Annotated in this window: 202 protein-coding genes, 3 tRNA genes and 4 pseudogenes (1 of these 209 cut by a window edge); 91 read left to right on the top strand and 118 right to left on the bottom strand. The window is 71.2% G+C overall.

The window, feature by feature from the left end; genetic code table 11:
* Together ABTY62_RS20060 and ABTY62_RS20055 are read right to left on the bottom strand one after the other, a co-directional pair.
* The coding region (locus ABTY62_RS20060) for a putative T7SS-secreted protein (protein ID WP_352130746.1) at positions 1-869 on the bottom strand (869 nt) is incomplete at its 3' end.
* A 110-nt stretch (positions 870-979) separates the two neighbouring features.
* Positions 980-2,314, bottom strand: a complete 1,335-nt coding sequence (locus ABTY62_RS20055) for an APC family permease (RefSeq protein WP_352130745.1) — start codon at positions 2,312-2,314, stop codon at positions 980-982.
* A 72-nt stretch (positions 2,315-2,386) separates the two neighbouring features.
* Between ABTY62_RS20055 and ABTY62_RS20050 the strand changes: the two genes are divergently transcribed.
* The 4 genes from ABTY62_RS20050 (at position 2,387) to ABTY62_RS20035 (ending at position 8,251) form a co-directional block, all read left to right on the top strand.
* On the top strand, positions 2,387-3,490 hold the full coding sequence (locus ABTY62_RS20050) for a GlxA family transcriptional regulator (protein WP_352130744.1): 1,104 nt from the start codon (positions 2,387-2,389) through the stop codon (positions 3,488-3,490).
* Between the two features lie 18 nt (positions 3,491-3,508).
* Complete coding sequence (locus tag ABTY62_RS20045; RefSeq protein WP_352130743.1) at positions 3,509-3,910, top strand: DnaJ family domain-containing protein; 402 nt, start codon at positions 3,509-3,511, stop codon at positions 3,908-3,910.
* Between the two features lie 223 nt (positions 3,911-4,133).
* Complete coding sequence (gene asnB, locus ABTY62_RS20040; protein WP_352130742.1) at positions 4,134-5,990, top strand: asparagine synthase (glutamine-hydrolyzing); 1,857 nt, start codon at positions 4,134-4,136, stop codon at positions 5,988-5,990.
* Between the two features lie 314 nt (positions 5,991-6,304).
* Positions 6,305-8,251, top strand: a complete 1,947-nt coding sequence (locus ABTY62_RS20035; RefSeq protein WP_352130741.1) for a cellulose binding domain-containing protein — start codon at positions 6,305-6,307, stop codon at positions 8,249-8,251.
* Positions 8,252-8,486: 235 nt separating this feature from the next.
* Here ABTY62_RS20035 and ABTY62_RS20030 read toward each other — a convergent pair whose 3' ends face one another.
* The gene (locus ABTY62_RS20030) at positions 8,487-10,913 is read right to left on the bottom strand and encodes a DUF8508 domain-containing protein (RefSeq protein ID WP_352130740.1); all 2,427 of its coding nucleotides are present in this window, start codon (positions 10,911-10,913) and stop codon (positions 8,487-8,489) included.
* Between the two features lie 227 nt (positions 10,914-11,140).
* On the bottom strand, positions 11,141-11,941 hold the full coding sequence (locus ABTY62_RS20025; RefSeq protein WP_311728570.1) for an MBL fold metallo-hydrolase: 801 nt from the start codon (positions 11,939-11,941) through the stop codon (positions 11,141-11,143).
* 290 nt (positions 11,942-12,231) lie between these two features.
* Between ABTY62_RS20025 and ABTY62_RS20020 the strand changes: the two genes are divergently transcribed.
* On the top strand, positions 12,232-13,308 hold the full coding sequence (locus ABTY62_RS20020; protein ID WP_352130739.1) for a Ppx/GppA phosphatase family protein: 1,077 nt from the start codon (positions 12,232-12,234) through the stop codon (positions 13,306-13,308).
* Positions 13,309-13,331: 23 nt separating this feature from the next.
* Here the strand turns inward: ABTY62_RS20020 and ABTY62_RS20015 are convergent, their stop codons facing one another.
* On the bottom strand, positions 13,332-13,964 hold the full coding sequence (locus ABTY62_RS20015; protein ID WP_352130762.1) for a LuxR C-terminal-related transcriptional regulator: 633 nt from the start codon (positions 13,962-13,964) through the stop codon (positions 13,332-13,334).
* Between the two features lie 5 nt (positions 13,965-13,969).
* On the bottom strand, positions 13,970-15,148 hold the full coding sequence (locus ABTY62_RS20010) for a sensor histidine kinase (RefSeq protein WP_352130738.1): 1,179 nt from the start codon (positions 15,146-15,148) through the stop codon (positions 13,970-13,972).
* Positions 15,149-15,258: 110 nt separating this feature from the next.
* Here ABTY62_RS20010 and ABTY62_RS20005 point away from each other — a divergent pair, with 110 nt between their 5' ends.
* Together ABTY62_RS20005 and ABTY62_RS20000 are read left to right on the top strand one after the other, a co-directional pair.
* Positions 15,259-16,026: an ABC transporter ATP-binding protein gene (locus ABTY62_RS20005; RefSeq protein ID WP_352130737.1), complete on the top strand. Its 768-nt coding sequence runs from the start codon at positions 15,259-15,261 to the stop codon at positions 16,024-16,026.
* Between the two features lie 8 nt (positions 16,027-16,034).
* The gene (locus tag ABTY62_RS20000; protein ID WP_352130736.1) at positions 16,035-18,518 is read left to right on the top strand and encodes an FtsX-like permease family protein; all 2,484 of its coding nucleotides are present in this window, start codon (positions 16,035-16,037) and stop codon (positions 18,516-18,518) included.
* Positions 18,519-18,549: 31 nt separating this feature from the next.
* Here the strand turns inward: ABTY62_RS20000 and ABTY62_RS19995 are convergent, their stop codons facing one another.
* Positions 18,550-19,119 (bottom strand): TetR/AcrR family transcriptional regulator, encoded by a 570-nt coding sequence (locus ABTY62_RS19995; protein WP_352130735.1) that lies wholly within the window; start codon positions 19,117-19,119, stop codon positions 18,550-18,552.
* A 71-nt stretch (positions 19,120-19,190) separates the two neighbouring features.
* Here ABTY62_RS19995 and ABTY62_RS19990 point away from each other — a divergent pair, with 71 nt between their 5' ends.
* From ABTY62_RS19990 to ABTY62_RS19975, 4 genes are all read left to right on the top strand, one after another.
* Entirely contained in the window at positions 19,191-19,682 is a 492-nt protein-coding gene (locus ABTY62_RS19990; protein WP_352130734.1) for an FBP domain-containing protein, read from the top strand.
* A gap of 199 nt (positions 19,683-19,881) precedes the next feature.
* Complete coding sequence (locus ABTY62_RS19985) at positions 19,882-20,544, top strand: DUF4097 family beta strand repeat-containing protein (protein WP_352130733.1); 663 nt, start codon at positions 19,882-19,884, stop codon at positions 20,542-20,544.
* 29 nt (positions 20,545-20,573) lie between these two features.
* Positions 20,574-21,521 (top strand): ATP-binding cassette domain-containing protein, encoded by a 948-nt coding sequence (locus ABTY62_RS19980; RefSeq protein ID WP_352130732.1) that lies wholly within the window; start codon positions 20,574-20,576, stop codon positions 21,519-21,521.
* Entirely contained in the window at positions 21,518-22,309 is a 792-nt protein-coding gene (locus ABTY62_RS19975) for an ABC transporter permease (RefSeq protein ID WP_352130731.1), read from the top strand. The genes ABTY62_RS19980 and ABTY62_RS19975 overlap by 4 nt, the downstream gene beginning before the upstream one ends.
* Positions 22,310-22,570: 261 nt before the next feature.
* On the opposite strand, the gene ABTY62_RS19970 is transcribed toward ABTY62_RS19975, so the two are convergent.
* A complete protein-coding gene (locus tag ABTY62_RS19970; protein ID WP_352130730.1) occupies positions 22,571-23,416 on the bottom strand; it encodes an aldo/keto reductase in 846 nt (281 codons plus the stop codon).
* Between the two features lie 80 nt (positions 23,417-23,496).
* On the opposite strand from ABTY62_RS19970, the gene ABTY62_RS19965 reads away from it, so the two are divergent.
* The 7 genes from ABTY62_RS19965 (at position 23,497) to ABTY62_RS19935 (ending at position 28,424) form a co-directional block, all read left to right on the top strand.
* Positions 23,497-24,150, top strand: coding sequence for a M15 family metallopeptidase (locus tag ABTY62_RS19965; protein ID WP_352130729.1), 654 nt, complete (start codon positions 23,497-23,499; stop codon positions 24,148-24,150).
* 170 nt (positions 24,151-24,320) lie between these two features.
* On the top strand, positions 24,321-24,785 hold the full coding sequence (locus ABTY62_RS19960) for a DUF6153 family protein (protein ID WP_352130728.1): 465 nt from the start codon (positions 24,321-24,323) through the stop codon (positions 24,783-24,785).
* Between the two features lie 101 nt (positions 24,786-24,886).
* Positions 24,887-25,525: a DUF305 domain-containing protein gene (locus ABTY62_RS19955; RefSeq protein ID WP_352130727.1), complete on the top strand. Its 639-nt coding sequence runs from the start codon at positions 24,887-24,889 to the stop codon at positions 25,523-25,525.
* Positions 25,526-25,631: 106 nt separating this feature from the next.
* On the top strand, positions 25,632-26,165 hold the full coding sequence (locus ABTY62_RS19950) for a hypothetical protein (RefSeq protein WP_352130726.1): 534 nt from the start codon (positions 25,632-25,634) through the stop codon (positions 26,163-26,165).
* 60 nt (positions 26,166-26,225) lie between these two features.
* The gene (locus tag ABTY62_RS19945) at positions 26,226-26,894 is read left to right on the top strand and encodes a thioredoxin-like domain-containing protein (protein ID WP_352130725.1); all 669 of its coding nucleotides are present in this window, start codon (positions 26,226-26,228) and stop codon (positions 26,892-26,894) included.
* Positions 26,891-27,631 (top strand): DUF305 domain-containing protein, encoded by a 741-nt coding sequence (locus tag ABTY62_RS19940; RefSeq protein ID WP_352130724.1) that lies wholly within the window; start codon positions 26,891-26,893, stop codon positions 27,629-27,631. Before ABTY62_RS19945 ends, ABTY62_RS19940 begins: the two co-directional genes overlap by 4 nt.
* Before the next feature lie 139 nt (positions 27,632-27,770).
* Complete coding sequence (locus ABTY62_RS19935) at positions 27,771-28,424, top strand: glyoxalase (RefSeq protein WP_352130761.1); 654 nt, start codon at positions 27,771-27,773, stop codon at positions 28,422-28,424.
* Between the two features lie 258 nt (positions 28,425-28,682).
* On the opposite strand, the gene ABTY62_RS19930 is transcribed toward ABTY62_RS19935, so the two are convergent.
* Genes ABTY62_RS19930 through ABTY62_RS19910 form a run of 5 tightly spaced genes read right to left on the bottom strand, consistent with a single transcriptional unit; the run spans position 28,683 to position 32,874 of the window.
* Positions 28,683-29,954 (bottom strand): cytochrome P450 family protein, encoded by a 1,272-nt coding sequence (locus ABTY62_RS19930; protein ID WP_352130723.1) that lies wholly within the window; start codon positions 29,952-29,954, stop codon positions 28,683-28,685.
* A complete protein-coding gene (locus tag ABTY62_RS19925; RefSeq protein ID WP_352130722.1) occupies positions 29,951-30,586 on the bottom strand; it encodes a GTP-binding protein in 636 nt (211 codons plus the stop codon). The genes ABTY62_RS19930 and ABTY62_RS19925 overlap by 4 nt, the downstream gene beginning before the upstream one ends.
* On the bottom strand, positions 30,567-30,926 hold the full coding sequence (locus tag ABTY62_RS19920; RefSeq protein ID WP_311728592.1) for a DUF742 domain-containing protein: 360 nt from the start codon (positions 30,924-30,926) through the stop codon (positions 30,567-30,569). Before ABTY62_RS19920 ends, ABTY62_RS19925 begins: the two co-directional genes overlap by 20 nt.
* The gene (locus ABTY62_RS19915; RefSeq protein ID WP_311728594.1) at positions 30,923-31,348 is read right to left on the bottom strand and encodes a roadblock/LC7 domain-containing protein; all 426 of its coding nucleotides are present in this window, start codon (positions 31,346-31,348) and stop codon (positions 30,923-30,925) included. The genes ABTY62_RS19920 and ABTY62_RS19915 overlap by 4 nt, the downstream gene beginning before the upstream one ends.
* A 14-nt stretch (positions 31,349-31,362) precedes the next feature.
* Positions 31,363-32,874 carry a sensor histidine kinase gene (locus ABTY62_RS19910; protein WP_352130721.1) on the bottom strand — a complete coding sequence of 504 codons (1,512 nt, stop codon included), beginning with the start codon at positions 32,872-32,874 and terminating at the stop codon, positions 31,363-31,365.
* A gap of 322 nt (positions 32,875-33,196) precedes the next feature.
* On the opposite strand from ABTY62_RS19910, the gene ABTY62_RS19905 reads away from it, so the two are divergent.
* Positions 33,197-33,769, top strand: a complete 573-nt coding sequence (locus tag ABTY62_RS19905) for a TetR/AcrR family transcriptional regulator (protein ID WP_352130720.1) — start codon at positions 33,197-33,199, stop codon at positions 33,767-33,769.
* A gap of 37 nt (positions 33,770-33,806) precedes the next feature.
* On the opposite strand, the gene ABTY62_RS19900 is transcribed toward ABTY62_RS19905, so the two are convergent.
* Entirely contained in the window at positions 33,807-36,557 is a 2,751-nt protein-coding gene (locus ABTY62_RS19900) for a SpoIIE family protein phosphatase (RefSeq protein WP_352130719.1), read from the bottom strand.
* Between the two features lie 162 nt (positions 36,558-36,719).
* On the opposite strand from ABTY62_RS19900, the gene ABTY62_RS19895 reads away from it, so the two are divergent.
* Positions 36,720-37,313, top strand: coding sequence for a DUF7144 family membrane protein (locus ABTY62_RS19895; protein ID WP_352130718.1), 594 nt, complete (start codon positions 36,720-36,722; stop codon positions 37,311-37,313).
* A gap of 20 nt (positions 37,314-37,333) precedes the next feature.
* On the opposite strand, the gene ABTY62_RS19890 is transcribed toward ABTY62_RS19895, so the two are convergent.
* A complete protein-coding gene (locus ABTY62_RS19890; RefSeq protein WP_352130717.1) occupies positions 37,334-38,521 on the bottom strand; it encodes a SpoIIE family protein phosphatase in 1,188 nt (395 codons plus the stop codon).
* A gap of 207 nt (positions 38,522-38,728) precedes the next feature.
* Between ABTY62_RS19890 and ABTY62_RS19885 the strand changes: the two genes are divergently transcribed.
* A complete protein-coding gene (locus ABTY62_RS19885) occupies positions 38,729-40,267 on the top strand; it encodes an ATP-dependent DNA ligase (RefSeq protein WP_352130716.1) in 1,539 nt (512 codons plus the stop codon).
* 254 nt (positions 40,268-40,521) lie between these two features.
* On the opposite strand, the gene ABTY62_RS19880 is transcribed toward ABTY62_RS19885, so the two are convergent.
* Complete coding sequence (locus ABTY62_RS19880; protein WP_352130715.1) at positions 40,522-41,181, bottom strand: 3,4-dihydroxy-2-butanone-4-phosphate synthase; 660 nt, start codon at positions 41,179-41,181, stop codon at positions 40,522-40,524.
* A 155-nt stretch (positions 41,182-41,336) separates the two neighbouring features.
* Here ABTY62_RS19880 and ABTY62_RS19875 point away from each other — a divergent pair, with 155 nt between their 5' ends.
* Positions 41,337-42,392 (top strand): endonuclease/exonuclease/phosphatase family protein, encoded by a 1,056-nt coding sequence (locus tag ABTY62_RS19875; protein ID WP_352130714.1) that lies wholly within the window; start codon positions 41,337-41,339, stop codon positions 42,390-42,392.
* 18 nt (positions 42,393-42,410) lie between these two features.
* On the opposite strand, the gene ABTY62_RS19870 is transcribed toward ABTY62_RS19875, so the two are convergent.
* Both ABTY62_RS19870 and ABTY62_RS19865 read right to left on the bottom strand, forming a co-directional pair.
* Positions 42,411-43,469 (bottom strand): LysR family transcriptional regulator, encoded by a 1,059-nt coding sequence (locus ABTY62_RS19870; protein ID WP_352130713.1) that lies wholly within the window; start codon positions 43,467-43,469, stop codon positions 42,411-42,413.
* A gap of 401 nt (positions 43,470-43,870) precedes the next feature.
* Positions 43,871-45,946: a PhoX family protein gene (locus ABTY62_RS19865; RefSeq protein WP_352130712.1), complete on the bottom strand. Its 2,076-nt coding sequence runs from the start codon at positions 45,944-45,946 to the stop codon at positions 43,871-43,873.
* Between the two features lie 330 nt (positions 45,947-46,276).
* Here ABTY62_RS19865 and ABTY62_RS19860 point away from each other — a divergent pair, with 330 nt between their 5' ends.
* From ABTY62_RS19860 to ABTY62_RS19850, 3 genes are all read left to right on the top strand, one after another.
* Positions 46,277-48,418: a vWA domain-containing protein gene (locus ABTY62_RS19860; RefSeq protein WP_352130711.1), complete on the top strand. Its 2,142-nt coding sequence runs from the start codon at positions 46,277-46,279 to the stop codon at positions 48,416-48,418.
* Positions 48,419-48,602: 184 nt separating this feature from the next.
* Complete coding sequence (metG, locus tag ABTY62_RS19855; protein WP_352130710.1) at positions 48,603-50,357, top strand: methionine--tRNA ligase; 1,755 nt, start codon at positions 48,603-48,605, stop codon at positions 50,355-50,357.
* Between the two features lie 164 nt (positions 50,358-50,521).
* Positions 50,522-50,938, top strand: coding sequence for a DNA-binding response regulator (locus tag ABTY62_RS19850; RefSeq protein ID WP_352130709.1), 417 nt, complete (start codon positions 50,522-50,524; stop codon positions 50,936-50,938).
* An 18-nt stretch (positions 50,939-50,956) separates the two neighbouring features.
* Here ABTY62_RS19850 and ABTY62_RS19845 read toward each other — a convergent pair whose 3' ends face one another.
* From ABTY62_RS19845 to ABTY62_RS19835, 3 genes are all read right to left on the bottom strand, one after another.
* On the bottom strand, positions 50,957-51,868 hold the full coding sequence (locus ABTY62_RS19845; RefSeq protein ID WP_352130760.1) for an intradiol ring-cleavage dioxygenase: 912 nt from the start codon (positions 51,866-51,868) through the stop codon (positions 50,957-50,959).
* Positions 51,869-51,963: 95 nt separating this feature from the next.
* Complete coding sequence (locus tag ABTY62_RS19840; protein WP_352130708.1) at positions 51,964-52,836, bottom strand: CPBP family intramembrane glutamic endopeptidase; 873 nt, start codon at positions 52,834-52,836, stop codon at positions 51,964-51,966.
* A gap of 81 nt (positions 52,837-52,917) precedes the next feature.
* A complete protein-coding gene (locus tag ABTY62_RS19835; RefSeq protein ID WP_502997485.1) occupies positions 52,918-53,850 on the bottom strand; it encodes an alpha/beta hydrolase family protein in 933 nt (310 codons plus the stop codon).
* Positions 53,851-53,924: 74 nt separating this feature from the next.
* Here ABTY62_RS19835 and ABTY62_RS19830 point away from each other — a divergent pair, with 74 nt between their 5' ends.
* Positions 53,925-54,500, top strand: coding sequence for a helix-turn-helix domain-containing protein (locus tag ABTY62_RS19830; protein WP_352130706.1), 576 nt, complete (start codon positions 53,925-53,927; stop codon positions 54,498-54,500).
* A gap of 25 nt (positions 54,501-54,525) precedes the next feature.
* Here ABTY62_RS19830 and ABTY62_RS19825 read toward each other — a convergent pair whose 3' ends face one another.
* On the bottom strand, positions 54,526-55,347 hold the full coding sequence (locus ABTY62_RS19825) for a L,D-transpeptidase family protein (protein ID WP_352130705.1): 822 nt from the start codon (positions 55,345-55,347) through the stop codon (positions 54,526-54,528).
* A gap of 116 nt (positions 55,348-55,463) precedes the next feature.
* Positions 55,464-57,302, bottom strand: coding sequence for an aspartate--tRNA ligase (aspS, locus tag ABTY62_RS19820; RefSeq protein ID WP_352130704.1), 1,839 nt, complete (start codon positions 57,300-57,302; stop codon positions 55,464-55,466).
* Between the two features lie 131 nt (positions 57,303-57,433).
* Here aspS and ABTY62_RS19815 point away from each other — a divergent pair, with 131 nt between their 5' ends.
* Positions 57,434-59,584: an ATP-binding SpoIIE family protein phosphatase gene (locus ABTY62_RS19815; protein WP_352130703.1), complete on the top strand. Its 2,151-nt coding sequence runs from the start codon at positions 57,434-57,436 to the stop codon at positions 59,582-59,584.
* 40 nt (positions 59,585-59,624) lie between these two features.
* On the opposite strand, the gene ABTY62_RS19810 is transcribed toward ABTY62_RS19815, so the two are convergent.
* The gene (locus tag ABTY62_RS19810; RefSeq protein WP_352130702.1) at positions 59,625-60,791 is read right to left on the bottom strand and encodes a Dyp-type peroxidase; all 1,167 of its coding nucleotides are present in this window, start codon (positions 60,789-60,791) and stop codon (positions 59,625-59,627) included.
* 67 nt (positions 60,792-60,858) lie between these two features.
* Between ABTY62_RS19810 and ABTY62_RS19805 the strand changes: the two genes are divergently transcribed.
* On the top strand, positions 60,859-62,202 hold the full coding sequence (locus tag ABTY62_RS19805; RefSeq protein WP_352130701.1) for a right-handed parallel beta-helix repeat-containing protein: 1,344 nt from the start codon (positions 60,859-60,861) through the stop codon (positions 62,200-62,202).
* 7 nt (positions 62,203-62,209) lie between these two features.
* Here ABTY62_RS19805 and ABTY62_RS19800 read toward each other — a convergent pair whose 3' ends face one another.
* Positions 62,210-62,896: a hypothetical protein gene (locus tag ABTY62_RS19800; RefSeq protein ID WP_502997487.1), complete on the bottom strand. Its 687-nt coding sequence runs from the start codon at positions 62,894-62,896 to the stop codon at positions 62,210-62,212.
* Between the two features lie 542 nt (positions 62,897-63,438).
* On the opposite strand from ABTY62_RS19800, the gene ABTY62_RS19795 reads away from it, so the two are divergent.
* On the top strand, positions 63,439-65,853 hold the full coding sequence (locus ABTY62_RS19795) for an SdrD B-like domain-containing protein (protein ID WP_352130699.1): 2,415 nt from the start codon (positions 63,439-63,441) through the stop codon (positions 65,851-65,853).
* Positions 65,854-66,406: 553 nt separating this feature from the next.
* Positions 66,407-68,872 (top strand): SdrD B-like domain-containing protein, encoded by a 2,466-nt coding sequence (locus ABTY62_RS19790; RefSeq protein ID WP_352130759.1) that lies wholly within the window; start codon positions 66,407-66,409, stop codon positions 68,870-68,872.
* 91 nt (positions 68,873-68,963) lie between these two features.
* On the opposite strand, the gene ABTY62_RS19785 is transcribed toward ABTY62_RS19790, so the two are convergent.
* Both ABTY62_RS19785 and ABTY62_RS19780 read right to left on the bottom strand, forming a co-directional pair.
* Positions 68,964-69,935 carry a pirin family protein gene (locus ABTY62_RS19785; protein WP_352130698.1) on the bottom strand — a complete coding sequence of 324 codons (972 nt, stop codon included), beginning with the start codon at positions 69,933-69,935 and terminating at the stop codon, positions 68,964-68,966.
* A gap of 140 nt (positions 69,936-70,075) precedes the next feature.
* Positions 70,076-70,573 (bottom strand): SseB family protein, encoded by a 498-nt coding sequence (locus ABTY62_RS19780; protein ID WP_311728617.1) that lies wholly within the window; start codon positions 70,571-70,573, stop codon positions 70,076-70,078.
* Between the two features lie 157 nt (positions 70,574-70,730).
* On the opposite strand from ABTY62_RS19780, the gene ABTY62_RS19775 reads away from it, so the two are divergent.
* Positions 70,731-72,557: an acyl-CoA dehydrogenase gene (locus tag ABTY62_RS19775; RefSeq protein ID WP_352130758.1), complete on the top strand. Its 1,827-nt coding sequence runs from the start codon at positions 70,731-70,733 to the stop codon at positions 72,555-72,557.
* Positions 72,558-72,615: 58 nt separating this feature from the next.
* Here the strand turns inward: ABTY62_RS19775 and ABTY62_RS19770 are convergent, their stop codons facing one another.
* Entirely contained in the window at positions 72,616-73,029 is a 414-nt protein-coding gene (locus ABTY62_RS19770) for a hypothetical protein (RefSeq protein ID WP_352130697.1), read from the bottom strand.
* A 6-nt stretch (positions 73,030-73,035) separates the two neighbouring features.
* Positions 73,036-73,725 (bottom strand): TNT domain-containing protein, encoded by a 690-nt coding sequence (locus tag ABTY62_RS19765; protein WP_352130696.1) that lies wholly within the window; start codon positions 73,723-73,725, stop codon positions 73,036-73,038.
* Positions 73,726-73,953: 228 nt separating this feature from the next.
* On the opposite strand from ABTY62_RS19765, the gene ABTY62_RS19760 reads away from it, so the two are divergent.
* From ABTY62_RS19760 to ABTY62_RS19750, 3 genes are all read left to right on the top strand, one after another.
* Positions 73,954-75,246: a M18 family aminopeptidase gene (locus tag ABTY62_RS19760; RefSeq protein WP_352130695.1), complete on the top strand. Its 1,293-nt coding sequence runs from the start codon at positions 73,954-73,956 to the stop codon at positions 75,244-75,246.
* A gap of 1 nt (position 75,247) precedes the next feature.
* Positions 75,248-77,167: an AfsR/SARP family transcriptional regulator gene (locus ABTY62_RS19755; protein WP_352130694.1), complete on the top strand. Its 1,920-nt coding sequence runs from the start codon at positions 75,248-75,250 to the stop codon at positions 77,165-77,167.
* A 143-nt stretch (positions 77,168-77,310) separates the two neighbouring features.
* Positions 77,311-77,991, top strand: coding sequence for a DUF4232 domain-containing protein (locus ABTY62_RS19750; RefSeq protein WP_352130693.1), 681 nt, complete (start codon positions 77,311-77,313; stop codon positions 77,989-77,991).
* A gap of 113 nt (positions 77,992-78,104) precedes the next feature.
* Here ABTY62_RS19750 and ABTY62_RS19745 read toward each other — a convergent pair whose 3' ends face one another.
* The 6 genes from ABTY62_RS19745 to ABTY62_RS19720 form a co-directional block, all read right to left on the bottom strand.
* Positions 78,105-78,602 carry a hypothetical protein gene (locus ABTY62_RS19745; RefSeq protein WP_352130692.1) on the bottom strand — a complete coding sequence of 166 codons (498 nt, stop codon included), beginning with the start codon at positions 78,600-78,602 and terminating at the stop codon, positions 78,105-78,107.
* A 56-nt stretch (positions 78,603-78,658) separates the two neighbouring features.
* Complete coding sequence (locus tag ABTY62_RS19740; RefSeq protein WP_352130691.1) at positions 78,659-78,784, bottom strand: hypothetical protein; 126 nt, start codon at positions 78,782-78,784, stop codon at positions 78,659-78,661.
* Positions 78,785-78,913: 129 nt separating this feature from the next.
* A complete protein-coding gene (locus ABTY62_RS19735; protein WP_352130690.1) occupies positions 78,914-79,117 on the bottom strand; it encodes a hypothetical protein in 204 nt (67 codons plus the stop codon).
* A complete protein-coding gene (locus ABTY62_RS19730) occupies positions 79,114-79,302 on the bottom strand; it encodes a hypothetical protein (protein WP_352130689.1) in 189 nt (62 codons plus the stop codon). The genes ABTY62_RS19735 and ABTY62_RS19730 overlap by 4 nt, the downstream gene beginning before the upstream one ends.
* Positions 79,299-79,640 (bottom strand): hypothetical protein, encoded by a 342-nt coding sequence (locus ABTY62_RS19725; RefSeq protein ID WP_352130688.1) that lies wholly within the window; start codon positions 79,638-79,640, stop codon positions 79,299-79,301. The genes ABTY62_RS19730 and ABTY62_RS19725 overlap by 4 nt, the downstream gene beginning before the upstream one ends.
* A 195-nt stretch (positions 79,641-79,835) precedes the next feature.
* Entirely contained in the window at positions 79,836-81,035 is a 1,200-nt protein-coding gene (locus ABTY62_RS19720) for a helix-turn-helix domain-containing protein (RefSeq protein ID WP_352130687.1), read from the bottom strand.
* An 84-nt stretch (positions 81,036-81,119) separates the two neighbouring features.
* Here ABTY62_RS19720 and ABTY62_RS19715 point away from each other — a divergent pair, with 84 nt between their 5' ends.
* Entirely contained in the window at positions 81,120-81,797 is a 678-nt protein-coding gene (locus tag ABTY62_RS19715) for an HAD family hydrolase (RefSeq protein ID WP_352130686.1), read from the top strand.
* A 94-nt stretch (positions 81,798-81,891) separates the two neighbouring features.
* A complete protein-coding gene (locus ABTY62_RS19710) occupies positions 81,892-82,434 on the top strand; it encodes a zinc-binding dehydrogenase (RefSeq protein WP_352130685.1) in 543 nt (180 codons plus the stop codon).
* Positions 82,435-82,440: 6 nt separating this feature from the next.
* Here ABTY62_RS19710 and ABTY62_RS19705 read toward each other — a convergent pair whose 3' ends face one another.
* Complete coding sequence (locus ABTY62_RS19705; RefSeq protein WP_352130684.1) at positions 82,441-84,270, bottom strand: NHL domain-containing thioredoxin family protein; 1,830 nt, start codon at positions 84,268-84,270, stop codon at positions 82,441-82,443.
* Between the two features lie 79 nt (positions 84,271-84,349).
* Positions 84,350-85,144 carry a DUF1963 domain-containing protein gene (locus tag ABTY62_RS19700; protein ID WP_352130683.1) on the bottom strand — a complete coding sequence of 265 codons (795 nt, stop codon included), beginning with the start codon at positions 85,142-85,144 and terminating at the stop codon, positions 84,350-84,352.
* A 176-nt stretch (positions 85,145-85,320) separates the two neighbouring features.
* Between ABTY62_RS19700 and ABTY62_RS19695 the strand changes: the two genes are divergently transcribed.
* Both ABTY62_RS19695 and ABTY62_RS19690 read left to right on the top strand, forming a co-directional pair.
* A complete protein-coding gene (locus ABTY62_RS19695; RefSeq protein ID WP_352130682.1) occupies positions 85,321-86,241 on the top strand; it encodes a C40 family peptidase in 921 nt (306 codons plus the stop codon).
* Between the two features lie 208 nt (positions 86,242-86,449).
* The gene (locus ABTY62_RS19690) at positions 86,450-87,274 is read left to right on the top strand and encodes a maleylpyruvate isomerase family mycothiol-dependent enzyme (protein WP_352130681.1); all 825 of its coding nucleotides are present in this window, start codon (positions 86,450-86,452) and stop codon (positions 87,272-87,274) included.
* 83 nt (positions 87,275-87,357) lie between these two features.
* Here ABTY62_RS19690 and ABTY62_RS19685 read toward each other — a convergent pair whose 3' ends face one another.
* The 5 genes from ABTY62_RS19685 to pdhA (ABTY62_RS19665) form a co-directional block, all read right to left on the bottom strand.
* Entirely contained in the window at positions 87,358-88,653 is a 1,296-nt protein-coding gene (locus ABTY62_RS19685; protein ID WP_352130680.1) for an MFS transporter, read from the bottom strand.
* Positions 88,650-89,321: a GntR family transcriptional regulator gene (locus ABTY62_RS19680; protein ID WP_352130679.1), complete on the bottom strand. Its 672-nt coding sequence runs from the start codon at positions 89,319-89,321 to the stop codon at positions 88,650-88,652. The genes ABTY62_RS19685 and ABTY62_RS19680 overlap by 4 nt, the downstream gene beginning before the upstream one ends.
* A 157-nt stretch (positions 89,322-89,478) precedes the next feature.
* Positions 89,479-90,978 carry a dihydrolipoamide acetyltransferase family protein gene (locus tag ABTY62_RS19675; RefSeq protein ID WP_352130678.1) on the bottom strand — a complete coding sequence of 500 codons (1,500 nt, stop codon included), beginning with the start codon at positions 90,976-90,978 and terminating at the stop codon, positions 89,479-89,481.
* 23 nt (positions 90,979-91,001) lie between these two features.
* Positions 91,002-91,982, bottom strand: coding sequence for an alpha-ketoacid dehydrogenase subunit beta (locus ABTY62_RS19670; RefSeq protein WP_352130677.1), 981 nt, complete (start codon positions 91,980-91,982; stop codon positions 91,002-91,004).
* Position 91,983: 1 nt separating this feature from the next.
* Positions 91,984-93,138, bottom strand: coding sequence for a pyruvate dehydrogenase (acetyl-transferring) E1 component subunit alpha (gene pdhA, locus ABTY62_RS19665; RefSeq protein WP_352130676.1), 1,155 nt, complete (start codon positions 93,136-93,138; stop codon positions 91,984-91,986).
* 343 nt (positions 93,139-93,481) lie between these two features.
* Between pdhA (ABTY62_RS19665) and ABTY62_RS19660 the strand changes: the two genes are divergently transcribed.
* A complete protein-coding gene (locus ABTY62_RS19660; protein WP_352130675.1) occupies positions 93,482-94,264 on the top strand; it encodes a response regulator in 783 nt (260 codons plus the stop codon).
* 60 nt (positions 94,265-94,324) lie between these two features.
* On the top strand, positions 94,325-95,362 hold the full coding sequence (locus ABTY62_RS19655) for a phosphotransferase (protein WP_352130674.1): 1,038 nt from the start codon (positions 94,325-94,327) through the stop codon (positions 95,360-95,362).
* Between the two features lie 86 nt (positions 95,363-95,448).
* Here the strand turns inward: ABTY62_RS19655 and ABTY62_RS19650 are convergent, their stop codons facing one another.
* Positions 95,449-97,035 carry a protein kinase domain-containing protein gene (locus ABTY62_RS19650; protein ID WP_352130673.1) on the bottom strand — a complete coding sequence of 529 codons (1,587 nt, stop codon included), beginning with the start codon at positions 97,033-97,035 and terminating at the stop codon, positions 95,449-95,451.
* Positions 97,036-97,350: 315 nt separating this feature from the next.
* Between ABTY62_RS19650 and ABTY62_RS19645 the strand changes: the two genes are divergently transcribed.
* The gene (locus ABTY62_RS19645; RefSeq protein ID WP_352130672.1) at positions 97,351-99,039 is read left to right on the top strand and encodes a protein kinase domain-containing protein; all 1,689 of its coding nucleotides are present in this window, start codon (positions 97,351-97,353) and stop codon (positions 99,037-99,039) included.
* Between the two features lie 75 nt (positions 99,040-99,114).
* On the opposite strand, the gene ABTY62_RS19640 is transcribed toward ABTY62_RS19645, so the two are convergent.
* The 9 genes from ABTY62_RS19640 to pdhA (ABTY62_RS19600) form a co-directional block, all read right to left on the bottom strand.
* Positions 99,115-99,996 (bottom strand): NAD-dependent epimerase/dehydratase family protein, encoded by an 882-nt coding sequence (locus ABTY62_RS19640; RefSeq protein WP_352130671.1) that lies wholly within the window; start codon positions 99,994-99,996, stop codon positions 99,115-99,117.
* A 199-nt stretch (positions 99,997-100,195) separates the two neighbouring features.
* Positions 100,196-100,753 carry a bacterial proteasome activator family protein gene (locus ABTY62_RS19635; protein WP_352130670.1) on the bottom strand — a complete coding sequence of 186 codons (558 nt, stop codon included), beginning with the start codon at positions 100,751-100,753 and terminating at the stop codon, positions 100,196-100,198.
* Positions 100,754-100,899: 146 nt separating this feature from the next.
* Positions 100,900-101,316: a hypothetical protein gene (locus ABTY62_RS19630; RefSeq protein ID WP_352130669.1), complete on the bottom strand. Its 417-nt coding sequence runs from the start codon at positions 101,314-101,316 to the stop codon at positions 100,900-100,902.
* A 251-nt stretch (positions 101,317-101,567) separates the two neighbouring features.
* A complete protein-coding gene (locus ABTY62_RS19625) occupies positions 101,568-102,545 on the bottom strand; it encodes an NAD(P)H-quinone oxidoreductase (RefSeq protein WP_352130668.1) in 978 nt (325 codons plus the stop codon).
* A 372-nt stretch (positions 102,546-102,917) separates the two neighbouring features.
* Positions 102,918-104,477, bottom strand: coding sequence for a molybdopterin molybdotransferase MoeA (locus ABTY62_RS19620; RefSeq protein WP_352130667.1), 1,560 nt, complete (start codon positions 104,475-104,477; stop codon positions 102,918-102,920).
* Positions 104,474-105,328 carry an NTP transferase domain-containing protein gene (locus ABTY62_RS19615; RefSeq protein WP_502997486.1) on the bottom strand — a complete coding sequence of 285 codons (855 nt, stop codon included), beginning with the start codon at positions 105,326-105,328 and terminating at the stop codon, positions 104,474-104,476. The genes ABTY62_RS19620 and ABTY62_RS19615 overlap by 4 nt, the downstream gene beginning before the upstream one ends.
* 39 nt (positions 105,329-105,367) lie before the next feature.
* Positions 105,368-106,786: a dihydrolipoamide acetyltransferase family protein gene (locus tag ABTY62_RS19610; RefSeq protein WP_352130757.1), complete on the bottom strand. Its 1,419-nt coding sequence runs from the start codon at positions 106,784-106,786 to the stop codon at positions 105,368-105,370.
* Complete coding sequence (locus ABTY62_RS19605; protein WP_352130665.1) at positions 106,786-107,817, bottom strand: alpha-ketoacid dehydrogenase subunit beta; 1,032 nt, start codon at positions 107,815-107,817, stop codon at positions 106,786-106,788. The genes ABTY62_RS19610 and ABTY62_RS19605 overlap by 1 nt, the downstream gene beginning before the upstream one ends.
* Positions 107,814-108,944 carry a pyruvate dehydrogenase (acetyl-transferring) E1 component subunit alpha gene (gene pdhA, locus ABTY62_RS19600; protein WP_352130664.1) on the bottom strand — a complete coding sequence of 377 codons (1,131 nt, stop codon included), beginning with the start codon at positions 108,942-108,944 and terminating at the stop codon, positions 107,814-107,816. The genes ABTY62_RS19605 and pdhA (ABTY62_RS19600) overlap by 4 nt, the downstream gene beginning before the upstream one ends.
* Positions 108,945-109,110: 166 nt before the next feature.
* On the opposite strand from pdhA (ABTY62_RS19600), the gene ABTY62_RS19595 reads away from it, so the two are divergent.
* The gene (locus ABTY62_RS19595) at positions 109,111-109,599 is read left to right on the top strand and encodes an Lrp/AsnC family transcriptional regulator (protein WP_311725948.1); all 489 of its coding nucleotides are present in this window, start codon (positions 109,111-109,113) and stop codon (positions 109,597-109,599) included.
* A gap of 11 nt (positions 109,600-109,610) precedes the next feature.
* Here ABTY62_RS19595 and ABTY62_RS19590 read toward each other — a convergent pair whose 3' ends face one another.
* Together ABTY62_RS19590 and ABTY62_RS19585 are read right to left on the bottom strand one after the other, a co-directional pair.
* On the bottom strand, positions 109,611-110,207 hold the full coding sequence (locus ABTY62_RS19590; RefSeq protein ID WP_352130663.1) for a TetR/AcrR family transcriptional regulator: 597 nt from the start codon (positions 110,205-110,207) through the stop codon (positions 109,611-109,613).
* Positions 110,204-111,745 (bottom strand): 3-hydroxyacyl-CoA dehydrogenase, encoded by a 1,542-nt coding sequence (locus ABTY62_RS19585; RefSeq protein WP_352130662.1) that lies wholly within the window; start codon positions 111,743-111,745, stop codon positions 110,204-110,206. The genes ABTY62_RS19590 and ABTY62_RS19585 overlap by 4 nt, the downstream gene beginning before the upstream one ends.
* Before the next feature lie 134 nt (positions 111,746-111,879).
* Here ABTY62_RS19585 and paaN point away from each other — a divergent pair, with 134 nt between their 5' ends.
* Positions 111,880-113,601, top strand: a complete 1,722-nt coding sequence (gene paaN / locus ABTY62_RS19580; RefSeq protein WP_352130661.1) for a phenylacetic acid degradation protein PaaN — start codon at positions 111,880-111,882, stop codon at positions 113,599-113,601.
* Positions 113,602-113,633: 32 nt separating this feature from the next.
* On the opposite strand, the gene ABTY62_RS19575 is transcribed toward paaN, so the two are convergent.
* From ABTY62_RS19575 to ABTY62_RS19565, 3 genes are all read right to left on the bottom strand, one after another.
* Positions 113,634-114,404 carry a TrmH family RNA methyltransferase gene (locus ABTY62_RS19575; protein ID WP_352130660.1) on the bottom strand — a complete coding sequence of 257 codons (771 nt, stop codon included), beginning with the start codon at positions 114,402-114,404 and terminating at the stop codon, positions 113,634-113,636.
* 63 nt (positions 114,405-114,467) lie between these two features.
* Complete coding sequence (locus tag ABTY62_RS19570) at positions 114,468-115,793, bottom strand: HTTM domain-containing protein (protein ID WP_352130659.1); 1,326 nt, start codon at positions 115,791-115,793, stop codon at positions 114,468-114,470.
* Positions 115,790-116,473, bottom strand: coding sequence for a DUF5819 family protein (locus ABTY62_RS19565; protein ID WP_352130658.1), 684 nt, complete (start codon positions 116,471-116,473; stop codon positions 115,790-115,792). Before ABTY62_RS19565 ends, ABTY62_RS19570 begins: the two co-directional genes overlap by 4 nt.
* A 203-nt stretch (positions 116,474-116,676) precedes the next feature.
* Here ABTY62_RS19565 and paaA point away from each other — a divergent pair, with 203 nt between their 5' ends.
* The 6 genes from paaA to ABTY62_RS19535 all read left to right on the top strand — a co-directional run bounded on the left by paaA (position 116,677) and on the right by ABTY62_RS19535 (position 121,508).
* On the top strand, positions 116,677-117,627 hold the full coding sequence (gene paaA / locus ABTY62_RS19560; RefSeq protein ID WP_352130657.1) for a 1,2-phenylacetyl-CoA epoxidase subunit PaaA: 951 nt from the start codon (positions 116,677-116,679) through the stop codon (positions 117,625-117,627).
* The gene (gene paaB, locus ABTY62_RS19555; RefSeq protein ID WP_311725956.1) at positions 117,624-117,920 is read left to right on the top strand and encodes a 1,2-phenylacetyl-CoA epoxidase subunit PaaB; all 297 of its coding nucleotides are present in this window, start codon (positions 117,624-117,626) and stop codon (positions 117,918-117,920) included. Before paaA ends, paaB begins: the two co-directional genes overlap by 4 nt.
* Positions 117,917-118,618 (top strand): 1,2-phenylacetyl-CoA epoxidase subunit PaaC, encoded by a 702-nt coding sequence (paaC, locus tag ABTY62_RS19550; protein ID WP_352130656.1) that lies wholly within the window; start codon positions 117,917-117,919, stop codon positions 118,616-118,618. The genes paaB and paaC overlap by 4 nt, the downstream gene beginning before the upstream one ends.
* Positions 118,612-119,115, top strand: coding sequence for a 1,2-phenylacetyl-CoA epoxidase subunit PaaD (gene paaD, locus ABTY62_RS19545; protein ID WP_352130655.1), 504 nt, complete (start codon positions 118,612-118,614; stop codon positions 119,113-119,115). The genes paaC and paaD overlap by 7 nt, the downstream gene beginning before the upstream one ends.
* Positions 119,115-120,224 (top strand): 2Fe-2S iron-sulfur cluster-binding protein, encoded by a 1,110-nt coding sequence (locus ABTY62_RS19540; protein WP_352130654.1) that lies wholly within the window; start codon positions 119,115-119,117, stop codon positions 120,222-120,224. Before paaD ends, ABTY62_RS19540 begins: the two co-directional genes overlap by 1 nt.
* A gap of 117 nt (positions 120,225-120,341) precedes the next feature.
* A complete protein-coding gene (locus tag ABTY62_RS19535; protein WP_352130653.1) occupies positions 120,342-121,508 on the top strand; it encodes an acyl-CoA dehydrogenase family protein in 1,167 nt (388 codons plus the stop codon).
* 7 nt (positions 121,509-121,515) lie between these two features.
* Here ABTY62_RS19535 and ABTY62_RS19530 read toward each other — a convergent pair whose 3' ends face one another.
* From ABTY62_RS19530 to ABTY62_RS19515, 4 genes are all read right to left on the bottom strand, one after another.
* Complete coding sequence (locus ABTY62_RS19530; protein ID WP_352130652.1) at positions 121,516-121,872, bottom strand: rhodanese-like domain-containing protein; 357 nt, start codon at positions 121,870-121,872, stop codon at positions 121,516-121,518.
* A gap of 42 nt (positions 121,873-121,914) precedes the next feature.
* Entirely contained in the window at positions 121,915-122,874 is a 960-nt protein-coding gene (locus ABTY62_RS19525) for a hypothetical protein (RefSeq protein ID WP_502997484.1), read from the bottom strand.
* Positions 122,875-122,915: 41 nt separating this feature from the next.
* Positions 122,916-124,355 carry a DUF2252 domain-containing protein gene (locus ABTY62_RS19520; RefSeq protein ID WP_352130651.1) on the bottom strand — a complete coding sequence of 480 codons (1,440 nt, stop codon included), beginning with the start codon at positions 124,353-124,355 and terminating at the stop codon, positions 122,916-122,918.
* Positions 124,356-124,563: 208 nt separating this feature from the next.
* Positions 124,564-124,950 (bottom strand): winged helix-turn-helix transcriptional regulator, encoded by a 387-nt coding sequence (locus ABTY62_RS19515; RefSeq protein ID WP_311725963.1) that lies wholly within the window; start codon positions 124,948-124,950, stop codon positions 124,564-124,566.
* A gap of 146 nt (positions 124,951-125,096) precedes the next feature.
* Here ABTY62_RS19515 and ABTY62_RS19510 point away from each other — a divergent pair, with 146 nt between their 5' ends.
* On the top strand, positions 125,097-125,750 hold the full coding sequence (locus ABTY62_RS19510) for an FMN-dependent NADH-azoreductase (protein ID WP_352130650.1): 654 nt from the start codon (positions 125,097-125,099) through the stop codon (positions 125,748-125,750).
* A gap of 175 nt (positions 125,751-125,925) precedes the next feature.
* On the opposite strand, the gene ABTY62_RS19505 is transcribed toward ABTY62_RS19510, so the two are convergent.
* Positions 125,926-126,012, bottom strand: a tRNA-Leu gene (locus ABTY62_RS19505).
* A gap of 325 nt (positions 126,013-126,337) precedes the next feature.
* Here ABTY62_RS19505 and ABTY62_RS19500 point away from each other — a divergent pair.
* The 6 genes from ABTY62_RS19500 to pknB all read left to right on the top strand — a co-directional run bounded on the left by ABTY62_RS19500 (position 126,338) and on the right by pknB (position 134,507).
* Positions 126,338-127,171: an FHA domain-containing protein gene (locus ABTY62_RS19500; RefSeq protein WP_352130649.1), complete on the top strand. Its 834-nt coding sequence runs from the start codon at positions 126,338-126,340 to the stop codon at positions 127,169-127,171.
* Between the two features lie 10 nt (positions 127,172-127,181).
* On the top strand, positions 127,182-127,706 hold the full coding sequence (locus ABTY62_RS19495; protein ID WP_352130648.1) for an FHA domain-containing protein FhaB/FipA: 525 nt from the start codon (positions 127,182-127,184) through the stop codon (positions 127,704-127,706).
* Positions 127,707-127,781: 75 nt separating this feature from the next.
* Entirely contained in the window at positions 127,782-129,404 is a 1,623-nt protein-coding gene (locus tag ABTY62_RS19490; RefSeq protein ID WP_352130647.1) for a PP2C family protein-serine/threonine phosphatase, read from the top strand.
* Positions 129,405-129,426: 22 nt separating this feature from the next.
* Positions 129,427-130,851 (top strand): FtsW/RodA/SpoVE family cell cycle protein, encoded by a 1,425-nt coding sequence (locus tag ABTY62_RS19485; protein WP_352130646.1) that lies wholly within the window; start codon positions 129,427-129,429, stop codon positions 130,849-130,851.
* Positions 130,848-132,317 (top strand): peptidoglycan D,D-transpeptidase FtsI family protein, encoded by a 1,470-nt coding sequence (locus ABTY62_RS19480; RefSeq protein WP_352130645.1) that lies wholly within the window; start codon positions 130,848-130,850, stop codon positions 132,315-132,317. The genes ABTY62_RS19485 and ABTY62_RS19480 overlap by 4 nt, the downstream gene beginning before the upstream one ends.
* 168 nt (positions 132,318-132,485) lie before the next feature.
* Complete coding sequence (gene pknB, locus ABTY62_RS19475) at positions 132,486-134,507, top strand: Stk1 family PASTA domain-containing Ser/Thr kinase (protein WP_352130644.1); 2,022 nt, start codon at positions 132,486-132,488, stop codon at positions 134,505-134,507.
* A 136-nt stretch (positions 134,508-134,643) separates the two neighbouring features.
* Here the strand turns inward: pknB and ABTY62_RS19470 are convergent, their stop codons facing one another.
* The 6 genes from ABTY62_RS19470 to ABTY62_RS19445 form a co-directional block, all read right to left on the bottom strand.
* Positions 134,644-135,387, bottom strand: a complete 744-nt coding sequence (locus ABTY62_RS19470) for a class E sortase (RefSeq protein WP_352130643.1) — start codon at positions 135,385-135,387, stop codon at positions 134,644-134,646.
* A 75-nt stretch (positions 135,388-135,462) separates the two neighbouring features.
* The gene (locus tag ABTY62_RS19465) at positions 135,463-137,175 is read right to left on the bottom strand and encodes a class E sortase (RefSeq protein ID WP_502997483.1); all 1,713 of its coding nucleotides are present in this window, start codon (positions 137,173-137,175) and stop codon (positions 135,463-135,465) included.
* On the bottom strand, positions 137,172-137,822 hold the full coding sequence (locus ABTY62_RS19460; protein ID WP_311725973.1) for an aminodeoxychorismate/anthranilate synthase component II: 651 nt from the start codon (positions 137,820-137,822) through the stop codon (positions 137,172-137,174). The genes ABTY62_RS19465 and ABTY62_RS19460 overlap by 4 nt, the downstream gene beginning before the upstream one ends.
* Complete coding sequence (locus tag ABTY62_RS19455) at positions 137,819-138,010, bottom strand: hypothetical protein (protein ID WP_352130763.1); 192 nt, start codon at positions 138,008-138,010, stop codon at positions 137,819-137,821. Before ABTY62_RS19455 ends, ABTY62_RS19460 begins: the two co-directional genes overlap by 4 nt.
* A gap of 52 nt (positions 138,011-138,062) precedes the next feature.
* On the bottom strand, positions 138,063-138,749 hold the full coding sequence (locus tag ABTY62_RS19450; RefSeq protein WP_352130642.1) for a class E sortase: 687 nt from the start codon (positions 138,747-138,749) through the stop codon (positions 138,063-138,065).
* A gap of 71 nt (positions 138,750-138,820) precedes the next feature.
* Positions 138,821-139,588 (bottom strand): DUF881 domain-containing protein, encoded by a 768-nt coding sequence (locus tag ABTY62_RS19445; protein ID WP_311725975.1) that lies wholly within the window; start codon positions 139,586-139,588, stop codon positions 138,821-138,823.
* Between the two features lie 145 nt (positions 139,589-139,733).
* Here ABTY62_RS19445 and crgA point away from each other — a divergent pair, with 145 nt between their 5' ends.
* On the top strand, positions 139,734-139,991 hold the full coding sequence (gene crgA, locus ABTY62_RS19440) for a cell division protein CrgA (RefSeq protein WP_311725976.1): 258 nt from the start codon (positions 139,734-139,736) through the stop codon (positions 139,989-139,991).
* Between the two features lie 307 nt (positions 139,992-140,298).
* Here crgA and ABTY62_RS19435 read toward each other — a convergent pair whose 3' ends face one another.
* Together ABTY62_RS19435 and ABTY62_RS19430 are read right to left on the bottom strand one after the other, a co-directional pair.
* Positions 140,299-141,186, bottom strand: a complete 888-nt coding sequence (locus ABTY62_RS19435) for a rhomboid family intramembrane serine protease (protein ID WP_502997482.1) — start codon at positions 141,184-141,186, stop codon at positions 140,299-140,301.
* 132 nt (positions 141,187-141,318) lie between these two features.
* Positions 141,319-141,852 carry a peptidylprolyl isomerase gene (locus ABTY62_RS19430; protein ID WP_352130640.1) on the bottom strand — a complete coding sequence of 178 codons (534 nt, stop codon included), beginning with the start codon at positions 141,850-141,852 and terminating at the stop codon, positions 141,319-141,321.
* A gap of 301 nt (positions 141,853-142,153) precedes the next feature.
* On the opposite strand from ABTY62_RS19430, the gene ABTY62_RS19425 reads away from it, so the two are divergent.
* The gene (locus ABTY62_RS19425) at positions 142,154-142,864 is read left to right on the top strand and encodes a DUF5324 family protein (RefSeq protein ID WP_352130639.1); all 711 of its coding nucleotides are present in this window, start codon (positions 142,154-142,156) and stop codon (positions 142,862-142,864) included.
* A 10-nt stretch (positions 142,865-142,874) separates the two neighbouring features.
* Here the strand turns inward: ABTY62_RS19425 and ABTY62_RS19420 are convergent, their stop codons facing one another.
* Together ABTY62_RS19420 and ABTY62_RS19415 are read right to left on the bottom strand one after the other, a co-directional pair.
* The gene (locus ABTY62_RS19420) at positions 142,875-144,020 is read right to left on the bottom strand and encodes a response regulator (RefSeq protein WP_352130638.1); all 1,146 of its coding nucleotides are present in this window, start codon (positions 144,018-144,020) and stop codon (positions 142,875-142,877) included.
* Positions 144,021-144,248: 228 nt separating this feature from the next.
* On the bottom strand, positions 144,249-144,824 hold the full coding sequence (locus ABTY62_RS19415) for a TerD family protein (RefSeq protein WP_352130637.1): 576 nt from the start codon (positions 144,822-144,824) through the stop codon (positions 144,249-144,251).
* A 298-nt stretch (positions 144,825-145,122) separates the two neighbouring features.
* Here ABTY62_RS19415 and ABTY62_RS19410 point away from each other — a divergent pair, with 298 nt between their 5' ends.
* On the top strand, positions 145,123-145,353 hold the full coding sequence (locus ABTY62_RS19410) for a hypothetical protein (protein ID WP_352130636.1): 231 nt from the start codon (positions 145,123-145,125) through the stop codon (positions 145,351-145,353).
* Between the two features lie 17 nt (positions 145,354-145,370).
* On the opposite strand, the gene tatA is transcribed toward ABTY62_RS19410, so the two are convergent.
* On the bottom strand, positions 145,371-145,649 hold the full coding sequence (gene tatA / locus ABTY62_RS19405; protein ID WP_352130754.1) for a Sec-independent protein translocase subunit TatA: 279 nt from the start codon (positions 145,647-145,649) through the stop codon (positions 145,371-145,373).
* 118 nt (positions 145,650-145,767) lie between these two features.
* Here tatA and ABTY62_RS19400 point away from each other — a divergent pair, with 118 nt between their 5' ends.
* Positions 145,768-147,309: an LCP family protein gene (locus tag ABTY62_RS19400; protein ID WP_352130635.1), complete on the top strand. Its 1,542-nt coding sequence runs from the start codon at positions 145,768-145,770 to the stop codon at positions 147,307-147,309.
* A 48-nt stretch (positions 147,310-147,357) separates the two neighbouring features.
* Here ABTY62_RS19400 and ABTY62_RS19395 read toward each other — a convergent pair whose 3' ends face one another.
* The 6 genes and pseudogenes from ABTY62_RS19395 to ABTY62_RS19370 form a co-directional block, all read right to left on the bottom strand.
* Positions 147,358-148,014 (bottom strand): lytic transglycosylase domain-containing protein, encoded by a 657-nt coding sequence (locus tag ABTY62_RS19395; protein ID WP_352130634.1) that lies wholly within the window; start codon positions 148,012-148,014, stop codon positions 147,358-147,360.
* Between the two features lie 42 nt (positions 148,015-148,056).
* Positions 148,057-150,726, bottom strand: coding sequence for a magnesium-translocating P-type ATPase (gene mgtA / locus ABTY62_RS19390; RefSeq protein WP_502997481.1), 2,670 nt, complete (start codon positions 150,724-150,726; stop codon positions 148,057-148,059).
* Complete coding sequence (locus ABTY62_RS19385) at positions 150,719-151,081, bottom strand: ArsR/SmtB family transcription factor (protein ID WP_352130633.1); 363 nt, start codon at positions 151,079-151,081, stop codon at positions 150,719-150,721. Before ABTY62_RS19385 ends, mgtA begins: the two co-directional genes overlap by 8 nt.
* Positions 151,082-151,353: 272 nt before the next feature.
* Positions 151,354-151,530, bottom strand: coding sequence for a hypothetical protein (locus tag ABTY62_RS19380; protein WP_352130632.1), 177 nt, complete (start codon positions 151,528-151,530; stop codon positions 151,354-151,356).
* A 72-nt stretch (positions 151,531-151,602) separates the two neighbouring features.
* Positions 151,603-152,155: pseudogene (locus ABTY62_RS19375) on the bottom strand (TerD family protein).
* 28 nt (positions 152,156-152,183) lie between these two features.
* Positions 152,184-152,768, bottom strand: coding sequence for a TerD family protein (locus ABTY62_RS19370; protein ID WP_352130631.1), 585 nt, complete (start codon positions 152,766-152,768; stop codon positions 152,184-152,186).
* 453 nt (positions 152,769-153,221) lie between these two features.
* On the opposite strand from ABTY62_RS19370, the gene ABTY62_RS19365 reads away from it, so the two are divergent.
* A complete protein-coding gene (locus tag ABTY62_RS19365; protein WP_352130630.1) occupies positions 153,222-153,611 on the top strand; it encodes a BlaI/MecI/CopY family transcriptional regulator in 390 nt (129 codons plus the stop codon).
* 6 nt (positions 153,612-153,617) lie between these two features.
* Positions 153,618-154,550: a M56 family metallopeptidase gene (locus ABTY62_RS19360; protein WP_352130629.1), complete on the top strand. Its 933-nt coding sequence runs from the start codon at positions 153,618-153,620 to the stop codon at positions 154,548-154,550.
* 330 nt (positions 154,551-154,880) lie between these two features.
* Here the strand turns inward: ABTY62_RS19360 and ABTY62_RS19355 are convergent.
* A tRNA-Ala gene (locus tag ABTY62_RS19355) sits at positions 154,881-154,953 on the bottom strand.
* Between the two features lie 117 nt (positions 154,954-155,070).
* On the opposite strand from ABTY62_RS19355, the gene ABTY62_RS19350 reads away from it, so the two are divergent.
* Positions 155,071-155,616 (top strand): helix-turn-helix domain-containing protein, encoded by a 546-nt coding sequence (locus ABTY62_RS19350; RefSeq protein WP_014177978.1) that lies wholly within the window; start codon positions 155,071-155,073, stop codon positions 155,614-155,616.
* A gap of 48 nt (positions 155,617-155,664) precedes the next feature.
* The gene (locus tag ABTY62_RS19345) at positions 155,665-157,251 is read left to right on the top strand and encodes a serine/threonine-protein kinase (RefSeq protein ID WP_352130627.1); all 1,587 of its coding nucleotides are present in this window, start codon (positions 155,665-155,667) and stop codon (positions 157,249-157,251) included.
* A gap of 40 nt (positions 157,252-157,291) precedes the next feature.
* Here the strand turns inward: ABTY62_RS19345 and ABTY62_RS19340 are convergent, their stop codons facing one another.
* From ABTY62_RS19340 to ABTY62_RS47520, 12 genes and pseudogenes are all read right to left on the bottom strand, one after another.
* Positions 157,292-158,680 carry a hypothetical protein gene (locus ABTY62_RS19340; RefSeq protein ID WP_352130626.1) on the bottom strand — a complete coding sequence of 463 codons (1,389 nt, stop codon included), beginning with the start codon at positions 158,678-158,680 and terminating at the stop codon, positions 157,292-157,294.
* A 179-nt stretch (positions 158,681-158,859) separates the two neighbouring features.
* Positions 158,860-158,994, bottom strand: a complete 135-nt coding sequence (locus ABTY62_RS19335) for a DLW-39 family protein (RefSeq protein WP_003958712.1) — start codon at positions 158,992-158,994, stop codon at positions 158,860-158,862.
* A 186-nt stretch (positions 158,995-159,180) separates the two neighbouring features.
* Positions 159,181-159,254 (bottom strand) — tRNA-Ile (locus ABTY62_RS19330).
* Between the two features lie 61 nt (positions 159,255-159,315).
* The gene (locus tag ABTY62_RS19325) at positions 159,316-159,906 is read right to left on the bottom strand and encodes a DUF3566 domain-containing protein (protein WP_352130625.1); all 591 of its coding nucleotides are present in this window, start codon (positions 159,904-159,906) and stop codon (positions 159,316-159,318) included.
* A 144-nt stretch (positions 159,907-160,050) separates the two neighbouring features.
* A complete protein-coding gene (gene gyrA, locus ABTY62_RS19320) occupies positions 160,051-162,678 on the bottom strand; it encodes a DNA gyrase subunit A (protein ID WP_352130624.1) in 2,628 nt (875 codons plus the stop codon).
* Between the two features lie 44 nt (positions 162,679-162,722).
* A complete protein-coding gene (gene gyrB / locus ABTY62_RS19315; RefSeq protein ID WP_352130623.1) occupies positions 162,723-164,765 on the bottom strand; it encodes a DNA topoisomerase (ATP-hydrolyzing) subunit B in 2,043 nt (680 codons plus the stop codon).
* Between the two features lie 333 nt (positions 164,766-165,098).
* Positions 165,099-165,632 carry a DciA family protein gene (locus tag ABTY62_RS19310; protein ID WP_352130622.1) on the bottom strand — a complete coding sequence of 178 codons (534 nt, stop codon included), beginning with the start codon at positions 165,630-165,632 and terminating at the stop codon, positions 165,099-165,101.
* Positions 165,629-166,831, bottom strand: a complete 1,203-nt coding sequence (gene recF, locus ABTY62_RS19305; protein WP_352130621.1) for a DNA replication/repair protein RecF — start codon at positions 166,829-166,831, stop codon at positions 165,629-165,631. Before recF ends, ABTY62_RS19310 begins: the two co-directional genes overlap by 4 nt.
* Before the next feature lie 46 nt (positions 166,832-166,877).
* Positions 166,878-167,756 (bottom strand): phosphogluconate dehydrogenase (NAD(+)-dependent, decarboxylating), encoded by an 879-nt coding sequence (gnd, locus tag ABTY62_RS19300; RefSeq protein WP_352130620.1) that lies wholly within the window; start codon positions 167,754-167,756, stop codon positions 166,878-166,880.
* 90 nt (positions 167,757-167,846) lie between these two features.
* Positions 167,847-168,977, bottom strand: coding sequence for a DNA polymerase III subunit beta (gene dnaN, locus ABTY62_RS19295; RefSeq protein WP_352130619.1), 1,131 nt, complete (start codon positions 168,975-168,977; stop codon positions 167,847-167,849).
* Positions 168,978-169,872: 895 nt separating this feature from the next.
* Positions 169,873-171,354 (bottom strand): annotated as a pseudogene (dnaA, locus tag ABTY62_RS19290) (chromosomal replication initiator protein DnaA); the annotation flags it as partial.
* Positions 171,355-171,488: 134 nt separating this feature from the next.
* A pseudogene (locus ABTY62_RS47520) lies at positions 171,489-171,783 on the bottom strand (chromosomal replication initiator protein DnaA); the annotation flags it as partial.
* Between the two features lie 458 nt (positions 171,784-172,241).
* Between ABTY62_RS47520 and rpmH the strand changes: the two are divergent.
* The 9 genes from rpmH to ABTY62_RS19245 all read left to right on the top strand — a co-directional run bounded on the left by rpmH (position 172,242) and on the right by ABTY62_RS19245 (position 179,066).
* On the top strand, positions 172,242-172,379 hold the full coding sequence (gene rpmH, locus ABTY62_RS19285) for a 50S ribosomal protein L34 (RefSeq protein WP_003975051.1): 138 nt from the start codon (positions 172,242-172,244) through the stop codon (positions 172,377-172,379).
* A 24-nt stretch (positions 172,380-172,403) separates the two neighbouring features.
* A complete protein-coding gene (gene rnpA, locus ABTY62_RS19280; protein ID WP_352130617.1) occupies positions 172,404-172,787 on the top strand; it encodes a ribonuclease P protein component in 384 nt (127 codons plus the stop codon).
* Complete coding sequence (yidD, locus tag ABTY62_RS19275; protein ID WP_065962016.1) at positions 172,784-173,101, top strand: membrane protein insertion efficiency factor YidD; 318 nt, start codon at positions 172,784-172,786, stop codon at positions 173,099-173,101. The genes rnpA and yidD overlap by 4 nt, the downstream gene beginning before the upstream one ends.
* 3 nt (positions 173,102-173,104) lie before the next feature.
* A complete protein-coding gene (gene yidC, locus ABTY62_RS19270; protein ID WP_352130616.1) occupies positions 173,105-174,259 on the top strand; it encodes a membrane protein insertase YidC in 1,155 nt (384 codons plus the stop codon).
* Between the two features lie 14 nt (positions 174,260-174,273).
* The gene (locus tag ABTY62_RS19265; RefSeq protein WP_311725992.1) at positions 174,274-174,783 is read left to right on the top strand and encodes a Jag family protein; all 510 of its coding nucleotides are present in this window, start codon (positions 174,274-174,276) and stop codon (positions 174,781-174,783) included.
* 145 nt (positions 174,784-174,928) lie between these two features.
* Positions 174,929-175,642, top strand: a complete 714-nt coding sequence (gene rsmG, locus ABTY62_RS19260; RefSeq protein ID WP_014177963.1) for a 16S rRNA (guanine(527)-N(7))-methyltransferase RsmG — start codon at positions 174,929-174,931, stop codon at positions 175,640-175,642.
* Between the two features lie 280 nt (positions 175,643-175,922).
* Positions 175,923-177,017, top strand: coding sequence for a ParA family protein (locus ABTY62_RS19255; protein ID WP_352130615.1), 1,095 nt, complete (start codon positions 175,923-175,925; stop codon positions 177,015-177,017).
* Positions 177,014-178,141 (top strand): ParB/RepB/Spo0J family partition protein, encoded by a 1,128-nt coding sequence (locus ABTY62_RS19250; protein WP_352130614.1) that lies wholly within the window; start codon positions 177,014-177,016, stop codon positions 178,139-178,141. The genes ABTY62_RS19255 and ABTY62_RS19250 overlap by 4 nt, the downstream gene beginning before the upstream one ends.
* A 307-nt stretch (positions 178,142-178,448) precedes the next feature.
* Complete coding sequence (locus tag ABTY62_RS19245; RefSeq protein WP_055545947.1) at positions 178,449-179,066, top strand: GNAT family N-acetyltransferase; 618 nt, start codon at positions 178,449-178,451, stop codon at positions 179,064-179,066.
* A 91-nt stretch (positions 179,067-179,157) separates the two neighbouring features.
* Here ABTY62_RS19245 and trxA (ABTY62_RS19240) read toward each other — a convergent pair whose 3' ends face one another.
* From trxA (ABTY62_RS19240) to ABTY62_RS19210, 7 genes are all read right to left on the bottom strand, one after another.
* Positions 179,158-179,487 (bottom strand): thioredoxin, encoded by a 330-nt coding sequence (gene trxA, locus ABTY62_RS19240; protein ID WP_352130613.1) that lies wholly within the window; start codon positions 179,485-179,487, stop codon positions 179,158-179,160.
* A 37-nt stretch (positions 179,488-179,524) separates the two neighbouring features.
* Positions 179,525-180,478, bottom strand: coding sequence for a thioredoxin-disulfide reductase (trxB, locus tag ABTY62_RS19235; RefSeq protein WP_352130612.1), 954 nt, complete (start codon positions 180,476-180,478; stop codon positions 179,525-179,527).
* A 174-nt stretch (positions 180,479-180,652) separates the two neighbouring features.
* Positions 180,653-181,657, bottom strand: a complete 1,005-nt coding sequence (locus ABTY62_RS19230; RefSeq protein ID WP_352130611.1) for an anti-sigma factor family protein — start codon at positions 181,655-181,657, stop codon at positions 180,653-180,655.
* Positions 181,654-182,343, bottom strand: coding sequence for an RNA polymerase sigma factor SigM (gene sigM / locus ABTY62_RS19225; protein ID WP_352130610.1), 690 nt, complete (start codon positions 182,341-182,343; stop codon positions 181,654-181,656). The genes ABTY62_RS19230 and sigM overlap by 4 nt, the downstream gene beginning before the upstream one ends.
* 27 nt (positions 182,344-182,370) lie before the next feature.
* Positions 182,371-184,107, bottom strand: a complete 1,737-nt coding sequence (locus ABTY62_RS19220; protein WP_352130609.1) for a protein kinase family protein — start codon at positions 184,105-184,107, stop codon at positions 182,371-182,373.
* Between the two features lie 110 nt (positions 184,108-184,217).
* The gene (gene murJ / locus ABTY62_RS19215; RefSeq protein WP_352130608.1) at positions 184,218-186,581 is read right to left on the bottom strand and encodes a murein biosynthesis integral membrane protein MurJ; all 2,364 of its coding nucleotides are present in this window, start codon (positions 186,579-186,581) and stop codon (positions 184,218-184,220) included.
* A gap of 48 nt (positions 186,582-186,629) precedes the next feature.
* A complete protein-coding gene (locus ABTY62_RS19210; RefSeq protein ID WP_352130607.1) occupies positions 186,630-188,990 on the bottom strand; it encodes a DUF6049 family protein in 2,361 nt (786 codons plus the stop codon).
* A gap of 179 nt (positions 188,991-189,169) precedes the next feature.
* Between ABTY62_RS19210 and ABTY62_RS19205 the strand changes: the two genes are divergently transcribed.
* Entirely contained in the window at positions 189,170-190,660 is a 1,491-nt protein-coding gene (locus ABTY62_RS19205; RefSeq protein WP_352130606.1) for a CCA tRNA nucleotidyltransferase, read from the top strand.
* Positions 190,661-190,664: 4 nt separating this feature from the next.
* On the opposite strand, the gene ABTY62_RS19200 is transcribed toward ABTY62_RS19205, so the two are convergent.
* The 3 genes from ABTY62_RS19200 to ABTY62_RS19190 all read right to left on the bottom strand — a co-directional run bounded on the left by ABTY62_RS19200 (position 190,665) and on the right by ABTY62_RS19190 (position 193,964).
* A complete protein-coding gene (locus ABTY62_RS19200; RefSeq protein ID WP_352130605.1) occupies positions 190,665-191,996 on the bottom strand; it encodes an MFS transporter in 1,332 nt (443 codons plus the stop codon).
* 106 nt (positions 191,997-192,102) lie between these two features.
* Positions 192,103-193,185, bottom strand: coding sequence for an inositol-3-phosphate synthase (locus tag ABTY62_RS19195; protein ID WP_352130604.1), 1,083 nt, complete (start codon positions 193,183-193,185; stop codon positions 192,103-192,105).
* A gap of 50 nt (positions 193,186-193,235) precedes the next feature.
* Positions 193,236-193,964 (bottom strand): PadR family transcriptional regulator, encoded by a 729-nt coding sequence (locus ABTY62_RS19190; RefSeq protein ID WP_352130603.1) that lies wholly within the window; start codon positions 193,962-193,964, stop codon positions 193,236-193,238.
* 356 nt (positions 193,965-194,320) lie between these two features.
* Here ABTY62_RS19190 and ABTY62_RS19185 point away from each other — a divergent pair, with 356 nt between their 5' ends.
* Together ABTY62_RS19185 and ABTY62_RS19180 are read left to right on the top strand one after the other, a co-directional pair.
* Entirely contained in the window at positions 194,321-196,972 is a 2,652-nt protein-coding gene (locus ABTY62_RS19185) for a transglycosylase domain-containing protein (protein WP_352130602.1), read from the top strand.
* 207 nt (positions 196,973-197,179) lie between these two features.
* Complete coding sequence (locus ABTY62_RS19180; RefSeq protein ID WP_352130601.1) at positions 197,180-198,664, top strand: glycosyltransferase family 87 protein; 1,485 nt, start codon at positions 197,180-197,182, stop codon at positions 198,662-198,664.
* 126 nt (positions 198,665-198,790) lie between these two features.
* On the opposite strand, the gene ABTY62_RS19175 is transcribed toward ABTY62_RS19180, so the two are convergent.
* The 3 genes from ABTY62_RS19175 to ABTY62_RS19165 all read right to left on the bottom strand — a co-directional run bounded on the left by ABTY62_RS19175 (position 198,791) and on the right by ABTY62_RS19165 (position 201,457).
* Positions 198,791-199,822 carry an alanine racemase gene (locus ABTY62_RS19175; protein ID WP_352130600.1) on the bottom strand — a complete coding sequence of 344 codons (1,032 nt, stop codon included), beginning with the start codon at positions 199,820-199,822 and terminating at the stop codon, positions 198,791-198,793.
* A gap of 81 nt (positions 199,823-199,903) precedes the next feature.
* Entirely contained in the window at positions 199,904-201,022 is a 1,119-nt protein-coding gene (locus ABTY62_RS19170) for a lipid II:glycine glycyltransferase FemX (protein WP_311726010.1), read from the bottom strand.
* 117 nt (positions 201,023-201,139) lie between these two features.
* Positions 201,140-201,457 carry a hypothetical protein gene (locus ABTY62_RS19165; RefSeq protein ID WP_352130599.1) on the bottom strand — a complete coding sequence of 106 codons (318 nt, stop codon included), beginning with the start codon at positions 201,455-201,457 and terminating at the stop codon, positions 201,140-201,142.
* A 229-nt stretch (positions 201,458-201,686) separates the two neighbouring features.
* Between ABTY62_RS19165 and rpsF the strand changes: the two genes are divergently transcribed.
* From rpsF to rplI, 4 genes are all read left to right on the top strand, one after another.
* Positions 201,687-201,977 (top strand): 30S ribosomal protein S6, encoded by a 291-nt coding sequence (gene rpsF / locus ABTY62_RS19160; RefSeq protein ID WP_014177942.1) that lies wholly within the window; start codon positions 201,687-201,689, stop codon positions 201,975-201,977.
* A gap of 83 nt (positions 201,978-202,060) precedes the next feature.
* Entirely contained in the window at positions 202,061-202,654 is a 594-nt protein-coding gene (locus ABTY62_RS19155) for a single-stranded DNA-binding protein (protein ID WP_352130598.1), read from the top strand.
* A 102-nt stretch (positions 202,655-202,756) separates the two neighbouring features.
* Complete coding sequence (rpsR, locus tag ABTY62_RS19150; RefSeq protein WP_003978893.1) at positions 202,757-202,993, top strand: 30S ribosomal protein S18; 237 nt, start codon at positions 202,757-202,759, stop codon at positions 202,991-202,993.
* An 18-nt stretch (positions 202,994-203,011) separates the two neighbouring features.
* Positions 203,012-203,458, top strand: coding sequence for a 50S ribosomal protein L9 (gene rplI / locus ABTY62_RS19145; RefSeq protein ID WP_311726013.1), 447 nt, complete (start codon positions 203,012-203,014; stop codon positions 203,456-203,458).
* A 149-nt stretch (positions 203,459-203,607) separates the two neighbouring features.
* Here the strand turns inward: rplI and ABTY62_RS19140 are convergent, their stop codons facing one another.
* A complete protein-coding gene (locus ABTY62_RS19140) occupies positions 203,608-204,948 on the bottom strand; it encodes an MATE family efflux transporter (RefSeq protein WP_352130597.1) in 1,341 nt (446 codons plus the stop codon).
* A 476-nt stretch (positions 204,949-205,424) separates the two neighbouring features.
* On the opposite strand from ABTY62_RS19140, the gene dnaB reads away from it, so the two are divergent.
* The gene (gene dnaB, locus ABTY62_RS19135; protein WP_311726194.1) at positions 205,425-206,882 is read left to right on the top strand and encodes a replicative DNA helicase; all 1,458 of its coding nucleotides are present in this window, start codon (positions 205,425-205,427) and stop codon (positions 206,880-206,882) included.
* Between the two features lie 18 nt (positions 206,883-206,900).
* Here the strand turns inward: dnaB and ABTY62_RS19130 are convergent, their stop codons facing one another.
* The 3 genes and pseudogenes from ABTY62_RS19130 to ABTY62_RS19120 form a co-directional block, all read right to left on the bottom strand.
* Positions 206,901-208,256, bottom strand: coding sequence for a phosphatase PAP2 family protein (locus ABTY62_RS19130; protein WP_502997480.1), 1,356 nt, complete (start codon positions 208,254-208,256; stop codon positions 206,901-206,903).
* Between the two features lie 134 nt (positions 208,257-208,390).
* On the bottom strand, positions 208,391-208,735 hold the full coding sequence (trxA, locus tag ABTY62_RS19125) for a thioredoxin (RefSeq protein ID WP_311726015.1): 345 nt from the start codon (positions 208,733-208,735) through the stop codon (positions 208,391-208,393).
* 76 nt (positions 208,736-208,811) lie between these two features.
* A pseudogene (locus tag ABTY62_RS19120) lies at positions 208,812-209,222 on the bottom strand (MerR family transcriptional regulator); the annotation flags it as partial.
* Positions 209,223-209,315: 93 nt separating this feature from the next.
* On the opposite strand from ABTY62_RS19120, the gene ABTY62_RS19115 reads away from it, so the two are divergent.
* Together ABTY62_RS19115 and ABTY62_RS19110 are read left to right on the top strand one after the other, a co-directional pair.
* Positions 209,316-210,722 carry a serine hydrolase domain-containing protein gene (locus ABTY62_RS19115; RefSeq protein ID WP_352130596.1) on the top strand — a complete coding sequence of 469 codons (1,407 nt, stop codon included), beginning with the start codon at positions 209,316-209,318 and terminating at the stop codon, positions 210,720-210,722.
* 150 nt (positions 210,723-210,872) lie between these two features.
* Positions 210,873-212,135, top strand: coding sequence for an SGNH/GDSL hydrolase family protein (locus ABTY62_RS19110; protein ID WP_352130595.1), 1,263 nt, complete (start codon positions 210,873-210,875; stop codon positions 212,133-212,135).
* Here ABTY62_RS19110 and ABTY62_RS19105 read toward each other — a convergent pair.
* Complete coding sequence (locus ABTY62_RS19105; protein ID WP_311726018.1) at positions 212,132-212,584, bottom strand: GNAT family N-acetyltransferase; 453 nt, start codon at positions 212,582-212,584, stop codon at positions 212,132-212,134. The genes ABTY62_RS19110 and ABTY62_RS19105 overlap by 4 nt on opposite strands.
* Before the next feature lie 10 nt (positions 212,585-212,594).
* Positions 212,595-213,113: a MarR family winged helix-turn-helix transcriptional regulator gene (locus ABTY62_RS19100; protein ID WP_352130594.1), complete on the bottom strand. Its 519-nt coding sequence runs from the start codon at positions 213,111-213,113 to the stop codon at positions 212,595-212,597.
* A gap of 134 nt (positions 213,114-213,247) precedes the next feature.
* On the opposite strand from ABTY62_RS19100, the gene ABTY62_RS19095 reads away from it, so the two are divergent.
* On the top strand, positions 213,248-214,471 hold the full coding sequence (locus ABTY62_RS19095; RefSeq protein WP_352130593.1) for an MFS transporter: 1,224 nt from the start codon (positions 213,248-213,250) through the stop codon (positions 214,469-214,471).
* A 46-nt stretch (positions 214,472-214,517) separates the two neighbouring features.
* Here ABTY62_RS19095 and ABTY62_RS19090 read toward each other — a convergent pair whose 3' ends face one another.
* Complete coding sequence (locus ABTY62_RS19090; protein WP_352130592.1) at positions 214,518-215,078, bottom strand: DUF2269 domain-containing protein; 561 nt, start codon at positions 215,076-215,078, stop codon at positions 214,518-214,520.
* 134 nt (positions 215,079-215,212) lie between these two features.
* Here ABTY62_RS19090 and ABTY62_RS19085 point away from each other — a divergent pair, with 134 nt between their 5' ends.
* The 3 genes from ABTY62_RS19085 (at position 215,213) to ABTY62_RS19075 (ending at position 218,881) form a co-directional block, all read left to right on the top strand.
* The gene (locus tag ABTY62_RS19085; protein ID WP_352130591.1) at positions 215,213-215,845 is read left to right on the top strand and encodes an HAD family hydrolase; all 633 of its coding nucleotides are present in this window, start codon (positions 215,213-215,215) and stop codon (positions 215,843-215,845) included.
* 331 nt (positions 215,846-216,176) lie between these two features.
* Positions 216,177-217,739, top strand: coding sequence for a globin domain-containing protein (locus ABTY62_RS19080; RefSeq protein WP_352130590.1), 1,563 nt, complete (start codon positions 216,177-216,179; stop codon positions 217,737-217,739).
* A gap of 257 nt (positions 217,740-217,996) precedes the next feature.
* Positions 217,997-218,881, top strand: coding sequence for a pyridoxamine 5'-phosphate oxidase family protein (locus tag ABTY62_RS19075; protein ID WP_352130751.1), 885 nt, complete (start codon positions 217,997-217,999; stop codon positions 218,879-218,881).
* A gap of 30 nt (positions 218,882-218,911) precedes the next feature.
* Here the strand turns inward: ABTY62_RS19075 and ABTY62_RS19070 are convergent, their stop codons facing one another.
* The 5 genes from ABTY62_RS19070 to ABTY62_RS19050 all read right to left on the bottom strand — a co-directional run bounded on the left by ABTY62_RS19070 (position 218,912) and on the right by ABTY62_RS19050 (position 222,785).
* Positions 218,912-219,397, bottom strand: coding sequence for an NUDIX domain-containing protein (locus tag ABTY62_RS19070; protein WP_352130589.1), 486 nt, complete (start codon positions 219,395-219,397; stop codon positions 218,912-218,914).
* Between the two features lie 77 nt (positions 219,398-219,474).
* Positions 219,475-220,371 carry a LysR family transcriptional regulator gene (locus ABTY62_RS19065; protein WP_352130588.1) on the bottom strand — a complete coding sequence of 299 codons (897 nt, stop codon included), beginning with the start codon at positions 220,369-220,371 and terminating at the stop codon, positions 219,475-219,477.
* A gap of 222 nt (positions 220,372-220,593) precedes the next feature.
* Positions 220,594-221,775, bottom strand: a complete 1,182-nt coding sequence (locus ABTY62_RS19060) for a cystathionine gamma-lyase (protein ID WP_352130587.1) — start codon at positions 221,773-221,775, stop codon at positions 220,594-220,596.
* Positions 221,772-222,380: a low molecular weight protein-tyrosine-phosphatase gene (locus tag ABTY62_RS19055; RefSeq protein WP_352130586.1), complete on the bottom strand. Its 609-nt coding sequence runs from the start codon at positions 222,378-222,380 to the stop codon at positions 221,772-221,774. Before ABTY62_RS19055 ends, ABTY62_RS19060 begins: the two co-directional genes overlap by 4 nt.
* Before the next feature lie 24 nt (positions 222,381-222,404).
* Positions 222,405-222,785: a phage holin family protein gene (locus ABTY62_RS19050; RefSeq protein WP_352130585.1), complete on the bottom strand. Its 381-nt coding sequence runs from the start codon at positions 222,783-222,785 to the stop codon at positions 222,405-222,407.
* A 66-nt stretch (positions 222,786-222,851) separates the two neighbouring features.
* Here ABTY62_RS19050 and ABTY62_RS19045 point away from each other — a divergent pair, with 66 nt between their 5' ends.
* The 3 genes from ABTY62_RS19045 (at position 222,852) to ABTY62_RS19035 (ending at position 224,627) form a co-directional block, all read left to right on the top strand.
* Entirely contained in the window at positions 222,852-223,169 is a 318-nt protein-coding gene (locus ABTY62_RS19045) for a cupin domain-containing protein (RefSeq protein ID WP_311726029.1), read from the top strand.
* A 164-nt stretch (positions 223,170-223,333) separates the two neighbouring features.
* Positions 223,334-223,552: a DUF5326 family protein gene (locus ABTY62_RS19040; protein WP_352130750.1), complete on the top strand. Its 219-nt coding sequence runs from the start codon at positions 223,334-223,336 to the stop codon at positions 223,550-223,552.
* A 637-nt stretch (positions 223,553-224,189) separates the two neighbouring features.
* Positions 224,190-224,627 (top strand): SsgA family sporulation/cell division regulator, encoded by a 438-nt coding sequence (locus ABTY62_RS19035; protein WP_311726030.1) that lies wholly within the window; start codon positions 224,190-224,192, stop codon positions 224,625-224,627.
* A gap of 19 nt (positions 224,628-224,646) precedes the next feature.
* Here the strand turns inward: ABTY62_RS19035 and ABTY62_RS19030 are convergent, their stop codons facing one another.
* Positions 224,647-226,092: a YibE/F family protein gene (locus ABTY62_RS19030; RefSeq protein WP_352130584.1), complete on the bottom strand. Its 1,446-nt coding sequence runs from the start codon at positions 226,090-226,092 to the stop codon at positions 224,647-224,649.
* A gap of 180 nt (positions 226,093-226,272) precedes the next feature.
* Here ABTY62_RS19030 and thiC point away from each other — a divergent pair, with 180 nt between their 5' ends.
* A protein-coding gene (gene thiC, locus ABTY62_RS19025) for a phosphomethylpyrimidine synthase ThiC (protein WP_352130583.1) crosses the window boundary here: on the top strand, positions 226,273-227,807 show its 5' portion. It continues 226 nt past the right edge of the window; only the first 1,535 of its 1,761 coding nucleotides appear in the window; it begins with the start codon at positions 226,273-226,275; the stop codon falls past the right edge of the window.

Genomic DNA, 227,807 nt, shown 5'->3' with positions numbered 1-227,807 from the left:
GCTGTCCCCTTGACCACGCCACCCAGGAAATGGCTCGCGTCCAGGTTCAGCCCTTCCAGCCCGTCGCCCAGCTGCTTGGCGTAGGACGGCTTCTTCGGCGCGGCGTCCCGCGCCCCCTCCACCGCCGCCTTCGCCACCCCATGCGCCTCATCCCGCTGCCGCCGCGCCTCCGCCAACAACTCCTGCGCGGCCTTCACCTCAGCCGCACCCGGGTCGTGGAACGCACCTGGCTTGTCCGGCAGGCTCGACGGATCCCGCTTGTCCGCAGGCAGACCGTTGTACGCGTCCACCGCCTTGTTGTACGCGGACACCTTGTCGTTGTGCGCCGAGCGGGCGTCGTCGGAGGCTTGCTTGCCCTTCTTGTACCGGCGGATCGCCTCCTCGGCCTGGCCCTGCGCCCACTCCACCGTCCCCGCGAACCGCTCCAGCGCCCCCGACGCCTTCTCACACGCATCCGCCGCCGCGAACCACTTCTTCGGCTCGACCGACACACTCTCCCGGAACGCGTCCGCCGCCTTCCCCCTCAAGGACTGTGAGCTCAGCCCCCGCAGCCCCTTGCCCACGTTGTTGAACGCGGTCTTGAAGTCGGTGAGATGACTCGCGGTCGACCGCAGCTTCGACGGGCTGCCGTGGATCAGCTTCTTGGCATCCTCACTCTCGCCCAGTTGCATCTCATCGACGGCCGCGCCCAGCGCGTTCGCCGCCGAATCCGACTTGTCCCGGACCCAGTCCGCACCGCTCTGCCAGCCGACGTCATCCAGCCGGTCCGCCGTCCAGTCCCCCGCGCCATCGACCAGCCCACCGACGTCCTCGACCCGGTCATCGACCCAGTCCTCGACGCCGTCCGGTATGAAGTCACCAATCCCCACGCGCAGTTACCCCCGTGCAACAGTCGCAGCGGCCTGTCTCCCGGCCGTTGATCGGCACCGTACCCGCCAAGCGGAACGCGGGGCACCGGGGGCCCGGCGGCTGGGTGCGTTCAGCCTGTTTCCGCCGCTTCGACCGGGCTGTTCGAATCCTCCGGGGCCTGTTGGGGCCTCCTCCGCCCCTTCAGCCCCTGGTAGAGCAGCGCCGCACCCGCCACGCCGAGCGACCACAGCAGATACCGGCCCGACATCACCAGCAGCGCCACAACCGCCACCAGCGCCACCAGGGCCGCCGCGCGGATCGCCCCGCGCCGGGGCAGCAGGCGCAGCGCGGCGGCCACGCCGATCGCGTACACCGTCACGAAGGAGCCCGTGGTGAGGAGCACCAGGGGCCGGGCGTCCGCGTGGGTGGCGGTCACCACGAGCAGGCTGAGGAAGCCGAGCGCCGAGACGACCGCGAGGCTGCGGCGCGGTATCTCGCCCGCGCTGCCGCCGCGCCCCAGCCACCCCGGCAGCGCGCCGTCCCGGCCGAGGGCCGCGCCGAGCTTGGCCGCGCCCGCGTAGTACGCGTTCATCGTGCCGAGGGTCAGCAGGAGGGCGGCCGCGGCGGCGAGCAGCCGGGCGTTGCCGCCCATGCCGCGGGCCATCAGCTCGCCCAGCGGGGCGTCGGCCTCGGCAGCGCCCGAGCCGAGCACCGCGACGACGGCGAACGCCACGGACAGATACAGCAGCCCGACGATCACGACGGCGGCCGCGGTGGCCCGGGGCAGGTCGCGGGCCGGGTCGCGGAACTCCGCCGCCAGGTGGGTGATCGCCTCCCAGCCGGCGAAGCTCCACACCAGCAGCGCGGCCGCCGGGCCGATCGCGGCCCAGCCGTGCGGGGCGAACGGCTCCAGGTGGTCCGTACGCGCCTGGGGCAGGGACAGCGCGACGGCGGCCAGCAGCAGGGCGATCAGCAGCCCCGAGAGCGCGAGCTGGAGCCGCCCGGTCACCCGCAACCCGGCGGTGTTGGCGACCGTGACGACGGCCATCAGCACCACCGCCGTGACCGTGCGGGTCGCGGTCCCGCCGCCCACGGCGGCCTCGGTGTACGAGCCGGCGAACAGCGCGGCCGCGGACGCACCCGGGGGCACCGCGAGGTAGAAGCACCAGCCGACCACCGCCGCGGTCCGCTCGCCGAAGGCCAGCCGGGCGTACGTGGACACGCCCCCGGCGTCGGGGTAGCGGGCGCCGAGCGCGGCGAAGGTGGCGGCCAGCGGCGCGGACACCAGGACGAGGGCCAGCCAGGCCAGCAGCGAGGCGGGGCCCGCGGTCTCGGCCGCGAGCGCGGGCAGCGCGATGACGCCCGTGCCCAGCACCGCCCCCACGTACAGCGCGGTGCCCTGGAGCGCGGTGAGCCGCCCGGCGGGGGCGGGGCGACGGGGTGACGGTGGTGGTGCTTCGCTCATGCCGGGCAGCCTCGCCGAGCCGATCACCGGCCGACCAGCGGCGGAAATGTCATGCTGCGATAAATTCCCGCCATGGCCGCCGCACCCGCCTCGCCCGCCTTGCCCGCCCTGCCCACCTCGCCCGCCGCGCCCGAACCCGTCGCCCCGCCCGAACCCGCCGCCGCGCCCCCGCACACCGTGGCCGTCGCGGTGACCGACGGCGCCGCCACCTTCGAGCTCGCCGTGCCGTGCGAGGTCTTCGGCCTGGACCGCTCCGACATCGCCGACCCGTGGTACGAGCTGCGGCTGTGCGCCGCCGAGCCCGGCCCGCTGCGCACCGCGGCCGGCCTGGGCATCCCCACCCCGTACGGCCTCGACGACCTCGTCGAGGCGGACACCGTGTTGGTGGCCGCCTGCTCCCGCGCCGTCCAACTGGCCCCGCCGCCCGGCCTGGTCGCCGCCGTGCGCAAGGCCCATGAGCTGGGCCGGCGGATCGTCTCCATCTGTAGCGGCGCGTACGTCCTGGCCGCCGCCGGGCTGCTGTCGGGCCGCCGGGCGACCACGCACTGGATGAACGCCGCCGACTTCGCCCACCGCTTCCCGGACGTCGACCTCGACCCCACGGCCCTCTACGTCGAGGACGGCACCATCCTCACCTCGGCCGGCACCGCGTCCGCGATCGACCTGTGTCTGCATCTGGTGCGCCAGGACCACGGCGCGGCGGTGGCCAACGAGGTGGCGCGCCGCATGGTCGTACCGCCGCACCGGGAGGGCGGGCAGACGCAGTACGCCAGGCTCCCGGCCCGGCCACGCGCTGGCGGGGACGAGGGCCTGGCGCCGGTGCTCCAGTGGGCGCGCGAGCGGTTGCACGAGCCGCTGACGGTGGCCGGGCTGGCCGCCACCGCGCACATGAGCGAACGCACTTTCGCCCGCCGCTTCCGCGACACCCTGGGGACCACACCGCTTCAGTGGATTCTCCAGGAGCGGGTGCGGCTCGCGCAGGAGCTGCTGGAGACCACCGACGACCCGATCGAGAGCGTGGCGCGCCGCACCGGCTTCGGCACCGCGCCCAATCTGCGCCATCACTTCCGCCGGCTGACCAGCGTCTCGCCGCAGACCTACCGCCAGGTGTTCCGCTCCCGGGCGATACCGCCGGGGCACGGCAGTCGGCACCATGGGAGTCACCGGATCGCTTGACCGAAGGAGGAGCACACCGTGACCGAGCGCAAGCCGCCCGGCGTCAGCTTCGAGACGTGGGCCGACCGGCAGATCCGCGAGGCGGAGGCGCGGGGCGACTTCGACGATCTGCCCGGCAGGGGCAAGCCGCTCCGGGGCCTGGACGGGCCGTACGACGCGATGTGGTGGGTCAAGGACAAAATGGCCCGCGAGGGCCTGTCCTTTCTGCCCCCGGCGCTCGTGCTCCGCAAGGAGGCGGAGGACGCGCTGGCGGCGGCGCGGGGGGCCGGGTCCGAGGGCGAGGTGCGGCGGATCCTGTCGGACATAAACGACAAGATCCGCGAGGCGCTGCGCCGGCCGCCGGAGGGCCCGCCGCTGGATCTGGTGCCGTACGACGTGGACGGCGTCGTACGGGAGTGGCGCGAGAGCCGGGCGGGCTGAGGCGGGCCGCCGGCCCCGCACTGGCCGGAAATTATCGTTGCCTGGGGCTACCGGTGGTGCGTGCAATCACTTCGGCGTACCGTGATCAGAGCTGATCAGAGACTCACCAAGGGACCTCCAAGGGACCTCGGCGGGACCGATCAGCAGCACATGACGCACCCAACACAGGGCAGAGCCGCGCCCCGGCCGCCGGGGCGACCCGACCGGAGGGAGCGACACCGCGATGTGCGGCATCACCGGATGGATCTCGTACGACAACGACCTCACCGGCGCCACCGAGCGCGACACGCTCGACGCCATGACCGCGACCATGGCCTGCCGCGGCCCCGACGCGGCAGGCCGGTGGACGGACACCCACGCCGCCCTCGGCCACCGCCGACTGGCCGTGATCGACATCGAGGGCGGCAAACAGCCCATGTCCGTCGAGCGCGACGGCCACACCGTGCTGGTGACCACCTACAGCGGCGAGATCTACAACTACCGCGAGCTGCGCGCCGAGCTGATCGACCGCGGCCACGCCTTCCGCACCAGCAGCGACACCGAGGTCGCCCTGCACGCCTACCTGGAGTGGGGCGAGGGGTTCACCCACCACCTCAACGGCATGTACGCGTTCGCCCTGTGGGACCCCCGCGAACAGCAGCTCCTGCTGGTCCGCGACCGCATGGGCATCAAGCCGCTGTACTACTACCCCACCCCCGACGGCGTGCTCTTCGGCTCCGAGCCGAAGGCCATCCTCGCCCACCCCGCCGTACGCCCCGCCGTCGACACCGACGGCCTGGCCGAGCTGCTGGCCTTCACCAAGACCCCCGGCCACGCCGTCTACAAGGGGATGTACGAGCTGCGCCCCGGCCACGTCCTCCGCGTCCGCCGCCAGGGCCTGACCGAACACCGCTACTGGGCCCTGGAAGCCCGCGACCACACCGACGGACCCGCCACCACCGTCCACCGGGTGCGGGAGCTGCTGGACGACATCGTGGCCCGCCAGCTGATCGCCGACGTGCCCCTGTGCACGCTGCTGTCCGGCGGGCTCGACTCCTCCGCGATCACCGCGCTGGCCGCCCGCGGGCTGAAGGACGCCGGGCGGGGCCCGGTGCGCTCCTTCGCCGTGGACTTCGTCGGCCAGACCGAGAACTTCAAGGCCGACGCGCTGCGCGCCACCCCCGACAGCCCGTACGCCCACGCGCTCGCCGAGCACGTGGGCGCCGACCACCAGGACATCGTCCTGGACACCGCCGCCCTCATCAACCCGGCCCACCGCCGCGCCACGCTGACCGCCCGCGATCTGCCGTTCGGCTCCGGCGAGAGCGACACCTCGCTGTATCTGCTCTTCAAGGCGATCCGCGACCGCTCCACGGTGGCCCTGTCCGGGGAGTCGGCCGACGAGGTCTTCGGCGGCTACTCCTGGTTCCACGATCCGCGGGCGGTCGCCGCCGACACCTTCCCCTGGCTCTCGGTGTTCCGCGACTTCGGCTTCACCGGCAGCCCCACCGGCGGCCGCGAGGCGCTGCTGCACCCGGGGCTGCTCGCCAAGCTGGACCTCGACGGCTACCAGGCCGCCCGCTACCGCGAGGCGCTGTCCGAGGTCCCGTACCGCGAGGGCGACCCGGCGGCGGAGCGGCGGATGCGGGAGATCTGCTATCTGCACCTCACCCGCTTCGTGCAGTTCCTGCTGGACCGCAAGGACCGCGCGAGCATGGCGGTGGGCCTGGAGGTGCGGGTGCCCTTCTGCGACCACCGGCTGGTCGAGTACGTCTTCAACACGCCCTGGTCGCTGAAGACCTTCGACGGCCGCGAGAAGTCCCTGCTGCGCGCGGCCACCCGCGACGTCCTCCCCGAGTCCGTCGCCCAGCGCGTCAAGAGCCCGTACCCCAGCACCCAGGACCCCCGGTACTCCGACGCCGTGCGCGCGGAGCTGCGCGAGCTGCTGGACGACCCGGACGCCCCGGTCCGCCCGCTGCTCGACACGGATGCCGCCCGGCGCGCGGCGGAGGAGGGGAGTCAGGACGCGCGGCAGCCGATCGAGGTGGTCCTCGGGCTGGACGCCTGGCTGCGTCAGTACGACGTCGATCTGACGCTCTGACGCACCCTCCGGCGATGACCTCAAGGTCCGCCTGACGCCACATCAGGTACAGACCAACCCCCGGCCTGGCCGGGGGTTTCGTCGTCTCCGGGGCATTCGCCGCATGCCGCCGCCAAAGGATGTAGAGAGATGCTCAACTCAGCTGACTGGCTGTCTTGCCACTTGTGTCGAAAGCGTGAAAGGCTCGGGCGGCACCGCAAAGGCACATCCCCCAACTCCGAAAAGACGCTGGCTATTTGGCCAGCCGCTGCCCGGCCTGATAAGAGTGTTGCCCGGCGGGGGCGCCGTTGTTCGTGAGTGAGGAAACCACCTCCATGCCCCACCAGTCATCTCATGACGCCATATCCGAGACCGCTCTCCTCTCCGAATACTGGGACGCGGTACTCGACTACGCGAATCTGTGCACCATCAGCCCGCAGGACGGAATGCGGCTGGCCACCGAGGCGTTCCGGCGCGGCATCCGGGAGACCCGCAACTCGCGGACGCGGGCATGGGGGCCGCGCCTGCCCTGGCTCCCGCTGCTCCTGAGCTCCGTACGGAAGACAGCGGCCGACTGGCAGGCGAGACAGGCCGGCGAGCGGCTCGACCCGGCGCTGCGCATCTGGCTGACCTCCGACCGGGCCAGACGCTACGCCAACCCTCGCCGGGAACAGCCGCTCGCGCTGCGCGGCTTATGGGATCTCCCCGAGGGAGACGCGGAGCTGCTGTGGTCCGTCGAAGTGGAGTCGCACTCCCTGACCACGGTCGCCCGCCGGCTGGGCTGGGACAACGCGTACACCGACGAGGAGATCCGCCGGGTCCGCGCCCGCTTCCGCGAGCTGTGCCAGCGCAACCACGTCGACACGCTCACCGATGAGGAGTGCCGCAGCTACTCCGGGCTGCTGGACGCGGCGACCCGCTCGCCGGACGCCGCCGCGCCCGAGGACCTGTGGGAGCACCTGGCCCGCTGCATGCACTGCAAGGAGGCGGCCGCCTGTCTGTATCTGCACGGCAGCGGGCTGCCCGGGGCGCTGGCCGGGGGTGTCCTCGGCTGGGGCGGGCTGCCCTACCTGGAGCGGCGGCGCAGGGTCGCGGCCGAGCACACCGGCGGCAGCCGCCTGGGCACGCTCGCGCGCAGCGTGGGGCCGCCGCTGTGGGAGCGCGTCAAGGGGATGCGGGGCGGGCGTGGCCGGTTCCGCATGGGGCGCGCGGGCAGTGCGGGCGGCGCGGCGGCTGCCACGGCGGCGACCGCGGGGACACCTGCGGGCACGCCCACGGGAACGCCCGCCGGAGCGCCCACCAGCACGCCCGCCGGCACGCCCGCGCCCGCTGCTCGTACGGCCGCCGAGGCGCGCCATACGTTCGACGCGTTCGGCAGGGTGGCCGCGCCGAGGAACACGGGGTACGCGACTGACGGGTTCGACGGGTACGACCCCTTCGACGCGTTCGATCCCTTCGGCGCGACCAGCGCCACCGACCCGTTCGACACCACCGGCACGCTCGACACGGCGGATCTGACGGGTGCTACGGGCACCACGAGTGCCTACGCCACCACCGGAGTGATCCGCCCCCGCGGCGAGGCCGGGCGGCGGCGCGCGGGCGGCGGAGGCCGCCGGCGCAGGCCCCGGAAGGGCCGGAAGACGAGGGCGGCGGGGATCCTGGCGGCGGCCGCCGCGGTCTCCGTGATCGCCATCATCGCCTACACCAACACCGACGCGGACCAGGACGACGGGCTTCCGCCCGATGGGAACTACGGGCCCGGCGCGCTGCCGACGGTCGGCCCCACGGACCTTCCGTCGCCGGGCGACCCCAGCGACTCGCACGCCCCGCCCTCGTCCGGCACGAGCGAGATCGGGCACCGGTCCAACCCGTCGAAGCCGACGACCGGGAAGCCCTCGCCGGACGATGACGCGTCCCCGGACAAGCCGTCCAAGAAGCATCCGTCCAAGGACCCCGAGACCGCCGGGACGACCTGCACGGCCCGCTACACCCTGGACAACGAGTGGCCCGACGGCTTCCAGGCGAAGGTCACGCTCACGCCCCGCAAGACGGTCCACAACTGGCGGCTGAGCTGGGAGTTCGATAGCGGGCAGCGGGTCACGCAGATGTGGAACGGTGAATTCGAGCAGCGTGGGAGCAAGGTGACCGTCACCCCGGCCGAGTACAACGAGACCGCCCGGGCCGGGGAGGCCCTCGAAGTGGGCTTTCTCGGCAGCTGGGACTCCGGAAACGCCACGCCCACCGACCTCGCGCTCAACGGCCACCGCTGCGACACGCGGTAGGCAGGCGGTAGGCAGGCGGCGTTGCGTTTCCCCTACCCGCCCCTTCCCGGCTCCAGCCGATGTGCGGCTCCGCCGCGTGGTGGGCTGCGCCCCTGGACCCCGGGGTCTGGGGTCTGGGGCGCAGCCCCGGTTGAGGGAAGGGGCGGGTAGGGGAAAACACCGCCCCACACACAACGCACGTGTGGCGTGCACATGATGTGCACGCCACACGAAACGTCGACCCGGTCAGGGCCGGTTACTTGAAGCGGACCACCTGCGGGTCGTGGTCGCTGCTCTGGTCGGAGAACTCGGCGTTGATGTGGACGACGTCGTACTCGGGCTTCTTGATGGCGGGCGACACCAGGATGTGGTCCAGCGTCTGCGCGTTGCCGTCGTACACGTAGCTGTACCGCTCGCCGACCGGAAGGGTGTTGATCAGGTCGGTGAGGACCCCGCCCTCGGTCAGCGTGGCCAGCGGCTTGGAGAACTGGAAGTCGTTCATGTCACCGAGGACCACGACCCGGGCCTGCCGGTCCTTGGCGAGCAGGCTGGAGACGAAGGTGTTGACCTCCTTGGCCTGGGCCGTGCGCTGGGTCTCGGAGCCGAGCGTCGGGGGCTGGAAGGCGCCGTGCACCGGCTGGTCGCCGCCCTTGGAGTTGAAGTGGTTGCCGACCACGAAGAGCTTCTCGCCGCGGAAGGTGAACTCGCCGACGAGCGGCTTGCGGCTGCTCTTCCAGGCGTCGGAGGTCGGGTTGATCCGGCCCGGCGAGACCGACAGCCTGGCGCCCTTGTTGCCGTCCTTGACCGCCTCGACGGCCGTGGTGGAGTCGCCGCCCGGACGGTCCACGAAGCTCACGCGCTGCGGGTTGAAGAGGAAGACGTTGCGGATGTTGCCACCCGGCTCGCCGCCGTCCTGGTCGTTGACCGGGTCGACGGAGCGCCAGTCGTAGGTGGGGCCTCCGGCCGCCTTGATGGCGTCGATGAACTGGGCGATGGTCTTGTCGGCCGCGACCGTGCCGTCGTCCTTGGCGCCGTTGTTGTCCTGGATCTCCTCCAGGCTCACGATGTCCGGGGTGGCCAGGTTCTTGACGACGCCCTCGGCGAGCCGGTCGAACTTGCTCTGCGGGTCCGTCGGGTCGAGGTTCTCGACGTTGTACGTGGCGACGGAGACCTCGTTGGCCTTGCCCTTCTTCGCCACCTCCGGGGTGAGCCCGCCGGAGGTGACCTTTCCGAGGGTCGTCGCCTGGACGTTGTAGCCGCCGTAGTTGGCGTAGTCCACGGGGCCCTCGGTGGTGCCGGTGAGGGTGTCGCCGACGTTGGCCTTGAGCTGGTCGCCGGTGAGCGAGGCGATCAGGAGGCGCCCGGAGTTGGGGTTGTCGTAGCCGGTGAGGACGGTGCCGCCGCGCGGGGTCGGGTTCTGCTGCGGCTTGGTGGTGATCCACGTCTCGCCGTAGGCGTTGGTGGCGCCCACCACGCGCGAGTCGCCGATCCGCACCCGCATGCCCTCGTGCGCCTCGAGCCAGTCCAGCGCGTTGGCGTCGGGCTTCAGCTCCAGGGACTCGATGTTGCCGTCCTGGGCCTGCGGCGCGTAGGCCTCGGGCAGCGTGGCCGCGTCGATGACCTCCGCGTCCGGCAGCTTGTTGCCGGAGGAGAGCACGACGGCCGTGGGCGCGGTCAGTTCGGTGACGGACTGCGTGCCGCTGTTCTTGCCGCCGGGGTAGTACTCGGTCACCTTGGCCGAGACCAGCACCGAGTCGCCCACCTTGACCTGCGGGGTGGCGGAGCCGGTGAAGACGAACACGCCCTCGCTGGTGGCCGCGTTGCCGTCGCCCTCGGGGTCCTGGATCCAGTAGCCCTTGGAGCCGGTGGAGCGGACGCCGGTCACCACACCGGGCACATTGGTGACGGTCTTGCCGTTCTGCGGGGAGATCCGGGTGGTGCCCTGGATGTCGTGGACGCGGAGCGGGCCGGGGTTGGTGTCGGTGGGCTCCGGGGTGGGCTCGGGCGTCGGGGTGCCGCCGGTGCCCGTGGTGTTGCGGGGGCTCGGGGCGGAGCCGGTGAAGTCGGCCGCGTTGTTGTCGGTGTCGTGGAACCCGGCGTCGCGCGCGACGGAGGTGGTGTTGCCCGCGCCGGTGGCGGGGGCGGACTCGCGGACCACGGCCGTGCCGAAGCCGGCCAGGTCCTTGATGGTGCCGTCCGCCGCGCAGTCCTCGGCGGTCAGGCAGGTGAGCGCGGTGGTCGAGTGGACCAGCGCCACGGTGCCGCTGGTCGCCGACATGGCGATGGTGCCGGTGGCGTCGGGCGTCGGCAGGGCGGTGTCGCCGCCGGTGCCCTTGGCCTCCTGGACCAGGTAGGTGCCGCCCGCGGGGATGCCGCCGGTGAGCGGGGTCACCTGCCACTTGGTGGAGGAACTGGGCGAACCGCTGAGGTACTGGACGGACCAGCCGCTGAGGTCGAACGACCCGGTGCCGGAGTTGCCCAGCTCGATGAAGTCATGGGTGAGGGACGCGCCCGAGTTGCCGCCGCCTCCGTAGACCTCGGAGATGACGGCGTCCGGGGACGGCGTGGCCTGGGCGGTGAGGGGGAGGGCGATGAGCGATCCGACGAGACCGACGGGAAGCGCTACGAGGACGGCCGCCTTGGCACCACGGCCACGCAGGGCCGGGGGTATGTGTTCGGGCACGATGGGGCTCTTTCTGGCGCGAGGGGAGGCTGCGAATGCTGCCGATACTGGGGGTGCGAGGAAGAAGCGGGGGAAATGCGGGGAATATGCAACGACTTGGAATCCGGGCCAAAAATACGCGCGTAGATATGGACCGACAAGGGCCCCGAGCCTGCCGATCGGCAAACGTTGCGTGAAGACACCGATTTCCTGGAGGCGCCGAGCGCGCTCAGGATGCCCGGAAAGGCTCAGGAAAGGTCCTGGAGCTCGATCCGCTCGCCCGGCTTCAGCAGGTGCAGCCGCCCCGTCAGACCCGCGGCCTCGAAGGCGTCGACCAGCGTGTCGGCGCCCTGCGTGAAGTGCGCCCAGTGCTCGAAGTGCAGCGGGACGACCTGGCGCGCGCCCAGGATCTCCACCGCCTGGGCCGCCTGCTCGCTGGCCAGGGTCAGAAAGCCGCCGGGGACCAGCGGGGTCGAGGCGGCGCCCGCGAACAGCAGGGCCACGTCCACCGGCCCGAGCCGCGCGGCGATCGCGCGCACCACGTCGAGCGAGGCGTTGTCGCCGCTGATGTAGACCGTCGGCAGCCCGCCCCCCGACACCACGAACCCGGTCACCTCGCCGACCAGGTGCTCGGTGCCGTCCGGGCCGTGCTGGGCCGGGACGCCCGTGATCCGCAGCGTGCCGCCGCCCGGGCGCGACAGTTCGAAGGACTGCCAGTTCGGCAGCGCCGTCACGGTCGCGCCCAGCCGCTCCCGCGCGGACGCCGTGGACAGCACCAGGTCCGCGTGGTCCAGGTAGGCGCGGCCCGCGCGGTCGAGGTTGTCCGGATGCTGGTCGTGCGAGAGCAGCACCGCGTCGACGGGGCCGAGGCCGGAGGTCGCGACGGCCGGGCCCGCGGTCTTCACCAGCTTGCGCTCGCCGATGGGGTAGTCCCCGGGCGGGTCGAAGGTGGGATCGGTGAGCAGTCGTACGCCACCGATGTCGAGGGTGGCCGTGGGCCCTCCCAGGTAGCGCACGGCCAGGGCACCCGGGGAAATCGAATCGCTCATGGCTGTGTCTCGCTGCCTCTCGCCGTGACGGTCGCGGGACGGCGTGATTCCGGCCCGATCCCCCCATTGGTTCCGGGCCGGAATCCGTTGTCAACCGGCACACCGGCCTCTCCACGTTCTGTCCGACGGGCCGTCATCGGCCCCTGAACAGGGTCGCCGTGCACCACCCGCCCTGCTGATCCCTCCCTGCCGACCCGCACCACAACCGGCATGATGGGCCGCTTGGCCGGTAACTTTCCGACGGGAAGGCGACGATGAGTGAAATTCCAGGAAACGGACAGTCAGCTTCCATGCGTCTCGGAGTGCTCGATATCGGTTCACAGTCGGCCCATCTGTACATCGCCGACCTCACACCGGGCGGTGCCCCCGCCCCGGTGACCTCGCTCAAACGGGCGGTGCGGCTGGCGGAGGCCACCGACCGGCAGGGCGTGATCGAGCAGGAGGCGATCAAACGGGTGGTCGCCGCGGCGACCGAGGCCGCGGCGGCCGCCGAGGCCCACGGCGTCGACACCCTGGTCCCGTTCGCCACCTCGGCGATCCGGGACGCCGCCAACCGGCCGGTCGTGGTCGCCGAGGTCGAGGACGCGACCGGCATCCGGCTGACGTTCATGACCGGCGAGGAGGAGGCGCGGCTCACCTTCCTCGCGGCGCGCGGCTGGTTCGGGTGGTCGGCCGGGGAGATGCTGCTGCTCGACATCGGCGGCGGCTCCCTGGAGATCGCCTGCGGCGGCCGCGCCGAGCCCGCCGTCGCCCTGTCCGTCCCGCTGGGCGCGGGCCGGCTCACCCGCCACCATCTGCCCGAGACCGCGCCGGTGCGGAAGCGGGACGTCAAGGCGCTGCGCCAGTTCGTACGGTCCGTCATCGGCGAGACGGCCGAGGGGCTGCGCGACCGCCCCGCGCCGCGCACCCACGTCGGCGCCTCCAGGACCTTCGCCCAGCTGGCCCGGCTGACCGGCGCGCCGAAGGCCAAGGCGGGCCCGTACGCGGAGCGGGTCCTGGACCGGGACCGGCTGGCGGCCTGGGTGCCCCGGCTGGCCGCCCGGAGCGCGGCCGAGCGCTCCCGGCTGCAAGGTATCTCCGCCGCCCGCGCCCACCAGTCCCTGGCCGGTGCCGTCGTCGCGGAGGCCGCGATGGACGTCCTGGGCATCGAGCGGCTGCGGGTCTGCCCCTGGGCGCTGCGCGAGGGGGTCATGCTGGACCGGCTCCGGGCGCTGGAGACGCACCCGGCCCCGGACACCGCTGACACCGCGCGCGAGGTCCCGGCCGCCGTCCCCGCGAGCGCGCCCGTCATGACGCTCCCGGCGGGGCGCGGCCGGCACGGGGCGGGGCGGCTCCACACCGTTCCCACCGTCCCCTGGACCAGCTGAACCAGCTGAACCAGCTGAACAGCTCAGCCTCGTAGGTACGCCAGGACGGCCAGCACCCGGCGGTGGTCGTCGGGGGCGGGCGGCAGATCCAGCTTGAGCAGGATGTTCGCGATGTGCTTGGCCACCGCCGCCTCGGTGACCACCAGGGCCCGGGCCACCGCCGAGTTGGAGCGGCCCTCGGCCATCAGCGCCAGGACCTCGCGCTCCCGCGGCGTGAGCCGGCGCAGCGGGTCCTGCCCGCGGGCCAGCAGCTGCCGCACCACCTCGGGGTCGATCACCGTGCCGCCGTCGGCCACCCGCGCCAGCGAGTCGGTGAACTCGGCGACGTCACCGACCCGGTCCTTGAGCAGATAGCCGGTGCCCGCGCCGCGGCGGGCCGCCAGCAGCTCCTCGGCGAAGGTCTGCTCGACGTACTGGCTGAGCACCAGGACCGCCAGGGACGGCCGCAGCGCCTGGAGTTCGCGCACCGCGCGCAGCCCCTCGTCGGAGAAGCCGGGCGGCATCCGCACATCGGCGATGACGACGTCCGGCTCGTGCTCCAGGGCGGCCGCGACCAGCGAGGGCCCGTCCCCGACAGCCGCCGGGACGCGGTGTCCGAACCGCTCGAGCAGGCTCACCAGGCCCGCGCGCAGCAGCACGGCGTCCTCCCCGATCACCACGCTCAGTCGCCGCACGGAATCTCCACTCGCAGCCGGGTCGGCCCGCCGACCGGGCTGGACAGCAGCATTCTGCCGTCCACCGCCGCCACCCGGTCGGCGAGCCCGGTCAGCCCCGTCCCGGCGGCCGGGTCCGCGCCCCCGCGCCCGTCGTCGGCCACCTCGAGCACCAGCACCCCGCCGCGCAGCCGCCCGCCGACCCGCAGCCGGGCCGCACCGCTGTGCCGGGCCGCGTTGGCCAGCGCCTCGCACACCGCGAAGTAGCCCGCGGCCTCCACGGCGGGCGGCAGCCGCCGCTCCAGGTCGACATCGAACTCCACCGGTATCGGCGAACGCGTCGTCACGTCCCGCACCGCCGCGGGCAGCCCCCGCTCGGTCAGCACCTGCGGATGCACCCCGCGGATCAGCTCGCGCAGCTCGGCGAGCGCGTCCTTGGCCATCCGGTGCGCCTCCGCCACCTCGCGCGCGGCCCGCGACCCGGCGGGCAGGTCGAGCCCCGCCAGGCCCAGCTTCATGGTCAGCGCGACCAGGCGCTGCTGGGCCCCGTCGTGCAGATCCCGCTCGATGCGGCGCCGCTCCGCCTCGTACGCGTCCACCAGACGCGCCCGGGACCGCCGTACCTCCGTCAGCTCCGCGTCGCCCAGGGCCAGTACGGCCAGCGACACCGCCGCCCGCGCCCCCGCCCAGGCGGCGATCGGATACGCGGCCACCGGCAGCAGCAGCGCGCCCGCGAGGGGGCCGCCGAGCCGGGCCCAGGGCGGGGCCTCGGGCTGAAGCGGCGCGGCCAGCAGCGCGCCCGGGATCCCCAACGACACCAGCACCACCGCCAGATCGACCCAGCCGAGCACGAGCACGGACAGCGCGCCGTGGCCGATCTCGCGCGCGTACGGCTTGGCGTACGTCTTGCTGTGCGGCTTGGTGTGGGGGGCGACGAGGCGCAGCCGCCGCCGTTCCCACGGGCGCACCGCTACGGTCGCGCAGCCCAGCACCAGCAGCGCGCACACCACGGCCGCCGCCGCGCCGATCCGCCCCCAGGACGCGGCCACACCCGCCACCGCGGCCCCGCACGCGACGCCCGGCACCCCGCCCGCGAGCAGATAGCCGGCGGACCGCCAGGGCCAGGAGGAGCGGAGGAAACCGGCGGGCCCGCGGGTCAGCGCTTCCAGGGGGTCTCGGGGGATCACCGCTCGACCGTAGCCGCGCCGCGGGCCGCGGACAGTAGTGCCAGGTGGAGTATCGGGACTAGCCCGGCCACCCGTGTGCCGCCCCGCCCCGCGCCGGTTCACTCGGCTCCATGCCCACCACCACCACGTCCTTGGCCCACCCCGTCCCCCACCCCGTCGAACTGCGAGCCGTCTCCCGGCGGTACGGGACGGGGGAGCGGGCCGTCACCGCCCTCGACGGGGTCACGCTCGGCTTCGCCGAGGGCACCATGACCGCCGTGATGGGCCCCTCCGGCTCCGGCAAGTCCACGCTGCTGCACTGCGCGGCGGGGCTCGACCGGCCGACCTCGGGGCGCGTCGTCATCGGAGGCACGGAGACCGGGGAGCTGGACGAGACCGCCCTGACCCTGCTGCGCCGGGACCGGATCGGCTTCGTCTTCCAGTCCTTCAACCTCGTCTCCGCCCTGACCGCCGAGCAGAACGTGGCCCTCCCGCTGCGCCTGGCGGGCCGCCGTCCCGACCCCGCCCGGGTGGCCGCCGCGCTCGCCGAGGTCGGCCTGGCCGACCGCGCCGGACACCGCCCGGACCGGCTCTCCGGCGGCCAGCAGCAGCGCGTGGCCATCGCCCGGGCGCTGATCGCCCGGCCCGCGGTGCTCTTCGCCGACGAGCCGACCGGCGCGCTGGACATCACCACCTCGCGCGCCGTGCTGGGCCTGCTGCGCGGCCTGGTCGACCGCCACCGGCAGACGCTGGTCATGGTCACCCACGACCCGGCCGCGGCGGCGTGGGCGGACCGGGTCGTCTTCCTGGCCGACGGGCGGATCGCCGACGAGATCGCGGACCGGCCCGGGGCCGAGGCGATCGCCTCGCGGATGTCGGTGCTGGAGGCGGCGGCATGACGGCGGGCATGAGCAAGAGCAGGGGCGGGGGCGGCATGCTCGGCCTGGCCCTCGCCACCGTACGGGCGCGCCGCACGGCCTTCGCGGGGTCGTTCGCCGCGCTGTGCCTGGGCGTCGCGGTCCTCACCATGAGCGCGCTGATCCTGCTGTCCGGGGACGGCGGGGTGCCCGCGCGGTACGCGGGCGCCCCCGTGCTCGTACGGAGCGCGCAGGGCGGCACCGGCCCCGACGGGGTGTTCCTGGAGCGGGCCCCCTGGTCCGCCCGGCAGACGGAGGAGCTGACGCGGGCGCTGGGCGCCCTGCCCGGGGTGCGGCGCGCCGTGCCCGACCGGTCCTTCTCCGCGCAGGCGGTCGTGGGCGGCGAGCCAGTGGGCCGGCAGCGGGCGGGGGAGCGGCTGGGCCACGGCTGGTCCGCCGCGGCTCTCACCCCGTACCGGCTCACCGCGGGCCGCGCCCCGCAGCGGGCCGACGAGGTGGCCCTCGACCGCGCCCTCGGGGCCCGGCCGGGCGAGCGGATCACGCTGCTGACCGCGGCCGGGCCCGGGCGGTTCACCGTCTCCGGCACGGTCGACGGGCCCGGCTACTACCTGACCGACGAGCGCGCGGCCGCCCTGTCCGGCGGGGTGCGGGTCATCGGGCTGCTGACCGAGCGGGGCGCGGACCCCGGCGCGGTCGCGGCGGCGGCCCGCTCGGCCGTGAACGGCGCGGGCCAGGTGCTCAGCGGCGGTGCGCGCGGCGGGCTCGCCCCCGTCCAGGACGCCAGGACACGCTGGATCGGCGGCCAGGTGCTGACCGCCATGGGCGCGCTCTCGGCCTTCGCCACGGTCCTGGTCGTCGCCTCGACGTTCGCCTTCAGCGTCGCCGGAGGCCGCCGCGAACTCGGCCTGCTGCGCGCGGTCGGCGCCACCGGGCGCCAGCTGCGCCGCCTGCTGTACGGGCAGGCGCTCGCCGTCGGCGCGGCAGGCGCGGCGGCCGGGGCCCTGCTCGGCGCGGCGCTGGCCCCCGCGCTGGGCGGGGTGCTCACCGACGCGGGCTTCCTGCCGCCGGGTTTCGCGGTCCACCGTCAGGCGTGGGTGCTCGCCGCGACGTTCGCCGCCGGACTGGCCGTCGCGCTGGCCGCCGTATGGTCCGCCTCCCGGCGGGCCGCGAGGACCGGGCCGCTGGAGGCGCTGCGCGAGGCCGCCGCGGACGACCGCCCGATGACCCGCGCCCGCGCGCTGACCGGCATCGCCTTCACCGCCCTGGGCTGCGCGGCCGCCGCCGGAACGGCCTTCGCCGACCCGGCCGACATGACCACCCTCGCCCTGTGCACGGCCGTCGGGCTGGTCACCGGAGTGACCCTGCTCGTCCCGGCCGTGGTCCCCCCGCTCGTACGCGCCGTCTCCCGGCCGCTGGGCCGCGGCGGCGGCGCGCTCGGCATGCTGGTGCGCGAGGGGACGCTGACGGCGGTGCGGCGTACGGCGTCGACGACCGCCCCGGTCCTGGCGACCGTCGGGTTCGTCGTCCTGATCACCGGCAACACCCAGACCTCCGTGCACTCCTACGCCACGCGTGACGCCGTGTCGGTACGGGCCGAGGCCGCGGTCGTCGCCCGCGACGGCACCCCGGGCCTGTCCGACGCCGCCGCCGGATCCGTCCCGGGGACGGGGCTGCTGGCCACCACCGTCTACGGGGGCGCGGCGCGGACCCCCGTGCGGGCCGCGGGCGTCGACCCCGCCGCCTTCGCCGACGTCCACCACCGGCTGCGGACCGTCTCCGGATCGCTCGCGCGGCTGCGCGGCCCCGGGACTGTGGCCGTGACCGAGTCGGCGCTGGCCACGCTGGGCGGACCCGGCACCACGAGGGTGACCTTCGAGGACGGCCGCACGGAGCGGCTGCGGATCGTGGCGGTCCTGTCCGACCGTACGGCCCCCGCCCCGTACGCCTTGCTGCTCCCCCGGGAGGTGGTCCGCGCCCACGACCCGAACGCGCTCACCGACGTCGTCTACCGCACCGGCGGTCCGGCCCCCTCACCCGCGGCGCTCCGGCGGCTCGGGGCGGAGGAGGTGAGCGTGGCCGCCTACGCGGGCCGCGCGGACGCCGAGGAGGACCGGCTGGTCGAGATCTTCACGCTGCTGCTGGTCGCCATGTCGGCGGGGTGCACGGGCGTCGCGGTCGCCAACACCCTCCTGATGTCCACCGCCGACCGGCTGCCCGACCTGCGCCTGCTGCGCCTGGTCGGCGCGACGCCCCGTCAGGTGCTGTGGACCGTCGCGGCCGAGACCGCCTTCGTGGTCGCCCTCGGCTCCGTCCTCGGCGCCCTGACCGCGCTCCCCTCCCTGCTCGGCCTCCGCGCCGGCCTCAGCGGCACCCTCGGCGTCCCGGTCCGGCTGGTGGTGCCCGTCACGCCCGTCGCGGCGGCGGTCGCGGGCTGCCTGGTGCTGGCGCTCGCGGCGAGCGTGCTGCCCGCGCGGGCGGCGCTCGCCAAGGCGGCGCGCGTCGGGGCCGGTTGAGCCGGGTCGGGCGGTGACGGGATCGGGGCCGTCAGGGCGTGGGCCAGTTCCGCAGCAGGGCATCGAGCGCGTCCAGGATCCGCGCCCAGGTCTCCTCCGTATCGGGCGCGCTGTGGCTGAACCCGCCCCCCAGCTCCAGGCTGACGTAGCCGTGGAAGACGCTGCCGAGCAGCCGGACCGCGTGTGTCTGGTCCGGCTCCGTCAGGTCGTAGCCGCGCAGGATCGCCCGCGTCATCTGCGCGTGCCCGACGCCCGCGCTGGCGGCCGCCGTCTCCGGGTCGAGCCTGAGCTGGGCCGCGGCGTAGCGGCCGGGGTGCTCCCGGGCGTAGCCGCGGTAGACGTTGGCGAAGGCGGCCAGGGCGTCCTTGCCGGCCCGCCCGGCCAGGGCGTCGGCGGCCCGGTCGGCGAGTTCCTCCAGGGCGAGCAGGGCGATCCTGGTCTTCAGGTCCTGGGAGTTCTTCAGGTGCGAGTAGAGACTCGCGACCTTGACGTCGAACCGCCTGGCCAGCTCCGAGACGGTCACCTGCTCGAAGCCGACCTCGTCGGCCAGCTCCGCACCCGCCCGGGTCAGGCGCTCCGTGGTCAGTCCTGCGTGTGGCATGCCCTTCCTCTCCCTCGACAGTACCGATTATGCATTTGCCTAAAAACTTTAGGCAAATTAGCCTCCGACTTATGAAGCCACTGACCGAGCAAGAGATCCGAACCGCCTTCGTGAACTGCACCAAGGGCGAGGCCAAGCGCCTCTCCGTCCCCCGCGACCTGGCCGAGCGACCCTGGGACGACCTGGACTTCCTCGGCTGGCGAGACCCCCAGGCCCCCGAGCGCGCCTACCTCGTCACCGCACTGGACGGCCGCCCGAAAGGCCTCCAACTGCGCTGCCCCAGCCCCGCCTCCTGGCAGATCCGGCGCGGCATGTGCTCGGTATGCCTGACCTCCCACACGGGCGGCGTCTCCCTGATGGTCGCGCCCAAGGCCCGGCAGGCCGGACAGCAGGGCAACTCGGTCGGCACCTACATCTGTAGCGACCTCGCCTGCTCGCTTTACGTACGGGGCAAGAAGAGCGCGGGCGCCGACGGCCGGATCCAGGAGTCGCTGACCCTGGAGGAGAAGATCGCGCGGACCGTGGCGAACGTCGCGGCGTTCTTCGACAAGGTGACCGCGTGAGCCCGCCCCGGCATAGCGTTCACCTTCATTCATTGCAACGAGCTTGATGGGGATTGTTGCGTTAGATTCTGAACCGTTGCAACGATTTCTCGGCTCTCACCTGCGTGAATGACGATTGCACGCAACGAGTTCGTTGCTGGATCCATGAATGCAACGTAGCGTTTCGGTCATCGGAAACAACGAGCCGAAGGAACGCACGATGCAGAAGTTCGATACCCCCGCCCCGGTCACCGTCGACCTGGACATCCCCGCCGGACGCGTCCAGTTCATCGCCGCCGACCGCGCCGACACCACAGTCGAGATCCGGCCCGCCAATCCCTCCAAGAGCCGCGACGTCCAGACCGCCGAGCAGACCACCGTCGCCTACGCCGACGGCATCCTGCGGGTCCGCACCTCCGAGCCCAAGAACCAGCTCCTCGGTTCCGGCTCCCTGGAGGTCACCGTCCAGCTGCCCGTCGGCTCCCGCGTCGAGGCCAAGGCGTCCGGCTCCGAGCTCCGCGGCGTGGGCCGCCTCGGCGACGTCGCCTTCGACGGCGCGTACCGCCGCATCAAGATCGACGAGGCCGCGAGCGTCCGCCTCACCGCGCTCGACGGCGACGTCGAGGTCGGCCGGCTGGGCGGCCCCGCGGAGATCAGCACCGCCAGGGGCGACATCCGGATCACCGAGGCCGTACGCGGCGCCCTCACACTCCGCACCCAGTCCGGTGACATCACCGTCGGCGCCGCCGCCGGCGTCTCGGCCGCCCTGGACGCCGGTACCGAGTACGGCCGCATCAGCAACGCCCTCAAGAACGACGGCACCCCCGAACTCGACATCCGCGCCACCACCTCCTACGGCGACATCACCGCCCGCAGCCTCTGACCCGCAGCCTGTAAAAGGGAGCACTCCTCATGACCGACCTGGCCATCGCGGCGAACGGGCTGCGCAAGTCCTACGGCGACAAGACCGTTCTCGACGGCGTCGACCTGGCCGTCCCGGAAGGAACGATCTTCTCCCTCCTCGGCCCGAACGGCGCCGGCAAGACCACCGCCGTGAAGATCCTGTCCACGCTCATCACCGCAGACGGCGGGCAGGCCCGCATCGGCGGCCACGACCTCGCCGCCGACCCGCAGGCCGTGCGTGCGGCGATCGGTGTCACCGGGCAGTTCTCCGCCGTCGACGGGCTGATCACCGGCGAGGAGAACATGCTCCTCATGGCCGACCTGCACCACCTGTCCAAGCGGGAGGGGCGGCGGGTCGCCGCCGAACTGCTGGAGCGCTTCGACCTGACCGAGGCCGGGAAGAAGCCCGCCTCCACCTACTCCGGCGGCATGAAACGCCGCCTCGACATCGCCATGACGCTGGTCGGCACCCCGCGCATCATCTTCCTCGACGAACCCACCACCGGCCTCGACCCACGCTCCCGCCACAACATGTGGCAGATCATCCGCGAACTCGTCACCGACGGCGTCACCGTCTTCCTCACCACCCAATACCTCGACGAAGCCGACGAACTCGCCGACCTCATCGCCGTCCTGAACGACGGCAAGATCGCCGCCGAAGGCACCGCGGAAGAGCTGAAGCGACTGATCCCCGGCGGACACATCCGGCTCCGCTTCACCGACCCCGGCGCGTATCAGTCCGCCGCCACCACGCTCCGCGAAGTCGCCCGGGACGACGAGGCGCTGTCGCTCCAGATCCCCAGCGACGGCAGCCAACGCGAACTGCGCTCCATCCTCGACTGGCTCGACACCGCCGGCATCGAAGCCGACGAACTCACCGTCCACACCCCCGACCTCGACGACGTCTTCTTCGCCCTCACCAGCGGTACCAACCAGCCCAAGGAGGCTGTCCGATGAGCTCCCTCTCCCTCGCCGCCCGCGACTCGGCGACCATGCTCCGCCGCAACCTCCTGCACGCCCGCCGCTACCCCTCCCTCACCCTGAACCTCCTGCTCACCCCGATCATGCTGCTCCTGCTGTTCGTCTACATCTTCGGCGACACCATGAGCGCGGGCATCGGGGGCGGCGGCGCCGACCGCTCCGCATACATCGCCTATCTCGTCCCCGGCCTCCTGCTGATGACCATCGGCAGCACCACCATCGGCACCGCCGTCTCCGTCTCCAACGACATGACCGAGGGCATCATCGCCCGCTTCCGCACCATGGCCATCCACCGCGGCTCCATACTCATCGGCCACGTCATCGGCAGCGTCCTCCAAGCCATCGCCAGCGTGGCCCTCGTCGGCGCCGTCGGCGTGGCCATCGGCTTCCGCTCCACCAACGCCACCGCCCTCGACTGGCTCGCAGCCTTCGGTCTCCTCGCACTGTTCGCCCTGGCACTCACCTGGATCGCCGTCGGCATGGGCATGGTCAGCCCCAGCGCCGAAGCCGCCAGCAACAACGCCATGCCACTGATCTTCCTCCCCCTCATCTCCAGCACCTTCGTCCCCATCGACGCGATGCCGGGGTGGTTCCAGCCGATCGCCGAGTACCAGCCCTTCACCCCCACGATCGAGACCGTCCGCGGACTGCTCCTCGGCACCGACATCGGCAACAACTGGTGGATCAGCATCACCTGGTGCCTGGCCCTGACAGCCCTCGGCTACCGCTGGTCCCAGGCCACCTTCAACCGCGACCCGAAATAACCACCATGAGACCGCGGGCCACCCCCCGCAGCGCGTCCCACCCCAGGGCGGCGTACACCGACACCACGTCGATGTACGCCGCCCCTCTCGTAGGCATCGCCAGGACGCCTGCGGCGGGCCGTCCCCCACCCCGCCCCTTCCCAAAACTGGGGGCTCCGCCCCAGACCCCGGGGTCCAGGGGCGAAGCCCCTGCCACGCGGCGGAGCCGCAAATAGACACTGCGGGAAGGGGCGGGGTGGGGAAGATCCGCCAGACGCCCCCCTAGACCCGCGGCCCCTCGGCCAGGCGGTCGAGGCGGGCGCGGTGAGCCGGGGGCAGGGCGAGACGGGCCGCGGCGAGGTTCTCCTCCAGATGGTCGATCCGGGCGGTGCCGGGGATCGGGAGGATGACGGGCGAGTGGCCGAGCAGCCACGCGAGCGAGACCTGCGTGGGGGTGGCGCCCAGCTCGGCCGCGACGGCGGCGATCTCCGCCCTCGCCCCCGACGCCCCCGCCGCGACGGGCCGCCAGGGCAGAAACGCGATCCCCGCCGCCTCACAGGCCTCGAGCACCGGCTCGTGTTCGCGGTCGAGCAGGTTGTAGCGGTTCTGCACGCTGACGACGTCGACCATCTCCCGGGCCCGGCCGAGTTCGGCGACGGTGACCTCGGACAGCCCGAGCCGGCCGACCTTGCCCTCGGACTGGAGCTCACGCAACGTGCCGAGCTGGTCGGCGAGCGGCGTCTCCGGGTCGATGCGGTGCAGCTGGAGCAGCTCGATCCGGTCGACCCTGAGCCGGCGGAGGGCATGGTCGACCTGGTCGCGCAGGATGGCCGGACGCCCGTCCAGCCGCCACTCGCCGCCGGGGCCCGTTCGCGCGACGCCGACCTTGGTGGTGACGAGCAGCCCGGCGGGGTACGGGTGCAGGGCCTCGGCGAGGAGTTCTTCGTTGGCGCCCCCGCCGTACAGATGGGCGGTGTCGATCAGTGTGACGCCCAGCTCGACGGCTCGTCGGGCGACCGCGAGGGCGGCTTCGCGGTCGGCAGCGGGCTCGGTCGGCAGGTGCATGGCCCCGAACCCGAGCCGCCGTACCTCCAGGTCCCCGCCGATATGGAACGTGTCCGATGCCATCTGCTGTCTCCGCCCCCATCGCTCGACGATTGCACGCTAACAGCTCCGTCACCGAGTGACGGGTCGGCGATGATCGGTGCATGTACGAGATCGTGTTGATGTCAGATCCCAAGGTCGCGGCGGTCCCGGTAGCCGACTGCGGCGAACCACTCGTCGACGTCCGGCTGGATGATTCCCTCGCCGTCGACTCCCGCAAGGTCGATGGCTCAGGGGCGTTCGCGCATCTGCGAGAAGGGGTCCTGACCCGCCTTCTCAAGGCACAGCAGTCGCTCCCGGACGGCATCCGCCTGCTGTTCATCGAGGGGTACCGGCCGCCCGCGCTACAGCGCCACTACTTCGAGAGCTACGCCGACGAACTGCGAGCCGACAACCCGGGCTGGTCGCCGACACAGGTGCACCAGGCGGCGAGCCGATACGTATCGCCCCCGGAGATCGCACCGCACAGCGCCGGCGCCGCGGTGGACCTGACTCTCGTCACCGCCGACGGACGCGAACTCGACATGGGAACCCGGGTGAACGCCAGCCCGGAAGAGAGCGACGGCGCCTGTTACACGCACGCCGACAACATCGGCCCTGAAGCGCGGGCCAACCGCCGGATACTCGGTGCCGCACTGACCGCCGCGGGTCTGGTCAACTACCCCACGGAGTGGTGGCACTGGTCCTTCGGCGATCGCTACTGGGCCGTTGCGACCGGAGCCGAAAGCGCACTGTACGGGCCGCGCGAGCTCGGTTGAGCCGCGGCCCTGCTCTCCCAGGGTGGCTGGGACCGGCCTGACGTGGCTCGACAAGGAGGTGCACTTCGGCGTCGAGCAGGGGGGGCCGTCTGGTGGCGCACGGGCCGGCCCCGGCAAGGGTGCGGCATCCCCCGCCACAACCGACCCGCCCGCCCCTTTAGCATGGGCTCGTGCCGAGCCCTGCCGAGTACCGTCCGTCGCCGCCCGCGGGGCGGTGGCGCGCGCTGCTCGTGCTGGGGGTGCTGGCCGGGCTGCTGGGCATGCACGCCCTCGGGCCGTCCGGCGGGCTGATGCCGCGTGCGCATGAGCGCCCCGCCGCCGCGATGACGGCCACCACGACGACCGCCACGACGGCCACCACGACGACGGCCATGACCGCCATGACGACCGTCGCGACCAGCGCCACGGTCCACAGCGGCTGCGACGGCGCGTGCGGCGGCCCGCACATCCACCACGCCGATCCGACCTGTGCCTCACCCGCGGTCGGCGGCGGACCCACGCTGTCCGCTCCCCCGGCGGCCCCTGTCGCCGTCTGCGGCCGCGACCTCACGGCGGCCCGGCTCGGCACGGCACCCTCCCCGGCCGACGGGCGCGCGCCGCCCAGCCTGGCCGAGCTCCAGCTCCTGCGGATATAGGACCCGCCCTCGCGGCGCCGCCCACCCCCACTCGGGGCGGGCCGGGCACCCCGCACCGGCATGTCCCGAAAACCACCGAAAAATTCCTCAGGAGTCCCCCCATGCGTTCCCTCACCCGCCGTACCGCCCTCGCCGCGGCCGCCGCCACGGCCGCGCTGTCCCTGACCCTGACCGCCTGCGGCAGCGACGGCGGCGGCAAGGACCACTCCGGCTCCGGCCACGACTCGACCAAGACCACCGCGAGCGCGAGCGCGTCCGCCCCGTCCGGCAAGCACAACGACGCCGATGTGAGCTTCGCGCAGGGGATGATCCCCCACCACCGCCAGGCCGTGGAAATGGCCGACCTGGCCGCCACCCGGGCCTCCTCCGGCGCGGTCAAGGAGCTCGCCGCCCAGGTCAAGAAGGCGCAGGACCCGGAGATCCGCACCATGTCCGGCTGGCTCGAGGCGTGGGGCGAGAAGGTCCCCGAGGCGATGCCCGGCATGGATCACTCCCAGCACGAGGGCATGCCCGGCATGATGAGCTCCAAGGACATGGAGGAGCTCAAGAAGGCCTCCGGCGCGGCCTTCGACACCGCGTTCCTGACCATGATGGTCGAGCACCACAAGGGCGCCGTGGACATGGCCCGCACCGAGAAGAAGCAGGGCTCGTACGGACCCGCCAAGACGATGGCCGACGCCATCATCAAGACCCAGAACGAGGAGATCACGCAGATGAACAAGCTCCTCGGCAAGGGCTGACCCGCGGGCCGGCCCACAGCTGACGGTCGATGGGCGAAGGCACCGGCACCCCGCCGGGCCTTTGCCCATTCAGCCGCGGCAGGCCCAGTGGTTACGATCTGGCGCGATGAGTAGACAGCGCGACGCGGCCCGAATACCGGGCGGCACGGTGCGAGCCACCGTGCCCTCGGTCCTTCGGCGTGCCGTCCTGCTGTGCACCATCGCGTTCTGGCTGGCACCCTCGTTCCTCCACCCGGCCGTGGAACACACGTCCGCCGTGCGGCACGCCTCCGTCTCGGCACGCCCCCCGTCCGGCCCCGAGTCCCGCCCCGTGACGGCCCCCGTGGCCGCGCCCATCCGTGCCGCCGCACCCATCCGTGCCGCCGCGCCCGGCCGCGCATGCCCGGACCCCGCCTCCGTCGGACCCCCGACCGGGACGACCCGGGCGACCGGGGCGCACAGCGCGGGCGGCGCCGGCGACAACTGCGTCGCCGGCCCCCGGGGGGTGAGCCAGGGCCTGGTGCCCGCGCCCGTCCCCCCGCCCGCGCTCGCCGACTTCCCGCCGCGCGACCGCCCGCACGACACGGATGCCACCCGGGCCCCGCCCGGCCGCGCCATCCGCGCCCCCGGCCTCCACCAGCTCCAAGTGCTTCGCACCTAGGCCGCCGGTATCCACATCCGCACATCACTTATTCCTCCAGTGCAAGGACAAGGACAAGCCATGGCTTCCAAGGGATCGAAGACGAAGAACGCGGCGGCCGCGCGCCGCGAGAAGATCGAGGAGTTGCGCCGCGCCGAGAAGGCGCGCGACCGCCGCTACCGCATCATCACGATCGTCTCGTGCACGGTGATCGTCGTCGGGCTGGTCGTCGGCGGCTACTTCATGATCGACGCCAGCAAGGAGAAGAAGGAGAAGGCCCAGGCGGTGACGATGTCGACCGTCAAGACCGGGACCTTCAAGGGCATGAAGACCTGGAAGAACCTCGGCCGTACGCACGTCGAGGGCTCCGTCAAGTACGCGATGTCGCCGCCGGCCGGCGGAAACCACAACCAGGTCTGGCAGAACTGCAACGGCGATGTCTACGAGAAGCCGATAGCCAACGAGAACGCGGTGCACGCCCTGGAGCACGGATCCGTGTGGGTCACCTACACCGACAAGGCGGACGCCAAGGACGTCACCGAGCTCGAGAAGCGCGTGAAGCAGACCCCGTACTCGCTGATGAGCCCCTACCAGGACCAGGACGCCCCGATCACCCTCACCGCCTGGGGCACCCAGCTCCAGGTCGACTCGGCGACCGACCCACGCGTGGAGAAGTTCTTCAAGGACTACGTGCAGGGCAAGCAGACCCCCGAGCCGGGCGCCGCCTGCACCGGAGGTAAGTCGGAATGACGGACACCGGCCAGGTGACGACCACCGGCCGCGCGGGACGGCAGCCGCTGATCGCGGGCGTCTCCGCCGCGCTGGCGCTGCTGGTGCTGGTGACGGTGGGCGTCCTGTGGCTCACCGCGGACAGCTCGGACGGCACGACCGGACCGTCGAAGCCGAGCGACACCTCCGCGGAGGCGGGGTTCGCCCGGGACATGTCCATCCACCACCAGCAGGCGGTGGAGATGTCGTTCATCGTGCGCGACAGCACCGACGACGAGGATGTGCGCCGCCTCGCGTACGACATCATCAACACCCAGGCCAACCAGCGCGGGATGATGCTGGGCTGGCTGGATCTGTGGGGGCTCTCCAAGACCTCCGAAGACCCCCCGATGACCTGGATGAAGGACCTCTCGTCGGACGAGTCCATGGACCATGACTCGATGGGCTCCATGGACCACGGCTCGATGGGCAAGGACGGCGCCTACAAGCCGCACGACGGGTCCCTCATGCCCGGCATGGCCACCAACACCCAGCTGGACGAGCTGAGGAAGGCCAAGGGGAAGACCGCCGAGGTGATGTATCTGCGGTTGATGATCGCCCACCACAAGGGCGGGATCGACATGGCCGAGGGAGCGGTCAAACTGGCGAAGGACCCGACGGTCAAGCGCCTGGCGCAGGGCATGGTCGACGGCCAGCAGTCGGAGATCCAGCTGATGAACGACATGCTGAAGAAGCGCGGCGCCAAACCCGTGTCGTAGCCCGCTTCTCGGGCGCCCCCGCGCGTCACCTCTTGAGGCGCTCCTCCCTCCGGGAGGGGCGCCTTGCGCTTGCCCGCGAGGGGGGGGCAAGACCGGTCAGGAATCGAGAAGCCCGGTCGCCGGGTGGCCCCGTAGCGTGATGGTCATGGCGAACACCACTTCCACCGCATCCAGCGCATCCGTCACATCCATCGCATCCGTCACCCTTGAGGTGGCCGACCCCGAGGCCGCCCGCCGCTTCTACACCGCCTTCGGAGTGGACACGCGCATACGTCTGCGGGCGTCCGAGGCCCACTCCACCGGATTCCGCGGCTTCACCCTGGCTCTCACGGTGTCCGGGCCGGCCACCGTCGACGGCTTCGTCGGCGCCGCCGTGGACGCCGGCGCCACCGTGCTGAAGCCCGCCGCGAAGTCGCTGTGGGGCTACGGCGGCGTCGTCCAGGCCCCGGACGGGACGATCTGGAAGATCGCGACCTCGGCGAAGAAGGACACCGGCCCGGCCACCCGCGAGATCGACGAGATGGTCCTCCTGCTCGGCGTCGAGGACGTGAAGGGCAGCAAGCAGTTCTACGTCGGCCGGGGCCTGACCGTGGCCAAGAGCTTCGGTGGCAAGTACGCCGAGTTCGCCTCCGACGAGTCCAGCCCCGTCAAGCTGGCGCTGTACAAGCGCCGCGGCCTGGCCAAGGACCTCGGCGTGCCCGCCGACGGCACCGGCTCGCACCGCGTCGTCCTCGGCTGCGCCGCCGGCCCCTTCACCGACCCGGACGGATTCGCCTGGGAGACCGCCTCCTGACTGCCGGCCCCGCACTCCCGCCCCGACCCGCCTCATCCCCGTACGAGAGGAAACCCGCCATGGAGCACACGACGTCGTCGGCCGAGCAGTACAACGGATTCACCGCCGAGGAGCGGGCCGCGATGAAGGAGCACGCGCAGGAGCAGAAGAAGGCGGTGGGCTGAGGCCGGCCATGGCCGAACCGCCCCGCCCGGCCCGCGGGCCAGGCGAGGGGCGGCGGTACGGAAGCGGGCCGCGCGGGCCCGACTCGTCGGCGGGTCAGTGGGAGGTGGCGCTGAACTCGACCGGCATGGCGGACACACCGCGCATCATCAGCCCCGAGCGCCACTCCAGTTCCTCGGGGGCGATGGCCAGGGACACATCCGGGAGCCGGTCGATCAGGACCTCGATCGCGGCCATGGCGATGGCCTCGGCCAGCTCACGGGCGACCGGGGGGCAGCCGTGGGTGCCGTGGCTGAAGGCCATGTGGGCCTGGTTGCCGGCCGCGCCCGCCCGGAAGTCGGGGCGTACGTCGGGGTCGGCGTTGGCCGCGGCGAGGCCCAGCATCAGGCAGTCGCCCTTCCTGATGCGGCGGTTGCCGAGCATGGTGTCCTCGGCGGCCCAGCGGCCGATCCAGTTGGGGACCGGGGTGGCCTCCCAGAGCACCTCGTTGAGCGCCTGGCCGACGCTGCGCCGCCCGCCGGACATGGTGACCGCGAACCGCTCGTCGGTGAGCATCAGCCGCAGCGCGTTGCCGATCAGGTCGGTGGTGGGCTGGTGGGCGGCGTAGACGTTGCCCAGCAGGTCGTTGATGATCTCGTCGTCGGTGAGCCCCGCCGGGTGGAACGCCAGGACGGTGGAGATGTTCTTGCGGTCCGGGTTGGCGCGGGCCTGCCCCAGCAGGCTCACCATCCGGTCGACCATCTTCTGGTGCGCGGCCGGTCCGCCGACCCCGCTGACCAGGTCGACCGTGATCTGCTGGAGTTCCTCGGAATCGGCCCCGTCCAGGCCGTACATGCGGCTCAGCACGCGCAGCGGGATCCGGCAGGCGTAGTCGGCGATCAGGTCGGCGCTGCCGCTGCCCGCGAAGTCGTCGATCAGACCGTCCGCGACGCGCTCGCACAGCGCGCGCAGCTCGAACGGGTCCACGACCTCCATGCTGTCGATGATCGCCTTGGCCCGCCGCTCGTGCTCGGCGCCCTCGGTGAACAGCATGGTGGGCCGGTAGCCGACGAACGTCATCAGCTCCCAGTCGTCCGGGACCTTGTCCCAGGAGTGCCAGCGGCGCGAGTCGCGGGCGAAGGTCTTGGGGTCGGTGGTGACCCGCACCATCTCCCGGTAGCCGAGCACCAGCCAGACGGGGATCTGCCGCTCGAGCAGGACGGGTACGACGGGGCCGTGGTCCCGGCGGAGCCGCCGGTAGAGGTCGTCCTGGCTGTGCCGGAAGGCGTCGGCGTCCAGCACCACGGCGTCCGGCTGCTCCGGCCAGCCCTGCTGCGACCCGGCGGCGAAGGGGTCCTCGGGTTCGGGCGTGGGGTCCGGGGTGGTCACGCGGTGCTCTCCCGGGGAACAGAGGTGGTGGACAGGGAGTAGAGATGGCGCACCAGGGCGATCAGCACGGCCTTGCTCGACTCGCGATCCCGGGCGTCGCAGTCGACCATCGGGATGTCGGGCGACAGGTCGAGGGCCGCCCGCACCTCTTCCAGGGTGTGCTTCGGCTCGCCGAAGTTGTTGCGCGCCACGATGAACGGCGTGCCGTGGTGTTCCAGCCGGTCGATGGCGTACCAGGAGTCGGACACCCGGTTGGTGTCCACCAGCACGACCGCGCCCAGGGTGCCCATGAACAGCCGGTCCCACAGGAACCAGAACCGCTCCTGGCCGGGGGCGCCGAACAGATAGAGCACCATCTGCTCGTCCAGGCTGATGCGGCCGAAGTCGAAGGCGACGGTCGTGGTGGTCTTCTCCCGCACCTGCGAGGCGTCGTCGATCCCCACGCCCGCCTGGGTCATGGTCTCTTCGGTGCTCAGCGGGCGGATCTCGCTGACCGACCGGACCATGGTCGTCTTGCCGACTCCGAAGCCCCCGACGACCACGATCTTGAGACCGTCGCTCGCGCTCTGGCTCAGCTGTGCGTCCTGGCCCGGCTGCGCGCCCTCGGGGCGGTCAGAGGTTCTGGAGTGCAACGAGCACCTTCTTCAGCATCTCGGGTTCGGGCAGCCGCGTATCGGCGCGGACCACCTGAGGATGGCGAGCGGTGATCTTTCCCATGTCGAGCAGATCGCAGAGCAGGATCTTCACGACGCTGACCGGCAACCCCAGATAGGAGGAGATCTCCACGACCGCCAGCGGACGGTGGCACATCCGGAGGATCCTGGCGTGCTCCGACTGCATGCCGGGGCTGGGCTCGCTCTCGCTGACGATGAGCGTGACCATGTCGAACACGCTCTCGTCCACGCGGCTGCGGCCGCCGGTGACGATGTACAGCCGGTCCGGATCCTCGCTGTCGACGGCCCCTCGGATCATGCGGTGGCCCCTCCGCTGCCGCTCGCGGCCACGCGGGGCGCGGCGCGCAGATGGTCGCCGATCTGCTCGACCAGCTCGTTCATGTTGTGGCCGATGACGCCGACGTCGGCCTCGTCCTCCGCGATGACCGCGAGGTGGGCGCCCTCGCCGGCCTCCACGATGAACAGGATTCCGCCGTGGAACTCCGTCATCGACTGCCGGACGCCGCCGCTGCCGTCACCGAACTCGATGGAGGCGCCGTGGGACAGGCTCTGGATACCCGAGGCGATGGCCGCCAGTTGGTCGGCCTGGTCGAGGGACAGGCCGGAGGTGAGACACAGCTTGAGACCGTCTCTGGAGAGCACCAGCGCGTGCCGGGCGCCGGGGGTCTTCTTCAGCAGGTTCTCCAGCAACCAGTCCAAGCTGCGATCTGTGGTGTTCATCGGGGTTCCTTCTGTCACGGCTGGTCGTTCTCGGGAGACGTTTCGGGGAGGGGGCAGGCGTCGGAGGCGGGGGTGGCGGCGGAGCCGCCGCGGGTGGCCTGGCGGAAGGCGCCGAAGCGGGTGGCGTCGGGGCGCGGCCGGTCGCAGGGCTCCTTGGCCTCGGTGGGGGCGGGCCGGGCGGCGGCGGCCAGCGTCTCGCCGCGGCGGCGCTTGGGCAGTATGCCGTTCATCTCACCGACCGTATCGCCGGTCGCCTCGCCGTTCATCTCGCCCGTCGCGCCGCGCGGGGCGGCGGCCGGAGCGGCGGCCGGGGCGGTGTTACGGGCCGGGGCGGCGGTCCGGGTGGAGCGGGCGGAGGCGATGGCGCCGGAGGGGCTCGCGGACCGGGTGGCGGTCTGGGCGGCGGCCGGGCGGGCTCCCGCGGTGCGGCCCGTCACGGAGTCCTGGCTCGCGTGGGTGATCAGCTGCTGCGGGATCAGGACGACCACGCCGGTACCGCCGCGCGAGGAGGGCCGGAAGGAGACCGTCAGGTTGTGCTTACGGGCCAACTGCCCGACGACCGCGAGCCCGAGCCGGGTGCCGGAGAGCGTGGTCAGGTCCAGGGTCTCGGAGGAGACGGCCTTCTCGGCGCGGGTCAGCGCGGCCGGTCCCATGACCAGACCGCCGTCCTCGATCGTCACCACGACGCCGGTGTGCGTCTCCTGGACGTACACATGCACCTCCTCGGTGGGAGGCGAGAACGTGGCGGCGTTGTCCATGAGTTCGGCGAGGGCGTGCATGACGCCCTCGGCCGCGTATCCGGCGACCGCGGCGGTGCTGGCCGAGTGGATCCGGACCCGCTGGTAGGCGCTGATCCGGCCGACCGCGCCGCGCAGCACGCTCTCCATGACGATCGGCTTGGTCCAGCGGCGCCCTGAGCGGGCGCCGGTGAGGACCGCGATGCTGTCCGCGATGCGCCCGGCCTGCGCGGTGGTGTGATCGAGCTTCAGCAGGTCGCCGAGGACGGCCTCGTCGTGCCGGTGCTCCATCTCGCGGAGGTCGGCGAGCATGCTGGTGGCCAGCGCCTGCACCCGGCCGGCGGCGTTGGCGCAGGCGGCCATGGCCGAGGCGCGCATGCGCTCTCCGGTGGCCACCTCCCGCACCAGCGTGTTCAGGACCCGGCCGTGCGCCTGGTTGGCGGGCGAGCCCAGCGAGGCGATCACGGTGTCCACCGTGTCCCCTTCGCGCAGCCGGTTCACCGCCTGGGGAATCGTTTCGTCGGCGAGCCTGGTGGTCTCGGCCTCCATCACCGCCGTACGCCGCGCGGCCTCGGCCTCCACGGCCGCCACGCGCTCCCGGAGCCGCCGTACGTCCTGGGCGCGGGCGGCGGCGAGCGCGCCGGCCACGCAGGACACGATGACGACCACCGCGGAGAACAGTCCGACGGACGCCCGGCTCTCGGTCGGCACTTCGGCCGTCACCCAAGCCCCGATGCCTCCGAGAACGACGGCCGCCAGCAGCGGTACGGTCAGGGCCTGCCGCGTCATGGGGAGCCCTTTGACGGGTTGGCTGGATATATGTGCTGACATCTCTCAGGTCCTCAGGGGCGTGATCGAGGGACGAGGTCGGTTTCAAGCCATGGGCGGCACATCGTAGTACCGCACACACGCTTTTGACCGGCCCGTTCGCCAATCGGGACCTTGACATCCCGTCAGCACCGAGAAGTAAACCCCGGTTGGCCCCCTCATGGCGACCACTGAACCCTCGCCGAACGCCGCAAACCAGAATGAGCCGTTCCGGGTCCGCACGTCCACCCCCGCGGCGTGTTCCTGCCGCCGCTAGTGCGCCTAGCATTGCCAGAATCAGGGGATGTCATCCACCGAGCGTCGCGAACGCGAACGAGCACTCCGCCATCAACTGATCATCACCTCCGCCCGCGAGCTGGCCGAGACCGAGGGCTGGGACGCGGTCACCACGCGCCGGCTGGCCGAGCGCGTCGAGTACAGCCAGCCCGTCCTCTACAGCCATTTCAAGGGCAAGGACGCCATCGTCCGCGCGGTGGCCCTCGAGGGCTTCGACGACCTCGCCGCCCAGCTGCGGCGGGCGCGGCTGGCCGAGATCTCCCCGAAGGAGGCGCTGCGCGCGGTGGGCCGGGCCTACCTCGACTTCGCCGCCGACCGGCCCGCGCTGTACGAGGCCATGTTCATCATGCCGACCGACCTGCCCTTCGCCAGCAGCGAGACGCCCTCCGCGCTGCGCGCCGCCTTCGCCGAGATCGTCGCCGTGGTCGGGCCGCGCGAGGGCGAGGGGCTGTACGCCGAGGTGTTCTGGGGCTCGCTGCACGGCATCGCCGTCCTGGTGCACGGGGCGCGGATGCCGGCCGAGTACCAGGGGGCACGACTTGACCTCCTGGTGGAGAAGTTCGCCCCGGAGACGGGCTGACCCGCGGTACTGACCAGCGGTCAGGACGAAGGGGCCGTCAGGGCAGCGCCAGTTCCGCCCAGATGACCTTGCCGTCGGCCGTGTAGCGGGTGCCCCAGCGCTCCGCGAACTGCGCGACCAGGAACAGCCCGCGGCCCCCCTCGTCCGTCGTCGCCGCGTACCGCAGATGCGGCGAGGTGCTGCTGGTGTCCGAGACCTCGCAGATGAGATTGCGATCGCGCAGCAGCTGCACCCGGATCGGGCCCGCGGCGTAGCGGATCGCATTTGTGATCAGTTCGCTGAGGACCAGCTCCGCCGTGAACGCCACGTCATCCAAGCCCCAGTCCGCCAGCCTGCGGATGACCTCGGCGCGCACCTCGGCCACCGCCGCCGGCTCGCAGGGGACGTCCCAGCTCGCCACCCGGTCGGCGGCCAGCACCCGGGTGCGGGCCACGATCAGCGCTATGTCGTCGGTGGGGCGCGGGGGCAGCACCGCGTCCAGTACGGCCGCGCAGGTCTCGTCGGGGGTGCGGCCGGAGTGGGCGAGGGCGTCACGGAGCAGTGCGAACCCGGCGTCGATCTCCCGGCTGCGGTCCTCGATGAGCCCGTCGGTGTAGAGCACCAGTTGGCTGCCCTCGGCCGGCTTCAGCTCGGCCGTCTCGAAGGGCAGGCCGCCCACGCCGAGCGGCGGCCCGGCGGGCACCTCGGGGAACTCCACCACGCCGTCCGGGGAGACCACCGCGGGCGGCGGATGTCCGGCGCGGGCCATGGTGAAGCGCCGGGTCACCGGGTCGTAGATCGCGTACAGGCAGGAGGCGCCGGTGATGCCCGCGCCGCCGCCCTCGGTCCCCTCCGGGGGCGGGTCGCCCTCGTCCTGGTCGATCCGGGCGACCAGGTCGTCGAGGTGGGAGAGGATCTCGTCGGGCGGCAGGTCGAGGGTGGAGAAGTTGTGCACCGCGGTACGCAGCCGCCCCATCGTGGCCGCCGCGTGCAGCCCGTGCCCCACCACATCGCCCACCACCAGCGCCACCCGCGCCCCCGGCAGCGGAATGACGTCGAACCAGTCACCCCCCACCCCCGACTCCGCGGGCAGATAGCGATACGCCACATCCAGCGCGCTCTGCTCGGGCAGGGCGCGGGGCAGCAGGCTGTGCTGGAGCGTCACCGCCATGGTGTGCTCGCGGGTGTAGCGGCGGGCGTTGTCGATGCAGACGGCGGCGTGGGCGGCCAGTTCCTCGGCGAGGGAGATCTCGTCCTCCTCGAAGGGGTCGCGCTTCTCCGTCCGCCAGAAGCTGACCATGCCCAGCATGACGCCCCGGGCCCGCAGCGGCACCGTCACCAGCGACCTCACGCCGTAGTCGACGACCAGGCCGGTCCGCCCGGGGTCCTGGGCCCGCCATCCGTCGGCCTCCCGCAGGTCCGGCTCGACCACCGCCTGCCCGCTGCCGAACCCCCAGGCCTGCGGGGTGGAGGCGACGAACGAGAAGCGGGTGTCCACCGGGTAGAAGGGGTGGTCGTCGCGGATGCCGTGGACCGCCGCGCGGCACATCTCGATGCCGCCCACCGCCAGCGGCTCCTCGCCGCGCAGCACGGGCCCGGCCAGGTCGACGGTGACGAAGTCGGCGAAGCGGTCCACCGCGACCTGGGCCAGCTCCTCGGCGGTCCGGCCCACGTCGAGCGTGGTGCCGATCTCCACGCTGGCGTCGTAGAGCAGCTTGAGGTGGATCTGGGCCTCCTCGGCCCGCCCCGACAGCGCGCGCAGCTCGGTGGAGTCCCGCAGGGTGGTCACGCTGCCGGGCGGGCCGCCGTCCCGGTCCGTGGGGCGGTTGTTGACCGCCAGCAGCCGGTCCCCGGCCACCAGCACCTCGTCGGAGACGATCTGTCCCGACGCCAGCACCTCGGCCATCTGCGGCTCCATCCCGAGTTCGGTGACGGGCCGGCCCTCCGGGTGTTCGGGCAGGGCCAGCAGCCGGCGGGCCTCGTCGTTGGCCAGCAGCAGCCGGCCGTCCCCGTCGACGATCAGCACACCCTCCCGCACGGAGTGCAGCACCGCGTCGTGGTGCTCGTACATGCGCGTCATCTCGGCCGGGTCCAGGCCGCGCGTCTGCCGCCGCAGCCGCCCGCTGACCAGTGCCGTGCCGCCGGTGGCCAGGGCGAGCGAGGCGCCGGCCGCGCCGACGAGGATCGGGATCTGCCGGTTGGCCAGGCCGCTCACCTTGCTGACCGTGATGCCCGAGGCCACCAGGCCGATGACCTTGCCGTGGCTGTCGGTGACGGGCACCACGGCCCGTACGGAGGGGCCGAGGGTGCCGGTGTACGTCTCCGTGATGGTGTGGCCCTGGACGGCGGCGCGGTAGTTCCCGAGGAAGTGCTGGCCGATCTTCGCGGTGTTGGGGTGGGTGTAGCGGATCCCCTTCGTGTTCAGGACCACGATGAAGTCGACGTCGGCGTCCTTGCGCGCCGCTTCGGCCCGCGGCTGGAGCACCGCGGTGGGGTTGGCGGAGCGCAGCGCGGGGGCGATGCCGGGTGAGTCGGCGAAAGTCTCGGCGACGGCGAGGGAGCGGTGGCGCGCCTCGTTGGTGGCGTCGTGCCGGACCTGGAGCACCAGCGCGATGGACGCGGCGGCGACCAGCAGCAGGACGACCACGAGTTGCAGCAGAAAGACCTGGCCGGCGACGCTCCGCGCGCTCAGCCAGGTTCCAGGGCGCCGCCCTGCCGCCTCTGGGCGCTCACGCCGCCGACTCCGTGGGCGCCGACCGGGGAACATGCGGGCAGACAGTGCCCACGATCGGCCCATAAACCGGGCCATACCCCTACATCTACACCGGGTCCCCCCGGAAGGCGAGCCACCTCGCGCCCTGAAAGTGCCGACCCGGGCTGGCTATGCAAACCTGAAAAGGTGTAATTAGCTACATATGCCGCAAATCATCGGCCATCCGGCCGACTGTCGGCAGGGACGAAGGAGCCCACCATGGCCAGTCACGTCGGTGGAGTTCAGCCGCAGGCCGCGCCGAGTGCGCACCACCGGGCGGAGGCGAGCGGATGGCTCGTCTTCGGGGGCATCATGTTGATCTTCGCGGGGCTGCTGGCCCTCGGCCAGGGGATCTCGGCCATCCGCAACGACCAGGTGTTCGTGGTCACGCATCACTACGCCTTCGCGTTCGACCTCACCGGGTGGGGCTGGGTCCACGCGATCGTCGGCGCCGTCGCCGTGATCGCCGGTGCGGCCGTGTTCACCGGTGCCATGTGGGCTCGGGTGACCGGCGTGGTGCTGGCGGGGCTCAGCCTGATCGCCAACTTCCTGTGGCTGCCCTACTACCCGGTCTGGGCCGTCACGCTGCTCATCCTGGACGCCCTCGTCATCTGGGCGCTGTGCGCGGGGCCTGCCTCGGCCGAGCGCGCGGCCCAGGCACAGATGTGGGAAGCACGGCAGGGACCGCGGGGCCCGCAGGGACAGGCACAGTCACAGTCGTCATGGGGGCAGCAGGGGCCGCAGGGGCCGCAGGGGCCGGGCCCGCAGGCACAGGGACCGCAGGGGCCGCAGGGGCCGCAGGGACAGCCGTAGGCAGCGGCCGGGCCCGCGGGTCACAGGGCGATGACGACCAGCGCCGTGTCGTCCGCCACGGTCCCGCCCGTGACGCCCAGGTCGATCAGCAGCGCGTCGGCCAGGGCCTCGGGGTCCAGCTCCCCGTTCCGGGACAGGCTCTCGGCGAGCCGGCCGATCCCGGCGTCGATGTCCTCGTCCCGGCGTTCGATCAGCCCGTCGGTGTACAGCACCAGAATGCCGCCCGGGGTGTACGGGAGGACGGCCTCGGGCCGCTCCACATGCTCCGGGCGGGCGCCCAGCGGAGGGTCGGTGGCCTGGTCGAGCTGTACGACGCGGCGGTCGGCCCGCAGCAGCAGCGGCGGCGGATGGCCGGCGCAGCTGTAGGCGATGGTCCGCTCGGACCGGTCGATGACGGCCTGCACGGCGGTCGCGGCCAGCGCCCCCTCCAGGGAGCGCGCGTACAGGCCGAGCGCCTCCAGCGCCCTGGCAGGCCCGCCGACGGCCCGGATCGCCGCGCTCAGCGCGCTCCGCAGCTGCCCCATCACACAGGCCGCCCCCAGCCCCTGTCCGACCACATCGCCCACCGCCGCCGCGATCCGGCCGTCCGGCAGCTCGGTCACCTCGTACCAGTCGCCGCACACGTTGAGCGACCCGATGGCGGGCCGGTAGCGCACCGCCACCCGCAGATGCAGCCCGGCGACCAGCGCGGGCAGCATGGCCTGCTGGAGGGCCAGCGCCGTCGCCCGCTCCCGGGCGTGCGCCGCCCGCAGCCGCTCGTTGAGCTCCTGGAGCTCCCGCGCCCGGGTGTGGAGGTCGGCGTCGATCTCCGCGGTGCGCTCGAACGGCGCCTGCGCCCGCCCCAGGACGAAGTCCGTCACGTCCTCCACCCGGTGGATGACCATCTGCACCGAGCCGTCCGGGCCCATGACCGGGGTGTTGATCGGGCTCCAGTACCGCTCCTCGAACGGCCCCTCGCCCCGCGTGCCCCCGCCCTCGTCGCCGGGTACGGGGATGTCGTACTTCTGGAGCGCCATGCTGTCGCGCTCCCCGGTCGCCAGGACCCGTTTCAGGGAGGCGCCCAGATTGCGGGTCCCGGTGGCCTGCGGGTCCGCCGGGTTGTCGGGGAAGGCGTCGAAGATATGGCGGCCGAGCAGGTCCCCGCGCCGGGTCCGGGTGGCCCTCAGATACGCCTCGTTGACCGCGACGATGACCAGATCGGGACCCACCACCAGATTCGGACTCGGAGTGGCCTCGAAAAGAGCCTCGTAGTCGATCTGCTGTCCCGTGGCCTGCTCCCTGCTCGTGCCCTGCCACGCCGCGCCGCGGTGGGAGCCGCGTGCTTATGCCCAATCTATGGCGGCTCCGCGCCGACCGCACGCGGCCGGGCACGCGGCCGGGGTGCGGTGGGAGGCGGGAAGAGCGAGGCTGAAGCCATGCTGCTGGCCGATGTCGCGCGTACCTCCCGCGAGGTCGCGGCCACCTCCGCCCGCTCGGAGAAGGTCGCCGCCCTGGCCCGGCTGCTCAGCCGCGTGGAGCCCGCCGAGGCGCCCGTGGTGATCACCTATCTCGCGGGCAGGCTGCCGCAGCGCCGCATCGGGGTGGGCTGGGCCGGGCTGCGGATGCGCCCGGAACCGGCCGCGGGGCCCCGGCTCGGCGTGCTCGACGTACACCAGGCCCTGGACCGGGTCGCGGCCGTCTCCGGCACCGGCGCCGCCGGCGAGCGCAAGCGGCTGGTGTCCCGGCTGATGTCCGACGCCACCGAGGAGGAGCAGCGCTTTCTGCTCGGCCTGATCGGCGGGGAGCCGCGCCAGGGCGCGCTGGACGCGCTCGCCGTCGAGGGGCTTTCGGCCGCGGTCGGCGCGCCCTCCGCCGAGGTGCGCCGCGCGGTGATGCTGGGCGGCTCGCTGGGCGCGGTCGCCCGGGCGCTGGTCGAACACGGGCCGCCGGCGCTGACCGGGTTCCGGCTGGAGGTGGGGCGCCCGGTGCTGCCGATGCTCGCCCACAGCGCCCGGGACCTGGACGAGGCCATGGACCGGCTCGGCCCCTGCGCGGTCGAGGAGAAGCTGGACGGCATCCGGGTGCAGGTGCACCGGGACGGGGAGACCGTACGCGTCTACACCCGCACCCTCGACGAGATCACCGACCGGCTGCCGGAGGTGGTCGCGGCCGCCCGCGAGCTGGCGGTGGAGCGGGCGGTCCTCGACGGCGAGGTGATCGCCCTGGACGCCGACGGCCGGCCCCGGCCGTTCCAGGAGATCTCCGGCCGGGTCGGGTCACGGCTGGACGTGGCCGGCGCGCGCGCCTCGCTGCCGCTGTACCCCGTCTTCTTCGACCTGCTCTCCGTCGACGACCGGGACCTGCTCGACCTGCCCGCCCGCGACCGCCACGCCGAGCTGGCCCGGGTGGCCCCCGGCCCCCGCCGGGTCCGCAGGCTGGTGGCCGAGGAGCCGCGGGACGAGGCGACCCGGCGGGCGGCGCGGGAGTTCGCCGCCGACGTCCTGGCCCGCGGGCACGAGGGCGTCATGGCCAAGTCCCTCGACGCCCCGTACAGCGCGGGCCGGCGCGGCGCGTCCTGGCTGAAGGTCAAGCCGGTGCACACGCTCGACCTGGTCGTGCTCGCCGCCGAGTGGGGCCACGGCCGCCGCACCGGCAAGCTGTCCAACCTCCACCTCGGCGCCCGGCGGCCGGACGGCACCTTCGCCATGCTCGGCAAGACCTTCAAGGGCCTGACCGACAAGCTGCTCGGCTGGCAGACGGAGGCGCTGCTGCGGCTGGCGGTCAGCGACGACGGCTGGGTGGTGCGGGTGCGGCCCGAGCTGGTCGTGGAGGTCGCCTTCGACTCGCTCCAGCGGTCCTCCCGCTATCCGGCGGGGGTGACGCTGCGCTTCGCGCGGGTGCTGCGCTACCGCGAGGACAAGCCGGCGGCGGAGGCGGACACGGTCGAGACGGTGCTGACGCTGCGCGGCGGGTGAGGGCCGTACGGGGCGTGTCCGGCGGCCACGCGGCGGAGCCGCACATCGGTGCTGTTCCCCACCCCGCCCCTTCCCGCAACCATGGGCTTCGCCACTGGACCCCGCGGGTCTGGGACAGAGTCCCCCACGCGGCGGCGCCGCACATCGGCAGGGGCCGGGAAGCGGCAGGGCGGGGGACGAGTCCGCCGCAGGCGTCAAGGTCCGCCGGACGGGGCCTGACCGGGGCCGGTCGCCGACTGCCGACCGCGGGCGCGCTACCGCCCCAGGGCCTTGCGGGCCAGCCGGTAGGCGACCAGGTCGGCCACCGAGATCAGCGGCAGCAGCCTGCTGGCCGCGAGCCGGCTGAGGTCCTCGTAGTCCGCCGGCTCCCAGTCCGGCGTGACGACCGCGCAGATCGCGGTCACCCCGGAGAGCCCCGCCAGCCGCGACAGGTCGACCGCCGCCTCGGCGTGGCCGTCCCGCTCCAGCACCCCGCCGGGCACCGCGCACACCGGGAACACATGCCCCGGGCGCCCCAGCTGCGCGGGGGCGGTCTGGGGGTCGGCCAGCGCCTGGACGGTCCGCGAGCGGTCCCGGGCGGACAGGCCCGTGGTCGTGGGCCCCAACAGGTCGACGGAGACGGTGAAGGCGGTGCTGAGCAGCCCGGTGTGCTCCTCGTCCACCACGATCCGCGGCAGCCGCAGATGCTCGGCGCGCCCATGGGGCAGCGCCACGCAGACCATGCCGGAGGTGTGGTCCAGGAGCTGCTTCAGCGCGCCCTCGTGGGCGTGCTCGGCGGCCAGCAGCAGAGCGCCCCGGCGATCCTCGGACGTGTCGTCGAAGACGATGACGAAGCCGCCCTCGGCGAACGCGTCGATCGCCTGCTCGACCGCCAGGAGGCGCTCGGGTGCGACCGTCTGCTCAACCACTGCCATGAGGAGGAATTTTGGCACATGCCAGTGGACCTGACGACGTGTCAATGCTCACAAAGTAAGGGCGGGCACACCATCAGTGACCTCCGGCCGGTTCCACCACCGCGCTCCCAAGGGCCCGCGCGAGAATGAGAGCTCGCCCGATCGAGAGGGTCAGTGTGGAGACGACAGTCGCGGAGGACCGAGCCGCCGAGCCCGTACATCCCGTACGCCGCTTGGTACGGCCCGTACGCCGCTTCGCACGCCCCCCGCGCGGGCGGGCCCGGCAGGTGGCGGCCTGGTGCGCGGCGCTGCCGCTGGCCGTGGTGAGCGTGGTGCTGGGCTGCCGGGCCGCGGACAGCGACGGGATCACGCCCGTGCCCCAGCTCCTGGCCTTCCTGCCCTGGCTGCTGGTCCCCGCGCTGCTCGGCCTGGTGCTCGCGGCGGCGGCGCGCTGGCCGCTGGGGTGCGCGTGGGCGCTGGCCGCGGCCGCGGTGACCGGGTGGTTCATCCAGCCATACGACCCCGCCGCCGGCCCGGCGCCCCGTCCGCGCGGCCCGGTGGTGGCTCAGGTGCGGGTGCTGACCGCCAATCTGGAGTTCGGCGGGGCCACGAAGGGGCTGGTCGGCGCGGTGCGGCGGGAGGACCCCGACCTCGTCTCAGTCCAGGAGTGCGACACCCGCTGCGCGGCCGCGCTCGACGCGCCCGCCATGCGCGAGACCTACCCGTACCGGAAGGTCATCGCCGTCCCCGGCGACGCCGCGCACGGCTCGGCGATCCTCAGCAAGTACCCGCTCACCCCCGAGGCCGGGGTGTCCGGCAAGCTGGCGATGCCGGGGGCCGTCGTACGGATCGCCGGGCGGCCGGTCCATGTGCAGGTGGCCCACCCGATGCCGCCGATGCCGGGCCGGCTGGACGTCTGGCGCACCGAGCTGGGGCGGCTGCGCGCGTACGCCGCCGACCGGGGCGACGAACCCACCCTCATCGCGGGGGACTTCAACGCCACCCAGGACCACGCCGCCTTCCGGTCCCTCCTGGACACCGGGATGCGGGACAGCGCACCGGCGGTGGGCAGGGCCCGGACGCCCAGCTGGCCGAGCGTGACGGCCCCGGCGCTCGGCGCCCAGATCGACCACGTCCTGGTCAGCGAGGCGCTGCGGCCCCGCGCCGCCCGCTTCCTCGATCTGCCGAACACCGACCACCGGGCGCTGCTGGTCGACCTCGACCTGCACTGACGCCCCCCCGCAGGCGACTCAGCTCTCGCTCGGGTTGTAGGAGTTGGCCACCTCGAAGGGGTCCGGCTCCAGGCCCTCCGTCGGCCAGCGCTGCTCCCGCCGCCACTGCTCGTTCTCCAGCGCCAGCGCGTCCCACAGCAGATTGAGCGGATGGCTCGGATCGTAGTGGGCGCGCTCCCCGCGCCGGGTGAAGGCGCCGAGCAGCACCTCCAGCCGCGGCCCGGTGTCATTGACCAGCTCGACGGCCCGCATCCCGCGCCCGTACGCGACCCGCGGGTCCCCGGCCGCGTCGGCGACGCCCTTGGTGACCAGCATGCAGCCGCGCAGCAGGCCCGAGCGCAGCAGCTCGAAGCCGTAGGTGACGGTGTCGATCTCGGCGGCTATGTGCAGCTTGTTGCGGTAGTCGGCGCCGAACCAGCTGTGCAGCACGCCCGCCATCAGCCCGCTGGCCGAGATGACGAGCGGCAGCGTGCGCAGCTCGCTGCTGGGGGCGGTCGGGCCGGGCAGCCGGGAATGCGGCAGATTCGTCAGCAGCGACACCCCGCTGCGGCGCCACTCCATCACATCGAACGCGTTGAGCTCGTTGTCGACGTCGTTCGCCTGGGGGGTGGTCACCACGGAGCCGCAGACCAGGTCCACGTCCTTGGCGCGCAGCTTGCCCAGCACGTCCCGGGTGCGGACATGCCCGACCTTCAGCTCGATGCCGCGCTGCTCGAACTCCTCGGCCACCCGCTCACCGGCGCCCGCGAGATAGCCGAGGGTGAAGCGCGTGGTGCCCACCATCAGGGTTTTGCCGAGCCGGCGGCGGGATTCATGGATGCCCTCCAGCCAGTCGCCGAGCGTGTCGCGCGCCAAATTGACCAGGGCCTCGCCGGTGCCGGTGAACAGCACGTCCTTGCCGCGGCCCTGCTTGAGGACGAGCGGCTCGCCGCACAGATCCCGGAAGTTGCGGTTCATCGTGTCCAGCTGCTTTTGCACGCTCGACTGTTCCCGGCCGAGCACCCTGGCGGCGCCCAACGCGGTACCTGTCTCATGCACCACGATCAACGTGCGGAGCTGGTCCATCGTGGTGTCCATGAGCGCGAGTGGGCTCTGCAGCAGCCTGCTTCGCCCGTTGGCCGTCGGTGGTCCGAGCGGCCCGGGAATGGCCATGAATCCGTCTCGCTTCCCAACTCTGCCCGATTTATGGACTGTCGAGTTTAGCCCCGGGATGCTTGATCACGTGGCTTTCGGAAGTCGGTTGCGGCTCATTGGCGACCCATTGGCCGCACATCGCGACCGATTGACGCCCCATTTCGGATAAGCGCGGACTTTACCGTCCCTATGCGCGTACGGCGGCCATACGCCGCGCGCCCCGCTACGCCGAGCGGCGGAATTATCCCGGACCACAACTGACCCGCATGTCAGTTGAATTGATCTCCGGGACAATTCCGCCGCAGTCGAGAACGCCGAGAATTACGAATAATTCTCCGGCCGGATCAGGCTCCGATGTCGCCGCCGTCGCGCCGCCACACGCTGATCACCGACGGACGGGTCAGCTTGCCCTGGCCGTCGGGCCAGGTGGACGCGGGCTTCTCCACGCTCGCCCCGTCGACCTCACCCGGGTGCTGCACCGCCACCATGACCCGCCGGTCCTGGACGATCGGACCGCAGGTCTCGGCCCCGGTCGGAACGGTCAGGAACTGCTTGACCTCACCGCTCCTGGGGCCGGACGTCGCCACCCCGAACAGCCCGTCGTGGCTGCCCAGCGCGTTGCCGTCGGTGGAGATCCACAGGTTGCCGTACGCGTCGAAGGTGATGTTGTCCGGGCAGGAGATCGGCGAGACCTGGTCCTTCGGGAAGCCGCCGAAGTACGTGCTCGGGTCCGCCGGGTCGCCGCAGACCAGGAACAGCCGCCAGCTGAAGCGGCGGGCCGCCGGGTCGCCCCAGCGCTCGGTCAGCTCCAGGATCTGGCCGTGCTTGTTGCTGTTGCGCGGGTTCGCCTCGTCGGCCGGGGCCTTGCCCGCCTTGCCGCGGTCGCTGTTGTTGGTGAGGGCGACGTACACCTTGCCGGTGCGCGGGCTGGGCTCCACGTCCTCCGGGCGGTCCATCTTCGTCGCGCCCACCTTGTCGGCGGCCAGCCGCGTGAAGACGTAGACCTCCTCGGCCGTCATCCCCTCGACATACGAGGTGGTGCCGCTCACCAGCGCGATCCACTCGCCGGAGCCGTCGAACTCGCCGTCCTTCGGAAGCTTCCCGGTGCCGTCGATCTCGGCGGCCGGGCTGTCCCCGGTGAACTTGGCGACGTACAGCGTGCCCTCGTCGAGCAGCGTGCGGTTGTGCTCACGCGCGGCCCGGCTGGTGCCCTTCATCATCCGCTTGGACGAGACGAACTTGTAGAAGTAGTCGAACCTTTCGTCGTCGCCCATGTAGAGGACCGGACGGCCGTCGTCGGTCAGCCGGGGCTCGGCGGCCTCGTGCTTGAACCGGCCCAGCGCGGTCAGCTTGCGCGGCGTCGACTCCGGGTCGTACGGGTCGATCTCGATGACCCAGCCGAAGCGGTTGGTCTCGTTCGGCTCCTGCGCCACGTCGAAGCGCTTGTCGAAACGCTCCCACTTGCGCTCGGTGGCCGCGCCCGCCAGGCCGTAGCGCTTGAGACGCGCGGCGGTGGTCGGGTCGGTCACCGAACCGGCGTTGGCGAAGTACTGGTTGAAGTTCTCCTCGCCCGACAGGACCGTGCCCCACGGGGTGATACCGCCGCCGCAGTTGTTCAGCGTGCCCAGGATCCGCTTGCCCGTCGGGTCCGCCGAGGTCCGCAGCAGCTCGCTGCCCGCGGCCGGGCCCGTCACCTCGAACGGCGTGGTCGCGGTGATCCGGCGGTTCAGGCGGTGGCGCGACACGGCGGTCAGCTTGCCGAGCTTGCGGTCCTCCTGCGTCGCCACCACCGACAGGCCGTGCGCGGCCCAGGCGATCTCGGCCTGCTCGCGGGTCGGGTTCGCCGCGTCGTACCCGGCGAACATCAGCACCTCGTCGGTGTACTCGTGGTTGACCACGAGCAGCTGGCGGTCGCGCTCGTGCGGGATGTCCAGCACGGCCATGTAGTCGTTGTTGTAGCCGAACTGGCCCGCCTGCGCCTTCGCGGACTGGTTGGCCGGGTCGAACGCCGGCGCGCCGCGCAGGATCGGGTCGCCCCAGCGGATCACCACGTTCTGGTCGTGCCCCTCGGCGACCACGACGGCGTCGGTGGTGTTGGGCGCCACGGGAGAGAAGCGGAGCCCGCGGGCGGCCTTGCCCGCGCCCTTGTCGGCGGCCTGGGCCACTGCTGCCCCGTCAGCCGCCGCGGCCTCCGGCGCCCGCCCCACCGCGGTCACCCCGGCCGCGGCCGCGACCGAGACCACGGCGCCGGCGCGCAGCACCGAACGGCGGGACAGCGCACCGGCTATGACGTCACCGATGTAGCCGTTGTCGCTCGTGTTCGGCACCTCGTGGAAACAGGCGTCACCACAGCGGTACCGGCATGTGAGCGCGGAACGACCGCCCGGGTGTGAGCTGATGAGCGGCAGAAGCTTGCGCACGTCTTACCCTCCGTACGGATTGCACGCGTCGATTGCGCGTGGACCGTCCGGCGCGCAACCCACGCCGCCACGGTGTCGGGACCCCATCCGGGGCGAAGCTATGGGCGTAGAGCCGCGGACCGGCGACCGTCGTCTGAATCACGAGTGAACGGCGGGTAACCGGAATCGGCAGCTGAGTACGGCTGAAGGGCCCGCTAGCCTTTCCGCACCACGGACATGTACCGCCATGCCCCGGACTCGACACGTGATGAGGTATCTCCCATGGCCATACGGGACCTACTGCGCAAAGTTTTCGGACGCTCCCGCACGCCGCGGGTCGACGCTTCGGCTGTGCCGGAGGCGGCAGTTGTCCCGGACGCCCAAGAACCGCCCGCCGCCGCCACCGCCCCCGCCAAGCCTGAGCCCGAGGCCGAGGCGAAGCCTGAGCCCGAGGCGAAGCCCGAGCCCAAGCCCGCGACTACTCCTGCGGCTCAGACGGGGGATGAGGAGACGGCAGCCCACCACCCGTCTCTGGCCGAACCGCTGAAGACTCTCGACGAGATCCTGGAGTCCTCCGCCCCGGAGGCGCCGGCGAAGGACCAGCCGAAGGCCGACCCCGAGCCCAAGCCCGAAGCCGCTGCCGAGCCGGCCGACGACAAGAAGGCGGAAGCGGCAACGGAGCCCGCCAAGCCGGCCGAGCCCGAGGCCGAGGCCGAGAGCACCCCCGCGCCGAGCGCCGACGCGGACACCCCGGCCGAGCCCGAGGCCAAGGCCAAGGCCAAGGCCAAGGCCGAGACCACCGCCGCAGCGGCCGAGCCGAAGCAGGAGGCCACGCCCGAGGCCGCCCCCGCGCCGAGCGCCGACGCGGACACCCCGGCCGAGCCCGAGGCCAAGGCCGAGAGCACCCCCGCAGCGGCCGACCCGGTCGCCCCGGTCGAGCCGAAGCAGGAGACCGCGCCCGAGCCCGCCGAAGCGGCAGAGCCCGAGCCCGAGACGGCCCCGAAGCCCGCCGCCGAGGCCGAGCCGGAGCAGGCGGCCGCCGAAGAGAAGCCCGCCGAGCCGGTCGCGGCTGCGGCAGACGCCGAGGAGCCCGCCGCCGAGCCGGTGGCAGCGGAGGCCGAGGCCGCCTCCACGCCGAGCGGCGAAGCCGACGCGGCGGACGCCCGGGCCAAGGCCACCCCGGCCAGCGCCGTCGCCGTCGCGGACGCAGAAGAGGCGGCCAAGCCCGCCGGGCCGGTCACCGCCGGGGACCCCGCCCCGGCCGCCGAGCCGAAGCCAGAGGCCGAAGCCCCCGCCGAGCCGGTGGCGGCGGAGACCGCCGACGCCGCCGACGATGACAAGCCCGCCGCCGAGGCGGAAGCCGCGGCTGAGCCCACCAAGCCGGCCGAGACCGAGCCCGAGGCCGAGACCACCCCCGCGCCGAGCGCTGACGCGGACACCCCGGCCGAGGCCACCCCCGCAGCGGTCGACCCGGTCGAGCCGAAGCAGGAGACCACGCCCGAGCCCGCCCCGAAGCCCGCCGCCGAGGCGGAGCCGGAGCAGGCGGCCGCCGAAGAGAAGCCCGCCGAGCCGGTGGTGGCGGAGGCCGAGACCACCTCCACGCCGAGCGGCGAAGCCGACGCGGCGGACGCCCCGGCCAAGGCCGAGGCCACCCCGGTCAGCGCCGTCGCCGTCGCCGTCGCCGTCGCCGTCGCCGACACGGAAACGGAAGACGCGGCCAAGCCCGCCGAGCCGGTCGCGGAAAAGGCCGAGACCAAGGCAGAGGCCAAGGCCGACGCCGCCATCGCGCTCGCCGACGTGGAGAACCGCGCGCCCGGGCTGGTCAGCCTGTACAAGACCGCCGCCGAGACCCTGGCGCAGAAGGGGCTGGCGGGCGACCGGGCCGCCGTCTATCTCGTGCTGGACCGGTCGGGGTCGATGCGGAACTACTACAAGGACGGCACCGTCCAGCACTTCGCGGAGCAGGCGCTGGCCCTCTCCGCGAACCTCGACGACGACGGCACCGTCCCGGTCGTGTTCTTCTCCACCGACATCGACGGCACGGCCGACATCGACCTGACCAACTACAGCGGCCGCGTCAACGAGCTGCACTCCTCGCTCGGCCACATGGGGCGTACGAATTACCACCACGCGATCAACGCGGTCATCGACCACTACAAGAAGTCCGGCTCCACCGCCCCCGCGTTCGTGATCTTCCAGACGGACGGCGCGCCCACCAGCAAGGTGGCCGCCGAGAAGGCGCTGTGCGAGGCCGCGCGGCTGCCGCTGTTCTGGCAGTTCGTCGGGTTCGGGGACCCGGAGGCGAAGGGGTTCGACTTCCTCCGCAAGCTGGATGAGCTGGCGGTGCCGGACAAGCGGGTCGTGGACAACGCCGGGTTCTTCCACGCGGGCCAGGACCCCCGCGCGCTGTCCGACGGGGAGCTGTACGGGCAGCTGATGGTGGAGTTCCCGGAGTGGCTGCGGGAGGCGCGCGAGGCGGGCGTGCTGAGCTGATCACGCCCCGTCCGGGGACGGGCTACGACGCGGGGGCCACCCGTACGGCGCGAAAAACGCCGCGCGGGTGGCCCCCGCCGCTCGGATACGATAATGACGGCTCATAGAGCAGCTCGACACATAGCTCACAGAGTGCTCACAGAGCGACATGTCACCCACTGCATCGACCCGGGAGCAGCCCGCGATGGCTCGACACCTCATCACCAGCGCCCTTCCCTACATCAACGGGATCAAGCACCTGGGCAACATGGTGGGGTCCATGCTCCCGGCCGACGTGTACTCCCGCTACATGCGCCAGCGGGGCCACGACGTGCTGTACATCTGCGCGACGGACGAGCACGGCACCCCCGCCGAGCTGGCCGCCAAGGAGGCGGGCCTGCCGGTGGACGAGTTCTGCGCGCAGCAGCATGACGCGCAGAAGGCGGTCTACGACGGCTTCGGCCTGGCCTTCGACTACTTCGGCCGCAGCTCCTCCGCGCAGAACGTGGAGATCACCCAGACCATCGCGCGCGAGCTGAAGGCCAATGGCTTCATCGAGGAGCGCTCGATCCGCCAGGTGTACTCCAACGCCGACGGCCGCTTCCTCCCCGACCGCTATATCGAGGGCACCTGCCCGCACTGCGGCTACGACAAGGCGCGCGGCGACCAGTGCGAGAACTGCACCCGCGTGCTGGACCCGACGGACCTGATCAACCCGCGCTCGGCGATCAGCGGCAGCAGCGACCTGGAGGTGCGGGAGACCAAGCACCTGTTCCTGCTCCAGTCGAAGCTGGCGGGAGAGGTCGCGGCGTGGGTGGACGAGCACGGCAAGGACTGGCCGACGCTCGCGTCCTCGATCGCCCGCAAGTGGCTGAACGAGGGGCTTCAGGACCGCGCGATCACCCGTGACCTGGACTGGGGCGTGCCGGTTCCGGCCGACACCTGGCCGGAGCTCGCGGCCGAGGGCAAGGTCTTCTACGTCTGGTTCGACGCCCCGATCGAGTACATCGGCGCGACGAAGGAGTGGTCGGACCTGGACCCGGCGAACCGCGACTGGAAGTCGTGGTGGTACGACGTGGACCAGACGGTCCGCTACACCGAGTTCATGGCCAAGGACAACGTCCCGTTCCACACCGTGATGTTCCCGGCGACGCTGCTGGGCACCCGGGACGCGTGGAAGAAGGTCGACTACGTCAAGGCGTTCAACTGGCTGACGTACTACGGCGGCAAGTTCTCGACCTCGCAGAAGCGCGGGGTGTTCACCGACGCCGCGCTGGAGCTGCTGCCCGCCGACTACTGGCGCTACTTCCTGATCGCGAACGCCCCGGAGTCGGACGACACGTCCTTCACCTGGGAGCACTTCGCGGCCACGGTCAACAAGGACCTGGCGGACACCCTGGGCAACTTCGTCAACCGGGTGCTGTCCTTCTCCCGCAAGCGGTTCGGCGACGAGGTCCCGGCCGGGAAGGCCGCCGGGGAGGCGGAGGCGCGTCTCGGCGAGGAGATCGCGCGGCTGCTCGCGGAGTACGAGGAGCACATGGACACGCTCCAGTTCCGCAAGGCCGCGGCCGCGCTGCGCGCGCTGTGGAGCGCGGGCAACTCCTACCTGGAGGAGAAGGCGCCCTGGCTGGAGATCAAGACCGACCAGGAGGGCGCGGCCCTCACCCTCCGTACGGCGATGAACCTCATCCACCTGTACGCGGTCGTCTCGGAGCCGTTCATCCCGGCCTCCGCGCGGGCCATGCGGTCGGCGTTCTCGCTGGTGGACGACACGGCGGTGTGGGTGAGCCAGGAGGAGGCCAAGGCGCTGGCCTCCGTCCCGGCCGGCACGGCCTTCACCGTGCCGCCGGTGCTCTTCGCGAAGATCACCGAGGAGGACTTGGAGTCCTACCGGCTGCGTTTCGGCGGCGCTGAGCAGGCCAACGGCGGGCTGGAGACCAACGGAAAGCCTGTCGAGTAAGCAGTCGAGTAACGACAGACCCGAGCGTGAAGGGGTGGCGGGCCCGGCCCGCCACCCCTTCACGTCGTTTTTCCTGTCGCTCGCATCGTTGATCGCTCGACAACCGTTCGTTTAGCGCGTTCGACCAGCCTGTGGAGTCCATCCATAGGAGGTCGAGGAGCGCAGTGCCCGACGCACCACGTGTCACGGTGACGGTCCACGGCCCGGACCCGCTGTCGCGGGCCGGGGTCGTCCGTCACCTGCGTCACCAGCCCACCGTCCAACTGATCGACCGCCCGAGACCGTTCAGCGACGAGCCGCGCGGCACCGTGGCCGTCATGTCCGTCGAGCGCCTGGACGCACGCGCGGGGGCCGAGCTGCGCCGCCTGGTGCGGGGCGGCGAGCAGCGGGTGGTGCTGATCACGGGCGAGCTGCGCGAGACGGAGCTGATGGCGGTCATGGAGTACGGCGTACGGGCCGTGCTGTGGCAGCACCGGGCCACGCCGAGGCGCCTGCTGCGCGCCGTCCACCGGGCCGCCCGCGCGGAGCGTACGGACCCGTGCGGCGTGGACCACCGGCTGACCGAGCACTTCGTGTACTAGCGGGGTCCGGCGGGTCGGTCAGAGGTCCGTGCCGTCGTGGGTCACGTCGGGGTCGACGCCCAGGGTGAGGCTGGCGACGACGCCCTTCCCGATCCGGCCCTTCTTGTACTTCAGGTTCAGCAGCCCGCCCTGGGTCCCGTTGCCGGGGTAGATGGTGTCCTCGTCGAGGGTCGTGCGCTCCGTGGTGCTGGTGCTGTACGGGGACACCTCGGCGGAGGCGAGCACCGCCTCCTCGGCGAAGAAGAGCTGGCCGGTGTGGCAGGTGTGGCCGCCCTCGTACCCGGAGTCGGTGAGGGTGCCGGCGACGTGGACCTTGGTGTGGACATGCACGCACCGGCCCCGGTACCAGCCGGGGAAGACGGTGGTGAACTCGACGTAGCCGTGCCGGTCGGTGAGCTGGGTGCCGCGCAGATAGCGCTTGTCGTCGGTCGGCTCCTGGTGGCCGCCCCCGCCGCCGCCCGGCGGGGTCCCGGTGGGTGCGTCGGTGGGCGCGTCGGTCGGGGTGCCCGTCGGGGCGTCGGTGGGCGGGGTGCCGGTGGGCGGGGTGCCGCCGCCACCGGTGCTGGAGCTCTCGTAGCCGGAGTAGAGCCCGAGGGCGTCGCAGTGCCAGATGTCGACCGCCGCCTTGGACAGCGGTTTGCAGGTCTCGGAGTCGATCACCTTGAGCCGGAGGGTCATCGGGATGCCCTCCTTGTCCTCGGTGATGTCCTTACGGATCTTGTCCGCGTCGATGTAGTACGGGCCCTCGGTGGTCTCCGAGGTGAGCCGGTAACAGACCTCCCCCGACGTGGCCGTCGAGCTCGCGGTGGCAGCGGCGGAGGCCGGGTTCGCGGAGGTCTCGCTCGCCGACGCACTGGCGGCGATCGCCGCCCCGATGCCGGTCGCGGCGACCGCCGCGCCACCCGCGACGATCATCCGTCGTCTGCTCATGTCGCGCTTGTGCGCGGGGCCCGTGCGCCGGGCGTCGTCGTTCTGGGCGTTGTCGTTCCGGGCTTCGCTGAAGTCCTCAGTCATGGCAGGGGACACTAGAACCGCAACCTGGCAGGGGCATCGCAAGAAGCTGTGAGAACGGTGTGCCCCGGAGCCGGGCGGCTGGTGGCCAGGAGGAGTACGACGACGGTCGCCTGAATGCCGATGATCATGGCCTGTGTCGCGGGGGTCTTGATGTCCAGCAGGACCATCGTCGTGTTGACCGCAAAGTGCACCGCGATCGACGCGACGACGCCGGCGCGTTCGTAGGCACAGGCAGTCAGCATGGCCATCGGGATGGCGCTGACGGCGAAGAGCACACCGCTCGCGGTGTTCAGGCCCAGGTCGTTCTGGACGGTCCCGTTGATGAAGAACAGCGGCAGATGCCACACGGCCCAGATGACGCCCAGGGCCAGGCCCACCTGGAAGCGGCCCATCGACGCACGCATCCTCGGATAGGCGGTGCCGCGCCAGCCCGGCTCCTCGGACAGCGGACCGGAGATCACCATGCTGACGAGAAACGCCGCGGGTCCGCCGGCATCCTTCATCACATCCTTCGCGTCCTCCCAGCTCAGCGCGGGGTCACCCGCCGCGTGCCCCAGCAGCGCGGCCGACAGCACGGTTGCCGAGGCCAGCACCAGCAACAGCGGCGCCTGGAGCAGGGCCTTGCGCTGGAACCGGACCGCGTGTTCGGGGACGGGCTCACCGCGGCGGACGCGGCGGACGCGGATCACCAGGGCGCCTACCAGCGGACCGAAGGCACCGAACAGATAGGGCAGGACCGTGGGGGCCTTCATCGCCGATCCGCCGAGCCCGATCGCCGTGAACCAGGACGCCCAACTCACGGTAAAGGCGATGGCCATGAACAGGATCAGGTCGTTTCGGCGGCTGTTCGGCGCGGCGGCAGGAGCGGACAGCGAAGTGGGCATGCCAAAGTTCCTTGTCAGGTGTCCGTTGGGTTGTCGTACGTGCGCAGGGGCGAGCGCCCTGGGATCAGGGCGAGCCGGGGATCAGGAAGAGACTGTTCGGCCTTCGACGGTCATCTCCCCGGGAACCGCGTCCAGTCGACGGGTGAGCCAGGTGGTGATGAGGGCGAGGAGGTCGGGGTCGATCGGATCGCGCAGAAGGCGGCGGTAGGAGCGCAGGGTGTGGTGCGCGGGGTCGCGGCGCAGGAGGTGGGTGAGGTCGGGGATGCGATGGACCTCGGCCCTGCCCGGCACCAGTCGTTGGATCTCATCCAGATCGGCGGGGTCGACCTGGATGTCCTTCCCGCCGGTGACGGCCAGGACGGGGGCGTGGATGGCGCTGAGGTCGTCACGGGTGTCGTGGACGAGGTTTTCGCGCATCCAGCGGGCGTTGACCGGGATTCCGGCGATGCGCGCCACGTCCGTACGGGACTTCTTGATCCGGGCCAGGGCCCAGTTGCCCAAGGCCCCCAGGGGCCGCCGCAGGAGCCGGACGGGGGCGGGCATGCCATGGACGATCGAACGGGCCTGCCAGCGCAGGGCCTCCTCCCCCGGACGGGCATAGCCGGCCAGCAGCACCACCGCCCGCACATCGTGGCGCGCGGCGAGGGTCATGGCGTGCAGGGCGCCTTCGCTGTGGCCGATGACGCCGATGGCGTCGGAGCGGACGGAGGGATGGTCGGCCAGGGCGCGCAGGGCGATGGCAGCGTCGTGGCAGATGTCGGTGAAGCCGGTGGCCCGCCAGATGCCGGGGGTGGCTCCGGCGCCGCGCCGGTCGTAGCGCAGTGTGGCGATGCCCTCCGCCGCGAGGGCGGCGGCCAGCGGTTGGCCGAGGTTCATCGGGAGCTTGCGGGTATTGCCATCGCGGTCCAGGGGTCCGGAGCCGTGCAGGAGCAGAACGGCAGGGTGCGGACCGGAAGCGGCAGGCAGGGTCAGGGCGCCGGCCAGGGGGGTCCCGTCGTCCGCGGTGACTGTCATGCCGATATCGGACAAGGCTCCGCCTCTCATTGCTATCAACGGCGAGAACGTTATCAGATGTGAGAGCATGAGCCATGGCAACCGCGAACCTCCTTCTCCACCCCGTCCGGCTGCGCATCCTGCAGATCCTGCTCGGCGCCGACGAGCTGACCACCGCCCAGCTGCGCGACCAGCTACCCGACATCCCCCCGGCCACCATGTACCGGCACGTCGCCACCCTCACCCAGGCCGGGATCCTGGAAGTTGTCCGCGAAAGACCGATCCGCGGCACCGTCGAACGCAGCTACCGGGTCCGCCAGGACAAAGCCCTCGTCGACGCCGACGCCCGCACCACCATGACCAGGGAAGACCACCGGCAGGCCTTCGCCGTCTTCACCGGTGCCCTGATGGCCGACTTCGACCGCTACCTCTCCCGCGACGACGCCGAACCCGCCCGCGAAGGGGTCCTCTACCGGCAGGGCGCGGTATGTCTGACCGACGAAGAGTTCGCCGAACTCGTCGAAGAGATCGAAGCCGTCGTCGCCCGCCGCACCCACACCACCCCGGACGACGGCCGCACCCGCCACATCCTCAGCCTCGTCCTCGTACCCGACAAACCCGCTGAAACCAAGACCAACACCAAGACCAACACCAGTGATGAAACCTGCTGATCAGGGCTGCGGAAAGCCGGCCCGGTCAGCGGGCCAGCGAGGCCGCGTCGCCCATCACCACAACGGGGTGCAGCTGTGGGTCCAGGGTGCGCAGCAGCTTCTTCATGTGCTTCTTGGAGACGCTGACGCAGCCCTGCGTGGGGCCGCCGTGGTCCACATGGAACCAGATGCCGCCGCCCCGCTTCTGGCCCAGCGGCCTGGTCCAGTCGCGCGGGGAGGTGCCCGGCTTGCGGTTGTAGTTGATGGCCACGACGTAGTCGAAGGACCCGGCGAGCGGCTCGCCCTCGAAGCCGGTGCCGCCGATGGTGAAGCCGCCGGTGGACTGGTCGTACGGCAGCTCGGTGCCGGGGTCCGGGAGGCGGCCGCCCGCGTCGGTGAGGCCGAAGACGCCGACCGGGGAGCGCAGATCGCCGGTGACGTGGCGGTCGGTCCAGCCGTTCCGGGCGTTGTGCGCGTCCCAGGTGGTGACGGCCCGCCAGTCGGCGCCCGCGGCCATGTCCGGGTCGCCGTCGGGGTTCCGCCGCTGGTAGACGACCACCGTCGAGTCGGAGGAGTCGCGGCCCTCGCCGGTCACGACCACCACCTGGCGGGCGTTCGCGGGCACCTCGGCGAGGGTGAGGGGGCCGAGCCCGGGCAGGCCCTTCCGCAGCACGGCGGTGGCGGGCCGCCGGGCCGGACCGTCCTTTTCCGCGGCGGCGTCGGCGGCTCCGGCCCTGGGCTCGGATCCGCCGGACGGCGTACCCGCCGAGGCCGCGCATCCGGTGAGCGCGGCGACGGCGAGGGCCGCGGCCGCCAGGGCCACACCCCTCCGGGAGGCCCGGGCCGCGCGTACCGGTACGACAGTCATATTTTCATTCACATTCAAGGAACCCGTTGGGACGGGGGCCTGGTTGCCCCGCGTTCCGCCGGAAGCGGAAGCGGGGCTCAGATGGGCCCGGAAAGGCCCGGCGAAAGGGCCCGGCGCTACTTGCCGGATTCGGCAGCCGGCTTCTCCGCACCCTTGTCCGCCGCGCCCTTGTCCGCCGCGCCTTTGTCCGCCTGCTTGACCTGCGGCTTGCGGATCGACAGGTGCAGCTCGCGCAGCCGCGTCTCGTCCACCTCGCTGGGCGCGCCCATCAGCAGGTCCTGCGCGTTGCCGTTGAGCGGGAAGGCGATGGTCTCGCGGATGTTCGGCTCGTCGGCCAGCAGCATCACGATGCGGTCCACGCCCGGGGCGATACCGCCGTGCGGCGGAGCGCCGAAGTGGAACGCGCGCAACATGCCGCCGAACTCGCGCTCCACCTCTTCCCTGGAGTAGCCCGCGATCTCGAACGCCTCGTACATCACATCCGGCTCGTGGTTCCGGATGGCGCCCGAGGACAGCTCCACGCCGTTGCAGACGATGTCGTACTGCCAGGCCAGGATGTCCAGCGGGTCCTTGGTCCGCAGCGCCTCCAGGCCGCCCTGCGGCATGGAGAACGGGTTGTGCGAGAACTCGATCTGCCCGGTGTCCTCGTTCCGCTCGAACATCGGGAAGTCGACGATCCAGCAGAAGCGGAAGACGTTGTCCTCGAAGTGCCCGGCCCGGCGCGCGGCCTCGACCCGCACCGCGCCCATGATCTTGGAGACCTCGTCGAACTCGCCCGCGCCGAAGAAGATCGCCGTGCCCGGCTTGCCCCCGACCTCGGCGATCAGCTTCTCGACGTCCTCGTCGGTGAGGAACTTCGCGATCGGCCCGGTCAGCTTGGCGTCCTCGCCGATCCGGACCCAGGCCAGCCCCTTCGCACCCTGCTCGACGGCGAACTCGCCCATCTGGTCGAAGAACTTCCGCGGCTGGTCGGCGGTGTCCGGCACGGCCAGCGCGCGCACATGCTTGCCCGCGAACGCCTTGAAGCCGGAGTCCGCGAAGACCTGGCTGACGTCCACCAGCTCGAGCTGGGCGCGCAGGTCCGGCTTGTCGGAGCCGTACTTCAGCATGGCCTCGCGGAACGGGATCCGCAGGAACGGCGAGGTGACGTGGCGGCCGCCGCCGAACTCCTCGAAGAGCTCGGTCATCACCTTCTCGATGACCTGGAAGACGTCCTCCTGCTCGACGAAGCTCATCTCGACGTCGAGCTGGTAGAACTCGCCCGGGGAGCGGTCGGCGCGGGCGTCCTCGTCGCGGAAGCAGGGCGCGATCTGGAAGTAGCGGTCGAAGCCCGCGATCATCAGGAGCTGCTTGAACTGCTGCGGGGCCTGCGGCAGCGCGTAGAACTTGCCCGCGTGCAGCCGGGAGGGCACCAGGAAGTCCCGGGCGCCCTCGGGCGAGGTGGCGGACAGGATCGGGGTCGCCAGCTCGTTGAAGCCCTGCGCGGTCATCTTCTGCCGGATCGCGGAGATCACGGCGGAGCGCAGCATGATGTTCCGGTGCATGCGCTCGCGGCGCAGGTCAAGGAAGCGGTACTCCAGGCGCCGCTCCTCGTTCACCCCGTCCTCGGGGAAGACGGTGAAGGGCAGCGGGTCGGCGCCGCCGAGCACCTCGACCGCGGTGACCTCGACCTCGATCTCACCGGTGGGCAGCTCGGGGTTGACGTTCTCCGCGCCGCGGGCGATGACCCTGCCGTCCACCCGGACGACGCTCTCCTTGGACAGGGAGCTCAGCGCGTCGTTGGCAGCGGTGTCCGGGCGGACGACCAGCTGCACCAGGCCGTAGTGGTCACGGAGATCGATGAAGAGGATGCCGCCCAGGTTCCGCCGATTGTGCAGCCAGCCGGAGAGCCGCACGTCGGTGTCGACGTCAGCGGCGCGGAGCTCGCCGCAGGTGTGGGACCGGTACCGATGCATCGTTCATCCAAGTCGTCTGGTCGGTCGTTTGGGCGGGAAGGCGTACGTACCCTCGAGAAGCTTCTGGGCAAGCCTACCGGCGCCGCACCCCTCACTGGTAAGGGCGCTGCATATCCCCATATGGTGGGCCAATGCGCACCGAGGACCTGCTGGCCGCGATCGCGACCGGCCTATGGCGCTGGGACTGTGTCTCGGGTGCCGTGAGCTACGACGCGGAGGCGGCCCGGCTGGTGGGGCTGCCCGCGGAGCCCGTCACCCTCCCCGAATCCGCCGCCCGTGCCTGCTTCCACCCGGTGGACTGGGTGGAGATCAAAGCGATCGTGAATCTCGCGGTGGCCGAGGGCACCCTCGCCGAGGCCCGGGTGCGGGTCGTGGACGAGAAGGGCCGGGTGCAGCGCACCGTACGCAGCCGGTGCCGGCCCGTGATAAGCGGCGGCGCCCCCGGCAGACGGGGCGCGGAGAACAGCTACGACCTGGTCGGCACCCTCCAGGAGGTCCCCGAGCCGCTGCCCGGCACCTCCGCGGCCGCCCTGGCCCCGGTCACCGGCGACTGGCGGCGCGGCCGCGAGGCGTTTCTGCTGGACGCGGGGCGGGCGCTCGCCGAGGCGCCCTCGACCGCCGAGGTGCTGCGGGTCGCGGCGGGCCTGTCGATGCCGGGCTTCTCGCCGGACGGGCTGGCGATCTTCGGGGTCAAGGGCGACCGGGTCTCGCTGATCGGCCGGCACGGGGACCCGGTGGGCGACCAGCACCCCTTCACCGACCAGCCGCTCGACGCCGACTGCCCGGCCGCCGAGGTGGTCCGCACCGGCCGGGCGATCTATCTGCCCGGCCCGGAGGACTACCGGGACCGGTTCCCCGTCTCCTGGGCGCTCACCCGGCCGGTCAGCCGCCGGGCCTGGGCCTTTCTGCCGCTGATCGTCGCGGGCCGCACGATCGGCGCGTGGATGGCGAGCTTCGCGCACCCGGTGACCTTCTCGCCCGACGAGCGCTCGGTGCTCACCACGGTCGCGCGGATGCTCGCCCAGGCGCTGTCCCGCGCCTCGCTCCAGGAGACGGAGCGCGAGCTGACGGACGGTCTCCAGCGCTCGATGCTGCCCGCCGACAAGCCGGACATCCCGGGGCTCACGGTGGCCGCGCGGTATGTGCCGACCGGCGGCGGGCTCCAGGTGGGCGGCGACTGGTACGACGTGATCGGGCTGCCCTCGGGGCGTACCGCCCTGGTCATCGGCGATGTCCAGGGCCACGACGTACGCGCCGCGGGGATCATGGGGCAGCTCCGGATCGCGGTGCGCGCCTACGCCTCGGAGGGCCACCACCCCGACGCGGTCCTCTCCCGCGCCTCCCGCTTTCTGGCCGGGCTCGCCGAGCCGCCGGGCCCCGGCGGCGAGGGCGGCTACGACCCGCGCTTCGCGACCTGCCTCTATATGGAGGTGGACCCGGTCGCCGGCACGCTGGACATCGCCCGCGCGGGCCACCCCGACCCGGCGGTCCGGCTCGCCGACGGCACCATGATGATCCGCCCCACCGCGGGCGGGCTGCCGCTGGGCGTCGACCCGGACACCGACTACCCCACCACCCGGGTGGTGCTCGAGCCCGGCGAGACGCTGCTGATGTGCACGGACGGGCTGATCGAGACCGGCGGCCACGACATGGAGACGGGCTGGGACCGGATCCGGGCCGTCTTCGAACGGACCGCGGACGCCGCCGTGGACGCCGACGACCTCGACGCGCTCGCCGAGTCCCTGGTCCAGGCGGTGCACGGGCCGCCCTCCCACCACACCACCGGCCATCTCGCCGACCGTCGCGAGGACGACATAGCCCTGCTGCTGATCCGGCGCGACGCCGAGGTGTGCCTGGTCGGCCCCGGCACGGCCCCGGTGCGGCGCACGGCCGTCACGGTCGCCCAGGCCGAGCCCGAGCGCATAGCGGAGGCCCGGCAGCAGCTGCGCGACATGCTCCACGACTGGACCGACTGTGACCAGGTGGAGTCGGCGGTGCTGATGCTCTCCGAGATGGTCACCAACGTCCTGGTGCACACCGACGGCGACGCCCTGCTGGTCGCGGAGGTCAGCGGCCGGCTCGGCGCCCGGCGGCTGCGCCTCGACGTCGCCGACGGCAGCGACGAACTCCCCCATCGCCGCCGCCCCGGCGAGCTGGCCTCCTCCGGGCGCGGGCTGCTGCTGATGGAGGTGCTCGCCGACGCGTGGGGAGTGGACCCGCGGGGCGACGGCAAGTGCATCTGGTACGAGCTGTACGAGTCCGCCCCGGATCCAGCGGGCTAGCGGCGGGATCGTGCCGGGGCGGCCGGGCTGTTCAGGCTGTTCAGCGGAAGAGCTGGGAACCCAGCGGGCGTTGTTCGCCGAAACCGGGAAGTATCAGGAAGCTCGCGCTGGCGGTCGTGGTCGTGTAGTCGAGCAGGGCGTCGGAATTGTCCATACGGGTGAGGGTGCTGGTGAAGGTCCGTATGTCGTTCTGGAAGCTCATGAAGAGCAGGCCGGGTGCGGGCCCGTCGATGCTGTAGGAGCGACGGAGCATGAGGCCGACGCCGACCGCGGTGGCGTGCGCTCTGCGGGCGTGGGCGTCTGCCGGGACGAGGTAGCGTCCGTCGGGCGTTTTGGCGCCGAGGTCCGGGCCCGAGGCGATGGTGCCGCCGGAGAGGGGCACGCCACTGGCTCGGCGCCGGCCGAAGACCGCTTCCTGTTCGGCGACGGACAGCTTGGCGAACCGCGGCAGGTCGAGTTCCATGCGCCGGAGTACGGCAAGGGTGCCGCCGGCGACCGGAGCCGGCCCGGCCAGCCACAGGTCGCGCTGTTGTTCGTCCTTCGTGTGGGGGCCCACGATGCCGTCGACGAAACCGAACAGGTTTCGTGGCGCGGCAAGGCCCTTGTCCGCATCCACCGGCACGTTCGAGCCACGGATTCCGGACTGCCGCCAGCGTTCGCGTATCCGGTCACCGGCCTGCTCCAGAAGCGCGGCGGCCACGACTGGTATCACCAAGGCGTCGTCGGCGCAGATCTGGATCAGCAGGTCGCCGCCGCGTGCCCGGGGGGCGATCTGTTCGCGGGAGAACCGTGGGAGGTCCTTCGCGCCGGGCAGGGCAGGATCGACCTTGCGCACCAGCCGGGGGCCCACCCCGATCGTCACGGTCAGATTGCCCGGCGGCAGGCCCATCAGCCGTGCGTCGGTCCCCGCGGTGAGTTTGCCGATGGCCTCGCCGAGTTCGGCCAGCAACGGACGGGCGGACCCGGCATCGTCGAGGTCGGCCACCAAGGCCAGCAGGTTCCGCTGAGCTGGTTGCGGAAGCGTGATGCCGGCCTGGTACCGGCCCGTTGGTGACACCGGCGGGGTCGGCGCGGGGGCATCGGACCGGTCGGAACGGTCCGGCCGGGCGGAACTCGATTGGCACCCGGCGGAGAGGCCGGCGGCGGTCACCGTGCCGGTGGCACCGAGAAACGCGCGGCGTGACGGTCGGGAGTCGGCTTGGCGCACGGTGTGAACTGTGCCATATCCCCATCGGCGCATGCGACTTGGCCGACGTCCGTGCCAGGATGAGGCCATGCCTCGTCTCCGTCTTCGCCTGGTGGCCACGGTGCTCGGAACACTGGCACCCCTACTGGTCGGCTGCGGCTCGGACGATGACGGGTCGAAGGACGGCCGACGGCCGTCCGGTGAGCACGTGACGATCAAGGTGCCGGCCGACGCCCCGACGATCTCGGATGCGGTGTCCCTGGCCCGGGCCGGCGATCTCGTGCTGGTCGCGCCGGGCGTCTACCACGAGTCGGTGAAGATAACCAAGGCTCGCATCACTCTGCGGGGCGAGTCCCGGGAGAAGGTCGTCATCGACGGGCGGTTGCAGCAGCCGAACGGCGTCGTCGTCGCCGCTCCCGGGGTGGCCGTGCAGAACCTGACGGTGCGGAACAACACCCAGAACGGGGTTCTGGTCACCGGCTCGGCGAAGGCGGCTGCCGGAATGCCGGGGCAGTCCGGCGGCTACGACACCGGCGACGAGCCCGTCACCTTCCTGAAGGCATTCGCGGTCTCCCACGTGACCGCGACCCGCAACGGGCTGTACGGCATCTACGCGTTCTCCGCGCAGAACGGTGTCATCGAGCACTCGTACACGTCGGGCTCGGCCGACTCGGGGATCTATGTCGGACAGTGCAAGCCCTGCCGCATCGTGGTGCGGGACAACATCGCCGAGCTCAACGCGGTCGGCTACGAAGGCACCAATGCCAGTGGCGACATGTACGTGGTCGGTAACCGCCTTGTCGGCAACCGGGTCGGGCTCACCACCAACTCCGACCACCAGGAGAAGTTGCTCCCGCAGCAGGACGCCGTCATCGCGGGCAACCTGATCGCGGCCAACCAGCAGACGGCCACCCCCGAGCAGGCCGACGGCGGGTGGGGCATCGGCATCGGCGTCGACGGCGGCACCGACAACCAGTTCATCCGCAACCGGATCGCCGACAACAGCAACGCAGGGCTGGTGATCACCGCGAACGCCGACATACAGCCGAACGGCAACCAGATCCTGGACAACACCTTCGCCGCCAACAACGTTGACGTCGGCTGGACGTTCCCCACCGCCACCAAGGGGCGGGGCAACTGCCTGCGCGGCAACGAGCTGCGGAAGACGGTGCCCGCCCGGCTCGCGACCACCGCGTCCTGCCCGCGCCCCGCCCGGTCCTCCTCGCCCTCCGGCACGTGGGTGAATCCGACGGCACCTGGCGGCATCCCGTTCACCGATGTGGCGGCGCCCAAGCGACAGCCGCAGTTCCCGAACGCCACCACCACCGGCGCCACCGCTGTTCCGGCCGTTCCGGCGCTCCCGGACACGGCGGACATCCGGCTGCCCTCGGTGTCACTGCTCGCCTCGGGCGCTCGGGTGCTGACGTCCTGAGCGGCGGCTACCGCTCCGGGGTGACCCCGGGCACCGGCCGGACCGGAACGTACTTCTGGGTGTCGAAATCGATGACCACCGGCTCCGATGCGGAAGCCACGGCGACGCGAACCCGGTACATCGTGCCGTCCGAGCCGATCCAGTAGCGCACGACACCCGCCCCCGCCGTACCGGACTTGGTACGGGCGCTCGGCCCGGTCATGATGTCCACCTCATGGCCGTCCAACCGGTCCTCGCCGGCCCAGGCGGCACCGTTCTGTGGCAGCAGTTCGGCATTGTCCGGCCGGTCGTTGCCGAGCTTCAGCGCGATGGCCAGCGAACTGTCCAGCGAACTGCCGTACTTTTGCAGCGGACGGCTGTACCAACCCGACTCCGGTGGCCGTGCCGGTGCCTTCTCCGGAGGGTTCGTCATCGGATGGACGGACACGGTGGTGGCCGACCACTCGATCAGCCCGTCGCTGGACGTATCGCGCCCGGTGCCGCGCACCACGCCGTAACCGACCTCGCCGCGGTAGTCGATGGAACCGGTGATGGTCAGCCCGCCGGCGGTGCCCGGCACATTGATCGTCACGGCGCGCCCGCCCGCCTGGTAGTTGCGGAACCGCGTGACCGCCAGACGGTTGGCCTCATCCGAGCTCAACGCCCTGGGACCGGCCGGGGCTGAGCCGCTGTCGACGAACAGGAACGCGGTCACCGCGACGGCCACACCGCCGATGACGGCCGCCACCCAGCGCGGCCGCAGCCATCGGCGCCGGCCGACTGTGCGCTGTGAGGGACCTTGTTTTGTGCTCATACGCCGCACGTGACGCATTGATAACTTGTTCCGCTCATGCATCCTCTGCTCCACCCGATCTTGGCGGCCACCCGCTACAGTATCGTCGCTGGTAGGGCGGTTCAGGATGACAATTCAGACTCTTGTGCTGTTTCCGTGTGGGAAGCGAGGACGAGTGCAACTGGTCCGGGGGAGGCACTCCCGAATCCCTGAATTCGCCACATCCGCAAAGACGACCAAGAACAACCGGGTCCACCGAAACAGCGGTGGGCCCTTTTCATGACCGAAGTGTCACCCGGGCCGGTAAGCGGATGTACGGCTGAAATCGGGTGTTCGGTTCACATCACGAGGGGAGAGTGATGGCTGTGCGAAGCGTGCATGCAAGATTAAACCGGACAGCCGGGAAGCGTACGGGTCCGCTGATGCGAGTGGGCTTGTCCGTTCTCTTGCTGTCGGGTGGCGCCATGGGCGCGACGGCCGGGACGGCCACCGCTTCCACTGGCGACGGCACCCTGACCGTCGAGGTGCTTCGGGATTTCTTCGGCACCGGCGTGATCAACACGACCATGGATGTGCCACAACGGGGCATGAAGGTCGAGGTGTCGGACCCTGACGGCCATCGGGTCACCGGCACCACGGATGCCACCGGAAAGGTGGTGATCTCGAAGTCGACCGAGCTGACCGGCGGCCAGTACCGCGTCGACGTCACCGTCCCGGCGCCGTACGACAAGTACCTTCAGGCGGCTCCGGCCTCCACGGCGGAAAACCACTTCGACAGCTTCACGACGTTCGTGGACGTGTCGGGCGGTAAGGACGACTCGGTCATCACCGGGGTCTGGAACCCGGCCGATTACACGCTGCCGGACACGCGGTATTTCGTGCCGGTCCAGAATGGCGCCGGCGGGAATGACAACCGGGCACTCGTGGCCTTCGGGACGAAGGCCCGAGGCACGTGTCCTGGCGATGTGTCGTGCCCGACCGCGCTCAACACGCAGGACCAGGTGGGCACGACCTTCGCGCTGGCCTACGACAAGTACCAGAAGCGGATCTTCCAGGGCGCGTTCGCCCGCCGGTACGCCCCGTACGGGCCGGGCGGCGGTAACGCGATCTACACCACGCCGACCAACGGTGGGGCGCCGACCCTGTTCGCAAAGGTGCCGGGCGCCACGGTAACGCCGCACGACGCCACCAACATGATCAAAGACGCCGGGTTCACCAATGCGCCCGGCAAGGAGAGCATCGGCGGCCTGACCCTGTCGGAAGACGGCTCGACGCTCTACGCGGTGAACCTGCTGACCCGGTCCCTGGTCAGTTTCGACGCGACCGGGACCACGGCATCCGCACCCAAGGCGACGGTGCGCATCCCGGACCCGGGCTGCGCGCTGCCCACCGACTGGCGGCCGTTCTCACTTTCCACCCACGACAACAAGCTCTACGTCGGTGGCGTGTGCAGCGCGGAAAGCACGCAGAAGCGCGAAGACCTGAAAGCCGTCGTCTACACCTACGACGGCGAGCAATTCGACACGGTGCTGACCCAGCCGCTCACCGACAAACGGGGCAGCGTCTTCACCGGTGCCGGAGACAATGACCGGGCCAACCACTGGAACCCGTGGAACACCACCCTGGCCACGTGGGACGAGCGGAAGGCGGGCGGCGCCTTCATCGATCCGCAGCCGGAGCTCGCCTCCCTCGCCTTCGCCCGCGACGGCTCGATGATCCTGGGTTTCCGCGACCGGTTCATGGACGTTCTCAGTGCCAAGGGGCTGGACCCCCGCCCGCTGAACGACACGCCGGAGCTCGGCATGTCCGGTGGTGACATCAACATGGCCTGCGCCAACCCCACCGGTGGGTACTCCTGGGAAGGCACCGGGAGTTGCGCCAATAACGCCACCCCCGCCGCCAATGGCAGCCAGGACGACGATGTCGTCGAATACTTCCCGGGCGACTTCTTTGCCGGCGGGCACCAGGAAACCGCGCTGGGGTCGGTGGCCTACATTCCACAGCAGCAGTGGGTCGTCAGCACGGAGTTCGACCCGACCGTCAACATCGAAACCGCGGGGACCGGTTACTACGACGTCACGTCCGGTCAGGGGCCAGGCAACAGTCCGGCCGCCAACGCGTACCAGTTCGTCGGTCAGGAACAGAACGGGTTCGGTAAGGCCGGTGGGCTCGGCGATATCGCCTACGAGGCCGCGAACGCACCGATCCAGATCGGCAACCGGGTCTGGTTCGACGGCGACCACAATGGAATCCAGGACCCCGAGGGCACCAACGAGGTGCCGCTGCCGGACGCGACGATCAACCTGCTGGACGCCGACGGCAAGCAGGTCGCCACAACCAAGACCGATGCCGCAGGCGAGTACTACTTCGGCGGAGTCGGCGCCGACTACGAACTCAAGCCGGGTGCCAAATACACGGTGCAGTTCGACGTGTGCACCGCGGACACTAGCAAGGTGCCGACCCAGCCGGCAGCCACCGAACTGCGGTTCACACTCCCGCGGGCCGGTGACAACCGGGCACACGACTCCAACGTGACCCCGCCGAAGACCGGACAACTGTGCAACGGACTGGCACCCGTCACGGCACCGGACAAGGCCGGCGAGGTCGATCACACTATCGACGCCGGCGTGTACATCCCCAAGGAGGAACCGCCGACGCCCACGCCGACTCCGACCACTCCGGAGCCGCCGACCCATGAGCCGCCCGCGACCGTGCCGCCCAACAAGCCGGGCCCCCAGACCGGCGGAGACCCAAGCGGTTCGCTCGCCAACACAGGTACATCCGGGCTGCTGACGCTCATCTCCCTCAGCGCCCTGCTGGCCGGCACCGGCGCGGCATTCGCATTCATGACCCGAAAGCGCCGCGCCAGGCAACACTGAGACACCACCGAAAACTGAAAAACAAGCGATCCGCCCGCCCGCGCTACTGCAGTAGCGCGGGCGGGCGGATCACGTTGTTGCACCGGGAGGGACCTTGTTTGATTCTCATACTCCACAGGTGACGCATTGGTAACTTGATGCGCTCATTCATCCCCTGCTCGCCCCGATCTTGGCGGCCACCCGCTACAGTATCGTCGCTGGTGGGGCGGTCCAGGATGACTATTCGGACCCTTGTGCTGTTTCCGTGTGGGAAGCGAGGACGAGTGCGACTGTCCTGGGGGAAGCACTCCCGAGTCCCTGAATTCGCCACATCCGGCAAGACGACCAAGAACGACCGGGTCCACCGAAACAGCGGTGGACCCTTTTCATGGCCGACGTGTCACCCGGGCCCGGGAAGCCGATGTGCAACCGGAAGCGGGTGTTCGGTTCGCATGATGAGGGGAGCGTGATGGCTGTGAAAAGAATGTGCACAACGTTAAACCGGACGGCCGGGAAGCATACGGGTTCGCTGACGCGAGTGGGCTTGTCCGTTCTCTTGCTGTCGGGTGGCGCCATGGGCGCGACGGCCGGGACGGCCACCGCTGCAACTGGCGACGGCACTTTGACCGTTGAGGTGCTGCGGGACTTCTTCGGCACCGGCGTGATCAACACGACCATGGACGTCCCGCAGCGGGGCATGAAGGTCGAGGTAACCGACCCCGACGGCCATCGGGTCACCGGCACCACGGACGCCACCGGAAAGGTGGTGATCTCGAAGTCGACCGAACTGACCGGCGGCCAGTACCGCGTCGACGTCACCGTCCCGGCGCCGTACAACAAGTATCTCCAGGCGGCTCCGGCCTCGACGGCGGAAAACCACTTCGACAGCTTCACGACGTTCGTCGATGTGTCGGACGGTAAAGACGACTCGGTCATCACCGGGGTCTGGAACCCGGCCGACTACGCACTGCCGGACTCGCGCTATTTCGTTCCGATCCAGAACTCTTCCAGCGGGAAAGACACCCGGGCACTGGTGGCGTTCGGAACGGACAAACGAGGGACGTGTCCTGACCAGGCGGCGTGCCCGACCGCGCTCAACACGCAGGACCAGGTGGGCACGACGTTCGCGCTGGCCTACGACAAGTACCAGAAGCGGATCTTCCAGGGCGCGTTCGCCCGGCGGTACACCCCGTACGGGCCGGACGGCGGTGACGCGATCTACACCACGCCGACCGACGGCGGGAGCGCGCCGACCCTGTTCGCGAAGGTGCCGGGCGCCACGGTGACACCGCACGACGCCAGCAACATGATCAAGGACGCCGGGTTCACCAACGCGCCGGGCAAGGAGAGCATCGGCGGGCTGGCCCTGTCCGAGGACGGCTCGACGCTCTACGCGGTGAACCTGCTGACCCGGCGCCTGGTCAGCTTCGACGCGACCGGGACCACCGCATCCGCGCCCAAGTCGACGGTGCGCATCCCGGACCCGGGCTGCGCGGTGTCCACCGACTGGCGGCCGTTCGCGCTTTCCGCCCACGACAACAAGCTCTACGTCGGCGGCGTGTGCAGCGCGGAGAGCACACAGAACCGCGAGGACCTGAAAGCCGTCGTCTACACATACGACGGGACACGGTTCGACACGGTGCTGACCCAGCCGCTCACCGGCGAGCGCGGTACCGTCTATGGCGGTGCCGTAGGGGTTGACCAGGCCAACCACTGGAACCCGTGGAACACCAGCCTGTTGACCTGGGACCAATTCAAGATCAGCGGAACAAACACCCTCGTCAATCCGCAGCCGGAGCTCGCCACCCTCGCCTTCGCCCGCGACGGTTCGATGATCCTCGGCTTCCGCGACCGGTTCATGGACGTGGTCAGTGGGGGCGGTCTCGACCCCCGGCCGGGCAACGACACCGCGCAAAACGGTATGTCCGGCGGTGACATCAACATGGCCTGCGCGAATCCCGACGGTGGATACGCGTGGGAAGGCACCGGGAATTGCCCCAACCACGCCAAGCCCGAAACCGACGGCGGCCAGAACACCGGTGTCGTCGAATACTTCCCGGGCGACTACGTTCGGAACAGGGCCGCACCGGAGCAGATCCAGGGCGTGCACAACGAAGCCTCCCAAGGGGCGGTCGCCTACATCCCGCAGCAGCAGTGGGTCGTCAGCACGCAGATGGACCCGACCGACAACTACGGGACCGGCGGGACCGGTTACTACAACATCGAGACCGGTCAGGGGCCTGGTAACAACCACTCCGCCAACGCGTACCAGTTCGTCAATTCGACCGACAACGGGTTCGGTAAGGCCGGTGGGCTCGGCGATATCGCGTACGAGGCGGCGAACGCGCCGATCCAGATCGGCAACCGGGTCTGGTTCGACGGCGACCACAACGGGATCCAGGATCCCGAGGGCACCAACGAGGTGCCGCTGCCGGACGCGACGATCAACCTGCTGGACGCCGACGGCAAGCAGGTCGCCACGACCAAGACCGATGCCGCAGGCGAGTACTACTTCGGTGGAGTCGGCGCCGACTACGAACTCAAGCCGGGTGCGAAGTACACGGTGCAGTTCGATGTGTGCACCGCGGACACCAGCAAGGTGCCGACCCAGCCGGCGGCCGACGAGCTGCGGTTCACACTCCCGCGGGCCGGCGACAACCGGGCACACGACTCCAACGTGACCCCGCCGAAGACCGGGCGCCTGTGCAACGGACTGGCACCCGTCACGGCACCGGACCAGGCCGGCGAGGTCGATCACACCATCGACGCCGGTGTGTACATCCCCAAGAAGGAGGAACCGACCCCCACGCCGACGCCCACTCCGACCACTCCGGAGCCGTCGACCGAGCCGCCGACCCACGAGCCGCCCGCGACTGTGCCGCCCAACAACCCGGGCCCCCAGACCAGCGGAGGCGGCGGCTCGCTGGCCAACACCGGTACATCCGGGCTGCTGACGCTCATCTCCCTCAGCGCCCTCCTGGCCGGCACCGGCGCGGCATTCGCATTCGTAACCCGAAAGCGCCGCGCCAGGCAACACTGAGACACCACCGAAAACTGAAAAACAAGCGATCCGCCCGCCCGCGCAATCCCAGTAGCGCGGGCGGGCGGATCACGTTTCGTCCCGGCGAGCCTTACATTCCGCCCTCGGACATCCCGTGCACCGCGGGGATCGTCCCGAGCCGGCCCTTCTGGAAGTCCTCAAAGGCCTGCTGGAGTTCCGCGCGGTTGTTCATCACGAACGGCCCGTAGTGCGCCATGGGCTCACGGATCGGCCGGCCACCGAGGAGGACGACCTCCAGGTCCGGCGTGTGCGAGTCCTGCTTCTCGTCCGCGCGCACGGTCAGCGAGGAGCCCGAGCCGAAGACCGCGGTCTGGCCGAGGTGGATCGGACGACGCTCGGCGCCGACCGTACCCTTACCGGCCAGCACGTACGCGAGGCCGTTGAAGTCCTCACGCCAGGGCAGGTTGATCTCGGCGCCCGGCGCCAGCGTCGCGTGGATCATCGAGATCGGCGTGTGCGTGATCCCCGGACCCGAGTGGCCGTCCAGCTCACCGGCGATGACCCGCAGCAGCGCGCCACCGTCGGGGGAGGTGAGCAGCTGGACGTTGCCGCCGCGGATGTCCTGATAGCGGGGCGCCATCATCTTGTCCTTGGCCGGGAGGTTCACCCACAGCTGGAGGCCGTGGAAGAGACCACCGGAGACGACCAGGTGCTCCGGCGGCGCCTCGATGTGGAGCAGACCGGACCCGGCCGTCATCCACTGGGTGTCACCGTTGGTGATGGTGCCGCCACCGCCATTGGAGTCATGGTGGTCGAAGATCCCGTCGATGATGTACGTGACGGTCTCGAAGCCGCGGTGCGGGTGCCACGGGGTGCCCTTCGGCTCCCCGGGCTGATAGTCCACCTCGCCCATCTGGTCCATCATGATGAACGGGTCCAGGTGCTTGTAGTCGATGCCGGCGAAGGCGCGCCGCACCGGGAAGCCCTCACCCTCGAAACCGCTGGGAGCGGTAGCGACGGCGAGCACGGGGCGCGGCTTGGCGTCGGCGGCTGCCGCGACGCGCGGCAGGGTCAACGGGTTGTCTACGGTCACAGCTGGCATGACGGCCTCCTCGGTCGTTCACCATTCAATTTAGTTGAAGGGTGAACGACTCGCAAGGGGGGCTTTATTTCCGAGCGCGCCGGGAGCCCGCGCGGGGATCGTTTCCCCTACCGCAGGCGTCAAGATCCGCCGGACAGGGCCTAGCCGTACATACGGCGCATCGCGAAGTCGACCATCTGCTCCACCGCCTTCGCGTCGAAGACCATCCGGTGGTCGCCCTCCATGTCGAGGACGAAGCCGTAGCCGGTGGGCAGCAGGTCGATCACCTCCGCGCCGGTGATCACGAAGTACTTGGACTCCTTGCCCGCGTAGCGGCGCAGCTCCTTGAGCGAGGTGAACATGGGGATCACCGGCTGCTGGGTGTTGTGCAGCGCAAGGAACCCGGGGTTGTCACCGCGCGGGCAGTACACCTTGGACGACGCGAAGATCTGCTGGAAGTCCTCGGCCGACATCGACCCCGTGGTGAAGGCGCGCACCGCGTCGGCGAGGGAGGGCGGAGAGGGCTCGGGGTACAGCGGCTGCTCGCCATAGCCGGCGCCCGGCTGTGGGTGATGTGACAGAGGCGGCTGCTGCTGCGGCGGAGGCGGCGGCGCCGCGTAACCCTGCCCTGCGCTCGCGTTCTGGTCGTAGCCGTACATGGACAGAAGCGTACTGAGTCGCCGAAGCGCGGTGCGTCACAGTTGCCCGATTGGGGGTTGCTCTTTATTACCCACGGGTAGCATCATGGCGATCGACGATCGATCGCGCTACGCCAACGAAGAGGTCCGCCTCCCGAGCCTTACGGAGCCGTTCGCCATGGGGCACTACAAGTCGAATCTCCGCGACATCGAGTTCAACCTCTTCGAGGTGCTCGGGCGCGACAAGCTGTACGGCACCGGACCGTTCGAGGAGATGGACGTCGAGACCGCCAAGAGCGTGCTCTCGGAGATCTCCCGGCTGTCCGAGAACGAGCTGGCCGAGAGCTACGCGGACTCCGACCGGAATCCGCCGGTCTTCGACCCGAAGACGCACACCGCGCCGGTGCCGGAGTCCTTCAAGAAGAGCTACCAGGCCTACATGGACGCCGAGTGGTGGCGCCTCGGCGTCCCGGAGGGCCTCGGCGGAGCCGCCTGCCCGCGCTCGCTCCTGTGGGCCTCCGCCGAGCACATCCTGGGCTCCAACACCCCGATCTGGATGTACGCCTGCGGCCCCGCCTTCGCCGGAGTGCTCTACGACGAGGGCACCGAGGAGCAGCTGGCGATCGCCCGGCAGATCGTGGACAGGCAGTGGGGCGCGACCATGGTGCTCACCGAGCCCGACGCGGGCTCGGACGTCGGCGCGGGCCGCACCAAGGCGGTCCGGCAGGAGGACGGCACCTGGCACATCGAGGGCGTGAAGCGGTTCATCACCTCCGGTGAGCACGACCTCTCGGACAACATCGTCCACTTCGTGCTGGCGCGCCCCGAGGACGCGGGCCCGGGCACCAAGGGGCTGTCCCTCTTCATCGTCCCGAAGTACGACTTCGACTGGGAGACCGGCGAACTCGGCGAGCGCAACGGCGTCTACGCGACCAATGTCGAGCACAAGATGGGTCTGCGGGTCTCCAACACCTGCGAGCTGACCTTCGGCGCGGACCACCCGGCCAAGGGCTGGCTGCTCGGTGAGAAGCACGACGGCATACGCCAGATGTTCAAGATCATCGAGTTCGCCCGGATGATGGTCGGCACCAAGGCCATGGCGACCCTGTCCACCGGCTATCTGAACGCGCTGGAGTACGCCAAGGAGCGCGTCCAGGGCGCCGACCTGGCCGCCTTCACCGACAAGGCCGCCCCGCGCGTCACCATCACCCACCACCCCGATGTGCGCCGCTCCCTGATGACGCAGAAGGCGTACGCGGAGGGCCTGCGCTCGCTCGTCCTCTACACCGCCTGCGTCCAGGACGAGATCCAGGTCCTGGAGGCGGCCGGCGAGGACACCTCCGCCGCGCACGCCCTCAACGACCTGCTGCTGCCCATCGTCAAGGGCTATGGCTCGGAGAAGGCGTACGAGCTGCTGGCGCAGTCCCTCCAGACCATCGGCGGCTCCGGCTACCTCCAGGAGTACCCGCTGGAGCAGTACATCCGGGACGCCAAGATCGACACCCTCTACGAGGGCACCACCGCCATCCAGGGCCAGGACTACTTCTTCCGGAAGATCGTCCGGGACCAGGGCCAGGCGCTGACCGTCATCTCGGAGGAGATCAAGAAGTTCCTGGCCGAGGCCGGCGGCGGCGAGGAGCTCGCCGCCACCCGCGACGCGCTGGCCAAGGCCGCCGCTGACCTCGAGGGGCTGGTGGGCGTCATGCTCACCGACCTCACCGCCACGGAGCAGGACATCGCCTCCATCTACAAGGTCGGCCTCAACGCCACCCGGCTGCTGCTCGCCTCCGGCGACGTGTTCATCGGCTATCTGCTGATCAAGGGCGCGGCGATCGCCGCCGACAAGCTGCCCGGCGCCTCCGCGAAGGACAAGTCCTTCTACGAAGGCAAGATCGCGGCCGCGAAGTTCTTCGCCCAGGAGGTGCTGCCGGGCGTCGGGGTCCAGCGCGCCGTGGCCGAGTCCGTGGACGGCTCCCTGATGGACCTGGACGAGGCGGCCTTCTGAGGTCCGGATACCGCTCCGCTGGTCGAGCCCGGCACCCCTCGCCCCGGGGGCGCCGGGCTCACTCGTTCCCGGGCCCGCGCTGACCCCGCTGGCCCCGCTGACCCCGCTGCTCCCGCTCGCGCAGCGCGCGCTCGAAGTCCTGCCAGGCCCGCCGCCGGATCTCCTCGCTCTCCGCCAGCACGTCCTCGACCGTCTCGCCCCCGCCCCCGCCCCCGGCCGGGGCCCGGGCCGGGGGCGGTGACGCGCTGAGCTTCGCGCGCAGCTCGCGGCAGGCCGCGTCCTCAGAGGGGAACCAGCGCGTATCCCGGTCCCGGGAGCGCTCGCGCAGCCCCACCGTCCAGCCGCCCGCCGCGGGCCGCAGGAAGTAGTACGCGTCCGGCTGGACCGGGATGTCGTGCACCCCCGGGATGTCGTACAGCGCGTCGGGCACCCCGTCGGCGCGCAGGGTCCGGACGAGCTCCCGCCGGTCCACCGCGCGTCAGTTGAGCTCGCGGAGGTTGCCGGCGGCGACGAGTTGGGGGATCGAGGGACCGGTGAGGTACTGGAGGCCTTCCCCGGGCTGGGCGAACCAGGGCCTGATGGGCCCCGCCTCCACCGTGAAGGGCTGCACCACCTCGTAGAGGTGATAGCCGAAGGGGAACGCCGGGTTCAGGGTGTTGAGGCTGCTGGGCGGCAACGCGCGCTCCGCGAAGGGCGTGCCGGCCGGGGCGAGGAAGTGGCCGAAACCGCTGCCGAAGAGGTCCACCTTCTGCCCGGGCCGCAGGGTGACGGTGACATGCAGCGGCGTCCCGTTGATGAGGACCCAGCCGTCCGGGTCCGGGTACCACCAGCCGGAGGCCGCGTCGTCCCAGTAGCACTCCAGGAACTCACTGGACGACAGATGGTCCAGCCTCCCCCAGCCCTTGAGCATCTCGGCGATCGGCCCGCTCCGCGGGAGTTCCGCGGGGCCCAGCCGCCAGTCGCCCTCGTAGTACCGCTGGAACGGCGCGGGCGGGCGGGTGTTGACGCCCACCCGGTCCGTGATGGGGCAGGGCACGGGCTCGCCGCCCGGCGGCTTCGCGCGCGTGGTGGCGGCGGGCGAGACGCCGGGCTGCGCCGCGGCGGGAACCGCACCGCACAGCAGGAAGAGCACCCCGAGGACGGCCAGAACATGACGAAGAGCGCGCATCCGATATCCCCTTTAGTGCGGTGTTGCACGATCAAGGGAGATATGAGACGAAAAGCGTCCTTCGTATCAGCGGGCGGCCGTCCTTCATCTGATCGGCCCAGCCGGATCCCACGGAAGCGGCACACGGAAGCCGCGCCACGCACCGACCGGCCCGCCCCTTTTGGCCGATCCCGAGAGCCGCCCGGTCGAACACGGGTGCCCGGCCGGTCCCGAACTTATGCTGTCCATATGAGCTCGCACCCCCGCTTCGACCGCGGCCATACCGACGACCTGATGTCCTTCCTCGCCGCCGCCCCATCGCCGTACCACGCGGTGGCGAGCGCCGCCAGGCGGCTGGAGAAGGCTGGATTCCGGCAGGTCGAGGAGACCGCGCCCTGGGACGGCGAGACGGGCGGCAAGTACGTCCTGCGGGGCGGCGCGATCATCGCCTGGTACCTCCCCGGCGGCGCCAGACCTTCCACTCCGTACCGGATTGTGGGGGCTCACACCGACTCTCCCAATCTACGCGTGAAGCCCATCCCGGATACCGGCGCGCACGGCTGGCGGCAGATCGCCGTCGAGATCTACGGCGGCGCCCTGCTGAACACCTGGCTCGACCGCGACCTCGGCATCTCCGGCCGGCTCACCCTCAAGGACGGCTCGCACCACCTGGTGGTCATCGACCGGCCGCTGCTGCGCGTTCCCCAGCTCGCCGTCCACCTCGACCGGTCCGTCAACACCGAGGGGCTCAAGCTCGACAAGCAGCGCCATATGACGCCCATCTGGGGCCTCGGCCGCGTCGAGGAGGGCGCTCTGATCCGCTATGTCGCCGACGCGGCCGGGGTGCCGGCCGCCGAGGTCGGCGGCTGGGACCTGATGGCGCACAGCGTCGAGCCGCCCGCCTACCTCGGCCGGGACCAGGAGCTGGTCGCCGGGCCCCGGATGGACAACCTCCTGTCCGTGCACTCCGGCACGGCCGCGCTCATCGCCGCCTCCGCCCGCCCCGACCTGCCGTACATCCCCGTCCTCGCCGCCTTCGACCACGAGGAGAACGGCAGCCAGTCCGACACCGGCGCCGAGGGCCCGCTGCTCGGCAATGTGCTGGAGCGCTCGGTCTTCGCCCGCGGCGGTGCGTACGAGGACCGGGCCCGCGCCCTGGCCGGGACGGTCTGCCTGTCCTCCGACACCGGGCACGCCGTCCACCCCAACTACGCGGAGCGGCACGAGCCCGGCCACCACCCGCTGCCCAACGGCGGCCCGATCCTCAAGGTCAATGTGAACCAGCGGTACTCCACCGACGGCGGCGGGCGGGCCGTCTTCGCGGCCGCCTGCGAGCGCGCTGAAGTGCCCTGGCAGACTTTTGTCTCCAACAACGCCATGCCGTGCGGCACCACGATCGGCCCGATCACCGCTGCCCGGCACGGCATCACCACCGTCGACATAGGTGTTGCCATTCTCTCCATGCACTCGGCCCGCGAACTGTGCGGCGCCCAGGATCCGCAGCTGCTCGCCAAGGCCATGACCGCCTTCCTGGAGGGCTGACTTGGACTTCTCCCTGCTCGGTCCCGTGGCCGTGACCACCGGGACCGGAGAGGTCGCGCTGGGCCCGGTCAAGCGGCGCAGCCTGCTGGCCATGCTGCTGCTCCAGCCCAACGCCATCGTCCCCGTCGAACAGCTGATCACCTGTCTGTGGGAGGAGGAGCCTCCCGAACACGCCCGCACCGTCATCCAAGGCCATGTCTCGCGGCTGCGCGCCACGCTCGCCGAGGCGGGCGCCGACGCCTACGGGGTCGAGCTGGTCACCCACGGCTCCGCCTACCAGCTGCGGATGCCCGAACAGCTCGTCGACAGCCAGCGCTTCTCCGAGCTGCTCTCCCTCGCCCGCCCCGAGGCCGCCCCCGAGGAGGCCGTGGATCTGCTGCGCCAGGCGCTGGACCTGTGGCGCGGCCCGGCGCTCACCGGCACGGTGGCCAGCCCGCCGTTCGCCGCGGCGGCCCACGCCCTGGAGGAGCGGCGGCTGGCCGCCGTCGAGGCGCTGGCGCGCGCCCACGGGGCGCTCGGCCGGTACGAGAAGGCGGCCGACGTACTGCACCCGGTGGCCGTGGCCAACCCGCTGCGGGAAGGGCTCATCGCGGCCCTGATGCTGGCCCTGTACCGCATCGGGCGGCAGTCGGACGCGATCGCCTGGTACCACCGCACCCGGGAACTCCTCGCCGACGACCTTGGGGTCGACCCGGGGGAGCGGCTGCGCGCCGCGTACCAGGAGATCCTGCGCGCCGCCCCCGCGCCCAACGCCCCCCAGGCCCAGCACCACGGCCAGGGCCGGGACGAGGGCCAGGGCCAGGGGCAGGGGCAGGGGCAGATCCCCGCGCAGGCCGCGGCGGCCCACCAGGAGCCCGCGCCCGGGCCGCAGCTGCTCCCCCGGCCCCCCGCCGGGTTCCTCGGCCGCGACCACGAGCTGGCGTATCTCACCCGGCTCACGCTGCCCGCCGCCGAGCCGGCCGACCCGGCCCACGGCTCGGCCCCCGCCGGTTTCCCCCCGGAGGGCGGCATCACGCTGCTCACCGGGCCCGCCGGGGTCGGCAAGACGGGCCTGGTCGTGCACTGGGGCCACGCCCACGCGTACGCCTTCCCCGACGGGCGGCTGTTCGCGGATCTGCGCGGGTTCAGCGGCGGCGAGGAGGCGGCGCCCGCCGAGGTGCTGCGCGAATTCCTGCTGGCCTTAGGGCAGCCCGCGGACCGCATCCCGCCCTCCCCGGAGGCGGCCGGCGCGCTGTACCGGTCGCTCGTGGCGAACCGCCGCCTGCTGGTCGTGCTCGACAACGCCAGCAGCTCGGCACAGGTGCGGCCGCTACTGCCCGGCGGGCCACGGTGCACCACCCTGGTCACCAGCCGCAGCCGGCTCGACGGGCTGATCGCCACCGACGCGGCCCGCCCCGTACGGCTGCACGCGCTCGGGCCCGAGGACGGGGTGGCCCTGCTCGGCGCCCTGCTCGGCCCCGACCGGGTCGCCGAGGACCCGGAGGCCGCGCATGAGCTGGTGACCCTGTGCGACGGGCTGCCGCTCGCGCTGCGCGCCGCCTCGGCACAGCTCCAGGCCCGCCCGCGCTGGCGGCTGGCCCGGCTGGCCACGGCGCTCCGCGACGAGCGGCGGCGGCTCGCGCTGCTGTCGGCGGAGGACGCCGGGGTCGCCGCGGCGCTGCGCAACTCGGTGGCGAGGCTCTCCGCGGACGACGCCCGGCTGCTGCGGACCCTGGGCACCGGCTTCGCCCGGGAGGTCAACACCGCGGAGGCGGCGGCACTGGCCGGGGCGGACCCGGAGCTGATCCAGGACGGCCTGGAGCGGCTGGCGGAGATGCATCTGCTGGACGAGGAGGCCACCAACCGCTACGTGATGAGCGACCTGGTGAAGCTCTTCGCCCAGGACAGCGAGGACCGGCGGGACGGCGAGGGCAAGGGGTGAGGAAAGGGCGTTAGCGGGACGTTAGGCGTTCGGCAGCCGGGCGGCAGTGGCGCGGCAGCCGAACGCCAGCGGGGGACGACAGGCTTGAGCCGTACCGAGAAACCGAATCGGAAACGGCCAAGTCCCACTGGGGGGAACCCACCATGTCGATCACCGCCCGCGTCACCCGCCGCGCCCGCACCCTGCGTCTCGCCGCCGCCGGCCTGACCGCCGCCGCCGCCCTCACCCTCACCGCCTGCAACAACAGCGAGGGCACCGGCGCCAAGAGCGAGGGCCCGGCGGACAGCTCGGCCTCCGCCCCGGCGGCCCCGGCCGACAAGGGCGGTTCGAACGGTGAGAACGGCGCGAAGAAGGGCGGCGGCGAGCAGGCCGGGACCTCCAACGACAGCGCAAAGGGTTCCGACAACTCCGAGCAGGAGATCGGCCCCTGCGACATCAACAAGCTGACGATCGGCGTGAAGACCGTCCAGCGGCCCGTCAACTACATGGTGCTCGAGGTCAACAACCACGCGGGCGTGGACTGCAACATGGTCGGCTACCCGGTGCTGAAGTTCGAGGACGCCCAGGCCCCCACCCCCGTGTACGAGGACTCCAAGCCGCAGGCCGTGGTCACCCTCGCCCCCGGTGAGACCGCGTACGCCGGGATCCGCACCTCCGCCGCCGACGACTCGGGCATCAACGGCTACAAGGCCACCTCCCTCGAGGTGTTCCTCGAGGGCTCCGACGACTCCAAGCCGGTCGAGCTGCCCGGCGGCTCCGTCTACGTCGACAACACCGCCCAGGTGACGTACTGGCAGAGCGACCTGACCAACGCCCTCGACTGACGCCCCCTCGGCCCCGGCCCACAGACCCGGGGAGCCGACTCCCCCCGGCTTCCCGCCCCGACGGCCCCGCCGCTGCCCTGCGGCGGGGCCGTCGGCTTTCCCGTGCAGGGACATCAGGTGGCACCTCCCAGCGGGAGCTGGGGGAGTATCGGGCAGGGGATGGTCGGCCGGATCCGATTCGCGCTGCATGCGATGACGTGGACGGAGGCGAATCCGGTGCCTCGCAGGTACCAGCCGCCGACGACGTCTCCGCCCCAGCTGAGCCGGTCTTCGGCGGCGGTGAAGCGTTCGGCTTGCCGTGCGGGGTCCTTGTCGTGGTCGGCCATGAAGGCGGGGGCCAGGTCGGTGACCTGGTCTTGGTACCAGGCTGCGGCTTTCTCCGGCTCCTGGAAGGTGGCTTTGATCATTCGGGCTGGGCGCAGCAGCCAGTGAGGTACCTCCAGGGGCGGTACTTCACTCGCCATGAAGGCGGGGCTCGCCGCTGCAATCTGTTTCCACTCGTGGGGCGTGATGTCGTGGACGACGAGGTGTGGTGGTCGGCGTGCGGATTCGTCGTCGTAGGTTCGGCGTTCTCCGGTCCAGCGGTAGCAGTGCCAGTGTGACGCTGTCATGGGGGCTCCTGCATGGCGGGAGCGGCCCCGTCTCTGAGAGCGGGGCCGCGGTCTGGTTAGTGCGCGTATTGGCGTCCGTCGTCGGAGTCGCCGGGTGTCTGTCCGCCGGGTGTCGGGGTGTCGGTGTCGGGCATGGTGTCGCCGTCGTCCGGGTCCTGGCGGGTGGCGTGCTGTAATCGCATGGGCTGTTCCTGTGAGTTCAGGTGTGCAGGGGTGTCCCCGCGCGGTTGCGCGGTGCTCGTCCCGGCCACTGGCCTGCAAGCGGGGACCGGGGCGAGGCGATGTGGGGTGGGCCAGTGCGGCGCACCGGTCTAGGCGGGCGGGCCCTGGTGGCAGCCGCAGTCACAGCGAACGGTGAAGATCAGCGCGCCCCGGGACGCGGGCGGCATGGGCTTCGCCCGGACCTCGCCGGGTCCCTTGCAGAAGGCGTGGATCTCGGCGGGCGTGGTGTCGGGCTCGGCCGTGTACATCGCGCAATACGGGGACAGACGCCGGGCACCGCCCGGGGCGGTCATGTCGTCGTCTGCCTCTCGCGCTGCAAGGCGATCAGCACGTCGTAGAGGTCGGCGTCGGGGTGCGGTCGTCGCCTGTTGCAGTCCGGGCACAGGTGCCGCAGGCAGCCCGGCCCGGAGGCCGACGCGCGCAGCACGGTGACCGGTTCGGGGGTGGGCTTGTCGCAGCGATAGCAGCACTCGGTCACCGGGACGCCTCCTCGCGTGGGCCGAGCGCCGCGCTGGTCGCGATCTTCAGCGCGGACAGGAGAGCCGTCGGCTCGGTGAGCCACCGGCCGTACCCGAGCGGTACGCGCCAGTGGACGCCAGGCCCGGTCGTGCGACAGGCGGGAGGCACCTCGATATAGGCCGTCGCTCCCCACACCTCGATACTGGGCAGCCGGCTCATGTCCCATGCGGCGGCTGAGCCAAGCGCGATCAACCAGTAGAGGACCTTGTCGAAGGGATTCTCGATGACCGAGCCCGTCGCCTCGCCCAGCAGGTCGAGGGCGCGCTCGCCGATGCCGAGCGAGAGGGGGACGCGCACGACGTCCCACGATCGGCCAGCGGGCTGCAACTCCGCGCTCTGCCCCCTGGGCGGCATCCAGGGCAGGACACGGTGGTTGTTCGTCGTCTCCACAGGAGCCCCCGGCATCATCGGTGATCAGTTGATTACCGACCGTAGAGACACCTGAGGCTGATCGCCCGAGCTGTCAGTTCGGGTGAACCACAGGCTCGTCGGTCAGAAGATGCCGATCCGCTCAGCGAGATTCTCTGCCTGCCTGGCATGCATCGTCCGGCCGCGTCGGATCACCGTGAGAATCAGTTCGCGGGCCAAGGGCGTCCGTGCCAGGTCCTCCGGCGCGAACTCCTCGAGATCCCTCAGGCTCAGGAGTACTGCGGCGTCCTCCCTGCGCAGGCTGTGGCAGCGCGCCACTTCCAGGTTGAAGGTGAACGACCGCTCCATCGACGGCAGATGGCTGGTGTCCACGTCGTCAGCGACGTGCAGGGCCTCGCTCGTGTCGCCGGCCTCCATCTCGATGCTGACGCAATGAAGTATCACGTTGGTCGGGCCGAAGACGGTCCACATGATGTTGCCCTCACCAGCCTGTTCGGCCGCTGGGGCTGCCCGTTCCTTCAACCGCTTCCGTGCTGCCGACCAGTTCCGGCCTCGCGCTTCTGCGACCACCGCCACCAAGTGCAGCGCGCCCGACATGGCGACGCGATCCGGCTCGGCCATCGGTACCGCCCGCAGTCGCTCGACCGCGCGCAGCGCGACCTGCTCCGCGCCATCCGGATCCTGAGCAGCCAGGAGGATATGGCCGAGATTCCACTGCGCGGCTGCCATACGCAGCGGATCATCTGCCTCTTCGGCGGCCCGTACGGCGCGGTCGGCGGCCATCATCGACAGGTCTACCCGGCCAGTGCGACGCAGGTACGACCGCAGCAGAAAGCACAGGTCAGCCATCACGCGCATGACGTCGCGACGCGCGGTGGCGTCTCCGGCGCCACGGTGGGCCCTGTCCGCGTGCTCAACATCCGCGATCAGATCGGCCAGGGCCTGCCCCATGTCCGTGAACCGGGTCTTGCTGCTCTGCCACTTCTGCCACGCGCTCTCCACCCGCTCACGCAACAGGGCCGGATCATCGGCGGGGGCGTTTCGTGGCGGCCCGAAGCCCATGAGGGCCTGCACGATCGCGGGCTCGGTGGCGTCGGGGGACGTGCTGTTGGGTGCGGCCGTCTCAGCGATCAGGGCGGCGGTGGGCACTCCAAGTTCCTGAGCGATGGAGTACAGGATGGGTAACGATGGGATCTTCAGGCCTCTCTCGATCTGCGAGAGGTAGTCGGGCGAGATCCCGACGAGACCGGCGACGACGTCTTGCCGCCGCGCGCCGCGGTAGTGCCTGATTCTGTCGCCGATGGGCAGATCGGGTGCGACCATGCCAACCTCCGTACGTATCCCTACTCAGCGTATGGTGCAAGTCACCACGTGGAGTCGGTATCCAACGGTCGAAGGGGTGGGGCAGTGTCGGCAAAGCTGCTCGTGTTGTGGGACATCGACCACACTCTCGTTGACACCCGGGGTGTCGGCCGGGAGTTGTGGGCCCAGGCATTCGAAGAGGTCACCGGCCGGCCCATGCGGCAGCAGGCGAGAATCGACGGGTCGACCGAGCCGGTCATTCTCCGCGAGACGCTGGAACTGCACGGGTTGCAAGACACTCGCGGGCAGTTCGAGCGCTTCGCAGAGGCGCTCGGCACCGCACATGTGCGACGCACTGCCGAGCTTCGCGAGCGTGGGCACGCCCTCCCTGGTGCGCCGTCATTGCTCGCTGCCCTGGCGGCACGTGATGGCGTCGTACAGACGGTGGTGACCGGCAACATCCGCGCCGCCGCCGAGGTCAAGCTGGCCGTCTTCGGCCTCGATCGCCACCTGGACCTCACGATCGGCGCCTTCGGCGAGGACGCTGACGGACGGCCGGAGCTGGTGCGCACGGCTCTCAAGCGTGCCCAGGTGCTCCCGGCACAGGCCGTGCTGCTCGGCGATACCCCCGCCGATGTGCGGGGTGCGCTGGACGGGGGCGTCCGCGTGATCGGTGTGGCCACTGGGCGCACCAACGCGGATGAACTCCGGACCGCGGGAGCTACGACGGTGGTTGAAGACCTCTCCAACACGACGCAGATGCTGGAACTCCTGACCCGCTGAACGACGCCGCCCCTCGCCCGGTCCGGAAGCCAAGACAAAGAGGTGTTTGCTCACCTCGACACCCGACCGGCAGCCGGGCAGCGAGTTTGGAGCTTTGGCCCACCAGCCCTGCGGACTCGCGCAGCGGCGCGTCGAGGTCCGCGCGGATGCGGCGGCGACGCTGCCGTTGAACGGGCTGACCGCCTGGCAGTCGCCGGACGCGCTGGGCCTGCGGCACGGAGCCACGCTGCTGGTGACGGGCGCCGTCGAGCTGGCCGCGCTGCGCGGGCTGCGGGCGGAGTGGTTCGTCGCGCGGGACGCCCCTGACCTGGCGGCAGCGGAGCGGGCGGTCGTCCCGGGCGGCGTGGCGGGGGCCCTGGACGCGGCGGGCGTCGGGCTGCCGGCGCTCGCGGCGGTACGGAACGCGGGCGCGTTCGTCGCGGTGGCCGCCGACGCGCCCGTCGGGCTGCGGGGCATCCGGTCGGCCAACCACTGGATCGCGGCGGACGGCACGGCCCTGGCCCAGCTGTCCGCGCTGGCCGCGGCCGGCCGCCTGACCCTGCGCGTGGCCGGCGCCCTCCCTCTCGGTCACGCCCAGGAAGCCCACCACCGCGTGGCGGTGGGCGGCCTGCGCGGGCGTCTGGTGCTCACGCTCTGACGAGCGTCAGGGAGTCTCGTCCTCGTCCATCCCCGCCAGCACCAGCGGCAGCCTGGTCGCGCCGCCGTCGGTGACCCGGACCGGGACGCCCCAGTCCTGCTGGTGCACATGGCAGGCCGGGTACTCGTTCAGTGGGTCGTCGTCGCAGGAGGCGGCCATCGCGGAGACGTGCAGCACGCCCTCGGTCACCCCGGCCGCCAGCACCAGCTCGCGGTTCAGGTCCGTACCGGCCCCCTCGCCCTCGGCCAGCAGCCCGGGCGGGGTGGAGCTGACCAGCAGGCGCGTGGACGGGCCGTAGCGGGTGTCGAGCTTCTGCCCGGCGGGGGCCTGGAAGACCACGTCGAGCCGCAGCGTCCCCGGGGCGATGTCGGTGGCGGCGCGCTGGGTGCGGTGTGCCACGGCCTCGACCCGCACGGCCTCCTCGGGCAGCCGCAGCCGGGTCAGCCGGTGCCGCGCCGACTCGACGACCACGATGTCGCCGTCCACCAGCACCGCGCCGGACGGCTCCCGCAGGTCCGTGGCGAGCGTGCTGACCTCGCCGGAGGCCGGGTCGAAGCGGCGCAGCGCGTGGTTGTAGGTGTCCGAGACGGCGACCGAGCCGTCGGGCAGCGCGGTCACGCCGAGCGGGTGCTGGAGCAGCGCCTGGCCGGCCGGTCCGTCGCGGTGGCCGAAGTCGAACAGCCCGGTGCCCACGGCCGTGCGCACCACAAAGCCGTCTTCGCCGTCCCGCTGCACGTACCGCACCGCCGAGGTCTCGGAGTCCGCGACCCACAGCCGGTCGGCGGTCGCGGCCAGCCCGGACGGCTGGGCGAACCACGACTCGGCGGCCGGCCCGTCGACCAGCCCCTCGTTCGTCGTCCCGGCGGCCGCGCGCACCGTCGCGTCCGCAGGGTCGTACGTCCACAGCTGGTGGACGCCCGCCATGGCGATCCACAGCCGGTCGGCGAACCACGCCACGTCCCACGGCGAGGACAGGTCGACCTCGCGCGCGGGCCCCGCGGCCGGGGACCCCTGCCACCACTGGCGCCCGGTCCCGGCGACGGTCCGCACCTCGCCGGTCGCCAGGTCCAGGGAGCGCAGCGCGTGGTTGACCGTGTCGGCGACGATCACCGTGCCGTCCGGCAGCAGCGCCAGCCCCTGCGGCTCGCTGAACCGCGCGCGGTCGGCGGGCCCGTCGACCAGCCCCCGCTCGCCCACGACGCCGATCCGCCGCACCACGCTCTCGCCGTCCGCCGCCAGCTCCACCAGCTGGTGCCGGGTGGTGTCCGAGACCAGGAAGGTGCCGCCGGGCAGCAGCAGCGCCTTGCCCGGGAAGCGCAGCTCGGTGGCGACCGGCTCCGGCGGCACATACGGCCCGTCGCCGCGCCGCAGCGTGCCCTTCGCGGCGTGCTCGGCCTCCAGCTCGGCCACCAGCTTCTCGAGCGCGTGCGCATGCCCCTCGCCCGCGTGCTGGGCGACCACATACCCCTCCGGGTCGACGACGACCAGCGTCGGCCAGGCCCGCACCGCGTACTGCTTCCAGGTGGCCAGCTCCGGGTCGTCGAGCACGGGGTGATGCACCTCATAGCGCTCGACGGCGTCGACGACCGCCTGGTGCTCGGCCTCGTGGACGAACTTCGGCGAGTGCACGCCGACGATCACGACGGTGTCGCGGTGCTTCTCCTCCAGCTCGCGCAGCTCGTCCAGGACGTGCAGGCAGTTCACGCAGCAGAACGTCCAAAAATCCAGGATCAGGATCTTGCCTCGGAAGTCCGCCAGGGACAGTTCCTCGGCGCCGGTGTTGATCCAGGTACGTCCTTGCAGCTCAGGGGCGCGGACACGGGCTCGCTTGCTCATGACGTCAAGAGTGCCACTCGTGCGCCCGTGGGCGTCCCCCGCCCCTGGTACGGGGGGGCGCCGCCGGCGCGGGACGGGCTCAGCAGCAGCGCATGTCCGCCTGCGCCTTGCTGAAGTCACCCGCCGCGAACGCCTTCGCCGGGATCGTGAAGTACATCGTCCCGGCGTCGCCCCAGCCCCAGCCGAGGTCCTCGTTTTCCGGGAGCTGGAGCAGATGGACGGCCGGGCCGTCGTCGTCGCGGGGGGTGACCCAGAACGCGTACGAGGCGTCGGGCCAGCCGAACGCGCAGTGGCTGCCGGAGGTGTTGCCGTCGAGGTCGCCCATCGCGTCGAGGATGAGCGATGCCGCGCCCCAGTGCTCGTCCCTGTCGTACTCGACGTCGTCCTCCTCGACGTCCCAGGCGTCCGGGAGCATGGTGGCCTCGGCCGCGTGGACGGGGGTAACCGGATAGCTCCTCGCCGGTGCGGCGGCGGTGGTCTCGACCGCCCGTGCCGGATCGGCGGGAATGACCCGGCACGCCTCGGGCCCGTCGTCCAGCCTCGAGTACTGCTCGTACGGCAGGTCGGGATCGAGGTAGAAGAAGTTGAGCAGGCCCGGCCGCGTCGGCAGCTGGTCCCCGAGCCAGGGGGCGAGGGTGTCGGTGTCGAGGACGGCGTGCAAGGAGAGCGGGATGCCCTCGACCTCGGGCCAGGGGGTGCCCGGTTCGAGCAGGGCGGGGCCGCCGAGCCGACAGCGGCCGGTGGCCCGGGCGCCGTCCGTCGGAGGGTCGAGCAGGAAGCCGCGGCGGGCCAGGGCCGCGAACTGTCGGCCGGCCTTCTCGCCGAGCCGTTCGGCGCACTCTCGGCGCATGTCGTCAGCGTCGTCGAATCGCATGCCGGGATGTTCCCAACTCCCCCTGACAATCGGCGCGGAGGGGGCTGTCCGACCCGTCCTGACCTGCGCAGACGGGTCCGGACTGTCTCGGACGGCCCAGGCGTTGCCGGACACCCTCGCGCCCCAGCAGCCTCCCTTTCACGCCCCGAGTCAGGGGTCCCGCCAAGGAGGTTGTGATGAGCGAGCACATACGGACCGCCCGGCGCCGTGCCGAGGCGTCAGGGGCGGCCCACGCCAAGCCGCGCGCCGCGCGGGGAGGGCCGCGGGCCGCCGTGGGCCGGGCGGCGGTGCGCACCGGCGCCCTGGCGGTGCTCGCCGTCCTCGGGATCCTCGCGGGGGCGCTGCTGGCCGTGCACGGGCCGGGCGACCGGGCCGCCGCGCAGTCGCCTTCCCCGTCCCGGCAGGTGACGCCGGCTCCGCCGGCCGAGGCGAAGACCCCGGCGAAGCAGCCGAAGGAGCGGAAGGACGGCCGGCCGGGCACGGTCGAGCCGGTGAAGGTGGTGCTGGTCTCCGGCGACACGCTGTACGGCCTGGCCGAGGAGAACCACACCACCGTCAAGAAGCTCCAGCACCTGAACGGGCTCGGCAGCTCGACCCTCATCTACGCCGGCGACACCCTTAACCTGCCCGGGACGGTCGCGGGGAACGCCGTCGAGCGCGGCACCGACGGCAGCGGAAAGAAGACCGCCAAGACCAAGAAGCACGTCAAGAAACCCGCCAAGAAGCGACCCGCGCAGCACACCGACAGCCGGGCCGCGAAGGCCGTCGCCTACGCCCGCGCCCAGCTCGGCAAGGCCTACGTCTGGGGCGGCACCGGCCCCCGCGGCTACGACTGCTCGGGGCTGACCATGCGGGCCTGGCAGGCCGCCGGGGTCCAGCTCCCCCGCACCACCTGGAAGCAGCGATACGCCGGGAAGGCGACCACCCGGGCCGAACTGCGCCCCGGCGACCTGGTGCTGTCCAATGGCGACGGCCACATCGCCCTCTACATCGGCGGCGGCGAGGTCATCCACGCCCCGCGCCCCGGCAGCACCGTCCAGGTGGCCCCGCTGCCGGCGCCCGGAAAGGCCACCGGCTACCGCCATATCGCCAACTGAGGCGGCACCCCACGGTTTTCACCCGACCCGTCCGGTTTCATCCGGATCTGTGGCGGCGGGGCGCGCACCTTACCACCGCTCTCAGCGGTCGAGCGGCCGATCCGGGCCTACGATCAGACCCGAAAGCACTCCCGGGGTGCTCGTGCGCAGCGTAACTTAAACGCACACACAAGCACCCAGCCCGCGTACCAACCGCCCGAGGGGTCCCGTGACCGTCCATCCCAGCCTTCAGACTTCCATCGACGCCTGGACCCATTCCGTCGAAGCGATATCCGAGTTGGTGAATCCGCTCGTCGAGGGGGAGTGGAGTTGGGCCACCGACTGCCCCGGATGGTCGGTGCGCGACGTGGTCTCACACGTCATCGGCCTCGAGTGCGAGATGCTCGGCGACCCGCGCCCGATCCACTCGCTGCCGCGCGACCTGTTCCATGTCACCGGCGAGCACTCGCGCTACATGGAGGTCCAGGTCGATGTGCGGCGCTGCCACACCGCGCCCGAGATGACCTCCGAGCTGGAGTACACCCTCATCCGCCGGATGCGGCAGCTGCGCAACGAGAAGCGCCAGCCGGACCACATGGTGCGCTGGCCCGGCGGGGGCGAGGTGGCCCTGGAGAAGGCCCTGCTCGGGCGGGTCTTCGACGTATGGGTGCATGAGCAGGACCTGCGACGGGCGCTCGGCCGGCCGGGCAATCTGGACTCGCCGGGCGCGATCATCGTCCGGGACCGGCTGCTGGCCGCGCTTCCGAAGGTGGTCGCCGACGACGCGGGCGCGGCGCCCGGCTCGGCGGTGGTCTTCGACGTCAGCGGCCCGCTGGAGTTCATGCGGACGGTGCGGGTCAACGCAGAGGGCCGGGCCACCATCGACGGCAGCGTCTCGCTCGGGCCGACCGTGACGCTGACCCTGGACTGGGAGACGTATCTGCGCCTGGCCTGCGGGCGGGTGCGGCCGGAGGCGGTCTCCGACAAGCTGAAGATCGAGGGCGACCAGCAGCTGGCCGACGCGATCCTGACCCACTTCGCGGTCACGGCCTGAGGCGTCCCGAGGCCACCGCACGGGCCTCAGGACGGTTACGGCCTCAGGGGGTTCAGGGGTCAGGGGTTCAGGCGTTCAGCGGGTCACGCGGGTACGTGCACCGCCTCGACGCGGCTCGCGACGACGCGCTCGCGCTCCCGGCGGTGTGCCCGCCCGCGCAGCCGCAGCACCTGCGTGACGCCGAGGGCCTGGAGGACGAACACGGAGGCGAAGGCGACGCGGTAGTTGTTCCCGGTCGCGTCGAGCAGCACGCCGATGGCGAGCAGGGTGGTCATCGACGCGGTGAAGCCGCCCATGTTGACGATGCCGGAGGCGGTACCGAGCCGCTCGGGCGGGTTGGCGGGCCGGGCGAAGTCGAAGCCGATCATCGAGGCGGGCCCGCAGGCGCCGAGCACGGCGCACAGCGCGATCAGCAGCCACATGGGCGCGTGGTCGCCGGGCCAGGCCAGCACGGCGCCCCACAGCAGCGCGGTGGCCGCGACGGTGCCGAGGGCGAGCGGCGCGCGGGCGGCGTGGTGCCGGGCGATGACCTGTCCGTAGACCAGGCCGACCGCCATGTTGGAGAGCACCACCAGGGTCAGCAGCTCGCCGGCGGAGGCGCGGGAGAGCCCCTCGGCCTCGACCAGGAAGGGCAGCCCCCACAGCAGCAGGAAGACCATCGCGGGGAACTGGGTGGTGAAGTGCACCCACATACCGAGCCGGGTGCCGGGCTCGCGCCAGGCCGCCGCGATCTGCCGGCGGACGAAGCCCGCGCCGGAGTGGGTGGACGGGACGGGCTCGTGCCCTTCCGGGTGGTCCTTCAGGAAGGCCACCACCAGGACCAGGACGACCACGCCGCCGATCGCGCTGCCCGCGAAGGTCGGGGTCCAGCCGATGCCGTGCAGCGCCTGCGCGATCACCAGCGTCGAGATCAGGTTGCCCGCCATCCCGAACAACGCGGCGACCTGCGCGATCAGCGGCCCGCGGCGGGCCGGGAACCAGCGCGAGCCGAGCCGCAGCACGCTGATGAACGTCATGGCGTCGCCGCAGCCGAGCAGCGCGCGGGAGGCCAGCGCGAAGCCGTACGAGTGGGAGAGCGCGAAGCCGAGCTGGCCGGTGGTGAACAGCACGACGCCGAGCGCGAGCACCTTCTTGGTGCCCAGCCGGTCGACCATCAGGCCGACGGGTATCTGCATGCCCGCGTAGACGAGCACCTGGAGGATCGAGAACGTCGACAGCGCCGAGGCGTTGATGTGGAACCGCTCGGCGGCGTCCAGGCCGGCCACGCCCAGGCTGGTGCGGTAGGTGATGGCCATGAAGTAGACGGCGACCCCGATGCCCCAGACGGCGGCGGCCCGCCGTCCGCCGGGCGGATCGCCGGGCAGTCTGAGGTCGCTCACCGCACCTCACCCCGGGCGAGGTTGTTCACCCAGCCGATGTGGCGCTCGACCAGCCCGGCGGCGGCGGTGGCGTCGCCGGAGCGCAGGGCGGTCAGGATCTCGGTGTGCTCGGTGATGTTCTTGGCGATGCGGCCGGGCTCGGCGTGCATGGTGGCCACGCCCATCCGCAGCTGGCGGTCCCTCAGCTGGTCGTACAGATGGGCCAGGATGCCGTTCCCCGCGGCCCGTACGATCTCGGCGTGGAAGCAGCGGTCGGCGACCGCGAAGGCGTTCAGGTCCCCGGCGGCCGCGTGCTCCTTCTGCTCCTCCAGCAGCTCCTCGAGCCGGGCGATCAGCCTCTGCCCGGCCGGGACGACCTTGGCGACGGCGTGCCGCTCGACCAGCAGCCGGGTCTCGACGACGTCCGCGATCTCCTGCGCGGACACGGGCAGCACCAGGGCGCCCTTCTTGGGGTAGAGCTTGAGCAGCCCCTCGACCTCGAGCCGGAGCAGGGCCTCGCGCACGGGCGTGCGCGAGACGCCGACGGCCTCGGCGAGATCGCCCTCGGTCAGCAGTGTGCCGCCCTCGTAGCGGCGGTCGAGGACGGCTTGCTTGACGTGCGCGTAGACGCGTTCGGCGGCGGGTGGCTGTTTGGTGGTCGGGCCGGCAGGGACGGGAGCGGGAGGCATGCGCACATCATAGATACAACACGTATGCGTGACAGGAGGCCGTCCGGGATACGAGACATCGTTCACGCCGATGGGTTCATGCCGATGGGTTCATGCCGACGGCCCGGCCGCGCGAGGCAGCCGGGCCGTAGGGCACGTAGGGGCCGGGGGCCGGGGGTCAGCCCCAGGTGATGAGCCGCTTGGGGTGCTCCAGGATGGCCGCGACGTCCGCGAGCACCTTGGAGCCCAGCTCGCCGTCGATCATCCGGTGGTCGAAGGACAGCGCGAGGGTGGTCACCTGGCGCGGCTTGACCTTGCCCTTGTGGACCCACGGCTGGAGCTTGACCGCGCCGAAGGCGAGGATCGCGGACTCTCCGGGGTTGAGGATCGGGGTGCCGGTGTCGATGCCGAAGACGCCGACGTTGGTGATGGTGACCGTGCCGCCGGACATCGCCGCCGGACTGGTCCGGCCCTCGCGGGCGGTGGCGACAAGCTCGCCAAGGGCGGACGCCAGTTCGGGCAGGGTCAGCGAGCCCGCGTCCTTGATGTTGGGGACGATCAGCCCCCGGGGCGTGGCGGCCGCGATGCCGAGGTTGACGTAGTCCTTGTAGACGATCTCCTGGGCGCCCTCGTCCCAGGCCGCGTTGGCGTCCAGGTTGCGCCGGATCGCCACCAGGAAGGCCTTGGCGACCAGCAGCAGCGGGTTCACCCGCAGCCCGGCCAGGTCCGGGTCCTGCTTGAGGTCGGCGACCAGCTTCATCGTGCGGGTGACGTCCACGGTGACGAACTCGGTCACGTGGGGGGCCGTGAAGGCGCTGCTGACCATCGCCTGGGCGGTGGCCTTCCGTACGCCCTTGATCGGCACCCGGCGCTCCCGGCCGACGACGGAGGCAGGGGCCGCCTCCGCCACGGCCGCTGCGGGCTCCGCCACGGGCTCGGCCACGGCGGCGGGCGCGGGGGCCGCGGCCGCGTGGACGTCCTCGCGGGTGATGGTGCCGTCGGGGCCGGTCGGGGTGACCGCCGCCAGGTCGATGCCCAGGTCCTTGGCGAGCTTGCGGACCGGGGGCTTGGCCAGCGGGCGCGCGGCCCTGCCGTGGCCGTTCAGCTCCGCCTGAGACGGCGCGACGGCGGGCGCGGGGGCGGGCGCAGGGGCGGGCGCGGGCGCCGGTGCGGGGGCCGCCGGTGCGGGGGCCGGGGTGGGGAGCGGCTGGGCCGGGACGCCCCGGGCGGGCGCCGCCTCCAGGCCGGGCCGCGGCTTGCGCGGGCGGCGCTTGGTCGACGAGGGCGCGGCGCCGTAGCCGACCAGATTGGCCTGGCGGCCCTCTGGCTCGGCGGCCGCCTCGGCGGCCTGGGCGGTCTCGGCGGGCGGGGCGGGTTCGGCGGCGGCCGCGGCGGGCGGCGCGGGCGCGTCTCCGTCGCCCGGCCGGGTGTCCACCGCGATGATCACGGTGCCCACGTCCACCGTGGTGCCCTCGCCGAAGCGCAGTTCGTGCACCACCCCGTCGAACGGGATGGGCAGCTCGACCGCCGCCTTCGCGGTCTCGACCTCACAGACCACCTGGCCGTCGGCGACCGTGTCACCCGGCGCCACGTACCACTTGAGGATCTCCGCCTCGGTGAGTCCCTCGCCCACGTCGGGCATCTTGAACTCACGGAAGCGCTGATCGGTTGCAGCCATGGTCACGACTCTCCTCAAGCCCTTCAGTACGCCAACGCGCGGTCAACGGCGTCGAGCACCCGGTCGAGGCCCGGGAGGTATTCGTCCTCCAGCCGCGACGGCGGGTACGGGGCGTGGAAACCGCCGACCCGCAGCACCGGGGCCTCAAGCTGATAGAAGCACCTCTCGGTGATCCGTGCGGCGATCTCCGCGCCAGTTCCCAAAAAGACCGGTGCCTCGTGGACGACGACCAGCCGGCCGGTCTTCTCGACGGAACGCTGAAGGGTGTCGAAGTCGATCGGCGACATCGACCGCAGGTCCACGACCTCGAGCGACTTGCCCTCCTCGGCGGCCGCGCCGGCGGCGTCGAGCGCGACCTTGACCATGGGTCCGTACGCGGCGAGGGTCAGATCGGTGCCGGCCCGGGCCACCCGGGCGATGTGCAGCGGGTCGGGGATCGCCGCGGTGTCGACCTCGGACTTGTCGTGGTAGCGGCGCTTCGGCTCGAAGTAGATCACCGGGTCGTCGCTGCCGATGGCCTGCTGGAGCATCCAGTAGGCGTCGGAGGCGTTGGAGGGCGAGATCACCTTCAACCCGGCGACATGCGCGAACAGCGCCTCGGGCGACTCGCTGTGGTGCTCGACCGCGCCGATGCCGCCGCCGTACGGAATGCGGATGACGACCGGCATCTTGACCTTGCCCAGCGAGCGCGCGTGCATCTTGGCGAGCTGCGTGACGATCTGGTCGTACGCCGGGAAGACGAACCCGTCGAACTGGATCTCCACCACCGGGCGGTAGCCGCGCAGCGCCAGCCCGATCGCGGTGCCGACGATGCCGGACTCGGCGAGCGGGGTGTCGATGACCCGGTCCTCGCCGAAGTCCTTCTGGAGGCCGTCGGTGACGCGGAAGACCCCGCCGAGCTTGCCGACGTCCTCACCCATGATCAGGACCTTGGGGTCGTTCTCGAGCGCCGTGCGCAGCGATGCGTTGATCGCCTTGGAGAGCGACATCTTCTGGGCGGCCATCTCAGTTGCCCTCCTCGGCGGAAGCGAACGAAGCCTGGTACTCGGCGAACCGCGCGCGTTCCTCGTCGACCAGCGGGTGCCCGTCGGCGTAGATGTGCTCGAAGAGCGCCATGTCGTCGGGGTCCGGCATGGCCCGTACCGCGTCGCGCACCCGCTTGGCGAGCGCGTCGCTCTCCTCCTCGAGCTCGGCGAAGAAGGCGTCGTCCGCCAGGCCCTGCGCGGTCAGGTGGGTGCGCAGCCGCAGGATCGGGTCCTTGGTCTCCCACAGCTCGCGCTCCTCGGCCCGGCGGTAGCGGGTCGGGTCGTCGGAGGTGGTGTGGGCGCCCATCCGGTAGGTGAACGCCTCGATGAGCATGGGGCCCTGGCCGGTGCGGGCGCGCTCCAGCGCGGCCTTGGTGACCGCGAGGCAGGCCAGCACGTCGTTGCCGTCGACCCGGACGCCCGGGAAGCCGTAGCCCTGGGCGCGCTGGTAGAGGGGGACGCGGGTCTGCCGCTCGGTGGGCTCGGAGATGGCCCACTGGTTGTTCTGGCAGAAGAACACCACCGGGGCGTTGTAGACCGCGGCGAAGGTGAACGCCTCGGCGACGTCGCCCTGGCTGGAGGCCCCGTCCCCGAAGTAGGCCAGGACCGCGCTGTCCGCGCCGTCCTTGGCCACGCCCATCGCGTAGCCCGTCGCGTGCAGCGTCTGCGAGCCGATGACGATGGTGTAGAGGTGGAAGTTGTTGCTGTTGGGGTCCCAGCCGCCGTGGTTCACGCCGCGGAACATGCCCAGCAGATTCACCGGGTCCACGCCGCGGCACCAGGCCACGCCGTGCTCGCGGTAGGTGGGGAAGACGTAGTCGTCGTCCTGAAGGGCCCGGCCGGAGCCGATCTGGGCGGCCTCCTGGCCCAGCAGCGAGGCCCACAGACCCAGCTCGCCCTGGCGCTGGAGGGTGGTGGCCTCGCCGTCGAAGCGCCGGCTCAGCACCATGTCCCGGTACAGGGCACGCAGCTCTTCGGGGGTGGGGTCCAGGGAGTACTCGGGGTGTTCGACCCGCTCACCCTCGGGGGTCAGCAGCTGGACGAGCTCGGGCTGGTCGGCCGCTCGCCGCTTCGCGGTGGTGCGCTTGGCTCCGCTTCGGCGCGGTTTGCGCGCTGAAGTGCTCTCCACGGTCACTTGTGCTCCTCCGTCTGTCCGGCCCCCGGGGTCCGCCGGCGGCCAGTTGCGGCTCGCTCGCTCGGCGACAGCGCACGGGGTGGGTGCGCCGAAGACCGACCGGGCGTGACAGGTATCCCGGCGGCTGGCCCTGCAAAGGGCACGTTACCCAGTGGGTCGCATCTCTGCGAAACCCCTTCTGACCTGCAATTTTGCTTGGATTTCCAAGTAAATCGCGCAGAAGTGGAACAACCACTGGTCACAGCCCCGCAGCCCGTCGGAACAACCGCACGTTATCTCTCAGGACAACGGCGCGGAAAGACATTGAAAGACGCAAGAAGACTCGGTGTGTGAGACTGGATTCGTGCGCGAAGAAGGAAAAATCACCATTTTCCTGCTCGACGACCATGAAATCGTACGACGCGGTGTTCATGAGCTCCTCTCGGGTGAGCCGGACCTGGCGGTGGTCGGCGAGGCGGGCACCGTGGCCGAGGCCCTGGCCCGGATCCCCGGCGCGCACCCCGATGTCGCCCTGCTGGATCTCCGGCTGCCGGACGGCAGCGGCGTCGAGGTCTGCCGGGAGGTCCGCGCCCACCACCCGGAGGTGCGGTGTCTGATGCTCTCCTCCTTCGCCGACGACACCGCCCTCATCGACGCGATCATGGCGGGCGCCTACGGGTACGTCCTCAAGGACATCGGAAGCGACGAACTGCTCGCCGCCGTACGGGACGTGGCGGCGGGCCGCTCCCTGCTCGACCCGGCCGCCACGGCCCGCATGCTGGAGCGGGTGCGCGCGGGCGCGGGTGCGGGGCTGGGTACGGGCACGGGCTCGGGGATGGGCGCAGGTACGGGTACGGGCGCGGCCCGGCTCGGTGACGACCTGAGCGCCGACCTCACCGACCAGGAGCGCCGGATCCTGGTGCTGATCGGGGAGGGGCTGACCAACCGCGCGATCGGCGAGCGGCTGCATCTCGCCGAGAAGACGATCAAGAACTATGTCTCCGGGGTGCTGGCCAAGCTCGGCATGGAGCGCCGCTCGCAGGCCGCCGCGTATGTGGCCCGGTTCCAGGCCCATACACAGACCGCGCCGCAGGGCCCTTCGCAAGCCCCGGCCGAGGCCCGGAAGACCCAGCCGCAGAAGCACTGAGCGCACGCCTGCGTCAACTCGCGCCGTGGCCAACGCGTTCGTTGATCTAACATCTGGCGCGTGTCGCGCTCACATGTAACCTCCGCCGAGACAGCTCCCGACGGGGAAACCCTGAGCGCGCTGTTACGCCGCTACGACCGCACCGGCGAGGCGGTGTCCTGCGAGCGCGTCGCCGAGGGCCTGCTCAACCGCGGCTACCGGCTGGCCACCACCCGCGGCCGGTTCTTCCTCAAGCACCACCTGGACGGGGACCACGCCGCCATCGCCCGCCAGCACCGGGTGACCCAGCTGCTGGAGACCCTGGGGGTGCCCGTCGCCCCGCCCGTCCCCGACGCCGAAGGCCGCACCGTCGTGGTCATCGGCGGCCGCTGCTACGCCCTGCACCCCTGGGTCGACGGGCGGCACCGCGTCGGCGGCGAGCTGACGCCCGCCCAGTCCTGGCGGCTGGGCGGGCTGCTCGGGCTCGTCCACACCTGTCTGGAGGAGGTCGTGGAGGCCCGCGCCGCCGACCGGCAGCCCCCCGAGTCCTCCGCCGACCCCGAGTACACCTTCACGCTCATCGACCGGCTGCTCGTCCTCGCCCGCGGCAGCCGCCGGCACGACAGCTTCGACGGGCTGGCCGAGCACCGCCTGATCGAACGGCGCGCCCTGCTGGAGCGGCACGCGCACCGCCGCCCGGAGGCCGACGCCATCCCGGCCACCGGCTGGGTCCACGGCGACTTCCACCCGCTCAACCTGCTCTACCGCGACACGGAACCGGCCGCGATCGTCGACTGGGACCGGCTCGGGGTGCAGCCCCGCGCCGAGGAGGCGGTCCGCGCCGCCGCGATCTTCTTCGTACGGCCGGACGGCCCGCTGGAGCTGGACAAGGTGCGGCCGTACGCGCGGGCGTACCGCTGCGAGACGGGCGCCGGGGCCGACGAGATGGCGGCGGCCGTGCACCGGGTGTGGTGGGAGCGGCTCAACGACTTCTGGATGCTGCGCTGGCGCTACCAGGACGGGGACCGGCGCGCCGATCCGCTGTTCCCCGCGGCGGCGGCCCTGGCGGTGTGGTGGACGCGGGAGTACGAGGCGGTCCGCGACGCCTTCTGCGGCTGAGCGGCGCCCGCCGGGCAGCCGCGGCAGGGAGCAGTGGACCCTGCCGGGCGGGCCCTGCCGGACGGCCCCGACCGGTCGGTCTCCGGTCAGCCCACCCCGACCCCGCCGGTGGCCGGGTCGGTGGTCTCGGGGTCGGTCGGGTCGCTCGTCGGCGGGGTGGTCGGCGGGGTGGTCTCGCCGCCGCCGCCCGGGGTGGTCTCGGTGTCGGTCGGGTCGGTGGTGGGCGCGTCGGTCTCCGTGTCCGGCGGGGGCGTGGTGGCGCTCTCGCTGTACGTGGGCGACGAGGGCTCCGCAGGACCGGTGTAGCCGCCCGTGTCCCCGGAGGTCTCGGTGGGCCCGCTCGACGCCGTCGTCTCGTCCGACGGCTCATCGGTCGGCTTCTTCGTGGGCGTCTGGCTGGTCGACGTCTCGCTCTTGCCCGGCTGCTTCTTGTTGTCGTCGCCGCCCTGGTTTATCGCGAAGGCGACACCGACCGCGATGGCGATCACCGCGAGCACGGCCAGCAGCCACATCCGGCCACGGCCGCGGCGGCCGGAACCGTCGTCGTAGCCACCGTCATAGCCGCCGTCGTCGCGGCGCCCGCCCGGCAGGATCGGCTGCTGGCTGGTGTCGCCGTGCCCCGGGTGCGGCATGGCGGTCGTGCCGGCCATGCCCATGGCGCCGGTGGAGCCGCCCAGGTGCTGGGTGACCGGGCCGGTGCTCCAGGTGCCGGTGTGGCCGCCCGCCTCGGTCAGCATCTGGAGGGCGTACTGGATCAGACCGCGCATCTCCTCGGCGCTCTGGAAGCGGTCGTCCGGGTCCTTGGCCAGCGAGCGCATCACGAGCCCGTCGAGCTCCGGCGCCACGGCGCCCCCGGAGATCTCCGACGGCGGCACCGGCATGTCCTGAACATGCTGGTAGACCACCGAGAGCGGGGTCTCGCCGACGAACGGCGGGCGCAGCGCGAGCAGCTCATAGAGCAGACAGCCCGTGGCGTAGAGGTCGGAGCGGTGGTCGACGGCCTTGCCGAGCGCCTGCTCCGGCGAGAGGTACTGCGGGGTGCCCATGACCATGCCGGTCTGGGTCATGGTGGAGGCGGCCCCGTGCAGGGCGCGGGCGATGCCGAAGTCCATCACCTTGACGGCGCCGCTGTGGGTGATGATCACGTTCGCCGGCTTGATGTCGCGGTGCACGATGCCGTGCTGGTGGCTGTAGGCCAGCGCCTCCAGCACCCCCGAGACGATGATCAGCGCCTGGTCCGCGGGCGGCGCCTCGGCGCTCACCAGGAGATCGCGGATCGTACGGCCCTCGACCAGCTCCATGACGATGTACGGCACGGTGCTCTGAATGGACCCGGGCTGCCCGACGATGTCCTCGCCGGAGTCGTAGACCGCGACGACGGCGTGGTGGTTGAGCCCGGCGACCGACTGGGCCTCGCGGGTGAAGCGGGCCTTGGAGACCGGGTCCTCCGCCAGGTCGGCGCGGAGCAGCTTCACCGCGACCGTACGGCCGAGCCGCACGTCCTCCGCCGCGAACACCTCGGCCATGCCGCCGCGGCCGAGCCGGCTGGTGAGTCGGTAGCGGCCGTCGCCGACCAGGCCGCCGTTACCCCACGCCTCGGGTGAGTCCGGCATTCCGGCCCCGGTGGCGTCAGGTTCGGAGGGCCCCTGGGCGCCGCTCTGGGTCTGTGCCATCGGTCCTCGCCGTCTGATCTGGGTGGGGGTCTCATCGCGATCGCCCCGCTCGCGGGCGGTACGGTTTGCTGCTAGAGCACGCTACAGGGTTCGTGCCGCGCACCGGTTCGTGATGGACCGGCCATCAAACCTGCTGTAGGTGAGGCCATGCAAATCGCGTGACGGGTTCTTGCACATCCGGTCACGGAACGGGCACGCCGCTTGACGTGTCCGTGGCCTGGGGCAGACTGGGCCGGGGTATCGAGTCAAAGAAGATCATCAGTGGGTCGGAACGTGCGCGTCAAGCTAGTGAGTGCGCCGAGGGGGACGTAAGAAATGAGCCAGCAGGGCGCACCGGGCCGGTACGAGGGGAAATCGCTCGCGGGCGGCCGCTATCAGCTGCGGGACCTGCTCGGCGAGGGCGGTATGGCCTCCGTCCACCTGGCCTACGACAGCGTTCTCGACCGCCAGGTCGCGATCAAGACCCTGCACACCGAACTGGGCCGTGAGCAGTCCTTCCGCGAGCGCTTCCGCCGCGAGGCCCAGGCCGTCGCCAAGCTGACCCACACCAACATCGTCTCGGTCTTCGACACCGGCGAGGACACGATCGACGGCTCCGTGATGCCGTACATCGTCATGGAGTACGTGGAGGGCCAGCCGCTGCGCTCCGTGCTCGACGCCGATGCCCGGCAGTACGGCGCGATGCCCACGGAAAAAGCGCTGAAAATCACCGCTGACGTGCTGGCCGCGCTGGAGATCAGCCACGAGATGGGGCTGGTCCACCGCGACATCAAGCCCGGTAACGTGATGATGACCAAGCGTAATGTGGTCAAAGTCATGGACTTCGGCATCGCCCGCGCCATGCAGTCCGGCGTGACCTCCATGACCCAGACCGGCATGGTCGTCGGCACCCCGCAGTACCTCTCGCCCGAGCAGGCCCTCGGCCGCGGCGTGGACGCGCGCAGCGACCTCTACTCGGTCGGCATCATGCTCTTCGAGCTGCTGACGGGCCGGCTGCCGTTCGACGCGGACTCGCCGCTCGCCATCGCGTACGCGCACGTCCAGGAGGAGCCGGTCGCGCCCTCCACGATCAACCAGTCCATTCCCCCGGCGGTGGACGCGCTGGTCGCCCGCGCGCTGAAGAAGAACCCGAACGAGCGGTTCCCCAACGCCGAGGCGATGCGCGACGAGTGCGCCCGGGTCTCCCGCACCGGACAGACCGGCGCCAACCCGATCATCATCAGCGGCGGCCCGCCGGCCCGCAGCGGCTCCGGCGTGGGCTCGGCCGTCTTCCCGCCGATCGACCAGCACACCCCCGGCCCGGGCATGGGGAGCGTCCAGACCCCGTACCAGCCGCAGTCCTCCGGCGGGTTCGGCGGCTTCGGCCCCTCCACCCCGCCGCCGCCCAACCAGCCGATGGCGCAGGGGGGCTACAGCACCCCGGCCCCGGCCCCGGCGCAGACCCCGCCCCCCGGGCCGTACGCGCAGGGCGGCGCCCAAACCCCGCCGCCGTACACCGTCTCGCCGGCCTCGGCCCCGTCCTCGGGGGGCGGCCAGGGCGGCGACAACGGCAACAAGCGCGTGATCATCGGCTCGGCGGTCGTCGCGGCGATCGCGGTCGTCGCGGTGGTCCTGGTCATCGCCCTCAGCGGAGGCAGCGGCGGATCCGACGACCAGCAGGCGCGCGACGACGGCAAGGACACCAAGTCCGCCTCGTCGTCGGCGCCCCCGTCCGGATTCCGCGAGGGCGACAAGACCAAGACCATCGACGCGTCGAAGTGCACCGACGCCTCGGAGTCCTACGACCAGAAGGGTGCCTACAACGTGCCCGACTTCCAGAACCTCTACATCGACTCGGTGAAGAAGTGCATCCGCGCCGCGGGCTGGAAGTACAACGTGGTCACCGAGGACGAGAACCTGTGGGGCAAGGGCACCGTCCTCAACTACACGTACCGCAACTACGAGGCGTACGACCCGAAGACCGACACCATCGAGCTGACCGTCTCCTCGGGGATGCCGGGCTGATCGTCGTCATCTGACGTCGTCGGCTGATCGTCGTTTCTGGGGAAGGGGCCCGGCATCCGCCGGGCCCCTTCGCCGTCACAGCGCCGTGAACCCCGTCCGCCAGGTCGGATGCAGCGGCCGCCAGCCGGGCCGGCGGCGGGCGAGGGTGTTGTCGGCCCCCCGCTCCCAGCCCTCCCGACCGCCGTCCGCGGCGGGGGCGGGCGGCGGCGCGCCCACGGCGGCCGCGAACGCCGGCAGCCACGCGCGGGCCGGGGCCGGTTCGTCGTCCACGATGTTGACGGTGCCGGTCGGCCAGTCCAGCGCCGCCACCGCGGCCCGGGCCGCGTCCTCGACATGGACGAACGAGCCGACCGCGTCGCCCGCCACGGGCAGGCCGACCAGCGCCGCCGCCTGATCCCTCGCCGAATCTCCCGCCGGATCCCCCGCCGCCTGCTCGCCGCGCAGCGCCGCGTCCAGCGGCCCGCCCCGCGCGTACCAGGTGCCGGGGCCGTAGAACGTCCCGTAGCGCAGCACCACATGCGTCCCGATCTCCGCGGCGGCCTCCTCCAGCGCCCGCAGGCTGTCGACCATCCCGGCCCGCGGCGGCTCCGCTTCCAGGTCGAGCGGGGTGCTTTCGCCGGCCGGGGTGTCGCCGGGCGCGTAGGCCCAGGAGATGGACTGGGCGACGATGCGCCTGACCCCAGCGCGCTTGGCTGCGTCGACGAGGTGGCGGGTGCCCTCCCTGCGGATCCGCCCGTTCTCCGCGCGGTCGCCGTTCGCCAGGGCGGTCAGCTGGTGGACGACCGCGTCGGGGGCGGCGTCCGCGACCGCGCGCACGGCCGAGGCCCCCTGCGCGCGCAGCCGCTCCGCCCCCTCCCCGGTCCGCGTGGCGCCGGTGACCTCGTGCCCCGCCGCCACGAGAAGCGGGACGAGACGGCGGCCGACCGCGCCGGTGGCTCCCGCGACGAAGACGCGCATGGTGGTCCTACCTCTTTCTGCTTTCTGCTTTCTGCCGTGGACTGTCGGCCCAGGTTAGAAAGCGGCCGGATCGCTGTCAGGGGACAATCCGGGGGCGCGGCGATGGGCCACTTGCGCCCACTTAAGGCGACGGGCCGTTCCCGGGACTCGGAGTCCCCGGAACGGCCCGCCGTAGTAAAGGTGGCCTATAGACAGTGGCTTACAGATACGGACCCGAACGCGCACCGCCGTGCTGCGGCCCGCCCTCCCCGTCCTCGCCGCCGAAGCCCGGCGGCAGGGCCCGGCGCATCTGCTCCAGCTGCGCACGCGCCGCCATCTGCTGGGCGAACAGCGTCGTCTGAATGCCGTGGAACAACCCTTCGAGCCAGCCGACCAACTGGGCCTGGGCGATGCGCAGCTCGGCCTCGGTCGGGACCGCCTCGTCGGTGAAGGGGAGCGAGAGGCGTTCCAACTCGCCGATCAGCTCGGGCGCGAGGCCGTCCTCCAGCTCCTTCACCGAGCTGGAGTGGATCTCTTTGAGCCGGACCCGGCTGGCCTCGTCGAGAGGCGCCGCGCGGACCTCCTCCAGGAGCTGCTTGATCATGCTGCCGATGCGCATGACCTTGGCCGGCTGTTCGACCATGTCCGTCACGGGAACCTCGCGCGACTCGTCGTCACCGCCGCCGTCGCCGGGAGCGCTGCCGAGGGCCATGCCGTCCGGACCGACGACCAGGACGTGCGGGCTCTCCTGCGATCGTTCGTTCATCGGCTGGTTCATACCCCCATTGTTCCGCACGTACAGACGTACGGAGGGGGCGGGTGACCAGGATTCGGGCACCGCTCCCCGGGGCGGCCGCCGCACCGCTTCCCGGGCGCCCGGCCTCGCCGCCACCGGGCTCGCCGCCGCCGGGCTCGCCGCCGGGCTCAGTGGCGGCGCAGCCGCAGGCCCAGGAACGCCAGCCCGAGGCCCAGGCCCATCAGTGCCAGGCCGGTGCCCATCGGCAGCACGCGCAGCGCCCGCCCGGTGGGCACCGCGTCGTTCGGTTCGGCGTCGTACGCGTCCTGTGGCTGCCGCGCGGCGGGGGTGGTCGCCGCGCTGGGCACGGGCGTCGCGGGGCCGTCCGGCCGGCCGGGCCGCCGGGACGGTACGGGCGCGGCCGACGCGGCGGGCGGGACGACATCGGGCTCCTCGGTGCGCCCCGGGTGCGCCCGGCCCTCCCCGGCGCGGGTCCCGGCCAGCTCGTCATCGTCGGCGCGCGCCACCGGCGCGGCCACCACCGCCACACCGGCCATCACCAGCACCACCGGCAACGTGCGCAGCGTACGGAGCTCAGGTCTCACGGCCGTCACCCTCCCGTGCCGAGCCGTCGCGTGACGTATCCAGCGTCACACGACGGCATGGGCACGGCATCCGGGACCGCCCGGCGCCTGGACCGTGTCCGGCGGATCTTGACGCCTGGCGCTGCCCCGGACCTCGGGGTCCGGGGGCGAAGCCCCTGCCACGCGGCGGAGCCCCGCGCGGCGGAGCCGCACATCGGCAGGGGCTCGACACTGCGGGAAGGGGCGGGTGGGGAAAGATCCGCGGACTGGGCCTAGACCGTCAGCAGTACCTTGCCGACGTGCCCGCTCTGCTCGAGCACGCGGTGCGCCTCGGCCGCCTCGCGCATCGGGATCGTACGGTCGACGATGGGCCGCACCCGGCCGCTCTCGACGAGGGGCCAGACGTGCTCGCGCACCGCCGCGACGATCGCCGCCTTCTCCGCGAGGGGGCGGCTGCGCAGGCTGGTGGCCATCACGGCGCCGCGCTTGGCCAGCAGCGCGCCGAGGTTCAGCTCGGCCTTCGCCCCGCCCTGGAGGCCGATGATCGCCAGCCGCCCGTTGGTGGCGAGCGCGGCCACGTTCTGGGCGAGGTACTTCGCGCCGACGATGTCCAGGATCACGTCCGCCCCCGCGTTCTGGGTGGCCTTGCGCACCTCCTCGACGAAGTCCTGCTCGTGGTAGTCGATCAGGATGTCGGCGCCCAGCTCACGGCAGGCCGCCAGCTTCTCGGCGCTGCCCGCCGTGACCGCGACCCGCGCGCCGACCGCCTTCGCGAGCTGGATCGCCATGGTGCCGATGCCACTGGAGCCGCCGTGTGCCAGCAGGGTCTCGCCCGGCCGGAGATGGGCGATCATGAAGACGTTCGACCACACGGTCGCGGTCACCTCGGGGAGGGCGGCCGCGGTGACCAGGTCGACGCCGGGCGGCGCGGGCAGCAGCTGCCCCGCGGGCACCGCCACCTTCTCGGCGTATCCGCCGCCCGCGAGCAGCGCGCACACCTCGTCGCCGACCGACCAGCCGCTGACGCCGGGGCCCAGCGCCGCGATCCGGCCCGAGCACTCCAGGCCGGGGTAGTCGGGGGCGCCGGGGGGCGGGGGGTAGTGGCCCTGGCGCTGGAGCAGATCGGCGCGGTTCACGCCGCCGGCCACGACCTCGACCAGGACTTCGCCCTCGCCGGGTACGGGATCGGGGACCTCCGCCCACACGAGGGCGTCGGGGCCGCCGGGTTCGGGGATGGTGATCGCATACATGGCGGCGAGGCTACTGCCTGGGGTCCGCGCCCGGCGCGGGGCGCGAGGGCACGATGTCAGGGCGGTTCGGCCGCCCTCCCCCACCCCGCCCCTTCCCACAGTGTCGATCTGCGGCTCCACCGCCGGGGGCTCCACCGCCGGGGGCTCCACCGCCGGGCGGGGCGCCGCCACCGGGGCGGGCCTCCGGCACCGGGGCGGGGCTCCGGCACCGGGCGGGGCTCCGGGGTCCAGGGGCGGAGCTCCCCACGCGGCGGAGCCGCACATCGGCAGGGGCCGGGAAGGGGCGGGGTGGGGAACAGCGTCGATGTGCGGCTCCGCCACGTGTCCGCCGGACACCCCCGACGATCTAGACGGTCCAGACCGTCGGGGCGGTCACAGGAGGTGCCCCGGGCCGACCGCCGGGTCTCCCGGGCCGCCCGCCGCCGAGGGCCACGCCGCGGACCAGGGCAGATCCAGGACCTCGACCTCGCTCCCCCGGTCCGCGCCGCCGGGCGGGATGACGGCCAGGCCGTCCGCGACGGCGACCCCGCGCAGCATGGCCGGGCCGTTGAAGCGGAGCGGAAGCGCCTCGTCGCCCCGGAAGACCACCGGGACCAGTCGGGTGTCGCGCGGATGGCCCTGGACGGCGGCGGCCAGCGGGGCCGGGCAGGGGGTGGCCGCCGGGCGGCCCGTGAGCGTGCGCAGCAGCGGCTCGGCCAGGGTCAGCAGGCCGGACACGGCGGCCAGCGGATTGCCCGGCAGCCCCACGAGGTGCTTCCCCAGGGCCAGGCGGGCCAGCAGCATCGGGTGGCCGGGGCGCACCGCCACCCCGTCGACCAGCAGCTCGGCGTCCAGCCGGCGCAGCGTGGGGTGGACGTGGTCGACGGGGCCGGCGGCCGTACCGCCGGTGGTCAGCACGACGTCGGCGGAGGATCCGGCCACGGCGGCGTACAGCGCCTCCGCGTCGTCGCCCAGCCGGCGGGTCGCCGTCGGCTCGGCGCCGAGCGCGCGCAGCCAGGGGGCGAGCATCGGGCCGAGCGCGTCGCGGATGCGCCCGTCGTGGGGGAGGCCCTCGCGCAGCAGTTCGTCGCCGAGGACCAGGATCTCGACGCGGGGCCGGGGCACGGTCGGCAGGTCGTCGTACCCGGCGGCGGCGGCCAGGCCCAGTATCACGGGGGTGACCAGGGCGCCCGCGGGGAGCAGGAGATCGCCGCTGCGGCACTCCTGGCCTCGGGGGCGGATGTCCTGACCGGGGGTGACGGGGTGGCCGGGGGCGGCGTACAGCCAGCCGTCGCCCGCGGTGCCGTGTTCGGTGCGGAGCACGGCGGTGGCGCCGGGCGGGATGCGGGCGCCGGTGGCGATGCGGATCGCGTGGCCGTCGGGGAGCGGGTCGCTCTCGGCGTGGCCGGCCAGGATGGACTGCTCGCCGGCGGGGAGCCGCCAGGGGCCGGGGCCGGCGAGGGCCCAGCCGTCCATGGCGGAGGTGTCGAAGGACGGCAGGTCGGTGAGGGCGGTGAGGGGCGCGGCCAGGACGTGGCCGACGGCCTCGGCGAGCGGCCGGGCAAGGGGGGGTCCGTTGAGGGTGGTGGTGGGCGACGGGCGGGATTTCCGGGGGGCGCGGGCCGCGATCGCGCGGGCGTCGGGCCAGGTGGTGGCGGGCCGGTGGCGGGCGGGGGCGCCGGAGGGCCGTCGCGCCCGCGGCGCCCGGTCGCGCGGCACCGTGGTCCATGGGTCGGTCCACTCGGGCTTCTCGGGCTTCTCGGGGTGGCCGCGGCTCTCGAGGTCATCGGCGTGATCGACGCCTTCGGCGTCGTCGGCGTCGTCGCGGTGAACGGGCCCCTCGGCCCAGGTCTCGGCGCGCCGCGTGTACGGACCCTGGTCCTTCGCCAGCGCCAGCGCCTCGTCTAGCTCGCGGTCCAGCGCGTCGCCGCCGCGGGGGTCCCGGTCCGTCATCCCGTCGACTCGGCCTCTTCGGCCCAGCGGGCGGCGAGCGCGGCCGCCTTGCCGGTGGCGGTGGCCAGCGCCTCGGGGCCGCCGCCCTGCTGGGCGGCCGCGTAGCCGACGAGGAAGGTGGTCAGCGGCGCGGCGGGCCTGGCGACGCCGTGCGCCGCGTCCCGGGCGAGGTCGAGAAGGGCGGAGACATCGACATCGAGGTCGATGCCCAGCTCGGCCTTCACTGCGGCGATCCATTCATCCAACACGTGTCCATGCTCCCTGATCCGTGCGCGGGCGGTGGTGATGTCCTCCCAGGTGTCGCAGTCGAAGGAGGCGGTGGGGTGGTGCAGCCGGGCGAGGGTCAGCTCGGCGGTGAGCAGCCGCAGGGGCAGCCCGGCCAGCCCGCCGTGCTCGGCCGCGAGCAGCGCGATCTCCCGGCGCAGCGGCTCGGCGCGGTACGCCGCGACCAGGGGCTGTTCGCGGCCGCCGGAGTCGGTGAGCAGCACCCCTTCGGCCTGCCCGAGGCCCTGGACGAGCGCCCCGACGGTGTCGTCGGTGAGGAACGGCAGATCCGCGGAGAGCACGAGGACGACGGGCGCCGTGGTCCGGCGCACCCCGGCGTCGACGGCCGCGACCGGCCCGCCGCCGGGCGGCTCCTCGCGGGTCCAGTCCACGGGCCGCGCGGTCGGTCTGCGCGGCCCGACGACGACGGTCCGGCCGGCGCCCCGGCAGGCGCCGAGCACCCGGTCCAGCAGCGGCCGGGCCCCGACCCGCAGCGCCGGCTTGTCCGCGCCGCCCAGCCGCCGGGCGGCGCCTCCGGCCAGGATCACAGCGTCATACGTCACCCCATGAGTATGTCCCCGTGACAGCCGGTGCAGACCCCGAGGGCGGCTTCCCGGACGGCCCCGCTACAGCGACCGCAGCAGCACCGCCGGGTGTTCCACGCAGTCGGCCACATAGCGCAGGAAACCGCCCGCGGTGCCGCCGTCGCAGACCCGGTGGTCGAAGGTGAGCGACAGCTGCACCACCTGCCGTATCGCCAGCTGGTCCTGGTGCACCCACGGCTTCGCGGCTATCCGGCCGACGCCGACCATCGCGGCCTCGGGGTGGTTGATGATCGGCGTCGAGCCGTCGACCCCGAAGACGCCGTAGTTGTTGAGCGTGAAGGTGCCTCCGGTCAGCTCTCCGGGGGAGAGGGTGCCGGAGCGGGCGGCCTCGGTGAGGCGGGTCATCTCGGCGGACAGCCCGGCCGTGTCGCGGGCGTGCGCGTCACGCACCACGGGGACCACCAGGCCGCGGTCGGTCTGCGCGGCGAAGCCGAGGTGGATCTCGGCGCGGCGGGTGATCTCGCCTTCGCTGACCGTCGCGTTCAGCTCGGGGTGGCGGGCGAGGGCCGCCGTGCAGATGCGGGCCAGGACGGCGAGCAGGGAGATCTTGGGCCCGGCCGCGTTCATGGCCGCGCGGGCGGCCAGCAGCTCGGTCGCGTCGGCGTCCACCCAGCAGGTCGCGTCGGGGATCTCCCGCCGGCTGCGGGCCAGTTTCTCGGCGCCGCGCACGCCCCGCACCACGACGCGCTTCCCGTCGGCCGGACGCGCGGCCGGGGCCTGCGGGGCCGGTGCCGCCTTCGCGGCTTCCGTGACCTGTGCGGCCTGTGCGGCCTGCGCGGCCTGCGCTGCCTGCTCCACGTCTGCGCGCAGGATCAGGCCGTCGGGTCCTGAGCCGCGCAGCTCGCTCAGGTCCAGCCCGTGCTCGCGGGCCAGCCGCCGGACGATCGGCGAGATGACGGGAACCGGGCCGTCGCCGCGCCGGCCGGGCGCCGACGACCGCGCCACCCCGTCGGCGACCTGGCCCGGCCCCGGCGCGGACGGTGCCGGGCGCGCGGCCACCGGGCCGGAAGCCGGCGGCGGCGCAGGGCTCCCGGCCGGGGCGGGCGCCGCCGGGGAGGCCGGGTCCGGCGGGGCCGGACGGACGCGGCGGCGCCGGCCGGCCGGGGCCGAAGTGCCATAGCCGACCAGCACATTGCCGGACCCTTCCCCGGCCGCCGGGGGCGGGCTCTCGGCTCTCGGGGGCGGGCCCTCGGCCGTCGGGACGGCGACCGTCAGCAGCGGCGCCCCGACCGGCAGTTCGGTGCCCTCCTCGCCGAAGCGCGCGGTCACCACCCCGCCGTACGGACAGGGCACGTCCACCATCGCCTTGGCGGTCTCGACCTCCACGACCGGCTGGTCGACCGCGACGACATCGCCGACCTCCACCAGCCAGCGCACGATCTCCGCCCCGGTGAGCCCCTCTCCCAGGTCGGGCAGGGTGAACTCGCGCACCTCGGCCATCACACCGCCCTCCCCTCGGTCCACTCCGACTCCCACTGGAGCCGGGCCACCGCGTCCAGCACCCGGTCGACGCCGGGCAGATGGTGCCGCTCCAGCATCGGCGGCGGGTAGGGGATGTCGAATCCGGCCACGCGCAGCACCGGCGCCTCCAGGTGGTGGAAGCAGCGCTCGGTGATCCGGGCGGCGATCTCCCCGCCGGGGCCGCCGAAGCCCGTGGCCTCGTGGACGACGACGGCCCGCCCGGTCCGGCGGACGGAGGCGCACACCGTCTCGTCGTCGAAGGGCACCAGCGAGCGCAGGTCGACGACCTCCAGGTCCCAGCCCTCGGCCGTGGCCGCCTCGGCGGCCTCCAGACAGACCGGCACCGAGGGCCCGTACGAGACGAGGGTGGCGGCCCGGCCGCCGCCGGCCGGGCGCCGCACCACGGCGCGGCCGATGGGGGCGACCTCCTCGGGGTGGTCGGGGGACCACTCGGCCTTGGACCAGTAGAGCCGCTTGGGTTCGAGGAAGACGACCGGGTCGTCGGAGGCGATGGCGGCGCGCAGCAGCCCGTATGCGTCGGCGACGGTGGCCGGGGCGACCACATGGAGGCCGGGCGTCGCCATGTAGTACGCCTCGGAGGAGTCGCTGTGGTGCTCCACGCCGCCGATGCCGCCGCCGTAGGGCACCCGCACGGTGATGGGCATCGGCAGGGCGCCACGGGTGCGGTTGCGCATCCTCGAGACATGGCTGACGAGCTGCTCGAAGGAGGGGTAGGCGAACGCGTCGAACTGCATCTCGACGACGGGCCGCAGCCCGTACATGGCCATGCCGACCGCGGTGCCCAGGATGCCGGCCTCCGCGAGCGGGGTGTCCGTGCAGCGGTCGTCGCCGAACTCCTTCGCGAGCCCGTCGGTGACCCTGAAGACGCCGCCCAGCGTGCCCACGTCCTCGCCGAGGACGTGGACGGCCGGGTCGGCGGCCATCGCGTCGCGCAGCGCGCGGCCCAGGGCCTGGGCCATGGTGGCGGGTTTGACCGCGGTCGCCGTCATCGCTCGCCCTCCTCGGCGCCGAGCTCCGCGCGCAGAAGCTCAGCCTGCTCGCGCAGCTGGCCGGTCTTCTCCGCGTAGACGTCCGCGAAGAGGTCCATCGGTTCCAGGGGCGGGTCCTGGTGCATCCGCGTCCGCAGATCGGCGGCCAGCCGCTCGGCGGCCTCGCGTGCGGCCCGCACGGTCTGGTCGTCGAGCAGGCCGCGGGCGCGCATGGCCTCCTCCAGCAGGTCGATCGGGTCGTGTGCGCGCCAGGCCGCCACCTCGGCGTCGGAGCGGTAGCGGGTGGCGTCGTCGGCGTTGGTGTGGGCGTCGACGCGGTAGGTGACGGCCTCGACGAGGGTGGGGCCGCCGCCCGCGCGCGCCCGGCGGACGGCCTCGCCCAGGACCTGGTGCACGGCCGCCGCGTCATTGCCGTCGACCAGCCGGCCGGGCATGCCGTATCCGACGGCCTTGTGGGCGAGGGAGGGGGCGGCGGTCTGTTTGGCGAGCGGGACGGAGATCGCGAAGCCGTTGTTCTGGATGAGGAAGACGACGGGGGCCCGCCATACCGCGGCGAAGTTGAGCGCCTCGTGGAAGTCGCCCTCGCTGGTGCCGCCGTCGCCGACCAGGGCGAGCGCCACCACGTCGTCTCCCTTGAGGCGGGCCGCGTGTGCCAGGCCCACCGCGTGCGGCAGCTGGGTGGCCAGCGGGGTGCTCAGCGGGGCCACCCGGTGGTCGCGCGGGTCGTAGCCGGAGTGCCAGTCGCCGCGCAGCAGGGTGAGGACCTGCACCGGGTCGATGCCGCGGACGACGGCGGCCAGGGTGTCGCGGTAGCTGGGGAAGAGCCAGTCCTGCTCGCGGAGCACGAGCCCGGCGGCGACCTGGCAGGCCTCCTGACCGGTGGAGGAGGGGTAGACGGCGAGCCTGCCCTGCCTGGTCAGGGCGGTGGCCTGCGCGTTGTACCGGCGGCCGCGGACCAGCTCTCGATGGAGCCGGGTCAGCAGGGCGGGATCGATGTCGGCCGCGGCGTCGGTGCCCAGCAGGCGGTACGGCTCCGCGTCGGGCAGCAGCGGGGCGGCGTCGACGCGGGGCTGCCAGGCGGGCGGGGGAGTGGGTCGATAGGCACCGGGCTGCTCAAGGACCGTCATGGCGCGACCTCCTGCGGACAGGGAGCTGATGGGGCGGGCGAACCCCTCCCTACCGATTGTTCGGTCGTTGACGCATTTTGGCTACAGGCGGCCTCAGCCTGTGGACAAACGGTTCAGCACCGCATGAGATGTGGCCAGGACGTCCATGAAGGGGAGGCGGGGCGGTATGCGGGGCGAACAGATGGCCAATCCGGACGACACGCCCCCGGCCCGTCCCCTGGATCCGATCGACCGCGACATCCTCCGCATGCTCCGGGCGGACGGCCGGGCCTCGATACGCTCCGTCGCCGAGCGGGTGCATGTCTCGCGCGCCAACGCCTACGCGCGTATCAACCGCCTCATCGACGACGGGGTGATCCGCGGCTTCAGCGCCCGGGTGGATCAGGAGCGGGCCGGGCAGGGCTCCTCGGCGTACATCACCCTGAAGATCGTGCAGAACTCGTGGCGCACGGTCCGCGAGCAGCTCAGGCAGCTTCCGGGCGCCGCTCATATCGCCCTGGTCAGCGGGGACTTCGATGTGCTGCTGCTGGTCCACACCGAGGACAACCGCTCGCTGCGCGAGCTGGTCCTCACCCGCATCCAGGCCATACCGGAGGTGCTGAGCACCCGCACGCTGCTGGTCTTCGAGGAGACCGACCTCGACACCGAGCTCTAGACAACCGAGCTCTAGACCAGGGAGACGCGCAGCCCGGCGAACGCCGTGCGGACCACCGCGTCGGCCACCTCGTCCGCGCTCACGGCCCCGCCCCGGCCCGGCCGGTACCACTCCACAATCGAGTTGATCATGCCGAAGAGCAGCCGGGTCGCCAGCCGGGCGTCCACGTCGGGCCGCAGGTCCCCGTCGGTCACGGCCTGCTTGAGCAGCGCGGCGACCTCGTGGTCGAACTCCCGCCGCCGGGCCATGGCCCACCGTTCGGTGTCCGTGTTCCCGCGCACGCGCAGCAGCAGAGTGACGTACGGCAGCTCCGCCATCAGCACCTCGGCGGTGCGCCGGGCCACGTGCTCCAGCCGCTCGACCGCCCGTCCGTCGCGCGCGCCCGGCTCGCCGAGGATGCCGAACAGTCCGTCGAGGGCGCGGCTTATGGCCAGCCTCAGCAGCTCCTCCTTGCCCTTGACGTGGTGGTAGATCGACGACTTGGAGATCCCGGCCGCACGTGAGAGGTGCTCCATGGAGGTGCCGTCGTAGCCACGCTCGTTGAACACCTCCACGGCGACCGCGAGCAGCGATTCGGGCGTATAGGTGTCGCGCTTCGACATGGTCATGATGAGAACAGTTCTTCTTCGGCGGCCGCGCGCCGCATCAGCGGTTGGGACGGGGCATAGCGCCCGGTGGGATAGGCCTGGTGAAGGTTCAACATTACGTCGCGCACCCAGCGCGCGCCGAGCTCACTCCCCCAACGCAGCGGCCCGCGCGGGTAGTTCACCCCCAGCCGCATCGCGGTGTCGATGTCCTCCGGGCTCGCCACCCGGCGGGCGGCGGCGTCCAGGGCGAAGTCGGCCAGCATCGCGACCGTACGGGCCACGATCATGCCGGGCACGTCCTCGATGACGCTGACCTGCTTCCCGAGCGCCTGGAAGAGCCCGATCGCGGACTCCAGGGCCTCGGGGGCGACGGTCTCGGCCGGGGCGAGAGCGATCCGGGTGGCGGCGCGGTAGTCCAGCGCCAGGTCGAAGCGGACACAGGGGACGGGGGAGCCCGTGGTGGCGGACGAGCCGTCGGTGAGGGCCAGCCGGGTGCCGTCGGGGAGGGCGATGAAGCCTCCGGGCGGGGCGTCGGGGTCCGGGGCCTCCCGGGTGACCGTGATGCCCGCCTCCTCGATGAGCCGCGGCAGCTCCCGGGCCGGCCCCGCTCCCTCGTGGACCGCGACCTTTTCCGGGGCCCGGCACGGCTCGGCGGTGTGCGGCTCGGGGCGCGGCGCGCCCTCGGCGTGGTCGTACCAGCCGCGGCCCGACTTGCGCCCGTACAGGCCCGCGTCGACGAGCCGCCGCTGGGCGAGGGACGGGGTGAACCTCGGGTCGTGGAACATCGCCTCCCACACCGAGCGGGTCACGGCCTCGTTCACGTCCTGGCCGATCAGGTCCGTCAGCTCGAAGGGGCCCATCGCGAAGCCGCCGCACTCGCGCAGCACGGCGTCGACGGTGGCCGGGTCGGCGGCACCCTCCTCGTGGACGCGGAACGCCTCGGCGTAGAAGGGGCGGGCGATCCGGTTGACGATGAAGCCGGGGGTGTCCGCGCAGCGCACCGGGGTCTTGCCCCAGGCCGCGACGGTCTCGTACGCCCGGTCGGCGGCCGCCTCCTCGGTGGCGAAGCCGCGCACCACCTCGACCAGCGGCAGCAGCGGAGCGGGGTTGAAGAAGTGCAGGCCCAGGAGGCGGCCGGGGCACCGCAGGGCGCCCGCGACGGCGGTGACGGACAGGGAGGAGGTGTTGGTGGCGAGCAGACAGCCGTCGGAGACGACCGATTCGAGGGCGGTGAACAGCTGCTGCTTGGCCCCCAGGTCCTCCAGGATCGCCTCGATCGCCAGCTCCGCGTCCGCCAGCCCGGCGAGCCCGGCGACCGGGGTGAGCCGGCCCAGGGCGGCGTCCCGGGCTGCGGGGGCGAGCCGGCCCTTGGCGACCAGCCTCTCCAGGCGCGCGGCGATGGCGTCGGCGGCCTGCGCGGCGCGCCCGGGGGCGGCGTCGTAGAGCCGCACGGGATGCCCGGCGACCAGCGCGACCTGCGCGATTCCCTGGCCCATGGTGCCGGTGCCGACCACGGCGACGATGCCGGCGGGGCCGGTCCCCCGGTCGATCGCAGTCATGCCGCTGATCCTCTCGGACGAAGTTATCCACAGGTGCGCCAGGCCCTCTTGTCCCGACCGATCGTTCGGTTACCCTAAGTCTGTCGTCGTTCCCAGCTCAGCTCAATCCCAGCTCGACGAGGAGTTGGTCAGTCGTGACCGCCGGACTCACCACAGCGCAGTTGACCGAGCAGCACCGCCCCACCCTCGACCAGGCTCTGGAGGCCATCCGTACCCGCGCATACTGGTCGCCGCACCCCGAGCATCCGAAGGCCTACGGAGGGGCCGACGCGAGCGGCCGGGAAAGCCTGTCCCCCGCCGACGGCCAGAGGGCGTTCGACGCGCTGCGCGGCAAGCGCTTCGAGCTGGACCAGCCCGGCACGGACGGCTGGACGGCCACCGAGACCTCGCCGTACGGCATCGGGCTGGATGTGGAGTATCCGCACCCGGACATCGAGGTGCTGCTCCCGGCGATGCGGGCCGGCATGGCGGCCTGGCGGGACGCAGGCCCCGAGGCGCGCGCCATGGTCTGCCTGGAGATCCTGGCCCGGATCGGCGCCCGGTCGCACGAGTTCGCGCATGCCGTCATGCACACCAGCGGGCAGGCCTATCTGATGGCGTTCCAGGCCGGCGGGCCACACGCCCAGGACCGCGGCCTGGAGGCGGTGGCCTATGCCTTCGCGGAGCAGACGCGCACCCCCGCGTCGGCCGAGTGGACCAAGCCGCAGGGCAAGCGCGACCCGCTGCGCCTGCGCAAGGACTTCACGGCCGTCCCGCGCGGGATCGCCCTGGTCATCGGCTGCAACACCTTCCCGACGTGGAACGGCTACCCGGGCCTGTTCGCCTCCCTCGCCACGGGCAATCCCGTCCTGGTCAAGCCCCACCCCCGGGCCGTGCTGCCGCTGGCCCTGACCGTCCGGGTGGCGCGCGAGGTGCTGAGCGAGGCGGGCTTCGACCCGAATCTGGTGGCCCTGGCCGCGGAGCGCCCCGACGAGGGCCTGGCGAAGGTCCTCGCCGTGCGCCCCGAGATCCGCATCATCGACTACACGGGCTCCACCGCCTTCGGCGACTGGCTGGAGACCCACGCCCGCCAGGCCCAGGTCTTCACCGAGAAGGCCGGGGTCAACACGGTCGTGATCGACTCCACCGACGACTACAAGGGCATGCTGGGCAATCTGGCGTTCTCCCTGTCCCTGTACTGCGGCCAGATGTGCACCACCCCGCAGAACCTGCTCATCCCGCGCGACGGCATCGCCACGGACGCCGGCCCCAAGTCGTACGACGAGGTGGTCGCCGATCTGGCGGCGGCCGTCGAGCGGCTGCTGGGCGACGACGCGCGGGCGAGCGCCCTGCTCGGCGCGATCGTGAACCCCGGGGTCACGGAGCGGCTGGAGGCCGCCCCCGGCCTCGGCGGCACCGCCCTGGCCTCCCGTCAGGTCGCCCACCCCGAGTTCCCCGAGGCCGCGGTCCGCACCCCCGTGATCGTCAAGGCCGACGGCGCCCGGAAGTTCTGGGAGCCGGCCGACGCCGAGGCGCCCTATCTGTCCGAATGCTTCGGCCCGGTGTCCTTCGCCGTGGCCATGGACTCGACGGCGGACGCGGCCGACCTGCTGCGCCGCACGATCCGCGACAAGGGCGCCATGACCGTCGGCGCGTACACCACCTCCCCAGAGGCCGAGCGGCTGGTCGAGGAGGCCTGTCTGGAGGAGTGCGCCCAGCTGTCGCTGAATCTGACCGGTGGGGTCTACGTCAACCAGACCGCGGCCTTCTCCGACTTCCACGGCACGGGCGGCAACCCCTCGGCCAACGCCGCGTTGTGCGACGGGGCGTTCGTGGCCTCCCGCTTCCGCATGGTCGAGGTCCGCCGCCCGCTGTAACACCGCCGGGCTCCGCGGCTTTCCCGGCTCACTCAGCCGCTCGCCGGAGCCTGGGCAGGCCCTCCCCAGTGGAACAGCGCCATGGCCACGCTGGTGGCCAGGTTGTAGCTGGACACCTGAGGCCGCATGGGGAGGGCCACCAGCCTGGTGGCCCGCTTGCGCACCTCCGGCGAGATCCCGTGCCGCTCGGAGCCGAACGCGAGCAGCGCGTCATCGGGGATGGCCACGGACCGGATGTCCTCCCCCTCCGGATCCAGGGCGTACAGCGGCCCGGGCGGAAGGTCGTCGCTCGGCAGCCGCTCCACCGCGGTGGCGAAGTGAAGCCCGGCGCCCGACCGGACGGCGTTCGGGTGCCAGGGGTCGATATCGCCGGTGGTGACCACCCCGGCGGCCCCGAACCCGGCGGCGAGCCGCACCACGGCGCCCACGTTCCCCAGGTTGCGGGGGTTGTCCAGCACCACGACCGGCGCGGACCTGGCGGGTCCCGTCAGCTCGTCCAGGTTCCGCCGCCGATCGGGCCTGACCGCGAGCGCGGCGACCCGGGTCGGATGGACCTTCGGCACAAGATCGCGCAGCGTCTCCGCCTCCACCTCGACGAGGCGCTCCTCGATCACCCCGGTCAGGTCGCCGGCCAGGTCGTGCGCGAGAGCGAGGGCGCCCGCCTTGTCGCTCGTGACGGCGATCCGCACCTCCGCGCCGAACCGGAGCGCGTGCTTCAGCGCATGGAAGCCGTCCAGCAGCACGGTCCCGGCGGCGGCCTCGCGCCATCGCCGTACGGCCGTCACGGCCTCGTCGTCGCTCATGCCCCTCCCTCCCGCTCAGTCTCGCTGCGCTTCAGTGCGCTGGGACACGCTCATGTCCACAGCCTACGGTCGGCCCGCGGCGCTCTCCTCCGTCCGCTGGCGCGGCAGCCCGGCCGCCCGTGCGGGCAGCCGGTCGCCGATCCGGTCGCGGATCCGGCCCGCCCGCGCACCGACCCAGCGCAGGAAGTTCGTCGGGAGGAAGATCGCATCCGCCGCGATCATGGCCAGGGAGAAGAAGGGCAACCCCAGAAGGACCGCGATCCCGAGGTGCTCCAGCACCATCACCACCAGCATCACGTTCTTCACCCGCCGGTTCAGCAGCGTGAAGGGGAACGCGACCTGCACGATGACGGTGCCATAGGTGAGCACCATGACCAGCAGGCCGCTGCCGGCGAGCACATCGGCCAGGGCGGGCCAGGGCGAGAAGTAGTCCAGGTGCAGCGGGTAGTAGAGCGCGGTGCCGTCCTGCCAGCGCGTGCCCTGGATCTTGTACCAGCCGGCCGAGGCATACAGCAGACAGACCTCGCCCATGATCACCACCAGCGCCCCGTTGTTGACGAGGTTGGCCAGGATGTCCAGGAGGGTGCGCGGCTCGCCGGGGGCGCGGCGCTGGACGAACCACCAGACGCCGTGAACGGCCCACACACCCCACAGGGCCGTGGCCCAGCCGACGCCGGGGAGGGGGCCGTAGTCCGTCCAGTCGAGGCGGGCCTCGCTGAACAGCTGCGCCCACAGCAGGGCCGACCCGGTCAGCGCCCACAGCACGATCCCGGTCGTGTCGCGCGGCGCCGGTGCCCCCGGATCGCGCCGCGCCGCGCGGCGGGCGTCCAGGGACCACACCTGCCCGCACCGGGTCAGCGTCAGATACAGCGCCGCCAGATGGATGACGTTGTCGCCGCCGTCCCCCACGAAGATGCTGCGGTTCTGCATGGAGATCACGCCCAGCATGAACAGCACGGACATCGTGCGGGTCCGCCAGCCGAGCAGGAGCAGCGCGCTGGAGACGAGGGCCAGGGCATAGACGGTCTCGAACCACAGCGCGCCGTCGGACCACATGAGCGCGCTGAAGGCCCCGTTGCCGCCGATGAACTGGCGTGCCATCTCCCAGCTCCATGGGCCCTCGGGCCCGTACAGCTCCTGGCGGTGGGGCCATTCGCGCAGCAGGAACAGCAGCCAGGTGAAGGAGAAACCGATGCGCACCACGGCGGTCTGGTACGGGCCGAGCGCGGATCCGGTGACGCGGGCGTGGGCGCGGGTGACGGCGGCCTCGACGCGGGCGGACGGCCTGGGGCGGGCCGGAGCCGGAGCCGGATCGGGAGCCGGGGGCAGGGCCGGGCGGGGCGGATGCGGGGGCGGCGGCGGGGTCGGCGGGAGAGCGGGGGTGGTCACCGGCGCTTCGCCTCCGGCAGGTCGTCGGCGGTGACCGTCCACCAGGGCAGAAGCCGGTAGCCGGGGCGGGTGTCGATCTTCTCCTCGCTCCATGGCGGGGCGGCCAGCTGCCGGGTGACCGAGCGCAGCTGGACGCGCTGCACGGTGCCGCCGTCCTGCTTCATGCCGAGGCGGAGCATCACGAGCCGCCGCAGATACTGCCCCGAGAGCTGTCCGCGCAGCCCGTTCGGCTGCTCCTCGGCGTTGTGCGAGAGGGTGTAGAACTCCCAGGCGCGGCGCAGCTGGTTCTGCTGGGTGTGGCTGGGCAGCGGATTGTGCCTGATGGCCGCGCCGTCCTGGGCCGACAGATCTCGCCACCCGGTGGTCGCGGTGCCGCCCTCGGGGGTGCGGATCTCGGCACGCGCCTGCACGGCGATGTTCTGCTGGAGCGGGTTGGGGGCGAAGAGCTTCCAGTTCCGTTCGAATTCCGGATATATGTAGTCGTCTATCGCCTCGCTGTGCTGCTTGCTGACCGTGTTGGGCGGCGAGACATTCAGGAAGGCCATCCCCAGGTGGACGGCCACGGCGGCCACGACGACGGCGAGGCCCACCGCGACCACGAGTTGCGAGGGGAGCGAGAGCGGCCCGCCGGCCCCGGTTTCCCCCGCCCCCTTCTCCTCGTACCGCCCCGTCTCCGCCATCCCCGCCCCGATTCCGTGGTCCCGGATCCGCGCTTTCCGCGGCCCTTACGCCCCGGAACGGTACCGATGAGGGCGCGCGGGGCACAGCGCTCCGGGGTTATCCACAGGCTTGACACCCTACGTTCCCCCGGCTCACCATTGAACCGAACGATCGGTCGGTCGGGCCGGGCGGCGGCCCCGGCGGGACGGCGAAGGGGCTTCGCATGACGACGATGACGGCTGACACGGAGGCGTATCAGACGGTGTTCGACGCCGCCCTGGCCGCGGAGGAGCGGATCGAGCCCCGCGACTGGATGCCCGACGCATACCGCTCCTCGCTGGTCAGACAGATGGCCCAGCACGCCCACTCCGAGATCATCGGCATGCAGCCGGAGGCCAACTGGATCACCCGGGCCCCCTCCCTGCGCCGCAAGGCCATCCTCATGGCCAAGGTCCAGGACGAGGCGGGACACGGCCTGTATCTCTACAGCGCCGCCGAGACCCTGGGCACCAGCCGCGAGGAGCTGCTCGACAAGCTCCACTCCGGCCGCCAGAAATACTCCTCGATCTTCAACTACCCCACACTGACCTGGGCCGACGTGGGCGCCATCGGCTGGCTCGTGGACGGCGCGGCGATCACCAACCAGGTGCCGCTGTGCCGCTGCTCCTATGGGCCGTACGCCCGGGCGATGGTCCGCATCTGCAAGGAGGAGTCCTTCCACCAGCGCCAGGGATACGAGCTGCTGCTGACCCTGAGCCGGGGCACCGAGGCGCAGCACGCGATGGCGCAGGACGCGGTGGACCGCTGGTGGTGGCCCTCGCTGATGATGTTCGGCCCGCCTGACGAGGCATCGGCCCACTCCGCCCAGTCCATGGCCTGGAAGATCAAGCGCCATTCGAACGACGAGCTGCGCCAGCGCTTCGTCGACATCTGCGTCCCCCAGGCCGAGGCGCTCGGCCTCACCCTCCCCGACCCCGATCTGAAGTGGAACGAGGAGCGGGGCCACTACGACTTCGGGCCGATCGACTGGGAGGAGTTCCGCGAGGTGCTCAGGGGAAACGGGCCGTGCAACGCCCAGCGCATATCCCAGCGGCGCCGGGCCCATGAGGAAGGCGCCTGGGTGCGCGAGGCGGCCGCGGCCTACGCGGCCAAGCAGGGAAAGGCCGGCGCATGAGCGGCGACACCAGCGGTGAGTGGCCCCTGTGGGAGGTATTCGTGCGCGGCAGGCGCGGCCTCTCCCACACCCACGCCGGCAGCCTGCACGCGCCGGATGCCGAGATGGCCCTGCGCAACGCGCGCGATCTCTACACGCGCCGCTCCGAGGGCGTCTCCATCTGGGTCGTGCCCTCCGACCGGATCACCGCCTCCTCTCCGGACGAGAAGGACCCCTTCTTCGAACCGGCCGCCGACAAGCCCTACCGCCATCCGACCTTCTACGAGATCCCGGAGGGGGTGCGCCACCTGTGACCGCCGCACTCGCCCTCGGCGACGACGCTCTGGTGCTCTCCCACCGGCTGGGGGAGTGGGCGGGACACGCCCCGGTGCTGGAGGAGGAGGTCGCCCTCGCCAACATCGCCCTGGACCTGCTCGGGCAGGCGCGGGTGCTGCTCTCCCTGGTGGGCGACGAGGACGAGCTGGCCTATCTGCGGGAGGAGCGCGCCTTCCGCAATGCGCAGCTGGTCGAGCAGCCCAACGGAGACTTCGCGCACACCATCGCCCGCCAGCTGTACTTCTCCACCTATCAGGAGCTGCTGTACGAGCGGCTGGCGCGCGGCGACGGCCCCTTCGCCCCGCTGGCCGCCAAGGCGGTCAAGGAGGTCGCCTACCACCGCGACCACGCCGAGCACTGGACCCTGCGGCTGGGCGACGGCACCGCCGAGAGCCATGAGCGGATGCGGCGCGGCCTGGAAGCGCTGTGGCAGTTCACCGGCGAGCTGTTCGAGCCGGTCGAGGGGTGCGAGGTGGACTGGACCGCACTGCACGACGAGTGGCTGGCGCGGGTGACGGCCGTGCTGGAGCGGGCCACCCTGGCCGTGCCCGAGGGGCCGCGGCGCGGCGCCTGGGCGGCCGGCGCCGGCCGGCAGGGCATCCACACCGAGCCGTTCGGCCGGATGCTGGCCGAGATGCAGCATCTGCACCGCAGCCACCCGGGGGCGTCATGGTGACGCCCGCGCCCGCGACCCCGCTCGAGACCCGGCTGCGCGAGCTGGCGGGCGCCGTGCCGGACCCGGAGCTGCCCATGGTGACCCTGGCCGAGCTCGGAGTGCTGCGCGCGCTGCGCGTCATGGCGCCGGGCCGCGTCGAGGTCGAGCTGACCCCCACCTACACCGGCTGCCCCGCCCTGGAGTCGATGGCCGCCGACATCGAGCGGGTGCTGCACGACCAGGGCATACCCGAGGTGGCGGTCCACACCGTCCTCTCCCCGCCCTGGACGACGGACGCGATCAGCGCGGAGGGCCGCCGCAAGCTGGCCGAGTCCGGCATCGCGCCGCCCGGCCCCCGCGCCGCGGGCGGGCCGGTCGCCGTCGACCTGGCGGTGCGCTGCCCGCACTGCGGATCGACCGACACCAAGCTGCTCAGCCGCTTCTCCTCCACCGCCTGCAAGGCGCTGCGCCGCTGCGAGACCTGCCGCGAACCCTTCGACCACTTCAAGGAGTTGTGATGACCGCCGAAGGCGTGGCGGCGCCCGTGCCCCGCCACGGCGCCTTCCATCCCCTGCGGGTGATCGCGGTCGACCGGCTCACCGACGACTCGGTGGCCGTCACCCTGCGGATCCCGCCCGCGCTGCGCCAGACCTTCCGCTTCTCCCCGGGGCAGCACATCGCGGTGCGGCGGTTCGCCGACGGCGGCCAGATACGGCGGACGTACTCGATCTGCACACCCGCCCTGGAGTCCGAGGGCCCCGCCGCCCTGCGGGTCGGGGTGCGGCTGGTCGAGGGCGGCGAGTTCTCGACCTACGCCCTGAAGGAGCTCGCGGTCGGCGAGGTCATGGAGGTGATGGCCCCGGCCGGCCGGTTCGTCCTGGACCCCAGGCCCGGCCACTTCGCCGCCGTGGTCGGCGGCAGCGGCATCACCCCCGTTCTGTCCATCGCGGCGACGCTGCTGGCCGGCGAGCCCGAGGCCCGCTTCAGCCTGGTCCGCGGTGACCGCACCACCTCCTCCACGATGTTCCTGGAGGAGGTCGCCGATCTGAAGGACCGCTGGCCCGGCCGGTTCCAGCTGGTGAGCGTCCTCTCCCGGGAGGAGCGCCAGGCCGGTCCGGTCTCCGGGCGCCTCGACGAGGAGCGGCTGACCGGGCTGCTGCCGGCGCTGCTGCCGGTGGGCTCGGTGGACGGCTGGTTCCTGTGCGGGCCCTACGGCATGGTGCGCGGCGCCGAGCAGGCACTGCGCGCACTCGGGGTCGCCCGCGGCCGCATCCATCAGGAGATCTTCCATGTGGACGCCGGGGACGGCGAGGCCGCCCCCGCGGGGCCGGGCCCGGCCACCGCCCCGTCCCGCGGCGTGGTGACGGCGACGCTGGACGGCCGCTCGGGCACCTGGCCGGTGCGGGAGGGCGAATCGCTGCTGGAGGCCGTGGAGCGCAACCGCCCGGACGCGCCGTACGCCTGCAAGGGCGGGGTCTGCGGCACCTGCCGGGCGTTCCTGGTCTCCGGCGAGGTGCGGATGGACCGGAACTTCGCCCTGGAGCCGGACGAGGTGGCGGCCGGTTATGTGCTGGCCTGTCAGTCACATCCGGTCGGCGAGCGCGTGGAGCTGGACTTCGACCGCTGACACACCGAACCGCCGAACCACTGAACCGCCGACCCGCCGCGCGGGCGTTCCCTTCTTGTAGAACCTGTTCTATCTTGACGGGCCGTCAGACCAAGCCATGGCGCGGGAGGACGGACAGTGGACTTCACCTTCACCGAGGAGCAGCAGGCGGCCGCCGAGGCGGCGAAGGCGGTCTTCTCCTCCGCCCCGCCGGACGGGGTGCCCAGCCCCGCGCTCACGCCCGGCGCCGTCGCCGACGACCTCGACCGCAGGCTGTGGGGCAAGGCCGCCGACGCCGATCTGCTGAGCCTCCTCCTCGACCCGCGGTACGGCGGCGCCGGTCTCGACCCCATCGCCCTGTGCCTGGTGCTGCGCGAGGCCGGCCGGGTCCTGGCCCGGGTGCCGCTGCTGGAGTCCACCGCGGCCGCCCTCGCCGTCCAGCGATACGGCGGGGAGGAGCTGCGCTCCGCCGTGCTGCCCGGCGCCGGCCGGGGCGAGCTCGTGCTGACCGTCGCGCCCCACGGCCGCACCGGCCATGACGCGGCCGAACTCGCCGTGCAGGCCCGCCAGGACGGCGACGACGGCGCCTGGGTCCTCGACGGCGCTCAGACCGCCGTGCCCTGGGCCCACAGCGCCGACCGCGTCCTCGTGCCCGCCCACACCGGAGCGGGCCGGACGCTCCTCGCGCTCGTCCCCCGCGACCTCACCGGCGTCACCCTCGCGCCGCAGATCTCCACCAGCGGCGAGCGGCTCGCCGAGATCCGCCTGGACGCCGTGCGGCTGGACGGCTCCGAGGTGCTGACGGCGGACGGCGCCTGGGAGTGGCTGCGCCATCTCCTCACCACCGGCACCTGCGCGCTCGCACTGGGCCTCGGCGAAGCGGTGCTCGCCGTGACCAGCTCCTACACCGGCAAGCGCGAGCAGTTCGGCTTCCCGCTCGCCACCTTCCAGGCGGTCGCCGTCCAGGCGGCCGACCGCTATATCGACCTGCGCGCGATGGAGGCCACGCTCTGGCAGGCCGCCTGGCGGCTGGCCATGGAGACCATGGACCCCGACGGCGCGCCCGCCGCGCCCGGGGCGCTGCCCATCGCGGGGGATGTCGCCGTCGCCAAGATCTGGGCCGCCGAAGGGGTGCGCCGCGTCGTCCAGACCGCACAGCATCTGCACGGCGGCTTCGGCGCGGCGACCGACTATCCGCTGCACCGCTACCACGCCTGGGCCAAGCAGCTGGAGCTGTCCCTGGGCCCCGCCGCCGCACACGAGGAGGCCCTCGGCGACCTCCTCGCCGCCCACCCCCTGGGCTAACGGGCTTCTAGAGCACAAAAGCTCCGTCGGCCGTGGCGTCGTCCCGCCCGCTCACCAGCGGGCGGCCCGCCCGCTGCCAGGCGAGCATGCCGCCGTCCACGTTCACCGCGTCCAGGCCCTGGGCGATCAGATACTGCGTCACCTGCGCGGACCGCCCGCCGACCCGGCACACCACATGCACCCGTCCGCCGTCGCTCAGCGCCTCGGTGAGCTCGCCGAACCGGGCCACGATCTGTCCCATGGGGATGTGCAGGGCGCCTTCGGCGTGGCCCGCGCCCCACTCGTCGTCCTCCCGGACATCCAGCAGAAACCCATCGGCCGGCACCGCCGCGGCCTCCACCTCGGGAAGCGGGGCAAAACCCATCACACACACCTCTCACACGACACAACAGCTGAGGGAAACCTACTACCGCACCAGCCCGGCCAGCTGATTCTCCTTCTCGGACACCTTGACCAGCAGCTGCTCGGCGATGTCGTCGAGCAGCCCGTCGGGGTCCTCCGGCGCCATCTTGATCATCGCGCCGATCGCGCTGGACTCCAGCTCGGCGGCGACCTCGGCCAGCATCTCCTTGCGCGCGGCCAGCCACTCCAGCCGGACGTACAGCTCCTCGCTGCGGCTCCACCGGCGCTCGGGCGGCGGCGGCCCGGCCGCCCACTCCTCGGCCAGCGCCCGCAGCCTCCCCTCGTCCCCGGCCGCATACGCCGCGTTGACCCGCACGATGAACTCACCGCGCCGCTTCCGCTCGGTCTCCTCCTCCGCCAGGTCCGGGTGCGCCTTGCGGGCGAGCTCCCGGTAGATGCGGCGCGCCTCCTCGCTCGGCCGCACCCGCGGCGGCGGCTGCACCGGCTGCTCGGTGAGCATGGCGGCCCCCTCGGGCGACAGCCCGTCGGAGTCGATCCAGCCGTGGAACAGCTCCTCCACCTTCGGCATCGGCAGCACCAGCCCCCGCGCCTCCCGCGCCTTGCGGATGTCCTCGGGGTCGTTGGTGCGCGCCGCCACCGCCTCGGCGATCAGCGCGTCCAGCTCGTCGAGCCGTGAGTACATCGGCCCGAGCCGCTGGTGGTGCAGCCGGGAGAAATTGTCCACCTCGATGCGGAACGTCTCCACCGCGATCTCGAACTCGATCAGCGCCTGCTCAGCCGCCAGCACGGCCCGCTCGAGCCGCGCGGTGGCCTCCGCCTCCGCGGTCGCGTCCGCATCCGCGCCCGCCGGCGCCTCCGCGTCCACCCCCGACGCGGCATCCGCCTCCGACGACGTCTGTGATCGGGCTTCGGGCCCCCTCCGTGCCGGCTCCTGCGATTCGGCCTGGGGCTCTGCTTCCGGCACCGGCTGCCGGGCCTGTCGCTGCGCTTCCGGGTTCGTCACCCGCTCAGCCTACGTCCGGCGGCGACCCGGCCGCGGCGGTGTCACACCCCCAACTCGGCCGCTATCCGCCCGCCCCGCACGGCGGCGAGAAGCCGCGCGTGGTCCTCCTCCGTGCGGTCCGCATACGCCACCGCGAACGCGGCCACCGCTTCGTCCAGCTCCTCTCCCTTTCCGCAGTACCCCGACAGCAGCCGCGGATCCACGCTGTGCGCATGCGCCCGCGCCAGCAGCGCGCCCGTCATCCGCCCGTAGTCGTCCATCTGGTCGGCCGGCAGCGCCACCGGGTCCACGCTCCCCTTGCGGTTGCGGAACTGCCGCACCTGATAGGGGCGCTCCTGGACCGTGGCCCAACCCAGCAGGATGTCGCTGACGACCTGCATCCGCTTCTGGCCGAGCACCACCCGCCGCCCCTCGTGCGCGACGGCGGGCACCTGGAAGCCGGCCTGCCTCACATACGGCAGCAGCGCGGACGGCCGCGCCTCCTTGACCTGAAGCACCATCGGCTCGCCCCGGTGGTCGAGCAGCAGCACCACATACGACCTGGTCCCCACGGATCCGGTGCCCACCACCCGGAACGCCACGTCATGCACCGAGTAACGGGCCAGCAGCGGCAGCCGGTCCTCCGGCAGCGTGCCCAGATATGCGCCCAGCGCCGACGCCACGGCCGCCGCCTCGGCGTCCGGGACCCGCCGCAGCACCGGCGGCGCGTCCACGAAGCGCCGCGCCACCGGCCGCCCGGACGGATTCCGCTCGTCCGGCACGGCCTCCGTCGACCTGGCCGCGAACCGCGCGCTGGTGTTCCGCCGCGCCTTCTCCGAGACCCGCTCCAGCGTGCCGGCCAGATCCTTGGCATCCGCGTGCGAGACCAGCTCCTCGTCCGCGATCGCGTTCCACGCGTCGGCGGCGGGCAGCTTCGACAGCAGCCGCAGCGTGCGCCGATAGGCGCCCACCGCGTCATGGGCCGCCGCCCGGCATGTGTCCTCGTCCGCGCCCACCTCCCGCCCGGCCAGCACCAGCGAGGTGGCGAGCCGCTTCACATCCCACTCCCACGGGCCGTGGATGGTCTCGTCGAAGTCGTTGAGATCGATGACCAGGCCGCCGCGGGCGTCCCCGTACAGACCGAAGTTGGCGGCGTGGGCGTCGCCGCAGAGCTGGGCGCCGACGCCGGTCACCGGCGTGGCCGCCAGGTCATGGCCCATCAGCCCGGCCGCCCCGCGCAGAAAAGAAAAGGGAGAGGCGGCCATCCGCCCGACCCTGATCGGTGTCAGCTCCGGCAGCCGCCCGGCGTTGGACCGCTCGACCTCCTCCACCGCGTCCGGCCGCCCCGCGTCCGACGGCAGCTCGCGGTGGGCCGAGCGGGGCACCCGCTCGCGCAGCCCCTTCCCCTCCTGCCGGGCCGTGCCGCTCCCCGGCCACCTCGCGAACCCCGGAACCTGCGGCAGCCGCCGCACCGCCTGCCGACCGCTCTCGACGTCCGTCATCACACGCCCCCCGTTTCCCCGCCGGCCCGAGCACCGGCCATGTCACAGCCGCCGAAGCCGACCGAAGGCTTCGACTGCCAAGACCGTACAGCGCGCCGCGAAAACCCGTCACAGCCTGTGGATAACTCCGCCGACCGGCGCGAATGCCCTGCTCAGAGGGGGCGCACAGCCGACCCTCACCGAGCTCCGCCCCGGGCCGGGACCCGGCTCAGTCCCGGGCGGCGCCCTCCCGGCACGCTTCGTCCCCGGGCATGTACCACTGCCTCGCCCACTGAGCCAGCTCGTTCAAGGCGGGCTCCAGCGCCCTGCCGCTCTCCGTCAGGCGGTAGGTCACCCTCAGCGGCGGCCCCGGGTCGACCTCCCGCAGCACCAGCCCCGCCGCCACCAGCTCCGTGAGCCGGTCGGTCAGCATCCGCTCGCTGATCTTCGGGATGGCCCGCCGCAGCTCGGCGAAGTACGCGGCCCGCTCGGTCAGGACGGCGACGATGAGCCCGGTCCACCGCTTTCCGAACAGCTCGAAGACGCGGGTCATCCCCACATCGACCTTCTTGCACGCCTTCTGGTCGTGCTCCTCGCTCCCGCCACCGCCCGCCATGGAGGACAGCGTACTGCCACCCCAGGACCATACTGCGGAAAAGTAAGCTCCTGTGTTATTCATAGCTACGTAGGAATTCTTAGCTGGGTTCCGGGTCGGCACGCCGCGCCCCGGAACCGATACCGAGCCCTCGTCGGAAGGCCCTCATGCCCACGCTTCTGCACATCGACAGCTCCCTCTTCCCGGCCGACGCCTCCACCTCGCGCGCCGTCACGGCCACCTTCCGCAAGGAGTGGGAAGCCCAGCACCCGGGCGGCACGGTCATCTACCGCGACCTGGCCGCCACCCCCCTGCCACACCTGGACGGCCTCGCCGCCGCCGCGGCCTTCACCCCCGCCGAGCAGCGCACGCCGGAGCTCAAGGCCGCCTACGCCCTGCGGGACACCCTGGCCTCCGAGCTTGAGCAGGCCGACGCGGTCGTGATCGGCGCCCCCATGTACAACTTCACGATTCCCTCCTCGCTCAAGGCGTGGCTGGATCACGTGATCATCGCGGGCCGCACCGCGATGGCCCAGCCGTCCACCACCGCGGGCACCCCGACGGTCGTCGTCGCCAGCCGAGGCGGCGGCTACGGCCCCGGCACCCCGCGTGAGAGCTTCGAGTTCGTCCTCAACTATCTGGACAAGACACTGACCGAGATGCTCTCCCTCGACGTCGAGTTCGTCGTCCCGGAGCTGACCCTGGCCCGCACCAATCCGGCCATGGCGGACCTGGTCGAACTCTCCGACGCTTCCAAGGCCAGGGCTCACGAGGAGGCGGCCACCAAGGCCAAGACCCTCGCCACCCGGTTCGCCGCCTGATCCAGATCCGGACACCTGCCCGACCCGCCGCGCCGACCGCCCGGCGGGTCTCCGGGCTCTCCCCCGCGCCCCGGCGCCGCCACGTATCACACGGGCCGTGACCTGAGGCACATCCCCAACGCAAAACAGGCCCCTCCGGCGCGACTTTCGTCACACAGGAGAGGCCCGCTTCGACTGGTGCGCGAGGGGGGAGTTGAACCCCCACGCCCTTTCGGGCACTGGAACCTGAATCCAGCGCGTCTGCCTATTCCGCCACCCGCGCATGGGTGCTGCCGTTTGGCTCGCCGCCACCCTCCCCAGCCGTTTGCTCCGGCCCGTTCGGTCTGTGCGGTGCGCCTTCCGACATCCAGAACATTAGCACGGCACGCAGGGTGGACTCACACGCGTTCCCGACGCCCCAGCACCCGCCCGACCGGATAGCGACCCGGTTGCGGGACACTGTCATGAAGGCACCTCTACGATCCCTGTGAGAGGTGACACTGCTCCACAGGGCCAGGAAGGGGAACCACCCGATTTCCCGACGCGTGGATACGATCAGTAAGCAGTATGAGGACGACACTGAGCACGATTGAGGAAGGAGGTGCCCCGTGGGAGTACTGAAGCGCTTCGAGCAGCGTCTCGAGGGTCTCGTGAACGGCACCTTCGCCAAGGTGTTCAAGTCCGAGGTCCAGCCGGTCGAGATCGCGGGCGCGCTCCAGCGTGAGTGCGACAACAACGCCAGCATCTGGAACCGCGACCGGACGGTCGTCCCCAACGACTTCATCGTCGAACTGAGCGCGCCCGACTACGAGCGGCTCAGCCCGTACTCGGGCCAGCTCGGCGATGAACTCGCGGGCATGGTGCGCGACTACGCCAAGCAGCAGCGCTACACGTTCATGGGCACCATCAAGGTCAGTCTCCAGAAGGCCGACGACCTCGACACCGGCCTGTACCGCGTACGCAGCCGCACCCTGGCGTCCAGCGAGTCCCAGAGCCCGTCGCAGGGCCGCGGCCCCGCCGCGCCCCAGCAGCGCCCCGGCGGCTACGGCCACCCCCCGCAGCCCGCGAGCGCGCCCCCCATGCCCTCCGCTCCGCCGCCCGGCGGCCGCACCGCGCCCCGCCCGGGCGGTCCCGGTGTCGGCACGCAGTCGTACGGGGGGCAGACCCGCCGGTGGATCGAGATCAACGGCACCCGCCACCAGATCTCCCGGCCCACCCTGGTCCTGGGCCGCAGCACCGACGCCGACGTACGGATCGACGACCCCGGCGTCTCGCGCCGGCACTGCGAGATCCGGGTCGGAACACCCCCGACCATCCAGGATCTGGGGTCGACCAACGGCATCGTGGTGGACGGGCAGCACACCACACGCGCTACGCTCCGCGACGGCTCGCGCATCGTCGTGGGCAGTACCACCATCGTTTACCGGCAAGCCGAAGGGTGAAGCGGGGGCAATGTCAGAGCTGACCCTCACGGTCATGCGGTTGGGTTTCCTCGCCGTACTGTGGCTGTTCGTCATCGTGGCCGTCCAGGTCATCCGTAGCGACCTGTTCGGGACCCGCGTGACCCAGCGCGGTTCGGCGCGGCGCGGCGCCCCCGACCGGCCGCAGCAGCGGCAGGCGGCGACGCCTCCGCCCCAGCGCCAGCAGCCCGCAGCCCGGGGTGGCGGCCGCGGCCGCCGCGGCGCCCCCACCAAGCTGGTCGTCTCCGAGGGCACCCTCGCGGGCACCACGGTCGCCCTCCAGGGCCAGACCATCAGCCTCGGCCGGGCCCATGACTCGACCATCGTGCTGGACGACGACTACGCCTCCAGCCGGCATGCCAGGATCTACCCGGACCGCGACGGCCAGTGGATCGTCGAGGACCTCGGGTCCACCAACGGCACATATCTCGACCGGACCCGACTCACCACACCGACACCGATTCCGCTGGGCGCGCCGATCCGTATCGGCAAGACCGTCATCGAGCTGCGGAAGTAGTACGACCATGACGACCGGAGGGTGGGCAGCGTGGTTGGCAAGGGGCTGTACCCGGAGCCGACGGGCGAGGTGCGCATGAGTCTGTCACTGCGTTTCGCCGCCGGATCACACAAAGGCATGATCCGGGAGGGCAACGAGGACTCCGGCTACGCCGGCCCCCGGCTGCTCGCCATCGCCGACGGCATGGGCGGCCAGGCCGCCGGCGAGGTCGCCAGTTCGGAAGTGATCTCCACCCTCGTCCAGCTCGACGACGACGTCCCCGGCTCGGACATCCTGACCTCCCTGGGCACCGCCGTTCAGCGCGCCAATGAGCAGCTGCGCATCATGGTCGAGGAGGACCCCCAGCTGGAGGGCATGGGCACCACGCTCACCGCCCTGCTGTGGACCGGCCAGCGGCTCGGCCTCGTCCACGTCGGCGACTCGCGCGCGTATCTGCTGCGCGACGGCGTGCTCACCCAGATCACCCAGGACCACACCTGGGTGCAGCGCCTCGTCGACGAGGGCCGCATCACCGAGGAGGAGGCGGGCACCCACCCGCAGCGCTCCCTGCTGATGCGCGCCCTGGGCAGCGGCGACCACGTCGAGCCCGACCTGTCCATCCGCGAGGTCCGGGCCGGTGACCGCTATCTCATCTGCTCCGACGGCCTGTCCGGCGTGGTCAGCCACCAGACCCTCGAGGACACTCTCGCCAGCTACCACGGCCCGCACGAGACGATCCAGGAGCTCATCCAGCTCGCGCTGCGCGGCGGCGGCCCCGACAACATCACCTGCATCGTCGCCGACGTCCTCGACGTCGACGGCAGCGACACCCTCGCCGGGCAGCTGAACGACACCCCCGTCATCGTGGGCGCGGTCGCCGAGAACCAGACCCCCCTCGGGGACGGCGGCGCCGCGCACACCCCCGCGGGCCGCGCCGCCGAACTCGGGCGCAACCGGGGCGTTCCGCACCCGGGGGATCCCCAGGGCGGCTTCGGCCCGCCGGGGAGCGGCGACCCGTCGCTCGGCGGACCGCCCGAGGGCAGCTACGGGGCGTACGCGGACGCCGACTTCGCCAAGAAGGGCGGCGCGCGGAAGTGGGTCAAGCGCTCGCTGTACGTCGCCCTGGGTCTCGCGGTGGTCGGCGGCGGCCTCTACGGCGGCTACCGCTGGACGCAGAAGCAGTACTACGTGGGCGTCAACGGCGACCACGTGGCGATCTACCAGGGCATCAGCCAGGACCTCGCCTGGATCAAGCTCAACAAGGTCCATGAGGACCACCGTGAGATCGAACTCAAGTACCTCCCGGTGGACCAGCGCAGCCGCGTCGAGGACACCATCGCGGTCAGCAGCCTCGGCCAGGCCAAGGTCAAGACCAAGGACCTGGCCACCCTCGCCAGCGCCTGCAAGAAGACCGACGAGCAGCGCCAGGCCGAGGAGAAGCAGCAGGACCTGACCAAGGACAAGAACAAGTCCGGCGGGTCCTCCGGCAACAAGGCCCAGACCAACAACGAGATCACGACGCGCGCGGGCGAGGCCACCACGCCGCCGGCGCCCGGCCAGGGGCCGGGTACCGGCGGGAGCGGGAGCGGCAAGGCGTCGAGCACGCCCTCGAACACGCCTTCGTCCACACCCTCGTCCACCGCCACGCCCAAGCCCGGCCCCACCCTCTCCGAGGAAGAGCAGAAGTTGGTCCCGCAGTGCAGCAGCACCCAACAGTGAAGCCGTAGGGGGCTGTAGATCCATGAGCAGTACCAGCAATACGACCACCATCAGCACGGTCGGCCCGCCGAGCAGGCGCAACACCGAACTGGCGCTGCTGGTCTTCGCGGTGATCGTCCCGGTCTTCGCCTACGCCAACGCGGGCCTGGCCCTCAGCGACGAGCTGCCCTCGGGCATGCTCAGCTACGGCCTGGGCCTCGGCCTGCTCGCCGGAGTCGGCCACCTGGTGGTGCGTAAGTTCGCCCCGTACGCCGACCCGCTGCTGCTGCCGATCGCGACCCTGCTCAACGGCCTCGGCCTGGTGGTCATCTGGCGTCTCGACCAGTCCCGGCGGCTCGCCCAGCGCGCCGAGAACATCGGACAGGTCTTCTCGGCCGCGGCCCCCAATCAGCTGATCTACTCGGCGATGGCCGTGGCGCTGTTCGTGGGCGTGGTGATCTTCCTCAAGGATCACCGGATCCTCCAGCGCTACACCTACATCTCCATGATCGTCGCGCTGATCCTGCTGATCCTCCCGGTCTTCTTCCCGCCCGTCTTCGGCGCCCGGATCTGGGTCAGGGTCGGCAGCTTCTCCATCCAGCCCGCCGAGTTCGCGAAGATCATCATCGCCGTGTTCTTCTCCGGCTACCTGATGGTCAAGCGGGACGCGCTGGCCCTGGCCAGCCGCCGCTTCATGGGCCTGTACCTGCCGCGCGGCCGTGACCTGGGCCCGATCCTCGTCGTATGGGCGATGAGCATCCTCATCCTCGTCTTCGAGACCGACCTGGGCACCTCGCTGCTGTTCTTCGGCATGTTCGTGGTCATGCTGTACGTGGCCACCGAGCGCACCAGCTGGATCGTCTTCGGGATGCTGATGTCGGCCGTCGGCGCGGTCGGCGTGGCGTCCTTCGAGCCGCACGTCAAGGTCCGTGTGATGGCGTGGCTGCACCCCTTCGCCGTCTACGACAACCCCCGGCCCAGCTGGGCCACCACCGACCAGATCGCTCAGGCCCTGATGTCCTTCGGCTCGGGCGGCGTCTTCGGCACCGGCCTCGGCCAGGGCGCCTCCGACCTCATCGGCTTCGCCGCCAACTCCGACTTCATCCTCGCCACCGTCGGCGAGGAGCTGGGCCTGGCCGGCACCATGGCGATCCTGCTGCTGTACGGCCTGATCGTGGAGCGCGGCGTACGCACCGCCCTCGCCGCCCGCGACCCGTTCGGCAAGCTGCTGGCCATCGGCCTGTCCGCGGCCTTCGCCATCCAGGTCTTCGTCGTCGCCGGCGGTGTGATGGGCCTGATCCCGCTGACCGGTATGACCATGCCGTTCGTCGCCTACGGCGGATCGTCCGTCCTCGCCAACTGGGCGCTCATCGCGATCCTCATCAGGATCAGCGACACCGCCCGGCGCCCGGCGCCGGCCCCCGCCCCGTCCACCGACGCCGAGATGACCCAGGTGGTCCGACCGTGAACAAGCCCCTGCGCCGAATCGCGATCTTCTGCGGCCTCCTCGTCTTCGCCCTGCTGCTGCGGGACAACTGGATCCAGTACGTCCAGGCCGACGAGCTCAAGAACCACAAGAAGAACCACCGCGTCGACATCGCCCGCTACAGCCAGCCGCGCGGCAACATCATCGTCGACGGCCGGTCGATCACCGGGTCCGCCGAGACCAACGGCATCGACTACAAGTACAAGCGGACCTACAAGAACGGCGAGATGTGGGCGCCGGTCACCGGCTACGCCTCGCAGGTCTACGGCACCAACCAGATCGAGAACCTCGAGGACGGCATCCTCACCGGCAACGACGACCGGCTCTTCTTCAACCGCACCATCGACATGCTCACCGGCAAGGAGCAAAAGGGCGGCGACGTCATCACCACCCTGAACGCCAAGGCACAGGAAGCGGCGTTCAAGGGTCTGGGCAACAAGAAGGGCGCCGTCGCCGCGCTCGACCCGCGCACCGGCAAGATCCTCGCGCTGGCCAGCACCCCCAGCTACGACCCGTCCACCATCGCCGGGGCCGGTAAGAAGGACGAGGCCGCCTGGAAGGCGCTCGACAAGAAGAACAACCCGGACGAGCCGATGCTCAACCGGGCGCTGCGTCAGACCTACCCGCCCGGCTCGACCTTCAAGGTCCTCACCGCGGCCGCGGCGCTGGAGAACGGCAAGTACGAGAACATCGACGACCCCACCGACTCGCCGGTGCCGTGGAAACTGCCGCTCTCCACCCAGAACCTGAAGAACGAGGGCAATATCCAGTGCAAGAACGTCAGCCTCAGGGAAGCCCTCCGCATCTCCTGCAACACCGTCTTCGGCAAGCTCGGTAACGACCTCGGCAAGGAGAAGATGCTCGAGCAGGCCAAGAAGTTCGGCTTCAACGAGGAGATCTTCACCCCCGTCCGCGCCGACGCGAGCATCTACCCCGAGGACATGGACCGGCCCTCCAACGCCCTGTCCTCCATCGGCCAGTTCGACACCCGCGCCACCCCGCTCCAGATGGCCATGATCGCCGCGGCGATCGCCAACGACGGCGACCTGAAGAAGCCGTACATGGTCGACAAGCTCCGCGCCGCGAACCTCAACACCATCGAGCAGACCGAGCCCGAGACGATGAGCAACCCGGTCTCCGAAGACACCGCCCGCAAGCTCCAGGACATGATGGAGACGGTCGTGAAGTCCGGCACCGGAACCGCCGCCCAGATCCCGGGCGTCACGGTCGGTGGCAAGACGGGTACCGCCCAGCACGGCGTCGCCAACAGCAAGAACCCCTACGCGTGGTTCATCTCCTACGCCAAGGGCAAGGACGGCTCCTCGCCCGTCGCGGTCGCGGTCGTCATCGAGGGCTCCGACACCGTCCGCGACGACATCGCCGGCGGCAAGCTCGCCGCGCCGATCGCCAAGGACGTGATGAAGGCGGTACTCGACAGCCAGAAGTGACCCCGGTCACGTCTTGATGCCGATCCCGCACGTCGTCGTACCGGTCACGTATCAAGTAGCGACCGAGGCCGGGTCCGGCGCGGCGTCCCGGGTACGGTATGCCCGAGCAGCACACCGCCGGGCCCCCACGGGTGCGGCCGGGAATGACGGAAGAGGGCTGGAGTAGCTATGGAAGAGCCGCGTCGCCTCGGCGGCCGGTATGAGCTGGGCTCTGTGCTCGGCCGCGGTGGCATGGCCGAGGTCTACCTCGCCCACGACACCCGCCTCGGCCGCACTGTCGCCGTGAAGACGCTCCGGGTGGATCTGGCCCGTGACCCGTCCTTCCAGGCCCGGTTCCGCCGAGAGGCCCAGTCGGCCGCCTCGCTCAACCATCCCGCGATCGTCGCGGTCTACGACACCGGCGAGGACTACGTCGACGGCGTCTCGATCCCGTACATCGTGATGGAGTACGTCGACGGGTCCACCCTGCGGGAGCTGCTGCACTCCGGCAGAAAGCTGCTCCCCGAGCGGTCCATGGAGATGACCACCGGGATTCTCCAGGCCCTGGAGTACTCGCACCGCAACGGCATCGTCCACCGTGACATCAAGCCGGCGAACGTGATGCTCACCAGAAGCGGCCAGGTCAAGGTGATGGACTTCGGCATCGCCCGGGCCATGGGCGACGCCGGCATGACCATGACCCAGACCGCCGCCGTCATCGGCACCGCCCAGTACCTCTCCCCCGAGCAGGCCAAGGGCGAGACCGTCGACGCGCGCAGCGACCTCTACTCCACCGGCTGTCTGCTGTACGAGCTGCTGACCGTGCGTCCGCCGTTCATCGGCGACTCCCCGGTGGCCGTCGCATACCAGCACGTACGGGAGGAACCGCAGCCGCCGAGCACGTTTGATCCGGAGATCACCCCGGAGATGGACGCGATCGTCCTGCGGGCCCTGGTCAAGGATCCGGACTACCGCTACCAGTCGGCCGACGAGATGCGCGCCGACATCGAGGCGGCCCTGGAGGGCCAGCCGGTCGCCGCCACCGCCGCGCTGGGCGCGGTCGGCTACGGCGGCGAGGACCAGCCCACCACCATGCTGCGGTCGCAGGACGCCGGCGCGCCGACCTCGATGCTGCCGCCGGTGCGCGACGACGACGGGGGCTTCGGCTACGACGAGCGCCCCGACCGCAGGCGCGGGCCCGAGAAGAAGAGCAACCTCTCGACGATCCTGCTGGTCCTGGCCGGAATCCTGGTGCTGGTCGGAGCGATCTTCATCGGGAAAGCGATCTTCAGCGGCAACGGGGGCGGCGACAACGTCGATGTGCCGCGCCTGGCCGGTATGACACTCAACGAAGCCAAGGACGCCGCCAACAACGGCAACTTCAAGGTCGAGGTGGTCGGCAGCCCCATCTTCTGCGAAGAGAAGAAAGACAGGGTCTGCAAGCAGAGCGTGCAGCCGGGCGACAAGGCCATCAAGCGCGACGGCACGATCGAGCTGACCATGTCCAAGGGCCCCAAGCCGGCCGAGAAGGTCGAGGTCCCGGACGTCATCAACGTGCAGTTCGAGAGCGCCGAGAGGCAGCTCAAGGCCAAGGGCTTCGAGGTCACCAAGAAGACCGAGGAGTCCGACCAGACCCCCGGCAAGGTCACGGCCCAGGACCCCGAGGGTGGCAGGAAGGTCCCGCGGGGCACCGAGATCACCCTGACCGTCGCCCGGGAGCAGTCGAAGATCGTCGTCCCCGATGTGACCACCCAGAAGCTCGAGGACGCCAAGTCGACGCTCGAGGGCAAGGGCCTCCAGGTGCAGACCACGGAGGTCGAGAACGCAAGCGTCGAGGCGGGGACGGTCATCAGCCAGAACCCCGAGGGCAACTCGGAGGTCCTGCCCAACTCGATCGTCACCCTGACCGTCGCCAAGGCGCCCGCCCAGCAGGACAACGTCGCGGTGCCCCAGGTGCGCGGCCTGAAGCTCAAGGACGCCAAGAAGGCCATCGAGGGCGCCGGTCTCACCGTCGGCAACGTCACCGGATCGCAGGACGACAACGCCACGGTGGTCTTCTCCGACCCGCAGGAAGGCTCTCAGGTGGCCAAGGGGCAGATCGTCAACCTGACCGCTATCCAGGGGCAGGGCGACAACGGGGGCGGTGACAACGGCGGGAACGGCAACGGCGGCATCCCGTTCGGCGGCCCGTCCGGCGGACCCTCCACATAGCGCGTCCGCGCAGCGCGGCAGCAGTCACGACGTAGCAGTCACGACAGCGAGAAGCCCCGGCGCCCGGGAATCGGGCGCCGGGGCTTCTCGCTGCTCCGTCTGCCGGACCGGCGTCAGCCGGACCAGGCGCGCGCGGTCAGCGCAGCTCCTTGGGGGGCGTGCGGTCCGCGTCGACCTTCTCCGTACGCTCCAGTTCGCCCCAGACGATGTAGCGGTGGAGCGAGGTGTAGACCGGCGTGCACGTGGAGAGCGTGATGTAGCGGCCCGTCTTCGTCCTCCCCGACTCCTTCGGGACCGGGCTGAGCACCCGCACGTTGTACTTCGAGGTCTCGGGCAGCTCCGCGTAGACCTTGTAGATGTACCAGGTGTCCCGGGTCTCGAAGACGATCGGATCGCCCTTGTGCAGCTTGTCGATGTTGTGGAACTTGGCGCCGTGCCCGTCCCGGTGCGCCGCCAGGGTGAAGTTCCCCTTCTTGTCCCACGGCATCCCCGACTTCACCGGCTTGGTGTAGTAGCCCGCCACGCCGTCGTTGAGCGTCTCCGTCGCGGTGCCCTTCTTCACCAGCACCTCGCCGTTGTGCATCGCCGGCACATGCAGAAAGCCGATGCCGTCCTTGGTGTCGAGCTTGCCGGGCCCCTGCTCCTGCTGCTGCGCCCACTGCCTGCGCACCCGGTCGCCCTGCTTCTTCGCCTCACGGTCGGCCAGCACATTCGTCCACCACAGCGAGTAGACGACGAAGAGGGCGAGGAGCACCCCCGCGGTGATCAGCAGCTCGCCCAGGATGCCGACGGCCGCGGCTATCCGCCCGCGGGGGCGGCGCTGCCTCGCGGCCTCGGCGGGGTGCTCGTCCCGCTGCTCGTCTTGGTCGGTCCGTGCCACCGCGTCGTACCTCTTTTCCCGGTCTTCCGGGTCTTTCTGGCTGCCCGGTCTTGCTGAGTTCCCGGCCGTGCTCGCTCACTGGACCAACGCGTCAGGCTTGCCCTTGCTCCGCGGCCGCTCGTCGACCATCTTGCCCCAGACGATCATGCGGTATTTGCTGGTGAACTCGGGGGTGCAGGTCGTCAGGGTGATGTAGCGGCCCGGCTTCGTGAAGCCTGAGCCAGGCGGCACCGGACCGATCACCCCCGTGTTCGAGGGCGGGGTCTGCGGCAGGATGCTGGTCATCTCGTAGGTGAAGTACGCGCTCTGCGTCTCCACGACGATCTTGTCGCCGGGCTTGAGATTGTTGATGTACCGGAACGGCTCGCCGTGGGTGTTGCGGTGCCCGGCCAGCGCGAAGTTGCCCTTCTTGTCCCAGGGCATGGCGGTCTTCAGCTTGCCCTCGTTGTAGTGGCCGACCATGCCGTGGTCGAGGACCTTCAGCTTGCTGATCCCCTCGGCGATCGGGGCCTTGACGTCCAGCTTGGGGATGTAGAGGAGCGCGAACCCCTCGCCGGGCGAGAACGTGCCCGGATCGCGGTTCCCGGCGCCGTCCCGGTCCCACTTCTTCTGGAGGCTGTCGGCGGCGCTGTTCGCCTGCTGGTGAGCCCGGATGTTGGTCCACCACAGCTGGTACGTCACGAAGAGCAGCATCAGCACGCCGACGGTGATGAACAGCTCACCGACGAGACGGCTCACGACGACGGCGGGGCTGTCCTTGCGCGCCCGGGCGGCGCGCTTGGCCTCCATACGGGTACGGGGCGCGGCCGCCGTCGTCCGCGGCCCGCTCCCGGCCTCGGCGGCGGTACTCGTAGCGCTGTCGCCCTTGCCGCCCGCTCCGCCGCGCGCGCGGGCCCCTCCTCTGCCGCCGCCGCGCCTGGCCGCCGCCTGCGCTGCCCGCCGACGGGCGGCCCGGCCCCCGGACGGCGGGTCCTGCGGGCCGGCCGCGGCGCCCGGCTCGCCCCCGCCGTCGCCGGACCTCGGGCCGCCGGATTCCGCCCCGCCCGTCTCCGCCGGGGCGGGGGGCGCCTGGACCTGCCGCAGCAGCACCGTCTGGTCGTCGCCCTGGAGAGGCTGGACCGCGCGCAGCGCCACGGTCTCGTCGTCGGCCGCCGGAGCCCGCCGTCGGCCGGAACCCACCGTCGGAACCGTCGGAACCGTCGGAGCCTCCGGAGCCTCCGCCGCGGGCACCGGCGACAGCACGGCCGTCGCCTCCGGATCGGCGGGCCCGGCGGGTGGCGCGGGGGCGCGGCGGTGACGGGCCCGGGACGGGCCTCCAGGGGGCCCCTCGGAGGCCGGGGCGGGTCCTGGCACAGGCGAGGCCGTATGCCCCGCCACAGGCCCGGCAGCGGCCGTTCTGGCGGCTCCCGTCACGGGCCCCGTGGTGGGTCCTGGTGCGGCCCCTGCGCCGGGCCGTCTGTCGGGCCCCGTGGCGCGCCGTGGGTTCGGCCGTGCGTCCGGCCCTGTGGCGGGCCCCGTAGCGGGCCCTGGTGTGGACCCTGTTGTGGACCCGGCCACAGGTCCCGGGGCGGGCCCGGTCACGATCCCCGGCACCAGCCCCGGCGAGGGTCTCGGCAGCGGGTCGGTCAGGGGGTCGTCCAGCCCCTCCACAGCCGCCGCGAACGCGTCCGTCCCCCCATAGGCATCGTCATAGGCGTCGTGCGGCCCGCTCGGCTCGTACGACGCGTAGGGGTCGGGCTCCTGGGCGCCTTGGGGCGCGCCCTCGCGCTCGGGGCGCAGTGCGGTCACTCGCCGGCCTTGCCGCCGACCGTCCCCACCACGGGGGCCAGGCCCGCCGACCGTCCCACCGCCCCCGTGTCGCCGCACTCCTCGAGCCAGTTGGCGAGCATGCGGTGACCCCATTCGGTGAGCACCGACTCGGGATGGAACTGCACGCCCTCGACGCGCAGCCGACGGTGGCGCAGCCCCATCGCGATGCCCGTCTCCGTCCAGGCCGTGATCTCCAACTCGTCCGGGACGGTGTCCCGTTCGACGGCCAGCGAGTGGTAGCGGGTGGCGGTGAAGGGCGACGGCAGGCCGCGGAAGACCCCCGCGCCCTGGTGCGTCACGAGCGAGGTCTTGCCGTGCAGCAGCTCGGGAGCGCGCCCGACGACCCCGCCGTACGCGACGGCCATGGACTGCATCCCCAGGCAGACGCCGAAGACCGGCACTCCGGTGTCCGCGCAGTGCCGCACCATGTCGACGCAGACGCCCGCCTCTTCGGGGGTGCCGGGGCCCGGGGAGAGCAGGACGCCGTCGAAGCCGTCCTGGGCGTGGCCCAGGGCCACTTCGTCGTTGCGCAGCACCTCGCACTCGGCGCCGAGCTGGTAGAGGTACTGGACCAGGTTGAAGACGAAGCTGTCGTAGTTGTCGACGACCAGGATGCGTGCGCTCACCGGGGACCCGCCATTCCCTCGTCAACCGTCACGTCGCCGAACGGAAGCAGGGGCTCCGCCCACGGGAAGACGTACTGGAAGAGCACGAAGACGATCGCCAGCACCAGGACGAGCGAAATCAGCGCCCGCACCCATGCGTTACCCGGCAGATGCCGCCAGATCCAGCCGTACATGCCATCCCTACCCACGACGAAGAAGTCGACTGCACCAGAGTAAGGGGCCGGGCCTGGGGCCGGTGGGTCAGTGGAGCAAAGCTTCCGGCTTGCCTTCGGTCACTGGACGGGTGGCGTCCAGATGTGCCCATGCGATCAGCCGGTGGCTGTGCCCCCACTCCGGCTCACAGGTGGTGAGGGTCAGATAGCGGCCCGGGCCCCGGAATCCGGACTTGCGCGGCACCGGGTCGATCACGCCGATGTCGGTGGGCAGCGTGCGGTAGGGCCGCTGGTCGATGCGGTACGTGTACCAGGTCGTGCCGTCGGTCAGCACCACGGCGTCGCCGGGGCGCAGCCGGGGGAAGTCCTTGAACGGGTCGCCATAGGTGCGGCGGTGCCCGGCGACGGCGAAGTTGCCCCGGGCGCCGAGGCGGGCGGTGCGCGCGTAGTGGCCCAGGCCCTTCTTCAGGGTGTCGGTCGCGGTGCCCTCGAGGACCGGCTTGACCCAGTCGGTGCCGAAGCGCGGGATGTACATGATCGCGAAGGAGGAGCCGTCCCGGTACGGGGGCGGCTCGGCCCGGCCCTGCGCCGCCGTCGCCGCGCCGCCGACGGGGCCGGTCGCCCATCGGTCCTGAAGCCGGTCGATCTCCCCGTCCATCGCGCGGTCGGCGCGGACCCCGGTCCAGTACAGGATGTAGACGACGAAGAGGACGATCACGGTGCCGACGGTGAGGCACACCTCGCTGAGCGTCCTGATGACCAGTCGCACCCTCATCGGCCGCACACCTGTCCGTGTTCGCGGCGTTTGCCGCGCTTGCTGCGCTTGCCGGGTTTCCCGGGTTCAGCTCACTGGGGCTGGGCGTAGTGCAGGTCCACTGTGCCGGAGTAGCCGGGCAGAGTCACGCGGTCGTGCTGGGCGACTTTCCAGCCGAGCCCGTACGCCTCGACGTAGCTGCGGTAGTTCTGGATGGCGGGGGAGGCGGTCAGCGCGGCGCGCAGCTTGCCCCGGTCGCCGACGGCGGTGATCGTGTACGGCGGCGAGTAGACCCGGCCCTGGAGGATCAGGGTGTTGCCGACGCAGCGCACCGCGCTGGTCGAGATCAGCCGCTGGTCCATGACCTTGATCCCCCGGGCGCCGCCCTGCCACAGCGCGTTGACCACGGCCTGGAGGTCCTGCTGGTGGATGACGAGGTCGTTGGGCTGCGGCTCGGGCACTCCGGGGATCTTCGCCGTGGCGTTCGGCGGGGCGTCGGTGAGGGTGACGGAGAGCCCCGTTCCGGTGAGCTTCTCGGTGCCCGCGGCCCGCTCAAGCGCCGCGAGCTCGCGGCGCTCGGCGTCGGTGGCGCCGTTGTCGCGGCGGGCGAGGGCGTCGACCCGCGAGCGCAGCTGGGCGGCGCCGTCGTCGAGCTGGGCGTTCTTGCGGCTGCGCTCCTGGATCAGGTCGGACAGCCGCAGCATGGACTCGTCGCTGCGGAGATTGGTGCCCTGGGCGGTGTTGAAGCTGGTCCAGAAGATCAGTCCGGCGAGCGCGAAGACCGCGGCGGTCAGCAGACGGACGGGGCGGAAGGCGGGGCGGCGGGGGCCCGGGGTGGGGGTGCCGGCGGAATTGCTCAACGTACCCTTACTCCTTACGACGCCGCGGAAGGACTACGCTAACTGACGCCCACAAGGGAAGGGCGTGGTCCCCCGGCCGGTCCCGACCCGGCGCCGTCCGTACCAATCCGCGCGGTTACGCAGCGCATCGACAGGAGAGTTCCTCGTGCCGAAGTCACGGATCCGCAAGAAGGACGACTTCACGCCGCCGCCGGCGAAGCAGGCCACTAGCATCAGCCTGAACAGCGGCCGCCGCTGGGTGGCTCCGCTGATGCTGGCGATGTTCCTCATCGGCCTCGCCTGGATCGTGATGTTCTATGTGACCACCGGGGACATGCCTGTCGAATCCCTGGGCAACTGGAACATCGTGGTCGGCTTCGGCTTCATCGCCGCCGGGTTCGTGGTCTCCACCCAGTGGAAGTAGGATCGGCTCTCCGATCCTCCGCACCCTGGTCGTCCACAGAGTTATCCACAGCCGGGGAAAACTCAGAAGATCTGTGGATAACTTCCGCCGCATTGACGCCGGTGTGATCGGCCGAGCACTTCCGTTCGATCGTTGACACCGGCTTCTGCCTGCGAAAACGCAGATGAGTGCGGACCCGCACTGATGTTCTCCACAGCTTGCACAAGATCGGCCGCTCGCTGTGGACAACTGTGCTGCGGATATCCCGGAGGCCAACCCGTGCACCGGCCCGCGCACCGGCAGGCCAGCCCGCCGGTGGACCGGCCGGTCAGCCGGTCAGCTCCATCGTGCGCACCCACACCATCGCGACGATCACGAGCAGCGCCAGCACACAGGTGCCCTGCTGCACCAGCGCGCGCTTCTCGCGCGGCGCGTGCACCATCCCGTACGCCACCACCGTGCCGACCACCAGCCCGCCCACATGGGCCTGCCAGGAGATGTTGGCCCAGGTGAAGGTGAAGAGCAGGTTCAGCACGAGCAGCGCGATGACCGGCCGCATGTCGTACCGGAGGCGGCGCATCAGGACCGCCGTCGCGCCCAGCAGGCCGAAGATCGCACCGGAGGCGCCCAGCGAGGGCTGGTTCTGCGCCGCGAGCAGATATGACAGCGCGCTGCCGCCCAGCCCGGCCAGCAGATACACCGTGAGATAGCGGGCCCGGCCGAGCGCCGCCTCCAGCGGCCCGCCGAGCCACCACAGCGACAGCATGTTGAAGGCGATGTGGATGGGCTGCTGGTGCAGGAAGACCGAGGTGAGCAGCCGGTACCACTGACCCTCGGCGACGCCCACCAGGCTGTTGGTGCCCGGGTCGTACGCCCGGCCCACCAGATCGAGGGCGTTGACGAAGTGGTCGCCGACCGCGAGCGCCATGAACCACACGGCGAGGTTGATCCCGATGAGGATCTTGGTGAGCAGCCGCGGATCGGAGGTGAGGGCGCCGCCCGCTATCGTGCGCGGCCTGGCATCCCGCACCGTATGCCCCGCCGGAGCGGGACCAGCGGAGGAGCCCTGTCCACCGCCGCGCACACAATCCGGGCACTGGAAACCGACCGAGGCGCTGATCATGCACTCCGGGCAGATCGGCCGCTCACAGCGGACACAGCTTATGCCGGTCTCCCGCTGCGGGTGCCGATAGCAGCAGACCGCCTGGTCCTCCATCGTCTCCCCTTGCCCTGCACTCCATGCTCGCACCGGGCCCACGCGCCCGCCTGCCTGCCGTCAAGACGGACAGGCGGGGCGCGAAGTTCCCGTCGCCGGGTCCTGTGCGGCCCGGAACCGAACCGTACGAGGTCAGCCCTCGCGGGTCTCCACGACGACCGACTCGATGACGACGTCGTTGAGCGGCCGGTCGGTCCGCGGGTTGGTCGAGGTGCCCACGATCGCGTCCACAACCTTCTGGCTCGCCTCGTCGACGACCTCACCGAAGATGGTGTGCTTGCCGGTCAGCCACGTGGTGGGCGCGACGGTGATGAAGAACTGCGAGCCGTTGGTCCCCGGGCCGGCGTTGGCCATCGCCAGCAGGTACGGCTTGTTGAACGACAGGTCCGGGTGGAACTCGTCGGCGAACTCATAGCCGGGGCCACCGGTGCCGTTCCCCAGCGGGTCACCGCCCTGGATCATGAAGCCGCTGATGACGCGGTGGAAGACGGTGCCGTCGTACAGCTTCTCCTTGGCCCGCTTACCGGTCGCCGGGTGGGTCCACTCACGGGTGCCCTCGGCGAGCTCCACGAAGTTCTTGACCGTCTTCGGGGCGTGGTTCGGCAGCAGCCGGACCACGATGTCGCCATTGTTCGTCTTCAGGGTGGCGTAGAGCTGCTCAGCCACGATCTACCTTCCATAGGTTTCACTGCGGTCCCCCGATCCTCGCACGGACGCCGGACGGACGCGTACCCGCCGAAGCCGCGCGCGGCGCACGCGATTCATGCCGCCTCGGACGGGAACCCGTACCTGCCCCGGACGGGAAGCCGCACGTGCCCGGGTCGCCCGTGTGCCCCGGATGCCCGACCACGCGTGCCCGGCGCCCCGCGAACCGGCATGATCTTCATAATGACCAGAACACCATATAAAACACTTTAAGGACAGAACGCCTCACGACCGCAGCACCGCCACCGAGGAGGAGGATCCCGTGACCCGCATGGACAGCGTGCGAGCCGCGACCGGCACCGCCAAGGGCAGCTTCCTGCACGCCGCGGAGGCGGTGGCACCCTACGCCGGCACGGCCAAGGGCACCGCCGCGCGCTACGCGCACACGGCCCGCGTACAGCTGGCGCCGAAGGTTACGCACGCCGCACACCACGCCCGCCACACCGCCGGCGTCCAGTACCACGTGCACATCGCACCGCGGCTGACCCAGGCCCGCGGCACCCTGCCCCGAGGGGTCGACGCCGCCGCCACCCGCGCCACCGTCCGCACCCGCAGGGCGGCACGCCGGGCCGCCCGGTACACCGCGCCGCGCGTCCGGCTCGTGATCGCCGGGGTGCGCACCGCCGCCGGGCCGATGCGCGAGGAGGCCCTCATCCGGAGCGCCGCGGCCCTCGCCGCCCTGCACGGGAGCGTCACCGCGGCCGACATCAACAGAGTCGCCAAGCGGCACCGCCGCAGGGCGCGCACCGGCCGCATCGCCAAGCGCGCGATCTTCGCCGGCCTCGTGGGCGCCGTTGCCCTCGCCGCGTGGAAGTGGTGGGACAGGCAGGCCAACCCCGACTGGCTGGTCGAGCCCCCGGCGGCGACCGAGGTGGGCGGGCGCGAACCGCTGACGTCGGTGGACGGCAGCGACCAGTCCGCGCTCGACCCCGAGGCGCAGGCCAAGCAGGCGGACGAGAAGAAGGAGCGCTGAACCGGGCCGGTCAGTGGGCGGCGGCGCGCTCGCTGTACCGGCGCCTCTCCAGAAAGATCTCCGTGAAGACGGAGACCTTGGCGCGCAGCGCCCAGGGATCGAACGGCTTGGCGATGTAGTCCACCGCGCCGGCCGCGTATCCCCGGGAGGAGTGCTCCGGGTCGGCGCCCATCGCGGTCAGGAAGATGATCGGGATGTCCCGGTTACGGGACCGCCGCTGGATATGGGCCGCGGTCTCGTAGCCGTCCATCTCCGGCATCTGCACATCCAGCAGGATCACCGCGAAGTCGTCGTGGTCGAGCAGCGCCTTGAGGGCCTCCTGCCCCGAGGCCGCGGTCACCAGCTCCTGGTCCAGTGTGGCCAGCACGGCCTCCATGGCCAGCAGGTTGTTGTGCTGGTCGTCGACCACGAGGATCTTCGGGCGGAGCCCCGAGCAGGGCTTGGCCATCGCGGGCCCCGCGGAGGCGTCGGGCACCTCCTCCGGCCCCGGGGCCGCCGCGGGGCGCTGGGACTCCACCATGGCCAGCTGCCGCTCCAGCATCTGGCAGCGGTCCTCCGCCAGCATTCCGCGCAGCCGCACGTCCTCCAGCTCCTCGGCGAGGCGCTTCACCTCGCGCCGGAGCATGTCCCGCTCCTTGATCAGCTCCGCGTGATCGGGAAGGCCCAACTCCAGCGTGTCCGCCCGCATCCGCTCGGCCGCCCACTCCGACTCCAGCTGGCTCAGCCGCACCTCGAGATCGGCGATGCGGTGCTGGCGGTCCAGCAGCGCCTCACCGAGCACGTCCTCCTTCACGCTGGACGCCCGGGCCTCCCGGTCGGCGTCCGCCAGCTGATGCTGGAGGATCTCCATCGCGTGGCCGGGCGAGCCGCTCGTGTGCACCGCGGCCCGGTGCAGCTCCCGCACCAGCTCGATGGCGGCCGGGGTCGCCGCGGCGCCCCGCCGCTCGGCGAGATCGGTGAACAGGTCCTGCACGAACTCCCACGGCGGGATGCGCATCCCGCTCAGATAGCGCGAGAGCGTGCCCGGATCGCGGTGCCTGCGCGCGGCGTATCTGCGCACCGAGACATCCAGCCCCTTGAACAGGTTCCGCAGCGCCAGGGCGAATTCCCGGCATTCCTCGCTCAGACCATCACCCAATGGCCGCAGCTCACGCATCTTGTCTCCCTGCACGGCTGATCGCGCCGACCAGACGACTCCCGGACCGCTTGCCCGAGTTGAGGCCAGCGTGGGGGATCGACGTGGTGTTGCACGCGACAACCGCGAGAGCGGCAACATCGGGCAACATGCGGGAGGACAATGCCCCGGAACGGGGCGCTGAGCGACCGCCCGCTGCGGCGGGAGCCCCGGAGTGTCAGGCGGTCGGCGGGAGACTCAGGGCCCCGTTCAGACGTTGACGCCGAAGTCGGCGGCGATGCCGCGCAGGCCCGAGGCGTATCCCTGGCCGACCGCGCGGAACTTCCACTCGCCACCGTGCCGGTACAGCTCGCCGAAGACCATCGCGGTCTCGGTGGAAGCGTCCTCGGACAGGTCGTAGCGGGCGATCTCCTGGTTGTCGGCCTGGTTCACCACGCGGATGAACGCGTTGCGCACCTGGCCGAAGCTCTGCCCGCGCGCCTCGGCGTCATGGATCGACACCGGAAAGACAATCCGCGCGATCTCGGCGGGCACAGCCACCAGGTTCACCTTGACCGTCTCGTCGTCGCCCTCGCCCTCGCCGGTCAGGTTGTCACCGGTGTGCTCCACCGAGCCATCCGGGCTCTTCAGATTGTTGTAGAAGACAAAGTGCTGGTCCGAGACGACCTTGCCGGAGGCGTTCAGCAGCAGCGCCGAGGCGTCCAGGTCATGGTCCGCGCCGGTGGTGGTGCGCACGTCCCAACCCAGCCCCACCAGCACCGCGCTCAGCCCCGGCGCCTCCTTGCTCAGCGATACATTGCCGCCCTTGGACAGGGAAACACCCATCACTCATCCTCCCGACGGTGGGCTGTCTTATGGTCACTGGTTCCAACGCGGACCCCAGCGCCATGGTTCCACATTTGCGCAACCTCTAAAGTATTCCCGCCGGAGACATCCCGGCGACGACGGAGACGAGGATCCTCAGACACCTTTCGATGCGGGCCTGTTGGAGCTCATCACGCCGACAGCCCACCGAGGAACGCACGTTCGAGGATCCACGCGCGAAGACGTTCGGCACCCAACGACACACGCGTGACCCAGCACACAGTAGTTACAAAGTTGCGCAACTACTAAAGTGTTGAGCATGAAAACCGGCGACGCGACGGGATCGGAAACTGCGACACTCGACGGGGGCCCCGCGGGCGGACTGCGGATGCGGGTCACCGGCCGACCGGAGACGATTCAGGTGACATACCCGTGCGAGGTGGATGCGCCCCCTGGCGATGTGCGCGCGGAGGCGCTGTACATCTACCGCCTCGACTACCGCGTGAAGCACGAGCCGCTGCGGTACGGCTTCGACGGGGCGAGCCCCTGATCGGCGCGGGGTGAGGCTCAGCGGGCGGCGCCGTCCTCCGGGACCTGACGGGCCGTGGCCGCGTCGCCCGGCGTGACCTGGACGCCCCGCGAAGTCTGCGACCCGGAGCCGTCACCGGAAGGGGTGGCGGACCGCGCGGCGCCGTCTTCCTTCATGGCCTTGGCTTCGCTTTTGAGGATGCGCACCGACTTGCCCAGAGCCCGAGCGGTGTCCGGCAGCTTCTTCGACCCGAACACCATGATGACGACGATCGCCACGATCAGCAGATGCCAGGGTTCCAGCCCGTTGCGGAGCATCCCGCTCACCCCATTCTCTTCACCGGCCGGCCGAAATGATTGCTACATTGCGCAACTGTACAACTGTGGGGCGGGGCCCGGCGCCCCCTCCGTATGAGCCGGACGGATGAGGGCGCGCATGACGACCAGCCACGACGTGACTCCTCGGCGCCACAGGAAGACGGCGCCACCGCCACCCCGCCGCGGGGCCCGGCAGAGCGAGTCCGGTCGGCGTCGCAAGCGCAGATGGGTGCGAATCTCTCTCGCCATAGCGATTTCCGTGCTCGTGCTGATCGCGGGCGGCGCCGCCTGGGTGTACTACAAGCTGAACGCCAACATCAACACCTTCGACGCGGACGGCATCTCCGACCGCCGGCCACCCGCGGGCTCGTCCAAGGGGGAGAACGTGCTCGTCATCGGCTCCGACGCGCGCACCGGCGGCAACAGCGCGTTCGGCGGTGGCGACAAGGACGACATAGGCCGTTCCGACACCGCGTTCCTGCTGCACATCTACGCCGACCGCAAGCATGCCGTGGCGGTGTCCATCCCCCGCGACACGCTGGTCACCATCCCGCCCTGCAAGCTCCCCGACGGCACCTGGACCACAGCGCGGACGAACACCATGTTCAACGCGGCCTTCTCGGTGGGACAGACCGCCAAGGGCAACCCGGCCTGCACCCTGAACACCGTCGAACACCTCACCGGGCTGCGGGTGGATCACACGGTCGTCGTCGACTTCAAGGGCTTCGCCGGGCTGACCGACGTGGTGGGCGGGGTGGAGGTGTGTCTGCCGAACGACGTTTACCAGGGCGACCTCAACCCCAGCCGCACCACTCGCGGCGAACGGCTCTTCCACAAGGGCGAGCAGACCGTCTCCGGGCAGAAAGCCCTGGACTACGTACGTATCCGGCACGGCATCGGCGACGGCTCGGACATCGGCAGAATCAAGCGCCAGCAGGCATTTGTCGCCAGCCTGATCAAGAAGGTGAAGAGCGACGGGCTGACCCCGACCAAGCTGCTGCCGCTCGCCGAAGCCGCCACGAAGTCGATGACCGTCGACCCGGGCCTCGGCTCCGCCGCCAAGCTGATCAAGTTCGCCATGTCGCTGGAGAACGTCGACCTCCAGAACACCAAGTTCGTCACCATCCCCTGGCGTTACCAGGGTGAGCGCGTCGCCATCGTCGAGCCGGACGCCGACGCCCTGTGGGCCGCGCTCAAGGCCGACCGGACCATCGACGGCAAGGACGCCAGCGCCAAGAAGGGCGGGACGACCGCCAAGCCTTCCGCGGCGTCACCGAGCGCTTCCGAGAACGTCTCCGGCGACGGCATCGACGTGGCGGTCTACAACGGCACCACCACCGGCGGCCTGGCCGGCCGCGCCGCCAAGGCCCTCACCGACCACGGCTTCACGGTCACCGGCACCTCGAACGCGCCCTCCCAGGACCACGCCACCACACTGATCGAGTACGGACCGGACCAGAAGGCGCGGGCCCGGACCGTCGCCAAGCTCTTCCCCGAGGCCCGGCTCCAGTCGACAACCAGCGCGGGCGTCAGCGTGATCCTGGGCAGGTCGTATGCGACGGACGAGCCCTCGGCCGAGCCCAGCGCGGTACCCACGGAGGTGGCTGACGACGCCCGGTCCGCCGATGACGACGTGTGCTCCAACCTGTCGTACGGATAGCACCGCCCGGCGAAGGCACCGGCCCGGCCACAGGCGACGGCTTCGGCCTCACGCACCGACCGCCTTGCCCGCCTTGGCCCAGTTGGCGTGCAGCCGGTCGAGATACGACTGGGCCTGGCTGCCGGGTGTCACGCCGCGGGCGAATGCGAGCATGTTGCCCGCGCCCGCGTTGTATCCGAGAGCCAGCAACTCGTCCTTGCGGTAGGAGGCGGACCGCTGGACGGGCAGTTGAACCGCAAGGTCGTGCAGGTGCCAGGCGGCGGCCTCGATCGCGAGGTCGCGGTCATCGGGCAGCTCCTGCCAGCGCCGATGGGCGAAGTCCCGGCCCTGCTTGGCCTCATCGAACGCGGCCCGGTGCATGTTCGCGATGCCGAAGGACGCGTCTGGTTTGTACCGCTGCCAGGACCGCTCCAGATCCGGGTCATGGGGTTTATACGACTCGTTGTACAGGATCGCCATCAGCAACTGGGCGCTGACACCGGTCTGGTGTGCTCGGACGCGGACCTGGGAGGCATAGTCGGCGGGATCGTACGGCGAGGCCGCTGCCGGGACGGAGGCGCCGGCCGACGGGGACGGCGCGGGGGTGGTCGCCTTTGCGGGCGTCGAGGCGGACTGCGGGGTATGGGCCGCGCGCCCAATGACGTATAGGACCAGCACGAACGCCAGCAGCGTGAGCCACCGCCACCGCCACCGGGATTCAGCCATGCCTCCGTCCTCTCACACCCGCTCGGCCGCCGGAAGTGGCTCTCACGACGTCACCCGAAGCTCGACCAGGCGCCGCTCGTAGCGTGTGCGGGCCACCACCAGTGCCGCCGCGTAGAGCGCCAGGACGGCCCCAAGCAGCAGGTAGTAGAGGATCGGCAGGGGTGTGAGGCCGAACCATGAGCCGAGCGGGGACACCGGCACCAGCAGCCCTACCACGGTCAGCGCGGCCGCCGCCCAGCCGACCGGGCCCGGCGCGCGGCCCTCCGCGCTGCGGCGGCCAGTGCGCAGGAGCAGCATCACCAGGGCCTGAGTGATCAGGTTCTCGGTGAACCAGCCGGAGTGGAACACCGCCTCGTCGTCGAGAGCGTCGGGCCCGTGCAGAGTGAGCGCGAGCACGGCGAAGGTGGCCAGGTCGGCGACGGCGTTGAGGACGCCGAAGCCGGTGATGAACCGCAACAGGTCGCGGGGGCGCAGCACGGTCGGGCGGTGCGGCACCGCCTTGTGCGGGCCGTCGAAGGCGAACGCGAGTTGTGCCGCGTCGAAGCACAGGTTCTGGGCCAGGACCTGTGCCGGAAGCATGGGCAGGAAGGGGAGGAGAAGCCCGGCGGCGAGCATCGCGATCACGTTGCCGAGGTTTGAGGACAGGGCGACGCGCAGGTACGTGGCGATGTTGCCGGCGGAGTGGCGTCCCGCCACGATGGCATGGTCGATCGCGGTGAGGTCCTTCTCGGCGAGCACCACATCGGCGGTCTCGCGGGTGATGGCCACGGCGTCGCGAGGGGCGATTCCGATGTCAGCGGCGCGGAGCGCGGGCAGGTCGTTGACACCGTCCCCGAGGAAGCCGACGGTGTGCCCCCTGGATCGCAGGGCGGCGGCGATCCGGGCCTTGTGCTCGGGCGTGCAGCGGGCGAAGACGGCGGTGCGCGAGGCGGCATGTGCGAGTTCGGCGTCGCTGAGGCTGTCAATGCGGTCGGCGGTGAGAACACGGTCCGGGGCGACGCGGATGCTCAGGTCGTGGCAGGCGCGGGCAGCGGTTTCGGGGTGATCGCCAGTGAGGATCTTGACCGTGACACCCCGGTCGGCGAGGACCTTCAGCGCGTCGGCGGCGGTGGGGGCGAGCGCGTCCCGCAGGGTGACGAAACCCCGGAAGGTCAAACCGCGTTCATCGGCAGGGGTGTAGTCGCGGATGCGGGCCGGACGTTCGGCGGTGGCGATGGCCAGCACGCGCAGGCCGGTTGCCGCCTGCTGAGCGGCGAGGGCGAGCAGCCGCCTCCGCTCGTCCTCCGCCAGTTCACAGCGCGCCAGGACGGCTTCGACCGCTCCCTTGACGACCAGGGTGTGCGTTCCCAGCCGGCCCGGGGCGCGGACGGCGGCGGTGGCCAGGCGGCGTACCGGGTCGAAGGGGATGGCCGCCATTCCGTCGTATGCCATGAGGGCGTCCTCGTCGGTGGCGTCAAGGATCGCCCCATCGAGGGTGTCCGGGCTGGGCGGATCGGCGAGTTGGAGAGTCCACCAGGCGTTCACCGCGGCCCAGCGCAGGACCTCGGGGTCGTCCCGCCCGTCCGGGTCCAGGGCGCGGTCGACGACAGGGCAGTCCTGGGTGAGCGTGCCCGTCTTGTCGAGGCACAGCACGTCGACGGCGCCGAGGTCGTGCAGCGCGGGCAGCCGTCTGACGATCACCCCGTGGGCGCGGGCCAGCAGCGAGGCCCCGCGGGCCAGGCAGGTGGTGACGATGACCGGCAGCATCTCCGGTGTCAGGCCGACCGCCACCGCGACGGCGAACGGCAGCGTCTCCAGTCCGCGGCCGCGCAGCGCCGCATTCGCCATGAGGACGAGCGGCGGGGTCAGCAGCATGAACTTGATCAGGATCCAGGAGATGTCGTGCACGGAACGGTCAAAGGCGCTCGCCTCGCGCCGAGCGGCCGGACGGCCGTGGGCGGCGGCGAACCGCGTCCGCGTGCCCGTCGCGACGACGACCGCGGTACCACTGCCGGAAGCGACGCTGCTGCCCTGGAAGCACATCTGCGGCTGATCGAACACGCCGCCACCGACCCCGCCCAGCGCGTCGGCCGCGTCCTTCGTGGCAGGGGCCGACTCGCCCGTGAGCGCGGCCTGATGCACGGTCAGGCCGTGTGCGCGCAGCAGCCGTACGTCGGCTGGGACCAGGTCGCCCGGACCGAGACGGATCACATCGCCTGGCACCACCTCATCCACCGGGACCTCCCGCGCCACCGGCTCCGCGTGCTCCTGGGCGCGGCGCAGCACGGTGGCCGTGGCGGCGACCAGCCCGCGCAGCACAGCCATGGACCGGTCCGCCCTGTGCTCTCCAGAAGCGCGCAGCGCACAGCTGACCGCGACCAGCAAGAGGATCACGCAGGCGGTCCCCTCCGAGGCGACGGCCGCCGACACCAGTCCGAGACACAGCAGAACCGCAGTGAACGGATCCCGCAGGCTGCGGACGAACAGCCGTGGCCAGGAGGCCTGGCGCCGTGCCGGAAGGGTGTTCGCCCCGAAGCGAAGCAGGCGTTCCTCGGCCTGCGCTTCGGTCAGTCCGCGCGGGCCGCTGTCCAGATACCGCAGCACCTGCAACACGGTCGGCGCGCTCGTCACCCGATCGGTGGCGTCGACGACCGAGGCGCCCCCCGGTGCCGATACGGCCCCGGGAACGGGCGCCCCGGCGCCCGGTTCCGAGGCCGCGGCGGTCTCAGACACCGGTCCCGCGCAGTCTGCTCATCGGTGGGGACGCCTCCTCGGCGCGCGCAGCCAGTTGGCCGACCATCAGCTGCACCACGGTCACCACGTCGGGGGCGTCGACGAAGTAGACCTGGCGCCGCCCCTCTCGGCGGGAGCGGACGAGACCGGCGAGCTTCAGCTTCGACAGGTGCTGGCTGATTGCGGGCAGGGCCCCGCCCACACGGTCCGCGAGATGGGTCACATCGCTCTCGCCCTGCGCCAGGGCCCACATGATGTGCAGCCGGGCCGAGGATGCCAGGAGCCCGAACGCGGCGGCCGCCTCCGTCAGCACCTCAGCGGGCGGATCCTCGAGGCCACCGACGCCTGCCGCCACAGTCCTCGCCCCGTCCTGTCCCGGTCATCGCCGCCGCATCTGCGCTGCCCAGTCTAGGCGCCGGGACTCGCCGCCCGTGTTGGTACGGGCGGCCGCCCCGCCGAGCCCCGCCCGCGCCCGGCGGTCTGATGAAAACGACTGCCGGGCACTGACGAGGCCACCCGGTCACTCCTCTTCGTCGTAGTTGTTGACAATCACATCCGGCTCGTCATCGTCGCTCAACGCCTCGTTGAGCAGTGCACCGCCGACCAGGCCGGCCGCTCCGGCACCGATCAGCGCGCCGGTACCGAACCGGCGGCCACCCTGCTGGTTTGGTCTGCCTGCTGGGGCGGATAGCCGGGCTGCGGGTAGCCCGGCTGCGGGTAGCCCGGCTGCGGGTAGCCCTGCTGCGCCGGCTGCGGATAGCCCGGCTGAGGCGGTGTGTAGTACGGCGGAGGGGTGGTCTGCACCCGTTGCGCGCACCCCACCGCACGCTTGGATCTGCCGGGCCACACCCCACTGCGGTGACCACGTCACGGTGGTCATGCCAGGGCCGTGAGTGGGGTCGAAGTGGCGGATCCCGGGCTCGACATCTCGCGCAGGACGTCCACACCGTAGTCGGTAGCGATGCCCTCAAGCCCGGAGACATAGCCCTGCCCTATGGCGCGGGACTTCCACTCCGCGCCATAGCGGTAGAGCTCACCGAAGACCATCGCCGTCTCGGTCGCGGACCCCCCGGCCGTCAGGCCCCATGTGGGCGCTGCTCACCTGCCCGGAGTTCTGGCCACGGGCGAAGGCATCGTAGATGGGCACCGGGAAGACGATCTTCGCGACGTCAGCCGGGACCCTCGCAAGGTCGACGTGGATCTGCTGGTTGTCTCCGCCGGCACCCATCGGGCCCCCGCTGCCGGAGGGACGGACCGAACCGCCAGGACTGCTCAGGTTGTTGCAGAAGACGAAGTGATCGTCGGACAGCACTTTCCCGGACTGATCACACAGCAGTGCGCTGGCGTCCAGGTCGTGGCCGGTTCCCGACTGCCAGCCAAGTCCGACCGTCACCGCGGTCAGGCCGGGTGCCTGTCTGCTCAGCGGCACCTGCTCCGGATCAACCGGCCCGCCTTCGTCACAGGTGGGTGGTGATGGAGGGCATCAGGTCCTGGAAGGTCCGGCCGGCGGCAGGCTCGCCGATGGCCTTCATCTGCCAGCCCGCGCCATCGCGGTAGAGCTTGGCCATGATCTGTGCCGTGGAGCTGCCGCCACCGCTGAGGGTGTAGCGGGCGAGCTCCTGTCCGGTGGCCTCGTCGACCAGGCGGCAGAACGCGTTCTGCACCTCGGCGAAGGTCTGCCCCGTGAACGAGTTGACCGTGAAGACGATCTGATCCACGTGGGCGGGGACCCGGGTGAGGTCGACAAGGATCGTCTCGTCGTCCTCCCCGGCGCCGGTGCCGCCGGTGAGGTTGTCCCCGGTGTGCTGGATGGATCCATCGTTGCTGACCAGGTGCTGGAAGAAGACGACGTCGGCCATCTGACGGTCGGCGAAGAGCAGGGCCGAGGCGTCCAGATCGATCTCGCGAGGTCCGGTCAGCCTGGCCAGGAAGCCCTTGCGGGGTGCGGCCTGCCAGCCCAACCCCATGCGCACAGAGCTCAGTGCGCTGCCGTCGGCTTTGCTCAGACTGATCTGTTGTCCCTTGCTCAGGTTGACCGACATAGTTTGTCTCTCCTTCTTCGTCATGGACCATGAGGCTCGTGGACGTGGCGGCGCGGGTAGGGCAGCGTGCCGCGCTCCGACAAGGCCCCGCCGCCACCGCTCGCGGGCCGCCTCCACATCGAGGCACCTCTGAGGGGGCGAGGTATCGCGACATCCGGCTGCCGGCCACGCTCTGCCACAGTGCGTACGGAGAGATAGTTGCGGTGTTCCTCGGCCGCGGCCGCCGCTATCTCATCGGCGGCGGTGCCCACAGGTCCCGAGGCGTATCCCTGGCCGACCGCGCGGTGCCGCCCTCCTCCACGCAGGCGGTGGCTCGGGCTCCGGCGCGAACCCGAGCTAGAATCTACAACACTGTAGAAGTTCTTGCCGCGCTGCGCAGGTGCAGGGTGCTGGACGGGCAACACGATGTGACACTCACGAACGCGCGGAGCCCGAGCAAGAGGGAGACGGAGAGTGACGGAGCCGAACCCGCGCCGTGAGCGCAGACCGCAGGGTGAGTTGGAGACGCAGGTCCTCTCGGCACTGCATGCCGCTCGCGGCCCCGTGTCCGTGGGCTGGGTGCGGGACCACCTGGCCGCCGACGTCGCCTACACGACCGTGACGACGGTGCTGGCCCGGCTGCTGGTCAAGGCCGCCGTCACCCGCAGGCGCGAGGGTCGATCGTTCCTGTGGATGCCCACCGCGGACCATGCAGGGCTCGCCGCCCTGAAGATGCACCGCGTGCTCGACGCCGAGCGGGACCGGAAAGCGGTGCTGGCCAGTTTCATCACCGCACTGCCGACGGACGACGAGCGACTCCTGCGCGATCTGCTGGATCAGACAGGCGACGAACCGGGAGACTGAGACCACATGGAAGCCTTCGTCTTCCTCCCGCTGGTGCTGCCGTTAACCGCCTGGCCCATCGCGCGCCTGGCCGAGCAGCGCCTCCACCCCCACACCGCCACAGTGCTGCTGACCGGCTTCTCCGTCGTCCTGGCACTGTGCAGCACCCTGTGCCTGGCACTGCTGATGGTGGTCGGCACCGCACAGCTGCCCGGCAACCCACTTCCGGACGGCTGGTCAGACCCCGAGGTACGCAAGAGCGTGCCGCACCACGAGATCGCGGGGAAGGCTGCGATTCCCGCGCTGATCACGGTCGTCATGAGCTGTGGCCAAGCGCTGCTGCGGCACTACCGGGTACGACGGCGGGCCCACCAGGCGCTGGCGGGTCTACCTCGCACGGAGGTGGCCGTGCTCCCCGATGACGAGCCTTATGCCTATGCGCTCCCCGGTGGCACGCGTGACCGGATTGTGGTGTCCACAGCCATGATGGCCTGCCTCACATCCCGGGAGCGCCGCGCGCTGTTCGCCCACGAGCGCACCCACCTCGCCGCCCGGCACCACCGCTATCTGCTGACCGTCCAACTGGCCGCCCGCGCCAACCCCTTCCTGCTGCCCCTGCGCACGACCGTGACCTACACGGCGGAGCGGTGGGCGGACGAGGCGGCGGCCCAGGCCGTCGACAGCCGCAGGACCGTCGCCCGTGCGATCGGCAAGGCCGCCCTCGTCTCGCGCCGCACGCCAGCAGCGACACTCGCCGCCCTGGCCGCACCCGGCCCCCTGCCACGCCGGGTCGCGGCCCTGCTCTCTCCGCCACCCACGGAACGCACCTGGCCACCGCCCTTCACCAGGGTGGGCATGGCCCTCTGGAGCGCCACTGCCGGTGCCGTGGCGTCCACGCTCTTCTCAGCGAACTCCGCGGTGACCATGCTCCTCCTGCTGCACGAGGCCACTTCGCTCTAGTCCACCCCGGTGCCGCGTGCAGAACGAACCCCTCAGACGCCGCTGTGGCCGGCGCGAGCGTCCCCCGGCCACAACAGTGCCCTGATCACAGGGGCCAGATCACAGGTCGAACTCATGCGGCGACAATCCCGGAGCGAAGCAGGCGTCGCGGACCACGGCCCGTTCGGCTCTTCCACGGCCGGCCCAGAAGATCCCCGCAGAGACATGAGCGGGCGCAACCCCTGCGGTCAAGGGTCCTCCACACGTCGAGTGGGTACGGATGGGCCCACCATGGGGCACGAAAATGCCCTCCGAAACCACGTTCCCGCAAGTCGGAGGGCATTTGACGAGTGGAGCCTAGGAGAGTCGAACTCCTGACATCCGCCATGCAAAGACGGCGCTCTACCAACTGAGCTAAGGCCCCATCGCCGATCAGGATACCTGGTCGTGACCGCCTTTCCCGACCGGGTATCGCTCGCGCGTACCGCCCTCCGTAGGATGCCACGCAAGATTCGCTGCCGCGAAGCGAAGGGGAGAGCGAATGGACGCAGCACAGCAGGATGCCACCGCCCGCGCACGGGAGCTGCAACGCAGCTGGTACGGGGAACCGCTGGGGGCGCTCTTCCGCCGTCTCATCGACGACCTCGGGCTCAACCAGGCCCGCCTCGCCGCCGTCCTCGGTCTGTCCGCGCCGATGCTCTCGCAGCTGATGAGCGGCCAGCGCGCGAAGATCGGCAACCCGGCCGTCGTCCAGCGGGTACAGGCCCTGCAAGAGCTGTCGAGCCAGGCCGCGGACGGCCGGGTCAGCGCCGCGGAGGCCGCCGAGCGCATGGAAGAGATCAAGAAGTCCGCGGGAGGCTCCGTCCTGAACACCACCCAGACCACGGCGAGCACCGGCGCCCCGACCGTGCGGCGCGTGGTCCGCGAGATCCAGTCGCTGCTGCGCTCGGTCTCCGCCGCGGGCGACATCATCGACGCCGCCGACACCCTCGCCCCCACGCACCCGGAGCTGGCAGAGTTTCTCCGGGTGTACGGCGCAGGGCGGACCGCCGAGGCGGTCGCCCACTACGAGGCGCACCAGAACTGATGGGCTGACGGACTGCTGACGAGCCGATGAGTGGGCGGGGGCCGCGCGATGGGTGAAGTCTTCGCGGGCCGGTACGAGCTGGTCGACCCGATCGGGCGCGGTGGCGTGGGCGCCGTGTGGCGCGTCTGGGACCACCGGCGCCGCCGGTATGTCGCGGCGAAGGTGTTGCAGCAGCGCGATGCGCACACCCTGCTGCGATTCGTCCGGGAACAGGCGCTGCGCATCGACCACCCCTATGTGCTGGCACCGGCCAGCTGGGCGGCGGACGACGACAAGGTGCTGTTCACCATGGACCTGGTGGGCGGCGGCTCGTTGGGGCACCTCATCGGTGACTACGGCCCGCTGCCGCCGCGCTATGTGTGCACGCTGCTGGACCAGTTGCTCTCCGGACTTGCGGCGGTGCACGCGGAAGGCGTGGTGCACCGCGACATCAAGCCCGCGAACATCCTGCTGGAGGCCACCGGGACCGGTCGGCCGCATCTGCGGCTGTCCGACTTCGGCATCGCGCTGACGAAGGGGGAACCCCGGCTCACCGAGGCCAACTTCGTCATGGGGACGCCCGGTTACTTCGCGCCCGAGCAGATGATGGGCGAGGAGCCGGACTTCCCGGCCGACCTCTTCGCGGTCGGGCTGGTGGCGCTGTATCTGCTCAGCGGGCACAAGCCGGACGCGGACGCCCTGATCAAGGTGTTCGAGCAGGGCGTGCCCAACGCGCCCGAAGGGGTGCCCGAGCCGCTGTGGCAGGTGATAGCGAATCTGCTCCAGCCCGATCCCGAGGACCGCTTCCGCACGGCCACAGGGGCGCGCAAGGCGCTTCTCACGGCCACCGAGATGCTGCCGGAACCCACCCTCGACGACGACGTCATCGAGGTCTTCGACCATCTCGGGCCGCTCCCCGAGGGGTTCGGGTCCGACGGCCCCACCCGCCCGGCCGGGCGGGCAGCCTCGGCTACGAAGACCGGCACGGAAACCGACCGGGGGACAGTCAGGGACGCGGAGGGTGCGGGCACCGGCCCGACGCCCCGGCCACCGGCCCCCCAGGAGCCCGTGACACCCCCGCCGTCCGACCCCCAGCCGTCCGTCTCGCGGCCCGTCTCGCAGCCCTCCGGCTCGCAGCCGTCGATGTCGGACACCGGCAGCTTCCAACTGCCCCCGCCACAGCCCCAGACGCCGCACACGGGGATCACGCCACAGCCGGCCCCGCACCCGACCCCACAACCGCCGTCGGCACCCCAGCCGCGGGTGCCCGAGCCGCACACCCCGCTGCCGCCACCGCCACGGCCCCAAGCCCCCTACGCCCCCCACACCCCGTACTCCGGGGTCCCGCAGCCGCCGACCCCTCATCCGGCGCCCGCACGCCCTCCACAGCCGCCGCGGTCCCCGCTCGATCCGCGCCGGCCAGGCCTCCCGCCCACGCATGCGCCCACCCCCACTCCCACTCCGGCCACCGCTTCCGCTCCGGCGGCCCGGCACGAATTCCCTTCCACTCGTCCATACACCGCTCCGCAGCCGCAGGTTCCCGCCGCCGCCACCCACCGCCGCCCCGGACCGCCCCGCAAGGCAGTGATCGCGATCCTGGTCGCCGCGGCGCTGTGCTTCGCGGTCGGCACCTGGGCGTTACTGGCCGCGGGCTGACCGGCCCCCGACCGACCGGACACCGCGCGGCCGAGCCGGACTACCAGGACGACGGCGGCCCGTACCGCCGGTGCCTGCCCGGCCCCGGCGCCGCGGCCACGGCCGCCGGGGCGCGCCGCCGGGCCGCCAGCGTCCACCCTCCGAGCCCGAGCAGCAGCAACCCGCCCACGGCGTAGCTCACATAGCCCACCATCCGCAGCCGGCCGTTGTCCGTCCCGGCGCGCACCCCCGTGGCGTCGTCCGTGGTCCGCGGCCCCTGCGCGGCCTCCCGCCGGTCGGCGTCCGTGAGGCCGAAGCCCGCCCGGACCGCGTCCCCGTCGTACGTAGGACCGGCCTTCGGGGTGCCCGAGACCCGCACCCGCAGGGTGAGCGGCACGGCGTCATCGAAGAACCGCGCCACGTCCGGACTCACCGTGACCGCCAGGTAGTACCACCCGGCGAAGCTCATGGTGCGCACCGAATACTCCGCGCGCGCGGTGCGGTTGCCGTACGCCACGGGGATGGTGCCCACCTCCGTCCGCGCCTCCTGGCCCTCGTAGGCGACGAAGGAGCTCTTCTTCGTCAGGCCGCGCGCCGGGTTGAAGACCCTGAGCCCCAGTGCGTCGTTCACACCGGCCGTCCCTCCCGTCTTCGCGGCGGACAGTTCGGCGGTGGCGTCGAGCCGCTGTCCCCAGTCGACCGGAACCCGGTAGAAGTGGGTCTCGCCCGGCCTGATCTGGTCCGCCCACACCCCTGTGGACAGCGGACGCGCGTCGTTGAACGCCGTGCCGCCCGTCCGCCACCGGGCCTTGCCCGTGGGCGGGTCCGGCGGCGTGGTGCGCCAACTGCCCTCAGGAGCCTGCTCCTTGTCCCCGCCCTTCACCGGCGGCTCCACCATCAGCCGGAGCTCCAGCGGCCAGCGGGCGGGGTCCTGGGAGCCGGCCGGGCGGGCCACCGTGACGAGATACCGGCCCGCCTTCCGGCAGGAGGCCACGGAGCCCGGGGCGACCTGCCGCGCGGCGTAGTCGGCGAGCGGATAGGCCACGCCGGTCGCCTCGATCTTCCGGTCGGAATTCCCGCAGATGGTGCCGTCGGGGCTCTCCAGCGTCACCTTGAGCCCGTCACGGTACGAGGCCACGCCCGCCCCCGGCCGGGGCGCCGCGACGGCCGAGACATACGCGCCGGAGGTGGCGTCCAGCTGGACGCTGTAGTGACGTTTCTCACCTCCGGCGATGCTGTCGACGTAGCCGCGCCCCGGCTTCAGCAGCGGGGCTCCCTCGGCTTCGCCGGTGCCCTGGACCGAGGTCCCCGCGGTCCGGTACGGCCGGGCCTCACCGGCCCCGTCCGCGGGCGCGGCCCAGGCCGGTCCGACCAGTCCGGGCATCGTGGCCACCGCGCACAGCGCCGCGACCGCGGCGAGGCCGGTCCTGACCTTGCTGCGGTCATCCATCGGGGGTCACTCCTCGTCGTCCCGGCCGCACGGCCCGTTCAACTTTGCTTATGCAAGCTATTTATTTGCAAGAGTGAATACAGGGTCCGGATCGCCGCGTTTTTCCGCGACGGCCGCCAGTAAAGCCGACAGGGCCCCGACCGCTCCAGCGGTCGGGGCCCTGTACAGAGCTGTTGGTCTCACACACCCGAACCTGCGGGCACGGAGTCGGTCGCCTCCGTCCACAGATCCTGCTCGGCGCGATCCGCCTGGATCTGGCGGTACACGAGGAGCCCGCCGATGGCGGCCAGTGCGACCAGGAGAAGCTTCTTCACCGCGCTACCTCGTCTCTTTCCTTGACGTAGGGGACCTCTGGCGCCCGATGATACACACCGGCCGATACCGTTCGGTGACCTATGCCCGGCATTGGTCAACCGAGGACCGTTTCATCAACTGCCGGGGCGCCTCTACGGAATCAGCCCGGGCGGAGAGAAGATCTCCGTCCGGGCTGATCTCGCCGGTGGGGCTAACAGGACTTGAACCTGTGGCCTCTTCCTTATCAGGGAAGCGCTCTAACCGTCTGAGCTATAGCCCCGCGCTGCACCGAAAGATTAGCGCACGACCAGCCCTGTCCCAAAATCGGTTACGGACGGCCGCTACTCGTCCTCGGCGAGCGTGACCTCCACCCCGCCGACGAAGCTCGCCGACAGGTTGTAGATGAAGGCTCCCAGGGTGGCCAGCGCCGTCGCCAGCACCACGTTGATCGCGGCGATGACCGAGGTGAAGGCCAGCACCCGCGGCAGCGACAGGAACGACTCCAGGTCGAAGCCGGTGCCCTTCTTGGACTCCGTGGCCTCGCTGAGCGTCCCGCCCACCGCGCTGAAGACGCCCATTCCGTCCATGACCATCCACAGCACCGCCGCGGCGACCACGGTGCAGATGCCCAGCGCGATCGCGAGCAGGAAGCTGACCTTCATCACCGACCACGGGTCCGCCCTGGAGACCCGCAGCCGCGCCTTGCGCGTACGCGGGGCCGGGCGGGCGCCCGACTCGGAGCGCGGCCGGCGCACCGCGGTCGGCTGCTGCCCCGTGCCGCCCCTGGCGGCGTGCGCCGCGCCGGCGGCCGGCGGGGCGTACGCCTGCGGCGGGTGGTACGGCTGCGCGGGCGGCTGCTGCCCCCGCTCGCCGGGCAGCGGGCTGCTCGAGTAACCCTCGTACGGCGGCTGCGGCTGCCTGATGTCCGTCACTGTTCCCCCATGGGAGTCGGTGGCGGGGCCACGGGCGCCCGCCGAAGCGGACGATACGCCCCCGGCGGGTGCGGCTCCCGGCGCCGGCCCCTGACCGGCACCCGCTCCGCCGCCCGCCGCGGCACCCGTGGCTCCACTCACGACTTACTCCTCGGTCTCGTCGGCCGGGGGCGGTGTGCCCACGGCCGCCTCGGACGCGGCCCCCTCGGACGCGGCCCCCTCGGCTGCCTCACTCACGGTCTCGGACTCGTCCTCGACCTCTTCAGCCTCACGACCGGCCTCGGCGTTCCGGGCGATGCCCACGACGGCATCGCGCTTGCCCAGGTTGATCAGTTGGACGCCCATGGTGTCACGGCCCGTCTCCCTGACCTCGTTCACCCGCGTACGGATTACGCCACCGCCGAGCGTGATCGCAAGGATCTCATCAGTCTCCTCGACCACCAGCGCCCCGACCAGAGAACCGCGGTCCTCCACGATCTTGGCGGCCTTGATGCCGAGGCCGCCACGGCCCTGGACGCGGTACTCGTCGACATTCGTCCGCTTCGCGTACCCGCCGTCGGTGGCGGTGAACACGAACGTACCGGGACGGACGACATTCATCGAGAGGAGCTCGTCGTCCTCGCGGAAGCTCATGCCCTTGACGCCGGAGGTCGCCCGCCCCATCGGCCGCAGCGACTCGTCCGTGGCCGTGAACCTGATCGACTGTGCCTTCTTGCTGATCAGCAGCAGATCGTCTTCGGCCGAAACCAGCTCCGCCCCGATCAGCTCGTCCTCCTGGCCGCCCTCCGTCTCCCGGAGGTTGATGGCGATCACGCCACCCGACCGCGGCGAGTCGTAGTCCTTGAGCGGGGTCTTCTTCACCAGCCCCGACTTCGTGCCCAGCACCAGATACGGCGCCGCCTCGTAGTCCCGGATCGCCAGGATCTGCGCGATCTGCTCGTCCGGCTGGAACGCCAGCAGGTTCGCGACGTGCTGGCCGCGCGCCTCCCGGCCCGCGTCCGGCAGCTCGTAGGCCTTCGCCCGGTAGACCCGGCCCTTGTTGGTGAAGAACAGCAGCCAGTGGTGGGTGGTCGAGACGAAGAAGTGGTCGACGATGTCGTCCTGCTTCAGCTTGGTGCCGCGCACGCCCTTGCCGCCGCGCTTCTGCGAGCGGTAGTCCTCGGTCTTCGTCCGCTTCACATAGCCGCCGCGGGTGATCGTGACGACGATGTCCTCCTCGGCGATCAGGTCCTCGATGGACATGTCGCCGTCGAAGGGGATCAGCTTGGAGCGCCGGTCGTCGCCGTACTTCTCGACGATCGCGGTCAGCTCCTCGCTGATGATCTGCCGCTGCCGCTCGGGCGAGGCCAGGATCGCGTTGTACTCATTGATCTTGGCCTGAAGCTCGTCGTGCTCCTGGATGATCTTCTGACGCTCCAGGGCGGCGAGCCGCCGCAGCTGCATCTCCAGGATCGCGTTGGCCTGGATCTCGTCGATCGTCAGCAGGTCCATCAGGCCCGTACGCGCGATCTCCACCGTGTCACTGCGCCGGATCAGCGCGATGACCTCGTCGATCGCGTCCAGCGCCTTGAGCAGACCGCGCAGGATGTGGGCCCGCTCCTCCGCCTTGCGCAGCCTGAAGCGCGTCCGGCGGACGATGACCTCGATCTGGTGAGCGACCCAGTTGCGGATGAAGGCGTCCAGCGAGAGGGTGCGCGGCACCCCATCGACCAGCGCCAGCATGTTCGCGCCGAAGTTCGTCTGGAGATCGGTGTGCTTGTACAGGTTGTTGAGGACGACCTTGGCGACCGCGTCCCGCTTCAACACGATGACCAGGCGCTGGCCGGTCCGCGAGGACGTCTCGTCGCGGACGTCCGCGATACCGCCGATCCTGGCTTCCTTCACCAGGTCGGCGATCTTCTGCGCCAGGTTGTCCGGGTTGACCTGGTACGGCAGCTCGGTGACCACCAGGCACTGGCGGCCCTGGATCTCCTCGACCTCCACGACCGCGCGCATCGTGATCGAGCCGCGGCCGGTGCGGTACGCCTCCTCGATGCCCTTGCGGCCGACGACCAGGGCGCCGGTGGGGAAGTCCGGGCCCTTGATCCGGTCGATCAGGGCGTCGAGCAGCTCCTCCGGCGTGGCCTCGGGGTTGGCCAGGAACCACTGGGCGCCCTCGGCCACCTCGCGGAGGTTGTGCGGCGGGATGTTGGTGGCCATGCCGACCGCGATCCCCGCCGAGCCGTTGATCAGCAGGTTCGGGAAGCGGGCCGGCAGGACCGTCGGCTCCTGGTTGCGCCCGTCGTAGTTGTCCTGGAGGTCGACGGTGTCCTCGTCGATGTCCCGGAGCATCTCCATGGACAGCGGGGCCATCTTGCACTCGGTGTAGCGCATGGCCGCGGCCGGGTCATTGCCCGGGGAGCCGAAGTTGCCGTTGGAGTCGACCAGCGGCATCCGCATGGACCACGGCTGGGCCAGCCGCACCAGGGCGTCGTAGATGGACGAGTCGCCGTGGGGGTGGTACGTGCCCATGACGTCGCCGACGACGCGGGCGCACTTGTAGAAGCCCTTCTCGGGGCGGTACCCGCCGTCGTACATCGCGTACAGCACACGCCGGTGCACCGGCTTGAGGCCGTCCCGGACGTCGGGCAGCGCACGGCTCACGATCACGCTCATCGCGTAGTCGAGATACGAGCGCTGCATCTCCGTCTCGAGGCCCACCGGCTCGACGCGCGTCGCGGCAGCCCCCTGGGCGGTGTCTTCAGGCGTGTTCGGGGTGTTCTCGTCGGCCATTGCTGGTCAAGTCCTTCTGTCGTCTGCGGCTGCTCGGGGCCGACTCAGATGTCGAGGAAGCGGACGTCCTTGGCGTTGCGCTGGATGAACGAGCGCCGGGCCTCGACGTCCTCGCCCATCAGGACCGAGAACAGGTCGTCGGCCTGCGCCGCGTCGTCCAGGGTGACCTGGCCCAGGACGCGGTGATCGACGTCCATGGTGGTCACGCGCAGCTCCTCGGCGTTCATCTCGCCCAGCCCCTTGAAGCGCTGGACCGAGTCCTCCCTGATGCGCTTGCCCTGCTCACGGCCGGCCTGGATCAGCGCGTCCCGCTCACGGTCCGAGTACGCGTACTCAAAATCATCCCGGCCCCACTTGATCTTGTAGAGGGGCGGGCGGGACAGGAAGACATGGCCCGCCTCGACCAGCGGACGCATGAAGCGGAAGAGGAAGGTGAGCAGCAGGGTGTTGATGTGCTGGCCGTCGACATCGGCGTCCGCCATCAGAATGATCTTGTGATAGCGGAGCTTGCTGATGTCGAAGTCCTCGTGCACACCGGTGCCGAACGCCGAGATCAGCGCCTGGACCTCGTTGTTCTGGAGGATCTTGTCGACCCGCGCCTTCTCGACGTTGAGGATCTTGCCTCGGATGGGCAGGATCGCCTGGTACTGCGGGTTGCGGCCGGCCTTGGCCGAGCCGCCGGCGGAGTCACCCTCGACGATGAAGATCTCGCACTTGGACGGGTCGTTGGACTGGCAGTCCGCCAGCTTGCCCGGCAGTGACGCGGTCTCCAGCAGCCCCTTGCGGCGGGTCAGATCGCGGGCCTTGCGGGCCGCGACCCGGGCCGTCGCCGCCTGGATCGACTTGCGGACGATGTCCGACGCCTCGTTGGGGTTGCGGTCCAGCCAGTCGGCCAGATGCTCGTGGACGATCTTCTGGACGAAGGTCTTCGCCTCCGTGTTGCCCAGCTTCGTCTTCGTCTGGCCCTCGAACTGCGGCTCGCCGAGCTTGACCGAGATGATCGCGGTCAGACCCTCACGGATGTCCTCACCAGTGAGATTGTCATCCTTTTCCCGGAGCAGCTTCTTGTCCCGCGCGTACTTGTTGATCAAGTACGTCAGCGCGGCGCGGAAGCCCTCCTCGTGGGTACCGCCCTCATGGGTGTGGATGGTGTTCGCGAAGCTGTAGACACCCTCGCTGTACTGGGTGTTCCACTGCATCGCGATCTCGACCGAGAGCATCCGCTCCTTGTCCTCGGCCTCGAAGCCGACGACCGTGGGGTGGACCAGCTCCCCCTTGCGGGAGTTCAGGTACTTCACGAAGTCGACGATGCCGCCCTCGTAGCAGTACTTCACGGAGAGCGGCTTGCCCTCCTCGTCCACATGGGCCGCGCGCTCATCCTTCAGCGAGATGGTCAGGCCCTTGTTCAGGAACGCCATCTCCTGGAAGCGCCGCGACAGCGTCTCGAAGGAGTACTCGGTCGTCTCGAAGACGTCCGGGTCGGCCCAGAAGGTGACCGTCGTGCCGGTCTCCGCGACCGGCTCGTTCTTGGCCAGCGGCGCGGTGGGGACACCGAGCTTGTAGTCCTGGGTCCAGCGGAAGCCGTCCCGCTTGACCTCGACCGACACCTTCGTCGACAGCGCGTTGACCACGGAGACGCCGACGCCGTGCAGACCGCCGGAGACGGCATAGCCGCCGCCGCCGAACTTGCCGCCCGCGTGCAGCACGGTCATCACGACCTCGACGGCCGGCTTCTTCTCCACCGGGTGGAGGTCGACCGGGATACCGCGGCCGTTGTCGACCACGCGGACCCCGCCATCGGGCAGGATCGTCACCTCGATGGCGTCCGCGTGACCGGCAAGGGCCTCGTCCACGGAGTTGTCCACCACCTCTTGGACGAGGTGGTGGAGGCCGCGCTCACCGGTGGAACCGATGTACATACCGGGTCGCTTGCGGACCGCGTCCAGGCCCTCCAGGACGGTGATCGCACTGGCGTCGTAAGACGGCGAGGCCAGAGCCTCATCGCCGTCCTTCGACGGGATCTCGGACGGGATGTTCTCGTTGGGGTTGCCGGAATCGGCCACGAAGCGCCCTTTCTGGCACAGCACGAGCCGTCTCCGGGGCAGGCGGGAGCGGCTGCGTCGTTCAACATGTTTCCGCAAGCACTCGGTGCGCAAGCGGCGACGGTGTACGCGCCCAGTCTACCGGTAGCGCCGACAAGAATGGGGGCTTGCCGGTGCCTGAGTACGCATGTGCCGCCCTGAACCGGTCGCCACCGACTCCCCATATCTGGGGACGGGGTTTAAGAGGCTCACACCGCCACTCAGCGCTTCGGGACGTCAACCACCGGCAACCATGACAGACGCCCCAGCGGCCACCCCCTGCACAGCCGACCCGCACCGCCCCCGCGGGGGGCGCACAGGAGCACACAGACCGCCAGGTCAGCCGTAGGTGTCCCCGGGGCCCGTACTGCCGGGGGCGCGCAGCGATCCGTAACGCCGGGCCGGGCCGCCCGGGCCCAAAACCTTGATCAGCTTCACCGTGCCCTGGCCCAGATCCGCGTTGAGCCGGGCCACCAGCTGCGGAGCCAGCAGCCGCAGCTGGGTCGCCCACGCCGTCGAGTCGCACCGCACCGTCAGCACCCGCGCCTCCTCGTCGTACCGCAGCGGCTCACAGTGCTGCGCCACCTCAGGCCCCACCATCTGGGGCCAGCGGCCCATCACCCCGCCGACGGCGGCCGGGGTCTCCCAGCCCCGCTCGGTGATCAGCCGGCTGATCGCGGCGCCGAGCGGCAGCGGATCACGCCCGTCCGCGCGCGCGCCGGAGCGCAAGCCCCCTCGACGCGCCTGCTTCTTCTGCTGCGCCGCCGCACCACGGGCGCGCGCCTGTTCCTTGGCGGCGCGCAGCGCCACCCGCGCCAGGTCGACCCCCGAGGGCTCCGGCGGGGTGGGCGGGGGCCCGGACTGCTCGGTCACAGGGGCCGCACCTCCCCTTCGGACACCGCGTAGCGGGCGCCCGCCAGCACACCGGGGACGTCGTCCTCCACGGCCGCCGTGACCAGCACCTGCTCCCCGGGCGCCACCAGCTCGGCCAGCCGCTCCCGGCGCCGCTCGTCGAGCTCCGCGAAGACATCGTCGAGCACCAGCACCGGCTCGCCCGCCCGTCGGCCCGCCCCGCCGTCTCCGGCCTCGGCGGATGGCCCGCCGGCCCCCCACGTGACGTCCGCGCGCAGCAGGTCGTACGAGGCCAGGCGCAGGGCCAGCGCATACGACCAGGACTCGCCATGGCTCGCATAGCCCTTCGCCGGAAGCTCGCCGAGCCGGAGGACCAGATCGTCGCGGTGCGGGCCGACCAGCGTCACCCCGCGCTCGATCTCCTGCTTACGGGCGGCGGCGAGCGCGGCCGAGAGCTGCTCGTACAGCTCCTCGCGGGTGCCCGAGGCCGCCAGGCCGTCACCGACGGAGCTGCGGTAGTCGAACCCGACCGGGCCGCCCCCCGGGGCCAGTTGCTCGTACGCCTTGTCGGCCAGCGGCTGAAGCGCGGCGATCAGATCGAGGCGCTGGGCGAGCAGCTCGGCACCGGCCCGCGCCAGATGCTGGTCCCATACGTCCAGAGTGGACAGCGCCGCGTCACCGCCGGAGCCGCGGCCGCCGTGGCGCCGGGCCAGCGCGGCGGTCTTGAGCAGGGTGTTGCGCTGCTTGAGCACCCGGTCGTAGTCGGCGCGGACCCCCGCCATGCGCGGCGAACGGGCGGTGACCAGCTCGTCCAGGAAGCGACGGCGCTCGCCGGGATCCCCCTTGACCAGGGCCAGATCCTCGGGCGCGAACAGGACCGTACGCAGAATGCCGAGCACATCACGCGGTCTGACCTGCGAGGATCTATTGATTCTGGCCCGGTTGGCCTTACCGGGGTTCAGCTCCAGCTCGACCAGCTGCTGCCGCTCTCCCTCGACGATCGCGGCCCGCACGATCGCCCGGTCCGCGCCCATCCGCACCAGCGGGGCGTCGGAGGAGACGCGGTGGCTGCCGAGCGTGGCCACATAGCCGACGGCCTCGACGAGGTTGGTCTTGCCCTGGCCGTTGGGCCCTACGAAAGCCGTGACGCCCGGCCCGAGGGGGACCTCGGCCCGGGCGTACGAGCGGAAGTCGGCGAGTGACAGATGCGTGACATGCATGGTGGCGGCGCCGACCTCCCCCGGCGGCTCCCTTGCGGGGGCTGGTTTACTTCTTGTTCTCGACCGCGTGGCCGCCGAACTGGTTGCGCAGTGCGGCGATCATCTTCATCTGCGGGGAGTCGTCCTGGCGGGACGCGAACCGGGCGAAGAGCGAGGCCGTGATGGCGGGCAGCGGCACGGCGTTGTCGATCGCGGCCTCGACGGTCCAGCGGCCCTCGCCGGAGTCCTCCGCGTAGCCCCGCAGCTTCTCCAGGTGCTCGTCGTCGTCCAGGGCGTTGACCGCGAGGTCCAGCAGCCAGGAGCGGATGACGGTGCCCTCGCGCCAGGAGCGGAAGACCTCACGGACGTCGGTGACCGAGTCCACGGCCTCCAGCAGCTCCCAGCCCTCGGCGTAGGCCTGCATCATCGCGTACTCGATGCCGTTGTGGACCATCTTCGCGAAGTGGCCGGCACCGACCTTCCCCGCGTGGACCGAGCCGAAGTCGCCCTCGGGCTTGAGCGCGTCGAAGATCGGCTGGACCTTCGCCACATGCTCGGCGGCCCCGCCGTACATCAGCGCGTAGCCGTTCTCCAGGCCCCAGACGCCGCCGGAGACGCCGCAGTCGACGAAGCCGATGCCCTTGGCGTTCAGCTGCTCGGCGTGCTTCTCGTCGTCGGTCCAGCGGGAGTTGCCGCCGTCGACCACGATGTCGCCGGGCGACAGCAGCTCGGCCAGCTCGTCGATGGTGGTCTGGGTCGCGATGCCGGACGGCACCATGACCCACACCACGCGCGGTCCCTTCAGCCTGTCCACAAGATCGCCGAGGCTGTGGACATCGGCGACGTCCGGGTTGCGGTCGTACCCGATGACGGTGTGACCTGCGCGGCGGATGCGCTCGCGCATATTGCCGCCCATCTTGCCGAGACCGACGAGACCGAGCTCCATCAGTGATCCTTTATGCCGTAGTCATTGCGTTTCGCACCTGAGTCCGAGCCTACGCCCACGTGTTGCCGCTCAGCTGTGGGCAACACCCGCTCATCCGCTGAGACGCACCGGCATGATCAGGTACTTGTACGCCTCGTCCGCCTCGGCATCCACGGCCGGCTTGCCGCTGAGCAGCGCGGGCTTGGTCGACGTGGTGAAGGACAGCTGGGCGACCGGGGAGTCGATCGCGCTCAACCCGTCCAGCAGGAACGTCGGGTTGAAGGCGATCGAGATGTCGTCGCCGTCGAGCTGGGAGTCGACGCGCTCCACAGCCTGTGCGTCGTCGCTCGACCCGGCCTCCAGGATCAGCACGCCCTGCTCGAAGGTCAGCCGGACCGGGGTGTTGCGCTCGGCGACCAGCGCGACGCGCTTGACGGCCTCCACGAACGGAGCCGTCTCGATCACCGCGACGGAGTTGAACTCGGTCGGGAAGAGCGTGCGGTACTTCGGGAGATCGCCTTCGAGCAGCCGGGTCGTGGTCCGGCGCCCGGCGCCCTCGAAGCCGATCAGGCCCTCGCCGGCGCCCGAGCCGGACAGCGCGAGAGACACCGTGTCACCGCTGGTCAGCGACTTGGCGGTGTCCTGGAGCGTCTTGGCGGGCACCAGCGCGACCGCGGAGATGTCCGGCGTCTCGGGCTTCCACAGGAACTCGCGGACCGCGAAGCGGTAGCGGTCGGTGGAGGCCAGCGTGACCGTGTCGCCCTCGATCTCGATCCGCACACCGGTGAGCACCGGCAGGGTGTCGTCGCGGCCGGCCGCGATGGCCACCTGCGCCGCGGCGGCGGCGAACACATCGCCGGGCACGGTGCCGGTCGCCGTCGGCATCTGCGGCAGGGCCGGGTACTCCTCCACAGGGAGGGTGTGGAGTGTGAATCGCGACGAGCCGCAGACGACGGTCACCCGCACACCGTCGGTGGAGATCTCCACAGGGCGGTTGGGGAGAGCGCGGCAGATGTCGGCGAGGAGACGGCCGGAGACCAGGACCGTGCCGCCGTCCTCCACATCGGCCTCGACCGACACACGGGCCGAGACCTCGTAGTCGAAGCCGGAAAGGCTGAGGGCACCGTCTTCCGCCTTCAGCAGAAGGCCTGCGAGGACGGGCACCGGCGGACGGGCCGGAAGGCTGCGGGCCGCCCAGGCCACTGCCTCCGCGAGTACATCGCGCTCCACCCGGATCTTCACCGGAACCGCCTCCTGCTGTTGCTGGCTCGCCCTGCTGGCCTTCGTCGTCGGCGCAATCGCCGGAGACCAGTCTGACGTACGCCGCCGACAGTCGGTGCGGCTCCGGGTCAAATCGGCGCCCGAGGTGTCGGGCGGCTCGGTGCCCGGTTGTGCACAGGCCCCACTTCGAAGCGAATTTCCCGCTCTAACTGAGTGGTCGTAGTAGTAGGCCCTGTGGAAACCGTGGACAACTGACTTCTCGCAGGTCAGCACCGATTTTTTATCCACTGACCCTGTGGGTGGAGGCAGTGGACAACCACGGTCTTCTGTGGATGCCGAAGAGTTCTGCACACTCGATGCACAGGCGAGCCCTGGTTCTCCCCAGCTGCGTCCCCAGTTTTACCCACCTTCCCCACAGCCCAACCCGGCTCGTTGGTGTGACGCCTTTCACTCATCACGGTGACCACGCCTGTTTCGTTGCCGAACAGTGGATGAGGGTGTGGAGAAGCTGTGGGTGACGGGGCTCCGGCTGTGGGCGGGCGGTGGACAACGCGGAGCGAGCCCTGTGGGTATCCCGGTCGTCCACAGTCTGTGGACTGTCGATTGTCACAATTCCACACCCCGCTGACCTCCCCTGATGCCGCTCCGGCGGCCGCCCCTGTGGACACAGTCTGGACAACCGCGGCATCCCCAGGGTGTGGACGGTGGATCGGCCGCGGATCTGTGGAGAAGCCGCGTCCGAGGGCATGGAATCGAACAGGCCGGGACGGGGGTGCGCCGCGGCGAGGCGGCCGGCGGGAGGAGCCGGGCCCGGCCGGAGGGGGGTCCGGAACGACGAAGGGCGCTTGCGGGAGTCGTTTCTCCCCAAGCGCCCTGGGCGGAATCCGGCGCGTGAGCCGCGCCGCAGCCGTCTCTGTCAGCCGTTCTTGATGCGGTTCGTCAGCTCGGTCACCTGGTTGTAGATGGAGCGCCGCTCGGCCATCAGGGCCCGGATCTTGCGGTCCGCGTGCATCACGGTCGTATGGTCCCGCCCGCCGAACTGCGCCCCGATCTTGGGCAGCGACAGATCGGTCAGCTCACGGCACAGATACATGGCGATCTGCCGCGCGGTGACCAGCACCCGGCTGCGCGAGGCCCCGCACAGATCGTCGACCGTGTGCCCGAAGTAGTCGGCGGTCGCGGCCATGATCGCGGTGGCGGTGATCTCCGGGGCGGCGTCCTCGCCGCCGGGGATCAGGTCCTTCAGCACGATCTCGGTGAGGCCGAGGTCCACCGGCTGGCGGTTCAGGCTGGCGAAGGCCGTGACCCGGATCAGCGCCCCCTCCAGCTCACGGATGTTGCGCGAGATACGGGAGGCGATGAACTCCAGCACCTCCGGCGGCGCGTTCAGCTGCTCCTGCACCGCCTTCTTGCGCAGGATCGCGATGCGCGTCTCCAGCTCCGGCGGCTGCACATCGGTGATCAGGCCCCACTCGAAGCGGTTGCGGAGCCGGTCCTCCAGGGTCACCAGCTGCTTGGGCGGCCGGTCGGAGGACAGCACGATCTGCTTGTTGGCGTTGTGGAGCGTATTGAAGGTGTGGAAGAACTCCTCCTGCGTCGACTCCTTGCTCGCGAGGAACTGGATGTCGTCGACGAGAAGGATGTCCATGTCGCGGTAGCGCCTGCGGAACGCGTCCGCCTTGCCGTCGCGGATGGAGTTGATGAACTCGTTGGTGAACTCCTCGGAGCTCACATAGCGCACCCGCGTCCCCGGGTAGAGGCTGCGCGCGTAGTGCCCGATCGCGTGCAGCAGGTGGGTCTTGCCGAGCCCGGACTCCCCGTAGATGAACAAGGGGTTGTACGCCTTGGCGGGCGCCTCGGCGACGGCGACCGCCGCGGCGTGCGCGAAGCGGTTGGACGCGCCGATGACGAAGGTGTCGAAGAGGTACTTCGGGTTCAGGCGCGCGGTCGGCTCACCGGGGCCGGGCGCGGGCGCGGGCTGCGCGGCGAGCGGGCCGGGGGCGCCGGTCTGCGAGGGCAGCACGGGCGGGCCGCCGCGGGACCGCTCGAGCGGATCCGGGAGCTCCCGGCGCGGCTGCTCGTAGGGCGACCGATCGGGACCAGGGCCGGCGCCCGGGAGCGGCCCGGGCCCGGGCCGCTCCGCGCCGGGGCCCCGGTACTCGGAGTGCGGCTGCTGGTCGTAGCGCGGCTGGTCATAGCCGGGCTGGGGACGCTGCGAGGCGTACGGATCGCCCTCGGGGAAGCCGCCGAGCCGGGGCTGCTGCCAGCCGTACTCGTCGCGGGGCCGGGGCCAGGCGCCGGGCTCGGGGCGGTGCTGCTCATAGCCGGGGTAGGCGGGGCGGGCCGTCGGCAGCTCGTCTCCCGCCGGGCGGCCGTAGCCGTCGCGGCCGTCGTAGCCGTCCCGGGCGTCCCGGGCGTCGTAGCCGTCCCGGGCGTCCCGAGCGTCGTAGCCGTCGCGGCCGTCCCGGGCGTCGTAGCCGTCCCGGGCGTCGTAGGCCTCGTAGGTGTCGCGCTGCGGCTGCTGCGGGACCACCGGTTCGGCGGCGGAGTCGTCGACGGTGATCGCGATCCGGATCGGGCGGCCGCACTCGCGGCTGAGCGTCTCGCTGACGATCGGGGCCAGGCGGCCCTCCAGCACGCCCTTGGCGAATTCGTTGGGCACGGCCAGCAGCGCGGTGTCCGCGACGAGGGCGAGCGGCTGGCATCGCTGGATCCAGTGCTCGTCCTTGGGCTCGACGCCTTGTCCGCCCTGGCCGGCTCCCTCTCCTAGCAGCCGCTCGAGCACACGTGGCCACACTGCGGCAAGATCGGCAGGTACGTCAGCCACAGGGCACGCTCTCTCACTCGCTGGGTGGGGGGACGCCGACAGTTCCCACGAATATGCGGTTCTCGGGACGGGCGGGAAGGAATCGGAGCCCAGCCACGGTAGTCAGGCCGAGGTACGCGGTTCAAGTCGTTGTCCACAGGGTGTGTACAAATGTGCCATGCGATGTCGCTCCGCGTTCCCCTGCCCCCGGAAGTGCGGGGTTCGCGTTCCCGATCGGCGCGCGGCACGGCCGCGCCGCCGGGCGCTGTCGGTTTGACCGGATGGCGTAATCGCGCGTACCGTGACCAGGTCGAGTTGTCGATGGCTGCTGCCGCCTGCCTCCGATGGGCAAGGATCGCGGACCCTGGGTCCGGAGATCATGAAGCGGTGCACTCGGGCGTATTGCGAGCTACTCGTGGGCGCACGGTGACAGCCAGGCGATGTCCCGCCACCACCCGATTCATTTCTGGAGCCCCCGAGTGAGCAAGCGCACCTTCCAGCCGAACAACCGCCGCCGCGCGAAGACCCACGGCTTCCGGCTGCGTATGCGTACCCGTGCCGGCCGCGCGATTCTCGCGACCCGCCGTAGCAAGGGTCGCGCCCGTCTGTCGGCCTGAGCAGCCTGACCCAAGGTCCATGACGTGCTGCCTACCGAAAAACGGCTGAGGCGGCGCGAGGACTTTGCAGCCGCGGTACGCCGAGGGCGCAGGGCCGGACGCCCGCTTCTCGTCGTGCACTATCGCAGCGGTCTTGCCAGCGGTGAAACGGACCCGCATGCACCTGGGGAGAGTGCTCCCCCGGCGCGTGCGGGTTTCGTCGTGAGCAAGGCGGTCGGCGGCGCAGTCGTGCGTAACCTGGTGAAGCGGAGACTGCGCCATCTCATGCGCGACCGCCTCGAACTTTTTCCCGCAGGTAGCCTTGTGGTCGTACGGGCGCTGCCCGGTTCGGGTGAGGCGGGCCACGACCAGCTGGCCCGCGACCTCGACACCGCGGTGCGGCGGCTACTGGGAGGGGTGCCGCGATGAAGTACCCGCTGCTGTGGTTGATCAAGCTGTACCAGTGGACCATCAGCCCGATGCTGGGACCGGTCTGCAAGTACTACCCGTCGTGCTCGCACTACGGCTATACAGCCATTGACCGGCACGGCGCGGTGAAAGGAACGGCGCTGACGGCGTGGCGCATCCTGCGCTGCAATCCGTGGTCGCTCGGTGGCGTCGACCACGTTCCTCCCCGGAAGCGTCCGGTCTGGCACCAGCGGCTGCGCAACCGCCTCGGCGGGCATCCCGCCGGGGAGCCTGCCGCACAGCCCGAGACCCAGCCCAACGCCCAAGGAGCCTGATTCGTGGACACGATCCTCAGTCCTCTTTATGACGTAGTTTCCTGGATCATCGTCCAGTTCCACGCGTTCTACAGCCTCATCTTCGACAAGAACAGTGGCTGGGCGTGGGGTCTGTCCATCGTTTCTCTGGTCGTGTTGATCCGTATCTGCCTGATCCCGCTCTTCGTGAAGCAGATCAAGGCGACGCGGAACATGCAGGCGCTCCAGCCGAAGATGAAGGCGATCCAGGAGCGCTACAAGAGCGACCGGCAGCGCCAGTCCGAAGAGATGATGAAGCTCTACAAGGAGACGGGTACCAACCCGCTCTCGAGCTGTCTCCCGATCCTGGCGCAGTCGCCGTTCTTCATCTCGCTGTACCAGGTCCTGAACCACATCGCGAACAACCGCACGGTCGGCTTCATCGACCAGCAGCTGCTGGACAGCGCCCGTCAGGCGCACATCTTCGGCGCTCCGCTGTCCGTGAAGTTCATGTCGTCCGCCTCGCAGGTCGAGTCCCTCGGCGCCACGCTGACGGACGTCCGGGTCGTGACGGTCATCATGATCGTCCTGATGTCGGCGTCGCAGTTCTTCACCCAGCGCCAGCTGATGACCAAGAACGTCGACCTGACGGTGAAGACGCCGTTCATGCAGCAGCAGAAGATGCTGATGTACGTCTTCCCGGTGATGTTCGCCGTCTTCGGTATCAACTTCCCCGTCGGTGTCCTCGTCTACTGGCTGACCACCAACGTGTGGACCATGGGCCAGCAGATGTTCATCATCCGCCGCAACCCGACCCCCGGTAGCGTCGCCTACAAGGCCCGCCAGGAGCGGCTGCGGGCCAAGGGCCAGCTCAAGGAGGAGCCGGCCGAGGTCGAGGCCAAGAAGGCGGCCGAGACGGCTCGTGCGAACCGGCAGCAGCCCAAGCGCCAGAGCAAGTCGCAGCGCCAGACCGCCTCGGGCCACGCCAGGGCCACGGCGCAGTCCGAGGAGACGGCCGAGAAGCCCTCGCTGGAAAAGTCGGCCGACTCCGCGCCGGAGAAGCAGCAGCGCAGCGTGGCGCAGAAGAAGGGGGCGCAGGGCGGTAAGCCGGCCGGCGGCTCGGCTTCCGGCTCCGCCCGCACTGCCAAGTCCGGGCAGCGTAAGGGCCAGCAGCGTCCCAAGCACCCGTCCAAGAAGTAAGAAGGAGTCCATCCGTGACGGAAGGCACCACCCCTGCTGCCGAGGGTGTCGACACCCTGACCCGCCTCGAGCAGGAAGGGGAGATCGCGGCCGACTACCTCGAGGGGCTGCTGGACATCGCGGACCTCGACGGCGACATCGATATGGACGTCGAGGCCGACCGTGCCGCGGTGTCGATCATCAGTGAATCGACCAGCCGTGATCTGCAGAAGCTGGTGGGCCGGGACGGTGAGGTACTGGAGGCGCTCCAGGAGCTGACCCGGCTCGCGGTGCACCGGGAGACCGGCGACCGCAGTCGGCTGATGCTCGACATCGCCGGGTACCGGGCCCGTAAGCGTGCCGAGCTCACCGAGCTGGGCACCAAGGCCGCGGAGGAGGCCAAGGGCACCGGTGAGCCGGTGAAGCTGAAGCCGATGACGCCGTTCGAGCGGAAGGTCGTGCACGACGCGGTGGCGGCGGCCGGACTGCGCAGCGAGTCGGAGGGCGAGGAGCCCCAGCGTCGCGTGGTCGTGCTTCCGGTCTGAACCGGTCCAGCCTCATGATCCACACGGCCCCGTCTGTTCGCAGGCGGGGCCGAATCTTGTCAGCCTTGCATCAGCTGTCAGCCTCGCATCAGCGTTCACCACAGTGTTCGGTCACCACAGTGTTCGGTATGGAAGGACGGTCCCCGTGACGGAAGCAGCGGAGCTCCCCCCGGCGCCCGAGGAGGCACGGGAGGTATTCGGTGAGCGCTTCTTGGAGGCCGTCCGGTACGCGGAACTGCTCGCCGACGTCGGAGTCACCCGCGGTCTGATCGGTCCGCGTGAGGTGCCGCGGCTGTGGGAGCGCCATCTGCTGAACTGCGCGGTGCTCTCCGAGGTGGTCCCCGAAGGGGTCACCGTGTGCGATGTGGGCTCGGGCGCCGGGCTGCCCGGCATTCCGCTCGCCCTGACGCGCCCGGACCTGCGGATCACGCTGCTGGAGCCGCTGCTGCGCCGCACGAACTTCCTCCAGGAAGTGGTCGAGCTGCTGGGCCTGGACCATGTGACGGTGGTGCGGGGCCGGGCCGAGGAGGTCCTGGGGAAGCTCCCCCCGATGCATGTGGTGACGGCGCGCGCCGTGGCCCCGCTGGACCGGCTGGCCGGCTGGGGCGTTCCCCTGCTGCGCCCGTACGGGGAGATGCTGCTGCTCAAGGGCGATACGGCGGAGGAGGAGCTGAAGCAAGCCCGTGCCGCGCTGAGCAAGCTCGGGGTGGTCGGGACTTCGGTGCTCCATGTCGGCGAGGGGATCGTCGACCCTCTCTCCACTGTGGTGCGGGTCGAGGTCGGGGAGAGCCCCGGAGGTGTGCGCTTCGCGGCCAAGCGGGCCAAGGCGGCCCGGAAGGGCCCCCGGCGCCGCCGCTGAGCGGGCCCCGGAGCGGCGCCACTGCCGAGGTCGTAGTCGGTATTGCTCCATAGGACGGGCTCGGCTGCTCCATACAAGCTGCCAAAACTACGCATACCGGAGTGTCGCCACGAATCGGTGAGGCTGTCCGTGCATCGTGTTTCACGTGAAACGTCGCTCCTTGCTGCATGGAATCATCAGTCGTGGGCGCGCGGCCGCACTGCCGCGCGACCGTCGGCCCCGACGGGATGTGGATTCATCCACAGGAGAACGGGCCTCGCTGGTTCACAACCCCAAAAGCATGGCAGGCTCTGTTCATCGCGAGCCTGATGTCGAGGAGAGTGAATCCTTGCGGTCCGACGCCAACATCGCGGGGCCGATGACCGACCCGGTCCCCGGCCCCCGTACCGAATCGGCGGGGGAGGATGTTTCACGTGAAACACTGCCCCCGATGGACGACACCCCCATTGGCCGCGCCGCGGAACTGGCGGTCCAAGCCCTCGGTCGCGCGGGTGAGGGACTTCCCAGGCCGGAGCAGACCCGGGTGATCGTGGTCGCCAATCAGAAGGGCGGGGTCGGCAAGACCACCACCACGGTCAATCTGGCCGCTTCGCTCGCACTCCACGGCGGCCGAGTGCTGGTCATCGACCTCGATCCACAGGGCAATGCCTCGACGGCGCTGGGTATCGATCACCACGCCGAGGTCCCGTCGATCTATGACGTGCTGGTGGACAGTAAGCCGCTGTCCGATGTGGTGCAGCCCGTGCCCGATGTGGAGGGACTGTTCTGCGCTCCGGCCACGATCGACCTGGCGGGTGCGGAGATCGAGCTGGTCTCGCTGGTGGCGAGGGAGAGCCGGTTGGAGCGGGCCATCCAGGCCTATGAGCAGCCGCTGGACTACATCCTGATCGACTGCCCCCCTTCTCTCGGTCTGCTGACGGTCAACGCACTCGTCGCAGGGGCGGAGGTCCTGATCCCGATCCAGTGCGAGTACTACGCACTGGAGGGGCTGGGCCAGCTGCTGCGCAACGTCGACCTGGTGCGCGGGCATCTCAACCCCAAGCTTCATGTCTCGACGATCCTGCTCACGATGTACGACGGCCGGACCCGGCTGGCCTCGCAGGTCGCCGATGAGGTCCGCAGCCACTTCGGCCATGAGGTGCTGCGGACGAGCATTCCGAGGTCGGTGCGTATCTCCGAGGCTCCCAGCTATGGGCAGACCGTCCTCACCTATGACCCGGGGTCCAGCGGAGCGCTGTCCTACCTCGAAGCGGCCCGGGAGATCGCACTCAGAGGGGCTGGAGGGGGCGGGGTCCACTATGACGCCCAGCGCGCCCACGCCCTCCCATCGATCAGCCAGCACGACCAGCACACCATGCAGGAGGGGATTCAGTGAGTGAGCGACGCAGAGGACTGGGCCGTGGGCTCGGGGCTCTGATCCCTCCCGCGCCGAAGGGGACGGATGGCTCCGGGCCCGCGCCGGTGGCGGGAACGGTCACCGCGACGGGGGTCTCCACCTCCCCGTCGGCGGTCCCGGTGCTGACACAGGAGCGTGGTGTGGCGGCGGCCAAGGTCGCCTCGCTGCCCTCCCGTGTCGTTGTGGAGGACAGCGACGCCGCGCTGCCGCAGCAGGAGGAGGCAGTTCAGCCCGTCGTGGAGGAGGTGGCCGGAGCGCACTTCGCCGAGCTCCCGCTGGACTCCATCACCCCGAATCCGCGGCAGCCGCGTGAGGTGTTCGACGAGGACGCTCTGGCCGAGCTGGTCACCTCGATCCAGGAGGTCGGGCTTCTTCAGCCCATCGTGGTGCGGCAGTTGGCTCCCGAGCGCTATGAGCTCATCATGGGGGAGCGTCGCTGGCGGGCTTGCCGGGAGGCGGGCCTGGAGAAGATTCCCGCGATCGTCAGGGCCACCGAGGACGAGAAGCTTCTGCTGGACGCGCTGCTGGAGAATCTGCATCGCGCACAGCTCAACCCCTTGGAAGAGGCGTTCGCCTACGACCAGCTGCTGAAGGACTTCGACTGCACGCATGACGAGCTGGCGGACCGTATCGGGCGTTCCCGCCCCCAGGTCTCCAATACGCTCCGGCTGTTGAAGCTGTCCCCCAAGGTGCAGAGCCGGGTGGCCGCGGGGGTTCTCTCCGCGGGCCACGCCCGTGCGCTGCTCGGCGTCGATGATCCGGAAGAGCAGGACCGGCTGGCGTACCGGATCGTGGCCGAGGGGCTCTCGGTACGGTCGGTCGAGGAGATCGTGACCCTGATGGGCTCGCGGCCGGGCAGGGCGCAGAAGGGCAAGGGGCCGCGAGCCGGGACGAAGGTCTCCCCCGCGCTCACGGATCTCGCCTCCAGGCTCTCCGACCGCTTTGAGACCCGGGTGAAGGTGGACCTCGGTCAGAAGAAGGGGAAGATCGTCGTCGAGTTCGCCTCGATAGAGGATCTGGAGCGCATTCTCGGAGCGCTTGCCCCGGGCGAGGGGCCGGTCCTGGAGCAGCGGCTCTCGGACGCGGCGGACGAGGACGAGTAGGACACAGGTCTACGGACAGAGCGGGGCGGGTCGTATTCCGGCGGGGTCGGAACACGACCCGCTCTTTGCTCAAGGGCGGTATCGGTGCAATGTCGGCACGGATACGATGCGAACAGGTAGGGCGGATCCCTGTGGAGGCGTCTTATGCGGAAGGCAAGGCCATGCGGTCGGTGAGCCGTACCGGGCTGCTGGCAACGGGATTGGGACTGGGGGCGGTCGGCGGATTCGTCGGCAGTCTGCTCAGGGGGCGTAGTGCGCTGTCGGCCGCTCGCAACGCGGCCGGCGACGGAAGTGAGGGACTGGCTTCATGGGGCGTCGGCTCGTACCGCTCACGCTGGACAACCTTCCGGACATCCCCAAGCGCTGTCGCGCCTGCGTCTTCTGGGAGCTCGACCCGGTCAGCGGCGAGGCCGCGGTAAGGGCCGGACGTCCGGAGCTGGAGAAGGAAGCCTGGATCTCGGCCGTTCTGCTGGAGTGGGGTTCCTGTGGCCGGGTGGTCTATGTCGACGATGTGCCGGTGGGCTTTGTGCTCTACGCGCCTCCGGCGTATGTGCCGCGATCCACGGCCTTTCCGACGAGCCCGGTGGCGGCGGACGCCGTTCAGCTGATGACGGCCTGGCTGATGCCCGGATATCAGGGACAGGGCTTGGGCCGCGTGATGGTGCAGACGGTGGCCAAGGATTTGATACGGCGCGGGTTCAAGGCGATCGAGGCCTTCGGGGACGCCACCTGGAAGGAGCCCGCGTGTGTGCTGCCCGCGGATCATCTGCTCGCCGTGGGATTCAAGACGGTGCGGCCGCATCCCCGGTATCCGCGGCTGAGGCTGGAGCTGCGAACGACGATCTCCTGGAAGGAGGACGTCGAGCTGGCTCTGGACCGGCTGCTCGGGGCGGTCCAGAAGGAGCCCGCCCTCCGGCCGCTGTGAGGCCGCAGATGTGAGGCCGTGGTTTCACGTGAAACACGAAGGGGCTGCCCCAAGCGGGCAGCCCCTTCGTTGTCGAGCGACGGCTGACGGGTCAGCCGATGAAGTCGGCCAGGTCGCGCTCGATGGCGGCCTTCGGCTTGGCACCGACGATGGTCTTGGCGACCTCGCCGCCCTGGTAGACGTTCAGCGTCGGGATCGACATCACGCCGTACTTCGCGGCGGTCGTGGGGTTCTCGTCGATGTTGAGCTTGGCGATGATGATCTTGTCGCCGTGCTCCGCCGCGATGGCCTCCAGGGACGGAGCGATCTGGCGGCACGGACCGCACCACGCGGCCCAGAAGTCGACGAGCACCGGCTTGTCGCTCTTGAGGACCTTCTCCTCGAAGTCGGCGTCTGTCACGGTCACCGTGGCACCGGCCATGGTTCTCTCCTTTATCGGTTTGGTGCGGGGGAAGGGGTCAGTCGGTGGCGTTCTCGCTGTCGGCGAGAGCCGCGAGGTACCGCTCGGCGTCCAGGGCGGCGGAGCAGCCCGTGCCGGCCGCGGTGATCGCCTGGCGGTAGGTGTGGTCCACGACGTCACCTGCGGCGAAGACACCCGGCAGGTTGGTCCGGGTGGACGGCGCTGCGACCTTCAGGTAGCCCTCGTCGTCCAGGTCGAGCTGGCCCTTGAAGAGCTCGGTGCGCGGATCGTGGCCGATGGCGATGAACAGACCGGTCGCCGGCAGCTCGGAGGTCTCGCCGGTCTTGACGTCCTTCAGGGTCAGGCTGGAGAGCTTGTTGTCCCCGTGGATCTCGGTGACCTCGCTGTCCCAGATGAACGAGATCTTGGGGTCGGCGATGGCGCGGTCCTGCATCGCCTTGCTGGCCCGGAGCGTGTCACGGCGGTGGACCACGGTGACCGACGTGGCGAACCGGGAGAGGAAGGTCGCTTCCTCCATCGCGGTGTCGCCACCGCCGATGACGGCGATGTTCTGGTCCTTGAAGAAGAACCCGTCACAGGTGGCGCACCAGGAGACGCCACGGCCGGAGAGTTCGTCCTCGCGGGGCAGGCCGAGCTTGCGATGCTGCGAGCCGGTGGTGACGATGACCGCCTTGGCCCGGTGGACCGTGCCGGAGGAGTCGGTGACGGTCTTGATGTCCTCGCTGAGGTCGACCGAGACAACATCGTCGGGGATCAGCTCGGCGCCGAAGCGCTCCGCCTGTGCCCGCATGTTGTCCATCAGGTCGGGGCCCATGATCCCGTCACGGAAGCCGGGGAAGTTCTCCACGTCGGTGGTGTTCATCAGCGCACCACCGGCGGTCACGGAGCCTTCGAAGACCAGCGGCTTCAAGGAAGCCCGGGCGGTGTAGAGCGCGGCCGTATAGCCCGCGGGCCCGGAACCGATGATGATCACGTTGCGGACGTCGCTCACGGATGTCTTCCTTGTCTCTGCCGAGTGCCGACTACTGACTGGGCGGCGACGTCCGGCGCTCTCCGGAAAACCGCCGCCATCCCACCCAACGGATCCTACGGGGCCCGCATTCCCGTGTGGTGCCAGGCGGCTCGCCGTGTGCCGTGTTCCTCAGCCTCGCGGGCAGGCGCGGGGTCAGTCCCGCGGGTAGGTGCGGGCCACGAGGCGAACACCGGCGGGCGACGGCGACTGCGCCACGCAGGCCGAGTCGATCACGAAGGCGTCTACGAGGTCGCTGTCGGCCGGGTGCGGCAGCACCACAAGAAAGACGTCCTTGCCGGCGTAGGTGTCCTTCTGTGCGGCAAGCGGTACCTCGGAGCGGCCGGTCCCCGCCTGCACACAGGAGGGCACCGGGGGGTCCTCGGCGCGCAGCGGCATATCCGGGGTGTCCTGCGCCCTCACGTCTCCGGACGCGGTGGACGTCTTCTGGTCGGCGAGGAGGGCATGCACCCGTGACTTGAGGGTCGCCGCGGAGAGCGCTGCCGCGTCGTCGGGTGAGACCTGCTGCTTCGACGTCTGTGTGTCGGCCGCGTCGTTGCTCGGGCTGGTGGAGCCCGACTGGACGAGGAAGGAGCCGAGGCCGATCACGGCAGCCGCGCAGGCGGCGCCGAGCACGGTCCTGGGCCAGCGTCGGGGCCGAGTGGGCCGGGCGGCGGGCCCGGACTTCCGGCGTCCCGGTCCGGTGGCGGCTCGGGGGCGCCCCGCCGGCCGCTCGGCGGCGCCGGGCGAGATCGGCTCCACTTCGCCGATCGCTTTCCGGGAGCGCGTCGGCTTCGCCGTTTCACGTGAAACGTGGGCGCCGTCGTCCGGGGCGATCGTGTCGGGCGTCGATGTGCCGAGGGTCGGCGTTTCACGTGAAACACCGATGCGGTCGTCCGGGGCGGTCGCGTCGAGGAGGGCTTCCGCGGCGAGTGCCGCGTCGATGCGGCCCGCGATGTCGGCGGGCATCCGCACGGGGCCGGGGAGGGTCCCCAGCAGTGAGCGGATCTCGTCCAGGGAGTCTCTTACCTCGGCGCACAGCACACAGGCGGCGAGATGGTCGCGCACCTGGGAGGTGCGGTCGGGGGGCAGCAGCCCCTCGGCGAGCGCGGAGATCTCCGTGACCTCCGGGTGCTCATCCGTGTCGGTCGACGATGTCACGCTCGGCCACCTCCGCCCTTCACGGCATCTGCGTCGTTCGGTCCTGCCGCCGGTGGGACGGAAGTCCGCTGCGTCCGGTTCCTTGCCCCGCCCGGCGAGCCGCTACCCCTCCCGTTCGGATGGAGATGGGTCAGCAGCGGCAGCAGGCGTGCGCGTCCCCGGGCGCAGCGGCTTTTGACCGTGCCGGTGGGGACCTCCAGGATTTTCGCGGCCTCGGCCACCGGGTAGCCCTGCATATCGACGAGCACGAGTGCTGCCTGCTGCTCGGGGGGCAGGGTGCCCAGCGCACGGATCAGCTCGCGGTGAAGATCTCCGCGTTCCGCCGGGGCGGCGGCCGATTCATGGGGTTCGAGCAGCTGCTCCAGCCGCTCGGTCTCGGCGACCGGGGATGTACGCCTGGAGGCGGCCTTGCGGGCCCGGTCCAGGCAGGCGTTCACGGTGATGCGATGGAGCCACGTTGTGACGGCCGACTGGCCCCGGAAGGTGTGAGCGGCCCGGTAGGCGGACACGAGCGCGTCCTGGACCGCGTCTGAGGCCTCCTCACGGTCGCCGAGCGTGCGCAGCGCCACCGCCCAGAGTCTGTCGCGGTGGCGCCGCACGAGCTCGGCGAAGGCATCCGGGTCGCCGGTGACATGGCGTTTGAGGAGCTCGCCGTCGCTCGTGTCGCCGAATCTGGCGCTGTCCACCCTGGAGCCCCTCCCCGCCCGGCCGGCTCAGCCGGTGAACTTCACGTCCGTGATGGCTTGCTTGTAGGGGTTGTCGAAGTTCGGCTCCGGGTCGGAGTAGGGAAGCGCCGTGAGCCAGACGAGGACGTAGCGGGTCTTCACGCTGCTCTTGTTCTTCAGCTCGGCGGACTTGCTCGTGACCTTGGCCGAATCGAGCTTCTTCAACGAACCGACGGGGTCGGACGCCGAGACGGACGGGGAGAGGGAGTCCGTGGCGTACAGCGAGATCTCCGTGTAGGAGCCTCCGTACATCAACCCGAGGGAAACGCTGTCCAGCGTCTGCTTCGAGCCGAGGTCGTAGATGATTCCGACGCCCTTCTTGAAACTCGGGGCGAACTCCGGACCGTCGATGAAGCTGTTGGTGCGCCAGGAGGTCGAGGGATCCCCGTCGTAGGTGAGCTTGACCTGGGCGGGCTTCTGCGGGCTGCCGTCGGGGGCGAACTCCCTGGCATCGACGATCTTGATCGGCCTGCTGGCCGGCTTCGTGGGCTTGTCGTCGTTCCCGTTCTGCTGAGACCTGCTGGGCGGGGACTTCTTCTCCTCCTTGAGGAGCGTGTCCGCGAGCTGCCAGCTGCCGAGGCCGAGGGCCGCGATCAGCAGGGCGGAGACGGTCCACTTGAGGGCCTTGCCCGTGCGGGTCTGAAGCGGGGGCGGGGGCGGCATGGGAGCGGCCGGGCGGGGGGTGAGGGGCTGGCGGCCGCGGTGGGGCGGCTGGCCGTAGGCACCCTGCTGGTAGGTGGTGCGCTGGAAGGCATCGGGCGTCGTGAAGACGGGCTCCGGCGGGCGGATCCGCGGCATGGCGGCGACGGCCTTGGACAGCTCTTCGGGGGTGGTGCAGGGCTGGTCCTGCCGGGAGGCCGTGGCGCCGTCATTGACGAGCGCGCGCATCGCCAGCTCGGAGAGGCCGCGGTGGACCCCCGCGCGGACCTGGTCGGGAGCGATCAGGCCGACGCCCTTGGGCAGCCCGGAGAGGCCGTAGGCGTCCCTCTCGTACGGCCAGCGCTGGGTCAGGGCGGCGTACAGCAGCGCGCCGATGGCCTCGGTGTCGGTGCGCTGAGGGTGGTCGGAGGTGATGCCGCGCAGGGCGGCCATGACGGCGAGGCCGCGGATGCGGTACTGGCCGGACTCGGTGCGCAGGACGGAGCCCGGGTTGAGCCGCAGATGCGCCAGGCCCTCGCGGTGGGCCGCGGCCATGGCCTGGGACACCTGGCTGACGAGCTGGTAGGCCTCATGCGGCTCGAGCGGCCCGGAGGCGAGCACGGCGGTGAGCTCGGTGGCGTCGGGAAGCCACTCGTGGACCACATAGACGAGGTCGTTCTCCTCGACTGCGTCGAGGACCTGGACGAATCGGGGGTCGCCGAGCAGCGCCGCCGAACGGGCGGCGGCCAGCACCGGGCGCGCCCGCGGGTGGTCGGCCGGCAGGACATGGACTCCGACGGCGCGGCGGAGTTTCTCGTCCACGGCACGCCAACTGCTGAATCCGTCCAGACGGGTGACGCATTCCTCCAGCCGGTAGCGTCTGGCCAACTTGTGGCCGCTGTGCAGCTCCGGGGTGCTTGTGTCGGCCGCGGCGCCCTTGGTGTCGGTGCCCGCGGCCTTCGCTTCCGTGTCGGCTTTCGTTTCGGTTCCCACCCCGTCGGACGTGGCCTTGCCCGCCTCGGCGGTCAGCGCTTCATCTCCGCTGTTGTCGGCCACGTCGACGGCAGCCGTGCTCCGTTCCGCCACCGTCGTTCCTGCCTCCCCATCCGTTGCGCCTACTCCGAGCCAAGACAATTGTGCCCACAGTCCGCCGCTATGCACGACACACGATGGCAGACGATGGTTGTGCTGAACGATCAGCGACCAAGTCGTCCGCGGACCATACCGACCATGGCGGTCAGCTCCGCAACGCGCATCCGTTTCGCCGCAATGTAGAAGACCGCGATAAGAACGAGACCGCCGCCCGCCAGAGCCGCTAGGGAGCCGGTCGGGCCGGCGCCCAGCGCCCCGGTGATGGCGTAGGAGGCCACGCCGCCGAGGGCGGCGGCGGGGATGCCGGCACCCACCAGACGGGTGTAGGTGCGGACGACGTGCCGCCCGTCCAGATCGCCGCCCAGGAGCTTGCGGAGCCGCTTCCAGGCCACGCCCACGCCGATGGCGTACGCCAGGCCGTAGGAGGCGGCCATGCCCGCCACGGCCCAGCGGGCGGGGAGGATGACGTAGCAGAGCCCGGAGGCGGCGGCGTTGACGGCGGCGACGATCACCGTGTTGTAGAAGGGGGTGCGGGTGTCTTCGTAGGCGTAGAAGCCGCGCAGGACGACGTACTGCACCGAGAACGGGATGAGTCCGAGGCCGAACGCCATGAGGATGTAGCCCATGGAGCGGGCCTGTTCGGTGCCTGAGGAGCCGAACATCAGGGTGCACATGGGGATGCCGAGCGCGACGAACCCGAGGGCGAGCGGGACGATGGCGACGGCGGAGGTGCGCAGGCCCTGCGAGATGTCGTCGCGGACCGCGCCGGTGTCCCCGTCGTGAGCCGCGCGGGAGATCCGGGGCAGCAGGGCGGCCATGACGGAGACCGTGATGATCGCCTGCGGCATGCCCCAGATGAGCTGGGCGCTCTGGTAGCCGATGAGGCCGGTGCCGGGGAAGCCCTGGTTGTCGGCCTTGGCGCCGGCCGCGGTGGCGAGCCGGGTCACCACGACGTTGCCGGCCTGGTTGGCCAGGACGAACAGGACGGTCCACTTGGCGAGCTTGGCGGCCTTGCCCAGGCCGTGGCCGCGCCAGTCGAAGCGGGGCCGGAAGCGGAAGCCGGCGGCCCGGAGATAGGGGAACATCGCCAGCGCCTGGACGGTGAGGCCGAGGAGGGTGCCGATCCCCAGCAGCCTGACCCCTTCGGGGGTGATGTTGGTGACCCCCATGTCGGAGGTGCTGGCGGTGCCGAAGACCCAGATGAACAGGCCGAAGCTGGCGATGACGACGATGTTGTTGAGGACCGGGGTCCACATCATGGCGCCGAAGCTGCCCCGGGCGTTGAGGATCTGGCCCACCACGACGTGCACGCCCATGAAGAAGATGGTGGGCAGGCAGTAGCGGGCGAAGGTGACCGCCACCGCATTGGCGTGGGGATTGCCCGCGATGGACGGCGAGAGCGTGCGGACCAGCGTGGGGGCCGCGAACACGGACACGGCGACCAGGACCGCGAGGACGATCATCACGAGGGTCAGCAGGCGGTTGGCGTAGGCGTCGCCGCCGTCCTCGTCCTCCTTCATGGAGCGGACGAGCTGCGGGACGAAGACCGAGTTGAGGCCGCCGCCCACGGTGAGGAAGTAGATCATCGCGGGCAGCTGGTAGGCGACGGCGTAGGTGTCGCCGAGGGTGGCGGCACCGATGGCGGCGACGATCACCAGCTGGCGGACGAAGCCGGTGAGCCGGGAGACCAGCGTTCCGGCCGCCATCACCGCGCTGGACTTCAGCAGGTTTCCCGCTCGGCCGCCCGAGCGCTTCTTCTCCGGCTCGGCCGTCTCCGGCTCGGCCACCGCCGCGGCCGCCCCCGCGGGGGCGGCCGGCTGGGCGGGAACGGGGCCGGTCGGCTCGGGCGCCGGTGCCTGCCCCTGCGGTGATCCCGCGGGCGGATACCCGGCCGCGGGCTGCTGGGGGCGCTGGGGCTCGTAGGGCTGCTGGTCGCGGAAGAGGTGTGCGAACGCGTCCGGCTGCTGCTGTTCCTCGGCGGCGTAGCCGGCCTGCGGGCCGGTGCCCAGGTACTGCGTGGCGTCGAGGTTGCCGCCATAGGGCTGGTGGGCGGGGCCGTCGGCGGCGGCCGCCGACTCGGCCGGCCACAGGCGCGGGTCGTGTCCGTGCGGGGCGGCGGGCGGCTGTTGGTAGGGCTGCTGCTGGTACCCGCCGGACGGGGGCGCCTGGTACCCGCCCCGGTCGTACAGCGGATCCGTCAGCGGGTCATGGGCGTAGGAGTCCTGCGCCGCGTACGGGTACGGCGTGAAGGAGCCGGTGACGTACGGATCCTGCATATAGGGGTCCTGTACGTACGGCAGCTGGCTGTAGGAGATGTCGCGGGGGTCCCCCAGATACGGATCCTGCTGGTGCGGCTCGGGTCCGTAAGGACTCTGGTGGGCGGGCGGGCCGCTCTGCGGCGGCGGTACCCGGCCGGCGGGGTCATCGCCCGCGCCATGGCCGCGATCACCGTCATACGGCGCGTTCATCGCTACCCCACCTCATCGTCCGCTGCGGCCGGCCGGCCACGCCATTGCTCAATGGTCCACTTTCTCACCCGAGCCGGATGGGCCGGCGCTTTGCGATCCGGTGTCCGGCACCGGGTCACTCGGCTGCCCGGGCACCGTGGCGCGCGGACGCTCGTCCTCGCCGGGCTCGGCCCGCTCACCCTCGGTCGCCTCTCCGTCCTGCTTCTCGCCGTTCCCCGTTGCGTCTTCATCACTCCTGGCGGCGGACCGCTTGCGCTGGAGGTAGATCCGGATCCCGGCGAGGACGAGCAGCAGGACCCCGCCCGCGATCACCAGAATGACCGTGGACGTGATTTCGGTGACATTCACCGTGAAGGACATCTCGGGGCCGTACGCCTGGCCGTCCACGGTGTACATCTGGGCGGTCACCCAGGCCCGTCCGTTCGCGTTGGCCGTGGTGCCGAACTTCACCGACTGGCTGTGCCCGCCCTGGACCGTGACCACCTGGGGGTCGCCGACCGCCAGACGGTTGCCCTGGCCGGACCGCAGGACCAGCCGCAGCTGGACCGGTTGCAGAAGGTTGTTCTGGACGGTCACCGGAATCGTGGCGCTGCGCCCCGACAGGGTCATGTCCGTCTTCTTGACGAGGCGCACCTTCTCGGTGAGCCCCTGGAGGTAGGCCTGGACGGAGTCACGGAAGCCGGTCGCGCCCCGCGGGTCGTTGCGCCACGAGGTGGACATCTCCCGCGTGATCGCGCTGCCGAACGGGGTGACCACGCGGTCCTTGGCGGTGAGGATCTCCTCGAACCTGTCGAGGGTCGCCTGGGTCTGCTGGATCTTGCGGAATCCGTCGGTCGGCAGTTCCTGGCGACGCAGCGCGGCCGGGTACGAGCGGGCTGAGGGCACCCGCTGGGTGGCGCGCGGGTCGGGCTGGGCCTTGGCGGCCTCCCCCAGAGTGGCAGGCTGCGTCCAGCGGCCGGAGAGCCCGCCCAGGGCCGCCGCCATCGCCTGGGCCTGGCTGGTGGTGGGAATGCGCTGCGGGGCCACGACGACGCTGCGCTGCTTGTCCGGCGCCTGGAGGGTGAGCATCTGGGTCTGGGCGAGGAACTTCTGGACGGCGAGGGTGGCGTTCTCCGCCCTCGTCATGTCGCCCATGAAGGCGGTGGACAGCCGGGCGTCGGCGACCACCGCCGTATTGCCCCCGCCGATCTGGCGGGCCGCGGTGGGCGTGTACGGCAGATCGCCGGTCTCGCGCAGGCTGTCGCTGCGGGCGATGATGTTGTGTGCGCCGGCGGAGGTGGCGACGTCCACGATCGAGGAGTCGACGGCACCGTTCACCGGCCACGCGAAGTCCGTACGGGGCTTCACATGCAGAACGGTGTCCACGGTCATCGAGGCGAGCGCGGTGGCGGTCTGGAGGTGCCTGAGGGCGCCCGTGGCCTTGCCGCGGTGCGCGAGCGAGGCGAGGTCCGGGTCGGCGAAGGGCAGGGCCACCACCTGGTGACCCTTGATGGCCTGCTGGAGGTCGTTGAGCCACTGCTTGGCCACGGCCTGGCCCCGGCCGTCCGTCGTCTCGTCCTCCGTCTGGCCCTGCACCTCGTACGGCTTGGTCATCGCGTCGACCGTGGCGAGCAGGTCCGGGTCGATCACCCAGGTGACGGGCAGGTTCTTGCCCAGGGCCACGAGCTGCTGGAGCCGTCCGCCGGGGGCGAGCTCCGCCGCGAGGTCGTCGTTCTGGAAGATCGGCGTCTGCTGCTCATCGGCGCCGGTGCGGGCGGTGAGGTGGGTGGAGGAGATGAGCGGCCACAGGAAGGTGAGCTTGCTCCTTTTGGCGGCCGCGGTCGGCTGCCAGGGAAGGAAGGTCCGCTCGATGCCCATCACCTGCGGCCAGGGCTGGCTCCGCGTCTGGCCGGTGAGGGAGACACCGAGCTGATAGACGCCGCTCCCGCCGAGGTTCAGCTCCCTCACCGGTATGGAGAGGGTGAAGTCACGGCTGATGCCGGCGGGCAGGTTGCCGATCTTCCGCTCGTACTTGCCGGCGACCTCGGTGCCGTCGAGGCCGACCGTGTAGTCCTTGCGCTTGGCGGCCGTGTCGATGTCGTTGCGGCCGTTCATGGTCGGGCCGACCCGGAGGCTGACGTAGGAGGCGTTGATCGTCGAGCGGCCCTTGTTGGTGACCGTGCCGGCGATGGTGAGCGTGTCGCTCTTCGACGGGGTGGTCGGGGTGAGCGAGTCGATGGCGACATCGACGGTGCGCGAACCGGTGGCCTTGGCCTGGGCCGGGGCGGGCTGGGCGTGGGCGCCGGGGGCCGCCGGGATCTGTAGGACACCCGCCAGCAGGGGCGCTGCGGCGAGCAGTGCCCCTGAGCGCCGCAGCCACCGGCGGGCGCGAGCGGAAGTTGTCCCCTGGAGCTCTGCCGGCTCGGCCACGCGCTCGCCCGTCCCTCGTCGTCAGTAGTCGTCAGTGGTCACCGCAATATGCGTCCACGAAATGGTAACGATGCTCGCTGTGATGAAGTGCTGTGGAGGGCTCCACAAGATCGTCACCGGTTCGATGCCTGCGATCGACGGGAGGCTCCGGGGCCTGTGGCCACGTACCCTGTTCTGTTGTGCCGAACGCCAACACTGACAGCCACCACTCGCAGTCGACCAACGAGCTCAGCCAGGTGCAGCGTCGCGCCGTGGGCGAGCTTCTGCGAGTTTCTCCCGTAGCCGATGACCTCGCCCGCCGCTTCGAGGCGGCCGGGTTCAGCCTTGCCCTGGTCGGCGGATCGGTGCGGGACGCGCTGCTGGGCCGTCTCGGTAACGATCTGGATTTCACCACGGACGCGCGGCCGGAGGATGTGCTGAAGATCGTCCGCCCATGGGCCGACGCGGTCTGGGAGGTCGGCATCGCCTTCGGCACGGTCGGCTGCCGCAAGGAGGGCCGGAGCGGAGACGGGGCGAATCAGGGGTTCCAGATCGAAATCACGACTTATCGGTCGGAAGCGTACGATCGTACGTCGCGGAAGCCCGAGGTCTCGTACGGCGACTCGATCGACGAGGACCTGGTCCGTCGGGACTTCACGGTGAACGCCATGGCTGTCGCGCTCCCTCGGAAGGAGTTCATCGACCCGCACGACGGTCTGGAGGACCTCGCCGCGAGGGTGCTGCGTACACCCGGCACCCCTGAGGAGTCCTTCTCCGACGACCCGCTGCGGATGATGCGCGCCGCGCGCTTCGCGGCCCAGCTCGATTTCGAGGTGGCGCCCGAGGTGGTCGCCGCGATGAAGGCGATGGCCGGCCGGATCGAGATCGTCTCGGCCGAGCGGGTGCGCGAGGAGCTCAACAAGCTGATCCTCGCCGCCCATCCCGTCAAGGGGCTGCGGCTCCTCGTCGACACCGGGCTCGCCGACCATGTTCTCCCGGAGCTTCCGGCGCTGCGCCTGGAGCGTGATGAGCACCACCGCCACAAGGATGTGTATGAGCACTCGCTGACCGTGCTGGAGCAGGCCATCGCCCTGGAGAAGGACGGGCCCGACCTGGTGCTGCGGCTGGCGGCTCTGCTGCATGACATCGGGAAGCCCCGCACGCGCCGATTCGAGAAGGACGGCCGGGTCTCCTTCCATCACCATGAGGTGGTGGGCGCCAAGATGACCAAGTCGCGGATGATCAAGCTCAAGTACTCCAATGAGCTGGTGAAGGACGTCTCCCACCTGGTCGAGCTGCATCTGCGCTTCCACGGCTACGGCACGGGTGAGTGGACGGACTCGGCGGTCCGGCGCTATGTGCGGGACGCGGGCCCCCTGCTGGAGCGGCTGCACAAGCTGACCCGTTCGGACTGCACCACGCGCAACAAGCGCAAGGCCGCCGCTCTGTCGCGCGCGTACGACGGGCTGGAGGAGCGCATCGGGCGGTTGCAGCAGCAGGAGCAGCTCGATGCCATCCGGCCGGACCTGGACGGCAACGAGATCATGAAAATTCTCGGCATCGGGCCGGGCCCGCAGGTCGGTAAGGCGTACAAGCATCTGCTGGAGCTGCGGCTGGAGCACGGCCCCATGGAGCGGGACGCCGCGGTCGTGGCACTCCAGGAGTGGTGGGCGGCCGAGCCTCAGGGGTGACCCATCAGGTTTCACGTGAAACATCGGCCTGCGCGGCCTCGCGCTCGTCATGTTTCACGTGAAACATGACGCCGAGGGCGGTCGCCGCGTAGAGCGTGGCCACCAGGATCACCAGGGTGGCCGAGCGGCCGTCGGGCGGCAGCGTCAGTGCGGCGATCGCGGCTCCCCCGACGAAGGCCGCGTTGAAGAGCACGTCGTACAGGGAGAAGATCCGGCCGCGGAAGTCATCGGCGATCGAGGACTGCACCACGGTGTCGGTGGCGATCTTGGCCCCCTGGGTGATGAGACCGAGGACGAAGGCGGCGGCCAGCATCGGAGTGAGTTCGAAGGGCAGCCCCAGCCCCGGCACCAGTACGGCCGCGGCCGCGGCACACACCGTGATCCAGCGCAGCCTGCCGTCCGGGTGTGAGGTGGGGCTCAGCCGGGCCACCGCCCCCGGAGTGATCACCGCCGCCGCGAAGAATCCCGCCCCCGAGACGGCCAGGGCGAGCCCCAGAAGCCCCAGGCCCTCCGACTCGGTCCGCACCCACGCATACCGGCAGAGCATCAGCACCATCACCGTCAGCGCGCCGTAGCAGAAGCGCATCGATGTCATCGCCGCCAGAGCCACCGTGGGATCCCGGCGCTCCCACAGGTGACGCAGACCGGCGGCCAGGCCGCGCACGGTACTCAGCAGAGCCGCGCCCAGGCGCGGCTGGAGCGCGGATGGATCGGGCCCCAGAAGTCCGGGCGGCATTCTCAGTGCCGCGACCGCGGCACTGATATAGAGCGCCGACCCCATCAGGACCACCACGGCGTCGGACGATGAGCCGTCCGGGACCGCGATGCTCACCACGAGGGCCAGGGCGCCACCGGCGGTGGCCGCGAGCGTTCCCGCCGTCGGGGACAGGGAGTTGGCCATCACCAGGCGCTCCTGGCTGTCGACGACTCGCGGCAGCGAGGCGGAGAGCCCGGCCAGGACGAAACGGTTGACGCCGGTGACCGACAGCGCGGAGACGTAGAAGAGCCAGTCGGGAACCTGCGCGAGGACCAGAACCGCCGTGCCGGCGGCCAGCGCGGAGCGCAGGGCGTTGCCATGGAGCAGGACCTGTCGGCGGCGCCACCGGTCCAGCAGCACGCCGGCGAACGGGCCCAGCAGGGAGTAGGGGAGCAGAAGGACCGCCATGGCGGAGGCGATCGCCGCGGCCGAGGTCTCCTTCTCGGGGGAGAAGACCACATACGCGGCCAGCGCGACCTGGTAGACGCCGTCGGCTGTTTGGGACAGCAGACGAACGGCCAGGAGACGCCGGAAGTCGCGCAGCTGGAGCAGTACGCGGAGATCACGCACAACGGGCATGGCGCCAGCCTCACACACCACACGGGCCTCCGGGTGGATTACCCGGAGGCCCGTGATCAAGCCGCGCTCAGTGCGGTGTCTCGCCAGCGCTCAGCGCTGTGTCTCGCTAGCGCTCGACTTCACCCTTGATGAACTTCTCCACGTTCTCCCGCGCCTGGTCGTCGAAGTACTGCACCGGGGGCGACTTCATGAAGTACGAGGAGGCCGAGAGGATCGGGCCGCCGATGCCGCGGTCCTTGGCGATCTTCGCGGCGCGCAGCGCGTCGATGATGACGCCCGCGGAGTTCGGGGAGTCCCACACCTCGAGCTTGTACTCCAGGTTCAGCGGGACATCGCCGAACGCACGGCCCTCGAGCCGGACGTAGGCCCACTTGCGGTCGTCCAGCCAGGCCACGAAGTCGGACGGGCCGATGTGGACATTGTCCTCACCCAGCTCGCGGTCCGTGATCTGGGAGGTGACGGCCTGCGTCTTGGAGATCTTCTTGGACTCCAGGCGCTCGCGCTCCAGCATGTTCTTGAAGTCCATGTTGCCGCCGACGTTCAGCTGCATGGTGCGCTCCACCACCACACCGCGGTCCTCGAACAGCTTCGTCAGGACCCGGTGCGTGATCGTGGCGCCGACCTGCGACTTGATGTCGTCCCCGACGATCGGGACACCGGCCTCGGTGAACTTGTCCGCCCACTCCTTGGTGCCGGCGATGAAGACCGGAAGCGCGTTGACGAAGGCGACCTTGGCGTCGATGGCGCACTGGGCGTAGAACTTCGCCGCCTGCTCGGAACCCACGGGGAGGTAGCAGACCAGGACGTCGACCTGCTTGTCCTTGAGGATCTGGACGATGTCGGCCGGCGTCTCCTCGGACTCGTCGATCGTCTGGCGGTAGTACTTGCCCAGGCCGTCGAGGGTGTGGCCGCGCTGCACGGTGACACCGGTCGAGGGCACGTCGCAGATCTTGATGGTGTTGTTCTCGCTGGCGCCGATCGCGTCGGCGAGGTCGAGGCCGACCTTCTTGACGTCGACGTCGAAGGCGGCCACGAACTCCACGTCACGCACGTGGTAGTCGCCGAACTGCACGTGCATCAGACCCGGCACGCGGGTGGCCGGGTCGGCGTCCTTGTAGTACTCGACGCCCTGCACCAGCGAGGCGGCGCAGTTGCCCACGCCGACGATGGCTACGCGAACCGAACCCATTCCGGTTGCTCCCTGTTTGTACTCGACGAAGCCCTGCGGGGTGCGGGGCCTCATGTGGTGGTGTCATCGGACGGATCCGGCCGGGAACCACCCCGGTGCCGGGGCAGGCCGCCCGTATCTTCTGACTGGTCCTGCTCTCCTGACGGGGCCAGCTCGGGGGACCGGCTCTGCTCCAGCTTCTGGGGCCGGTCCTGGCCCGCGGGGCCGCCGCGCTGGTCGCGCCCGGCCCGCTCGCTCTCAATCAGCTCGTTGAGCCAGCGGACTTCACGTTCCACCGACTCCATCCCGTGCCGCTGCAACTCGAGGGTGTAGTCGTCGAGCCGCTCACGGGTGCGGGCGAGAGAGGCCCGCATCTTCTCAAGGCGCTCCTCGAGGCGGCTGCGCCGCCCCTCAAGGACCCGCATCCGCACATCCCGCGACGTCTGTCCGAAGAAGGCGAAGCGGACGCCGAAGTGCTCGTCCTCCCACGCGTCCGGGCCGGTGTGGGCGAGCAGCTCCTCGAAGCGCTCCTTCCCCTCCGCCGTCAACCGGTAGACGATTTTCGCGCGGCGGCCGGCGAGCGTCGCGGCGAGGGCTTCCTCGGGCGCGCTGCCAGGCTCCTCGATCAACCATCCGTTGGCGACCAGCGTCTTGAGGCAGGGATAGAGACTGCCGTAGCTGAACGCACGGAACACCCCGAGCGAGGTGTTCAGGCGTTTCCGCAGCTCGTAGCCGTGCATCGGGGACTCGCGGAGCAGGCCGAGGACGGCGAACTCAAGCACACCCGAGCGTCTGCCCACACCCGCCTCCTCTGTCTCCTGGGTCCTTTATGCCGAGCTGATGTATCGACTCGATACATCCAGACGATAGAACCGTGATGGTGGCGGGACAAGAGGGACCATCGTGAACGGCGTCACATCACCAATTCGTGGGACGCGAACTGACTGTTATGGAGTGAAGATCACGCCTCGGCTGGTTTTGACCGTGCGTACTCTGTTCGCCATGCACGGCACCGGGAACCAAGTGACGCCATCAGGCGTCCTCGTCCTGGATGAAGTGCGCCCGGTTGCTACCGGTGGCCGGAGCGCACATCGGGGGGACCGAAAGCCACCTGCCGCTTTCAGGCGATAGCGCCTGCCCGAGGAGTAGTCGTTCCATGAGCGAGCACCGTCGCAAGCCGCCGCAGCCACAAGGCGGTGGACGAGCAGCGGCCCGACGCGCCGCGCAGCAGTCGTCAGGCCGCCGCGCGGCCCAGCCGCGAAGCGCCACAGGGTCGGGCTCCGCCCCGCATGGGGAGGAGCGCACTTATGTCGGCCGGGCCGAAGCCCGGCGCGCCGCACAGCGCGGCTCCGGCCGCAGAAGAGGAGCCGATCCCGATGCCGGGGGCGGAGGCCGGCGTGCCGCCGGCGGCCGAGGGCGCGGGGGCGGCGATGGACGCCCCGTCAAGAAACGCTTCATCGACTACCCGCGCGCGGGCAAGGACGGTTTCCGGCGCTGGCTCCCGTCCTGGAAGCTGGTGACCGGGACCTTCCTCTTCTTCTTCGCCGTGCTTGTCGGCGCCGTGGGCATCGGGCTGTGGCTGGTGGAGGTTCCCTCCGCGCAGGCCGCGTCCAAGGTCGAGAAGAACGTCTATTACTGGGCGGACGGCAAGCAGATGGTGGTCTCTGGCCGCGGTGAGTACAACCGCCAGATCGTGCCACTGAGCGATATCGACGAGTCCTTGCAGAACGCGGTGATCTCCGCGGAGAACGCCAGCTTCTACGACGACAACGGCGTCGACCCGATGGGTATCGCCCGCGCGGTCGTCAACATGGCCAAGGGCGGGGCCACGCAGAGCGGTTCCACCATCACCCAGCAGTTCGTGAAGAACACTTACCTGGACCAGTCGCAGACGGTCACGCGCAAGGTCAAGGAGCTGTTCATCTCCATAAAGGTCGGCGCGACCATGGACAAGGAAGACATCCTCGCCGGCTATCTGAACACCGCGTACTACGGGCGTGGCGCCTACGGCTGCCAGGCGGCGGCCCGCGCGTACTACGACACGGACTGCCGGAAGCTGACGCCGAGCCAGGGCGCCTTCCTCGCCGCGACCCTCAACGGCCCCAACCTCTATGACCCCGCCGGCGGCTACGGCGCAGTCGCGAGCAAGACGGCGAACACCAAGCGGGCCAAGCTGCGCTGGGAGTGGATCCTCAAGCGCGAGGTCGAGGTGGGGAGGATGTCCAAGGCCGACAGCGAGAAGTACATCGCCAAGGGGTTCCCGGCGCCGCGGGCGCCGAAGGTCGCGACGAACAAAGAAGGTCAGATCGGTTACCTCACCGACCTGGCCGACAACTACATCATCGCGAACAGCAAGATCACCAAGAACATGCTGGACAAGGGTGGCTACCAGATCCACACCACCTTCGACCGCAACAAGATGAACCAGCTCGAGACGGCCGTGAAGAAGGTGACCAAGGAGAGCATCAAGCCGAAGCTGCGCGAAGCGGACAACCACGTGCAGTTCGGCGGGGCCTCGGTGGAACCCAAGACGGGCAAGATCGTCGCCATCTACGGTGGCAAGAACGCCCTGGAGCACTACACCAACAACGCCGACTACACCGGTGTCCAGGTGGGCTCCACCTTCAAGCCCTTCGTGCTGGCCGCCGCCATGAAGGACGGCGTCCGCGACAAGGACGGTCCGCGGGATCAGTCCGACTCGGAACGCACTCTGGTCTCCCCCAAGAGCATCTACAACGGCGACAACAAGCTGACGCTGCGCGACTACAACGGGACCGTCTGGCACGACAAGGACGGCAAGGAGTGGCACCAGAGAAACGACGGTGACGAGGACCGGGGCAAGATCAACCTGCGCACCGCGATGCAGTTCTCGGTGAACACCCCCTTCATCCAGCTCGGCATGGACGTAGGCACCGACAAGGTGCGGGACGCGGCGATCGCCGCGGGTCTCAACGAGGACCAGCTGGCCTCGATCACCCCGACGTTCTCCCTGGGCACCTCGGCCCCGAGCGCCATCCGGCTCGCCGGGGCGTACGCGACCTTCGCGGCCAGCGGCAAGCAGGCCAGTCCGTACTCGGTCGACACGGTCGAGCACAAGGGCATCGAGGTCTACAACCACAAGGACGACTACGAGCTCACGACGGCGTTCGACCCGAACGTGGCCGACAACGTCACCGATGTCCTGAAGAACGTCGTCGAGAAGGGCACCGGCACCTCGGCGCAGATCGGCCGTCCCGCCGCGGGCAAGACCGGTACCACCGATGAGAACAAGTCGGCCTGGTTCTCCGGCTACACCCCGCAACTGTCCACGGCGATCGGCATGTGGCGCGTGGACGACAAGGCCAAGAACCAGAAGTTCCTCTCCATGCGCGGCGTGGGCGGCCAGAAGACGATCCACGGTGCCTCGTACCCGGCCGAGATCTGGGCCGACTACATGCGCGAGGCCATGAAGGGCAAGAAGGTCGAGAACTTCCCGAAGCCCGAGCCGATCGGCGAGGAGATCTTCGGCGACGGCGCGAGCCCGACCGCTCCGCCCACGACGACGGCCCCCTCGGAGACTCCGTCCGAGACGCCTTCGGAGACCCCGTCCGAGACCCCGTCCTCCGAGACCCCGACCAACAGCCCGTCCCCGACGGATACCTGTGACCCGCTGGAGATCGGTTGCAACGGCGGCAACAGCAACAACGGGGGCAACGGCAACGGAGGGAACGGCAACAACGGGGGCAACGGCAACGGTGGCGGCACCAGCACTCCGAGCACGGAACCCCCGGGCAGCGATAACGGCGGCTGGTTCGGCGGAGGCGGCTGACGCAGGCGGCTGAGCCCGCAGGCGAGCGACCCTCGCCCCCCCCACCACCATCGGCGGCCGCGCCGGAGCCTCACCCGCTCCGGCGCGGCCGCCGCCGTTCTCCGGGGCTCCCCGGGCCGCCCCGGCCCCTTCGCCGCCCCGAGGCGGCACGGGCCTCTGGGGCGGGCCTCACGGCCCTCCCCCGGCCCGTACGGCAGGATGGATCCCATGACGAGCGTGCGCAGGGACCCCGAGGCCGAGCCCGTACGGCCGACCGCCGAGGACGCCGTGGCCGCGGCCGGCAGCGAGCTGATCGGCGGCCCGGCCGGGCGCCGGGCGCTGCTCGGCGTCAGCTGGTGGACCCCCGTGCGGATCATCGCGCTCGTCGCCATCGGGATGTTCGCCCTCGGCATGGTGCAGAAGATCCCCTGCTACAACGGCGGCTGGTTCTCCAGCGTCACCGGCCAGTACACCCACGCCTGCTACTCCGACATACCGCACCTGTACGCGGGCCGCGGCTTCGCGGAGAACGTCGTTCCCTACTTCCACCGCATACCGGGCGCCGCGGACGGGATGGACTACCTGGAGTATCCGGTCCTCACCGGCCTCTTCATGGAGGTCGCCTCCCGGCTCACCCCGCACGGCGGGTCGCTCCAGCACCAGGAGCAGATCTACTGGATGGTCAACGCGGGCATGCTCATGGTCTGCGCCGCGGTCGTCGCCGTCTGTGTCTCGCGTACGCACCGCCGCCGCCCCTGGGACGCCCTGCTCGTCGCCCTCGCCCCCGCCTTCGCGCTCACCGCGACCGTCAACTGGGACCTCTTCGCGGTGGCGCTCACGGCCATCGGGATGCTGATGTGGTCGCGCGGCCGCCCGCTGGCGGCCGGCGTCTTCCTGGGGCTGGCGACGGCCGCGAAGTTCTACCCGATACTGCTGCTCGGGGCGGTGCTGGTGCTGTGCCTGCGGGCCGGCCGGCTGCGCGCCTTCGGGACGGCGCTGGGCGGGGCGCTGGGGGCCTGGCTCGTCGTGAACGTCCCGGTGATGATCAGCAGCCGCGGGGGCTTCCACATCCGCGAGGGCTGGCTCGCCTTCTACACCTTCAGCCGGGACCGGCCCGTCGACTTCGGCTCCGTGTGGCTGGTCATCTCCCAGCGCACCGGGAGCTCCCTCGACAACGTCAACCTGTACGCCACGCTGCTGATGCTGCTGGCCTGCGCCGGTATCGCGGCGCTCGCCCTGTGCGCGCCGCGGCGGCCGCGGCTGGCGCAGATCGCGTTCCTGGTCGTCGCCGCCTTCGTGATCACCAACAAGGTCTACTCGCCGCAGTACGTGCTGTGGCTGATCCCGCTGGCGGTCCTGGCCCGGCCGCGGTGGCGCGACTTCCTGGTGTGGCAGGCGTGCGAGGTGATGTATTTCCTCGGGATCTGGATGTACCTGGCGTACATCGGCAGCGGTGACAAGCACCGGGGACTGCCGCCGGAGGGGTACCAGCTGGCGATCATCGTCCATGTGCTGGGGACGCTGTATCTGTGCGCCCTGGTCGTGCGGGATGTGCTGGTGCCCGAGCGGGACGTGGTGCGCAGGGACGGGTCGGACGACCCGTCGGGCGGTGTGCTGGACCGGGCCCCGGATGTGTTCGTCCTGGGGGAGGCGCGGCACGCGCCGGCGTACGAGGGGCCGGCGCGGGTGGAGTGGGGCGTCAGACGCGAGTGAGCTCCCGCGGGGCGGGACGAGCACGGCGAAGGGCCCGGAGCCGCGAGGTGATCGCGCGGCTCCGGGCCCTTCCGGTCGCCTCGGCCGGTCCGGTCGCTCTGGTCGCTCCGGGCCGTGCCGGGTGGCTCAGCGGTCGACCAGCCGGTCGAACTGCGTCGTGGTGTGCCGCAGGTGGGCCACCAGCTCGTCGCCCACCTGTGGGGGCGCGACATCACTCGGTACGAACAGGATGGACACCTGCATGTGCGGCGGCTCGGCGAACCACCGCTGCTTGCCCGCCCACACGAACGGCGAGAGGTTGCGGTTGACGGTCGCGAGCCCGGCGCGCGCGACGCCCTTGGCCCGCGGCATCATGCCGTGCAGGGCCTTGGGGGCCTCCAGCCCGACGCCGTGGGAGGTGCCGCCCGCCACGACCACCAGATAGCCGTCGGAGGCCGTCTTCTGCTGGCGATAGCCGAAGCGGTCGCCCTTGGCGACCTGGGTGACGTCGAGCACCGCGCCCCGGTACTGGGTCGAGTCGTGGTCGCCGAGCCACAGCCGGGTGCCGATGCGGGCGCGGAACCGGGTCTGCGGGAACTGCTGCTGTAGGCGGCCCAGCTCCTCGGACTTGAGGTGGCTGACGAACATGGTGTGCAGCGGCAGCCGGGCGGCGCGCAGCCGGTCCATCCAGGCGATGACCTCCTCGACCCCGTCCAGCCCGTCGGTGCGGTCGAGGGGGAGGTGGATGGCGAAGCCCTCCAGCCGGACGTTCTCTATCGCGGCGTGCAGCTTGGGGAGGTCCGCCTCGGCGACGCCATGGCGCTTCATGCTGCTCATGACCTCGATGACCACGCGCGCGTTCACCAGGCCGTACACACCGTCGACCGACGACACCGAGCGGATCACCCGGTCCGGCAGCGGCACGGGCTCCTCGCCCCGGCGGAAGGGGGTGAGCACCAGCAGGTCGCCGCTGAAGTAGTCCTTCATCCGGGCGGCCTCGTAGGTGGTCCCCACCGCGAGGATGTCGGAGCCGATGCGGGCGGCCTCCTCGGCCAGCCGCTCGTGGCCGAAGCCGTATCCGTTGCCCTTGCAGACCGGGACTATGCCTGGGAACTGCTGGATCACCAACTGCTGGTGCGCCCGCCAGCGCGCGGTGTCGACATAGAGGGTGAGCGCCATTGGCCGGTCCCGGAACCTTTCTCGTTGCCGCGGTGTATTGGAGGTATGCAGCGTAGGTGGAGAGTCAAGAACTCGGCGAAGTCAGCGGCGCGACATGTAGATGTCCAGCGCCTTGTGCAGCAGCTTGTTGAGGGGGAAGTCCCACTCGCCGAGGTACTCGGCAGCCTCGCCGCCGGTCCCCACCTTGAACTGGATGAGACCGAAGAGGTGGTCGTTCTCGTCCAGCGAGTCGCTGATGCCCCGAAGGTCATAGACGGTGGCGCCCAGCGCGTAGGAGTCGCGCAGCATGCGCCACTGCATCGCGTTCGAGGGCCGGACCTCGCGCTTGTGGTTGGCGGAGGCACCGTAGGAGTACCAGACGTGGCCGCCGACGATCAGCATGGTGGCCGCGGCGACGGCCTCGCCCTCGTGCATGGCGAAGTACAGCCGCATCCGGTTGGGGTCCTCGCTGTTGAGGGCCTGCCACATGCGCTGGAAGTAGCTGAGCGGGCGGGGCCGGAAGTGGTCGCGCTCCGCGGTGATCTCGTAGAGCCGCTGCCACTCCGCCAGGTGCTCGTAGCCGCCCTGGACGACCTCGACGCCGGCCTTCTCGGCCTTCTTGATGTTGCGCCGCCACAGCTGGTTGAAGCCCTTGTGGACGTCCTCCAGGGAGCGGTTCTCCAGGGGCACCTGGAAGACGTACCGGGGCTGGACATCGCCGAAGCCGGCCCCGCCGTCCTCGCCCTGCTGCCAGCCCATGCGGCGCAGCCGGTCGGAGACCTCGAAGGCGCGCGGCTCGATGAACGTCGCCTCGATGTCGCGCAGCCGCTTCACATCCGGGTTCTGGATGCCCGACTTGATGGCGGCGGCGTCCCAGCGCCGGATGATGACCGGCGGGCCCATCTTCACGGAGAAGGCGCCCTGCTGCTTGAGGTGCGCGAGCATCGGGCGCAGCCAGTCCTCGAGGTGGGGCGAGTACCAGTTGATGACCGGACCCTCGGGCAGATAGGCGAGATAGCGCTTGATCTTGGGCAGCTGCCGGTAGAGGACGAGGCCGACGCCGACCAACTGGCCACTGGTGTCGAACCAGCCGAGACTCTCCGAGCGCCACTCCGTCTTGACGTCAGCCCATGCCGGAACCTGCATGTGGCTGGCCGCGGGCAGGCTCTGGATGTATGCCAGATGCTGCTCTCGGCTGATCGTCCTCAGGGTCAGGCTCATGCGGGGCGCTCCTCGGCAGGTTTGTCCCCGTGGTCGGGGCTCCGGCTCTCGCGCCGAAGCCTACTGCGACAAGGACGCGCCCCGTTTGGGCCCGGGGGCAACGGGCCGGGCCGGAACTCAGCCCAGGACGCCGCCGAAGAGGCCGCCGTGCGCCATGCCGAGATAGAAGCCGACGGCGGATGCGCCGAGCCCGATGATCAGAAGGAACCGCTCGCCGGTGGTCGCGGAGATCAGCTGTCCCCACAGTCCGGTGATGATCCCGACGAGGCCCGTCCACGAGCTGAGCAGGTGGAGATGGGGGAAATGGGCGGTGATGAACGCGATCACGCCGATCAGCAGGGTCGCCGCGGCGAAGGTGTTCTCGACCGGATGCGACTTGCCATCGGTGTCGAGGAAGGAGAGAAGTCCGTGGTGAGGTCGTGCTGCCTGTGCCATGGGGCACCTCCGTATAGGCCCATATGGCAAAGCGGCGAAACTGTAACGCCGCTCACACCCGATGTGTACAGATTGCGGCGGGAGACCGCCGGATTTCAACCCGGCGGCAGTCGCCGGGTAGTGTGTACCGTCCGCAGTGGTGTCTGTGCAGGCACCGATGCGGTACGCATCACGACCCTCCTGCCACGGATCGACCGTGGCCGCTGAGTCCAAAGGAGGTGGGTTCCACATGCGTCACTACGAGGTGATGGTCATCCTCGACCCCGATCTCGAGGAGCGCGCTGTCTCCCCGCTGATCGAGAACTTCCTTTCCGTCGTCCGTGAGGGCAACGGCAAGGTCGAGAAGGTCGACACCTGGGGCCGTCGTCGTCTCTCGTATGAGATCAACAAGAAGCCCGAGGGCATCTACTCGGTCATCGACCTGCAGGCCGAGCCCGCGGTCGTCAAGGAGCTCGACCGTCAGCTCAACCTGAACGAGTCGGTCCTCCGGACCAAGGTCCTCCGTCCCGAGACCCACTGAACGCGTAAAGCGTTCAGCGGTCATCGGGTCGTATCGCAACGAGTAGCAAGCAGCCCAGCAGTACCCGCCGAGAGGTTCCCCCAATGGCAGGCGAGACCGTCATCACGGTCGTCGGCAATCTCGTCGACGACCCCGAGCTGCGCTTCACCCCGTCGGGTGCGGCGGTCGCGAAGTTCCGTGTCGCGTCCACTCCCCGTACCTTCGACCGGCAGACCAACGAGTGGAAGGACGGCGAGAGCCTCTTCCTCACGTGCTCGGTGTGGCGGCAGGCAGCGGAGAACGTCGCCGAGTCGCTTCAGCGCGGCATGCGCGTCATCGTGCAGGGCCGGCTGAAGCAGCGGTCCTACGAGGACCGCGAGGGAGTCAAGCGCACGGTCTACGAGCTGGACGTCGATGAGGTCGGCGCCAGCCTGCGCAGCGCCACGGCGAAGGTCACCAAGACCGCCGGCCGCGGCGGCCAGGGTGGATACGGCGGCGGCCAGGGCGGCGGCCAGGGTGGCGGCGGTGGCTGGGGCGGCGGCCCCGGCGGCGGCGGCCAGCAGGGCGGCGGCGCTCCGGCCGACGACCCGTGGGCGACCAGCGCCCCGGCCGGCGGTCAGCAGGGCGGCGGGGGCGGTGGCTGGGGCGGCGGCTCCGGCAACTCCGGCGGCGGCTACTCGGACGAGCCGCCCTTCTAGGTCGTATGCGCCGTTTCACGTGAAACCGCGGTTTCACGTGAAACGTGCCGGGCCTGGTCTGGGCGACCAGCACAAACTTCTTGATCACACTGGAGAGAGACAATGGCGAAGCCGCCTGCTCGCAAGCCTAAGAAGAAGGTTTGCGTGTTCTGCAAGGAGAAGATCTCCTACGTCGACTACAAGGACACGAACCTGCTGCGGAAGTTCATTTCCGACCGCGGCAAGATCCGTGCCCGCCGGGTCACCGGCAACTGCACCCAGCACCAGCGTGACGTCGCCACGGCCGTGAAGAACAGCCGTGAGATGGCGCTGCTGCCCTACACCTCCACCGCGCGATAAGGGAAGGGTGACCGAGTCATGAAGATCATCCTCACCCACGAGGTCTCCGGCCTCGGCACCGCCGGCGACGTCGTGGACGTCAAGGACGGTTACGCCCGTAACTACCTGGTTCCGCGTGGTCTGGCGATCCGCTGGACCAAGGGCGGCGAGAAGGACGTCGAGCAGATCCGCCGCGGTCGTCGCATCCGCGAGATCGCCACGATCGAGCAGGCCAACGAGGTGAAGGCGCGGCTCGAGGGCGTCAAGGTGCGCCTGAAGACCCGCGCCGGCGACGCCGGCCGTCTGTTCGGCTCCGTCACCCCGGCCGACATCGCCTCGGCGATCAAGGACGCGGGTGGCCCCGACGTGGACAAGCGCCGGATCGAGGTGGGCGCCCCGATCAAGACCCTGGGCGCGCACCAGGTCTCGGTGCGTCTGCACGCCGAGGTTGCCGCCAAGGTGGGCGTCGAGGTCGTCGCCGCCTGACCGGTGGTCCCCGTGCACTGCACGACTGAGGGCCGCGACCCACGCCGGGGTCGCGGCCCTTGTGCTTGTCCACCGCGGTGTTCCACAGCCTCGGTGTTCGTCCGCCTCGGTGTTCGTCGGCTGTGGTGTGTCGGCCCGCCCTTCCGGGCTCAGCCGCGCACCGCGCCGGTGACGACCCAGCGGCCCGAGCGGGCCCGTAGCCACAGGGTGGCCAGCCGGACCGACATCATCAGCGCCATGGTCCACCACAGGGCCGTGAGTCCGCCGCCCAGGGAGGGCACCAGCACCGCGACCGGGGCGAAGACGACCAGCGTGGCGATCATCGCCCAGGCCAGATATCCCCCGTCCCCCGCGCCCATCAGCACCCCGTCGAGGACGAAGACGACACCGGCCACCGGCTGGATGACGGCCGTCACCAGCAGGGCGGGCAGCAGGGTGTCGCGCACCGCCGGGTCCGAGGTGAACAGGGGGATGAAGAGCGGGCGGGCCGCGATGACCAGCAGGCCCAGCACCACTCCGGACGCGATGCCCCACTGGACCATGCGGCGACAGGCCGCGCGCGCTCCCTCGGAGTCGCCCGCGCCCAGATACCGCCCGATGATCGCCTGGCCCGCGATGGCGATGGCGTCCAGGGCGAACGCCAGCAGATTCCACAGCGACAGCACGATCTGGTGGGCGGCGATCTCATCGTCGCCGAGCCGGGCCGCCACCGCGGTCGCGATCACCATCACGGAGCGCAGGGCCAGCGTACGGACCAGCAACGGCACCCCCGCGTGGGCGCAGGCCCGTATCCCGGCCAGATCCGGGCGCAGCGAGGCGCCATGGCGGCGGGCGCCTCGTACGACGACGGTGAGATAGACGGCGGCCATGGCGCACTGGGCGATCACCGTGCCCCAGGCGGAGCCCGCGATGCCGAGCCCGGCGCCGTAGACCAGGGCGGCGTTCAGGGCGGCGTTGGCCGCGAAGCCGCCGATGGCGACATAGAGCGGGGTCCGGGTGTCCTGGAGGCCGCGGAGCACGCCGGTGGCGGCGAGCACCACCAGCATCGCGGGGATGCCGAGCGAGCTGATGCGCAGATAGGTGACGGCGTGGGGGGTCGCGGTGCCCGAGGCGCCGAAGAGCCCGACGAGGTCAGGGGCGGTGGGCAGAGTGATGGCGATGACGGCGCCGCCGAGGAGAAGGGCGAGCCAGATGCCGTCCAGCCCCTGGCGGAGCGCTCCGGCCGTATCGCCCGCGCCGACGCGGCGGGCGACGGCCGCCGTGGTGGCGTAGGCGAGGAAGACGAAGATGTTGACGGCGGTGGTGAGCAGGGCGGCGGCGACGCCGAGTCCGGCGAGCTGTGGGGTGCCGAGGTGGCCGACGACGGCGCTGTCGACCATGACGAAGAGCGGCTCGGCCACCAGTGCGCCGAAGGCGGGGAGGGCAAGCGCGACGATCTCGCGATCGTGTCGCCGGGCGGTCTTCCGCTCGGTCGCTGGGGCCAGAGTCATGAGGGCAATCTAATCTTCCACAGGTAAGAGACACAACCCGATGGCATCCCTTACATGCGATGGCGCGCGACGCTGTTCTCTGCGCCGTTTGTCGCGATCTTGATCCAGGCGCCGAAGTTTTTCTCCTGCACAGCCCCTGGATGAAGAAACCGCAGGTCAGTCGCGCAAGTCCAGGTTGATTGTGTGTTTGTCCACAGCACTGTCCCCCGGCCCGTGCACAGGATCGCGGGACTTCTCCACAGGATGGCCCCCATCATCCACATGCCCTGTGGATAACCAAGTTGGCTGAGGGGGGAGACGGGCCTACCGTGGTGCGGCGCCCGCCGCCTGTTCCGGCCTCGATTCCACTCGAATCCGAAGCGTCGGAACCGGAAGTTGGGCGCCCTGTTTGTCATAGCCGTGGCGTAAGAAAGAGACGCGCGGTGAGGTCCGCACCGCGGACGGGAGGAGGTGGCGGGGTGAGCATGCCCGAGCCCATGGACGACCCCTGGGCGGACTCCGGCCCGGTCGACCGGTTGCCTTCCCCCCGGTTCCGTCGCGGTGAAGGCGGCCGGGGCCGTGACGAACAGCATGAGCGCGGCCGCGAGTCGGGCACCTGGGAGGGGGCGGGCTTCGAGCGCGTTCCCCCGCAGGACCTGGACGCCGAGCAGTCCGTCCTGGGCGGCATGCTGCTGTCCAAGGACGCCATCGCCGATGTCGTCGAGGTCCTCAAGGGCAACGACTTCTACCGCCCCGCCCATGAGACGGTCTATCAGGCCATCCTCGATCTGTACGCCAAGGGCGAGCCGGCCGACCCCATCACCGTCGGCGCCGAGCTCACCAAGCGCGGCGAGATCGCCCGCGTCGGCGGCGCCTCGTACCTCCACACCCTCGTCCAGTCGGTCCCCACCGCCGCCAACGCCGAGTACTACGCCGAGATCGTCCATGAGCGCGCGGTGCTGCGCCGTCTGGTCGAGGCCGGCACCCGCATCACCCAGATGGGATACGCGGCGGACGGCGATGTGGATGAGATCGTCAACAACGCCCAGGCGGAGATCTACGCCGTCACCGAGCAGCGCACCAGCGAGGACTATCTGCCGCTCGGCGACATCATGGAGGGCGCGCTCGACGAGATCGAGGCCATCGGCTCCCGCAGCGGGCAGATGTCCGGTGTGCCCACCGGCTTCACCGACCTGGACGCGCTGACGAACGGGCTGCACCCCGGCCAGATGATCGTCATCGCCGCCCGTCCCGCGATGGGCAAGTCCACCCTCGCCCTGGACTTCGCGCGCGCCTGTTCCATCAAGAACAACATGCCCAGCGTCATCTTCTCCCTGGAGATGGGGCGCAATGAGATCGCGATGCGACTGCTGTCCGCCGAGGCGCGGGTGGCGCTGCATCACATGCGGTCCGGGAGCATGACGGACGAGGACTGGACGCGGCTGGCCCGCCGGATGCCCGATGTGTCGGCGGCCCCTCTCTACATCGACGACTCCCCGAACCTGTCGATGATGGAGATCCGCGCGAAGTGCCGCCGGCTCAAGCAGCGCAGCGATCTCCAACTGGTCGTCATCGACTATCTCCAGCTGATGCAGTCCGGTGGCGCGCGGCGCCCCGAGAGCCGCCAGCAGGAGGTCTCGGACATGTCGCGAAACCTCAAGCTGCTGGCCAAGGAGCTGGAAGTCCCGGTCATCGCGCTCTCGCAGCTCAACCGTGGCCCCGAGCAGCGCACGGACAAGAAGCCCATGGTCTCGGACCTGCGTGAGAGTGGTTCCATCGAGCAGGACGCCGACATGGTCATCCTGCTGCACCGGGAGGACGCGTACGAGAAGGAGTCGCCGCGCGCGGGCGAGGCGGACCTGATCGTGGCCAAGCACCGTAACGGTCCGACGGCCACGATCACGGTCGCCTTCCAGGGCCACTACTCGCGCTTCGTGGACATGGCCCAGACCTGATCGAGCGGCACGAAGGGCTCACACCGGTTCGGGTTGCGGTTGCGGTTGCCGCGCCGGTGCGGGCGTCGGGTCCCACAGTCTGGTGGTCCGTACGTAGCCGTAGATCACGGAGCCCATCGCCAGCAGGAGAAGTGGTCCGAACACCCACGGATGTTCGGCCATCTTCATCGGCAGATAGCGATACGACGCCAGGAGCGCGGCGAAGACCGCTGTGCCGTAGGCGACCAGCTGGATTCCCGACCGGTCCCAGCCGCGTTCGTGCGAGCGCAGCGCTGCCTCGATGGTGAGCGTGAACACCACGCCGGCGATGAGATCCGCGCCGTAGTGGTAGCCGAAGCCCAGCGTCGCGGTGAGCGTGGCGATCAGCCAGAACGTGCCTGCGAACCGCAGAACCCGGGGGGCCTTGCGGGAGTGGATGAAGATCGCGGTAGCCCATGCCGTGTGCAGGCTGGGCATGCAGTTGCGTGGGGTGATGTCGTCGTAGGTGAACGCGTGCGGGGCACTGATCGGCGGCGGGGTGTCCGGCCACAGGTTGGCCAGCGCCCACTGCGGGCCGCCGGTGCCGGAGGCGCCCGGGCCGTAGGCGAAGACCGGTCCGACCACCGGGAAGATCATGTAGATGGCGGGCCCGAGGAGGCCGATCACCAGAAACGTGCGCACCAGGTAATGGCTCGGGAAGCGGCGCTCGATCGCCACGTTGCGCAGTTGGTACAGCGAGACGACCACCGCGGCCACCGCGAGCTGAACGTAGACCCAGTCGAGGAGATGGGTGCCGATCGGACCGGTGGCCTCGACCATCCGGCCCACCAGCCACGACGGGTTGCCCAACGCGTGATCGGCGATCGCCACATACGGGTCGAGCACGGCCGGGTGGGCCTTCGACGTGATGAGCAGCCAGATATCGCCGGTCTTGCGGCCGGCCACCAGCAGCAGGGCCAGCCCGACACCCTTCAGCAGCAGAACACGTTCCGGGCCGGTGCGGCGCGTGACAGCGATGACCGCATAGCCCAGAACCACCCACAGCGCGCCGTTGCCGAAGGGGTGGCCCTCGGTGATCTCGGCGCCGGCCGCCCACCGCACCAGAAAGAAGACGACATCGATGCCGATCGCCGCGCCGGCCGCGATGAGCCGTTCCCGCCAGGGGAGCACCACCATCATCAACGCCATGCTGGCGTACAGCAAAGGCCCCGATTTGGGGGGGAAAATCACCTCTCGCGCCTGATTGGTCATCGGCCCCGGTAGGCCGTAGTGACGTGCGGCGATCTCCAGCGCGATAAGGAATCCGAGGGTCACCAGACCCGCCGTGGCCCACAGGATCGCCCGCGGTTGACGCCACGCGGCGAACTTTATTCTGCTATTTATTCGCGAAAACACCCGAGATGCTATGGATATCAATTGTTTTGGCCGATTTGATAGATGTTGGCGGCGATCGTCATGAGGCCGAACATGCTATCGGAGGGGTGCTGGGCGATCCGGGCGTCGCCACCGCGGCGGCTACATCACGTCGGCTACATCACGTCGGCCAGTTCCTCCAGCAGCCGCCGCTTGGGGCGGGCGCCCACCATCGACCGCACCGGCTCACCGTCCTGGAACACCATCAGCGTCGGCATGGACAGCACGCCGTACGCCGCCGTGGTGCCCGGGTTGGCGTCCACGTCCAGCTCCACCACCTTCAGCCGGTGCGCCTCCTCCCGCGCCACCTCGGCCAGCACCGGCGCGATCATCCGGCACGGCGGGCACCACGAGGCCGTGAACTCCACGAGCACCGGGAGCGCGGACTCCAGGACCTCCCGCTGGAAGGTGTCGTCCGTCACTGTGACCACTCCCCCTGTCCCGGTCTGTGTCGTCGCCATTCCGTTCTCCTCTCGGTCCTGTCTCCGGCTCGTGCGGTTCATGCGGTTCATGCGGCTCGTGGGGTTCCTGGGGTGTCAGCTCGCAGCGTGGCTCGGGTCCCCCCGGCGCCGCCGCCGCGGCCTTCAGTGCGGCCAGCGCCCGCTCCGCCTCGGCGAGCTGTGCCCCGACCAGCCGTCGCACACCGTTCAGCCGCGCGATGCAGTCGTCCAGCTCGGCCAGCTTGCGGCGGTACACCGCGAGCGAGGCCGGGCAGGAGTCGCCCGCGGGGTGGCCGGCGCGCAGGCACTCCACGAACGGCCGGGTCTCCTCCAGGCCGAAGCCGAAGTCCCGCAGCGTCTGTATCTGCCGCAGCAGCCGCAGGTCGTCCTCGTCGTACGCCCGGTATCCGTTGCCCGCGCGGCGTGCGGGCAGCAGCCCGAGCGCCTCGTAGTGGCGCAGTGTGCGGGTGGTCGTACCCGCCCGTTCGGCCAGCTCTCCGATCCGCATGGCCTCGACGGTAGACGTTGACGCCGACGTCAAGGCCAACGGGCGTACGAAATCGCCCCGTCGGGCACGGGACGCGGGCCATAGGGTGCGGGCATGACCGCGCCCATGGAAGAGACCGCGTCGCCGCTGCCCGCCACCCGCCGTGCCCTGCTCCGCCGGATCGCCGTCGGCCAGACGGAGGGCCGTGCGCCGTCCCTGGTGGGCGCGGTGGTGCGGGACGGACGGCTGTGGTGGGTGGGGGCGCGCGGCGAGGTGGGACGACGGGCGCCGGACGTGGACACCCAGTACCGCATCGGCTCGCTCACCAAGACCTTTGTGGCGGTGCTGGTGATGCGGCTGCGCGACGCGGGGCTGCTGCGCCTCGGCGACCCGCTGTCCCGCCACCTGGACGTGCCGGAGGCCGGGGACGCGACCATCGCCCAGCTGCTCTCCCACACCTCGGGCCTGGCCGCGGAGGCCCGCGGCCCGTGGTGGGAGCGCACGCCTGGCGAGCTGCGCCCCGAGACGGCCGACATCTTCGGGGAGCGCCCGCTGCGCCACCCCGCCGGCCGCCGCCACCACTACTCCAACCCCGGCTTCGCACTGCTGGGCGCGCTCGTCGAGCGGCTGCGCGGCGCGCCCTGGGACGAGGTGCTGCGGCGTGAGGTGCTGGAGCCGCTGGGGATGGGGCGCACCTCGCCGCTGCCCCGCGCCCCGCACGCCGAGGGCTGGGCGGTGCACCCCTGGGCGGATGTGCTGCTGCCCGAACCCGCCGTGGACACCGGCCGGATGGCCCCGGCCGGACAGCTGTGGTCGACGGCCGCCGACCTGGCCCGGTACGCGGCCTTCCTGATGGACGGGGACGAACGGGTGCTGGGCGCCCGGACGCTGGCCGAGATGCGCGCCCCGGCGGTCGCGCCCGAGGACGACGACTGGGACGGCGGCTACGGGCTCGGCATCCAGCTGGCCCGCCGCGACGGCCGCGTCCTCATCGGCCACACCGGCTCCATGCCGGGCTTCCTGGCCGCGCTGTGGGCGAGCCCGGAGGACGGGCTGGCCGGGATCGCGCTGGCCAACGCCACCTCGGGGCCCGCGGTCGGCGCCGTCGCCGCCGACCTCGTACGGATCGCGGCCGAGCACGAGCCGCCGGTGCCCGCGCCGTGGCGCCCGCTGACCGAGGCGGATCCGGAGCTGGTGGCCCTGACCGGGCCCTGGTACTGGGGCCCCACCCCGTTCCTGCTGCGTCTGCGCCCCGAGCGGGGTCTTGAGCTGAGCCCGCTGAACGGCAGGGGGCGCGGCTCGCGGTTCCGGGCGGAGCCGGACGGCACCTGGACCGGGCTCGACGGCTATTACGCGGGGGAGACGCTGCGCGTGGTGCGGGGCGCGGGCGGCGGCCCGTACGGCGGGGCGGACAACGTCCACCTCGATCTGGGCACCTTCGTCTTCACCCGGGAGCCGTACGAGCCCGATGGCGCGGTGCCGGGCGGGGTGGACCCGAAGGGGTGGCGCCCGGGGGCGTGAGGCGCGCCCCGGCTCCGATCCAGATCCGTGCCTGACCCTGGCGGTGGTACGCACCGCCGGGGGCTGGGTGACCGCCGCGTACCTCCGCAGGCTGATCTCCGTACCCACACCAGGCGGCCCCGCGGCCGCCATGTCCCAAGGAGATCCGTCATGCGCTCCTCAGCGCTGCGCGTCGGTGCGTCCCTGCTCGCCCTGACCGCCGTCCTGGCCGCTTCCGGCCCGGCCGCCGCCGCCCGAACCCCGGGTGCCCGACCCGGGACCGTCTGGTCGGCCGGGTGGGCCGCCCCCGTCCAGCGCCCCAGTGAGGGGTTCGAGGAGAACTGGGCGCTCAAGGGCTTCGCCGACCAGACCGTGCGCCAGGTCGTGCGGGTGACCGCCGGTGGCACCGCGGCCCGGATCCGGCTGTCGAACCGCTACGGCGACGAGCCGCTGCGGATCGCGGGCGCGACCGTCGCCCGGACCGCGCGCGGAGCGTCGGTCGAGGCCGGAAGCGCCCGCAGGCTGACCTTCGGGCACCGGCGGGAGGTGACGATCCCGGCGGGCGGCGAGGCGGCCAGCGACGCGGCGCCGGTGCGCGTGGCGCCCTTCGAGTCGCTGACGGTGACGCTGTATTTCGCCGAGCCGACCGGCCCGGCCACGTTCCACGCCCAGGCGTACGCGAAGAGCTATCGCGCGGAGGGCGACCACGGCGCCGACCGCGATGGCGCGGCGTTCACCGCGTCCACCCACTCCTGGTACTACCTGTCGGACGTGGAGCTGACCGGCGGCACCGGGCGCCGCGGCTCCGTGGTCGCGTTCGGCGACTCCATCACCGACGGCTTCGGCTCGACATACGACGCCAACAGCCGCTGGCCGGATCTGCTGGCCGAGCGCCTGGCGGCCGCAGGCACCCCGCGCCCGGTCCTCAACTCCGGCATCGGCGGAAATCTGCTGCTGCACGACTCGCCCTGGTACGGGGACCGGGCGGGCGCCCGGTTCCAGCGGGATGTGCTGGACAAGCCGGGCGTCGGGTCGGTGATCCTGCTCCAGGGGCTCAACGACATCGGCTTCAGCGAGGTGGATCTGCCCACCTACAAGCCCAATCCGCAGGTCTCCGCCGAGCAGGTGATCGCCGGCTACCGCGAGCTGATCGCGCGGGCCCACGCCCGGGGCGTCAGGGTCGTGGGCGCCACGATCCTGCCCTTCAAGGGCGCCGAGTACCACACCGCCCGCTCCGAGGCGAAGCGCGCCGCGATCAACGCGTGGATCCGCGGCTCCGGCGAGTTCGACGCGGTGGTCGACTTCGCCGCCGCCATGGCCGCGCCGTCGGATCCGCAGGCGCTCGACCCGGCGTACGACAGCGGCGACCACAAGCACCCCAATGACGCGGGCTACCGGCGGATGGCCGAGGCGATCGACCTCGGTGTTCTCTAGAGCGCGAGCTTGAACCCCACGTGCGAGGCCTCGAAGCCGAGGCGCTCGTAGAAGCGGTGGGCGTCGGTACGGGTCGCGTCCGAGGTGAGCTGCACCAGTACGCAGCCCTCGCGGCGCGACTCGTCGACGGCCCACTCGATCAGCTGGGTGCCGAGCCCGCCGCCGCGCTCGTCGGCGTGGATGCGGACGGCCTCGATGATCGAGCGGGTGGCGCCCTGCCGGGACAGGCCGGGGATGACGGTGAGCTGGAGGGTGCCGACGGTGCGGCCGTCCCGTACGGCGACCACCAGCCGCTGGCCCCCGTCGCTCGTGATCCGCTCGAACGCCGCCAGGTAGGGGGCCAGGTCGTCCGGGGACTCGCGCCGGGCGCCGAGCGGGTCGTCGGCCAGCATGGCCACGATGGCCGGTATGTCCTCGGTGGTGGCACCGCGGATCTCGAGGTTGCTCATGGCGGGCAGCCTACGCGGGGGCCCACAGCCCTTCGACGGCCGTCACCAGCGGGGCCAGTTCGGGCCGTGCGGCGGCGTCCCGGAGGGCCTCGCGCAGCGCGGCGTCGTTGGTCGGGCGGGCCTGGTCGAGCAGTTCCCGGCCCGCGGCGGTGACGTTGGTGTAGATGCCGCGGCGGTCGTCCGGGCAGATGTAGCGGGACAGCAGGCCGCGGTCCTCCAGCCGGGTGACCAGGCGGGTGGTCGCGCTCTGGCTGAGCACGACGGACTCGGCCAGCTGGCGCATCTGGAGATGGCCGCCCGGGCCGTCGTGCTGCGCGCTGAGCACGTTCAGCACCGAGAACTCGCGGACGCTCAGCCCGTGACGGGCCTGGAGCGCGCGCTCGACGCGCGTCTCGATGCGGCCGTGCAGGGCGGACAGGGCGCACCAACCCTGGGCGAGGGCCTGCCCGCCGGGCAGCGGCCTGCCGGACAGCGGCTCGTCGGCCAGTGGCTCCTCGGCCAACGGCTCCTCGGTCTGCGCATCCGGCATGGAACCCCTCCTTGGGTGTCGTGTCCCCAGCGTAGTGCACCCGATGAAAATGTCGGCGCTTGCAAGTAAGTGCGCATGCAATTATTGTCGACGCGTCCAAAACTTCCGTGCAATCGTTCTGAGGACTCCACGACATGCCTCTCGCCCTGCTGGCGCTCGCCATCGGCGCCTTCGGCATCGGCACCACCGAATTCGTGATCATGGGACTGCTGCCCGAGGTGGCGGACGAGTTCCATGTCTCGATCCCCACCGCCGGATACGCGACCACCGGCTACGCCCTCGGCGTCGTCATCGGCGCCCCGCTGCTGACCCTGCTCGGCACCCGGCTGGCCCGTAAGCAGATGCTGATGATGCTGATGGGGCTGTTCATCGCGGGCAATCTGCTCTCCGCGCTCGCCCCCGCCTTCCTGCTGCTGCTCGCCGGGCGGGTGCTGGCCTCGTTCGCGCACGGCGCCTTCTTCGGCATCGGCGCGGTCGTCGCCGCCGACCTGGTGGCCCCCGACAAGCGGGCCCGGGCCATCGCCACCATGTTCACCGGCCTGACCATCGCCAACGTGGTCGGCGTGCCCATGGGCACCTGGATCGGCCAGACCCTCGGCTGGCGCGCCGCGTTCCTCGCCGTAGCCGGGCTCGGCGTGCTCGGGCTCGCCGGCATCGCCGCCCTCGTGCCCCGGCAGCCCGGCCCGGCCGCCGCCCGCCTCGGCCAGGAACTCGCGGCGTTCCGCAATCCGCAGGTGTGGCTGGCGATGGCCATGACCGTGCTCGGCTTCGGCGGCGTCTTCGCCGCGATCACCTACATCACGCCGATGATGGTGGACGTGGCGGGCTACGCCGACTCCTCCGTGACCTGGCTGCTCGTCCTCTTCGGCCTCGGCCTGGTCGGCGGCAACCTGATCGGCGGGCGCTACGCCGACCGGTCCCTGATGCGGATGCTGTACATCACCCTCGGCGGGCTCGGCGTCGTCCTGGCGGCGTTCAGCTTCACCGCCCATGACAAGGTCGCGGCGGCCGTCACGATCGTGCTGGTCGGGGCCTTCGGCTTCGCGACCGTGGCGCCGCTCCAGAAGCGGGTCATGGACCAGGCGCCGAACGCGCCGACGCTCGCCTCGGCGGCCAACATCGGCGCCTTCAACCTGGGCAACGCCCTGGCCGCCTGGCTCGGCGGGCTCGTCATCTCCGCCGGAAGGGGCTACACCGCGCCCAACTGGGTCGGCGCCCTCATGGCCGTCGCCGCGCTCGCCACCGCCGTCTTCTCGGCCGCGCTCGAACGGCGCACCGCGCGCGCCGGTGGGCGGATCGTCGCCGCGGGCGGTGCGTCCCCCGCCCCCGAGACGGCCGGCGAGGCAGCCGTACGCTGACCCGCCCGGCTGCCCTTCCCGCTATCCGGCCGCCGCACGGCCCCCGTCACGCCTGTGAACGGGCGGCCACGCGGCGGCCGGAGCGCGTCCCGGCCCCGGCGGGGCGGGAACCGGCCCGCAGCCGCCGCCCGCGCGCCGTCAGCCCCCACGGCTTGAGGACCGAGATGGCGGTGAGAAACAGATAGACGCCCAGCGCCACCGACGGCGCGATCACCAGATCGACGGCGGACGGCACGGCCCGGCTCGCCGAGGCGTCGGCCGCGGCCGAGGCGATCTCGGCCCGCAGCGCGAGGATCGAGGCGCCCGCCGCGGGCACCGTCAGCCAGAACTTGGTGGCGACCCAGCGGTACCGGGCCAGCCCCCAGGGCGTGCCGAGCGACAGCGCCACCCCGCTCAGCAGGGACGCCAGGCTGATCGGCGCGATCAGCCAGTCGCCGAAGATCTTCATGGCGCGATAGGCGGCCTCGGCGGTGTCCGCCGATCCGGAGGCCGCCCCCGCGATGCCCAGCGCGAGCAGACACAGGGTGAGCCCGAGCCAGCCGACGGAGACGACGACATGGACGACGAGAAGGGCCCTGCGGGCGGGCCGCGAAAGGTTCGGCTTCATGTCCCCACGGTCGTCCGCGGCCGTCCGCACCGCGTCTGACGGCGGGAGTATCCGGGCGTACTCCCGCCGTACTCCGCGCGCGTACCGGGCCGTGGCCGAGCCCCCGGGCGCGGGCAGGCCCTAGGCTCGCCCTCATGACCAGACTGCATCTGTTCGATCTGGACGGGACGCTCATCCACGGCTCGGCCGCAGCCGTCGAGATATCCCGTCAGCTCGGGGTGGAGCGGGAGATCGGCGAGCTGGAGCGGGCGTTCGCGGACGGGGAGCTGAGCACCGCACAGTTCGCCGTGCGGGCCTGCGCGCTGTGGGGGGAGCTGACGGAGCGGCAAGTGGCGGCGGCGTTCGAGGGGGCGCCGTGGCTGGCGGGTATCCGCGAGGTGTGGGCGGACATCCGGGAGCGCGGGGAGCGGTGCGCGGTGATTTCGCTCTCTCCCGGCTTCTTCGTGGAGCGGCTGCTGGAATGGGGCGCGGACGCCGCGCAGGGGTCGCGCTGGCCGGCCGTGCCGTTCCGCGAGCCGCTGGATCCGGAGGGCATCCTCACCCCGGCGGCCAAGGTGCGCATCGCCGATGAACTCTGTGCGAAGTTCGGTCTGAGCAGGGAGGACTGCGTCGCCTATGGCGACTCGATGTCGGACGCGGAGCTGTTCGCCGTGGTGCCGGTCTCGATCGCGGTCAACGCCGACCATCATGTGAGCGAAATCGCATCGCATGGCTATACCGGCCGCGATCTGCGAGAGGCCTACGAATTGGCAGGTAGCTATCAGTAATTACGCAGGTTGCCGGGTGTAACGGAGCCGCTCGACTTGGGGCTTGTGAATTCATCCGGGCCCGGTAGGGTCGGATCCGGGTTCTGCGCGGCTGTTGTCGCAGGGCTACATCGGGACAATCCAGCCTAACGGAACACAGGTGCCGTTACCCGGAGTTCCGACTATCTGTCCTGTGCGGCGAACAAGCATGGCATGCTGCCCATGGAGAAGTACGGGGCGGGCCATCCGGACCAAACTCACCTGAACCAGTGGCACAGAGCGGGGAATTGCGGGCACATTCCGGCTTCGGAAGTGCGAAGACCGACAGAAAGACGTTCGAGGCGAGGCAACCATGGACGCTCCGACCACCACGTCGTCGGCCGGCAACGACGGCACCGGCGGCACCGGCGGAAGCAGTGGCGACTGGGGCTGGTTCACCCCGAGCAGGAGGCGGGACGAGGAAGCGTCCCCGGGTCCGGACCAGGAAGCCGGCCGCCAGGCGCCCAGCCGCCCGGTGAGCCCGATACGGCCGGTCGGCACGGGCGCCGACCGACGTACGCAGACCCCGGCGCCGCCCGCACCGCCCGCGCCGACCGTATCCCCCGCGCCGCCCCCGCCTCCGCCCCCGCCGCCGTCTCCTTCCAGGGCCGGAGCCGGAGTCGGTTCGGGAGCCGGAGCGGGAGCCGGAGCCAGGCCCGTACGGGAGCGCGAGGAGCACCAGCGCCCCGACGAGGCGCCCGGCGCGCAGGACGTCCGACCCGAGGACCAGTTCATCGGTGACCCGACGGCGTCGCCCGACGCGATCCTCATCCGCCGCACGATGGCCGAGGTCGAGCCCATCGCGGACAAGGTCACCTCGTACTTCTACGCGCTGCTGTTCGTCCAGCACCCCTATCTGCGGCCGCTGTTCCCCGCCGCGATGGACGCCCAGCGCGACCGGCTCTTCAGAGCCCTGCTGACCGCCGCCAAGCTGGTGGACGACCCGGACATCCTCACCGAGTACCTCTCCGGTCTCGGCCGCGGCCACCGCAAGTACGGCACCCAGCCGGAGCACTACCCGGCCGTCGGCGAGTGCCTGATCGGCGCGCTCACCCGCTACGCGACCACGACCTGGAGCGACGAGGCCGAGGGCGCCTGGGTCCGGGCGTACACCGCCATCTCGCAGATCATGATCGACGCGGCCGCCGAGGATGAGCTGCGCGCGCCCGCGTGGTGGCAGGCCGAGGTCGTCGGACATGAGCTGCGCACCCAGGACATCGCGGTCATCACGGTGCGCCCCGACCAGCCGTACCCCTTCCTCGCCGGCCAGTACACCTCCCTGGAGACCCCCTGGTGGCCCCGGGTGTGGCGGCACTACTCCTTCGCCTCAGCGCCGCGCGCGGACGGTCTGCTGTCCTTCCACGTCAAGGCGGTACCGGCCGGCTGGGTGTCCTCGGCGCTGGTGCACCGCGCCCGCCCCGGTGATGTGATCCGCCTCGGCCCCCCGGCCGGTTCGATGGTGATCGACCACTCCCGCGACAACGGCCTGCTCTGCCTGGGCGGCGGCACCGGCATAGCGCCGATCAAGGCCCTGGTCGAGGACGTCGCCGAGCACGGCCGCAACCGCCCGGTCGAGGTCTTCTACGGCGCCCGCAGCGACCACGACCTGTACGACATCGACACCATGCTGCGGCTGGCGCAGGCCCACCACTGGCTCTCGGTCCGCCCGGTCGTCTCCGACAGCCCGACGAACGGGCTCAGCGGCCGACTGCCGGACGCCGTGCGGCAGTACGGCCCCTGGAGCACGTACGACGCGTATCTCTCCGGGCCGGCCGGGATGATCCGCAGCGGGGTGGACACCCTGAGAGGCATCGGAATCCCCTCGCACCGCATCCGGCACGACTCCCTCGAAGAGCTCGTGGCGGCGGGGGACTAGCCGACGGGGGGTCGGCCGGGACCCGCGGGCGACGGCAACTGCAACACGGCGGGGGGCCGTGACGCAGTAGTGAGTAGTGAGGAGCAGGGGACTTGGGGGCTGGGAGAGCAGTGGATCACTGACTCGAGCGATCGCAGGGTGAGGGACGAGTGAGCGTGGACGACGTCGAGCACGAGCGGGCGACGGCGACGGCGACGACGGCGACAGCACGGATCGCGGCGGCATGGACCGCGGCGGCCGGCGCGCCCGTGGCCGACCTGGACCGTACGAGCCGTCCGGGCAGCGACGGCGAACATCGGCTTCAGCGGCGCCTGGACACGGTCGACCGCGCCGACCGCTTCTACGACGAGCAGGTGCTGGACCGGCTCAACGACCGGATGCGGGAGTTCGTGGCCCGCCAGGAGATGTTCTTCCTGGCGACGGCCGACGGGCACGGCGAGTGCGACAGCACCTTCCGCGCCGGGCCGCCCGGATTTCTGCGGGTGTTCGACGACCGGACCCTGGCCTACCCCGAATACCGGGGGAATGGCGTCCTGGCCAGCCTCGGGAACATCGAGGAGAATCCCCACCTCGGGATTCTCATGATCGACTTCCTGCGCGACCGGATCGGCCTGCACATCAACGGCCGGGCGCGGGTCGTGGCGGACGCCGAGATGCGCGCCGCCCACCCCGGGCTGTCGGTCGACCCGGTGCCGGGGCGGCGGGCGGTGGTGTGGGTCGAGGTGACGGTCGAGGAGGCGTACATCCACTGCGCCAAGCACATCCCGCATCTCCAGAAGGTGTCCTCGCAGCGGCGGCACAGTGCCCCGGCGGACAGGGGCGCGGACGGCGGCGGGGCCGGCGGCTCCGCCGAACGGGAGCGGGACTGGGGCACGGACGACTTCAAGCGCAAGGGCGGCGACTTCTTCGGCGCGGCCGCCGATGTGCGCGAGGGGCGTCGCGAGCCCATGACCCGCCCGGAGCCCGAGCCCGATCCGCAGACGCAGCCGGAGCCCGCGGCAGGGGCGGCAGGGCCTGCCGCGACAGGGACCGTGCCCGTGCGCCCCGAGGCGTGGCAGCGGGAGGCCGAGCGCGTGCTGGCCAGGGCGCGGGAGCGGGCGCCCGAGGGCGCCGGGCAGCCGTTCAGCGGCTGGTTCGGGTAGCCGGCCGGTCCGGCTCCGTGGGGGCCGGGGTCAGCCGAGGTCGTCGGCGAGCAGCGCCAGCACGCCCTCGATGTTCGCGTCGAGATACGCGCGCAGCGACGGCGGCACCACTCCCACCGAGGCGATCCCCTCGCGGGTGAAGGGGACGCGCACCACCTCGTACTCCCCGCAGGGCTCGTCCACCTCGGGGCCGTGGCGGCGCGACAGGTCCATGGACCCCAGGCGGCAGACGAAGAAGTGCTGTACCTTCACGCCGGCCGAGGCCTCGTCGGGGTGCGGGACGGTGTCGACGAAGGCGGGCACCACATCCGTCACCTTCGCGCCGAGCTCCTCGTCGACCTCGCGGTGCAGCGCGTCGACGACCGTGGCGTCCTCGGGCTCCATCCCGCCGCCCGGCGTGATCCAGTACGGTTCCTCGCCGGGCTTGGTCCGCTTGATCAGGACCAGCCGGGGCTCGGTGGCCCCGTCGAGCAGGATGGCACGGGCGGTGCGCTTGACCACAGGTCGTTCGGTCATGGTGGAGATCTGCCGCATGTGCCGCCCGGTGAAACCCCGACCCACCGGTCAAGAGCGACTCACCGGTCATTCTCGACTCACCAGTCGACAGCGGCGCGCAGCAGCCACTCGTGCGCCCGCGCGATGTGCGGCAGGGCGAGCGCGCCCGTCCGGATGACCAGGAAGTAGGTGCGCAGCGGCGGCACCGAGGGGTTGAGCAGGGCGACGACCTCTCCGGCGTCCAGCGCGTCCATGCACAGATAGCGCGGCAGCACGCCGAGGCCGACGCCCGCCGCGACGCAGGCGAGGACGGCCCGCAGGTCGGGGGTGATGACCGTGCCCGCGGTGATCGGCGGGGTGTCGAAGACGGCCGACCAGTAGCGGGTGATCAGCGGCAGGCTCTCATGGACCTCGACGACCGGCAGCCGCTCCAGCGCGCTGACGCCCTTGACCTGTAACACCGCGGGGCCGCCGAGCCGGGCCGCCCAGCGCGGGGCGGCCACCAGCACATGCTCCTCGTCGCACAGCGGGACGGCGGCCAGCAGCCGGCCGCGGGGCCGGGCGGTGGTGACGGCCAGGTCGTGGTGGCCGGCGGCCAGCCCCTCGAACAGCTCCTCGGCGCTGCCGAAGGCGCAGCGCACCCCCAGCCCCTGGTTGATGAGCGGGGCGAGGGCGGGCAGGACCCGCAGCGCGGTGAACTCCGGGGGGCCCGCGAGGTGCAGGGTGCGGGCGACGGAGCTGTCGTCGAGCCCGGCCTCGGTGATCTCCATCAGCGCGTCGAGGTGGGGCGCGGCCTTGTGGGCGAGCTCCTCGCCGACGCTGGTGGGGACGACCCCGCGCGCGGTGCGCAGAAACAGGGGGCGGCCCAGCTGGCGCTCGAGGGTACGGATCTGGCCGGTGACGGCGGGCTGGGAGAGCCCGAGCAGCGCGGCGGCGCGGGTGAAGGACCCGGCCCGGTGAACCGTGACAAATGTGCGTAAGAGGGCCAGATCCATGCGGTTCCCCTCCGCTCGACGCACCCCCGCCGCAGGCCAACTATAAATATGCCGATAGGTCCATGTCGCTACTGTGATTGGACACTGACGCTGAGTCAACTAGCCTTGTTCGAGCGGTTCTCCACGAGGGAACCGGGGCGTCTCAAGCCACGAGGGGGGAGGCTTGAGACGCCCGTGAAGCATGGCCTGATCCCGCGGGAGCGCGTGACCGCTTGTGACGCGTCAAGCCTTGTCGGGGGCGTTGTCGAGTGCCTTGTCGAGCGCCCGCAGCACATCCGCGATCAGGTCGTCCGGGTCCTCGGCGCCCACCGAGAACCGGATGAAGCCGTCCGGCACGGCGTCGCCGCCCCACCGCCCGCGCCGCTCGGCCGTGGACCGCACGCCGCCGAAGCTGGTCGCGCCGTCGACCAGGCGCAGCGCGGCCAGGAAGCGATCGGCGTGCTCCTGCCCGGGGAGGACGAAGGAGACCACACAGCCGAAGCGCCCGCCGTGCATCTGGGCCGCCGCCACGCGGTGCGCCGGGTCGGTCGGCAGCCCGGGGTGGCGCAGCCCGGTGACCTCGGGGCGGCCGCGCAGCGCCTCGGCCAGGGCCAGCGCCGTCGCGGCCTGGCGGTCGACGCGCAGTTGGAGGGTGGCCAGGGAGCGGTGCGCGAGCCATGCCTCCATCGGGCCGGGGATGCCGCCGGCCATCTTGCGCCAGGTGCGCACGGAGGCGGCGAGGCCCGGGTCGCGGCAGGTGACATAGCCGAGCAGGACGTCGCCGTGGCCGGTGAGCGCCTTGGTGCCGCTGGCGACGGAGAAGTCCGCGCCGAGTTCGAGGGGGCGCTGACCGAGCGGGGTGGCCAGGGTGTTGTCCACGGCGACCAGCGCGCCCCGCTCATGGGCGGCGTCGGCCAGGCGGCGGATGTCGCACACGTCCAGGCCGGGGTTGGCCGGGGACTCGATCCACAGCAGCTTGACGGGCCGGGGCCCGCCGTCGGCGTCCGGCGCGCCGTCCAGGAGGGCCAGTTGGGCGTCGCCGCCGGTGGGCGCGGTGCGCACCTCGATGCCGTAGCCCGCAAGTCGCTCGCCCAGTGGGTTCAGGAGCTGATAGCCGTCGGAGGGCAGCACGGCCGCGTCGCCCTGCCCCAGCTGGGACAGCAGCACCGCGGAGATCGCGCCCATGCCGGAGGCGAAGACCACCGTCTCGGCGTCGGCGTCCGGCGACTCCAGCTCGCTGATCGCCCGCTCCAGCCGGGTCCAGGTGGGGTTGGCGTCCCGGCCGTAGGTGTACGGGCCGCGGAGCAGGTCCGCGTCGCCGGGCAGGTGGTAGTGGGCGGCGAAGGCCGGGCCCGGCAGGGTCGGCTCGTACGCCTCGGGCTCGGGCAGCCCGGCCCGCACCGCCCGGGTGCCGTCGCCGGTCATGCGTCCTCCTTCCGGGCGGCGGGCGCCGCGGTCGGCTCAGCGGCCGGATCCGCGGCCGGATCCGCAGTCGCCTCCGCGGCCGGTTCCGGGGTCGGCTCCGAGGCGGCGAGGGCTTCGCTCACCGCGTCCAGCAGCCCCTCGCTCGCCGCCTCGATCATCTCCAGGCAGGTCTCGAACTCCCCCGGCCCGCCGTAGTACGGGTCGGGCACGTCCAGGCCGCCGGGGGCGTCCGGGTCGGCCTCGGGGTCGTAGCCGCGCAGCAGCCGCACCTTCGCGGCGTCCTCCGGCGTCGGGGCCAGGGCGCGCAGCTCGTGCAGATGGCCGCTGTCGAGAGCGATCACCAGGTCGAGGCCGGAGAACCAGGCGGCCTGGAACTGGCGCGCGATGTGATGTTGCTCATAGCCGTGGGCCGTGAGCGTGGCGATGGCACGGCGGTCCGCTCCGTCGCCCTCGTGCCACGGGCCGGTGCCCGCGCTGTCCACCTCGACACGGCCGTCGAGCCCGGCTTCCCCGGCGTAGGCGCGGAAGACGGATTCGGCCATCGGCGAGCGGCATATGTTGCCGGTGCAGACGAAACAGACACGGTAGGGCGACGGGGCTCTCATGCGTCCCATCATCCTCGACGGCGGTCAGTCCTTGTCGTCGGGAAGCACGACGTGCAGCGCCCAGGAGACGATGGAGATGATCAACGCGCCTATCACGGCCGTGCCGAAGCCCTCGACATGGAAGGCCAGGTCGAACTTGCCGGCCAGCCAGGAGGTCAGCAGCAGCATCAGGGCGTTGATCACCAGGGTGATCAGCCCGAGGGTGAGAATGAACAGCGGAAAGGCCAGCAGCTTGACCACTGGCTTGACCACGACGTTCACCAGGCCGAATACGAGCGCCACGAGAATGAGCGTGATCGCCTTCCGGCCGGCGTTGTCACCGGTCAGCGTGATGTCCTTGAGGAGCCAGATGGCCACCCAGAGGGCGCCCGCGTTGGCGATCGTCTTGACGAGAAGATTCTTCATGGTTGAGATCGTCGCAGAACAGGCCCCGCGCTGGGCAGGGCCGGGGAGCAAGGGGTGGAGAGGCGAATGAAGGCGTTCCGGCTGGATGAGCTGGAGGCGGAGCGTGCCGCGAACGACGGCGCGTACTTGCAGTTCCTGCACGAGCGGAACATGTCCGTCGGGCTGTACGCGCTGGACGCGGGCCAGACCGACCCGCAGCAGCCGCACCGCCAGGACGAGGTGTACCTGGTGGTCAGCGGGCGGGCGTCGATCACGGTGGGGATGGAGACGACGCAGGTGGCGCGCGGCAGTGTCGTGTATGTGCCGGCCGGAGTGGCCCACAAGTTCCACCACATCACCGAGGACCTGCGGGTCATGGTCGTCTTCTCTCCCCCTGAGAGCTGATGCGCGGGCCCCGCGTCCCGTAGGGGTCCGGTCAGGGGAGGACGGGGGACGCGGGGGCCTGTGTTCGCTCGTCGGCCGCCCTAGCATCGAATGCGGAGGGATCCCGGCCGGTGCTGAAGCCGACGGCCGGACCGACTGGCTCAGTGAAGAAAGCAGGGATCGAAGTGGCGACGAAGGGCATATTCCAGGGTTTGCCGTGGTGGGTGACGTGGGTCGCGGTGCCGATCCTCGTGCTGGCCGTGTTCGGCGGCCTGGTCATGAGCGTGGTCGGCTTTGTGGTCGGCCTGGTCTTCAAGGCGCTGCTGCTGGTGGCGCTCATCGCCGGTCTGATCTACGTCGTACGGAAGTTCAGCTCGTCCTCCTCGTCCCGCGGCGACTGGTGACCCGGCACCGCGGGTGCGCCGCGGGCCGGGGACGCGCCGAAGGGTACGGACGCGCGGAGGAGTACGGACGCGCCGAAGAGTACGGATGCGCGGAGGAGTACGGGCGCGCCGCGGAGCACGGGTACGCCGCGCGGGGGATACGCGCGTTCCAAACCTCGGCTTGACGGCTCGGTGGCACCGTTCCGGTTAGAGTTCGAGTGCTCGACGTCTCCCGTTCCGGGCGTCTGCCTCGCAACACACCCCGGGGGTGCCTGTTGACGAAAGCGAACATGGCCGCAGCCGGTGAACCGGCTCCGAACTCCCACGTCATAGGTCGGCGCCGCCCCGCCCGGCCCGGCGAGCGGATCTGCCCGCCCGCGCCCGTCTCCTCGATCGCCGCCGCGGGAACAGCGGCGGGAACAGCCGCGGCAACTCTGGCCATTTCCAGTCCCTCACATGAGGCAAACCGACTCCGCCCCGCAGTCGAGTCGCTACGCTCCAGAGTCGGCCGAGATATCAGCTCCCTCTCGATCCCTATCAATATCTGAAAATTCACTTTTTATGGCCCGCTTGAGGTAAGCGGACCATGGCGTCAAGAGGCCAGGGCGTTCAAACCTGGCCATTCGCAATCAACTCGGGGCGGCGAACGATGCGTGACATGCGCGACACAGTCCAGGCAGAAGTAACGATGACCTTCCTGGTCTCCCAGGACCTCTCCTTCCGGATCCCGGTCGAGTTGTCCTATGACAGCAGCGACCCGTACGCGGTCGAGATCACCTTTCATCTACCCGGCGACGCGCCCGTGAGTTGGGCCTTCGCTCGGGAACTGCTGCTGGACGGGCTGAGCAAACCCTCGGGCGAGGGCGATGTGCGGATCGCCCCCGCCTCGCCCGAGGGGCTTTCGGACGTCTTCATCAGGCTCCAAGTGGGGGCCGAGCGGGCGCTGTTCCGCGCCGGTGCCGCCCCGCTGGTGGCCTTCCTGGACCGTACGGACCGGGTGGTTCCGTTCGGCCAGGAGCAGTCGGCCTGCGATCCGGTCGGCGACCTGGACGCGGAGCTCGACCGGATCCTCGCGGAGGACCGGTTCGCCGGCTAGCGGCCGGTCGTCCGGCCGCTCAGCGCCCGCGCGCCCGGCGCCGCCGTCCGCGCCCGCTCCGGCCCCCGCCGGCTCCCTGCCCGGCTCCGACCTGCCCGGCTCCGACCCGCTCCGCGCCGCCCCGCTCCGCGCCGATCCGCGGCGCGCGGTCCGCGGAGACCACGAGCGCGGCCAGCGCGGTGGTCACCGGCACCGAGGCGACGAGACCGATGCTGCCCACCAGGGTCCGTACGATCTCCTCCGCGACGATCTCGCTCGTCGCCACCGCCTCCACGCCGCTGTCCGCGATCGAGAACAGGAGCAGCAGCGGCAGCGAGGCGCCCGCGTACGCGAGCACCAGGGTGTTGACCACGGACGCGATATGGTCCCGCCCGATGCGCATCGCGGCCGCGTACAGCTTGCGCCAGCCCGCCGTGGGGTCCGCCTCCCTGAGCTCCCACACCGCGGAGGTCTGGGTGACCGTCACATCGTCCAGCACCCCGAGGGATCCGATGATCACCCCTGCCAGCAGCAGACCGCGGATCTCGATGCCCGGATAGAGGCCGTGGACCAGCCCCGTCTGGTCGTCGGTGTTGCCCGTCAGGCTCGCCCAGCCGATGAACAGCGAGCCCAGCAGACCGATCAGCAGCAGCGAGATGAGCGTGCCGAGCACGGCGACGGAGGTACGGGCCGTCAGCCCATGGCACATGTACAGCGCGATGAGCATGATCGCGCTGCCCCCGATCACCGCGACGACCAGCGGGTTGGAGCCCGCCAGTATCGCCGGGAGGATGAACAGCGTCAGCACCCCGAAGCTGACCGCCAGCGCCACCAGCGCGAAGACGCCGCGCAGCCGCCCGACGGCCACGACCGCGAGCGCGAACAGCCCGGCGAGCAGCGCCATGGGCAGGGACCGTTCGACGTCCGAGATCGAATACTGAAGGTTCTTCGGCGCCTTGGGCGCGTACGACAGCTTCAGCTTCTGCCCGGTGGAGTACTTGCGGGAGGCGTTCGGCGGCACGATCTCCTCGAACGTACGGCCCTTGTCCTTGCCCGAGGTGACCTCGATGGTCGCCCGCTCGCAGACGGTCTTCTTGGCCGGAGCACCGGCCCCGCCCTCCTGGTTCGCGGCCTCCTGGCCCGGCTCGACGGGCTGCGGCTGGGCGTTGACGTCGGCGCAGTTCACCTCCTCGACCTTCACCACCCGCCCGGCCACCGTCTGCTGGTCGAAGCCCAGCCCGCTGCGCTCATGCGCCTTGTGGTCGGGCGTGCCGCCCGGCCACAGCACGATCAGCCCGGCGACGACGGCGGCCGCGAAGGGGATGAGGACCGCCGCGATGACCTTGCGCAGGTGGGTGGAGACGGGTGTGGCCGGGCCATGGCTGTGCGAGTGGCCGTGCGAGTGGCCCTGCGAGTGGCCGGACGCGCCGGCGTGTGCGTGGCCGGGCTCGTCCGGTTGGTGCTGCCGCTGAGGTGTCGAGGTCACCGTCAGATCATCGCAAGAGGGGAGGGCCTCTGTTCAGCGCCGTCGGACAAACGCTAGCGTGGGTGACACCTTTGCAATCGCGGGAGCTCGGAGCACCGGGCTGAGAGGGCGCTGACCGACTTCGCTGCGCCGACCGCTGAACCTGTTACCGGGTAATGCCGGCGTAGGGAGTGGGTCTCAATGACTCTGCAGGATGCACACGCGCCCGAAAAGCCTGAGTTCGGCTGGCATAAGGGATATATCGCCGGATCGCGTCCGGACCTTCGGGTCCCGGTCCGCCGAGTGCACCTCACCAATGGCCAGGACGTCACGCTGTACGACACCTCCGGCCCGTACACCGACCCCCAGATCGAGACAGATGTCCGCCGCGGGCTCGCACCGCTGCGGCAGAACTGGATCCTCGCCCGGGGCGACACCGAGGAGTACGAGGGCCGCCCCGTCCGGCCCGAGGACGACGGCGTCAAGCACACCGCGCCACGCGGCGGGCTGCGCAACCTCGACGCGGTCTTCCCCGGCCGCCCCCGCCGGCCCCGCCGGGGCCGGGACGGCGCTGCCGTGACACAGCTCGCATACGCCCGCCGGGGCGAGATCACCGCGGAGATGGAGTTCGTGGCGCTCCGCGAGAACGTCTCCCCCGAGGTGGTCCGCGAGGAGATCGCGGCCGGCCGGGCGGTCCTCCCGGCCAACGTCAACCACCCGGAGATCGAGCCGATGATCATCGGCAAGCGATTCCTGGTGAAGGTCAACGCCAACATCGGCAACTCCGCCGTCACTTCCTCCATCGAGGAGGAGGTCGAGAAGATGACCTGGGCGACCCGCTGGGGCGCCGACACGGTCATGGACCTCTCCACCGGCCGCAACATCCACACCACCCGCGAGTGGGTGCTGCGCAACTCCCCGGTCCCCATCGGCACGGTGCCGCTGTACCAGGCCCTGGAGAAGGTCGACGGCAAGGCCGAGGAGCTGACCTGGGAGATCTACAAGGACACCGTCGTCGAACAGGCCGAGCAGGGCGTCGACTACATGACGGTGCACGCGGGTGTGCGGCTGCCGTACGTCCCGCTGACCGCCCGCCGCAAGACCGGCATCGTCTCGCGCGGCGGCTCCATCATGGCGGCGTGGTGCCTGGCCCACCACAAGGAGTCGTTCCTCTACACCCACTTCGACGAACTCTGCGAAATCCTGGCGGTGTACGACGTCACCTACTCGCTCGGCGACGGACTGCGCCCCGGCTCGATCGCCGACGCCAACGACGAGGCGCAGCTGGCGGAGTTGCGCACGCTCGGCGAGCTCAACCGGATCGCCAAGCGGCACAACGTCCAGACGATGATCGAGGGCCCGGGCCATGTCCCGATGCACAAGATCAAGGAGAACGTCGACCTCCAGCAGGAGATCTGCGAGGAGGCCCCCTTCTACACCCTCGGCCCCCTCACCACCGACATCGCCCCCGCCTACGACCACATCACCTCGGGCATCGGCGCGGCGATGATCGCCTGGTGGGGCACGGCGATGCTCTGCTACGTCACGCCGAAGGAGCACCTGGGCCTGCCGGACCGCGACGACGTCAAGACCGGCGTCATCACCTACAAGATCGCCGCCCACGCGGCGGATCTGGCCAAAGGCCATGCCGGCGCCCAGGAGTGGGACGACGCCCTGTCCGACGCCCGCTTCGAATTCCGCTGGGAGGACCAGTTCAACCTGGCCCTCGACCCGGA

Origin of the sequence: Streptomyces sp. NPDC097640 (assembly GCF_040302705.1) — a bacterium.
Classification (GTDB): Bacteria; Actinomycetota; Actinomycetes; order Streptomycetales; family Streptomycetaceae; genus Streptomyces.
Note: the sequence above shows the minus strand (reverse complement) of the source record. Positions and strands in the feature narration are given on the sequence as shown.

Bases quoted from the DNA above. Each gene is read 5' to 3' on its own strand.
- ABTY62_RS20055 (WP_352130745.1), bottom strand. From the start codon at position 2,314: ATGAGCGAAGCACCACCACCGTCACCCCGTCGCCCCGCCCCCGCCGGG.
- ABTY62_RS20050 (WP_352130744.1), top strand. From the start codon at position 2,387: ATGGCCGCCGCACCCGCCTCGCCCGCCTTGCCCGCCCTGCCCACCTCG.
- asnB (WP_352130742.1), top strand. From the start codon at position 4,134: ATGTGCGGCATCACCGGATGGATCTCGTACGACAACGACCTCACCGGC.
- ABTY62_RS20035 (WP_352130741.1), top strand. From the start codon at position 6,305: ATGCCCCACCAGTCATCTCATGACGCCATATCCGAGACCGCTCTCCTC.
- ABTY62_RS20025 (WP_311728570.1), bottom strand. From the start codon at position 11,941: ATGAGCGATTCGATTTCCCCGGGTGCCCTGGCCGTGCGCTACCTGGGA.
- ABTY62_RS20020 (WP_352130739.1), top strand. From the start codon at position 12,232: ATGCGTCTCGGAGTGCTCGATATCGGTTCACAGTCGGCCCATCTGTAC.
- ABTY62_RS20005 (WP_352130737.1), top strand. From the start codon at position 15,259: ATGCCCACCACCACCACGTCCTTGGCCCACCCCGTCCCCCACCCCGTC.
- ABTY62_RS20000 (WP_352130736.1), top strand. From the start codon at position 16,035: ATGAGCAAGAGCAGGGGCGGGGGCGGCATGCTCGGCCTGGCCCTCGCC.
- ABTY62_RS19995 (WP_352130735.1), bottom strand. From the start codon at position 19,119: ATGCCACACGCAGGACTGACCACGGAGCGCCTGACCCGGGCGGGTGCG.
- ABTY62_RS19990 (WP_352130734.1), top strand. From the start codon at position 19,191: ATGAAGCCACTGACCGAGCAAGAGATCCGAACCGCCTTCGTGAACTGC.
- ABTY62_RS19985 (WP_352130733.1), top strand. From the start codon at position 19,882: ATGCAGAAGTTCGATACCCCCGCCCCGGTCACCGTCGACCTGGACATC.
- ABTY62_RS19980 (WP_352130732.1), top strand. From the start codon at position 20,574: ATGACCGACCTGGCCATCGCGGCGAACGGGCTGCGCAAGTCCTACGGC.
- ABTY62_RS19975 (WP_352130731.1), top strand. From the start codon at position 21,518: ATGAGCTCCCTCTCCCTCGCCGCCCGCGACTCGGCGACCATGCTCCGC.
- ABTY62_RS19970 (WP_352130730.1), bottom strand. From the start codon at position 23,416: ATGGCATCGGACACGTTCCATATCGGCGGGGACCTGGAGGTACGGCGG.
- ABTY62_RS19965 (WP_352130729.1), top strand. From the start codon at position 23,497: ATGTACGAGATCGTGTTGATGTCAGATCCCAAGGTCGCGGCGGTCCCG.
- ABTY62_RS19955 (WP_352130727.1), top strand. From the start codon at position 24,887: ATGCGTTCCCTCACCCGCCGTACCGCCCTCGCCGCGGCCGCCGCCACG.
- ABTY62_RS19950 (WP_352130726.1), top strand. From the start codon at position 25,632: ATGAGTAGACAGCGCGACGCGGCCCGAATACCGGGCGGCACGGTGCGA.
- ABTY62_RS19945 (WP_352130725.1), top strand. From the start codon at position 26,226: ATGGCTTCCAAGGGATCGAAGACGAAGAACGCGGCGGCCGCGCGCCGC.
- ABTY62_RS19940 (WP_352130724.1), top strand. From the start codon at position 26,891: ATGACGGACACCGGCCAGGTGACGACCACCGGCCGCGCGGGACGGCAG.
- ABTY62_RS19935 (WP_352130761.1), top strand. From the start codon at position 27,771: ATGGTCATGGCGAACACCACTTCCACCGCATCCAGCGCATCCGTCACA.
- ABTY62_RS19920 (WP_311728592.1), bottom strand. From the start codon at position 30,926: ATGATCCGAGGGGCCGTCGACAGCGAGGATCCGGACCGGCTGTACATC.
- ABTY62_RS19915 (WP_311728594.1), bottom strand. From the start codon at position 31,348: ATGAACACCACAGATCGCAGCTTGGACTGGTTGCTGGAGAACCTGCTG.
- ABTY62_RS19910 (WP_352130721.1), bottom strand. From the start codon at position 32,874: ATGACGCGGCAGGCCCTGACCGTACCGCTGCTGGCGGCCGTCGTTCTC.
- ABTY62_RS19905 (WP_352130720.1), top strand. From the start codon at position 33,197: ATGTCATCCACCGAGCGTCGCGAACGCGAACGAGCACTCCGCCATCAA.
- ABTY62_RS19900 (WP_352130719.1), bottom strand. From the start codon at position 36,557: ATGGCCCGGTTTATGGGCCGATCGTGGGCACTGTCTGCCCGCATGTTC.
- ABTY62_RS19895 (WP_352130718.1), top strand. From the start codon at position 36,720: ATGGCCAGTCACGTCGGTGGAGTTCAGCCGCAGGCCGCGCCGAGTGCG.
- ABTY62_RS19885 (WP_352130716.1), top strand. From the start codon at position 38,729: ATGCTGCTGGCCGATGTCGCGCGTACCTCCCGCGAGGTCGCGGCCACC.
- ABTY62_RS19880 (WP_352130715.1), bottom strand. From the start codon at position 41,181: ATGGCAGTGGTTGAGCAGACGGTCGCACCCGAGCGCCTCCTGGCGGTC.
- ABTY62_RS19870 (WP_352130713.1), bottom strand. From the start codon at position 43,469: ATGGACACCACGATGGACCAGCTCCGCACGTTGATCGTGGTGCATGAG.
- metG (WP_352130710.1), top strand. From the start codon at position 48,603: ATGGCTCGACACCTCATCACCAGCGCCCTTCCCTACATCAACGGGATC.
- ABTY62_RS19845 (WP_352130760.1), bottom strand. From the start codon at position 51,868: ATGAGCAGACGACGGATGATCGTCGCGGGTGGCGCGGCGGTCGCCGCG.
- ABTY62_RS19840 (WP_352130708.1), bottom strand. From the start codon at position 52,836: ATGCCCACTTCGCTGTCCGCTCCTGCCGCCGCGCCGAACAGCCGCCGA.
- ABTY62_RS19835 (WP_502997485.1), bottom strand. From the start codon at position 53,850: ATGACAGTCACCGCGGACGACGGGACCCCCCTGGCCGGCGCCCTGACC.
- ABTY62_RS19830 (WP_352130706.1), top strand. From the start codon at position 53,925: ATGGCAACCGCGAACCTCCTTCTCCACCCCGTCCGGCTGCGCATCCTG.
- ABTY62_RS19825 (WP_352130705.1), bottom strand. From the start codon at position 55,347: ATGACTGTCGTACCGGTACGCGCGGCCCGGGCCTCCCGGAGGGGTGTG.
- aspS (WP_352130704.1), bottom strand. From the start codon at position 57,302: ATGCATCGGTACCGGTCCCACACCTGCGGCGAGCTCCGCGCCGCTGAC.
- ABTY62_RS19815 (WP_352130703.1), top strand. From the start codon at position 57,434: ATGCGCACCGAGGACCTGCTGGCCGCGATCGCGACCGGCCTATGGCGC.
- ABTY62_RS19805 (WP_352130701.1), top strand. From the start codon at position 60,859: ATGCCTCGTCTCCGTCTTCGCCTGGTGGCCACGGTGCTCGGAACACTG.
- ABTY62_RS19795 (WP_352130699.1), top strand. From the start codon at position 63,439: ATGGGCGCGACGGCCGGGACGGCCACCGCTTCCACTGGCGACGGCACC.
- ABTY62_RS19790 (WP_352130759.1), top strand. From the start codon at position 66,407: ATGGGCGCGACGGCCGGGACGGCCACCGCTGCAACTGGCGACGGCACT.
- ABTY62_RS19785 (WP_352130698.1), bottom strand. From the start codon at position 69,935: ATGCCAGCTGTGACCGTAGACAACCCGTTGACCCTGCCGCGCGTCGCG.
- ABTY62_RS19780 (WP_311728617.1), bottom strand. From the start codon at position 70,573: ATGTACGGCTACGACCAGAACGCGAGCGCAGGGCAGGGTTACGCGGCG.
- ABTY62_RS19775 (WP_352130758.1), top strand. From the start codon at position 70,731: ATGGGGCACTACAAGTCGAATCTCCGCGACATCGAGTTCAACCTCTTC.
- ABTY62_RS19765 (WP_352130696.1), bottom strand. From the start codon at position 73,725: ATGCGCGCTCTTCGTCATGTTCTGGCCGTCCTCGGGGTGCTCTTCCTG.
- ABTY62_RS19760 (WP_352130695.1), top strand. From the start codon at position 73,954: ATGAGCTCGCACCCCCGCTTCGACCGCGGCCATACCGACGACCTGATG.
- ABTY62_RS19750 (WP_352130693.1), top strand. From the start codon at position 77,311: ATGTCGATCACCGCCCGCGTCACCCGCCGCGCCCGCACCCTGCGTCTC.
- ABTY62_RS19745 (WP_352130692.1), bottom strand. From the start codon at position 78,602: ATGACAGCGTCACACTGGCACTGCTACCGCTGGACCGGAGAACGCCGA.
- ABTY62_RS19740 (WP_352130691.1), bottom strand. From the start codon at position 78,784: ATGCGATTACAGCACGCCACCCGCCAGGACCCGGACGACGGCGACACC.
- ABTY62_RS19735 (WP_352130690.1), bottom strand. From the start codon at position 79,117: ATGACCGCCCCGGGCGGTGCCCGGCGTCTGTCCCCGTATTGCGCGATG.
- ABTY62_RS19720 (WP_352130687.1), bottom strand. From the start codon at position 81,035: ATGGTCGCACCCGATCTGCCCATCGGCGACAGAATCAGGCACTACCGC.
- ABTY62_RS19705 (WP_352130684.1), bottom strand. From the start codon at position 84,270: ATGAGCAAGCGAGCCCGTGTCCGCGCCCCTGAGCTGCAAGGACGTACC.
- ABTY62_RS19700 (WP_352130683.1), bottom strand. From the start codon at position 85,144: ATGCGATTCGACGACGCTGACGACATGCGCCGAGAGTGCGCCGAACGG.
- ABTY62_RS19695 (WP_352130682.1), top strand. From the start codon at position 85,321: ATGAGCGAGCACATACGGACCGCCCGGCGCCGTGCCGAGGCGTCAGGG.
- ABTY62_RS19680 (WP_352130679.1), bottom strand. From the start codon at position 89,321: ATGCCTCCCGCTCCCGTCCCTGCCGGCCCGACCACCAAACAGCCACCC.
- ABTY62_RS19675 (WP_352130678.1), bottom strand. From the start codon at position 90,978: ATGGCTGCAACCGATCAGCGCTTCCGTGAGTTCAAGATGCCCGACGTG.
- ABTY62_RS19670 (WP_352130677.1), bottom strand. From the start codon at position 91,982: ATGGCCGCCCAGAAGATGTCGCTCTCCAAGGCGATCAACGCATCGCTG.
- ABTY62_RS19650 (WP_352130673.1), bottom strand. From the start codon at position 97,035: ATGGCACAGACCCAGAGCGGCGCCCAGGGGCCCTCCGAACCTGACGCC.
- ABTY62_RS19645 (WP_352130672.1), top strand. From the start codon at position 97,351: ATGAGCCAGCAGGGCGCACCGGGCCGGTACGAGGGGAAATCGCTCGCG.
- ABTY62_RS19640 (WP_352130671.1), bottom strand. From the start codon at position 99,996: ATGCGCGTCTTCGTCGCGGGAGCCACCGGCGCGGTCGGCCGCCGTCTC.
- ABTY62_RS19635 (WP_352130670.1), bottom strand. From the start codon at position 100,753: ATGAACCAGCCGATGAACGAACGATCGCAGGAGAGCCCGCACGTCCTG.
- ABTY62_RS19625 (WP_352130668.1), bottom strand. From the start codon at position 102,545: ATGTATGCGATCACCATCCCCGAACCCGGCGGCCCCGACGCCCTCGTG.
- ABTY62_RS19620 (WP_352130667.1), bottom strand. From the start codon at position 104,477: ATGACGGACCGGGACCCCCGCGGCGGCGACGCGCTGGACCGCGAGCTA.
- ABTY62_RS19610 (WP_352130757.1), bottom strand. From the start codon at position 106,786: ATGGCCGAGGTGCGCGAGTTCACCCTGCCCGACCTGGGAGAGGGGCTC.
- ABTY62_RS19605 (WP_352130665.1), bottom strand. From the start codon at position 107,817: ATGACGGCGACCGCGGTCAAACCCGCCACCATGGCCCAGGCCCTGGGC.
- pdhA (WP_352130664.1), bottom strand. From the start codon at position 108,944: ATGACGGTCCTTGAGCAGCCCGGTGCCTATCGACCCACTCCCCCGCCC.
- ABTY62_RS19595 (WP_311725948.1), top strand. From the start codon at position 109,111: ATGCGGGGCGAACAGATGGCCAATCCGGACGACACGCCCCCGGCCCGT.
- ABTY62_RS19590 (WP_352130663.1), bottom strand. From the start codon at position 110,207: ATGACCATGTCGAAGCGCGACACCTATACGCCCGAATCGCTGCTCGCG.
- ABTY62_RS19585 (WP_352130662.1), bottom strand. From the start codon at position 111,745: ATGACTGCGATCGACCGGGGGACCGGCCCCGCCGGCATCGTCGCCGTG.
- ABTY62_RS19575 (WP_352130660.1), bottom strand. From the start codon at position 114,404: ATGAGCGACGACGAGGCCGTGACGGCCGTACGGCGATGGCGCGAGGCC.
- ABTY62_RS19565 (WP_352130658.1), bottom strand. From the start codon at position 116,473: ATGGCGGAGACGGGGCGGTACGAGGAGAAGGGGGCGGGGGAAACCGGG.
- paaA (WP_352130657.1), top strand. From the start codon at position 116,677: ATGACGACGATGACGGCTGACACGGAGGCGTATCAGACGGTGTTCGAC.
- paaB (WP_311725956.1), top strand. From the start codon at position 117,624: ATGAGCGGCGACACCAGCGGTGAGTGGCCCCTGTGGGAGGTATTCGTG.
- paaD (WP_352130655.1), top strand. From the start codon at position 118,612: ATGGTGACGCCCGCGCCCGCGACCCCGCTCGAGACCCGGCTGCGCGAG.
- ABTY62_RS19540 (WP_352130654.1), top strand. From the start codon at position 119,115: ATGACCGCCGAAGGCGTGGCGGCGCCCGTGCCCCGCCACGGCGCCTTC.
- ABTY62_RS19530 (WP_352130652.1), bottom strand. From the start codon at position 121,872: ATGGGTTTTGCCCCGCTTCCCGAGGTGGAGGCCGCGGCGGTGCCGGCC.
- ABTY62_RS19520 (WP_352130651.1), bottom strand. From the start codon at position 124,355: ATGACGGACGTCGAGAGCGGTCGGCAGGCGGTGCGGCGGCTGCCGCAG.
- ABTY62_RS19515 (WP_311725963.1), bottom strand. From the start codon at position 124,950: ATGGCGGGCGGTGGCGGGAGCGAGGAGCACGACCAGAAGGCGTGCAAG.
- ABTY62_RS19510 (WP_352130650.1), top strand. From the start codon at position 125,097: ATGCCCACGCTTCTGCACATCGACAGCTCCCTCTTCCCGGCCGACGCC.
- ABTY62_RS19495 (WP_352130648.1), top strand. From the start codon at position 127,182: ATGTCAGAGCTGACCCTCACGGTCATGCGGTTGGGTTTCCTCGCCGTA.
- ABTY62_RS19490 (WP_352130647.1), top strand. From the start codon at position 127,782: ATGAGTCTGTCACTGCGTTTCGCCGCCGGATCACACAAAGGCATGATC.
- ABTY62_RS19485 (WP_352130646.1), top strand. From the start codon at position 129,427: ATGAGCAGTACCAGCAATACGACCACCATCAGCACGGTCGGCCCGCCG.
- pknB (WP_352130644.1), top strand. From the start codon at position 132,486: ATGGAAGAGCCGCGTCGCCTCGGCGGCCGGTATGAGCTGGGCTCTGTG.
- ABTY62_RS19450 (WP_352130642.1), bottom strand. From the start codon at position 138,749: ATGAGGGTGCGACTGGTCATCAGGACGCTCAGCGAGGTGTGCCTCACC.
- ABTY62_RS19435 (WP_502997482.1), bottom strand. From the start codon at position 141,186: ATGGAGGACCAGGCGGTCTGCTGCTATCGGCACCCGCAGCGGGAGACC.
- ABTY62_RS19420 (WP_352130638.1), bottom strand. From the start codon at position 144,020: ATGCGTGAGCTGCGGCCATTGGGTGATGGTCTGAGCGAGGAATGCCGG.
- ABTY62_RS19415 (WP_352130637.1), bottom strand. From the start codon at position 144,824: ATGGGTGTTTCCCTGTCCAAGGGCGGCAATGTATCGCTGAGCAAGGAG.
- ABTY62_RS19410 (WP_352130636.1), top strand. From the start codon at position 145,123: ATGAAAACCGGCGACGCGACGGGATCGGAAACTGCGACACTCGACGGG.
- tatA (WP_352130754.1), bottom strand. From the start codon at position 145,649: ATGCTCCGCAACGGGCTGGAACCCTGGCATCTGCTGATCGTGGCGATC.
- ABTY62_RS19400 (WP_352130635.1), top strand. From the start codon at position 145,768: ATGACGACCAGCCACGACGTGACTCCTCGGCGCCACAGGAAGACGGCG.
- ABTY62_RS19395 (WP_352130634.1), bottom strand. From the start codon at position 148,014: ATGGCTGAATCCCGGTGGCGGTGGCGGTGGCTCACGCTGCTGGCGTTC.
- ABTY62_RS19370 (WP_352130631.1), bottom strand. From the start codon at position 152,768: ATGTCGGTCAACCTGAGCAAGGGACAACAGATCAGTCTGAGCAAAGCC.
- ABTY62_RS19360 (WP_352130629.1), top strand. From the start codon at position 153,618: ATGGAAGCCTTCGTCTTCCTCCCGCTGGTGCTGCCGTTAACCGCCTGG.
- ABTY62_RS19350 (WP_014177978.1), top strand. From the start codon at position 155,071: ATGGACGCAGCACAGCAGGATGCCACCGCCCGCGCACGGGAGCTGCAA.
- ABTY62_RS19345 (WP_352130627.1), top strand. From the start codon at position 155,665: ATGGGTGAAGTCTTCGCGGGCCGGTACGAGCTGGTCGACCCGATCGGG.
- ABTY62_RS19340 (WP_352130626.1), bottom strand. From the start codon at position 158,680: ATGGATGACCGCAGCAAGGTCAGGACCGGCCTCGCCGCGGTCGCGGCG.
- gyrA (WP_352130624.1), bottom strand. From the start codon at position 162,678: ATGGCCGACGAGAACACCCCGAACACGCCTGAAGACACCGCCCAGGGG.
- recF (WP_352130621.1), bottom strand. From the start codon at position 166,831: ATGCATGTCACGCATCTGTCACTCGCCGACTTCCGCTCGTACGCCCGG.
- gnd (WP_352130620.1), bottom strand. From the start codon at position 167,756: ATGGAGCTCGGTCTCGTCGGTCTCGGCAAGATGGGCGGCAATATGCGC.
- yidD (WP_065962016.1), top strand. From the start codon at position 172,784: ATGAAGTACCCGCTGCTGTGGTTGATCAAGCTGTACCAGTGGACCATC.
- ABTY62_RS19255 (WP_352130615.1), top strand. From the start codon at position 175,923: ATGGCAGGCTCTGTTCATCGCGAGCCTGATGTCGAGGAGAGTGAATCC.
- ABTY62_RS19245 (WP_055545947.1), top strand. From the start codon at position 178,449: ATGGGGCGTCGGCTCGTACCGCTCACGCTGGACAACCTTCCGGACATC.
- trxA (WP_352130613.1), bottom strand. From the start codon at position 179,487: ATGGCCGGTGCCACGGTGACCGTGACAGACGCCGACTTCGAGGAGAAG.
- murJ (WP_352130608.1), bottom strand. From the start codon at position 186,581: ATGAACGCGCCGTATGACGGTGATCGCGGCCATGGCGCGGGCGATGAC.
- ABTY62_RS19200 (WP_352130605.1), bottom strand. From the start codon at position 191,996: ATGCCCGTTGTGCGTGATCTCCGCGTACTGCTCCAGCTGCGCGACTTC.
- ABTY62_RS19195 (WP_352130604.1), bottom strand. From the start codon at position 193,185: ATGGGTTCGGTTCGCGTAGCCATCGTCGGCGTGGGCAACTGCGCCGCC.
- ABTY62_RS19185 (WP_352130602.1), top strand. From the start codon at position 194,321: ATGAGCGAGCACCGTCGCAAGCCGCCGCAGCCACAAGGCGGTGGACGA.
- ABTY62_RS19180 (WP_352130601.1), top strand. From the start codon at position 197,180: ATGACGAGCGTGCGCAGGGACCCCGAGGCCGAGCCCGTACGGCCGACC.
- ABTY62_RS19175 (WP_352130600.1), bottom strand. From the start codon at position 199,822: ATGGCGCTCACCCTCTATGTCGACACCGCGCGCTGGCGGGCGCACCAG.
- ABTY62_RS19170 (WP_311726010.1), bottom strand. From the start codon at position 201,022: ATGAGCCTGACCCTGAGGACGATCAGCCGAGAGCAGCATCTGGCATAC.
- ABTY62_RS19165 (WP_352130599.1), bottom strand. From the start codon at position 201,457: ATGGCACAGGCAGCACGACCTCACCACGGACTTCTCTCCTTCCTCGAC.
- rpsF (WP_014177942.1), top strand. From the start codon at position 201,687: ATGCGTCACTACGAGGTGATGGTCATCCTCGACCCCGATCTCGAGGAG.
- ABTY62_RS19155 (WP_352130598.1), top strand. From the start codon at position 202,061: ATGGCAGGCGAGACCGTCATCACGGTCGTCGGCAATCTCGTCGACGAC.
- rpsR (WP_003978893.1), top strand. From the start codon at position 202,757: ATGGCGAAGCCGCCTGCTCGCAAGCCTAAGAAGAAGGTTTGCGTGTTC.
- rplI (WP_311726013.1), top strand. From the start codon at position 203,012: ATGAAGATCATCCTCACCCACGAGGTCTCCGGCCTCGGCACCGCCGGC.
- ABTY62_RS19140 (WP_352130597.1), bottom strand. From the start codon at position 204,948: ATGACTCTGGCCCCAGCGACCGAGCGGAAGACCGCCCGGCGACACGAT.
- dnaB (WP_311726194.1), top strand. From the start codon at position 205,425: ATGGACGACCCCTGGGCGGACTCCGGCCCGGTCGACCGGTTGCCTTCC.
- trxA (WP_311726015.1), bottom strand. From the start codon at position 208,735: ATGGCGACGACACAGACCGGGACAGGGGGAGTGGTCACAGTGACGGAC.
- ABTY62_RS19115 (WP_352130596.1), top strand. From the start codon at position 209,316: ATGACCGCGCCCATGGAAGAGACCGCGTCGCCGCTGCCCGCCACCCGC.
- ABTY62_RS19110 (WP_352130595.1), top strand. From the start codon at position 210,873: ATGCGCTCCTCAGCGCTGCGCGTCGGTGCGTCCCTGCTCGCCCTGACC.
- ABTY62_RS19105 (WP_311726018.1), bottom strand. From the start codon at position 212,584: ATGAGCAACCTCGAGATCCGCGGTGCCACCACCGAGGACATACCGGCC.
- ABTY62_RS19100 (WP_352130594.1), bottom strand. From the start codon at position 213,113: ATGCCGGATGCGCAGACCGAGGAGCCGTTGGCCGAGGAGCCACTGGCC.
- ABTY62_RS19095 (WP_352130593.1), top strand. From the start codon at position 213,248: ATGCCTCTCGCCCTGCTGGCGCTCGCCATCGGCGCCTTCGGCATCGGC.
- ABTY62_RS19090 (WP_352130592.1), bottom strand. From the start codon at position 215,078: ATGAAGCCGAACCTTTCGCGGCCCGCCCGCAGGGCCCTTCTCGTCGTC.
- ABTY62_RS19085 (WP_352130591.1), top strand. From the start codon at position 215,213: ATGACCAGACTGCATCTGTTCGATCTGGACGGGACGCTCATCCACGGC.
- ABTY62_RS19080 (WP_352130590.1), top strand. From the start codon at position 216,177: ATGGACGCTCCGACCACCACGTCGTCGGCCGGCAACGACGGCACCGGC.
- ABTY62_RS19070 (WP_352130589.1), bottom strand. From the start codon at position 219,397: ATGACCGAACGACCTGTGGTCAAGCGCACCGCCCGTGCCATCCTGCTC.
- ABTY62_RS19065 (WP_352130588.1), bottom strand. From the start codon at position 220,371: ATGGATCTGGCCCTCTTACGCACATTTGTCACGGTTCACCGGGCCGGG.
- ABTY62_RS19060 (WP_352130587.1), bottom strand. From the start codon at position 221,775: ATGACCGGCGACGGCACCCGGGCGGTGCGGGCCGGGCTGCCCGAGCCC.
- ABTY62_RS19055 (WP_352130586.1), bottom strand. From the start codon at position 222,380: ATGAGAGCCCCGTCGCCCTACCGTGTCTGTTTCGTCTGCACCGGCAAC.
- ABTY62_RS19050 (WP_352130585.1), bottom strand. From the start codon at position 222,785: ATGAAGAATCTTCTCGTCAAGACGATCGCCAACGCGGGCGCCCTCTGG.
- ABTY62_RS19045 (WP_311726029.1), top strand. From the start codon at position 222,852: ATGAAGGCGTTCCGGCTGGATGAGCTGGAGGCGGAGCGTGCCGCGAAC.
- ABTY62_RS19035 (WP_311726030.1), top strand. From the start codon at position 224,190: ATGCGCGACACAGTCCAGGCAGAAGTAACGATGACCTTCCTGGTCTCC.